At 38.8% G+C, this 230,686-nt stretch carries 172 protein-coding genes and 1 other RNA gene (2 of these 173 only partly in view); 103 read left to right on the top strand and 70 right to left on the bottom strand.

Annotated features, from left to right (window positions below; all coding sequences use genetic code 11):
• From R2Q84_RS00250 to R2Q84_RS00270, 5 genes are all read left to right on the top strand, one after another.
• Positions 1-985 carry the end of a TonB-dependent receptor gene (locus R2Q84_RS00250; RefSeq protein WP_316814504.1) on the top strand. The gene continues 2,432 nt to the left of window position 1, outside the view, so the window shows 985 of its 3,417 coding nt (coding positions 2,433-3,417); the start codon falls outside the window, past its left edge; it ends in the stop codon at positions 983-985.
• Between the two features lie 42 nt (positions 986-1,027).
• On the top strand, positions 1,028-2,995 hold the full coding sequence (locus R2Q84_RS00255) for a RagB/SusD family nutrient uptake outer membrane protein (protein ID WP_316814505.1): 1,968 nt from the start codon (positions 1,028-1,030) through the stop codon (positions 2,993-2,995).
• A gap of 22 nt (positions 2,996-3,017) precedes the next feature.
• Positions 3,018-4,202 (top strand): DUF1735 domain-containing protein, encoded by a 1,185-nt coding sequence (locus R2Q84_RS00260; RefSeq protein WP_316814506.1) that lies wholly within the window; start codon positions 3,018-3,020, stop codon positions 4,200-4,202.
• Positions 4,203-4,269: 67 nt separating this feature from the next.
• A complete protein-coding gene (locus R2Q84_RS00265) occupies positions 4,270-6,990 on the top strand; it encodes a GH116 family glycosyl-hydrolase (protein ID WP_316814507.1) in 2,721 nt (906 codons plus the stop codon).
• On the top strand, positions 6,987-7,547 hold the full coding sequence (locus R2Q84_RS00270) for a hypothetical protein (protein ID WP_316814508.1): 561 nt from the start codon (positions 6,987-6,989) through the stop codon (positions 7,545-7,547). Before R2Q84_RS00265 ends, R2Q84_RS00270 begins: the two co-directional genes overlap by 4 nt.
• 86 nt (positions 7,548-7,633) lie before the next feature.
• Here the strand turns inward: R2Q84_RS00270 and R2Q84_RS00275 are convergent, their stop codons facing one another.
• Positions 7,634-9,334: a SusD/RagB family nutrient-binding outer membrane lipoprotein gene (locus R2Q84_RS00275; RefSeq protein ID WP_316814509.1), complete on the bottom strand. Its 1,701-nt coding sequence runs from the start codon at positions 9,332-9,334 to the stop codon at positions 7,634-7,636.
• 23 nt (positions 9,335-9,357) lie between these two features.
• Positions 9,358-12,753 (bottom strand): SusC/RagA family TonB-linked outer membrane protein, encoded by a 3,396-nt coding sequence (locus R2Q84_RS00280; RefSeq protein ID WP_316814510.1) that lies wholly within the window; start codon positions 12,751-12,753, stop codon positions 9,358-9,360.
• Positions 12,754-13,150: 397 nt separating this feature from the next.
• Between R2Q84_RS00280 and R2Q84_RS00285 the strand changes: the two genes are divergently transcribed.
• The 7 genes from R2Q84_RS00285 (at position 13,151) to R2Q84_RS00315 (ending at position 22,973) form a co-directional block, all read left to right on the top strand.
• Entirely contained in the window at positions 13,151-13,759 is a 609-nt protein-coding gene (locus tag R2Q84_RS00285; protein ID WP_316814511.1) for an RNA polymerase sigma-70 factor, read from the top strand.
• A 103-nt stretch (positions 13,760-13,862) separates the two neighbouring features.
• Positions 13,863-15,020, top strand: coding sequence for a FecR family protein (locus tag R2Q84_RS00290; protein ID WP_316814512.1), 1,158 nt, complete (start codon positions 13,863-13,865; stop codon positions 15,018-15,020).
• Between the two features lie 86 nt (positions 15,021-15,106).
• Positions 15,107-18,424, top strand: a complete 3,318-nt coding sequence (locus R2Q84_RS00295; RefSeq protein ID WP_316814513.1) for a SusC/RagA family TonB-linked outer membrane protein — start codon at positions 15,107-15,109, stop codon at positions 18,422-18,424.
• An 11-nt stretch (positions 18,425-18,435) separates the two neighbouring features.
• Positions 18,436-19,875 (top strand): RagB/SusD family nutrient uptake outer membrane protein, encoded by a 1,440-nt coding sequence (locus R2Q84_RS00300; RefSeq protein ID WP_316814514.1) that lies wholly within the window; start codon positions 18,436-18,438, stop codon positions 19,873-19,875.
• A gap of 4 nt (positions 19,876-19,879) precedes the next feature.
• Positions 19,880-20,647 (top strand): DUF4843 domain-containing protein, encoded by a 768-nt coding sequence (locus R2Q84_RS00305; protein ID WP_316814515.1) that lies wholly within the window; start codon positions 19,880-19,882, stop codon positions 20,645-20,647.
• Between the two features lie 27 nt (positions 20,648-20,674).
• Complete coding sequence (locus R2Q84_RS00310; RefSeq protein ID WP_316814516.1) at positions 20,675-22,174, top strand: PKD-like family lipoprotein; 1,500 nt, start codon at positions 20,675-20,677, stop codon at positions 22,172-22,174.
• A gap of 538 nt (positions 22,175-22,712) precedes the next feature.
• The gene (locus R2Q84_RS00315) at positions 22,713-22,973 is read left to right on the top strand and encodes a hypothetical protein (protein ID WP_316814517.1); all 261 of its coding nucleotides are present in this window, start codon (positions 22,713-22,715) and stop codon (positions 22,971-22,973) included.
• Here R2Q84_RS00315 and R2Q84_RS00320 read toward each other — a convergent pair.
• A complete protein-coding gene (locus R2Q84_RS00320; protein ID WP_316814518.1) occupies positions 22,967-24,622 on the bottom strand; it encodes a chloride channel protein in 1,656 nt (551 codons plus the stop codon). The two genes, R2Q84_RS00315 and R2Q84_RS00320, sit on opposite strands and share 7 nt — an antisense overlap.
• Before the next feature lie 220 nt (positions 24,623-24,842).
• Between R2Q84_RS00320 and R2Q84_RS00325 the strand changes: the two genes are divergently transcribed.
• Positions 24,843-25,538 (top strand): Crp/Fnr family transcriptional regulator, encoded by a 696-nt coding sequence (locus R2Q84_RS00325; RefSeq protein WP_316814519.1) that lies wholly within the window; start codon positions 24,843-24,845, stop codon positions 25,536-25,538.
• Here the strand turns inward: R2Q84_RS00325 and R2Q84_RS00330 are convergent.
• The gene (locus R2Q84_RS00330) at positions 25,516-25,989 is read right to left on the bottom strand and encodes a DUF1810 domain-containing protein (RefSeq protein ID WP_316814520.1); all 474 of its coding nucleotides are present in this window, start codon (positions 25,987-25,989) and stop codon (positions 25,516-25,518) included. The two genes, R2Q84_RS00325 and R2Q84_RS00330, sit on opposite strands and share 23 nt — an antisense overlap.
• A 233-nt stretch (positions 25,990-26,222) precedes the next feature.
• On the opposite strand from R2Q84_RS00330, the gene chrA reads away from it, so the two are divergent.
• From chrA to R2Q84_RS00345, 3 genes are all read left to right on the top strand, one after another.
• Entirely contained in the window at positions 26,223-27,572 is a 1,350-nt protein-coding gene (gene chrA / locus R2Q84_RS00335) for a chromate efflux transporter (protein ID WP_316814521.1), read from the top strand.
• A gap of 46 nt (positions 27,573-27,618) precedes the next feature.
• Positions 27,619-28,074, top strand: a complete 456-nt coding sequence (locus R2Q84_RS00340; protein WP_316814522.1) for an META domain-containing protein — start codon at positions 27,619-27,621, stop codon at positions 28,072-28,074.
• A 76-nt stretch (positions 28,075-28,150) separates the two neighbouring features.
• Positions 28,151-28,930, top strand: a complete 780-nt coding sequence (locus R2Q84_RS00345; protein WP_316814523.1) for a PRC-barrel domain-containing protein — start codon at positions 28,151-28,153, stop codon at positions 28,928-28,930.
• Between the two features lie 2 nt (positions 28,931-28,932).
• Here the strand turns inward: R2Q84_RS00345 and R2Q84_RS00350 are convergent, their stop codons facing one another.
• Together R2Q84_RS00350 and R2Q84_RS00355 are read right to left on the bottom strand one after the other, a co-directional pair.
• Positions 28,933-29,478 (bottom strand): GNAT family N-acetyltransferase, encoded by a 546-nt coding sequence (locus R2Q84_RS00350; protein WP_316814524.1) that lies wholly within the window; start codon positions 29,476-29,478, stop codon positions 28,933-28,935.
• A gap of 5 nt (positions 29,479-29,483) precedes the next feature.
• The gene (locus R2Q84_RS00355) at positions 29,484-29,828 is read right to left on the bottom strand and encodes a hypothetical protein (protein ID WP_316814525.1); all 345 of its coding nucleotides are present in this window, start codon (positions 29,826-29,828) and stop codon (positions 29,484-29,486) included.
• 230 nt (positions 29,829-30,058) lie between these two features.
• On the opposite strand from R2Q84_RS00355, the gene R2Q84_RS00360 reads away from it, so the two are divergent.
• From R2Q84_RS00360 to R2Q84_RS00420, 13 genes are all read left to right on the top strand, one after another.
• Complete coding sequence (locus R2Q84_RS00360; RefSeq protein WP_316814526.1) at positions 30,059-32,377, top strand: PSD1 and planctomycete cytochrome C domain-containing protein; 2,319 nt, start codon at positions 30,059-30,061, stop codon at positions 32,375-32,377.
• 3 nt (positions 32,378-32,380) lie between these two features.
• Positions 32,381-33,832 (top strand): DUF1501 domain-containing protein, encoded by a 1,452-nt coding sequence (locus tag R2Q84_RS00365; protein WP_316814527.1) that lies wholly within the window; start codon positions 32,381-32,383, stop codon positions 33,830-33,832.
• 7 nt (positions 33,833-33,839) lie between these two features.
• Positions 33,840-34,865, top strand: coding sequence for a hypothetical protein (locus R2Q84_RS00370; RefSeq protein ID WP_316814528.1), 1,026 nt, complete (start codon positions 33,840-33,842; stop codon positions 34,863-34,865).
• A 9-nt stretch (positions 34,866-34,874) separates the two neighbouring features.
• Positions 34,875-37,037, top strand: coding sequence for an FN3 associated domain-containing protein (locus tag R2Q84_RS00375; RefSeq protein ID WP_316814529.1), 2,163 nt, complete (start codon positions 34,875-34,877; stop codon positions 37,035-37,037).
• Positions 37,038-37,163: 126 nt separating this feature from the next.
• Positions 37,164-37,751: an RNA polymerase sigma-70 factor gene (locus R2Q84_RS00380; protein ID WP_316814530.1), complete on the top strand. Its 588-nt coding sequence runs from the start codon at positions 37,164-37,166 to the stop codon at positions 37,749-37,751.
• An 80-nt stretch (positions 37,752-37,831) separates the two neighbouring features.
• On the top strand, positions 37,832-38,971 hold the full coding sequence (locus R2Q84_RS00385) for a FecR family protein (protein ID WP_316814531.1): 1,140 nt from the start codon (positions 37,832-37,834) through the stop codon (positions 38,969-38,971).
• Positions 38,972-39,167: 196 nt separating this feature from the next.
• The gene (locus tag R2Q84_RS00390; RefSeq protein ID WP_316814532.1) at positions 39,168-42,659 is read left to right on the top strand and encodes a SusC/RagA family TonB-linked outer membrane protein; all 3,492 of its coding nucleotides are present in this window, start codon (positions 39,168-39,170) and stop codon (positions 42,657-42,659) included.
• 22 nt (positions 42,660-42,681) lie between these two features.
• Positions 42,682-44,064, top strand: coding sequence for a RagB/SusD family nutrient uptake outer membrane protein (locus R2Q84_RS00395; RefSeq protein ID WP_316814533.1), 1,383 nt, complete (start codon positions 42,682-42,684; stop codon positions 44,062-44,064).
• Between the two features lie 2 nt (positions 44,065-44,066).
• Positions 44,067-45,182, top strand: coding sequence for a TlpA disulfide reductase family protein (locus R2Q84_RS00400; RefSeq protein WP_316814534.1), 1,116 nt, complete (start codon positions 44,067-44,069; stop codon positions 45,180-45,182).
• Between the two features lie 167 nt (positions 45,183-45,349).
• A complete protein-coding gene (locus tag R2Q84_RS00405) occupies positions 45,350-45,673 on the top strand; it encodes a metalloregulator ArsR/SmtB family transcription factor (protein ID WP_316814535.1) in 324 nt (107 codons plus the stop codon).
• A 6-nt stretch (positions 45,674-45,679) separates the two neighbouring features.
• Positions 45,680-46,147 carry an SRPBCC domain-containing protein gene (locus tag R2Q84_RS00410; RefSeq protein WP_316814536.1) on the top strand — a complete coding sequence of 156 codons (468 nt, stop codon included), beginning with the start codon at positions 45,680-45,682 and terminating at the stop codon, positions 46,145-46,147.
• A gap of 6 nt (positions 46,148-46,153) precedes the next feature.
• Positions 46,154-46,537 carry a DoxX family protein gene (locus R2Q84_RS00415; protein WP_316814537.1) on the top strand — a complete coding sequence of 128 codons (384 nt, stop codon included), beginning with the start codon at positions 46,154-46,156 and terminating at the stop codon, positions 46,535-46,537.
• Between the two features lie 62 nt (positions 46,538-46,599).
• Positions 46,600-47,166: a DUF4256 domain-containing protein gene (locus tag R2Q84_RS00420; RefSeq protein ID WP_316814538.1), complete on the top strand. Its 567-nt coding sequence runs from the start codon at positions 46,600-46,602 to the stop codon at positions 47,164-47,166.
• A gap of 5 nt (positions 47,167-47,171) precedes the next feature.
• Here the strand turns inward: R2Q84_RS00420 and R2Q84_RS00425 are convergent, their stop codons facing one another.
• Complete coding sequence (locus R2Q84_RS00425) at positions 47,172-47,831, bottom strand: alpha/beta hydrolase (RefSeq protein WP_316814539.1); 660 nt, start codon at positions 47,829-47,831, stop codon at positions 47,172-47,174.
• A gap of 173 nt (positions 47,832-48,004) precedes the next feature.
• On the opposite strand from R2Q84_RS00425, the gene R2Q84_RS00430 reads away from it, so the two are divergent.
• Complete coding sequence (locus R2Q84_RS00430; RefSeq protein ID WP_316814540.1) at positions 48,005-49,297, top strand: ATP-binding protein; 1,293 nt, start codon at positions 48,005-48,007, stop codon at positions 49,295-49,297.
• 5 nt (positions 49,298-49,302) lie between these two features.
• Here the strand turns inward: R2Q84_RS00430 and R2Q84_RS00435 are convergent, their stop codons facing one another.
• The 3 genes from R2Q84_RS00435 to R2Q84_RS00445 are packed head-to-tail and all read right to left on the bottom strand — an operon-like array spanning position 49,303 to position 54,723.
• On the bottom strand, positions 49,303-52,458 hold the full coding sequence (locus R2Q84_RS00435) for an error-prone DNA polymerase (protein ID WP_316814541.1): 3,156 nt from the start codon (positions 52,456-52,458) through the stop codon (positions 49,303-49,305).
• A gap of 10 nt (positions 52,459-52,468) precedes the next feature.
• Positions 52,469-53,974, bottom strand: a complete 1,506-nt coding sequence (locus tag R2Q84_RS00440) for a DNA polymerase Y family protein (protein WP_316814542.1) — start codon at positions 53,972-53,974, stop codon at positions 52,469-52,471.
• Positions 53,975-53,976: 2 nt separating this feature from the next.
• On the bottom strand, positions 53,977-54,723 hold the full coding sequence (locus tag R2Q84_RS00445; RefSeq protein WP_316814543.1) for an Error-prone repair protein ImuA: 747 nt from the start codon (positions 54,721-54,723) through the stop codon (positions 53,977-53,979).
• 86 nt (positions 54,724-54,809) lie between these two features.
• On the opposite strand from R2Q84_RS00445, the gene R2Q84_RS00450 reads away from it, so the two are divergent.
• The 9 genes from R2Q84_RS00450 (at position 54,810) to R2Q84_RS00490 (ending at position 68,093) form a co-directional block, all read left to right on the top strand.
• On the top strand, positions 54,810-55,682 hold the full coding sequence (locus tag R2Q84_RS00450) for a helix-turn-helix transcriptional regulator (protein ID WP_316814544.1): 873 nt from the start codon (positions 54,810-54,812) through the stop codon (positions 55,680-55,682).
• Positions 55,683-55,791: 109 nt separating this feature from the next.
• A complete protein-coding gene (locus R2Q84_RS00455) occupies positions 55,792-57,138 on the top strand; it encodes an amidohydrolase (RefSeq protein WP_316814545.1) in 1,347 nt (448 codons plus the stop codon).
• Position 57,139: 1 nt separating this feature from the next.
• The gene (locus R2Q84_RS00460; protein ID WP_316814546.1) at positions 57,140-57,808 is read left to right on the top strand and encodes an ankyrin repeat domain-containing protein; all 669 of its coding nucleotides are present in this window, start codon (positions 57,140-57,142) and stop codon (positions 57,806-57,808) included.
• 146 nt (positions 57,809-57,954) lie between these two features.
• Entirely contained in the window at positions 57,955-58,539 is a 585-nt protein-coding gene (locus R2Q84_RS00465) for an RNA polymerase sigma-70 factor (protein WP_316814547.1), read from the top strand.
• Between the two features lie 65 nt (positions 58,540-58,604).
• Entirely contained in the window at positions 58,605-59,831 is a 1,227-nt protein-coding gene (locus R2Q84_RS00470) for a FecR family protein (RefSeq protein WP_316814548.1), read from the top strand.
• 178 nt (positions 59,832-60,009) lie between these two features.
• A complete protein-coding gene (locus tag R2Q84_RS00475) occupies positions 60,010-63,351 on the top strand; it encodes a TonB-dependent receptor (RefSeq protein WP_316814549.1) in 3,342 nt (1,113 codons plus the stop codon).
• 39 nt (positions 63,352-63,390) lie between these two features.
• A complete protein-coding gene (locus R2Q84_RS00480; RefSeq protein WP_316814550.1) occupies positions 63,391-65,028 on the top strand; it encodes a RagB/SusD family nutrient uptake outer membrane protein in 1,638 nt (545 codons plus the stop codon).
• A gap of 31 nt (positions 65,029-65,059) precedes the next feature.
• Positions 65,060-66,388 (top strand): IPT/TIG domain-containing protein, encoded by a 1,329-nt coding sequence (locus R2Q84_RS00485; RefSeq protein WP_316814551.1) that lies wholly within the window; start codon positions 65,060-65,062, stop codon positions 66,386-66,388.
• Positions 66,381-68,093, top strand: a complete 1,713-nt coding sequence (locus R2Q84_RS00490) for a DUF4091 domain-containing protein (protein WP_316814552.1) — start codon at positions 66,381-66,383, stop codon at positions 68,091-68,093. The genes R2Q84_RS00485 and R2Q84_RS00490 overlap by 8 nt, the downstream gene beginning before the upstream one ends.
• Positions 68,094-68,163: 70 nt before the next feature.
• Here R2Q84_RS00490 and R2Q84_RS00495 read toward each other — a convergent pair whose 3' ends face one another.
• Positions 68,164-69,063: a LysR substrate-binding domain-containing protein gene (locus tag R2Q84_RS00495; protein ID WP_316814553.1), complete on the bottom strand. Its 900-nt coding sequence runs from the start codon at positions 69,061-69,063 to the stop codon at positions 68,164-68,166.
• Positions 69,064-69,133: 70 nt separating this feature from the next.
• On the opposite strand from R2Q84_RS00495, the gene R2Q84_RS00500 reads away from it, so the two are divergent.
• The 7 genes from R2Q84_RS00500 to R2Q84_RS00530 all read left to right on the top strand — a co-directional run bounded on the left by R2Q84_RS00500 (position 69,134) and on the right by R2Q84_RS00530 (position 77,720).
• Positions 69,134-70,045 (top strand): DUF1338 domain-containing protein, encoded by a 912-nt coding sequence (locus R2Q84_RS00500; RefSeq protein ID WP_316814554.1) that lies wholly within the window; start codon positions 69,134-69,136, stop codon positions 70,043-70,045.
• An 18-nt stretch (positions 70,046-70,063) separates the two neighbouring features.
• Positions 70,064-71,593 carry an aldehyde dehydrogenase family protein gene (locus R2Q84_RS00505; protein ID WP_316814555.1) on the top strand — a complete coding sequence of 510 codons (1,530 nt, stop codon included), beginning with the start codon at positions 70,064-70,066 and terminating at the stop codon, positions 71,591-71,593.
• A gap of 31 nt (positions 71,594-71,624) precedes the next feature.
• A complete protein-coding gene (locus R2Q84_RS00510; protein ID WP_316814556.1) occupies positions 71,625-74,558 on the top strand; it encodes an FAD-binding and (Fe-S)-binding domain-containing protein in 2,934 nt (977 codons plus the stop codon).
• Positions 74,559-74,654: 96 nt separating this feature from the next.
• Positions 74,655-75,134 carry a hypothetical protein gene (locus tag R2Q84_RS00515; RefSeq protein WP_316814557.1) on the top strand — a complete coding sequence of 160 codons (480 nt, stop codon included), beginning with the start codon at positions 74,655-74,657 and terminating at the stop codon, positions 75,132-75,134.
• A 96-nt stretch (positions 75,135-75,230) separates the two neighbouring features.
• Positions 75,231-76,529 (top strand): HAMP domain-containing sensor histidine kinase, encoded by a 1,299-nt coding sequence (locus R2Q84_RS00520; protein ID WP_316814558.1) that lies wholly within the window; start codon positions 75,231-75,233, stop codon positions 76,527-76,529.
• Between the two features lie 60 nt (positions 76,530-76,589).
• Positions 76,590-77,165, top strand: a complete 576-nt coding sequence (locus R2Q84_RS00525) for a PhnA domain-containing protein (protein ID WP_316814559.1) — start codon at positions 76,590-76,592, stop codon at positions 77,163-77,165.
• A gap of 24 nt (positions 77,166-77,189) precedes the next feature.
• Complete coding sequence (locus tag R2Q84_RS00530; protein WP_316815939.1) at positions 77,190-77,720, top strand: HAD family hydrolase; 531 nt, start codon at positions 77,190-77,192, stop codon at positions 77,718-77,720.
• 69 nt (positions 77,721-77,789) lie between these two features.
• Here R2Q84_RS00530 and fsa read toward each other — a convergent pair whose 3' ends face one another.
• Both fsa and ffs read right to left on the bottom strand, forming a co-directional pair.
• A complete protein-coding gene (gene fsa / locus R2Q84_RS00535) occupies positions 77,790-78,449 on the bottom strand; it encodes a fructose-6-phosphate aldolase (RefSeq protein WP_316814561.1) in 660 nt (219 codons plus the stop codon).
• Positions 78,450-78,588: 139 nt separating this feature from the next.
• Positions 78,589-78,688: signal recognition particle sRNA small type (gene ffs / locus R2Q84_RS00540), an RNA gene on the bottom strand.
• Between the two features lie 410 nt (positions 78,689-79,098).
• Between ffs and gltB the strand changes: the two genes are divergently transcribed.
• From gltB to R2Q84_RS00560, 4 genes are all read left to right on the top strand, one after another.
• A complete protein-coding gene (gene gltB, locus R2Q84_RS00545; protein WP_316814562.1) occupies positions 79,099-83,607 on the top strand; it encodes a glutamate synthase large subunit in 4,509 nt (1,502 codons plus the stop codon).
• A 64-nt stretch (positions 83,608-83,671) separates the two neighbouring features.
• Positions 83,672-85,138: a glutamate synthase subunit beta gene (locus R2Q84_RS00550; RefSeq protein WP_316814563.1), complete on the top strand. Its 1,467-nt coding sequence runs from the start codon at positions 83,672-83,674 to the stop codon at positions 85,136-85,138.
• Between the two features lie 268 nt (positions 85,139-85,406).
• Positions 85,407-86,201: a metallophosphoesterase family protein gene (locus tag R2Q84_RS00555; protein ID WP_316814564.1), complete on the top strand. Its 795-nt coding sequence runs from the start codon at positions 85,407-85,409 to the stop codon at positions 86,199-86,201.
• On the top strand, positions 86,188-86,790 hold the full coding sequence (locus R2Q84_RS00560; protein WP_316814565.1) for a hypothetical protein: 603 nt from the start codon (positions 86,188-86,190) through the stop codon (positions 86,788-86,790). The genes R2Q84_RS00555 and R2Q84_RS00560 overlap by 14 nt, the downstream gene beginning before the upstream one ends.
• A 44-nt stretch (positions 86,791-86,834) precedes the next feature.
• Here the strand turns inward: R2Q84_RS00560 and R2Q84_RS00565 are convergent, their stop codons facing one another.
• Genes R2Q84_RS00565 through R2Q84_RS00575 form a run of 3 tightly spaced genes read right to left on the bottom strand, consistent with a single transcriptional unit; the run spans position 86,835 to position 89,198 of the window.
• The gene (locus R2Q84_RS00565; protein ID WP_316814566.1) at positions 86,835-87,488 is read right to left on the bottom strand and encodes a YdeI/OmpD-associated family protein; all 654 of its coding nucleotides are present in this window, start codon (positions 87,486-87,488) and stop codon (positions 86,835-86,837) included.
• A gap of 12 nt (positions 87,489-87,500) precedes the next feature.
• Positions 87,501-88,031 carry an RNA methyltransferase gene (locus R2Q84_RS00570; RefSeq protein WP_316814567.1) on the bottom strand — a complete coding sequence of 177 codons (531 nt, stop codon included), beginning with the start codon at positions 88,029-88,031 and terminating at the stop codon, positions 87,501-87,503.
• A 15-nt stretch (positions 88,032-88,046) separates the two neighbouring features.
• A complete protein-coding gene (locus tag R2Q84_RS00575; protein WP_316814568.1) occupies positions 88,047-89,198 on the bottom strand; it encodes a galactokinase in 1,152 nt (383 codons plus the stop codon).
• A gap of 161 nt (positions 89,199-89,359) precedes the next feature.
• Between R2Q84_RS00575 and R2Q84_RS00580 the strand changes: the two genes are divergently transcribed.
• The 8 genes from R2Q84_RS00580 to R2Q84_RS00615 all read left to right on the top strand — a co-directional run bounded on the left by R2Q84_RS00580 (position 89,360) and on the right by R2Q84_RS00615 (position 100,735).
• On the top strand, positions 89,360-90,397 hold the full coding sequence (locus tag R2Q84_RS00580; protein ID WP_316814569.1) for an aldose epimerase family protein: 1,038 nt from the start codon (positions 89,360-89,362) through the stop codon (positions 90,395-90,397).
• Positions 90,397-91,038, top strand: a complete 642-nt coding sequence (locus R2Q84_RS00585; RefSeq protein WP_316814570.1) for a DsbA family oxidoreductase — start codon at positions 90,397-90,399, stop codon at positions 91,036-91,038. The genes R2Q84_RS00580 and R2Q84_RS00585 overlap by 1 nt, the downstream gene beginning before the upstream one ends.
• 458 nt (positions 91,039-91,496) lie before the next feature.
• A complete protein-coding gene (locus R2Q84_RS00590; RefSeq protein ID WP_316814571.1) occupies positions 91,497-91,907 on the top strand; it encodes a rhodanese-like domain-containing protein in 411 nt (136 codons plus the stop codon).
• A 51-nt stretch (positions 91,908-91,958) separates the two neighbouring features.
• A complete protein-coding gene (locus R2Q84_RS00595) occupies positions 91,959-93,359 on the top strand; it encodes an aminopeptidase P family protein (protein WP_316814572.1) in 1,401 nt (466 codons plus the stop codon).
• 79 nt (positions 93,360-93,438) lie between these two features.
• Entirely contained in the window at positions 93,439-94,041 is a 603-nt protein-coding gene (locus R2Q84_RS00600; protein WP_316814573.1) for an RNA polymerase sigma-70 factor, read from the top strand.
• Positions 94,042-94,144: 103 nt separating this feature from the next.
• Positions 94,145-95,320 carry a FecR family protein gene (locus R2Q84_RS00605; RefSeq protein ID WP_316814574.1) on the top strand — a complete coding sequence of 392 codons (1,176 nt, stop codon included), beginning with the start codon at positions 94,145-94,147 and terminating at the stop codon, positions 95,318-95,320.
• Between the two features lie 220 nt (positions 95,321-95,540).
• Entirely contained in the window at positions 95,541-99,164 is a 3,624-nt protein-coding gene (locus R2Q84_RS00610) for a SusC/RagA family TonB-linked outer membrane protein (protein ID WP_316814575.1), read from the top strand.
• 11 nt (positions 99,165-99,175) lie between these two features.
• On the top strand, positions 99,176-100,735 hold the full coding sequence (locus R2Q84_RS00615; protein ID WP_316814576.1) for a RagB/SusD family nutrient uptake outer membrane protein: 1,560 nt from the start codon (positions 99,176-99,178) through the stop codon (positions 100,733-100,735).
• Positions 100,736-100,819: 84 nt separating this feature from the next.
• Here R2Q84_RS00615 and R2Q84_RS00620 read toward each other — a convergent pair whose 3' ends face one another.
• From R2Q84_RS00620 to R2Q84_RS00630, 3 genes are all read right to left on the bottom strand, one after another.
• Complete coding sequence (locus R2Q84_RS00620) at positions 100,820-103,330, bottom strand: phosphocholine-specific phospholipase C (protein WP_316814577.1); 2,511 nt, start codon at positions 103,328-103,330, stop codon at positions 100,820-100,822.
• A 62-nt stretch (positions 103,331-103,392) separates the two neighbouring features.
• Positions 103,393-104,898 carry a SusD/RagB family nutrient-binding outer membrane lipoprotein gene (locus tag R2Q84_RS00625; RefSeq protein ID WP_316814578.1) on the bottom strand — a complete coding sequence of 502 codons (1,506 nt, stop codon included), beginning with the start codon at positions 104,896-104,898 and terminating at the stop codon, positions 103,393-103,395.
• Positions 104,899-104,918: 20 nt separating this feature from the next.
• Positions 104,919-108,116: a SusC/RagA family TonB-linked outer membrane protein gene (locus R2Q84_RS00630; RefSeq protein WP_316814579.1), complete on the bottom strand. Its 3,198-nt coding sequence runs from the start codon at positions 108,114-108,116 to the stop codon at positions 104,919-104,921.
• 284 nt (positions 108,117-108,400) lie between these two features.
• Here R2Q84_RS00630 and R2Q84_RS00635 point away from each other — a divergent pair, with 284 nt between their 5' ends.
• The 6 genes from R2Q84_RS00635 to R2Q84_RS00660 all read left to right on the top strand — a co-directional run bounded on the left by R2Q84_RS00635 (position 108,401) and on the right by R2Q84_RS00660 (position 114,247).
• Positions 108,401-110,743, top strand: coding sequence for an ABC transporter permease (locus R2Q84_RS00635; protein WP_316814580.1), 2,343 nt, complete (start codon positions 108,401-108,403; stop codon positions 110,741-110,743).
• A gap of 134 nt (positions 110,744-110,877) precedes the next feature.
• Positions 110,878-111,240, top strand: coding sequence for a hypothetical protein (locus R2Q84_RS00640; protein WP_316814581.1), 363 nt, complete (start codon positions 110,878-110,880; stop codon positions 111,238-111,240).
• 13 nt (positions 111,241-111,253) lie between these two features.
• Positions 111,254-112,423 (top strand): TlpA disulfide reductase family protein, encoded by a 1,170-nt coding sequence (locus R2Q84_RS00645; protein ID WP_316814582.1) that lies wholly within the window; start codon positions 111,254-111,256, stop codon positions 112,421-112,423.
• Between the two features lie 406 nt (positions 112,424-112,829).
• The gene (locus R2Q84_RS00650; protein ID WP_316814583.1) at positions 112,830-113,342 is read left to right on the top strand and encodes a DinB family protein; all 513 of its coding nucleotides are present in this window, start codon (positions 112,830-112,832) and stop codon (positions 113,340-113,342) included.
• 92 nt (positions 113,343-113,434) lie between these two features.
• Positions 113,435-114,016 (top strand): DUF4833 domain-containing protein, encoded by a 582-nt coding sequence (locus R2Q84_RS00655; RefSeq protein WP_316814584.1) that lies wholly within the window; start codon positions 113,435-113,437, stop codon positions 114,014-114,016.
• Between the two features lie 36 nt (positions 114,017-114,052).
• A complete protein-coding gene (locus R2Q84_RS00660; protein ID WP_316814585.1) occupies positions 114,053-114,247 on the top strand; it encodes a hypothetical protein in 195 nt (64 codons plus the stop codon).
• A 9-nt stretch (positions 114,248-114,256) separates the two neighbouring features.
• On the opposite strand, the gene R2Q84_RS00665 is transcribed toward R2Q84_RS00660, so the two are convergent.
• The 4 genes from R2Q84_RS00665 to R2Q84_RS00680 form a co-directional block, all read right to left on the bottom strand.
• On the bottom strand, positions 114,257-115,201 hold the full coding sequence (locus tag R2Q84_RS00665) for a sulfite exporter TauE/SafE family protein (RefSeq protein ID WP_316814586.1): 945 nt from the start codon (positions 115,199-115,201) through the stop codon (positions 114,257-114,259).
• A gap of 180 nt (positions 115,202-115,381) precedes the next feature.
• Positions 115,382-116,737, bottom strand: coding sequence for an MATE family efflux transporter (locus R2Q84_RS00670; protein WP_316814587.1), 1,356 nt, complete (start codon positions 116,735-116,737; stop codon positions 115,382-115,384).
• A 130-nt stretch (positions 116,738-116,867) separates the two neighbouring features.
• A complete protein-coding gene (locus tag R2Q84_RS00675; RefSeq protein ID WP_316814588.1) occupies positions 116,868-117,491 on the bottom strand; it encodes an ATP-binding protein in 624 nt (207 codons plus the stop codon).
• Positions 117,492-117,511: 20 nt separating this feature from the next.
• Positions 117,512-117,997, bottom strand: a complete 486-nt coding sequence (locus R2Q84_RS00680) for a DUF4442 domain-containing protein (RefSeq protein ID WP_316814589.1) — start codon at positions 117,995-117,997, stop codon at positions 117,512-117,514.
• Between the two features lie 80 nt (positions 117,998-118,077).
• On the opposite strand from R2Q84_RS00680, the gene R2Q84_RS00685 reads away from it, so the two are divergent.
• The 8 genes from R2Q84_RS00685 to R2Q84_RS00720 all read left to right on the top strand — a co-directional run bounded on the left by R2Q84_RS00685 (position 118,078) and on the right by R2Q84_RS00720 (position 127,802).
• Positions 118,078-118,383 carry a phosphoribosylpyrophosphate synthetase gene (locus tag R2Q84_RS00685; protein ID WP_316814590.1) on the top strand — a complete coding sequence of 102 codons (306 nt, stop codon included), beginning with the start codon at positions 118,078-118,080 and terminating at the stop codon, positions 118,381-118,383.
• A 65-nt stretch (positions 118,384-118,448) separates the two neighbouring features.
• The gene (locus R2Q84_RS00690) at positions 118,449-118,652 is read left to right on the top strand and encodes a coproporphyrinogen III oxidase (protein ID WP_316814591.1); all 204 of its coding nucleotides are present in this window, start codon (positions 118,449-118,451) and stop codon (positions 118,650-118,652) included.
• A 182-nt stretch (positions 118,653-118,834) separates the two neighbouring features.
• Complete coding sequence (gene hemF / locus R2Q84_RS00695) at positions 118,835-119,731, top strand: oxygen-dependent coproporphyrinogen oxidase (protein ID WP_316815940.1); 897 nt, start codon at positions 118,835-118,837, stop codon at positions 119,729-119,731.
• A gap of 129 nt (positions 119,732-119,860) precedes the next feature.
• A complete protein-coding gene (gene gyrA, locus R2Q84_RS00700; protein WP_316814592.1) occupies positions 119,861-122,482 on the top strand; it encodes a DNA gyrase subunit A in 2,622 nt (873 codons plus the stop codon).
• A gap of 105 nt (positions 122,483-122,587) precedes the next feature.
• A complete protein-coding gene (locus R2Q84_RS00705; RefSeq protein ID WP_316814593.1) occupies positions 122,588-123,664 on the top strand; it encodes a tetratricopeptide repeat protein in 1,077 nt (358 codons plus the stop codon).
• An 87-nt stretch (positions 123,665-123,751) separates the two neighbouring features.
• Entirely contained in the window at positions 123,752-124,900 is a 1,149-nt protein-coding gene (locus R2Q84_RS00710) for a hypothetical protein (protein ID WP_316814594.1), read from the top strand.
• 227 nt (positions 124,901-125,127) lie between these two features.
• On the top strand, positions 125,128-127,287 hold the full coding sequence (locus R2Q84_RS00715; RefSeq protein WP_316814595.1) for an FUSC family protein: 2,160 nt from the start codon (positions 125,128-125,130) through the stop codon (positions 127,285-127,287).
• A gap of 104 nt (positions 127,288-127,391) precedes the next feature.
• Positions 127,392-127,802: an organic hydroperoxide resistance protein gene (locus R2Q84_RS00720; protein ID WP_316814596.1), complete on the top strand. Its 411-nt coding sequence runs from the start codon at positions 127,392-127,394 to the stop codon at positions 127,800-127,802.
• Between the two features lie 59 nt (positions 127,803-127,861).
• Here the strand turns inward: R2Q84_RS00720 and mgtE are convergent, their stop codons facing one another.
• From mgtE to R2Q84_RS00735, 3 genes are read right to left on the bottom strand one after another with little or no spacing between them, the layout of a single operon-like run.
• The gene (gene mgtE / locus R2Q84_RS00725) at positions 127,862-129,211 is read right to left on the bottom strand and encodes a magnesium transporter (RefSeq protein WP_316814597.1); all 1,350 of its coding nucleotides are present in this window, start codon (positions 129,209-129,211) and stop codon (positions 127,862-127,864) included.
• Between the two features lie 28 nt (positions 129,212-129,239).
• The gene (gene corA, locus R2Q84_RS00730; RefSeq protein ID WP_316814598.1) at positions 129,240-130,361 is read right to left on the bottom strand and encodes a magnesium/cobalt transporter CorA; all 1,122 of its coding nucleotides are present in this window, start codon (positions 130,359-130,361) and stop codon (positions 129,240-129,242) included.
• 3 nt (positions 130,362-130,364) lie between these two features.
• Entirely contained in the window at positions 130,365-130,976 is a 612-nt protein-coding gene (locus R2Q84_RS00735) for a WbqC family protein (RefSeq protein WP_316814599.1), read from the bottom strand.
• A 77-nt stretch (positions 130,977-131,053) separates the two neighbouring features.
• On the opposite strand from R2Q84_RS00735, the gene R2Q84_RS00740 reads away from it, so the two are divergent.
• Both R2Q84_RS00740 and R2Q84_RS00745 read left to right on the top strand, forming a co-directional pair.
• Entirely contained in the window at positions 131,054-131,887 is an 834-nt protein-coding gene (locus R2Q84_RS00740; RefSeq protein WP_316814600.1) for a lysophospholipid acyltransferase family protein, read from the top strand.
• Between the two features lie 9 nt (positions 131,888-131,896).
• On the top strand, positions 131,897-132,913 hold the full coding sequence (locus R2Q84_RS00745) for a glycosyltransferase family 2 protein (RefSeq protein WP_316814601.1): 1,017 nt from the start codon (positions 131,897-131,899) through the stop codon (positions 132,911-132,913).
• Positions 132,914-132,989: 76 nt separating this feature from the next.
• Here R2Q84_RS00745 and R2Q84_RS00750 read toward each other — a convergent pair whose 3' ends face one another.
• Together R2Q84_RS00750 and aroQ are read right to left on the bottom strand one after the other, a co-directional pair.
• Complete coding sequence (locus R2Q84_RS00750; RefSeq protein WP_316814602.1) at positions 132,990-133,955, bottom strand: M20/M25/M40 family metallo-hydrolase; 966 nt, start codon at positions 133,953-133,955, stop codon at positions 132,990-132,992.
• A 3-nt stretch (positions 133,956-133,958) separates the two neighbouring features.
• Complete coding sequence (gene aroQ, locus R2Q84_RS00755; RefSeq protein WP_316814603.1) at positions 133,959-134,378, bottom strand: type II 3-dehydroquinate dehydratase; 420 nt, start codon at positions 134,376-134,378, stop codon at positions 133,959-133,961.
• A 45-nt stretch (positions 134,379-134,423) separates the two neighbouring features.
• Here aroQ and xerD point away from each other — a divergent pair, with 45 nt between their 5' ends.
• Entirely contained in the window at positions 134,424-135,323 is a 900-nt protein-coding gene (xerD, locus tag R2Q84_RS00760; RefSeq protein WP_316814604.1) for a site-specific tyrosine recombinase XerD, read from the top strand.
• Here xerD and prmC read toward each other — a convergent pair.
• Positions 135,320-136,201, bottom strand: coding sequence for a peptide chain release factor N(5)-glutamine methyltransferase (prmC, locus tag R2Q84_RS00765; protein ID WP_316814605.1), 882 nt, complete (start codon positions 136,199-136,201; stop codon positions 135,320-135,322). The two genes, xerD and prmC, sit on opposite strands and share 4 nt — an antisense overlap.
• Positions 136,202-136,313: 112 nt before the next feature.
• On the opposite strand from prmC, the gene ribD reads away from it, so the two are divergent.
• The 5 genes from ribD to mnmA all read left to right on the top strand — a co-directional run bounded on the left by ribD (position 136,314) and on the right by mnmA (position 140,778).
• Positions 136,314-137,366, top strand: coding sequence for a bifunctional diaminohydroxyphosphoribosylaminopyrimidine deaminase/5-amino-6-(5-phosphoribosylamino)uracil reductase RibD (gene ribD / locus R2Q84_RS00770; protein WP_316814606.1), 1,053 nt, complete (start codon positions 136,314-136,316; stop codon positions 137,364-137,366).
• Positions 137,363-138,220 (top strand): DMT family transporter, encoded by an 858-nt coding sequence (locus R2Q84_RS00775; RefSeq protein ID WP_316814607.1) that lies wholly within the window; start codon positions 137,363-137,365, stop codon positions 138,218-138,220. The genes ribD and R2Q84_RS00775 overlap by 4 nt, the downstream gene beginning before the upstream one ends.
• Positions 138,220-138,834 (top strand): YigZ family protein, encoded by a 615-nt coding sequence (locus R2Q84_RS00780; protein WP_316814608.1) that lies wholly within the window; start codon positions 138,220-138,222, stop codon positions 138,832-138,834. The genes R2Q84_RS00775 and R2Q84_RS00780 overlap by 1 nt, the downstream gene beginning before the upstream one ends.
• A gap of 110 nt (positions 138,835-138,944) precedes the next feature.
• Positions 138,945-139,286, top strand: coding sequence for a hypothetical protein (locus R2Q84_RS00785; protein WP_316814609.1), 342 nt, complete (start codon positions 138,945-138,947; stop codon positions 139,284-139,286).
• 400 nt (positions 139,287-139,686) lie between these two features.
• Positions 139,687-140,778 carry a tRNA 2-thiouridine(34) synthase MnmA gene (mnmA, locus tag R2Q84_RS00790; protein WP_316814610.1) on the top strand — a complete coding sequence of 364 codons (1,092 nt, stop codon included), beginning with the start codon at positions 139,687-139,689 and terminating at the stop codon, positions 140,776-140,778.
• 6 nt (positions 140,779-140,784) lie between these two features.
• Here mnmA and R2Q84_RS00795 read toward each other — a convergent pair whose 3' ends face one another.
• From R2Q84_RS00795 to R2Q84_RS00805, 3 genes are all read right to left on the bottom strand, one after another.
• The gene (locus R2Q84_RS00795; protein ID WP_316814611.1) at positions 140,785-141,732 is read right to left on the bottom strand and encodes a metallophosphatase; all 948 of its coding nucleotides are present in this window, start codon (positions 141,730-141,732) and stop codon (positions 140,785-140,787) included.
• Positions 141,710-142,474 carry a 5'-nucleotidase C-terminal domain-containing protein gene (locus R2Q84_RS00800; RefSeq protein WP_316814612.1) on the bottom strand — a complete coding sequence of 255 codons (765 nt, stop codon included), beginning with the start codon at positions 142,472-142,474 and terminating at the stop codon, positions 141,710-141,712. Before R2Q84_RS00800 ends, R2Q84_RS00795 begins: the two co-directional genes overlap by 23 nt.
• Positions 142,475-142,621: 147 nt before the next feature.
• Positions 142,622-143,134, bottom strand: a complete 513-nt coding sequence (locus R2Q84_RS00805) for a glutathione peroxidase (protein ID WP_316814613.1) — start codon at positions 143,132-143,134, stop codon at positions 142,622-142,624.
• 453 nt (positions 143,135-143,587) lie between these two features.
• Here R2Q84_RS00805 and topA point away from each other — a divergent pair, with 453 nt between their 5' ends.
• The 4 genes from topA to pbpC all read left to right on the top strand — a co-directional run bounded on the left by topA (position 143,588) and on the right by pbpC (position 154,654).
• Positions 143,588-146,170, top strand: a complete 2,583-nt coding sequence (gene topA, locus R2Q84_RS00810; protein ID WP_316814614.1) for a type I DNA topoisomerase — start codon at positions 143,588-143,590, stop codon at positions 146,168-146,170.
• A 6-nt stretch (positions 146,171-146,176) separates the two neighbouring features.
• Positions 146,177-146,581 carry a hypothetical protein gene (locus R2Q84_RS00815; protein WP_316814615.1) on the top strand — a complete coding sequence of 135 codons (405 nt, stop codon included), beginning with the start codon at positions 146,177-146,179 and terminating at the stop codon, positions 146,579-146,581.
• A gap of 103 nt (positions 146,582-146,684) precedes the next feature.
• The gene (locus tag R2Q84_RS00820; protein ID WP_316814616.1) at positions 146,685-152,273 is read left to right on the top strand and encodes an MG2 domain-containing protein; all 5,589 of its coding nucleotides are present in this window, start codon (positions 146,685-146,687) and stop codon (positions 152,271-152,273) included.
• Positions 152,273-154,654, top strand: a complete 2,382-nt coding sequence (gene pbpC, locus R2Q84_RS00825) for a penicillin-binding protein 1C (RefSeq protein WP_316814617.1) — start codon at positions 152,273-152,275, stop codon at positions 154,652-154,654. The genes R2Q84_RS00820 and pbpC overlap by 1 nt, the downstream gene beginning before the upstream one ends.
• On the opposite strand, the gene R2Q84_RS00830 is transcribed toward pbpC, so the two are convergent.
• The 3 genes from R2Q84_RS00830 to R2Q84_RS00840 all read right to left on the bottom strand — a co-directional run bounded on the left by R2Q84_RS00830 (position 154,651) and on the right by R2Q84_RS00840 (position 156,708).
• The gene (locus R2Q84_RS00830; RefSeq protein WP_316814618.1) at positions 154,651-155,340 is read right to left on the bottom strand and encodes a lysoplasmalogenase; all 690 of its coding nucleotides are present in this window, start codon (positions 155,338-155,340) and stop codon (positions 154,651-154,653) included. The genes pbpC and R2Q84_RS00830 overlap by 4 nt on opposite strands.
• A gap of 99 nt (positions 155,341-155,439) precedes the next feature.
• Positions 155,440-155,751, bottom strand: coding sequence for an RNA-binding protein (locus R2Q84_RS00835; protein ID WP_316814619.1), 312 nt, complete (start codon positions 155,749-155,751; stop codon positions 155,440-155,442).
• A 105-nt stretch (positions 155,752-155,856) separates the two neighbouring features.
• Complete coding sequence (locus R2Q84_RS00840) at positions 155,857-156,708, bottom strand: dienelactone hydrolase family protein (protein WP_316814620.1); 852 nt, start codon at positions 156,706-156,708, stop codon at positions 155,857-155,859.
• A 407-nt stretch (positions 156,709-157,115) separates the two neighbouring features.
• Between R2Q84_RS00840 and spt the strand changes: the two genes are divergently transcribed.
• The 3 genes from spt to R2Q84_RS00855 all read left to right on the top strand — a co-directional run bounded on the left by spt (position 157,116) and on the right by R2Q84_RS00855 (position 160,510).
• Positions 157,116-158,321 carry a serine palmitoyltransferase gene (spt, locus tag R2Q84_RS00845; protein WP_316814621.1) on the top strand — a complete coding sequence of 402 codons (1,206 nt, stop codon included), beginning with the start codon at positions 157,116-157,118 and terminating at the stop codon, positions 158,319-158,321.
• Between the two features lie 74 nt (positions 158,322-158,395).
• Positions 158,396-159,514, top strand: a complete 1,119-nt coding sequence (locus R2Q84_RS00850) for a hypothetical protein (RefSeq protein ID WP_316814622.1) — start codon at positions 158,396-158,398, stop codon at positions 159,512-159,514.
• Positions 159,515-159,517: 3 nt separating this feature from the next.
• Positions 159,518-160,510, top strand: a complete 993-nt coding sequence (locus R2Q84_RS00855; protein ID WP_316814623.1) for an NAD(P)-dependent oxidoreductase — start codon at positions 159,518-159,520, stop codon at positions 160,508-160,510.
• On the opposite strand, the gene xseB is transcribed toward R2Q84_RS00855, so the two are convergent.
• The 3 genes from xseB to R2Q84_RS00870 are packed head-to-tail and all read right to left on the bottom strand — an operon-like array spanning position 160,511 to position 163,083.
• Positions 160,511-160,711 carry an exodeoxyribonuclease VII small subunit gene (gene xseB, locus R2Q84_RS00860; protein ID WP_316814624.1) on the bottom strand — a complete coding sequence of 67 codons (201 nt, stop codon included), beginning with the start codon at positions 160,709-160,711 and terminating at the stop codon, positions 160,511-160,513. It abuts the gene before it with no gap.
• Positions 160,695-162,089, bottom strand: a complete 1,395-nt coding sequence (xseA, locus tag R2Q84_RS00865) for an exodeoxyribonuclease VII large subunit (protein ID WP_316814625.1) — start codon at positions 162,087-162,089, stop codon at positions 160,695-160,697. Before xseA ends, xseB begins: the two co-directional genes overlap by 17 nt.
• On the bottom strand, positions 162,064-163,083 hold the full coding sequence (locus tag R2Q84_RS00870) for an LD-carboxypeptidase (protein WP_316814626.1): 1,020 nt from the start codon (positions 163,081-163,083) through the stop codon (positions 162,064-162,066). The genes xseA and R2Q84_RS00870 overlap by 26 nt, the downstream gene beginning before the upstream one ends.
• A 176-nt stretch (positions 163,084-163,259) precedes the next feature.
• Here R2Q84_RS00870 and R2Q84_RS00875 point away from each other — a divergent pair, with 176 nt between their 5' ends.
• Genes R2Q84_RS00875 through R2Q84_RS00885 form a run of 3 tightly spaced genes read left to right on the top strand, consistent with a single transcriptional unit; the run spans position 163,260 to position 167,063 of the window.
• On the top strand, positions 163,260-164,285 hold the full coding sequence (locus R2Q84_RS00875) for a PmoA family protein (RefSeq protein WP_316814627.1): 1,026 nt from the start codon (positions 163,260-163,262) through the stop codon (positions 164,283-164,285).
• Between the two features lie 44 nt (positions 164,286-164,329).
• Positions 164,330-165,691 carry a DUF1080 domain-containing protein gene (locus R2Q84_RS00880; protein ID WP_316814628.1) on the top strand — a complete coding sequence of 454 codons (1,362 nt, stop codon included), beginning with the start codon at positions 164,330-164,332 and terminating at the stop codon, positions 165,689-165,691.
• A gap of 13 nt (positions 165,692-165,704) precedes the next feature.
• The gene (locus R2Q84_RS00885) at positions 165,705-167,063 is read left to right on the top strand and encodes a Gfo/Idh/MocA family oxidoreductase (RefSeq protein WP_316814629.1); all 1,359 of its coding nucleotides are present in this window, start codon (positions 165,705-165,707) and stop codon (positions 167,061-167,063) included.
• A 77-nt stretch (positions 167,064-167,140) separates the two neighbouring features.
• Here the strand turns inward: R2Q84_RS00885 and R2Q84_RS00890 are convergent, their stop codons facing one another.
• The 4 genes from R2Q84_RS00890 to R2Q84_RS00905 all read right to left on the bottom strand — a co-directional run bounded on the left by R2Q84_RS00890 (position 167,141) and on the right by R2Q84_RS00905 (position 172,630).
• Positions 167,141-169,099, bottom strand: coding sequence for a c-type cytochrome (locus R2Q84_RS00890; protein ID WP_316814630.1), 1,959 nt, complete (start codon positions 169,097-169,099; stop codon positions 167,141-167,143).
• A 17-nt stretch (positions 169,100-169,116) separates the two neighbouring features.
• On the bottom strand, positions 169,117-170,553 hold the full coding sequence (locus R2Q84_RS00895; protein ID WP_316814631.1) for a DUF1080 domain-containing protein: 1,437 nt from the start codon (positions 170,551-170,553) through the stop codon (positions 169,117-169,119).
• A gap of 188 nt (positions 170,554-170,741) precedes the next feature.
• Entirely contained in the window at positions 170,742-171,923 is a 1,182-nt protein-coding gene (locus R2Q84_RS00900) for an MFS transporter (protein ID WP_316814632.1), read from the bottom strand.
• A gap of 137 nt (positions 171,924-172,060) precedes the next feature.
• Entirely contained in the window at positions 172,061-172,630 is a 570-nt protein-coding gene (locus R2Q84_RS00905) for a thioredoxin family protein (protein WP_316814633.1), read from the bottom strand.
• 108 nt (positions 172,631-172,738) lie between these two features.
• Here R2Q84_RS00905 and R2Q84_RS00910 point away from each other — a divergent pair, with 108 nt between their 5' ends.
• Positions 172,739-175,462: a PQQ-dependent sugar dehydrogenase gene (locus tag R2Q84_RS00910; protein WP_316814634.1), complete on the top strand. Its 2,724-nt coding sequence runs from the start codon at positions 172,739-172,741 to the stop codon at positions 175,460-175,462.
• 47 nt (positions 175,463-175,509) lie between these two features.
• On the opposite strand, the gene R2Q84_RS00915 is transcribed toward R2Q84_RS00910, so the two are convergent.
• On the bottom strand, positions 175,510-176,253 hold the full coding sequence (locus R2Q84_RS00915; RefSeq protein WP_316814635.1) for a hypothetical protein: 744 nt from the start codon (positions 176,251-176,253) through the stop codon (positions 175,510-175,512).
• A gap of 205 nt (positions 176,254-176,458) precedes the next feature.
• Between R2Q84_RS00915 and R2Q84_RS00920 the strand changes: the two genes are divergently transcribed.
• Positions 176,459-178,639, top strand: coding sequence for a bifunctional alpha,alpha-trehalose-phosphate synthase (UDP-forming)/trehalose-phosphatase (locus R2Q84_RS00920; RefSeq protein WP_316814636.1), 2,181 nt, complete (start codon positions 176,459-176,461; stop codon positions 178,637-178,639).
• A gap of 71 nt (positions 178,640-178,710) precedes the next feature.
• On the opposite strand, the gene R2Q84_RS00925 is transcribed toward R2Q84_RS00920, so the two are convergent.
• The 4 genes from R2Q84_RS00925 to R2Q84_RS00940 form a co-directional block, all read right to left on the bottom strand.
• Complete coding sequence (locus R2Q84_RS00925) at positions 178,711-180,495, bottom strand: glycoside hydrolase family 15 protein (protein WP_316814637.1); 1,785 nt, start codon at positions 180,493-180,495, stop codon at positions 178,711-178,713.
• A 476-nt stretch (positions 180,496-180,971) separates the two neighbouring features.
• Positions 180,972-182,732 carry an ABC transporter ATP-binding protein gene (locus R2Q84_RS00930; protein WP_316814638.1) on the bottom strand — a complete coding sequence of 587 codons (1,761 nt, stop codon included), beginning with the start codon at positions 182,730-182,732 and terminating at the stop codon, positions 180,972-180,974.
• Complete coding sequence (locus tag R2Q84_RS00935) at positions 182,716-184,455, bottom strand: ABC transporter ATP-binding protein (RefSeq protein ID WP_316814639.1); 1,740 nt, start codon at positions 184,453-184,455, stop codon at positions 182,716-182,718. Before R2Q84_RS00935 ends, R2Q84_RS00930 begins: the two co-directional genes overlap by 17 nt.
• 99 nt (positions 184,456-184,554) lie before the next feature.
• Positions 184,555-185,598, bottom strand: a complete 1,044-nt coding sequence (locus R2Q84_RS00940) for a Gfo/Idh/MocA family oxidoreductase (protein ID WP_316814640.1) — start codon at positions 185,596-185,598, stop codon at positions 184,555-184,557.
• A gap of 220 nt (positions 185,599-185,818) precedes the next feature.
• Here R2Q84_RS00940 and R2Q84_RS00945 point away from each other — a divergent pair, with 220 nt between their 5' ends.
• Positions 185,819-186,397 carry a hypothetical protein gene (locus R2Q84_RS00945; protein ID WP_316814641.1) on the top strand — a complete coding sequence of 193 codons (579 nt, stop codon included), beginning with the start codon at positions 185,819-185,821 and terminating at the stop codon, positions 186,395-186,397.
• A gap of 140 nt (positions 186,398-186,537) precedes the next feature.
• Here the strand turns inward: R2Q84_RS00945 and R2Q84_RS00950 are convergent, their stop codons facing one another.
• Entirely contained in the window at positions 186,538-187,155 is a 618-nt protein-coding gene (locus R2Q84_RS00950; RefSeq protein ID WP_316814642.1) for a gluconate 2-dehydrogenase subunit 3 family protein, read from the bottom strand.
• A 3-nt stretch (positions 187,156-187,158) separates the two neighbouring features.
• A complete protein-coding gene (locus tag R2Q84_RS00955) occupies positions 187,159-188,895 on the bottom strand; it encodes a GMC family oxidoreductase (RefSeq protein ID WP_316814643.1) in 1,737 nt (578 codons plus the stop codon).
• A 233-nt stretch (positions 188,896-189,128) separates the two neighbouring features.
• On the opposite strand from R2Q84_RS00955, the gene R2Q84_RS00960 reads away from it, so the two are divergent.
• From R2Q84_RS00960 to R2Q84_RS00970, 3 genes are all read left to right on the top strand, one after another.
• Positions 189,129-189,749 (top strand): phosphatase PAP2-related protein, encoded by a 621-nt coding sequence (locus tag R2Q84_RS00960; protein ID WP_316814644.1) that lies wholly within the window; start codon positions 189,129-189,131, stop codon positions 189,747-189,749.
• 503 nt (positions 189,750-190,252) lie between these two features.
• On the top strand, positions 190,253-190,999 hold the full coding sequence (locus R2Q84_RS00965; protein ID WP_316814645.1) for a LytTR family DNA-binding domain-containing protein: 747 nt from the start codon (positions 190,253-190,255) through the stop codon (positions 190,997-190,999).
• A gap of 70 nt (positions 191,000-191,069) precedes the next feature.
• On the top strand, positions 191,070-192,158 hold the full coding sequence (locus R2Q84_RS00970) for a sensor histidine kinase (protein WP_316814646.1): 1,089 nt from the start codon (positions 191,070-191,072) through the stop codon (positions 192,156-192,158).
• A 90-nt stretch (positions 192,159-192,248) separates the two neighbouring features.
• Here the strand turns inward: R2Q84_RS00970 and R2Q84_RS00975 are convergent, their stop codons facing one another.
• From R2Q84_RS00975 to R2Q84_RS01005, 7 genes are all read right to left on the bottom strand, one after another.
• A complete protein-coding gene (locus R2Q84_RS00975; RefSeq protein ID WP_316814647.1) occupies positions 192,249-194,798 on the bottom strand; it encodes a zinc-dependent metalloprotease in 2,550 nt (849 codons plus the stop codon).
• A 109-nt stretch (positions 194,799-194,907) separates the two neighbouring features.
• Positions 194,908-196,611: a protein-disulfide reductase DsbD family protein gene (locus R2Q84_RS00980; protein ID WP_316814648.1), complete on the bottom strand. Its 1,704-nt coding sequence runs from the start codon at positions 196,609-196,611 to the stop codon at positions 194,908-194,910.
• A 7-nt stretch (positions 196,612-196,618) separates the two neighbouring features.
• Positions 196,619-197,065, bottom strand: coding sequence for a protein-disulfide reductase DsbD N-terminal domain-containing protein (locus R2Q84_RS00985; RefSeq protein ID WP_316814649.1), 447 nt, complete (start codon positions 197,063-197,065; stop codon positions 196,619-196,621).
• A gap of 389 nt (positions 197,066-197,454) precedes the next feature.
• Positions 197,455-198,864 carry an efflux transporter outer membrane subunit gene (locus tag R2Q84_RS00990; protein ID WP_316814650.1) on the bottom strand — a complete coding sequence of 470 codons (1,410 nt, stop codon included), beginning with the start codon at positions 198,862-198,864 and terminating at the stop codon, positions 197,455-197,457.
• Positions 198,865-198,882: 18 nt separating this feature from the next.
• Entirely contained in the window at positions 198,883-202,074 is a 3,192-nt protein-coding gene (locus tag R2Q84_RS00995; protein WP_316814651.1) for an efflux RND transporter permease subunit, read from the bottom strand.
• Positions 202,075-202,099: 25 nt separating this feature from the next.
• Complete coding sequence (locus R2Q84_RS01000; RefSeq protein WP_316814652.1) at positions 202,100-203,299, bottom strand: efflux RND transporter periplasmic adaptor subunit; 1,200 nt, start codon at positions 203,297-203,299, stop codon at positions 202,100-202,102.
• A 101-nt stretch (positions 203,300-203,400) separates the two neighbouring features.
• Positions 203,401-204,000, bottom strand: a complete 600-nt coding sequence (locus tag R2Q84_RS01005) for a TetR/AcrR family transcriptional regulator (RefSeq protein ID WP_316814653.1) — start codon at positions 203,998-204,000, stop codon at positions 203,401-203,403.
• Positions 204,001-204,276: 276 nt separating this feature from the next.
• Here R2Q84_RS01005 and R2Q84_RS01010 point away from each other — a divergent pair, with 276 nt between their 5' ends.
• Complete coding sequence (locus R2Q84_RS01010; RefSeq protein WP_316814654.1) at positions 204,277-205,317, top strand: LacI family DNA-binding transcriptional regulator; 1,041 nt, start codon at positions 204,277-204,279, stop codon at positions 205,315-205,317.
• 53 nt (positions 205,318-205,370) lie between these two features.
• Here R2Q84_RS01010 and uxuA read toward each other — a convergent pair whose 3' ends face one another.
• Together uxuA and R2Q84_RS01020 are read right to left on the bottom strand one after the other, a co-directional pair.
• Positions 205,371-206,546, bottom strand: a complete 1,176-nt coding sequence (uxuA, locus tag R2Q84_RS01015; protein ID WP_316814655.1) for a mannonate dehydratase — start codon at positions 206,544-206,546, stop codon at positions 205,371-205,373.
• Between the two features lie 19 nt (positions 206,547-206,565).
• Complete coding sequence (locus R2Q84_RS01020) at positions 206,566-207,387, bottom strand: SDR family oxidoreductase (protein WP_316814656.1); 822 nt, start codon at positions 207,385-207,387, stop codon at positions 206,566-206,568.
• A 174-nt stretch (positions 207,388-207,561) separates the two neighbouring features.
• Between R2Q84_RS01020 and R2Q84_RS01025 the strand changes: the two genes are divergently transcribed.
• A complete protein-coding gene (locus R2Q84_RS01025; RefSeq protein ID WP_316814657.1) occupies positions 207,562-208,557 on the top strand; it encodes a sugar kinase in 996 nt (331 codons plus the stop codon).
• Positions 208,558-208,620: 63 nt separating this feature from the next.
• Positions 208,621-209,274 carry a bifunctional 4-hydroxy-2-oxoglutarate aldolase/2-dehydro-3-deoxy-phosphogluconate aldolase gene (locus tag R2Q84_RS01030; protein WP_316814658.1) on the top strand — a complete coding sequence of 218 codons (654 nt, stop codon included), beginning with the start codon at positions 208,621-208,623 and terminating at the stop codon, positions 209,272-209,274.
• 65 nt (positions 209,275-209,339) lie between these two features.
• Here R2Q84_RS01030 and R2Q84_RS01035 read toward each other — a convergent pair whose 3' ends face one another.
• On the bottom strand, positions 209,340-209,669 hold the full coding sequence (locus R2Q84_RS01035) for a helix-turn-helix transcriptional regulator (protein ID WP_316814659.1): 330 nt from the start codon (positions 209,667-209,669) through the stop codon (positions 209,340-209,342).
• 232 nt (positions 209,670-209,901) lie between these two features.
• On the opposite strand from R2Q84_RS01035, the gene R2Q84_RS01040 reads away from it, so the two are divergent.
• A complete protein-coding gene (locus R2Q84_RS01040; protein WP_316814660.1) occupies positions 209,902-210,135 on the top strand; it encodes a hypothetical protein in 234 nt (77 codons plus the stop codon).
• 118 nt (positions 210,136-210,253) lie between these two features.
• Here the strand turns inward: R2Q84_RS01040 and R2Q84_RS01045 are convergent, their stop codons facing one another.
• Positions 210,254-211,600 (bottom strand): Gfo/Idh/MocA family protein, encoded by a 1,347-nt coding sequence (locus tag R2Q84_RS01045; protein WP_316814661.1) that lies wholly within the window; start codon positions 211,598-211,600, stop codon positions 210,254-210,256.
• A 302-nt stretch (positions 211,601-211,902) separates the two neighbouring features.
• Here R2Q84_RS01045 and R2Q84_RS01050 point away from each other — a divergent pair, with 302 nt between their 5' ends.
• Together R2Q84_RS01050 and R2Q84_RS01055 are read left to right on the top strand one after the other, a co-directional pair.
• Positions 211,903-212,925 carry a LacI family DNA-binding transcriptional regulator gene (locus R2Q84_RS01050; RefSeq protein WP_316814662.1) on the top strand — a complete coding sequence of 341 codons (1,023 nt, stop codon included), beginning with the start codon at positions 211,903-211,905 and terminating at the stop codon, positions 212,923-212,925.
• A 77-nt stretch (positions 212,926-213,002) separates the two neighbouring features.
• Positions 213,003-214,040 carry an aminoglycoside phosphotransferase family protein gene (locus R2Q84_RS01055; RefSeq protein WP_316814663.1) on the top strand — a complete coding sequence of 346 codons (1,038 nt, stop codon included), beginning with the start codon at positions 213,003-213,005 and terminating at the stop codon, positions 214,038-214,040.
• 84 nt (positions 214,041-214,124) lie between these two features.
• On the opposite strand, the gene R2Q84_RS01060 is transcribed toward R2Q84_RS01055, so the two are convergent.
• The 4 genes from R2Q84_RS01060 to R2Q84_RS01075 form a co-directional block, all read right to left on the bottom strand.
• Positions 214,125-215,720, bottom strand: coding sequence for a SusD/RagB family nutrient-binding outer membrane lipoprotein (locus tag R2Q84_RS01060; protein ID WP_316814664.1), 1,596 nt, complete (start codon positions 215,718-215,720; stop codon positions 214,125-214,127).
• A gap of 18 nt (positions 215,721-215,738) precedes the next feature.
• A complete protein-coding gene (locus tag R2Q84_RS01065; protein ID WP_316814665.1) occupies positions 215,739-219,017 on the bottom strand; it encodes a SusC/RagA family TonB-linked outer membrane protein in 3,279 nt (1,092 codons plus the stop codon).
• A 180-nt stretch (positions 219,018-219,197) separates the two neighbouring features.
• A complete protein-coding gene (locus R2Q84_RS01070; RefSeq protein WP_316814666.1) occupies positions 219,198-220,265 on the bottom strand; it encodes a FecR family protein in 1,068 nt (355 codons plus the stop codon).
• Positions 220,266-220,394: 129 nt separating this feature from the next.
• Positions 220,395-220,949 (bottom strand): RNA polymerase sigma factor, encoded by a 555-nt coding sequence (locus R2Q84_RS01075; RefSeq protein WP_316814667.1) that lies wholly within the window; start codon positions 220,947-220,949, stop codon positions 220,395-220,397.
• Between the two features lie 178 nt (positions 220,950-221,127).
• On the opposite strand from R2Q84_RS01075, the gene R2Q84_RS01080 reads away from it, so the two are divergent.
• Positions 221,128-221,589: a hypothetical protein gene (locus R2Q84_RS01080; protein WP_316814668.1), complete on the top strand. Its 462-nt coding sequence runs from the start codon at positions 221,128-221,130 to the stop codon at positions 221,587-221,589.
• Between the two features lie 50 nt (positions 221,590-221,639).
• Here R2Q84_RS01080 and R2Q84_RS01085 read toward each other — a convergent pair whose 3' ends face one another.
• From R2Q84_RS01085 to R2Q84_RS01110, 6 genes are all read right to left on the bottom strand, one after another.
• Positions 221,640-223,265 carry an NADP-dependent glyceraldehyde-3-phosphate dehydrogenase gene (locus R2Q84_RS01085; RefSeq protein ID WP_316814669.1) on the bottom strand — a complete coding sequence of 542 codons (1,626 nt, stop codon included), beginning with the start codon at positions 223,263-223,265 and terminating at the stop codon, positions 221,640-221,642.
• Between the two features lie 33 nt (positions 223,266-223,298).
• Positions 223,299-224,738 carry an MFS transporter gene (locus tag R2Q84_RS01090; RefSeq protein WP_316814670.1) on the bottom strand — a complete coding sequence of 480 codons (1,440 nt, stop codon included), beginning with the start codon at positions 224,736-224,738 and terminating at the stop codon, positions 223,299-223,301.
• Between the two features lie 356 nt (positions 224,739-225,094).
• Positions 225,095-228,541 carry a pyruvate carboxylase gene (locus R2Q84_RS01095; protein WP_316814671.1) on the bottom strand — a complete coding sequence of 1,149 codons (3,447 nt, stop codon included), beginning with the start codon at positions 228,539-228,541 and terminating at the stop codon, positions 225,095-225,097.
• A gap of 104 nt (positions 228,542-228,645) precedes the next feature.
• Positions 228,646-229,839 (bottom strand): enoyl-ACP reductase FabV, encoded by a 1,194-nt coding sequence (gene fabV, locus R2Q84_RS01100; protein WP_316814672.1) that lies wholly within the window; start codon positions 229,837-229,839, stop codon positions 228,646-228,648.
• Positions 229,840-229,920: 81 nt separating this feature from the next.
• Positions 229,921-230,463: an isopentenyl-diphosphate Delta-isomerase gene (gene idi, locus R2Q84_RS01105; RefSeq protein ID WP_316814673.1), complete on the bottom strand. Its 543-nt coding sequence runs from the start codon at positions 230,461-230,463 to the stop codon at positions 229,921-229,923.
• 43 nt (positions 230,464-230,506) lie between these two features.
• On the bottom strand, positions 230,507-230,686 hold the 3' portion of the coding sequence (locus R2Q84_RS01110) for a DUF3037 domain-containing protein (protein ID WP_316814674.1). It continues 204 nt past the right edge of the window; only the last 180 of its 384 coding nucleotides appear in the window; its start codon lies beyond the right edge, outside the window — the gene reads right to left on this strand; its stop codon occupies positions 230,507-230,509.

Below are 230,686 nucleotides of genomic sequence, written 5' to 3' on the forward strand. Positions count from 1 at the left end.
GGGCGTGGAGATGGGCTTGTTCAATCAGTTTAAAATTGTGCTCGATGTCTTCAGAAATACAAGAGAAGCGCAGCTAATTGATCTGAATCGTCTTCCGGCTACGTTGGGCTTACCTGCAGTGCCCCAGGGAAACCTTGGTGAAATGTATTCCAAGGGTTTTGATCTGGATGTATTGTACACCAAAACATATGGTGATTTTAGAATCAATTACATCCGGGGTATCCTTACTTATAACGTAAATACCATTATGGAGAATGGTCAGCTGGATCCGAAGATGCCCTACCAAAGCGGAATCGGCCTGGATTGGGGACGTAACCTTGAATATATTTCCCTGGGATTGTTCAAAGACCAGCAAGACATTGACAATAGCCCGGTGCAAACCTGGAATACGGTTCTTCCCGGAGATATTAAGTACAAAGACATTAACGGTGACGGGATCATTACTCCAGAAGACAGAGTATGGCTGGGTAGTTCTATTCCTAAATGGACCTATTCATTGGCGCTGGATTTTGGTTATAAAAACTGGACATTTGCCACACGACTTATTGGTAAGGCCGATTTGTTCAGGACGATCAGCGGCGGTCGTATTCCGTTTAACGCGAACGGAAGCAAGGGCGCGATTTACAATGCAGCCTATAATGATCATTGGACACCAGCTTCTTATTCGGGTAACAAGGCCACTGAAAATCCCAACGCAACTTATCCTCGTTTAGCCGTAGGTTCCGACAATACAAATAATGCACAGCAATCAACTTTCTGGACACGGGAAGCTACCTATGTACGTCTTGCAGATATGGAGGTTGGTTACAACTGGATTCCGGCGAACTTAAAGCTGCCTTTTAAGAGTATTTACTTCTACGGAAGAGGAGATAACTTAGCTACATTTTCCTTGTTTAAAGATTGGAATCCCGAGCAAACCTCCTCATACGCGTACCCGCTCAAACGTACCTATTCACTGGGTTTAGATGTCAAGTTTAAGCTGTAATGATAGACCGAATAAATGAATATAAACATTAAACAAAGCGCAATGAAATACATAACAATAAAAACAATCTGTTTTATGATCATGATGCTTATGACGGTTAGTATGCTTTCCTGTAAGAAGTATCTGGATGCGGAAGAATACCTGCATGAAGTGGATAATTTGAATGACATCTGGAAATCACGCAAAGATATACGGGAAGCCTGGGCAGCATGCTATGGTCATCTTCCGAACTTTTCAGACATGGATTACAGTTGGCCATTTAGTGGTGCAGGAGATGAGGGACATGCCGGATTAGATACCTATGCCGCTTTGCAATTATCACAGAACAAGTATAATTCAGACAATTTACCCAGTGAATTAAATTACTGGACCAAGTTTTACCAGGCTATCCGTACCTGTAATCTGTTTTTAGAGAAATCCAATCTCGCCGATGATAAATTGTTAAAGAAAGGGGAGGTTGAAGGTTATCAGGCTGATGTTAGGTTCTTAAGAGCTTACTATTATTCACTGCTGCTAGAGATATACGGACCGTTTGTAATCGTTGATAAGACCGTTGATTATGCAACTGGGAATTATCCAACTAAGCGGGCAACTTTACAGGAATGTGTAGACTTTCTGGTAGCTGATTTAGATAAAGCGGCAATGACTTTGCCAAATCAGGCCGAAATCCTTTCTTCAGACCTGGGACGTCCTTCGAAAGCAGTTGCCATGGCCACCAAAGCAAGAATACTCCTTTGGGCTGCAAGTCCCCTTGTAAATGGCAACACAGAATACAATTCATTCGTGAATCCTGATGGAAAACCTTTCTTTGGAACGAGCTATGATGAACGTAAATGGAGAATGGCAGCTACCGCCTATAAAGACATCATTGACCTCAACCAGTATCAGCTTTTTACACTTCCTGCAAATAATGGCTATCAGACTGTACCACTGGGAGATTTTGCAGGCAATGATATCGCATGGCCAAATGGCCCTGCAAATATAGATCCATACCGTTCGTTTAAAGCCTTGTTTAGCGGCGGGGATGATTATTGGAATTCAGAAGTAATCTGGCAGGTGTCAAGACCCGACCAAAATAGTAAACTGACTGCTTTAGGCTGGCCCAGAGGCCACAAAGCTTCTAATGGAAGCAATCCTGGACGCGTGGCTGCCACACAGAAAATCGTCGACGGCTATTTCATGAACAATGGCAAAACGATTGATGAAGAAAATCAAAAGCTCTACAAGGATATCTCTACATCCAGAGTAGCAGATGGGCTGTATATATTGGGTGATGGAAGTTTTACCAGTTCACCAATTCGTACCAATTTTTTAAAGGGTAATGTCTATCCGGCAGTAGCCAATCGTATCCTGAACCGGGAAGCACGTTTTTATGCAACAATTGGTTTTCACGGCCGGGGATTTAAGCAGGATGATAAGACCGATCCTTACTATTACGTAGATTATCGGGCCGAGACCGCAGATGGATACATTGAAACAGATAGACCATCGGTAAGAACCGGGTATACAATTGTGAAGTATATTAACGATGGTGATATGCGCATTGAAGGATCTTTTGAAAAACAGTATCCGGTTTACCGCCTGGCAGAGATATATCTGTCCTATGCAGAAGCGCTTAACGAGATAGAACCGGGGCATCCTGATATTCTGAAATACTTAAACCAGGTACGGTATCGTGGAGGTCTTCCTGGTTATCTACAAGGCTCAAAAGATGAGGTCCGTAAATGGATTAAACAGGAGCGTCAGGTAGAGCTTGCATTTGAGGGCAAGCGTTATTTTGATATGCGTCGATGGAAAGATGCGGAGAATGTGCAAAGAGATGCCTGGGGCAATCCTTTAGGCGTTGGAGGATTGGTGTATGGTATGAATTATAAAGCCACAGGGATCAGTTTTTATGATCGCACAGTTGTTGACGGATATTCCTTTAAAAAGAAGAATTATTTCTTTCCCCTTCCATATGTAGAAGTGTCTAATCACTGGGGAGAACTGATTCAAAATCCAGGATGGTAACAGTAAGAATTGTTCAAATTTAATGAAGAAACAGATTATGAAAACAATAACCAATAGATGCCTTTTCCTTTTCTCCATTTTGACGGCGCTTTGCAGCCTTTCATGTGGCAAACTGGATTATGAAAACAAAGAGTTTTACAAGAAAGAACTCTATATCATTAGTGGAGAATCAACTTCAGCAACTGAAAGAATAATTACCTCACTACAAGCCTATACGTTTAATGATACCTTGAAGATTCTTAATGATGCTTATGATGTTGAGTTAATTGAGGATCTTAAGGATGGCATGGTCGATATAAAATTTAAGGTTGGGATTGGAGGTTCATTGGCTGCCGATAAGGACATCGTTGTAAAGGTAGCTTTCGACGACGAAACCTTAACAGACTTTAATGTGGAAAATAATACCGACTATTTTATTCCTGAACCAAAACTTTACACGGTTAATGTGCCTCGTGACGAGGCTTCCAGAACCTTTACGGTGACCATTAAAAAAGGAACTTCATCGAGTGCATTGATATTTTCTATTCCTATCCAACGGTCCAAAATCGCTGAATATGCCAAATTTGCATTTCCTTTAAAAATTGCAGGAGCTAACGAGACCACCATCAGTCGCTTGTATAACAATTTCATGGTTTCAAATCTGATTGTGGATACCGACCGGATTGTGAACTGGTCTGGATTCCCGATCCCCGAACTTCCGGAAGGACGTTATCATTCTGCACGATTGCAGGGCAACACAGGTGAGAATAGTGTGAACGGGGTGCTCTACAACTATAAATACATTACACGATTAAGTAATGATCCTAAGGATAAAGGACAGTTTATGATCTGGGGAACAGGGGTATGGAGTTTTGAAGTATTTGGAATGCACGGACTGGGCTGGATGTACAATAAACTCTATTTGAATAATCAGGTTTACGGAACTTATACTCTGGAACCTATTCCTGCTGGTGATCCCAAGTTTCCTATGGCCACCTTTAGATATGCTTCTATTCAGAATAGCAGTTTTGACAATACCTATGACCCTAAAACCAAGACATTGACCCTGCATTACAAAAATATAATTAATGCCGATTATACGGATGTTCTGACCTATGTTGATGACAACTTAAATATCAGGAATGCCAATACACAATCAGGACCACATAACTGGGAGCATGTCAGACAAAATGGCTATACCAATTGGCTGCCGATTGATGGGAAATAGAAATTAGGTATTAAATTATTAATTTGCATAAGAGAACACACATAACTAACCAAATGAATTGCTGATAATGAATAGAAGAAATTTTTTAAAGAATTCGAGTCTGACGGGACTGGCGGTATTAGCCACACAGTTCCCCGCATGGTCTCGTAGTATCTTTGCATGGGATCAACCAATACACAATATCCCGGCAGATAAAGCGATCGATCCGAAATGGTTGTCTTCCTTATATGACAGAGGGGAAAAGACTACATACCGCAAGAGCAAAAATGAATTAAAATACCTTGGTATGCCTGTGGGGGGACTTCAGGCAGGTACCGTTTATATAGGTGGTGATGGAAGGTTGTGGCTTTGGCAGATCTATAACGAGTCGTATGATGGAATCAAGGAAGGAATTGAATCTAAACTGGTACGCTGGAATAACGGGAAAGAACAGGTACAAATCAGGCCCAGAGATGGTTCGGCCTATATCGAACCCGCTATTGCCGACAATCTGCGCGTGTTGGAGCAGGGGTTTGCTATCTCGGTAAACCATAAAGGTAAACAATGGGTGAAGGAACTTAGAGAAACACATTGGGACGAGATTGTTTTCGAAGCAGCTTATCCGACTTGTAAGGTGACCTATAGCAGTGAAGATTTCCCTGTCAATGTTGTACTAACAGCCTACTCACCCTTTATTCCATTAGATACGGACAATTCATCTTTACCGATGACTACCTTGCATCTTGAAATCGTTAGCAAGGGTGATCAACCGTTGGATGTGATAATCAGTGGATGGATGGAAAATGGGGTGCATAAGAACCGAAAAGAGTTTGATGCAGTTAAAAAAGTTGCCGTTGCAAAAAGTATGGATGGGGCGAAGTCTATTTTCTTCGAATGTAGGGGGGTACCTGAGAAAGATCTTAAGGCTAGTGATCACGGTTCTATGGCGATATCCTGCCAGGATAGTCAGGCACTGGCCTGTACGCAGGTTAAATCATGGCCAATCAATCCTTCTGATCTGATAACGGAAACTGATAAAAGCATTGAAAGTGAAGTTGGTTTCGGAACACTACAGGTAGGGAGTCTTACCCTCAAAAGAACCATACCGGCAAAAGGGAACACACAGGTCTCTTATGCCATCAGCTGGTTTTTCAACAATCCACAGCCTCATTTAAGAGAAAAGATAAAGGATGCACAGAATGGCTACTGGTATGGAACCCGGTTCGCCAATGCGTTCGAGGTATTGAGGTATTATAATGAACACGCAAACTACCTGAATACGGAGACCCGACGCTGGGCTGAAACATGGAACGACTCTACCTTGCCGCACTGGTTCCTGGACAGGACTTTTGTCAACATTGGAACCTTGGCTACGGCTAATACATACCGATTTGCTACAGGTCGGTTCTGGGGCTGGGAAGGTATTGGTGCCTGTGCGGGAACTTGTACGCACGTTTGGCAATATGGCCAGGCGATGGGGCGTATATTCCCGGACCTGGAGCGAAATCTGCGTGAAGTCACTGATCTGGGTATTGCTTTTCAACCGGAAACCGGAGCAATCATCTTTAGAGCTGAGTATGAGCATAGACCAGCAATAGATGGCCAGGCAGGGATTATACTCCGTTTTTATAGAGAACACCAAATGTCAAAGGATAGTACCTTCTTAACAAAGAACTGGAGCAACCTCAGGAAAGCCATACAGTTTGTAATTGATCAGGACAAGAATGGCGATGGGATGACGGATACGCCAATGGAGAATACCCTGGACGCAGTCTGGGAAGGAGAAATTGCCTGGATCGTAGGACTTTGTCTGGCAGCTGTACAGGCTGGCGGGGCAATGGCAAAGGAAGTGGGGGACAAAGCTTTCGAAACCTTATGTGCCGGTTATGTGAAGAAAGGAAAGGCGAATATGGATAAGGAACTGTTTAATGGTGAATATTATATTCATAGGCCGGATAAAGCATCAGGCAGACAAAAACTGGGTTCCTACAATACCTGTCATATTGATCAGGTGTATGGACAAGCCTGGACGTTCCAGGTGGGCATGCCGCGAATCAATGACAAGACCCAGACGCTTGCCGCGTTGAAAGCGCTGTGGAAATACAATTTCACAATGGATGTAGGACCTTATATCAAGACCCACCTAAACGGCCGCCCGTATGCATTGGCAGGCGAAGGTGGTATGGTGATGAATACCAATCCTGGTAATGAGCAAAAGCCTTATGGAGATAATGTGGGTTGGCAACTGGGCTACTTCCACGAATGTATGTCCGGATTTGAGCATCAGGTAGCTGCACACATGATGGCTGAAGGGATGGTTAATGAAAGTCTTGTACTCACCAGGGTTATCAATGACCGGTACCATGGGGCAAAACGTAACCCGTTTAACGAAATAGAATGTAGCGACCACTACGCCCGCGCGATGGCAAGTTATGGCACTTTCCTAAATGCCTGCGGTTATGAATACCACGGTCCTAGAAAGTACCTGTCTTTCTCGCCAAAGGTTTCACCGGAACGATTTAAAGGGGCATATACCACAGCTGAAGCTTGGGGTAGCTATGAGCAGGCACAAAGTGCAAGTGGGCAAGAGAGTAAGCTTTCTGTGGCTTATGGCACGCTACAGCTGCTCACTTTAGCATTGGGTAAAAGTCAGGTTACCGCAGTTCAACAAGATCGTGTTAAAGCGACTTTAAATGGTAGTCCATTACGAATATCAGTGCTACAAGAGGTATCAGGGAAGGTAGTGATAGCTTTCAGGAAGGAACTAAACATGAAAAAAGGAGACGTATTAACAATTGTATGGTCATGATAAAAACAGTTAAAGGTTTACTGGCAATCCTGTTGTTGATCACAGCAGGCGCATGCCAGCGCACAGATACATGGCAGGATTCCGTGCAGCAGCAACTGCCCTTATTAGGACATCGCAATTGGATCCTGATCGTGGATAAGGCTTATCCGGCACCCAATAATCCCGATATTACAGTCATCAACACCGGAGCATCGATGATTGATGTGGTACGAACTGTGGACGGTATGTTGGCTGGGCAGTCGCATATCAGACCCATCATCTATCAGGATTCCGAGTTCAACTATTTAGATGAAAAACTGGTTCCAGGGATCGGTTCATACAGAAAGGAAATTGAACAGGTCTGGGCAAAACGTCAGATACAGGAGATCCCACATGGGGAAATCTTCAAAAAAATAGATGAGGCTTCTCGTTTATTTAAAGTTGTTGTCCTGAAAACTGAGTCTCTATTACCCTATACGTCTGTATTTATGGAATTGGATTGTGGATACTGGAATACAAAGAAAGAAGATACTTTACGATCTCGGATAAATGCTGATACCATAGTTAAGAGCGAATAGTTTAGCAGCAAAAAACCAGGGAAACTGTTTAAAACTGAAAAAGACCAACAATAGCATGTTGGTCTTTTTCAGTTTATTAGTTTAAACTATTGTCCATTCCCAAAGGCTGGTGCATTTTTATCATACCATATTCTTTGGCTGTTCAAGGTAGGCACATCTTGCGCGTTAGGTGTAAAACCTTGTTCAGAAAGTGCAGTGTTCCAGTTGGCCCTGTTAACTTCACCTGGGTCGGTAGTCCAGAATCTACGTGGAATAACCTCGTTAAATACTTCTCTGGCATAATATGTTGAAGAAAATTTCGGGTATCCCGTACGACGGGAGAAAACAAAAGCTTCATTAGGGCTTCTGAACAAGTTCAGATATTGCTGGATATAAATCCGTTCCAGGTTGTTGACGCCGTTAAAAGCTACATTGGCATTGGCCAGATAAGCATTGATCTCTGTACTGCCATCACCTGTTAAAACCGTAGGTAACCCGGCAGCCGTAGCAATGTTGTCCATACTTTTTATAGAGGCTGCAATGCCTTTTTTATACCAGTCTTCAGCAGTTCCCCTGGTGTTTGCCCCACCTGCGTAACCTTTCTGCACAAATTCTGCAATTTGAAAGCAGGTTTCTGCTGTAGATAAAACTACTTCTCTAAACTGAGCAGTTACACTGACATTGTTGTAGCGTGGCGAAAAGAAACGACGATTGATAGGCGAGATTAAGAAATACCTTGCGGTAGGCCCCACCGGGAAGGAATTTTTAAGATAGTTAGCAATTGTTGGATTTGTATTAAATTCTGCTGGTCCACCCTGATACATAATAAGCGGGTCGGCCAGACTAATAAATGATGGCAATGTAACGTTATATTTGATTAAAGAATCTCTGAAATTGTTTCTCAAATCATTTTGCTCAAAGTAAATCCCTATCCTGGGATCGTTGGCACTTTTTAGAAATTTCATAATTGAAATGGTAGCATAGCGGGTACTGCGGTAATTGATATCTCCAGAGGAACCAAATGGTAAATAATCCATGTTTTGATAGTTCAACTGATCATCAAGGGTTTCTATTGCCCCATTCGGATTTTGCATTACCTGTTGGAAAATAGTACGGGTTTTAGCATTGTTTTGACTCTCTAATCTGGCAGCAATACGTAGTTTTAATGAATTGGCTAATTTTACCCATTTTATCCAATCTCCTTTATAATATACATCAGCAGTACCGTAAGAATTTTGATTTGGCAGACCATTATTTGAAATAACGGAAATGGCGTTATCCAGTTCTTGCAGCCAGGTGTCGAATAAAACTTCCTGTTTATCGTATACCGGACTAAAACCACCTTCATAGCGTCCTTTCATGGCTTGTGTATAGGGTATTGAACCGTTCATATCGGTAACTTTAATGCCATGTAAAACTTGCAAAATGTAAGTCAATGCTTCCATTTTACGATAATTGTCTTTATCAGGTTTTGCCGCTATTTGTTTTCTGATTTCGAAAAGGTTAGGGAGAATATTAGCGTAAAATTGATTGTACCTGGTATTTACATTGTTGGTTAATTCATAAGGATCTGTTGTAATATGCTGCGTAAAACGCATCAATTGTTCCAAGCTTTCCCAAACCCATTCGGTGCCCTGATAAGTAACTACTTTGTCTTGGGAATAGGTAAATAAAAATTTAATATCTGGCGTAGTAACTGTTTTAGGATTTGAATTGATTTCGCCAAAGTCTTTTTTACAAGAAATGAGCCCGGTTAACAGCATCGCCGTTAATAGCATTGTACATCTGAATTTTATATATATTTTCATGATATTTCTATTTAGTGGTGTTGTTAAAAATTCGCTTTTAAAGAAAAGGTGAAATTTCTCGATTTAGGTAAAAATCCCTGTTCGCCAGAAAAAGCAGTATTATTAGAGTTGTTTGACGCAGGATTGAAATTATAAGGCAATGATTGGTACAAATAACCCAGATCACGTCCAACTACTGCAATCGACAAATCTTTTAGTTTTAATTTTTGCGTAAACGTTTTAGGAACATTGTAGCTTATGGCAACTTGTCGCAAAGCGATCCACGAATTTTTAAGCACCCAGTAATCAGATACACCAGTCGATGAAGATCCATAACGGTAAAAGAACTGCGGGGTGTGCGTTGGCTCTACAAAGCCTTTATCTAAAGCTTCTTTAAAAGTCATTCCGCCAACATTGACAACGTTTCCATTGGCCTGAGTAACAGTTTGGCCAGGAGCAAAAACCCCTTCAACGACTCTACCGTCATCATAAGTTTGATTGTCGTATGCGCTGGTCCAGGTGATACCACCACTTTGTGCATCCCTGCCTGCTACTGAGTTTGGAAAAACACCGGTATGTGTACCAAAACGATAACTTAAGGCAACAAAATCACCACCAATTTTGGCATCAAGCAATACATTTAAACTAAAATTTTTATAGGTGAAAGTATTGTCAAAACCTGAGCGGAATTTCGCATTGATATCACCAATATCCTGCCACTCATTACTACGTGCCGGAAATGCAGCTCTTGCATCTGATCGCCATGATAAAATAGGTAAGCCATTTCTGGGATCACTGATATTGTTTCCATTAGCATCCTTGGCCTGAAAAGCTTTTGAGTTGATTTGCGAACGTAAAACACCGTAAGAACCACCTACAACTGCCCAGGTACTCACTTCTCCAATGTTAGCGCCTAAGTCAAATTCGTTTCTACCAGGGTAAAGTTCAATAATTTTGTTTTTATTTCTTGAGAATGTTACGGCCGTATTCCAGTTAAAGTTACTTGTTTTTACCGGGTTGGCATCTAAAGTAATCTCTATACCGGTATTTTGAATGTTCCCGGCATTGATTAGGATGGAACTAACGCCCGCCTCACGGGGAGCCGGAATACGTAATATTTGATCTTTTGTATTGTCTCTATATAAGGTGACATCAAAACCTACTCTGCTTTTCAAGAAGCGCATTTCTAATCCAAGTTCTTTGCTAATTTTACGCTCGGGTTTAATATTTGGCTGTAATACGTCACTACTTGAGTACGTAGAAGTAGGAATAGTATTGCCATTGGTACGGCTAAATCCGCTAAACGAATAACCCGGATTAATTATATAAGGATCAGTATCTTTTCCTAATGCTGCAATATTGGCTTTTAGTTTACCAAAGCTGACCCAAGATGGCAAAGGTTTAAGCATGTCGGTAAAAATCCAGGAAAGACTGACCGCCGGGTAGTTAAAAAAGTTATTCCCTGTCCCGTTACTGTAGGTTAATGCTGATGACCAGTCACCACGCCAGGTCGCTTGTAAAAACAGCATATTCCTAAAACCAAAATCTGCACTGGCATATATCGATTGCATTTCTTTTCCGAAACTAATACCACCGTCTGTAACTGCTGGGTTTACAGAATTTCCAATAAAATAACTGCCGGGATACAATAAACCACCACTTGTTGCGCTGGTTACATCTGAATATTCAAATTTTTGCAACTCAGCACCTAAATATCCAGTTAGGGTAAGGTCTTTATTGAGTTCTTTGTTCACGGCAAACATTCCTTTCATGTATTTGCTAAGTTTTTGTTGAAAGCCCAACTGATAAGATCCCCCGGAAAAATTGGTCCCTTCGCCCAATTCTTTAGTTTCATTTTTCAGGTAGATATTATTGATGTTACCTTCCACAATAAATTTTGCCCATGGTGTTAAATCGGCCGTTACAGTTACACGTCCACGTAGCAATTGTTCGCGTTGGTAATAGTTGTTTTCGAAAAGGTTAAACCAAAATCTTGATTCCGGTGCCTTATTGGTTTCTGATGAATTGCCGGGATCTGGAGCACCGCCCAATGAACTTGTATATTTATCTTTGTTCATCCAATAATTGGTGTCATAATTACGAGGCAAAATCCAGCTAAACAGCTTGCCGAAATTATAGGAAGCAAATGCATCCAGACCACCAAGACGAGGAGGATTTTTTCCATTAAAATTGCTGTAATTAATTCCAGCATCAACGCTAATGAATTTATTAATTTTATGGGTTGCCCTTAAATCGAAAGCATCTTTATCAAATTTATTGTTTGCGACAACACCTTTGCCTTCATTGTGGTTGTAGGAAAGTCTGAAAGTCATTTTTTCATTACCACCATCAACTGCTATATTGGTGTTTGAACCTACACCAGTTTGAAAAGCCTGCAAAAAGTTGTTTGGTTGTGGTAAATACTTAGTAGGGGTACCGTCGTAATTTATCACATCCTGACCTAACATGCGTGGCCCCCAGTTTTCCAGCTCCCTATTAATTTGTCTGTCAATGTAGGGTTTGCCTGTTACCGGATCTATAGGAAAAGTTTTGGTGGTCCAGTTTTCTGTATCTTTATAATTAGGTTCTCTATTATCTGTGAAAAATGCACCGACAGATCCGCCGCCAAATTCATTTTGAAAATCCGGACCAGCATAAGGTGAAAGAACATTTACAGTTTGAGATAGCGAAACACCGAATCCATCTTGTGCTCTTCCTTTTTTAGTGGTAATTAAAACTACACCGTTAATCGCCCTGCTGCCATATAATGCTGCTGCTGCACCACCACGTAAAATAGATACAGATTCGAAATCGTCTGAATTCAGATTTTTTAAATCGTTACCAAAATCTCGTCCTGTTCCATTAAAAACACCGTTATCCATAATTACCCCATCAACAACAAATATAGGTTGGTTGTTGGTACCAAGCGTAGAGTTACCACGGATTACGATTTTGGAAGTTCCAAATAAACCACCACCTCCCTGGTCAATCTGTACACCGGCGGCTTTACCTTGTAGTGCATTAATAGGATTAATTTCATTCGTTTTTGCTAAATCGCTACCGCTTAATTCAGTAACTGAAAAACCTAACTCCCGTTTTTGTTTTTTAATACCTAAGGCCGTCGTTACCACAACTTCTTCAAGCTGGTTATCTCCAGCTTTCATGGTAACGTTTAAATTAGATTGGCTACCTATCGGAATTTCTATTTTAGAATATCCAACAGAGGAAAATACCAATATAGCATTGGCATTAACTGATAGTGAGAATTTTCCATTGGCAGCAGTACTGGTGCCATTTGATGTCCCTTTTTCTAATACAGAAATACCAGGAAGGGGCATTTTTTGTTCATCTAAAACAGTACCTGTAATAGTTTTTTTCTGTTGTGCCTGGATGGTATTGGCCAGTATGGCAAACAGTAGTAAAGTAAATAATTTTTTCATGCGTTTAGAATTTAGGGTGTCTAATTACTTGAGTGATAACTACAATAGTTATATTAAGTTAATGATTTTTTTTATTTAAAATAAAATCTATTTATAACTCTGTCAACCATTTATTCGAGATTAATGCAATCGGTTGATTACTGGAACAAATTAAATTGATTATTCAATGAAGTAATTGATGTCATTTACTCCTTTTTTTCGTAACTGAAGCCATTCATCGCAGTAAAGACTACAGATCTTTTTACTTTCAAAATAAAATTATGGACTGGTCTATTTTGTAAACCTGGTTTACAGATTTTGTAAACCCTTAGCAGATTAATAATTTTATTAGCTTTGCATGATTCTTAATTTTTTAACACACATATATTTAAATGTATACAGGTGTTTGATTGTATTTATGAAAGTTAAACCAAACCTCAATACTACAGATGTTGAATTGTTTGCCTTAATTGTAAACAATGATATGGAGGCTTTCGATTATCTTTTCAATCGCCATTGGGAAAAGCTATACAGATATGCGTCTGGAATTTTAAAAGACGATGTGGAAGCACAGGATGTAGTCCAAGAGGTCTTTGTTTCGCTTTGGCAAAGACGTACAGAACTTGATGAAATTAAGTCGCCATCTTCTTACTTGTATGGAGCCATTCGTTTTAAAAGTATGGCCTATATTCGCAATAATCTGGGTAAAAATAATTATTTCGAATCCTTATCTCACTTTTTTGAAGAAGGAAGGGATGTAATTAACGAGGCTTTTGATGCACGTGAACTCAATGAACTAATAGAGAGTGAAATCGACAAACTGCCTGCTAAGATGAAAGAAGTATTTAGACTGAGTCGCATGGACCAACTGAGCCATAAAGAAATCGCCGAACAATTAAATATTTCTGAGAAAACTGTAAAAAAGCAAATCCAGCTTTCCCTCAAGTATTTTAGGATGGTATTGGCAGACCGGTCTGGGGCTATTAAGCTGGTTATTATTATTTTTCTTTTAAATCAGCAGCATTAAATTAATTTTTATGTCTATAAATCAATCATTTACATTTTATTTGATTTTAGGCATACTACCAGGTGCTGTATTTGGATACCTATGTTTATAAGCCTAAGTATCTATGAATAATGAGGAACTAAAACAGCTGTTAAACAAGTACATGGATGAGACGTGTACGCCAGAGGAAAAGCTGATGCTTGACGTTTGGTTGCACCAGGAAGCCTCAAGTGCCGGACAAATTATAGATGAGCAAGAGCTGAAGCGTATTGGAGAACGTATTGGAGAAAATGTGAAGAAACGCATTCATACAAAAATAGTATCGCCAATAAGACCTATAAACTGGTATAAATACGCAGCCGCAGCTGTTATATTAATCATCTTTTCTGTAAGTCTTTTTTCGATTTTGAACAGATCAAACCATCCTAAGCAATTGGCATTGCTAAAAAAGCATCAGGATATTGCTCCGGGAGGTAATAAAGCCATTCTTACGCTGTCAAATGGCAAAAAAGTAGTGTTAGACGAAACTGCCAACGGACAAATTGCGGATGAGGAGGGGGTAGTTGTTAAAAAACTGGCAGACGGTAGAATTATCTATGTCGAGGACGGTCAGATCAGTAACAACGCTACAGAACCAGTTTACAACACCGTAGCAACTCCCCGTGCCGGTCAATACCGGGTTGATTTACCGGATGGCACTCGGGTTTGGCTAAATTCAGAGTCAAGCTTAAAATACCCTACTGTTTTCACCGCTGCAACACGGGAAGTTGAGCTTATCGGAGAAGGTTATTTTGAAGTACATAAAGATAGATCGAAGCCTTTTATTGTTAAAAGTAATGAGTTGTCCATCAAAGTTCTGGGAACACATTTTAACATTTCCAGCTATAAGTCAGACCAGGTATCGATGGTTAGTTTACTTGAAGGAGCAGTAGATGTGTCACTAAGAGGAAACTCTAGAATTCTGGTTCCAGGACAACAGGCATATCATCAAAAGAATAGTAGTAACCTATTTGTAAGGCCTGTAAATACAGCAAGCGTAGCCTCATGGAAAGATGGTATGTTTGTTTTTGAAGATGAAAGCCTGCAGCAAATTATGAACAAAATTGCCAGATGGTACGATATAAAACTCATTTATGAATCTTTAGACCCTAAGCTCACTTTTACGGGAGCTGTACCTCGAAACAGCCAGATTTCCGCAGTATTGAAACAGCTTGAGGCAACGGGGAACGTTAAATTCAAAATTGATGGTAACCAGGTTTTTATTTCAGGTAAACTAAAATAACAACGTCTTTATTTATAAAAAACTGAGGCATAACCAGCCTGCAGAAATCCACACTATTTATTCATCAACAAACTAAACTCAATTTAATGAAAGAAAAACTTACTATTTTTTTATTACTTGTCTTTTTGTCGGCCTTTAATTATAAAGTCAGGGCACAGCAGGTAACTTTATCGGTAGACCGGCAACCGCTGGCTACAGTACTCAATGAAATTCAACGACAAACCAAATTCAATTTTGTATATAGTAATGAAGCCCGTGACAAAGCTCTTCCGGTATCCATTTCCGTTAAGCAAATGAAATTATCCGATTTGCTTGCTGAACTGTTTAAGTCACAGCCGCTATATTACAGTGTGGACGGTAATGTGATTATCCTGAAACTTAAATCACCAGCTGATCATCCGGCCCAATCGTCAAAAAATATTCAGGTGACAGTACAGGACGGAGCAACCAATGAAACCATTATAGGAGCCAGCGTTAAATTAAAAAGTGGAGGAGGTGCAAGTACGAATGATGCTGGACTGGCCAAACTGGCTATAGAAGATACAGATAAAGACTTTGTGGTAAGCTTTATTGGTTACAAACGCCAGGAAGTACTCATTAAAGAAAATACTGTTAAGTACCTGGTAAAACTTGAGCCTGAAGATGTTAAATTGAATGAAGTAACCATCAATAGCGGGATTTTTACACGTAAGAGAGAAAGTTTTACAGGAGCTACAGCTACCATCACAGCTAAGGAATTGCGGAATGTCGGGAACATGAACGTGATCGAAAGTATTAAATCTTTAGATCCCTCCATCATTATGCCGGATAACTTAAACTTTGGCTCAGACCCAAACCGGGTCGCACAAATAGAAGTACGTGGAAAAACCAGCTTATCAAGAGACAATTTAACAGATAAATTTAGTGTAGATCCTAACCAGCCACTATTTATTCTGGACGGCTTTCCAACTACTTTACGTACGATTACAGACTTGGATATGAGCCGAATTGCCTCTATCAGTATTCTTAAAGATGCTGCTTCTACCTCTTTGTATGGGGCACAGGCCGCAAATGGGGTAGTAGTGGTGGAAACGATTAAGCCTAAACCTGGAAGTGTAAGAATTAACTATAGCGGAGATTTTAGGTTAGAGATGTACGACTTGCACAGTTACAACATGATGAGTGCTGCAGAGAAACTTGAATTTGAGCGCCGCGCAGGCCGCTATACACAATCTCCTTTTTTAAGTGCCGGATTAGACAATGGGTTTATTTTGGACAGTCTGTACAATGCCCGGTTAAAAAGAGTGCTGTCTGGTGTAAACACCTATTGGTTAGATAAACCTCTACAAACTGGGTTCAGTAATAAACATTCCTTGTACGTTAACGGTGGTTCTGAAGAATTTCAGTATGGCGTAGGTACCAATTATCAGAACATTACAGGTACAATGAAAGGCTCTGGCAGGGACGCCTGGGGTGCCAACATTGACCTGAGCTATAGAAAGCGTAAAGTAAATATCTCTAACCAATTTTTCATCAACGGTTACGATGCAACAGATTCGCCTTATGGTTCGTTTTCCAAATATGTAAATATCAATCCGTATTATCAGGACAACTGGGGTGATAAACCGCCACGATATCTGGAAGACAGCAGAGCTAGTGAGGTCAATGATCCGGGATATAGAGTTGCTAATCCATTTTACAATGCTCAGCTAAATTCTTATAATAAGAACCAGAATTTTGCAGTGCAGAATAACTTGTCAATGAATTGGGATATTACCAGCGATTTACGTTTTACCCCAACACTTCAATTGGGCAAATCAATTAGGACGGCTACCAGTTTTGTTTCTCCGGAAAATACTGGTTTTGATGGAGTCTCCATTTATGAACGTGGGACGTATAACAGTCAGCGTTACGACAGCTTCAATTACCAGCTCAATGGAATGCTGACTTACAACAAAGTATTTAAAGAAAAACATGTGATAACTGCGAATTTAAGAGCTGAACTTTTTAATTCAAGAAATACGTTTCTTGAAACTGCTATTGTTGGCTTTCCCGCCGGTGTAGAAGGAATCCCTTCTTTCGGCTATAGTTATAAACCCAATACCTCACCAGCTTATAATGATGTAACCGTACATAGGGCCAACATGCTATTTAGTGTAAATTATGCTTACGACAATAGGTACTTGTTGGATGCTACCTATCGTTTGGACGGTTCGACAGCGTTCGGTTCAGCAAAACGTTACTCGCCTTTTTGGGCAGTGGGGCTAGGTTGGAACTTACACCGTGAGGCCTTCCTGGAAAACATAGGCTGGATAGATATGTTTAGGTTAAGAGGGAATATTGGTATTACCGGCAATCAAAATTTTGGCAGTTTCCAATCATCAACAGTTTATAAATTTGATGTTAATACCAATTATTTTGGACAAGGAACGAACATAGATGCATTGGGGAACCCTAACCTGGCCTGGCAAAGCACCAGGCAGATTAGCGTGGGAACAGATTTTTCAGGCATTCACAACCGCCTATCTGTAACGCTCAATGCTTACCATAAACTTACCGATCCATTAATTGTGGCATTAAACCTGCCATCTTCTACAGGTTTATCAGATTTTCCTTTGAATATGGGTAACCTCACAACCAAAGGTGTCGAGGCAATCCTTCGCTATGCTGTTATTCAGCAGACAAAGCAAGATTTTACATGGACACTGGGTTTGCAGGGGACGATGTATGAAAATAAGTTCAACGGTTTTGGAGCTATCACCAGTAACCTGAATCAACAGCAATTAAACAATAACCAACTGAACCGTTATACAGATGGTTATAGCCCTGATGATATATGGGCAGTACCTTCGATGGGCATTAACCCTGCCAATGGCCAGGAAGTTTTCCTGAAAAGGAATGGCGAGTATACTTTTGATTATGATGCAGTCGACATTGTTAAGGTAGGAAACTCCCGTCCGAAAGTAGAAGGCGTGATCAGCTCGAATTTACGTTATCAAGGGTTTTCTATGGGTTTGTATTTAAGGTACAGATTAGGAGCTGACATTTTTAACACTGCTCTTTACAATAAAGTTGAGAACATTAGTGTGGCCCAGATTGAAAACAATCAGGACCGCAGGGCATTGTACGACAGATGGCAGCAGCCTGGAGATCTGGCCAGGTTTAAATCTATTGCCATCAATTCAGTTACGAGTATGTCATCCCGGTTTGTACAGAAAGAATCCTTGTTATCGGGTGAATCCATTAGTGCTGGTTACGAATTTAGAAAAGATAAATTCGGCTGGATCAAACAGGCAGGATTGCAAAGTCTCCGGTTAACAGCTTATGCAAATGATATTTTCCGCTTATCAAGTATCAGAGCCGAACGCGGAATAGATTATCCGTTTGCCAATAATTTATCGTTTAGTATCAACGCATCATTTTAATCCAGGAAATTATGAGCATCAATAAAACAACATTTAACTATTTTATCCTGTTTATTGCGGTGTTGGTTACTACTACATCCTGCAAAAAGTTTCTGGATGTAAAACCCAAAGACCGAATATTGGAAGTCACCATTTTTTCTAATGAAGCTAGTGTAAACACAGCTCTGAACGGAATTTATCTGAGTATGGCCAAGCCCAACTTGTATGGAGGTAACCTTACAATGAGTACTATTGATATTTTGGGACAGTATTACAACTGCACCGGAACACATGTAAAGGCGCAATTTGCGGGTTACAAGTATACCGATGCCGGAGTGATGGCTACCATGGACCAAATTTGGTCCGCCAGCTATAAAAACATACTTAATGTAAACAACTTTATTCAATCACTTGAGGCCTCTGCAGTATTGCAGGCTGATAAGAAAAATATCCTTCTGGGCGAAGCATATGGACTGCGTGCATTTTTACATTTCGATTTATTGCGCCTGTATGGCCCTGTCTACAAAACAGATTCATTGGCAAAAGCGATTCCTTATGTAACCTCCACCTCGGTAAATGAACAGCCTGTTTTACCTGCCAACCAGGATATGACACTAATTTTGCTGGATTTAAGCAAGGCCGCCGCCTTGTTGCAAGGTGACCCGATAAGAACTAAAGGGGTAGAAGTATTAACAGGCGTAAGCTCTGTAGACTTTTATAAACTACGTAACCGCAGAATGAACTACTATGCAGTTAAAGCACTAAGTGCCCGAGCAAAACTCTATAGGGGTGATTTAACTGGCGCAGGTAATGACGCCAGGGAAGTAATCACAGCCGCCGCTACATTTTTTCCATGGGTTGTACCAACAGCTATAGAGTCTGAACCTGTTAACCCGGATAGGGTATTGTCATCGGAAATAATTTTTGGTGTTCAGAATTCAGAAATGTACAATCAGCAACGCGATTTGTTTGCGGCTACACTTCAACCTACATCAATTCTGGCACCGGTTACCGCACAATTGAATGCTATTTTTGAAAGCAACGAAAGAGACTATCGTTTTAACCCCAGCTGGAAAGTCCCCGCTGTTGGTGGTAAAAACTATCGTACATTTTTTAAGTTTGATGATATCCAGAATACCAGGCTGTTGTTCCGTATGTTTCAACCACTAATCCGCATGAGTGAGATGCACTATATAGCTGCGGAAACCAGTACAAATACTGATCAGGCAATTGGATATTTAAATAATGTGAGGCATGCACGTGGACTAACCGATCTGGCGACAACCGCAAACCTGGCTCAGGAGATTCAGAAAGAATATCGTAAAGAGTTTTGTGGCGAGGGGCAAATGTTCTTTTTTTATAAGCGTAAGTCCTTAACAGCAATCCCTAACGGAGCTGCAAACGGCAACCTGAATATGAACCTTAAAAATTATGTTGTACCGCTTCCATTAAGTGAAACCCAAAACCGATAACCTTATGAATATTAAATATTATATCCCTGCTATTGTCATCTGCCTAAGCTTTTTTGCCTGCAAGAAGTCGGAGATCGAAACCTATCATGGCCAGGAACTTATCTATTTTAATGATGTTGCACCGGGCGACCGCAGTCGGAGGGATTCTGTTATTCTATCTTTTGCCGGCATGTCCGAGAATGCAGTTGATACCATTTTTAATTTGCCGGTAGCCATTATGGGTAAGGCTGAAAATAAAGACCGTTATTTTAAGGTGCTGGTCGAACAATCGGCGTCAACAGCGATTGCAGGAAAACATTTTGATGCGTTTCCAGACCAGGTTTTATTTAAGGCCGGTAGCGTAAATGCTTTCTTACCCATAAAGGTTCACCGTACTGCAGATATGCTCAGCAATATGTTTAAATTAAGCATACAGCTGGTAGCCAACTCTGATTTTCAGGCAAATACAGCTGCCATAGTAAATGGGACAAAAACTATCAGTCAGAACCACTACAAAATACTGATGACAGATATTTTAATGAAACCAGATTGGTGGGTAGGTTCAGTCGACAGATATTTTGGCACATTTTCCAGAAGGAAAGTAGTAACCATTGAGTCGGTGACCGGCTATAATTTAAGTCAGATAGAACAATACGTTTTGAGATATGACTGGCCTTTTGTGATCGCCATTGCGCGAAGTACCCAGGTGTATTTAAATTATCAGGATGCTACGGGGAATACCATTATGGATGAAAACGACCAGGCTATGAGCATGGGCACTGCCATTAAATAAGTTGTTAGCTAATTACAAAGAATAAATATGAAAACGAAAATATATGTTTTTTTTACAGGCTTGATGCTATTTGCGGTTCTGCAGAGTTGTAAAAAGAAAGATGCAGAAAACCTGGTGCCGGTAAATGAGATCAGCATTAGTGGCATCGAAAATAAATACACATTATTGTCTACCGATGTCCTGGAAATTGCACCAAAACTGAGTGCCAGTATACAAACAGATCTGGATAACAGTAATTATGATTTTTACTGGATTAATATGGGAGTAACCTCGCTAAACTCTACAAGCCAGGATACACTTGCCCGCACTAAAGATTTAAGTACGGTTTTAGGCTTAAAAACAGGGCAATACAAGCTTTTTTTTAGAATGGTGGATAAGAAAACAGGAGTTTTTTATGCCAAAAGTTTTCTTGTAAATATTTCATCTGCACTAAGTCGTGGTTTTTTACTGCTGTCGGAAGTTAATGGCGGTTCCCGTTTAGATATGCTGGCAAAAACCAGTACCGGATATAATGTAGTAACAGATGTATTGGCAAAATCTGCATCATCGCTGGTACTTACAGGTAAACCTTATTTTGTGAGCAGTATCGTAAATCCATTTTACGGTGATCAGACCTTTATTGGTACATCAGACGGAACCAATTTAGTGGCCGAGGAAACATTTGCTGCTGCACCTTCCAGCAATATTGTTTATCAGTTTAAAGGAACAATCCCCTCAGTAGCTACATTTAAGCCAACTATGTTTTACCAGGGTCCACAGTATGGAGCCTATCTCTATAATGAGCATGATATTTATGCTACTTTTCTAATGGCTGCCCCTTTTAGTACGCCAATTAACAATATTGGAACTGGAAATGTGAAGTTTCCGGCATCGCCCTTTATTGCAAATTATATGAGTACGGGGTACGAAAGTAATGCGATCATATTTGATGAACAAGGCCAAACTTTCTACAACTATAAAGCCGAAAGCCTGGGGGCATCAGCAATGCCAACCGGTAACCTTTTTGATTTTAATGTGAAGAAAAAACTGGTGTATATGGGCTTTAGCCTCTATAATTCCGGAGAAGTTTCTGCCATATTAAAAGACAATGATAAGTCTGTCTACCATTTCGCAAGGTTCGCTGCCCCTTACAAGAACATTGCGTTTGGCTACCAGTATACTTATCAGGTGATGAATGCTACCGATATTGACAAAGCAACTCATTTTGCTGTTACGCCACAACAGGGATATTTATTTTATGCAGTTGAAGGCAAATTGTACGAGTACGATTTCGCTTCCAATAGTGCCAAACTGATGAAGGATTATGGGAGTCGTAAAATCAGTATGCTAAAGGTAAACTTACCAGATGCCTACTGGATTCCTGAAGAATACTCCAATCTGCTAATGATAGCAACTTATGACGAAGGAAATATGTCCACCTCTGGAAAGATAGAGTTCTTTAAGACTGCACCGGTACAAGGCGACCTGGAACTTTATTCATCATATACGGGAATGGGCAAAGTAGTAAGTGCTTTACAGAAGTATTAATAAATTAAGATTTATAGGATTAAAGGGTTGCATCATTGATCAAAAAATGATGCAACCCTTTCTTTGAATTGAGCTATCAGACATGACACATTACAGTTTCGTTTGAATTAAATCAGTGGAAGAGTCATACCATATGTAAACACGGTTTAAACAGGGTCTAAACAGGGTGCACACAGGGTCAATGACCCTGTGTGCACCCTGTATAAATATGATAACTATAAAGCAAATTAGTGTTTACTGTCTATACCTTGTCTGACACTAATCGAACCAAATTTTAAACTGAATAAAAATTCGACTGGCGGTTCCTTGAAAATGATGAGAATAAGAAATGATCATCTCAAATTTGTTACATTAAAACAAACTTTTACTTGCAATCCTCCATTTGATTTTGCTAATTTTAAATACTTGCCTTTGGTATTCAGTCATTAATTAAAGTAATGACAATGTTTAACACAATTATTAAAGGAAGGCAGCGTTTAAAGTTGAAATTAGTTAGCAATAGCAACTTTGTTTAATGGTAAACTAAATTTAGAATTTGATGAAAAAATTGAGATCAAAAGTAGTAAAAGCGCTCAAAAAAGAATTTACGTTTGAATGCACCATTTCTTCAAGAATGAACCAGGTGATCTTGAATGTCAAGAACATTGATTTTGAACAGCATCTCGGACAATTACTACAACAGACTCAGCAGATCATTGATAAGTACTTCCCTCAAAGAGAAGAAAACCTTTGTCTCGTTATTCGGGAAATAGGAGGAACAAACCAAAACACATTTAAAATCTGGAAGTCGGTTTATTGATTTCTTTTGCCTAACATTCTACGGCTTTTAATCATCATCTTCATCCGGCCACGTTTCAGTGAGAGGTTAACGCCTGCCTGTTCATTTTCCTGGTGATGTAGCTTATAAGCATGTAGAACATCTTTGTATGTAAATAAGGCTATTACTTTAGTTGAATCCTCGCTACCAAATACAGGTAAAGAATCTTCATTACTTGAAGCTAATAATTTAACCGCTTTAGAAAGTGGATCATTTTCTCTTAACACAGGAAAATGGTGTTGCATACGTGCTTTTGTATGATATACTTCATTTGTTTTGGACCCTTTACCCAGAACGTCTGAAATGGTTATTCTTCTTAATACATCAGGCTCATAAGAATCTGGGGTATAGATACCTCTTCTGGCAATTTTTTCTGTCATAATGGTGTTTTCCATGAAGAAAAAAGAAATCAGATAAGAAGCCGTACATGCACCCAGTAATGGTAACAGCGCATGAGATTGCATAGTAGCTTCCAAAGCGAAAGTGATGCTGGTTAGGTACGCTCTGGATGCACCAGCAAACATGGAAGACATCCCTATAAGTGCCGCCATTGAGATACTGATGCCTGAGTCAGGAAAAAATAGCTGAACTAGTGTTCCTAAAATAGCTCCCGCTGTACCTCCAATCGTTAGGAGTGGGGCTAGTGTACCACCAGAGGTACCACTACCTAGCGCAATTGCCCATGAAAGGAACTTAAAAAAGCACAAACTCAACATCAGGGCCAATGGAACGTTTCCTGATAGCACACTCGTGATATTGTCATAACCGACGCCAAGTGTATGAGGGGAAAAGTAACCAATAGTGCCAACAGCAATTCCACCTATTGCCGGCCACCACATCCAGTGCAATGGTAGTTGTTCAAAAACATCTTCTATCCAGTAAACAATTTTAGTAAGGCCTAAAGAAATAAAACCTATGACGATACCTATTGCACTATAAATTCCTAGTGCTAAATTCGTAGGGCTTTCAAGATCCGGCATAGGGAAGACAGGTCCCGATTCAAAAAGCAATTGATGCCCGGCAGCACCAGTTATGCAGGCCAGTGCAACTGGTAAGATGGCCTTTGGCGAAAATTCAAAAAGTAGTAATTCTATAGCCAGGAAAACTGCAGCGATTGGCGTACCAAAAATGGCCGACATACCAGCTGTAGCACCTGCAGCCAGAATGACTTTTCGTTCATTTGGTGTGATTTTAAACAACTGACCTATGGTTGAGCCCAAGGCACCGCCGGTTGCAATAATAGGTCCTTCAGCACCGAAAGGACCACCAGATCCAATGACTATGGCCGAGGATATCGGCTTTAAAAATGCAATAGATGGCTTGATTTTGCTTTGGTTTGTTAAAACCTGTTCCATTGCTTCGGGTATTCCGTGACCTCTGATCGCTTTAGAGCCAAATAAAGCCATTAGTCCCACCAGTAGTCCACCTATAGCCGGGAGGATGATTACAAACAATCCCAGATGATTGTCCGCGGGACTACGGAAGCTAGTATCGAAACTTCCATAGAAACAGATGTTAGTGACCAAATGGATTAGTAAAACCAAAAATTTGGCAATTATACTGATGACAACAGCCACTGTAATTGATAAAAGTGATATTTGTAGCAATCTTTTTTTTTCGTTAAGGCTCATGACAGTTTCATGTAAATGATCGGTGTAAAAACTGTTGCAAAGCTATCATTTTATAAGTTCAATCAATGTAATTAATATTGTTTATTTTATATTTAAATAAAAATCAATAAATAAGAAATCAAAATAAATATTGTTTAAACAATATTTATCAGTTTAGTACTTTTTTGATTTTTCATCTATTTCATTGAATGTATTGTGTTAAAAATCGCATATTTGAAATATGAAAGAATGCGGGAATTTGTGTGATCTTAAAAGTTGTTTCCTATGTCAGCTTTGTTTACCGGAATGGCTTCCGGCTATTACCCATAGCAAGCGAAATTTTGAAGTTAAAAAAGGTGAATTGCTTTTTAGCGAGGGAGATCATGTAAATGGAATTTATTTTGTTTATAAAGGGAAATTTAAAGTTCATAAACGATGGGATAAGGAAAAAGAGCTGATCATTCGTTTCGCTGCTTCCGGGGATATTATTGGACATATGGGGCTTGGAAAAATGCCGCTTTATCCTGTTTCCGCTACAGCTCTTGAACCCGCGATCGTATGCTTTTTGGGTATGGATTTTTTTAAGACTACGCTTAAAGTAAATACAAACCTTACCTATGAACTAATGAACTTTTTTGCTAACGAACTACAAAATTCACATAGAAGTATGCGTGATCTCGCACATATGTCAGTTAAGGCGCGCATTGCACAAGTTTTCATCTCTCTCAAACAGCAGTTTGGATTAGATAAAGAAGGCTATATTAATATTGAAATGAGCCGACAGGATATCTCCTCATTTGCGGGAACAACTTATGAAACATTGTTTAAAGTGTTAAATGAGTTTGCCAATCTTGGAATTTTAATCTTGAAGGGTAGAAAGATCCACTTATTGGATGAAGACAAATTACTACTGATTATCGCCAATGATAATGCTTAAGATAGAAATCTGATGATTGTGCCTTTTCCTTATTAAGAATCTCAAGTGATTGCTGATCTGGCTGCATTTGAAAAAATTCATCCAGTATTTGCTGAAAGATGGGATCTGAATTTCGTAGCGAAGCAAATAAGGTCATGGATGATTTTAATTTGAGATCATCTGGTGTGCCAAATACACTCCGTATATTACGGGTTTTCAATTTAAGTAATGCGTAGCAGATGTTAATGAGTCGGCTACCTAATACCGGATGGGAAAGATATTGTTCAGCTTCATACTGATCCTTTATAGCGTATTGTTTTGAGATATTGCTAAACCCTAAGCCTTTAAGCTGTGGAAAGATGTACCACATCCAATGGCTGCGTTTTTTACCGCTTTTGATTTCTTCGAGTGCGGTTTCATAGCTATTTCGCTGAGCGTCAATAAACCTGTTTAAATCGCTTACTATTTTCATTATTAGTCGGTTTAGAATTAGTGAACGGTAGTTGTTTTAGTCTTCGACAATTGCTTAACAAATTGAAGGGCTTATCTGTTTTTTTAATATTGTAAAAACGTAATTCTGTTCAAAATGAGCATTATTTTGTGTACCTTGTAGTTTACAAAACTTACTGAATTATATCATTCTTTATCCCTTATCTCTAATAGTATTTCTTGTTGTACGCTTCGGTGTATTTCAAAAAAATACTATTGAACACGAAATCCTTGATGCAAGTAGAAGATCCCCTAACAAAACCCACTTTCAAAGACGCTTTAAAATTTTGGTTTAAATTAGGCTGGATTAGTTTCGGAGGAACTTTGGGCCACATTAACATTATGCATGATTTCCTGGTTGAAAAAAAGAAATGGATCAGCAACAGTAGGTTTTTTCACGCACTCAGTTTGTGTATGCTTTTACCCGGCCCCGAAGCGCAACAGCTTGCTATTTACATAGGCTGGCAATTACATGGAAAGCGTGGCGGTCTGCTGGCTGGTTTATTTTTCATTCTCCCCTCTATGTGTATCTTGCTGGGACTTAGCCTTCTTTATGTAACTTTTGGAAATCAAGCTTGGATGGATGCTATTTTTAGTGGGTTAAAACCTGCGGTTGTGGCCATTATCTTCCATGCAGTTTGGAGTGTCGGAGGGAAGGCTCTTCACGGTTTTCTACATTACTTACTTGCTGCAATTGCGTTTGCCTGCATTTTTTTCTTTAATATTCCAATGCCTTACATTATTGTTGGTGCCATCATTTTTGCTTTGTTTTTCAGACGCATTTGGCCACAGCTTGTTTATAGAAAAGGTGCCAGCCACGACGCTGAAGGTGAGGTTAATGAAAGTGATTATTATATCAACAAAAATACCGAGGGACTGGGAAAAGACTTCAATGCAAAGCTCTTGGCTAAACAATCCCTTATTTTTTTTCTGATTTGGATATTACCATTATCGTTGTTCTATTTTTTAAGCTTTGACTTTTCTTTTTGGAAAGGGATGATCCTGTTTTTTACTCAAACAGCACTTTTTACCATTGGTGGATCATATACTGTTTTGCCTTATGTAGCTCAATTTAGTGTATCCAGGTTTAACTGGCTAAGCAAATCTCAAATGGTAGATGGATTTGCCTTAGCGGAGACCACGCCAGGCCCGTTAATTATAGTAGTTTGTTATGTCGGTTTTATGGCTGGTTATAATCATTTCGAAAACTCTTTATGGATGGGGACTGTGGGACTTCTAGTTACCACATTTTATACATTTTTACCTTCTTTTCTGTTTATTTTTGTGGGTGGACCAGTATTGGAACATTCAAGAGGCAATGTTGTAATCAGCGATGTCCTGAGTTTTGTGACCGCTGCAGTTGTGGGCGTAATTTTAAATCTTACGCTATACCTGGGAAAGGACGTACTGTTCCCTCATGGTCTATCTTTGGCAAAAGTGGACTTGACTGCTTTGTTATGGATTACGGTGTCCATAATGCTGATATTTAAACTTCGACTCAATATCGTTTATCTGATTATCCTTAGTATGGCCTATGGAATATTACAGTATTGCTTTTTAAGCTAAATTTTCATTAACTTGTGTAAGCTCATTTTTTACAATAAATAATCATATGAAACGGATTCAATACTTTACACTCATTTTATGCACGCTGTCTCTTGCTGCATGTAATATTTTTAAAAAACCGTCTACAGAGAAAAATACTGAAGGCACTATGAAAAGCAATGTAATTACTGACCGTAAGTGGAAGTTAGTTGAACTTGAAGGCAAGCCGGTAGCGGACAAAATCAATGGTAAAGAACCATTTATCCTGCTACAGAAAAGTGATAGCCGTTATTCAGCTTCCGGAGGCTGTAATGGGTTGGGCGGTTCATTTACATTAATGGATAATGGAAGGATAAAATTCTCTCAAGGTATGTCGACGATGATGGCATGTGAAAATATGGAGATTGAAAATGGCTTAAATAAAGCTTTAGTAGCCGCGGATAATTATAGCCTTAGTGGAGATGATCTAACATTAAACAAAGCAAGAATGGCACCATTAGCTCGCTTTAAGGCCGTTAAGTAAGCTCAGAAATCGCGTCTTTAGACACAAACTTTAATCCATATTGTTTGTTTATTATTCGTCAATAAAGACGAAAATTATGCAACACAATGTAAAAAGTCTGTCAGGCTTCACAATTGGTGCAACTGATGGAGAAATCGGAAAAGTGGATGAGTTATTTTTTGATGACGAAACATGGACTATACGTTATCTGGTGGTGAAAACAGGTGGTTGGTTATCCGGCCGTAAAGTTCTGCTTTCACCACTTGCCTTGCTTCGACCAGACTGGAAAAATAGAGTATTCCCGGTTAATTTAAGTAAAGAACAGGTGAAAAACAGCCCTGATATTGATACGAAACAAACTGTCTCCCGTCAACATGAGATCGAGTTGTATGATCATTATTCCTGGCCTTACTATGGAGCTGCAGGGGCAGGGTTTTATGGAGGTATGGGAATGGCCGGCATGATTGATTCAAGGATCACCGTGAAAAATGTTATAGCCGAGCAGCGCAATGAAAAAGAACCTCCTGATCCACATCTACGTAGTACGGATGAAGTCCGCAGATATCACATTCATGCTACCGACGGAAGTATAGGTACAGTCGAGGATTTTATTATTAACGACGAAAATTGGGTGATTAATTATTTGATTGTAAATACCGGTAACTGGTTTCCCGGAAAAAAAATTATTCTTCCTCCCGAATGGATTGAGCAGGTAAAATGGGAAGATAGCTCCGTTTATGTGGATGTATCCGTTGATGCAATAAAACACAGTCCTAAATATGATCCTTCTATGCCGATGGAGGAAGCTTACAAGGAAAAACTCTTCAATTATTATGGGAGATCAGCAAAGGACAATAAACATGATGCGGCATCTTAAAATCAGCTCCTGATAGTTTCGTAAAAATCTTGTACAATATCAAACGGAGCCTTATAGTTAAAATTAGCATGCTCCAGGACTTTCTTTGCTGCGATGTTCTCACGGTTGACTACCGCACCGATTTTATCGATTCCCTGGTCGAGGATAAGTTCGATTAACACAGGAAGGATTTCAGACATGATATAACAACCACTTGCAAAACCGCTGAGATAAAATTCGATAAAAAATGGGTAATGATCCATATTGTAATAGTCTTTCACTACTTCGGGCGATATCAGATCGATTATACCAATTACTTTCTCAAGTTCCTTATGGGTAATAAAATGTATATAATTACGCCCGGTATGATAATTTACGATTGCCGTCTGTAGAAATGTTTCAGCTTCCTGTAGGCTATTCAGACGTTTTCCGGGTATAAATTTTAAGGTTTGATCATCGGAAAGAATATCAAAAATGTCTTTTGTCAATTCCTCAAACCTGCTTAAATCTTCCGGACGAAAGGGGTGGATCAATAATTTATCATTTTCAAAATGGATCGGCTTTAACATTAAGTTCAGTTGTCTAAGTAGGCAATAATGGTATTAACGGTTTCCAATGGTAATGGCGTTCCGGTTTTGTTTTCGAATTGATACTGCCCAGAATTGAATTTTTCAATATAAGTACCGCTCTCATTATTGAATTTCAAATAACCTTGTTCAAAAAACCTTTCCTGTACTTCACCAGAGGAATCCATAGAACGAAAGATTAAACTTAGGACTTCCCGGGTACTTTTGTTCAATACCAGCCAACGGAAAACATCGGAGAGATCTGCATCTTCCGAAAGATCATTGCGTTTTATTTCTACGATAACATATTGCTCGTTTTCCAGGAAATATAGACAGTTAAAATCAGTTTTCATTTTTTTCAAAAATGGATGAGGCCGAAATTAAAAAAATAAAGTAAAAACCGGGTAAGAAGTTGTGGATATTCCCATTTTTTCATACTGTTGAATAGCTTATGCAATCGATAGAATAATCCATGCAATCGATAGAATAATCCATTGGATTAATTAGAGATATTTACTATAATTACTTTACGTAGATAATAGGTAAATCTACCAGCACTTTGTAAACCAAATAAAACATTTGTATGTATCGCAGGCTTTTTTGTTTAATGCTGGCGTTTGTGGGTATTCTTTATGTTATACAAGCCTGCAATTCGTCTGGAGATCAGGTTGTTGAGGAAGAGGTTCCAGACAATATCAGTTACAATTTTCATGTAAGACCCATCTTGTCGGATAAATGTTTTATCTGTCATGGACCCGATGCAAATAAAAGGGAGGCCGGACTGAGGTTAGACATTGAGGAAGCTGCTTACAAAGCATTGAAGGAAAAACCTTCTGCACACGCATTGGTCCCATTTAAACCGTTACTTTCTGAGGTTTTTCTTCGAATTTCCTCAAAGGATTCAGCGTTGATTATGCCACCGAAATCTTCTAATCTAAAACTGAGTGCACATGAAATTTCAGTAATAGAAAAATGGATTAAACAAGGGGCTAAGTATGAGCGTCACTGGGCCTTTACCCCCCCTGTGAAACCAAATGTTCCAAAAGTTAAAAATGAAGAATGGACAAAAAATGAGATTGATCATTTCATCCTTCAGAAACTGGAACAGAAAAGAGTAGAACCTAATCCACAGGCGGATAAAGAAAGAATATTGAAAAGAGTGAGCCTGGACCTCACCGGTTTGCCACCCAGTATAGAAATGATGGATAAATTCCTTGCAGACGGTAGTAGTAATGCCTACGCGAAAGTTGTAGAATCATTATTGCAAAGTCCGGCCTATGGAGAAAAAATGGCACTGCATTGGCTGGACGTTTCCCGATATGCTGATTCGCATGGATACCAGGATGACAATTACCGTTCTCAATGGCCGTGGAGAGACTGGGTAATCCATGCTTTTAATAAAAATATACCATATGACCAGTTTATCACCTGGCAACTGGCTGGAGACCTCATGCCTAATGCGACAAAAGAACAACTGTTGGCTACCGGCTTCAACCGCAACCATAAGATTACAGAAGAGGGAGGGGTAATTGATGAAGAATACCGTGTAGAATATGTGAGCGACCGTACAAATACCTTTGGTAAAGCTCTTTTAGGGGTTACTTTAGAATGTGCCCACTGTCATGATCACAAATACGATCCCTTTTCGCAAAAAGAATACTACCAGGTGTACGCTTTCTTTAATAATGTAAAAGAAGTTGGTCTCGAATCCAGTGTAGGAGGTCCGGAAACTTATGCCAAAAAACCTTTAATGGAGATCAGCAATCAGGACATTAAAAAGATACTCTCATTTGTAAATAAGCAAGACACCAATAAACTCATTGTTTCGGTGATGGGGGACCAGGATACGCTTAGAAAAACATATATCCTGAACAGGGGTGTATATGATGACCATGGCACAGAGGTAGAAGCAGGAACACCTCAGTCGGTATTATCTTTCAGCAAAGAGTATGCTAAAAACCGACTTGGATTATCTAAATGGTTATTTGATAAAAAGAATCCATTGACCTCAAGAGTCTTTGTAAACCAGGTATGGCAGGAGTTTTTTGGACGAGGTATTGTGAAAACTTCCGGAGATTTCGGTATGCAGGGTGAACTCCCATCTCACCCGGAACTACTGGATTGGTTGGCAGTAGATTTTATGAATCATGGATGGGATATCAAGCGTTTGGTTAAACAGATTGTAAGTTCTGCTACCTATCAGCAGTCTGCAGTAGTGTCTGCAGAAAAACTGAAAACAGATCCGGAAAATATACTACTAAGCAGGGCTCCACGTTATCGTATTCCTGCAGAATCGGTTAGAGATGTGGTTTTAGCAAGTAGCGGCCTTTTGGTGAAGACTATCGGCGGGCCGAGTGTAAAGCCTTATCAACCTGCCGGGCTTTGGGAAGCCGCAACCTCAGGTCGCGGAATTCTTGCAAACTACAAACAGGATAGCGGAAACAGCTTATATAGAAGAGGTATGTATACTTTTATAAAACGCACCGTTCCACCACCAACTATGGCCATTTTCGATGCCAGTAACAGGGATCAATGTGAAGTAAAGCGCTTAAATACGAATACGCCATTACAGGCATTAGTGATGATGAATGACCCTGCGGTACTTGAAGCTTCACGTGTTTTAGCTGCCAGGTTGTTAAAAGAAAATACCAGTGCTGAGGCTAAATTAGTGAAAGGATTTCGCATGATTGTTTGCAGAAACCCTAACGAGAAAGAGGTTCAATTACTGAATTCCTATTATGCTGACCAGCTAAAAGTATTTCAACAAAAATCAAAGGCAGAAAAAGCACTAGCAGTTGGGCAATACCCTTTACCTGATAAAATTGATAAACGCAGTTTAGCAGCAATGATGCAGGTAATAACCACTATTTATAATTTAGAAGAAACCATTACCAAAACCTGATATATGGAAAAGGAATTTTTTGAACATGGACTTAATTTTAACAGGCGCCGCTTTTTATCCAAACTCAGTTTAGGTCTTGGTAGTGTGGCGCTGGGCTCCTTACTTATCCCGGATCTATTTACCGGTGGGATGGATGAAAGCACACTTCCTCCGGGAATTCCTGAATTTGCTCCAAAGGCAAAGCGAGTAATTTACCTGTTTCAGAATGGGGCACCCTCGCAGTTGGAGTCGTTCGACTATAAACCAAAGCTTAGGGAAATGATGGGGCAGGAACTTCCGGCATCAATCCGTCTGGGACAGCGACTGACTGGAATGACAGCAAATCAGGCCTCTTTTCCGCTGGTTGGATCCTACTACGACTTTAAACAGTATGGTAACTCCAGAGCATGGATAAGTGATCTGTTCCCGTATACTGCAAAGGTGGTAGACGATATTTGTATCATCAAATCCATGCATACCGAAGCGATCAACCATGATCCGGCTTTAACATTTTTTCAAACTGGTGCCCAACAAGGCAACAGACCTAGTATGGGGGCTTGGTTAAGTTATGGCTTAGGCAGTGAAAATAAAAACCTGCCGGCCTTTACTGTATTATTGTCAAGAGGTAAAGGCAATGGGCAGGGGGTATATTCCAAACTCTGGACAAATGGATTTCTTGATTCTACTCATCAGGGTGTACAATTTAGCAGTGGTGAAGACCCGGTGCTATATTTGAAAGATCCTGAAGGACTGGATAGGTTCGAAAGGAGAAAGATGCTGGATCAGCTTGCTCAAATGAATGACCTCTCCTACAAAGAATTCGGTGATCCGGAGATTAATGCAAAGGTACAACAATATGAAATGGCCTATAGAATGCAGACTGCTGTACCGGAAATTACAGACCTGAGTAAGGAGCCTGATGACATCATTAAGCTTTATGGACCAGATTGTCTGGTACCTGGAACTTTTGCTGCCAATTGTTTGCTGGCGAGAAAACTAAGTGAAAACGGTGTTCGTTTCGTTCAGCTTTATCACCAGGGATGGGATCAGCATGGCAATCTTCCATCGGAAATGGCCGGACAAGCGAAAGATGTTGACCAGGCATCAGCTGCATTAATTACTGACCTGAAACAAAGAGGTTTGCTGGACGAAACATTGGTGATCTGGGGTGGTGAATTTGGTCGCACTAATTACAGCCAGGGAAAGATGACTAAAGATAATTATGGACGCGATCATCATCCACGCTGTTTTAGTATATGGATGGCCGGAGGTGGCGTGAAACCAGGGATAGTATATGGGGAATCAGATGAGTTCGGTTACAACGTGGTTTCAAATCCTGTACATGTACATGACTTTCAGGCTACAGTCCTTCATCAACTGGGATTGAATCACGAGAAACTTGTATTTAAACATTTGGGCCGTCGTTATAGACTGACAGATGTTTCCGGAAAGGTTATAAAAGACATATTAATCTAAAATATTTATGCAGAGAAGAACATTTATAAAAAATACGACTATCCTTTCAGCAAGTTTTTTTATTGCAAAAGACCTTTTTGCAAAACCGAAAGGACCTGTATATGGGCATAATAATATGCGTTATAGGCTGGATACCAAATGGGGACAGCTGAATCCTTTAAAACATCCGGTAAATGATTGTCATGAAATGGTACAGGATGCAAAAGGAAGGATCATTTTATTGACCAATGAAACAAAGAATAACATTCTTATCTATAATAAATCCGGGAAGCTGATGGACTCCTGGGGACATGAGTTTCCTGGAGCACATGGACTTACCCTGGCTAAGGAAAATGGTAAAGAATATCTTTTTATAACCGACACCAACAGACACCAGGTTTATAAAACGACTCTGGATGGAAAAGTTCTGATGACGATTGACTGTCCGATGGAGTCTGGTTTATATAAAAAGAAAGAAGAATTTGTTCCTACCGAAACAGCTGTGGCTGATAACGGCGATTTCTTTATTGCCGATGGATATGGCTTGCAATATGTCTTTCATTACAGTGCTGATGGCAAATTATTGGGCCATTTCGGAGGCAGAGGACCAGAAACGAAACATTTGGACAATGCCCATGGGGTTTGTATTGACAAACGCGATGGAACTCCATCACTGCTGGTTACCGATAGAACCCGGAACTGCTTTAAACGCTTTGATATGCAAGGCAATTTAAAAGAGATTATCCAGCTTCCTGGAGCATGCGTTTGCCGCCCTGTAATAAAAAATGACTATCTCTATGCTGCCGTATTGCGTTCACCGGATCTCAATAAGGATGGAAGTGGTTTTACGACAATCCTAAATAAGGAAAATAAAGTAGTCTCAAATATTGGAGGTAACATGCCAGTGTATAAAGATGGGCTGCTACAGCCCATGAGCCAGGGAGAAAAGATTTTGTTGAATCCCCATGATGTATGCGTTGATGATGATGAAAACTTGTATGTAGCACAATGGGCTTCAGGAAAAGTTTATCCTTATAAATTTACAAGGGTATAGTTTTTATTTATGAGAGTAACTTTTAAAGGTTTAGCAGAACATGTGCTGTTCGCAGCTAATGTATTTATCATTTTTTTGCTTGTTTTTGGAGATAAAATAGCTGTTCCATATTGGCTACAGCCATTGGGCAGAATGCATCCAATGATTCTGCATTTTCCAATTGTAATTCTCATGCTGGCGATGCTACTGGAGTTTTTTCGGTTTAAAGAAGCCTATCTTAAAGAGCGGTTATACCAGAGTTTTACTTCTGGTCTCTTACTTTCCGGAGCTATTCTTTCAGCAGTGACCGTGATTATGGGCTTATTCTTGTCTAAAGAAGAAGGGTATTCTGGCAGTGTGCTGCAATGGCATAAATGGACTGGTGTAGGCCTGGTATTTATGGCTTCCATTATATATTGGTGCAGGAATGCATCATGGTATAAGACTGCTTTAGCCAGAACAGGGGCAATAATGACTACACTCTGTTTAATTGCTGCAGGTCATTATGGTGCATCATTAACGCATGGAGAAAACTTTGTGTTGGAACCCGTTACAACAGTAAAAGAATTGCCCCAGGTACCTCTGGCAGAAGCCAGGGTGTTTGAAGATGTAATTTTACCTGTTTTTTCTCAAAAATGCCTGAGCTGTCATAATCCGGAAAAAGCAAAAGGAAGTTTAATGATACACAATTCGGCCGCTATGCTTAAAGGAGGCAAAAGCGGGAAGTTGTTTGTGCCCGGAAAACCTGAAATTAGCTTATTGCTGGAGCGGATCCATCTTCCTGTGGATGATAAAAAACATATGCCACCAAAGGGCAAGAGCCAATTGACTGATGATGAAATTGCACTTTTAAACTTATGGATTAAAAGTAACGCAGAGGTAAAAAAGAAAGTGGTCGATTTACCAGCTCAAGATTCTTTAAGGATGTTAGCAACTACCTTTCTGGCACCTGTAGTAACCGCTGAGCCAACCTATGAATTTTCTGCTGCAAATGAAAAAACAATTAAAAAGCTCAATAACAACTATAGGATTGTTTATACATTGGCAAAAGGCTCTCCGGCATTAGCTGTAAATATTTACAATAAAAGTGTATATAAGCCAGAAGCGTTAAAGGAACTCGAAGAAATAAAAAAACAAATTGTTTCTCTGGATCTGAATGGACTTCCGGTCCGTGATGAAGAATTGAAAACAATTGCCAGTTTTGAAAACCTGAGAACACTGAACCTTAATTTTACCAACATTACAGGAGCAGGGTTAAAGGAACTAAAAGCCTTAAAACATTTAAGTAGTTTGTCTTTATCGGGGACTAAAGTAACTTATGAGTTTGCTAAGAATATGACCGATATGAAGAGTCTAAAGAAAATGGTGTTATGGAATACCAAACTTAGTGATGCAGAGCTACAGCAGCTCCAAAAAGCAAACAAAGGTATTGCCGTAATTTCTGGCTTTAAAGATGATGGCAAACATCCGCTTAGGTTAAACCAACCAGTGATAGTTACTAAGGAGGCTGTTTTCAAAACATCTCTGGCTTTGCAATTGAAGCACCCGATTAATGGCGTGCAAATCCGTTATACATTAGATGGAACGGAGCCAGACAGTTTGAAATCCAGTTTGTATACGCAACCAATTCAGCTTAAAGAAAGTGCAACTGTAAAAGCAAAAGCATACAAACCAGGTTGGTATGGAAGTGAAACTATTACATCCAAGCGTTACAAGAGTGGATATAAGGCAGATACTATTATATTTCTACTACCACCTGACGATAAATATAAATCGGGAACAGCAAAAGTATTTTCAGATCTTGAGTTTGGAGATTATGACATCAATTCCGGCAAATGGATTGGTGTGAGAAATAATAATTTAGAAACTTTATTATTCTTCAAGCAGCCGGTAAACCTACAGACTGTTAGTTTAAATGTGATGAGAAATCTTCCTTCTTATGTTCTTGCTCCTGTAGCTGTTGAAGTATGGGGAGGAGCCGAGAAGGACAAACTTCGCCTCTTAAGTAGCGTAAAACCTGAGCCGACTAAAGAAGGTGATCCACAGGCACTGATGGAAATTGCAGCAAGATTTAAAAGCCAAAATGTTTCTTATCTGAAGATTGTTGTCAAAAACCTGAAAAAGCTTCCGGATTGGCATCCTGGTAAGGGACAGCCTGCGTGGGTATTTATCGATGAGATACTTTTGAACTAAATTAAAACACTACGATTAGAATAGCTTGGTGGATAATTTTAGTTAAGAGAAAAATTACCAATGATTATTGATTGAAAATACATAGACTTGCGAAGTATTTTCAATCAATAATCATAGGATATTACCATGGCCGCTTACAGCAAGTTTACTGATCAGGAATTACTGGGGCAAATGACCTTGGGTGATCAGCATGCTTTTGCTGAGATTTATGATAGATATTGGAAAAAAATGTTGCTGGTGGCCTGGAATCATACTAAAGACAAAACGAATGCAGAAGATTTGGTTCACGATGTTTTTATTACACTGTGGAACAAGCGGAAAACCAGTATTATTGTCAATGTAGCTGCTTTTTTAACGACCTGCGTAAAATTTAGTATCTTCAAATATTACCAGCAGGAAAGTAAACGTCAGCAATTAGCGAAAGAAAACTACAAGTTTGATGAAACGGTAAATGAGGAAGAAAAGTTAGATGCACTTTTTCTCAAAGAGTATATAAACGGAATCGTAGAGCAGCTTCCTGAAAAGTGCAGACTCACGTTCCATTATAGCAGGATAGAAGGGTTGACCAATGCCGAAATTGCTGAAAAAATGAACATTTCAGAAAAAGGAGTAGAGGCTAATCTTACCCGTGCATTAAAGACAGTACGCAATAACTTAAATGAAACGGGTTTATCTCTTTTGATTCTACCAGGTATCTGGAAACATCTTTTTTAATTTTTTTTTAAATCCATGTAGGGTACTTCGCTTTTCAAAGTACATCCATAAAAATCACCCTACCATTAGCAAGGATGAAAATGGATAAAAAACGAATTAACGAATTAATAGATAAGTATACCCATAACAGGGCAAATGCAGAAGAATTGGAACTTCTGCAAAACTGGTATCGAGATACGGCTTACCATGATGCTGAATTTCCAGGTATCGAAATGGAAGTGCGGGACCGTATGTTTTCCCGGTTGCAAAAGAATATACAACAGGATCAATCAAAGCCAATTCATAAAGTAAGGTTATGGTCACGTGTAGCGGGTATTGCTGCTACTCTGGCCTTGATTGGAATAGGAACTTATTTCTATGCAATTCACTATGGGAACATAAATATGGATAAAGGTAGTGTAACCCCCATCACCGATATTGCACCGGGAAAAAGAAGCGCAACTTTAACCCTTGCAAACGGTAAAAAAATTATACTCAACGACTTATTAACTGCTGAAGTTGGTAGAGAAGCTGGGGTGCAGATCACCAAAACTAAAGAAGGACAGCTAATCTACGTGGCTGTAAACGATCAAAACTCTGCGACAGCATCAAATATGATGAACACCCTTTCCACAGGTAGAGGAGAGACGTATCAGGTTCAGCTTCCTGATGGTTCGAAAGTTTGGTTAAATGCCCTTTCTTCATTAAAATACCCCGCCAATTTTGCCGCCAGGAATGAACGTAGAGTTCATTTAGTAGGCGAGGCTTATTTTGAGGTTAGTAAAGACAAGCAGCATCCTTTTATTGTCAGTTCCGCTAATCAGATAGTAAAGGTATTGGGAACACATTTCAACATCAGCAGTTATCCAGATGAGGCAAGCGTAAAAACGACATTGCTGGAAGGAGCAGTATTGGTAAACAATCGAGAACTTAAACCAGGCCAGCAAGCCCGTTTAAAAGAAAAAAATATTACCATAAGCAATGTTGATGTAGAAGAAGCCATGGCATGGAAAGCCGGAATGTTCATGTTTACAGATTTAAGCCTCGGTGAAATCATGAAAATGGTTTCCAGATGGTACGATGTAGATGTGTTTTATACCAATAACGAGATCATCAATCAGCAATTTAGTGGCGGTGTATCCCGCTTTCAGAAAGTTTCGCAGTTGATACAAGTATTAGAACGCACCAATTTGGTAAAATTTAAAGTAGAAGGTAGAAAAATAACAGTAAGCCCTATATAAATCAACAAAAAATAGTCAACTAAACCAGCCAACAAATGAAAACTAAAAGAGCACCTTAAAGGGCTATCCCTTTAAAAAGGCTCAAGATAAAAAAGCCGCAACTCAGGGTCGAATCAGAGTTACGGCAATATGTCTTGAAAGACCTTTAAAAATTGCTGAAAACAACCTATTAATGTATTTAACAAGACAAACGTAAATGTATAAAATTTATACTATAAAATCGTTTGCACCTTCTGGTGCAACACAATTGGTAAGAATTATGAAAATAATTGCGGTCATTATGTTAACCTTTTTAATGCAGGTTAATGCTACCGGATTTGCACAAAACTTAACCTACAGCCAAAATAAGGTAACGGTGAAACGAGTATTTGCTGAGATAAGAAAACAAACAGGTTACAATGTAATCTGGCCATCTGATCAGTTTAATGCGAACAGGACAATTAACGCAGCATTTAAGAACACGCCAATTACAAGTGTAATGGATAAAGTATTAGGAACTGAAGGCTTCATTTATGATCTGGTCAATAAAACCATTGTACTCAAAAAGAAAACGCCTTCATTTTTAGATAAGGTCGTGGCTGCTTTTGTAAATATAGATATACGGGGGAGGGTACTAGATGAAAATAATCAACCGCTTCCCGGTGCAACTGTAAAAGTGAAAGGACTCAATATCTCCGCAATCACCAATGCTAAAGGAGAATTTCTTTTAACAAACATAAATGAAAAGGCCACTTTGGTTATTTCATACCTGGGGTATCAGACTGTCGAAATCAACGCCACGGAAAACCTCAGTGCGATCAAATTGAACTTAAGTTCGGGTAAATTAGATGCTGTAGAGATTGTGAGTACTGGTTATCAAAATCTTCCTAAAGAAAGGGCAGCAGGCTCTTTTGCCGTTGTAGATATGAAGGATTTTAACAGTAAAGTATCTACTGATGTAATCAGCAGGCTAGAGGGCATTACCAGTGGTTTAGTGATGAACCGTGGTGGTGGAAGTACGCTTTCTGTACGTGGTCGAAGTACCATAAATGCAAATGATGCACCACTAATTGTGGTTGATGGCTTCCCTTTTGAAGGTGACGTAAATGACCTGAATCCAAATGATATTGAAAGCATTACCGTTTTAAAGGATGCCGCGGCAGCATCCATTTGGGGGGTACTCTCCGGCAACGGTGTGGTGGTGATTACAACCCGGAAAGGGAAATTTAATCAGGCTGCCAGTATCAATTTCAATAGTAACATTACTATTGGTGGCAAACCGGATATGTTTTATAAGCCTTTTATGAAAACGGCCGATCAAATTCAACTTCAGCAAGACGCTTATGCAGAGGGTTTGTATGATGATAAAATTGCAGACGGAAGAGAGCCAATTCCACCGGTAGTACAATTTTTACAGGATGTGAAGGACGGTAAGCTAAGTGCAACAGAAGCACAATCGGCGATTGCCGCTTTACAGGGCAAAGATGTTAGAAATGAATACACCAAAAATTTCCTTCGTCAAAGTGTAATGCAACAATATGCTTTAAATATGAGTATGGGTTCTCAACGTTCACGTTCCTATTTATCGGGCGGTTACGACCGGTCTGTTAGTGAATATATTGGATCAGAGAATGACAGGATTACCTTGTTGTTTGATAATACAACCAAACTAACAAAAGGCCTGGAGCTAAGTGCATCGTTGTCTACCACGATGAAAAACTCAATAAACAATGGTTTAGATTTTAATGATGCGACCAGAGGTAACAGAACTGCAGATATGTACACCAGTTTTACGGATAATCTGGGTAATCCTGCTGCTATTCAAACTAGCTACGGTCGGGATTTTATTAACGATGCAACAGCAAAGGGATTACTTGACTGGAGATTTTATCCTGTTAATGAACTAACACTTAATAATAAGAAAAACAAGTTCTTTAATACTCGCATTGCAGCGGGTTTAAAGTATGATGTAATACCAGGACTAAGTGCCGAACTACGTTACCAGCTGGAAAGAAATACAAATGAAAACCGCACATTGGAGGATCAGAATAGCTACGCATTAAAGAGTATGATTAACCAGTATTCCAGTATAAAAACCGGAGGTGGACTAAACTATGGTATCCCATTAGGAAGCAGGTTGGGAATTACCAATGGTTTATCTAACACACAGGTGTTTAGAGGACAGCTAAACTTTAACAAAAGTTATGATCAGAATAAGCACCAGGTAGTGGCTATTGCTGGTGCCGAAGTAAGGGATATGTTTGCAACCCGTAATGGAAATAGTTTGTATGGCTATGACGACAATGTCCTTACCCATCAACCGGTTGACTATGTAAACCAGATCCCAACTTATTTTGGATACGCGCAAAAATTAAGTATCCCGTCTTATGTGGTTGAATATAGAGACCGTTTCATCTCTACTTTTGCTAACGCTTCGTATACTTACCTTAACCGTTACACGCTATCAGCAAGTGGCCGTATTGATCAAAGTAATCTTTTTGGCGTTAAAACCCGCGACCGTAACGTTCCATTATGGTCTTTAGGTGGTTTGTGGCGCATTGATCAGGAGGAGTTCTTTAATTCATCCTGGTTGGGTGTACTTAAGTTAAGGGCCAGCTATGGTTACAATGCTAACATTGATAAATCAGTAACGGCTTATGCTACTGCGATGATTATGGGATTACATCAAAGTACCCGCAGGCCATATGCTAACATCACCAATCCGGCAAATCCGCTGCTACAATGGGAATTGGCCAGGCAGATTAACTTTGGCGCAGATTGGGCGCTAAAAAACGAACGCCTTAGTGGTTCACTAGAATACTATTCGAAAAAAGGAGATCATCTTTTTGGAGATTGGAAGCTTGACCCGACTTCCGGATTTAATTCTATACGTACGAATGTGGCAGCTATGAAAGGGGAAGGTATTGACCTTCAATTAAACTCTGTTAACTTACGTGGTGCATTTCAGTGGAATACGCAATTCCTTTTCGGCTGGAACAAAGATGAAGTAACCAGCCTGGAAATAGATAACAGCACAACTGCTTTTGATTTAACCGCCGAACGCTTTAATCCACAGGTGGGTAAACCAGTTTATGGTATTTATTCTTATAAATGGGCAGGTTTAGATAATAAAGGTCAGCCACAGATATATGGACCAGATGGTAATGTGACCGATTTTAGCAACATCTATTTTGCGCGTGAAGGTGCTGAGTATAATGGAAATGCAAACCCTACAATGTTTGGAGGCATGACCAACCAGTTCACTTACAAAGGATTTACACTTACTGCACACATCAATTACAAATTTGGTTATAAATTTAAGCGCTCTTCAATTTACTATAACAGATTGATTGATGGCGGCTTTGGACACAAGGACTTTGCGCAGAGGTGGCAGAAAGCTGGAGATGAGGCCATAACGAGTGTACCTGCTTTTATTACCGATGCGCCGATTACCGCAGACTGGGCCTACAACTATTCTAATCTGATGGTTGAAGATGGAGGGCATATCCGCTTAAAAGATATCGGACTTTCTTATGATTTAAAACAGTCCATCAAAAATCTACCTTTTGGGAGTTTGCAACTATACACCTTCGTGAATAATGTCGGTATCCTATGGAGGGCAAATGATAAAGGGATAGACCCCGACTATATACCAAATTCAATACCTCCGGTCCGTACCTGGGCATTTGGTATTAGAGCAGCATTATAACCTGAATTTTAAATTGAACAATATGTGTAAGAAATATATAAACCTGGCCCTCCTGATCATACTCATTAGCGTAACCGGCTGTGAGAAATTTCTGGATATAAAGCCTAAAGATAAGGTAATCCCTAAAACGGTTGGAGACTTTAAAATGTTATTCAACAACCTGGCTGTAATGAATGTAGTACCATCACTCGGGAATATCTCCGATGACGACATGTACCTCACTGATGCGCAGTATAAAGCACTCTTTATTCCATTTACCAAAAATTGCTATATCTGGAATTCAGATGTATTTGTACAGTCTGACGACGTGAGGAGCTGGGCTGCAGTTTACACTAAAATTTATTATGCCAATACTGTTTTAGAAGGACTTGCCGATAATCCTACAGGTACGATACAAGAACAGAATGAATTAAAGGGGCAGGCTTACTATTATAAAGCTGAGTCGTTTTTTGATTTAGTGAGGACTTTTGCAAAACAGTATAATACTGGTACGGCAGCAACAGATCCCGGAGTGCCATTGCGTGATGAAGCGGATATCAATATTAAGCCGAAAAGGGCTACAGTACAAGAAGTCTATGATCGTGTCCTGAAAGACCTTGATCAGGCTGAACAGTTGTTGCCAGCGAGCACAGAACTAAATGTAACTCCAATAAAGTCGGCCGCATTAGGACTTAAGGCCAGGGTTTATTTGCAAATGGGTAATTATGATAAGGCATTTGAATATGCAGATAAATGTATTAAAACTAAGCCTGATCAATTGTTGGATTATAATAATTATACACAACCATTGGTGGGTAATAACTTTGCCGTAACCACTTATAACAACAAGGAGATATTACACGTTAGCGTAGGTGCTGAATTTATTTACGGACCACAATGTAATGTTACACCTGCATACTTAAATGAGCATTTTCCTGTTGGCGATAAACGTAGAGAATTATTTTTTAGAACCCAGGCCAATGGTGTTTATCGTTTTATAGGTAATTACCATGATGGGTTGGTAAATGTCGGTACACCTTATCCTTTTAATGGTATAACTATAGCTGAGATGTATCTGGTACGTGCAGAATGTTACGCACGTAAAGATAAGAAAGATGAAGCGTTGAATGATTTGAATGCATTACGTATAAAACGCATTACTCCGGCCAGTTATGTTCCTGCTACTGCAACCAATGCCGAACAAGCATTGGTACTGGTATTGGCAGAACGCAGGAAAGAGTTGATTTTCAGGAACATTCGCTGGTACGACCTACAACGTTTAAATAAGGAAAGCCGGTTTGCCAAAACACTGACCCGAACCGTAAATGGTAATACCTATACTTTGCCACCCGGCGACCCGCGTTATGTAATGCCAATCCCAGCTAATGTGATACTAATGACAGGAATGCCTCAAAACCCAAGATAATTATGAAAAAATATATAGCGATATTATGTTCCTTGTTCTCAGCACAGGCAATGGCCCAGCAAGGACTTACCATTACTGGTAATTTTGAAAACTTAAAAGACAGTAAAGTTTATCTGGTTCGCCGGGATAAGGATAAAGGTTTGGATACGTTAAATTTTACGACCAGTAAAAATGGAAGTTTTGTATTAAAATCCAGGGTTACTGAACCGGAGCCCCTCTATATTTTTAGAGAAGGATCTCCGTCATTTTCTTATGTTTTTGCGGAAAACACCAATATAGAAGTCTCCGGAAATGTAGACTCTATGTACGTATTTAAAGGGATCAAGGTTAAGGGGTCACCTGCGCATGAACAGTTGATGGAATTTTATAAGAACGTATCAGAGCCTTTTGAAAGAGAAATCATGAAGGCAATTGAAGAAAGTCGCGAACAAGGTAATGCTGCTTCTGTAGAAAGATTACTGATGAAAACAGATGAAATTTTGAGTAGAAGGGCGACGGCTATTCTTAAATACCTTAAAACTAATCCTAATCAAAGCAATTCACTAGCCTACGGCATTATGAATGCTTACACGAATATTGGCTTAGAAATGAGCCCGGCAAGTTATAATCCCGTTTATGAAGCCTTGAGCCCGTCTGTTAAGGCTTCTGTACATGGCGTTAAACTGCGTAATTTACTCACAGCTAACATGCGTACCAGTCCGGGAGTAATGGCACCTGACTTTACTTTACCTACGGCAAACGGAAAACCGGTCCGTTTAAAAGATGTAGTTGCTAAAAATAAAGTGGTATTACTTGATTTCTGGGCAAGCTGGTGTGGGCCTTGTCGTGCCGAAAATCCAAATATTGTTAAAGCATATGAAAAATATAAAGACAAAGGTTTTGCAATCATCAGCATTTCCCTGGATACCGACCGAAAAAAATGGTTACAAGCAGTTGAAGAAGATAAAGTGCCCTGGTTACAGGTTTCAGATCTAACCCAACGGGCGGTAGTAGCCAGAGACTATGGAGTTCGCGGGATTCCACACCTGGTTTTGATTGGACAGGATGGGAAAGTTATTACTTCCAGAAATATAAGGGGAGAAGAGCTTCATAAAAAGCTTGAGTCTATCTTTAATTAAAGCCATACCGCTTGTTATTTTAATAAAACGTCCTGGTTGTACAGTAGTTACAATCAGGACGTTTTTTTGCCTATTTGATTAGCAGTTTTTTCAATCTTAAAAAAAACTCATCAAATAATTGCGTAGTTAAATAACTACATTTATATTTGTAGTCAAATAACTACATAATGAATTTAAGACGTGATGTATTTCAAGCGATAGCGGATCCAACAAGAAGAGCGATATTATTGTTGCTTGCGACTCAATCCATGACAGCAGGGGCAATAGCTTCAAATTTTGACACTGCAAGACCCACAGTTTCAAAGCATTTGCAAATACTCACTGAGTGCGAATTACTTGAACAAGCGCAGAATGGCAGGGAGATTTATTATAATATTAATGCGAAAAACATGAAGCAAGTCGCCGATTTTATCGAACCATTTCGCAAAATGTGGGATGATCGGTTTAATAAACTGGAATCAATAATGAAGAACTATCAACCAAAGAAATAAAACAGTATGGAACGAAAAACCAAAGTTAATGCCGAAGATGGTAAACAGGAATTAGTAATTACAAGGGAATTTGATTTGCCTTTGGAATTGCTTTTTACCGCTTATGTTGAACCCGATATTGTTGAACAATGGATGGGGACAAAAGTTCTGAAACTTGAAAATAAGAAACATGGTAGCTACGAATTTGAAACAAGTGATCCTAAAGGTAATCTGGCATTTAAGGCTACTGGAGTAATCCACGAGTTTAGTCCGAATAAAAGAATTGTGCGGACTTTTGAAATGGAGGGGACACCTTTTCCCGTTCAGCTCGAGTTTCTGGAATTTGAGAAACTTACCGATGACACGAGTAAACTCAATATGCATATTGTATACAGGTCGGTAGCGCTTAGAGATCAAATCTTGCAGCTTCCTTTTGCCCAGGGCATCAATATGGCGCATACAAGATTGGAAAATGTAGTAAGCAAATTAAAATAACACATTATGACAAAGAGAAATAAAATTATTTATTGGGTTTCTACGCTGTGGCTTTCATTAGGCATGGTTTCAACCGGAATGGTACAGTTGATCAAAATGAAAGAAGAAGTAGATAACATTACACAACTAGGCTATCCTCTTTATTTTTTAACCCTATTGGGCATTTGGAAAATTTTAGGAGTCTTAGCGGTACTTGTTCCTAAATTTCCTGTACTAAAGGAATGGGCTTATGCTGGTTTTTTCTTTTCAATGTCGGGGGCTATATTTTCGCATATTGTGTCGGGCAACCCGTTAGACAAAATATTTCCGCCTTTATTGCTGCTTGTCCTGACCATAACATCCTGGTATTTCAGGCCTGCAGAAAGAAAAGTCAATTTAGTTAATCAATAAAGGATCTGATGATTCCCAATGTTGATGTATATTTATAACATAAAGATTAAAGCATAAGCAATATGAATAACAATAAGAGTGAGTTATCATCAGTACAGCGTGAAGAACTGATCGGAGTACTGAAAGCACGTTTTGAGAAAAATATGAATCGCCATAAAAATATAGAGTGGCCTAAAATACAAGCAAAATTGGAAGCCAGTCCTGAAAAATTATGGACGCTTGATGAAATGGAGATAACAGGTGGAGAACCAGATGTTATTGGTTATGATGAAAAGACCGGAGAATATATATTTTACGATTGTTCGGCGGAAAGCCCTAGAGGTCGCAGAAGTGTTTGTTATGACCATGAAGCATTAGAGGCGAGAAAAGAACATAAGCCGGCAAATAGCGCAAAGGGTATGGCTGCTGATATGGGAATCGAGCTTCTAACCGAAGAACAATACCGGAAGTTGCAACAATTTGGAAAGTTCGATACCAAAACATCTAGCTGGTTAGAAACCCCGGCGGATATTAGAAAACTCGGCGGCGCTGTTTTTGGTGATTATCGTTACGGTACAGTCTTCTTGTATCACAATGGGGCCGAATCATACTATGCAGCAAGGGGATTCCGTGGGTCACTTAGGGTTTAAGCGATTTACCGGATGCTTTGTTGAATATACTCACTGATTTCTTTACCATTTGCATATACCATAAAATGACTGCCGTGTGGTATGATGATATCAGGATTATAATATTTGATTGGTAAAATATGATCAGCAGTGCCGTGAATATGTGTGAGATTGGCTGGACGATCCTTATTTCTCCATTTTAAAATACATGTTAGAGCCCATTTCATGAAATGCGGATCACTGTCTACTATTAGCTGTTTTAATAACAACCTTTCGTCAGGTGTTTTTGCTCCCATGAATCTTAGCCCAATATTATTACCTTTTTTAAGTAAATGAACTGGAACTAATTTCTGTAAACTTAGACTACCAGCCATTTTATAATACCAGGGTAACTGTTCGAAAACAGGTGAACTGGAGATAATGAAAGTATGTAATGGGCCAAGCTTCTTTGAAATTTCTGTAGCCAGCATTCCGCCAAAGGAAAGACCAATTAAATAAAATGGGATAGAGGTATCAATTTTAAGTGCCATTCTAAGCGCGTAATTTTCCAGGGATTCATCTGCTTCGGGAGTAATCCAATCAATGTATATTAATTCGAAATCCGATGGAAAGGTTAACTTTTTAAAAGCTCTTCTGTCTGCACCTAAACCACTTATAAAATATATTCTTTTCACACGCTTTTCCATTCATGTTCAAAATTTGTCGTTAATCCACTTGTTGCACTAATATAGAGAATAGTTGTAGCTATCAAGAAGAATGTTTGTTAATGAGGTTTCATAGACCGAGAGGTGTTAAAAGAAGAGAAATAGATTTCCAGACTCAAAAAAACCACTATATTTGCTAATAAGTTTAGTAATCAATGGCCGAAAAAGTTAATATTACCTCTAAGGGAATTCAAAAAGTCCTCAAAAATTATAATGAGAAACAAGCAATTGCAGAGTATATCTGGAATGGTTTTGATGCACATGCAGATACCATAAGAATTAATTATACTTTTAATGAGCTGGACAGTCTGGAAACACTGGAAATATCAGATAACGGTTATGGTATAGATTTTAACCGTTTGAAACAGAAGTTTGACCCATTCTATGAATCGGAAAAAGCTATTCAGATTGCGGCACCAAAGCATACTTCAAAAATGCATGGACGAAATGGGGTAGGGCGATTAACATTTTTCACCTTTGCAAATAGTGCGACCTGGGATACAACTTACAAAACTGAAAAAGGATATCATCATGGATCAATACACATTGATACAAAAGGACTTAACGATTACACCTCCAATTTCTCTTCACCTCCTGCTCAGTCTGCTGTGACAGGAACAAAAGTGTCTTTCTTAAACCTAAAAATCTCTAAAGTAGATCTTGAACTTTCTGTTATTCCTTTCTTAATTAATGAGTTCTGTTGGTTTATTGAACTGAATAAAGATAAAAACTATTCAATTTTAATAAATGGTACTACTCTTAACTTTTCAGGCAATATAAAAGAAGTAGAAGAATTCGATTTGGTTTATCCTAAAACCGAGGAGACTTTTAAGATAAAATATGTGCACTGGAACGAAGCGCTGCATAAAGAACTTTCAAAATATTACTTTTTAGCAGATGGAGAAGAAATTTACAAGGATTACACAACCTTAAACAAGAAAAGTGATGATTATTTTCATAGTGTGTATATAGAAAGTGATTTCTTCAGGGATTTTAACTTTAAAAGTTTTGAAAATGAGGGACAGGTTGCATTATTCGGAGCTGCAAAATCTTCTGCTGAATATCGGTTCCTGATGAAAGAATTGACTGACTATTTAAAGGGTAAAAGGAAACCTTTCTTAAAAGAATACGCTGATAAACTAATCGAATCTTATGAACAGGATGGCATCTTTCCGCTTTATCATACTGAACGCGAGGCAAAACTAAAGAAACCTGGCCTTATCATAGTCATTAAGGCGCTATATGAAATTGAACCAAAATTATTTGGAAGCCTTAACATTGATCAGAAAAAGACTTTTATTAGGTTCCTGAATCTATTACTGGATTCTAACCAATGTGAAAATGTATGCGATCTACTTAATGATATTGTTGAACTTGATGAAGAAGAACGCAATGAACTTGTTGCTGTTTTTGAATCAACAAGACTAAATCGTCTTGAAATACACTAGCATAATTATTTAAAATTTCTTCCTCCATGAAAAACTACTTTACCTGGCAAAGGTTGTTCCCCATTTTTAATTTCAGTTAGGCCTTTAAGCAGTTTAGACAAGTCAAAGCAACGTTGAACAATAACATGGACAACTTCACCTTCACGTTGCAGTTTGCCTTCAACCATTAGTAGTTTAGCTGATAGTATTTCCTTACGGTATTTGTCAAACAGCTTTTGGAATACAACCAGATTGGTAATCCCTGTTTCATCTTCAATCGTAATGAAACAAATACCAGTTGCTGTTCCGGGACGCTGGCGTACCAATACCAATCCTGCTACCTTTACTAAAGTACCATCCGTTGTTTTATTGGTTTCGTTGGTAGACAAAACATGTAATAACCGCAGCTTTTCACGGGTAAAGCTGACTGGATGGGCCTTTAAGGATAGACCCATAGTCGCATAATCGTGTACTACATGTTCAGAAGTAGCCATAAGCGGCAAAGTAACCTGAGTTTCCAATACGCTTTCCGATTGTTGCCCTTCAAACAAGGCAACCGGTCGGTCATGAAGCGCAGAGACCTCCCAAAGTGCTTGCCTCCGGTCTAAACCCAGGGAACGAAAAACATCTGCATCAGCAAGAGTTTCCATAGCCGATTGAGGAATTCCAGCCTCACTAACTGCTGTAATAGAAGTATAGCCATTTCCACGAGAATCAGCTAAGCGTTCCATCTCTTCTTTATTTAAGCCTTTTACCTGCCTGAACCCTAAACGTAAAGCACAATGATCTCCAGCTCTTTCTTCCAGCAGATTATCCCATGTCGAATAATTGATATCTACCGGCCGTACCTCCACACCATGTTTACGTGCATCAATTACAATTTGTGCAGGCTGGTAAAAGCCCATCGGCATACTGTTGAGCAAAGCCGCAGCAAAAACATCAGGATGATAACATTTTAACCAGCAGGATACGTATACTAACAAAGCAAACGAGGCAGCATGGCTTTCGGGAAATCCATAACTTCCAAAACCTTCCAGTTGTTTAAAAATTCTTTTGGCAAAATCTTCCTCATATCCCTTTGCGACCATACCATCAATGAGTTTCTTTTCAAAGTTCTTAACCTTGCCATGCGACTTAAATGTAGCCATACTGCGGCGTAACTCGTCAGCCTCCGTTGGCGTAAAACCCGCAGCAACTATAGCGATCTTCATGGCCTGTTCCTGAAATAAAGGGACACCATAGGTATGCTTTAAAATTTCTTTTAATTCTTCTTTAGGATATTCAGGCTTTTCTTTACCCTCTCTACGACGGAGATAAGGGTGTACCATATCACCTTGTATGGGACCTGGCCTTACAATAGCAACCTCAATGACTAAATCGTAGAATTTTTTAGGCTTGAGACGAGGTAACATCGACATCTGCGCACGACTTTCAATCTGGAATACACCCAGTGTATCTGCCCGACTGATCATCTCATATACTTTAGGATCTTCATATTTATTAATTTCTGCCATCGTAAGATCAAGATCATAATGTTTTTTAGCCAGGTCGAATGCCTTACGGATACAAGTCAACATACCCAGTGCTAACACATCAATTTTAAGAAAACCCAATGCCTCAATATCGTCCTTGTTCCACTCAATATTGGTACGGTTATCCATGCGGGCATTGATGATAGGGCACAGGTCTGTTAATTTACTCTGTGTAATCACAAAGCCCCCGGTGTGTTGTCCCAGCTGACGTGGAAAACCGATCATTTGTCCTGTTAACTGTAAAACTTTACGCAAATGCTGATCTTCAGGATTTAATCCCTGCTCAAGAAGTTTTTCTTTATCAAACCAGTCCTCACTAAAATCCCATGTCGCCGAAGAAAGCCGGTTTACCGTATCTACTGACAAACCCATCGCACGCCCCACATCTCTCACAGCTCCTTTTCTATGCAATTGTGTAACTGTTGCTACAATGGCGGCACGGTCACGGCCATATTTGTCATAAATATATTGAATCACTTCTTCCCGACGCTCGTGTTCAAAGTCGACGTCAATATCGGGTGGTTCAGCACGCGCAGAAGAAATGAAACGTTCAAATAGCAAATCAATCTTAGTAGGATCTACAGAAGTAATACCCAGGCAGTAACAAACCGTAGAATTTGCTGCAGATCCACGACCCTGACAAAGGATGCCTTGCTGCCTGGCAAAACGCACAATATCATATACAGTAAGAAAATAGGAAGCATAGTTCATTTCTTCCATAAATGCCAGTTCATAATGAATAGCATTACTTATTTTCTCAGGTATATCATCTCCAAAATGTTCTTTTGCACCATTCCAGGCCAAATAGGTTAGTTCTTCCTGTGGCGTACGTCCTTCCGTCGTTAGTTCTTCAGGATAGATATATTCCAGGCTATCCAGGGAAAATTGACAGGCATCGGCTATTTCCTGAGCATGCCTGATGGCTTCAGGGTACTGCATAAAGAGTCGCTGCATTTCATCAATAGGCTTCAGGAACCTTTCTGCATTTGCATGCAATTTAAAACCAGCGGTATAAACCGTACACTTTTCTCTCACGCAGGTTAGTACATCCTGCAACTCACGCCGTGCCGGCTCGTGGTAATGCACATCATTAGTTGCTACTAATGGGATGTTTAATACTGTAGACAGTTGTGACAAGCGGTATAATTTTTTATGATCATCGCCCTGATAAGAACGTGTAGCGGCCAGGTATAGATCTTTACCTAATTGTACGTTGTATTCTTTTAAATCATATTGAAAGCCCGTATCAAAATCAAATGTTCCTGTTAAATTTGCCGGAGGAATAACAATGAATTTGATATTGCCTGCATGTGCATACACATCAGCTTTATACAAATAACAATCTCCTTTCTCTGCACGCAGGTTACCTAAAGTCAACAAAGCGGAAAGTTGTGCGTAACCATCTTGATTAATCGGATATGCCAGCAGAGCAGGACCATTCATAAGTTCAAGCCGACAACCAGGTATGATTTTTATCCCTTTTGCTTTGGCTGCTACATGGGCACGAACTACACCTGCAAGGGTATTCTGATCTGTAATGGCAATTTTGTTGTAGCCATATGCAACTGCCTGTTCTACCAACTCTTCAGGATGTGAAGCGCCGCGTAAAAAGCTAAAATTTGTAGTTACCTGTAGTTCTGTATATGACATTCTATTTCATTTACGCAAAATATCCATGAATAAACCAGTGGCTGAACTTATCGTCAGCATAATGACCCGACCTGAAAATCCAGTACCGTTGTCCATGTTCATCTTCTACATGGTAATAATCACGGTGTTCACCAGCCTCCAGCCACCATTCACGTTCAATGCGCTCTGGTCCATCAGCTTTCTTAATGTGATGGGTTTTACCTTTATAGCGAAATAACATAGGCGGATAATCAGGAATTGGAGCTGTAACTTCAATCTGTTCCGGATTTTTTAACAATTGAGTAGGACGAGGCTTGTCCGCTTGCCAGCTGATCGCAGGCTGTTCTGCTATAGTAGTCGCAGTTCTAATAGATCGTTCTGGCCAGTAATGTTCATCTGGCAGATATCGATTGATGCTACCTGTACCAATCTTAACAGAAAGACGATCCAGTAGTTCTGCAATTTCCTGATCATCAAATCCGGGATTACCTGACCATAAAGCCTCCTGTAATACAGAAACATCTTCTATTTTGTCTGCCTCCATAACAAAGAGCTCAATGCCGAGTCCGGGAGCAATCTGAGACACTTTGAGTTCAAACAGCTTAAAAAGATGGTTAATGTGCTGCGAAGGACTATTAGTACCAATCTCCACCTGCACGATTTTACCATCCACACGAAAACATTTTAAAACAGCTGTACGTAGTCCTTTACCTTCCCCTTGTAATCTTGTACAAAGACTTTGAAGAAGGTTTTTAATCGCAATTTCAATTCCAGTTGCTGTTCTAATGGGTTCGAGGCAGGAGAGACGTTCCTGATAAGGTGCAACCAGCTGTATAGGACTAATCACTTCATCTTCCTGTCCCAAAGCCTGGGCAAGGCGAAGCAATAAGCCTTCACCAAAACGTCTGCGTAAGACAGAACGTGGTATTCCAATAAAGTTATGAACCTGGTACATCCCTAATTTTTGTAAACGTGCGAGTATAGCAGGCTCCAGGCGTAAGGCCGCAGGTGGTAATGAAATTAAAGCTTGTACCTGGTCATTACTTTTTACAATGGGATTTTCCGGCTTTCCGAAATGACAAATAGCCCAGGCTGTACCAACAGTGTCGGCTATAGCAGCACGCACATGATAACCTTTACTTTGAAGTCTGGTTGTCACTTCTTTCAGGTAATTGCCTTCACCACCCCATAGATGTGTACAACCCGAAATGTCAAGAAAAAGCCCATCCAGGTTATCGACTGCCACTATTGGACTATATCTGATACACCACTCACCAATAGCTTTCAATAAGCGGGTTTCCCTGCCATTTTTATGGTCAAATACTTTCAGATCCGGAACAATGGCTTTTGCATCGGCAAGTAGAGTATTTACTTCAATTTCCTGAATTTGAGCAGCAGGGCTGATCGCTTTGATGATTTTCCTTCCACGTTCGGAAGCGGTAAATACAAAAGGTTTGTGCCGAAGTTCGGGCTGCCGAATGCTAAGCCAGTCAGTTGTTAAATATGGAAACCATATAGACATATATCTTTTTTGCATACCTATCCCACATTTCTCTTTTCTTCTAATAACCCATTAGCATTGCTGATATTTTTAGTAATCAGCCTAAACTGACCTGCAGACCATTCTATATCCCATTTTCCAGGATTACCATTACGCACTTTAAGCAGTTCAACATTCCATCGTGGGAAACCAACACCAGGCATATGATCTTCGAGCTGGCTTGCTATAGGTTTGATCTGCCATCGGGCTACACAAGCAGTGGCACTTAACCTGTTCGCATCGTTTCTTAATACCAGGCCGGTTACACCGCTCTTTTCAACTGCAAGTTGCAATCTCCTGGATGCAGTAAGACTAATTTCCCGTACTTCAGCTATCACTGCTGCAAGTCCCTCGCATTTCAATGCCTCTTCCATAGCCCATAATACGTCTTTTTCCCGTTGCAGGTCTATAAAAATGATACGATCCGGCTCTACACCGAACAATTTTAATGAAGGAGGGAAAAGGCTTCGGCTGGCGCTGATCCATAAACAAGCTCCTCCATCTTTCATCAGTTTATGAAGTATGCCGCCAATAAATCCATTGCAGGCTGCAGCATGCTCAGGAACCAAAGTCAAAAATTCATGGATAGCATTTTTTGGAAAAACAGAATTTGGAAAAGCAGACTCAATAGTACCAAGACCAACATTTCCATTTGTACCGGTTCGCAATGACTTAAAGCCTTGCAAAAGATGAATCTCCTTTTGCAGCTGACTAATAATTTCCTTCTTTGAACTTTGCTGTACCATGATAATTGCTGCACAAATATAATACTAATATTTTTAGTATTATAGTAATTTTACTAATAATAATAACCTTGTACAAATGTTCGTCGATGATTTTGTACTTTCACGATGTGAATACAAAAGTCAGTATACCCATTCTTGGAATTGATACTTTTCAGATTGATCTGCAATCGGATGGTAGTTTTCAGTATCATGAAATTATTGGGGAGCGATTGATAGAAACTCCTCACAAACATGATTTCTTTCTATTTCTTTTGTTTGAGAAGGGGAGCGGTACGCACATGATTGATTTTATAGATTATGAAGTCACCGGCCATCAGCTCCATTTATTATTTCCTGGCCAGGTGCATTCCTGGAATTTAGGTGCCGACACTGTGGCTTGTCAAATTATGGTTACCCGTCGTATTTTCGAGACTTTTGCCAATTCATTAAGATATGATCTGTTATTGTATCAAAATCACCCTGTCTTAAATCTTAACCCTGATGTTTTTCGGCAATTTCTGTACGAATTTAAAGCGATTCAATTAGAGTTAACTTTAAAACCGATGTCATGGGATATTATTGGATCCAGGTCCAGAATTATTGCGCAAATGACAAGCCGTGAGGCAATGGAAAAATTTGATGAACTAAAAGTTTACCATGCGAAGCCTGTATTGGTGGAATACCTCTCCTTAGTTGATACCCATTTTAAAGAGCAGCGTTTAGTTGCATTCTATGCTGAGAAATTAAGTATTACTCCAAATTACCTGAATATTCTCTGTAAAAAGCATTTCTATACATCAGCCACTTCTCTTATTCATAATCGGGTTACACTCGAAGCAAAAAGATTGTTACTAACCTCAAAAAAAACGATCAAAGAAATTGCATATGAACTTGGTTTCTATGATCTGGCCTACTTTTCCAAATTCTTTAAGGGGCAAACAGGGTTAGGACCACGAGAATTCAGAGCGTCTATACAATAACCGAATTTATAGCATTTGTATAGCTTTGTTATAAATCGTACAAGTTATGGCATGAATACTACTATCTGATTAAAGTTCGTAACATTAACTTTGTATAAAAGTATAAGTTATGTCTACACCATCAATTTCACGTAAAGACTTTATCAAAAGCTCCTCTATTCTTTTTGCAGCAGGCGGAAGCATCCTTACCGGTACTCCATCAATTGCTGCCGAAAAATCAAATGACATGGAACTATCTAAAGCGATTAGCACAGGTAAAAGTTTTATGCTTAAAAACGTAAGACTTGAAACTGGTTTTGAATACGAAGACGGGGAAGTTAGTCAGACAAAAACTGCACTTTTTACCATTGAGGTTAATGATGGAAAAATTAAATCCATTTTACCCAATAAACCCAATGCAGCAGCTATCGATGCCAAAGGACTATTGATGTTACCTCCCTTTAGGGATATGCACATCCATCTGGATAAAACCGCTTATGGTTTACCCTGGAAAGCAAACTCCAATAAACGCAGGTCGGTAAGGGATATGATTGCCTATGAGCAACAAATTATCCCTGAACTCCTGAAAACTTCAACATCCCGTACGGAAAAACTTATCGAATTGATGCAGCGTCAGGGTACAAATTACGCACGATCACACGTAAATATAGATCCAACTTCTGGGTTTCAATCCTTAAGAAACTTAGAAAAGGCACTTCAAAACAAGAAGGATACCTTTCATGCCGAACTCGTTGCCTTCCCTCAGCATGGTATTTATTATACCAAATCAGAGCAATTAATGAAGGAAGTCGCTAAAATGGATATCGATTTTATCGGTGGACTTGATCCATACTCCTTAGATGGTTCAATAGAAAAACATATGGATCTGGTAGTTCAACTTGCATTGGACAACAATAAAGGGATTGATATTCACCTTCATGAGTCAGGAGAATCAGGAATGAAAACAATAAATTATCTGATTGATAAAGTAATGGAGAATCCTGAATTAAAAGGTAAGACTTTTATCAGTCATAGTTTTGCACTTGCCTATCTCGACAAACAGAAAACAGATGAGATTGCTGAGAAGCTGGGACATGCAAAAGTTGGAATTGCATCAACAATTCCATTTGGCCGAACCATTATGCCTATACCCACGCTTTATAAATACGGTGTGGATGTAGTAACTGGAAACGATTCTATCGTCGATTGGTGGAATACTTTTGGTAGCGGAAGTGTATTGCAAAAAGCCAACCTGGCTGCTCAGCTTTATGGGTACCGTACTGAATTTGATCTTTCCAGAATTTTAAAAATAGCTACCCATAACGTTCTTCCACTTGATGACAAAGGAAATCAGGCCTGGCCAAAACCGGGCGACACAGCTGATATGGTCTTGATTGATGCAAGCTGTTCAGCAGAGGCAGTATCGAGAGTTTCACCTGTAAAATCATTAATTCACCGCGGGAATATAGTATTCTAAAATGATGAACTATCTAATTCTAATCCTTACTTTATTATCTTTTAATTCCTGCACAGCGGCACCCAATATGAATATTCAGGAAATAAATCAGGTATCAATTATTGAAGCAGTAAAAAATAAGCAGTATGCAGTTGTCGAGACCGCTTTAAAGAAAGGTGCAGATGTTAATTCAAAGGATAAAAACGACAAAAATCTGTTGCTTATCGCCACCGAGCTCAATGATTTGAAAATGGCGAAGTTATTGGTCTCAAACGGAGCTAATGTTAATCAACAGGATAAACGGTTAGACAGTCCCTTTTTACTTGCAGGTGCATCCGGACAAACTGAATTTGTAAAATTGTTCCTGGCAAACGGTGCACGCTTTGATCTTTTTAACCGATACAACGGAACGGCGTTAATCCCCGCATGTGAAAGAGGACATATAGATGTAGTTAAAATACTAGCCAACACTAAAAATTTCCCTATAGATCATGTAAACCGGTTAGGATGGACTGCACTTATGGAAGCTGTTGTGCTTGGAAATGGTAGCGATAAGTATATAGAGATCGTTCAGATACTTGTTGATGCCGGGTGCAATATCAATATACCAGACAATAATGGAACAACAGCCTTACAACACGCTAAGTCGAGTGGTTTCTCTGGAATTGTAAAAATACTGGAGAAGAAATAAACCTAAAATAGACCTCCTAACATATAGGAGAATTATATTAGAGGGTAAAAAAACTAACGAGGCTTTATTTAAGTCCGGGAATTGTTTTCTAAATAAATTATAATAAGTTTGCTTTGACCACAGCCTTCTGAATATAATTTCATAAAATGAACGATTTTGCTTTTTCGAACTTGAGTAATGATACGTTGGACATGAGCAACCAGCATACATTTGACCATGTATTTCGAATTTACAATGCAATCATGTGTGCTTTTTCTGAAAGAATTGTGAACTCCTGGTCTGATGCCGAAGATGTTGTTAGCGAAGTGTTTCTAAAACTGTGGGATAAGAAATCTACCTTTGAGAATGAAGAGCACATTAGGTTTTTTCTTTACCGGGCCGTGCGCAATGCCTCATTAAACCGTGTAAGGGCAACAGAAAGAATAACAAAAAAACATGAAGCTTCTTCAATCGATGGTTCAATCATCACGGAAAGCAATCATCTAAATGAAATGATCCGCAGTGAGGTTCTCCTAAGTATATACCAGGAAATAGAAAAACTCTCACCTCAGGAAAAGACAGTCATTACTTTAAATTTGCTGGAGGAAAAAAAACTCCAGGAAATAGCAGATGAAATGGGCCTTTCTTTACAATCGATAAAAAACTGTAAAACAAGGGCTTTGACGAAACTGCGCATGCGCTTACCTAAAAATTCATATTTGCTTTTAATTCTTCTGCTGCAAGGGTATTAATTTTTTTATCATTTGTATGGGTACGATTTTTCCGTAGCGGTGTTATGGTATAAAACAACCATTAAATGGAGCAGGAAAACCAACATATTAAATATATATCTACTTTAATTTCAAAATACCTGGATAATTCGATAAGTGTGGAAGAATCGGCTGTTTTATCAGAATGGGAAGCTGCTACACCGGAAAATAAACTGATTTTTGATGAGTTAAAAGATCAGAGACAATTAGAATTAACCTTGAAAAATCTGCTCGCGGTAGATACAGAAGCTTCACTGGCCAGGTTAAAAATAACCATGAATGCCGATGTCGTTCCGCTCAATCCCAAAAATAAGAAATGGAACTGGATCCGTCTCACAGGAATTGCTGCATCAATTGTGCTGGTCTGTTTTACTGGTTTTTATTTTTATAAGACAATATATGCCCCAAAACAACACAACAACAATCTTTCTGTAAATGACATTTTACCAGGCGCTAATAAAGCTGTTTTAACTTTGGCTAATGGCAGGACTATAGATTTGAATAGCACAAAGGAGGGAGTTGTTTTTAAAGCTGATGAGTTGATTTATAATGATGGATCTGCAATAGAACCTGAAAACCCACATCAAGGTAAATTAACAGATCAGGCTTATGATATGGTACTTAGTACCCCTAAAGGCGGACAATATAGTCTGGTACTCTCAGATGGCACAAAGGTTTGGTTAAATGCAGGATCAACGCTTAGATTTCCTGGTAAATTTGAAGGAAAACTGAGAAAGGTAGAACTGATGGGAGAGGCTTATTTCGAAGTAAGACCAAACGCTGCAAAGCCTTTTAAAGTTTACTCAAAAGGGCAGGAAATAAGTGTACTGGGAACAGTATTTAACATCAATGCCTATGGGGATGAAATTGGAACAAAAACAACACTGGTGCAAGGGAAAGTGATGGTGACGGCTACTGATCTTAATGGTGGCCTTAACAAAAATGCAGTGTTGTTGCCGGGACAAGAATCTACACTTACAAAAAGCGAGGATATTATTATTCGTAAAGCTGATGTAGCTACTGCAATTAGCTGGAAATCGGGTGTATTCAAGTTTTATGAAACAGAATTGCATATAGTCATGAACCAACTCAGCAGATGGTATGATCTCGATGTCGAGTATCAGGGAAGTATACCAGAAACCTACGCTTATGGAGAAATCAGCAGAAACAGTAAACTTGGAGATGTACTGGATATACTAAAAACCGGCGGACTGAATTTTAAAATAGTACAACGGGGAAAATCAAAAGTGCTGATTGTATTGCCTGATAAATAATTTTAAACCCTAAACCCAAACACCATGAGATAAAAAACTAACCAAACAAAACCACCCGATAAAAAAAATCCGGATAGTGCTGCTACACTACCCGGAGATAGCTCGGGCCAATTTTAATGTTTTGCTGAATAAACAGCAGTTTGATAACCATTTCAACTCACCCAAACAATACAAACATATGAAATTAAACGCATGTGTTAAAGGCCCGCGTATGCGATCACCTTTGGCATTAAAACTACTATTAATCATGAAGTTGGGAGTTCTGCTAACTTTTTTTGGGATATTTAATGCCTCTGCAGGCAGTTTTGCCCAACACATTACTCTAAAGGCCAGTAACATTGCATTGTCTAAAGCAATGGAACAGGTAAAGGCACAAACTGGTTACCAGTTTTTTCTCATTGGAAAAAAACAGGCTGATACCAAGGTATATATTGACGTTGAAAACGCTAGTTTGGACGAAGCGATGACGGCATTGCTGATCAACCTGCCTTTCTCCTGGACACTGAAAGACCGCACCATTGTTATAAGAAACAAAGAGCCTGGTGCTTTAAAACCAACAATTGTAGCAGTTCAAACTGAGATAAAAGGAACAGTTAAGGATAAGGATGGAAAACCAGTTCCAGGTGTTACTATAACCGTAGCAGGTACATCCAGAGCAACATCCACAGATGGTGATGGCCATTATGTCATTAAAGCATCAATAGGAGAAACTTTAAGGTTTAAAGGAATTGGATTCGCTAACCTTGAAATAAAGGTAGAGAATAAGACTATCATCGACATGGTGATGCAGGAAAGCCAGGAAAAGCTCGACGAAGTGGTGGTATTGGGTTTTGGGCAATCACAAAAAAAGATCGCCCAGACAGGATCGTTAGCCTCCATATCAACCAAAGAGTTAAAGCAGAGCCCGGTAGCAAATGTAACAAATGCACTCGCGGGTCGTTTGCCTGGCTTAATCGCTGTGCAGCGTAGTGGAGAACCAGGATATGACAATTCCGATCTCTTTATACGTGGCCGTTCCACATTTAACAATAACTCACCATTATTAACAATTGACGGTGTCCAGAAAGATTATAGTGCCATAAACCTTCTGGATGTAAATGAAATTGAGAACATCACAATTCTAAAAGATGCGTCAGCTACGGCATTGTATGGGGTAAAAGGAGCAAATGGTGTTATCATCATTACAACAAGAAGAGGTAAGATCGGTGAACCAGCTATCCAGGCCACTGTCCAGACAGCCATGCAAGATCCTACACGGCTTCCCCAGATCCTGGATGCTTATAATTATGCATTGCTATCCAATGAAGCCTATAAAAATGACAATCCCACCGGTATTTTGACTCCTTACTCCGAAATTGCACTGGAGGCATACAGAACAGGTATTAATCCCTTAAAATACCCGAATGTAAACTGGATGAAAGAAGCTTTAAAAACATCAGCCTTAACAACGGCCAATGTTAACATTAGCGGCGGAACAATAAAAACCAGGTATTTCGTTAATCTGGGATATACAGGGCAGGACGGTATTTATAAATCAGAAAAACAGCCCAAATATGATCCTAATGTTAATTTTAACAGGTATAATTTTCGTTCAAATGTCGATATAGACTTTGATGAAGACTTATCAGTATCCTTAAATCTTTTTGGAGCAATAGAAAATAGCAGCTATCCGAGATCTACAGCATCGGAACTATTTGACATGCTCATGAAAGTTACGCCAAATGCTTTTCCTGTTAAATACCCCACAGGTTTCTATGCACAGAAACCAGGCTTACTAAATCCATTTTATTGGCTCAACACACAAGGATATAGTCAGAATTTTAATTCCTCTTTGTCAGGAATGGTTTCGGTAACAAGAAAGTTGAACTTTATTACTGAAGGTCTATCTCTAAAAGGGAATTATTCATTTGATGGCTATTTCAGAAATCGTTTCTCAAGATCAAAAAGTGAGAGAACAGCTTTGTATCTGGGTACCGGTGATTATAACGATTTGAATAGTTATACCTACACAGGGGAAGATATCCCTTTGTCCGCACCTTCATCGTCGTTCAGTCAGAACCGGGATATCTGGATGGACGTGTCTTTAAACTATGCGAGAAACTTTGGCGACCATGCATTTACCGGCTTATTATTAGCGAATAAAACACAAAAAGTTCTGGGTGGAGAAATCCCCTATGTTTCTCAAGGCCTGGTTTCAAGGGTAACCTATAACTATAAGAACAAGTATTTTGCAGAATTTAACGCTGGTTTTAATGGTACAGATAATTTTGCCAAGGGTAAACGATATGGTTTCTTCCCGGCTTTCTCAGCGGGCTGGATGCTTTCGGAAGAAGCATTTTTGAAAAATGTATCAGCAATTAATTTACTAAAACTGCGTGGATCCTATGGTCTAACAGGGAATGATCGGTTAAATGGGAGGCGCTGGCTTTTTATTTCAGAGTTTAACGACTTTTCTGGATACAGCTTTGGCGAGCCCTTATCCTGGACATCTGGTGTTGGAGAGGGAGCAATTGCCAATCCGGCAGTATCATGGGAAATCGCTAGAAAATCTAATCTTGGATTTGAATTAAAGCTATGGGAGTCCTTGTTTGGATTGAACCTCGATCTATATTATGAAAAAAGAAATGATATTCTGATTACGAGAGGCTCAGTACCTACTGTAATTGGAATTCCAGGAGGCAAACTCGCGCCCGTAAATTTTGGTTCCACTGAAAATAAGGGATTCGAATTAGAACTGAATCACCGACACCATATTGGAGCAATAAATTATTTCTTCCGTGGGAACGTCTCTTTTTCAAGGAACAAAATCATTTTTATGGATGAGGAACCAAAACCTTTTCCGTATTTAAGTTTAACAGGACATCCATTGGGACAGTATTTTGGACTAACAGCCCTGGGTTTCTTTAAAGATGAAACTGAAATTGCAAACAGTCCGCAGCAATTCGGACAAGTTTTACCCGGCGATATCAAATACCGCGATTTGAACGGTGATAACATTGTTGATCAAAATGATGCAGGGCCCATTGGAAAAAGCGACCTTCCTGAAGTGTTTTATGGACTATCAGCAGGATTAAACTGGAAAAACTTTGACTTCAGCTGTTTGTTTCAGGGGGCATCCGGATTTAATGTAATGCTGAGCGACCAGGCTGCCTATGAATTTGTGGAGGGCCGAAATGTTTTGGAAGAACACCTGGGCAGATGGACGCAAGAAACTGCAAATCAAGCTACTTATCCCAGATTACATTATGGCTTTAACAACAATAACCACAGACCAAGTTCCTTTTTCTTAAAAGATGCCAGCTACATCCGTTTAAAGAATGCCGAACTGGGTTACACATTTAAAAATGTACAGGTCACCAAACGTAAAAGTTTCTCATCCATCAGGATTTATACCAACGGTATGAACCTCTTTACATGGGATAAAATTGGAGGTTCCTATGATCCTGAAATGCGCAGTGGAAGTGGAAATAATTATCCGCAACAGCGTATTTACAATTTTGGTGCATCAGTTACTTTCTAGAGGGTTATTAAAATAGATTAATATTAAATTTTTCATATCATGATAAAAATTAATAGTACGATAATAGGGTTACTTGCTTTTGTATGGATCCTTTCCGGATGTAAGAAAGACTCCTATTTAGACAAGGCTGAATCCGGAGGGATGAGTGAAGAAGAAGTATTTGGCAATTACCGCCAGACAGAACGTTTTTTAGCTGCTACTTATGGAGCAGGATTAAGCATTGACTGGGTTGGTGGAGGTTTGTGGTCGTTTTCCTACGACGGTGCTACAGATAATGGATATTGTAGCTATAAGTACTGGCCAAGTCCAAAATTTGTATACGATGGAAACCTAACCCCAGCGAATAATCCGATAGATCAATGGACAAATTTATATGAGTCCGTTAGAAGGGTTAACATGTTTTTGGGTAAAATTGATGATTTACCAGTCAACGCTAATAATAAGGAAGAGGTTGCAGGAAAAAAGAGAATGAAAGGGGAGGCTCATTTTTTACGTGCCTGGTTTTATGCCGAACTTTTTAAACGCTATGGCGGAGTACCTTTAGTTACAAAAGTTTTGCAGGTAGATGAGGATTTGAATATCCCTAAAGCCACGACGACCGAAATAATTAACTTCATTGCAGAAGAATGTGATCAGGCCGCAAGTTCCCTGGAAACAACCTATGAGTCAAAAGATCTGGGACGGGCAACAATCGGAGCCGCATTGTCACTTAAATCACGCATGTTGCTTTATGCAGCAAGTGAATTACATAATCCAACCCATGAAAAAATAAAATGGCAAAATGCTGCGAAGGCCGCCAAAGACGTGATGGATCTTGGTATATACAGCTTGCACAACAATTTTAAAACAGTTTTGCATACGAGAAATTCCAATGAAATCATTTTTCAGCATACAGGCAATTATGAAGATCAGCTGCGGAATAATCTGATGCCAAGTCAGGGAGGTTTTGCTATCCTAAATCCTTCGCAGGATCTGGTGGATGCTTTTGAAATGGCTGATGGCTTACCTTATAACCAGTCGGCCTTATACGATGCAGCTAATCCATATGCAAACAGAGATCCTCGTTTCGCCATGAGCATCATCTACAATGGACGCTCCTGGAGAGGATTCCCAATTGAAACCTTTGAAGGTGGTGCCGATGGCATAAATGGTGACGGAGATAATTATACCCGTACAGGCTATTACCAGGCTAAAACACTGGATGAAACAGGAAGCTTAACTCCAATATGGAGGCCTGGCAGCCACTTTTTTGTTTTTATCAGATATGCTGAAATACTGTTGAATTATGCGGAAGCACAAAATGAAAGTCTGGAAGTTCCGGATGCCTCAGTTTACAATGCCATAAATGAAATCCGCAGCAGACAGGGAGTGAATATGCCCCATCTACCCGCTGGACTAAATAAAGACGAAATGAGGACGCGCATCAGGAATGAACGGAGAATTGAGTTGGCTTTTGAGTCACACAGATTCTGGGATATCAGGCGCTGGCGTATCGGAGAGCAAGTGATTAAATCAGTCAGTGGAATGAAACTCGTAAAAACAGGTGCAGATAACTTTACCTATCAGCGCTTTGTAGTGGAAAACAGGCACTATAAGAAAACCTATGATTTGTTTCCCATTCCTCAGTTCGAGATCAACAGAAACAATAAACTTGTGCAAAACCCTGGTTACAACTAACGCTGGTATAAACCTCATTTGAAAGAAGATTATGAAATTCATAAAGAACATATTCAGTTTGCTGGCATGTTTATGCATACTCGCAGCCTGTAAAAAAGAAAAGACCGAAAGTCACAATCCGGGACAGCCAATTACCATCGACAAGTTTATTCCTGAAGAAGGGCAGGGCGGGACCGAGATGATGATATTTGGCCATAACTTCAGTATGGACTCAACTGAAGTCGAGGTGTTTATTAATGGTATGAAAGCTAAAATTACCGGCATAAACAAAGAACGTATTTTATTAATTGTACCTGAAAATGCCGGTACAGGTAATGTCGAGGTATCAATTAAAGGAAACAAAGCAACAAGTACTACACGTTTTAAATTTCCACCTACGTACATCTGGAAAGTTATGACCCTGGCTGGATCAGGAACAGCTGGTTATGCAAATGGAGCCGGTACCTTAGCTAAGTTTAATTTTGAACGCGCTCCGGGGCTGGATGTAGATGACGAAGGGAATATTTACGTAGCAGATGCAGGTAACCATACAATTAGAAAGATTACCCCAACAGGTGAAGTGAGTACACTTGCAGGAAATGGCTCAGCGGGTTATGTAGATGGCCCGGCAGCAGAAGCCAGGTTTAATACGCCTTTTGATGTAGCAGTAGACAATGATAAAAACATTTATGTCGCAGATACCTGGAATGCTAAATTGCGTAAAATCACTCCAGACGGCTTGGTCTCAACAGTAACTGGCGTTGGTGATGTAGTTAGTGTAGCCATTGATAAAAGAAATAACGGCGTGTATGTATCCTCCTTAACTTCCGGAGCAGTTTACAAAGTGGAGAACAACGGAAATCTAACTGCTGCAATACAAGGGTTGCAATGGGTTGGTGGCATAGCCATCGATGCGAAAGGTGTGCTATATGTAGTTGAAGTTGGCCGGTCTGTTGTACGAATGGTTGATTTAAAATCCGTTGGCGGATCGGCTGGAAATCCGGTTCTCATTGCGGGTATTCCTGATGAAATGGGTCTGGTAGACGGCGCAGGAACTAAAGCTAAATTTGATCGCCCCTGGGGAATTGCAGTCGATTTTACCAATAACAATTTATTGGTCGCAGGAGATTCCGGACCATATGGCGGAACCTGGTACGGTGGGGCAAACTCCAACCAGTGCATCCGTTTAATTAAGTACGACTCATGGCAGGTCTCAACCTTTGCAGGCAATGGGGAAAGAGGAAATGTAAACGGTACTCCATCTGAAGCGAGATTTAGCAATCCCACAGGCGTTGTCGTAGATAAAAGTGGCAATATCTATGTTGTAGATGCCGGAAATCAATGTATTAGAAAAATTTATAAGGAGGTGGTAAATGACTAATTATCATAAATCAGAAAAAGACAAACAGGAAAATACAGGAAGACGTTCTTTCCTAAAAACATCTGCTTTTTTAGGGATGAACACTATGTTATTTGGAATGGCTAGCACTTCCTGCAAAAGCAAAAATATATTAGATCCCGTTAAGGAAGATAAAGTAAACAAAGCACAATACCGTATTTCTACGGCCAGCGGGATGCTTAAAGTTATGCCGGGAGATGTACTTCCTGAAAGCCGGACGGCCAGAATTTCACTTGCAGGAAACGAAAGAGAAAGCTTTCAGATCGTGGTCCGCGCTAAAGAAGATATAGATGGGGTAAAAGTTACGATAGGCGATTTCACCAATAATCAACACCGCTTAAACTCCATTAAATGGTCTCAGGTCGGCTATGTTTATATCAGTACATTTTCAGGACATCCCACCACAGGTGATGTGAAAGGCAGACAACCCGGTTGGTATCCAGATCCTTTATTGGAAAGAGATTCGGTAAAGCTGATGAGAGACTGGTCTAACGCCATATGGTTTACTATACATGCACCAGCTGGAACGCCGGCAGGTACCTATAAAGGTAAAATAACATTAGAGATAAAAGGAGTTAAAGAAGAGATCTCGGTTGAAGCTCTGGTACATAACTTTGCTTTACCAGCAGTTCCTACATTGCCAAACCTTTTTTCTTTGTCAGTAGAATATCTCGATGGCATGTACGATGGCTTCACCGGTGAAATCCGTAAAAACTGGTTTGATCTGCTCTTAGCGAGTAGAATGTGCCCGACAGATCTATACCTGAATATGAACACCAAAGAAGGCAGGTCAAAAATAACTGCGACAGATTATAGTTCTTTTAAAGGATTGACAAACGGTTTCGTCATCTATCCCATTACGGCAACCTGGGCAGATAGAAGCGCTCCGGCAGAAGAGCTCATTGCAAGGTTTGAACAAAACCGTCCTTATATTGATCAGATTCTAGCTACCGGTGCAGTCGCTAATGGAAAAGGCGTATTCTATGGTTTTGATGAATGTGAACCTGAACATTTTGAAGTGATGCGTAAGGTAAACAAATACATCAAAGAACAATATCCGCAGGTACCTATTGCTACCACAAGCCAATATGTTAAAACTGTAGAACAATTGGATGATTTAGGACTGGATATATTAATTATGCACATCTTCGATGGCATTTACAACAACACCTTCGCCGACCAGGTAAGAAATGCAGGTAAGAAAGTATGGGCATATATTTCGTTACAGCCCTATTATCCGATGCCGAACTGGAGAATCGAAAATCCTTTGCAGGAAACAAGGGTGCTGCTTGGGGCAATGGCATATAAGGAAAGATTTGACGGTTTCTTATACTGGGGATTAAATCAGTACAATAAAGGAAACCGACAATTACCGGCGAAAATAAAAAGGAATTCAGATTTGAAACTGGAGATGTCTATCACGACCCCTACAGACGAATACAAATGGTTGCATGGAGATGGACTACTGATCTATCCCGGCGAAAATGGGCCATTAAGTAGTATCAGAATGGAAAACATAAGAGAAGGGTTGGAGGATTATGAATATTATAAACTAGTTGAACAGAAGTTAGGTAGTGGCACAGCTGCTATAGAAGCTGGGAAAATAGCGAGGAACACCAGAGATTTCGAAAGAAACGAGGATAACTTCAGTCAGCATCGCATTGCTTTAGCAAAGCTAATCGGATAATTTGTAGTCGTAATTACGCGTGTGTTTGCACCAAGCAAACACACGCTTTTTTATCATGGGCTTTAAAAGACTAATCTCCTTTAGGCAACATTTCTAACAAATACGGTAAAGCAGGGTTGGTGTTTTCTTTTTTCCAGACTGCAAATAAGGACGTTTGCTGCGGAATGTCTTTTAGCTCGATAAACCTGATATTGGGGTAATTCCCGGCAGCAAGAGAGGTTGGAATAATACTCAGCCCCATGCCGTTTTCTACAAGTCGGAAAATGGTGGGCGCATGAATAGACCGATGTGCCACCTTTGGCGCAAAGCCCTGATCAGCACATAAACTTAGAATTTGCTGATAATACAGCTGGCTTTGCTCATTTGGAAACAAAATAAAAAACTCATCTTTTAATTGACCAATATGTTTAAAATTCGCTTTTACCATAGGATGATTTTCGGGAAGCACCAGGGAAAATGTTTCGGTATAAACTTTCCGACTGGTAAAGCCTTCCGGCAAATGATTGCTTCTCATAAAACCAAGGTCCACAGACTCATTCTGTAAAGCGATAAGCTGATCACTGTTGCTCAGTTCATCCAGTTGAAATTTGATATTTGGACAGTCAATGTTGAATTTTTTAAGCAAAGACGGAAGAACCGATTCCATTGCTGAAGCGACAAAACCAATTCCGATTTGCCCGGTATTTCCTTCCTTATACAATTTCAAATGTACAACCGCTGTTTCCAGCTTATTCATAATCTGCTGTACATCTCTGAAAAAAAGATTGCCAGCATCTGTTAAAGCAACTTTTTTATTGCTCCGGTCAAACAAGATCACTTTAAGAATCTGTTCCAGCTGCTTGATCTGCTGACTGAGTGCCGATTGTGATATAAAAAGCAATTCCGAAGCTCTTCTGTAATGGAGTTCGGTTGCCAGCACCTTAAAATAATTCAGATGTCTCAGCTCTAATTGATTAGTAATACTTATCATTGATTAACTAATATATATCGTTTACTTATGGTAAATATAGAGATATTTGAGTTAAATAAAATGATACCATATGAATTTTGATACACAAAAACCATTGGATATTTTTCTGAATATGCTGTTTGAACGTTATGCACAGGAAGTTCCGGCAGTGAAAAAGATCACCACTGCACTGGTTACCTCAGGTGTAATTGCCGGGCAGGACGAAATTGTAAACGATCACATTGCTTTCAGAACGCTCGGTCTGCCACATTTGGGCATTGCATCTTTTGAAAAGATCTTCTTGCACCAGGGGTATAAAAAAATGGACTACTATTATTTTGAAAGCAAAAAGCTAAACGCATACTGGTACGCTCCACCTTCACCCGAATATCCGAGGATATTTATGAGTGAGCTGATCGTAAAAGATTTATCTGCCCAGGCGCAGGAAATTATTTATAAGTATACCAACCATATTAAAACTGATCCCGTGGATGCGCTCGATCTGGATAATGGTGCACAAATCGGTGCGTTTTTCCATCAGCCTTTATGGCAACTCCCAGACATCGCTGACTATCGTTTACTTTTAGAAGAAAGCGAATACGCCGCATGGGTAATTTACAATCGTTATTACCTAAACCATTACACCATTAGTGTACACAACCTCAAAACCGGGTATAATACATTGGAAGATTTCAATGTATTTGTAGAATCACTGGGATTAAAGTTAAACACTTCAGGTGGTAAAATAAAGGTGAGTCCGGATGGACTGTTAAGACAAAGTAGTACCGTCGCAGAAATGCAACAGGCCGAATTTGCCAACGGCGAAACCATGCCTATTGCCGGTAGTTATGTAGAATTCTCGGAAAGATTGATCTTACCGGATTTTAAACATCTGCCACATGCCGATATTGAGGCCAAACACAGACGCGAAGGTTTTGAAACGAACAATGCCGATAAAATATTTGAAAGTACTTACATTAGACAAACAAAGGGAAACCTTTAAAATATAATTTATATTCCAATGAACATCAACGATATATTAACCCGATTGGGTATAACATCAAATAACTCAGGAACATCAACAGGTACAAATAAGCTACAGAGTACTGCTGCAACCATAACTTCCTATTCTCCGGTAAATGGCGAGGTAATTGCCACAATACAAAGCACAGATGCAGAAGGGTACGAAGCCGTCATGCAGCAAGCGCAGCAGGCTTTTCTATATTGGAGAGCAGTGCCAGCACCAAAACGTGGTGAAATAGTGCGTCAGTTTGGTGATGCCTTGCGTTTGCATAAAGCAGATCTTGGTGCACTGGTATCCTATGAGATGGGTAAAAGCCTGCAGGAAGGAATGGGCGAAGTGCAGGAGATGATCGATATCTGCGATTTTGCAGTAGGTTTATCCCGTCAGCTTTATGGCTTAACGATGCATTCTGAGCGCCCAAACCATCGTATGTATGAGCAGTGGCACCCAATGGGGATCGTGAGTATCATATCAGCTTTCAATTTTCCAGTTGCTGTTTGGGCCTGGAATACGGCTTTAGCCTTGGTGTGTGGTAATGTTTGTGTCTGGAAACCATCTTCAAAAACCCCACTATGTGCAGTAGCCTGTCAGAATATCGTAGCTAAGGTACTAAAAGCAAACGATTTACCTGAAGGAATCAGTAGCCTGGTTACTGGTAATGCCTGTGGTAATTTAATGAATGAGGATAAGCGGATTCCACTTATTTCGTTTACAGGTTCAACCAGGGTAGGTCGATTGGTTTCAGCTACTGTTGCAGGCAGGTTCGGCAGAACCATACTCGAACTTGGTGGCAACAATGCAATTATCATCTCTGACAGTGCAGACCTGGAAATGTCGGTAATCGGCGCTGTTTTTGGTGCTGTAGGTACAGCAGGACAACGTTGCACTTCAACCCGTAGACTTATCATTCACGAAAGCGTATATAACGACTTCACGACCAAACTAACAAAAGCCTACGCGCAGATTAAAATTGGCGATCCATTGAATGAAAACAACCATATGGGGCCCTTAATTGATAAAGATGCAGTTCAGGCTTACCTTAACAGTATTGAAAAAGTAAAACAACAAGGCGGACGCTTCCTGGTTGAGGGAGGAGTATTAAATGGGGCCGGACTGGAATCAGGTTGTTATGTAAAGCCATGTATTGCCGAAGTAGAAAATCATTATGAGATTGTGCAGGAAGAAACATTTGCACCTATACTTTACGTAATGAAATATAGCAGAATTGAGGAAGCGATCCAAATGCAGAATGATGTACCACAAGGGTTGTCATCCGCTATCATGACTTTAAATCTTCGCGAAGCTGAGCAGTTCTTATCGGCCAGTGGATCAGATTGTGGAATTGCCAATGTAAACATAGGTACTTCCGGTGCAGAAATTGGTGGTGCTTTTGGTGGTGAGAAGGAAACCGGCGGCGGTAGAGAAAGTGGATCTGATGCATGGAAAGGGTATATGCGGAGACAAACGAATACCATTAATTACTCCAATACCTTACCGCTTGCACAAGGAATAAAATTTGATTTGTAAATAGTCCTTATCTTGCTTTTGAATTAAAGGAATGGAAGAAAAGCTTAAGGCACTGGCAGCTTCAGTTGAGGGAGACCTTTACACTGATGATACGACCAGAATATTGTATGCTACTGATGCATCTGCATATTCGGAGATGCCACTTGCTGTAGCTATACCACTTACTATAGCCGATTTAAAACAATTAATTGATTTTGCAGGCCAGGAGGGCACTTCCCTGATCCCAAGAACAGCGGGGACCTCCCTGGCCGGACAGGTTGTTGGTAACGGCATTGTAGTGGATGTCTCCAAGCATTTTAATAAAATACTGGAAATCAACTCTGAAGAACGCTGGGTGCGTGTGCAGCCGGGTGTAGTTAGAGACGAGCTGAATGCAAGTCTTAAGCGACTTGGTTTGTTTTTCGGACCCGAAACTTCTACAGCCAACCGTGCCATGATTGGAGGCATGGTTGGCAACAACTCTTGCGGCTCAAATTCAATAGTTTATAAAAGCACACGTGAACATACACTTGAGATAAATGCCTTGTTAAGTGATGGCTCAGAAGTTGTTTTTAAGCCGCTGACTTTCGATGAATTTATTGCCAAATGTGAAGGTACAACTTTAGAAGCGGCTTTATACAGATCTATAAGAACTCAACTGGGCGATTATCAAAACCAGTTGGAAATCAGAAAGGAATTTCCGAAGAAAAGTGTGGAAAGGCGTAATACAGGCTATGCCATTGATATACTATTGGAAAGTTCACCTTTTACCGCCGGAGGGGAAGATTTTAACTTTTGCAAGCTGATCGCAGGATCAGAAGGAACTCTGGCATTCATTACCGAAATAAAATTGAACCTGGAGCCCTTGCCGCCAGGGCATGCCGGCTTGCTTTGTGTACACTTTAATACCCTGGAGGAAGCACTGCGTGCAAATATGGTGGCATTAAAATACAAACCAAATGCAGTTGAACTCATTGATCACTATATTTTAGAATGTACCAGGGATAATATTGAACAACGGGAAAACAGTTTTTTCGTACAGGGTGAACCGGATGCTTTGCTGGTCATAGAATACACAAGAGATACACATGCTGAGGTGCTTGAGATAGTAACCCATGTAGAGGCGGAAATGCGTAGCCTCAGTTTGGGCTATTATTTTCCCGTGCTTTATGGTAGCGACATGAAAAAAGTGTGGTCACTAAGAAAGGCTGGTTTAGGACTGCTCAGCAATTTGCCAGGGGATGAAAAGGCTGTACCTGTAATTGAAGATACTGCGGTGGATGTAGAAGACTTGCCGGCATATATTCGCGACTTTAACGAAATCCTTAATAAACACGGATTATTTTCGGTGCATTACGCCCATGCAGGTTCTGGTGAATTACATTTACGCCCCATCCTCAACCTAAAATCAGCGGAGGGAAATGCGATGTTTCGGCTAATTGCGGAAGAAATCGCAACGCTGGTAAAGAAATACAAAGGCTCATTAAGCGGGGAGCACGGCGATGGAAGATTGAGAGGTGAATTTATTGAGCAAATGATCGGGCCTAAAAATTATGCGTTGCTTAAAGACCTAAAAAATACCTGGGACCCTAAGGGTATATTTAATCCGGGTAAGATTGTAGATACCCCTCCAATGGACACCATGCTGAGGTATGAGGCCGGGCAAAAAAGTTTCACCACAAAAACGATATTTCGGTATGCCGGTCAAAACATGCTGCAGCACGTTGAACAATGTAACGGATCTGGTGATTGCCGGAAATCACATCTTGCGGGTGGTACAATGTGCCCTTCTTACATGGCTACACACAATGAAAAGGACACCACAAGAGCCAGGGCTAATATCTTAAGAAACTTTCTGACGCATTCTGATCAGGTAAATAAATTTGATCACGAGGAGATTAAAGAAGTATTGGATTTATGTTTAAGTTGTAAAGGTTGTAAATCAGAATGTCCGTCCAACGTCGATATGGCAAAATTAAAGGCGGAGTTTTTACAACATTATCAGGATGCGAACGGTGTTTCGTTAAGAGCCAGGCTGATCGCCAATTTTAGTACGATTGCGGGATTCGGCTCTGTCATGCCTTCGTTATACAACCTGATGATGACAGGGTCGGTTTTTAGTAGCCTGACAAAAAGGATTGCGGGTTTTGCGCCAAAGAGGAGTATACCTGCATTGTATCATACAACCTTAAGAAACTGGTTCTTAAAACACCAGCAGCGTCGACAAAATAGCGCCGAAAAATCCCCGAAAAAGGTTTATTTGTTTTGTGATGAATTTACCAATTATCAGGATACAGAAATTGGCATAAAAGCCATTTTATTACTCGAATCATTTGGCTATGATGTTCTGATACCCAAACATCTGGAAAGTGGCAGAGCATCCCTTTCCAAGGGACTGTTGCGTAAGGCGAAGAAAATTGCGCAACACAACGTATGGTGCCTAAGTCCTTTGATTAATGAAGAATCGCCGTTGATTGGAATTGAACCTTCTGCAATATTAACCTTTCGGGATGAGTATCCTGACCTGGTGGATGAAGAACAACTCGAAGCAGCAAAAAAACTCTCTTCAAACGTATTTCTAATAGATGAGTTCCTGGCTGCAGAAATTCGTAAAGGCAATATTTCGAAGTCCCGGTTTAATAATGAAAGAAAGCAGATTAAACTACATGGTCATTGTCAGCAAAAGGCATTTAATGCCTTAGGTGCCACAGAGCAGATACTGTCTTTCCCTGAAAACTATACGGTACAGACCATTCCTTCGGGTTGCTGCGGCATGGCAGGGTCATTTGGATATGAAAAAGAGCATTATGACTTATCTATGCAAATCGGAGAACTGGTGCTATTCCCCGACATTAGAAAACAAAAGGAAGAAGTAATCATCGCTGCACCAGGAACAAGTTGCCGTCATCAGATTAAAGATGGAACCACGAAAAAAGCATACCATCCCGTAGAGATATTATATAACGCTTTATCAAAAAACCAATAAAACTGCGAAATGACTTTTAAAGGTTAAAAAATATCGACTATTTGCAATATTATTCCTACTTTGCTGATTATCCGATAACTAACTATTTAAAACTCCATGAAATCTAAAATGTTCTCCTTGTTTTTTTCGGCATGCATACTTTTAGCTTGCACAAATCAAGATGTTAAACAAATTGAAACCAAAAAAACTTCCAATGTTCCATTGCAGGGAACCTGGCAGTTGTTATCCTCAACCATATTAGAAAATGGACAGGAAACTTTTAGTGATTACACAAAAGATCAGCGAATGATCAAGATCATCAATGATACTCACTTTTCATTTTTAAAGCACGATTTGAAGCTAAATAAAGAAGGTAAAAATAATTTTGATGCAGGAGGTGGGAGATACGAACTGGTTGACGATAATTATACCGAGCATTTAGATTTTTACAATGATAAAAACTGGGAAGGAAAATCATTTAATTTTAAGGTTAAAATCGAAAACGACACTTTAATCCAGACGGGAGTAGAAAAAGTAGAAAGTGCAGGAGTAGACCGGACGATTACAGAGAAGTATATTAAAGTAAAGGATAATTAATGGGATTAACTCTATTTCACAACATTTATTCATTAATTTGCAGTTTACCAAACGCTTCTCTTTTCCAACAAAGCAAGGCGAATATCAAAGACTTGAATGTTTAAACAATTAAAGCTCAAGTGGGACAATAATTGGCATAGAATGCTAGGGGATGCGAGTCGGTTTTCTCTGGAAAGCAGGATATTTCATGCCATTTCGATTATGTCTATAATTGCCATTTCGATTATTGTTATTTATAGTTTTTTAGTTTCGCTTTACCAAACCAGGTATATTTCAACGTTTATCTTAATTGGTCAGATAGGTTTATATGCCCTAAGCCGTTTTACCGGCAAATCTAAACTCGCCGTTATATTGTCGGTGATCCAAATTAATTTCGCCATTGTACTGGCGTATTTTTATAGCGGGGGGATTGCAGGTAGTTCATTATTACTCTTCATTGCAGGTCTTTACATTACATTTCTTATCATTCCCCGTAAAAAACTTCACATCTGGTACTTCTTTAATCTGCTGCTCGTTTTTACGGTGATTACAATAGAATTTTTGTATCCAAGCAGCATAAAGCAACATTATACAAGCAGAGAAGAGTGGTTTATAGATATGGTTTTCACTTACCTTATAGTGAGTGTAATGATTGCATGTGGAACCATCCAATTACGGAGAAGTTACCGGACCCAGAAAGAAAGAGCTGAAGAAAAGGCATTGAAACTGGAGCTAATGAACAAAGAAAAAGATAAGCTGTTTTCTATCATCGGACATGACCTAAACACCCCAATCAACTCCTTACAGCAATACCTGCAACTGTTAAGCGTAATGGAACTCAATGCCGAAGAGAGAGTTGCAGTGGAGCAAGACCTGGCTAAATCACTCGCAGATGCACAATATCTGTTAGCCAATTTATTGGAGTGGGCAAAAAACCAGTTAGAAAACATCCCAATGTCATTGGGCTCAATACATGTTGAAACACAACTGCTACCCACCATGCGCATGTTTGAACAGATCGCCGGCAGAAAGAAAATAAAATTATTGATTGACATAGATAAAAAAGCTACAATTGTTGCCGACAACAATATGTTTGACCTGGTGATGAGGAACCTCCTGAATAATGCGATGAAATTTACGAATGTTGGTGGCGTAATTCAGGTGGGTACCATTTTACAAGAAGATCGGGTAGTTGTCTTTGTAAAAGATGATGGTATTGGAATTTCTCCGGAACGGCAAAGTGAAATTTTTAGTCTGAATATCTCTTCGAGCTATGGTACAATGAACGAAAAAGGAACTGGCTTAGGCCTGGCTCTTTGTCGTGATTATATTACACAACAAGGCGGTCATATCTGGTTTAACAGCACCACAGAAGAAGGAACCGTATTCTATGTTGAAATGAAAAGGGTAAAATAAAGGAATATTTTTTTAATTAAGTATCTTTACCAACTCTATTTTTAACAAATACAATATACTTTGGAACAACAATTATTAGACAGAAGCGAGAACAAATGTGAACTATGCCAGTCGGCAGCACCAATAAAGTTATACGAAGTTTTACCTCAGACGGGGAGAACTGAAGACAACTGCATCATGATCTGTGACAAATGTTTAGGACAGATAGAAAAGACCGAAGTATTAGATGTTAAACATCTGAATTGTTTAAGAACAAGTATCTGGAGCGCTGTTCCCGGTGTACAAGTTGTAACCTGGCGTTTGTTAAAGCGCTTAAAAGAAGAAAGCTGGGCAATAGATAGCCTGGATGCCATGTATATGGACGAAGAAACTTTAGCATGGGCACAGGCAGGTGCTGATGAGGAGGGTACTGGTGCTGATGAAGTACATAAAGATTGTAATGGACAGTTGCTGGAAGCAGGGAACTCTGTTGTTTTAACAAAAACACTCGATGTAAAAGGATCTTCATTAAGTGCTAAATTAGGTACCGTAGTAAAAAACATCCGTTTAGTTGAAGACAATACCGATCAGATTGAAGGTAAAATTGAAGGACAGACCATTGTTATCCTTACCAAATACGTAAGGAAACAAAATTAAAAGCCAGGATAAAAGACTATGATGATGAATAAAGCTATTTTTCTGGATCGTGATGGCGTACTCAATCACGAAATATACGATTACATTACGAAACTGGAAGATTTCGAAATACTGGAATATCAGATTGCACCTTTAAAAAAGCTGTACGATGAAGGCTACCTTTTAATTATTATCACTAACCAGGGAGGCATTGCACAAAATCGTTATACCCAAGAGACATTAAGTGAGATGCATAAAGCCCTGGGCCTGAGTTTTGAAAAGCAGGGGGCGTTTATCAAACATGCTTATTATTGCCCACATCACCCAACGGTTTCCGGAGAATGTAATTGCCGCAAACCAAAATCGGGGATGCTTTTAGAGGCTATAGCAACCTATAATATTGATCCGGCACAGTCTGTAATGATTGGTGACAAACCACGTGACGTAGAGGCTGCAAACGGGGCAGGAGTAAAGGGTATTTTGATCGCACCTGATGAACAGATTGATTATGACCTGGTAAAACAAGTGCTTGCAGGTTCTGAATTTGAGGTGTTATCTGAAAAAATGAAAAGTTAATCGTATCGTTTGAACATAAAAAACCTGTATCATCAAATACAGGTTTTTTTTATGCTTATAAAAATAGAACTATTTTCCAGAAGCCTTAGCGTGGTCAGCTAAGAAAGTAGCTAGTCCGCTATCTGTTAAAGGATGTTTTAACAATGCAGTGATGGCTGCCAAAGGAGCGGTAATTACATCCGCACCTAATTTCGCGCAGGCAACAATATGTAATGGTCCGCGGATAGATGCTGCAAGAATCTCAGTAGGGTAGCCATAGTTGTCAAATATCAATCTGATGTCTTCAATTAACTGTAAACCATCAGTAGAGATGTCATCCAGGCGACCTAAAAATGGAGATACGTAAGATGCACCAGCTTTAGCAGCCAATAAAGCCTGTCCTGGCGAGAATATCAAAGTACAATTGGTCCTGATACCTTTTGAAGTTAAATACTTAATCGCTTTAACACCATCTTTAATCATAGGTACTTTAACAACGATCTTTGGATCTAATTTAGCTAAAGCCTCACCTTCTTTAATAATCTCTTCATAAGTAGTTGAAATTACTTCAGCACTTACATTGTCATCCACAATCGCACAGATGGCTTTATAATGAGCTATTACATTATCATCGCCTGTAATACCTTCTTTAGCCATAAGGCTCGGGTTAGTGGTTACACCATCTAAAATACCAAGGTCCTGTGCTTCTTTTATCTGGTCAAGATTAGCTGTATCAATGAAAAATTTCATGTTGTTTAAATTAGCAAATTGGTTAATGTATAAATTTTATCAATTATCCGCCTAAATTAGGCAATTACATTGAGCTCTTTTAAGGAAAAATGAATAATAAGAGGCTTTCCCGAGAATACTTTTATTGAAAAAAGTAAAAAATGGGCAAGCAACTTTTATCGCACCGCTACAACCTTCTACCCTTGCTTCGTTCCCGCCCTGGGGGAGTTCAAAGGGAGCTGATCGTAAAAGACTTGCCCACTGCAAATGTAGCAAAAGAGATTAGTCTACAAAAGGAAATTTCATAAATATTTGAGTTTTTTTAGTGAAAATCACATAATCAATTGAGTATAAATGTATTGAATGAGTAAAAAAAATAAACTTAATTTACTATTTTTATAAAGCAGGAATTTATCGGATAAAGCAGATTCAGAAAAACGGAAAGAAGGATGGCCGCCTATGAAAAACTGTTCTAAATAACTCAATTATTAATATTGCAATTTCAAACGTTATATTTTATCAATATCGCAATATTGTAATGTTTAATTTTAAATATGTTGTTTATATGCTAAAAAATATACAAATATTATAATTTACGGTTTTTTATTTGTATCTTAGTGTCCAAAATACACTATACCAATATACCAAAACTAATTATTAAACGGAACTTATGGAACTAACACAAGATAACCAGGGGTTATACGACCAGCGTTTTGAACATGATGCATGCGGCATCGGATTTGTAGCCCACATAAAGGGCCGAAAGTCGCAGCAAATCATTTCAGATGCCATAACCATTCTTGAAAATCTTGATCACCGCGGGGCAGTCGGAGCCGAAATCAATACCGGAGACGGAGCAGGTATTATGATACAGATACCTCACGAATTCCTGTATGATGAATGTCTTAAAATCGGATTCAGCTTAAATGAATCAGGAGATTACGGCGTAGGGATGCTTTTTTTACCCAAAGATGTAAAAGCTAGAGAAGAATGCAGAGAGATTATTTACAGGGCAGCGGAGAAGCTTAACCTTGAAGTTTTGGGCTTTAGAAAGGTGCTGACCAACACCGATGGTATAGGTGATATGGCCTTATCAGTAGAGCCTGAAATGGAACAAGTGTTTATAGCACGTCCTTATGCAGTTGCTGCAGGTGCAGATTTTGAACGTAAACTTTATGTATTTAAAAACTACCTGTCGAAAACTATCAATACAACTGTAAAAGGAATTAATGGCGATTTTTATATTGCTTCTTTTTCATCACGTACTATTGTATATAAAGGACAACTTACTTCATTACAGGTTAGATCTTATTTTACTGAATTAAGTGACAAGCGTGTGGTGTCTGCTTTTGGATTGGTGCATTCCCGTTTTGCAACCAATACATTCCCGTCATGGAGATTGGCACAACCTTTCAGGTACATCGCTCACAACGGCGAGATCAACACCTTACAAGGTAACTTAAACTGGTTCAGAGCCAGTGTTAAGTCTTTTGCATCTCCTTATTTTACACAAGAAGAATTAAATATTTTACTTCCTGTAATTGACGAATCAAACTCTGATTCAGGATGTTTAGATAATATAGTTGAATTATTACTGCATTCAGGCCGTTCATTGCCACATGTATTGATGATGCTGATCCCTGAAGCATGGGACGGCAATGATGACATGGATGAACTGAAACAAGCCTTCTATAAATTCCATGCTACTTTAATGGAGCCTTGGGACGGGCCAGCAGCGGTTTCTTTTACTGATGGTAACCTGATCGGCGCTACATTGGATAGAAATGGCTTACGCCCGCAACGTTACGCTATCACCGAGGATGATCACGTGATTATGGCTTCTGAAGCCGGTGCACTTGCACTTGATCAAAGTAAAATCATTGAAAAGGGTAGGTTAACACCTGGTAAAATGTTTGTAGTAGACATGGAACAAGGCCGTATCATCAGTGATGTAGAAATAAAACAACAGGTTTGCGGAAGAAGGCCTTATGCCGACTGGATCAACCAGTACCAGATCAAACTGGAAGAACTTCCAGAGCCGAGACTGGTATTCAGCGGTTTATCACAGGAATCTATATTCAGGTACCAGCAGGTATTTGGTTATAGCAGGGAAGATGTAGATCTGATCCTGAAACCAATGGCCAGAGACGCCAAAGAACCAATCGGTTCAATGGGTACCGATATCCCGTTGGCTGTTCTTTCTCAGAAACCACAACACCTATCTTCATACTTTAAGCAGTTATTTGCACAGGTAACCAATCCGCCAATTGACCCGATCAGGGAAAAAGTGGTGATGAGCCTTGCAGGCTTTATGGGAAATGCCGGAAATATCCTTGAAGAAAATGCAATGCAATGTCATTGTGTTGGCATCAAACACCCAATCTTAACAAACCATGAACTGGAGAAATTAAGAAGTATTGATACCGGCGTATTCCAGTCTAAAACATTACAAACGTATTTCAGGGCCGATGGCAAACCGGGGGCTTTGGCAAAAGGACTGGAAAGACTTTGCCGTTACGCTGTAGATGCTGTTGAAGACGGCTTCCAGGTAATTGTGTTGTCAGACCGTGCACTGGATTCAGAACACGCTGCAATTCCTTCTTTACTGGCTGTTTCCGCTGTTCATCATCACCTGATCCGTAAAGGATACAGAGGTGCAGTAGGTATTGTAGTTGAAGCGGGTGACGTTTGGGAAGTACACCATTTCGCAACCTTAATTGGTTTCGGCGCTACGGCAGTAAACCCTTACCTGGCTTTAGAGACAATTACCGGCTTCCAGGAAGAACTAGCCGTTAAATCTGAAAAGCTAATACAGAATTATATTTATGCCATCAACAACGGTTTGTTAAAGATCTTCTCGAAAATGGGAATATCTACCTTACAATCATACCATGGTGCACAGATATTTGAAATACTAGGTTTACATAAAAATGTAGTAGACAATTACTTTACCGGTGCTGTATCAAGGATTGGTGGATTAGGTTTAGATGAAATCGCTAAAGAAACCCTGATCAAACACAACAGGGTATTTAAACTGGCCAATCGCCCTGATCCGATATTGCCTACAGGTGGAAATTACAAATGGAAGCGTAAAGGTGAACAACATTTGTTCAACCCTCAGACCATCCATTTATTGCAAAATGCAACCCGTAAAAAGGACTATGGAGTGTACAAACAGTATTCTAAGCTGGTAAATGAGCAAACCAACCAGGCATTTACCATCAGGGGTTTATTTGAATTTAATTACAATCGTCCGGCAGTTCCATTAGAAGAAGTTGAACCGATTGAAGGCATAATGAAACGTTTCGCTACAGGTGCGATGTCGTTCGGATCAATCTCTCATGAAGCACACTCAACCTTAGCCATTGCCATGAACCGTATCGGTGGAAAAAGCAATACAGGTGAAGGTGGTGAAGATGAGCTGAGATATGAACTACTGCCAAATGGTGACTCCATGCGCTCTGCAATTAAGCAGATTGCTTCAGCACGTTTTGGGGTAACCAGTTATTACCTGAGTAATGCAGATGAGCTGCAGATTAAAATGGCTCAAGGTGCAAAACCTGGAGAAGGTGGACAATTACCTGGTGAGAAGGTTGATGACTGGATCGGAAAGGTTCGTCACGCTACACCTGGTGTGGGTTTAATCTCTCCGCCGCCACACCACGACATCTATTCAATTGAGGATTTGGCGCAGCTGATCTTCGATTTGAAAAATGCCAATCGTGAAGCAAGAATTAACGTTAAACTGGTTTCAAAAGCTGGTGTTGGTACTATTGCTGCCGGTGTGGCAAAAGCACATGCCGATGTAATTCTGGTATCAGGATTTGACGGAGGAACAGGTGCTTCACCATTAACCTCTATACAGCACGCAGGCTTACCATGGGAACTTGGTTTGGCCGAAGCGCATCAGACATTGGTTAAAAACCGTTTGCGCAGCAGGGTAGTATTACAAACGGACGGGCAGTTAAAAACTGGTAAAGATATCGCAATTGCTACTTTATTAGGAGCCGAAGAATGGGGTGTAGCCACAGCGGCACTGGTAACTTCAGGATGTATCATGATGCGTAAATGTCATTTGAATACTTGCCCGGTTGGGGTAGCAACGCAAGATCCTAATTTAAGGAAATTGTTTACCGGTGAGCCTGACCACGTTGTAAACCTCTTCTACTTCTTAGCTGAAGAACTAAGAGAGACAATGGCTGAACTTGGTTTCAGAACCGTACAGGAAATGGTTGGACAGGCAGACGCATTAAGTGTACGCGCGATTGAGGAAAATGACTGGAAATTAAAAGATCTTGATCTTTCAGCTATCTTATACAAAGCGCCAGACAATGGTTTAAGTTTGTATCAAACTGAAGTACAGGATCACGGATTAGCAGAAGTGCTGGATCATGACCTGATTAAAGCAGCGCAACCCGCCTTAGCTACTAAAGAACCTATATACAAAGAGTTTGAATTGAAAAATACAAACCGCGCAATAGGTACGATGCTTTCTAACGAGGTTTCTAAAATTTATAAAAGCCAGGGCTTACCTGCTGACACCATCAACTTTAAGTTTAAAGGTTCAGCTGGACAAAGTTTCGGTGCTTTTGCAACCAAAGGAATTTCCTTACAACTGGAAGGTGAAGCGAACGATTATGTAGGTAAAGGGCTTTCAGGAGCAAGATTATCTATCTATCCGTTCAGCGAAATTAAATATGTACCAGAACAAAACATCATTATTGGTAACGTTGCCCTGTATGGTGCAACTTCCGGTGAGTTGTTTGTACGCGGACAAGCAGGTGAACGCTTTGCCGTGAGAAACTCTGGAGCTACCGCCGTAGTAGAAGGATTAGGGGATCATGGTTGTGAATACATGACCGGAGGTGAAGTGCTGGTGATCGGTAGTACAGGCAGTAACTTTGCTGCAGGTATGAGTGGTGGTGTAGCCTGGGTTTATGATGCAAAAGGTGATTTTGCAAGCAAATGCAATAAGGAAATGGTAGACCTGGATCCGCTTGACGAACAGGACGAACTGAGAATAAATGTATTGCTAAAAAGACATATTCAACTTACCAATAGTGATTTAGCTAAGTTTATCTTAAACGATTGGGCAACTCAATCTGCACACTTTATTAAAGTATTCCCTAAAGAATACAAAGCAGTATTGCAAAAAAGAGCTCAAAAAGTTAAAGCATAAGACTGGGAACAGATCAAGAAAGAAGACAAATAATGACCACAACAAATAATTCAAATATATAATAATGGGAAAAGTAACCGGATTTTTAGAGTATGAAAGAACTGCTCCTGGAAAAGAAGATGCTAAAACTCGTTTAAAACATTATAATGAGTTTGTAGAGGCTTTTGAAGCCGAGCAGGTAAACACCCAGGCTGCAAGATGTATGGATTGCGGTGTTCCGTTTTGCCAATCGGGATGCCCGCTGGGTAACGTTATTCCCGAATTTAACGAAGCTGTATATAAAGGAGACTGGCATCTGGCTTCAACTATTTTACTGAGCACCAATAACTTTCCAGAATTCACAGGTCGCATTTGTCCTGCACCATGCGAGTCTGCATGTGTATTGGGAATCAACAAATCGCCGGTATCAATTGAAGAGATTGAAAAACACATTATAGAAACTGCATTTGCTAAAGGATACATCAAAGCAGAACCACCATTGATCCGTACCGGAAAAAAGGTAGCTATTATTGGATCAGGACCTGCGGGACTAGCCGCAGCGGCTCAATTAAATAAAGCAGGACATGAAGTTGTTGTTTACGAACGTGACGACACTCCCGGAGGTTTATTAAACTATGGTATTCCTGACTTTAAATTGCAGAAAGATGTGGTAACACGTCGTATTGCATTGATGGAAAAAGAAGGTATCGTATTCAAATGCAATTCTAATGTTGGCGTAAATGTTGAACTAAACACATTGCTAAGAGATTTTCAATCGATCATATTAGCAGGTGGTTCAACCATTCCACGTGACCTTCCTGCTAAAGGAAGAGATGCAAAAGGAGTGCATTTTGCAATGGACTTCTTAAAGCAACAAAACAAAAGGGTTAAAAACTTTAAAGTAGAAGGTGAAGATATACTGGCTACCGGTAAAGATGTAATTGTAATTGGTGGTGGTGATACCGGATCTGATTGCATTGGTACTTCTAATCGTCAGGGTGCAAAATCAGTAACCCAGTTTGAGATCATGCCGATGCCATCGCAAAGCCGCACGGATAACATGCCATGGCCAACTTACCCAATGTTGCTTAAAGTAACTTCTTCACATGAGGAAGGCTGTGAAAGAGGTTGGGGAGTAAACACTAAAGAATTCATCAAAGATGAAAACGGAAACCTGAAAGCGGTAAAGGTTGTAGATGTGGAATGGGATATTGATGCTACAGGCCGTCCTTTGAACTTTAAGGAAAAACCAGGCACAGAGCGCGATTTGCCTTGCCAGCTGGTATTATTAGCTATGGGTTTCCTGCATCCTCAAAAAGAAGGCTTAATTGAAAAATTAGGTGTAGATGTAGACAACAGAGGTAATGTTAAAGCTGAGGAAGGTAAATACCAGACCAATATCGCTAAAATATTCGCTGCAGGTGATATGCGCCGTGGACAATCACTGGTTGTTTGGGCTATATCAGAAGGCAGAGAAGCTGCACGAAAGGTAGATCAGTATTTGATGGGACACAGCAGTCTGCCATCGAAAGACGGAATTCCGTACGCATAATAAGAAATAGCGTCTTAAATAGTAATACTTTAATCGAAGCGTCTGTATCACGATACAGGCGCTTTTTTTTATGTACTTCATCATTCGGTAATGACATTTTTTAGTCGGTCGTCATGCTGTTCAAGATAACGACCGGATTACTGACATAAGTTACCTGTTTTAAAAAAGGCTGTAAAAATCCTGACTAATGTTTGTATAAAGTCAAAATATATAACTATGAATTAGCCCTGACAAACGAAAAGGTTTTAAACAGGTTCTTTGTAAACATATGAGAACACTTGTCCTTTTTTTTGTAAGTATAATTTTAACCAGTTGTAATCATTTTGAATTTAGCCCTAATCAAACCTTTGATCGCATATCATTAAAAGATGTAAATGCGACGAATATAAAACGATTAGGTGATGGTGCAGATGACGATACGGTAAAATTCGTTTTGACCGGCGATCCACAGAAGTCGCGCGATGAAACGGTAAAGCTATGTAAAGCTGTGAATGCCATTCCAGGTATTGACTTCGTTATACTCAATGGAGACATCACAGAGTTTGGTGTCATGAAAGAGATGTTATGGATTTCCAGGACCCTTGAAGACCTGGACAGGCCTTATGTAGCAGTCATAGGAAATCACGATGAAACCGGAAGAGGCCGGGAAAGCTTCAGACATATGTTCGGTGAATTAAATTATTCCTTTGTTTATGGCGGGATCAAATTCATTGGGCACGATACCAACAGCCGTGAATATGGATTTAACGGAGCAATTCCAAATATTCCATGGTTAAAAGAACAATTGAAGCCTACGCCTGGCGTAACAGGATATATAGCGATGTCGCATATCCCCGTAAATTCGCCGGACTTTGATGAAAAATTGAGTGCAGACTACATGAGTTCTTTTGCACAGACTCCGGGATTTCTTGCTTCGCTCCATGCCCATACACACAATTACGAGATGTTTTATCCTGACGATTCAGGAATCCCATACATCGTGACCAGTTCTATTGGCAACAGAGAATTTTTAGTTATGCAGATTGTTAATAATAAATTAAGTTTTGAGCGTGTTCCATTTTAGATATAGTGTAGTTGTTTTATTTTTGCTGTTGGGCAATGGCCTGACTGCAAATGCGCAGAAGCTAAAGTTTTTAATCCCTGATGAGGCAATTTTGCAGTATGCGGGTAGCATCGGTTATTTAAGCGCAGGAGCTGGATATGATGTTTTTGGTAACAAACGGGGTAATTTGTCTTTTCATTATGGATATGTACCTGAAAGTAAGGGAGGAGAATTACACATTACAACTGTAAAACTATCCTATAAGCCCTGGGAAATAAAATTAAAAGATTGGGGTAAATGGCATCCTTTTAATCCGGGTGTCTTTGTCAGTTATACTTTTCATAAAGATCTCAGCTTATTTTTCCCTTCGGGAATTTATCCGGGAGATTACTATTATTGGTCTGAAGCCATAAGACCACATATTTCAGCCAGTACCGAATTGGAAGTAAAACCACCTAAGGCTTTAAAAAATAACGGAATCCGTGCCATAGGGTTTTATATAGAAGGTAATACCAATGATTTTTACCTCATTAATTACCTGCAGAATATTCCGGCACTTCATATATATGATATTTTCCAGCTGGGAATAGGGGTCAAGGTTAAATTTTAATTAACAGTCTAAATAAAAATGCCCGGTTAACCGGGCATTTTTATTTATTTCATCGTCGGGTTTTTCTTACCCATTTTCAACATTGCAAGTGTCTTTTCCAGTCTGTCAACCTTGGTTTTTTCCTGTTTAGCCGTTAAGATCCACAGCACATATTCCTTTTTATGAGAATAAGCCAGCGACTCGAAGAATTCTTTCGCTTCAGGATGCTGTATCAAAAGCTTATCCAGATCAGGTGGAGCAGTTACTTTTTTGTTTTCTACATCTATAAACTCAGCAAACGAATTGTTCTTAATCTCATTATTACCAACTCCGGAGGTTTTTACTGCTGCAATTGGTTTGATTCTGAGGCCAGTCCAAATTTCATCTATAGCAGCAGATGCGCAGGGAGTCAATTTGTATAACTCAAGCGCTGCCCACTTTTCCATTTTAAGGTCTGTTTCAATACCAGAATTCTTTTTGGGATAAGCAATCCAAACAATCTGGTCATTTATTGTGGAACCAAAATCTGCAAGTAGTCGATCCAGTTCAATGCTATTTTTTGCAAAAAACAACATTCCCTGATGAGGTTCATTTATTTTTTCGCTAATCTCAATTGAAGAAGTATCACCTAAAATGGCTTGCAGATTTTCTGGTGTATTCGCAACCAAAATTCTAAACCCTGGTTTAAACAACAATTTCTTTAACAAGCCATTTTCCATATAAAACAAGAATTACAATCTCAATTTAGCAAAGAAATCCCACAGTACAATACCGGCAGATATGGTAATATTAAAAGAATGCTTAGTACCAAACTGTGGTATTTCAATACATTCATCAATTTGGGTCATCACTTCATCAGCCACGCCATTTACTTCATTTCCAAAAATGAGCGCAAACTTTTTATCGGCAGCCGGTTTATAAGTATTCAACATCGTACTACCAGCAGCTTGTTCAATAGCAATAATTTCATAACCATCAGCCCTTAGTGCAATTACAGCATCAGTAGTCGTGTTAAAATGTTGCCAGCTTACAGACTGTGTGGCGCCCAATGCTGTTTTTTCGATTTCACGATGCGGTGGCAGGGCAGTAATACCACATAAATAGACCCCGGCAATAGAAAAGCCATCAGCAGTTCTAAAAATAGAGCCTATGTTGTGCATACTCCGCACATTGTCGAGCACCACAATTACCGGGAGTTTTTCCTGTTCTTTAAATTCATCAATACTTACACGATTCAGGTCGTCCAATTTTAATTTCTGCATGGCGCAAAAATAAAATTAAATTGCTGAAGCGCCATTACCAATTTCACTAATATAAATAGCAGCAGGATAGCCAATACGATTTACGTAAAAGTCGGTTAGCTCTTTAGTAAAGTCTTCTTCCTTTCCTTTTTCAAGTAATGCAATGGCACAACCACCAAATCCAGCGCCGGTCATACGTGCACCAATTACATATTTGTAGTCTGCGCAGAAATCAACAACAGTATCCAGTTCAATTCCGGTTACTTCGTACAAGTCTTTTAACGACTGGTGAGAAGCATACATTAACCGACCAAACTCTGTTAAATTACCCTCATTAAGTGCTTTTGCGGCCAGATTAACCCTGTCATTCTCTTTTATCACATGTGTTGCACGTTTTAAAACGGTAGGATCGGTAATCAAGTGACTATGTAAAGCAAATTTCTCTGCATTCAGCTCGCATAGGTTATTTAATTTAATCTCGTCGTTTAATTGATTTAGTGCAGTCTGACATTCTTCTACACGTTCGTTGTATTTAGATTCAGCCAGTTTACGCGGTTTATTGGTATTGATAATAGCCAGGGAGTAGTTACCCAGGTTACAATCTACAATTTTATGTTTAATGGTATCGCAGTTTAAAACTATTGCTTTGTCAGTTTCACCGAAAGCAACGGCAAACTGATCCATGATTCCACAGTTTACACCTATAAATTCATTTTCAACTTTTTGTGCTAGCAAGGGAATTTCAATCTTTTCATAGCCCAGATTAAAATAGTCATTTAAAGCGTAAGCCATAGCCACTTCAATAGAGGCAGAGGACGATAAACCAGAACCAATTGGAATATTACCATAAAACAAAAGATCCAAACCAGTATTGAGCTCATGTTTTTTTAAGATTTCATTAAAAACACCTAAAGGGTAATTGTACCATTCCGGTCCGATTTTAGTATAACCGGATTGTAAAGGAAATTCGCGCTCTTCAGGGAAGTTTAAGCTCTTAAACCTGATTACGTTGTCATTATTTGGCGCCATACATAACCATGTTCCGAGTGTAACAGCTGCAGGCATAACTAATCCGCCATTGTAATCAATATGTTCTCCGATAAGATTTACACGACCAGGGGTAAAGTAATTTGCAGTTGGCTCATGCCCATATTTTTCTAAGAACTTACTAATTAATTCCGTTTTCATTGTAATATTTTAAGTTTGGTTTTGTTTTAAGTTAAAGTATTTATAGTATTGTTAGCAATTGAGATGCGCTCCTAATATACAATTTAATGAACCATCATGGGTTTACACTCAAAAAAAAATCATGATCGTTCATCAACCCCTAAAAAGAATAATTTATACTGATGGAAACAAAGCTGATTAAGACTGGGAAATTTATTGACGGCAAAGAAGTTCTGGCAATAGAATTGACCAATAGTCAAGGTACTTATGTAAAAATATACAATTACGGCGCTATTATAAATAAGTTTATTGTAGTCAATAAACATGGAGAGAAACAGGATATTGTTCTGGGTTTTGATGATATTGATCAATATACCAGCGAAGCCTATTTAAGCAATTACTCTTACCTTGGTGCTATAATCGGACGATATGCCAACCGCATAAAGAACGGTCGGTTTAATATTGATGGCGAAACCTATCAGCTGTCGCAAGCCAAAGGTGGCGATTGTTTGCACGGCGGCGACATAGGTTTTGACAAAAAGGTATGGGATGTATTATCTACCATCGATCCAAGTGTTACCCTTCAATATGTAAGCCCTGCTGGTGAAGAGCATTTTCCGGGAAACCTAACTGTACAGCTTACTTTCAAATTAACTGACGAAAATGAGTTGATTTTGGATTTTAAAGCGACAACTGATGCGCCGACAGCAATCAATTTAACACACCATAGTTATTTTAACCTTGCCCCTCAGGGTGGTTCTATTGCTGGCCATATCCATAGGATGCCTGCAAGCAACTATCTTGAACAAGATGACAACTATGTAGTAACCGGTAAGCTAATTCCTGTAGAAGGGACTAAGTATGACTTTTTAGGCGATAAAGCAATAGGGCAAGACTGGGATATTGAGGAAGGATACGATCAGACATTCGTCCTTGATAAACCTTATGGTGAGTTTACACTTGCATCCGAAACATCGGAAGCGGAGAGTGGTCTAAAACTTTCGGTTTATACGACAGAACCGGTTGCTCATTTTTACACGGCAAAATATCTGGATGTAAAAAATGGAAAAGACGGACAGGATTATCTTCCTTACGGCGCATTCTGTGTCGAGACCCAGCACCATCCAAATGGCATTAATGTTCCTAAGTTTCCAAGTACGGTATTAAGACCTGGTGAAAATTATAAACAAACTACAATTTACAAAATAGAGCACAACTAATGAAGGTAGATATCTGGTCGGATGTAAGGTGTCCGTTTTGCTATATTGGCAAAAGAAAGTTTGAAATGGCCCTGGAACAGTTTGAACACAAAGATAAAGTTGAGATAGAATGGCATAGTTTTGAGCTTGACCCGAACGCGGAAACGTTATTAGATAAAAGTCCGTACGACTATTTGGCTGAGCGCTATGGTAAAAGCAGAGAATGGTCTGTTGGCACACATCAGCAAGTCGCAAATTCGGCAGCTGAAGTTGGGCTGACCTTTAATTTTGATCATGCCATTATGGCGAATTCTTTTGATGCCCATCGATTAATTCAAATGGCAAAAACCAAAGGACTGTCTGATCAGGTTGAAGAAAATCTGTTTAAGGCACATTTTACAGACGGCAAGAATATTGCAGACCACCAGGTGCTTATTGAAATTGCAAAAGAAAGCGGTTTGGATGTACTTGAAACAGAAGTGATGTTAAAAAGTAACGATTTCTCTGATGAAGTCCGTTATGATGAAAAAACGGCACAAAACATCGGGATTTCCGGCGTTCCATTTTTCGTAATCAATCATAAACTCGGTATTTCAGGCGCGCAATCTCCTGATACTTTCTTAGGAGCTTTAATAAAAGCGGAAGAAGAGGGGAAAGCCTAGTTATCTAAGATATACGCCGCCCATCCATTGGCCTACCTTAAGGTTTCCTAGGTGTTTCCTACCTGTTGGCTAGGTGTCAACACCTAGGAAACGCCTTCCAATGACCTTTCAAACACGATTGACACCTAGAAACACCTAGAAGGCTGGAACAGAAGCAATGTATAGCCATGTTAGGACATTTTTTCTTAATAGTTAATCCACCTAAGTATCAGCCTTCGGTATTACTAGGGTGTTAGTAGGGCCTTGCTTTACCCCCTAGCCCTACTAACACCCTAGTAACGCCCTGTTAAGTATAAGTTAATACTCAAGTAAATATAAACTCAGATCAGGAACAGACAAACTCAGGGTAAATCCTCTTTTATACAGGTAAGATGGGCAGCTCGTTTAATTTTAATAATCGTTCTGTCAAGATTGAAGTGGTCCTTGCCTTTACATAAATAAATACCTTCATTTGTAAGATGAAGTATCTTTTAATATTTATTACTTACATCGGTATCAATTTATTGAGCGCTGTTTCCGGACACATGCCAAATCAGGCAAAAGCACAAAATGCTATTAGTTTTAAAGCTAAAATGGATAGTTCAGAACGAAAAAACATTCTCGATGTACGTATGCCAAGAGAGTATGGAGTTGGACATATAAAAGGTGCTAAAAATTACAATGTTTACGATAAAAGCTTTAAGGAGAAAGTTGCAACCTTAGATAAAAAAACACCGGTTTTCGTATACTGCAAAGGCGGAGGTAGAAGCGCTTTGGCTGTAAAACAACTTAAGGAGTTAGGATTTACAGATATCCACGAATTAGAAGGGGGGATACTGGCCTGGGAAGAACAAAAATTACCTGTGCTCCGGAATAGTGAAACAAAATAGCGACTAATAAAGATGGGAGCAGAGCCAACTGGCTGTTAATAGTTAATTTAGATGATGTTTAAAAACGACGAGTACATTCGCAGACGGGAGCTACTTTCTCCTAAATTTAGTTCCGGAATTTTGCTTTTTTTAGGAAATGAAGAAAGTCCGGTTAATTTTCTTCACAATACCTATCGTTTCAGGCAGGATAGTTCATTCCTTTACTATTTCGGTATTCAGAAACCTGGTTTGGCTGCTATCATTGACGTTGATCAACAGCTGGTCATCCTTTTTGGCGACGAAATGAGTATCGATGATATTGTATGGATGGGGAGACAGAAAACGCTGAAAGAGAACGCTTTTGAAGCCGGAATATTAGAAGTACGTCCCAAATCGGAATTGGCTAATTACATTTCTAAAGCATTAAATACGAACCGGAGTGTTCATTTTCTACCTCCTTATAGAGCCGAAAATAAGATAATGCTGGCTACCCTTTTTAATGTTGCGCCAGAACAGGTTTCAGGTTTAGCTTCTGTTCCGTTTATAAAAGCTATTGTAGCACAACGTTCAGTGAAGTCTGAAATAGAGCTATACGAAATTGATAAGGCTGTTTCTACATCTGTCGACATGCAGTTGCTGGCTATGAAAATGGCTCGGCCAGGAATGAAAGAAAGTGAAATTGCTGCAGCTATACATCAGGTCGCATTAAATGGAGGTGGGGACCTTGCGTATCCTATTATCCTCACTATAAACGGGCAAATTCTTCATAACCATTTCCACGGAAATACGTTAAAAGATGGCGACCTTGTATTGAATGATTCCGGAGCGGAAACCCAAATGGGCTATGCTGGAGATCTCACCCGTACATTTCCAGTAGGAAAGACTTTTAATTCTTTGCAAAAAGAAGTTTATAATATCGTATTGGCAGCATATTACGATGCCGCAAAATTATTGAAACCTGGTCTGCAATATCTGGATGTACATCGTCGGGCCTGCCTGACATTGGCTGAAGGGCTTAAAGCCATGGGGCTGATGAAAGGGAACCTGGAAGATGCTGTGAGCAGGGGTGCACATGCGCTCTTTTTCCAATGTGGCACAGGGCATATGATGGGACTGGATGTTCATGATATGGAAGATCTTGGGGAGCAATATGTTGGGTACAGTGATAAGCTTGTAAAAAATACCAGCCAGTTTGGTCTTAAGTCCCTACGACTAGGCAAAGAATTGGAAGTAGGGAACGTATTGACCGTTGAACCGGGAATTTACTTTATTCCCGAATTGATAGACATGTGGGCTGAAGAAGGTACTTTTTCGGAATATATTAATTATGAAAAAGTAAAGGAGTTCAGATCATTTGGCGGAATAAGGATAGAGGATGATTTTGTAATCACTACCGAGGGCTCACGTAAACTTGGTAAGCCCCTGGCAATTACTGTAGAAGAGGTGGAAGCGGTCCGGGGCACAATTTTCTGATTCTGATTTTATTCCTTACGTTTGTTTTCCTAAATCAGTATACAGATTATCAAATTCAGAATATAGACCCGTTTTTTACGTGAAGAATCTAACACCTATAGATGAAAAAAGTCTACTTTTAAAGTTGCGATCCGGTGATCAGGCAGCCTTTGAGCTACTTTATCGTCAGTATAGCGTGGAAATCTATCGTCGAATATTAGTGATGGTAAAAGTGGCTGACCTCGCCGAAGAAATAACTCAGGAGGTTTTCGTGAAAGTATGGGATAAACGATCCATAATTGAACCTGGCAACAACTTTAAATTTTTTCTCTATCGAATCAGCAAGAACATGGTGATCGATTTTTATAGAAAAGCAGCCAGAGATCAAAAATTACAAGACCAGATCATCGATTCCAGCACAGAAATAAGCAACTATACTGAGGAATCTATTATTTTTAACGAAACCAATACGTTATTCCAAAAAGCATTGGATGCCTTACCACCCCAACAAAAACAAGTCTTCTCGATGTGTAAAATACAAGGATTGAGTTATGCAGAAGCCGGTGCGCTATTGGGTATTTTTACCTCGACCATTAGTAACCATATCGTAAAAGCAACAAAAACCTTAAAGCAAACCTTGGGAGAAGACTATTTTTTCTTATTGTTATTTTCGGCCTTAACAATGGTTATTTCGCAGTTTTAATGAATGTTTATAGTCTTAATTACCAGACTAATAAAATTTATTTCATATTGGACTAGAGGATTAGCATCTGACAAACGTATTGTATAATATAAAGCAATATATTTTGGACAAGAAGCAACTAATCATTCATCTCTATAAGAAGTATCTGGATAATCAGGCAAGTGCCGATGAAATTAAAGAGCTATTTCAACTCATAGATAATTCTCCTCAATCTGATATGGAGGGTTTAACTGATGACGCCTTCTTGAAAACTATTGATGCTTCGGCCCCAACGGCAGAAGAACAAGAAAGGTTAGATCGTATTTACCAGGGAGTTCTTGGAAAAACGGGAGAAGACAACAACATATTCAAACGATTAAAACCGTTTGTCAGGTATGGAGTTGCGGCCTCTATTCTTTTATCAATCGGGCTAACTTTCTATTTTAATACTGGTTCAGTAAATAAACTGACAGAACAATCATTGGTTCAGAATGATGTTAAACCTGGAAGTAACAAAGCCACATTGACCCTTGCCGATGGAAAGACAATTGATTTAAGCAATGATCAAAAAGGAATAATTATTGATTCTGAAAATATAAAATACGCAGACGGGAGTTCAATAAGCACGCTTACAAAAGAAACCATGCTTGCCATCTCCACACCAAAAGGTGGCCAATACCAAATCACACTAGCCGATGGTACAAAAGTATGGCTAAACGCTGCATCAACATTAAAATATCCGAGCCGTTTTAACGGGAAAGAACGACGTGTACAGGTAGAAGGGGAAGCATATTTTGAAGTAGCAAAGGAACTAAAGAATAAGGTTCGCACTCCATTCGTCGTAGCCAGTGCTATACAGGAAGTAAAAGTACTCGGTACTCATTTCAACATCAATGCCTATACCGATGAAGGCAATACAAAAACAACATTATTCGAAGGATCAGTCGCCGTAAGCACAATATCATCTCCTTATTCCAGTCCCGCTATATTAACTCCTGGTCAACAATCAACCGTTAGTAATAACAACATTCAGGTTAATACAGTAGACCTAGAAGAAGCCATTGCCTGGCAAAAAGGCTATTTTCTTTTCGCTAATGAGAACATCAAAAGCATTATGCGAAAAGTGGCCCGTTGGTATGATGTAGAAGTGCATTATGAAGGTAATGTAGCAAACAAAGCTATAGGAGGTACTGTATCCCGCTATGAAAATGTTTCCGAGATCTTAGCGATGCTCAGCAACACCAAAGCTGTGAAATTTAAAATAGAAGGAAAGAGAATAACCGTAATGCCGTATCAATAGACAATAAAGTATAAATAGTTAACCTGAATCAACAAATCTAAATAAAACCAAAAATGATATAATAGATACAAGCAACGTAGCCCAGGGCTCAGTAGGTAACTTAAAAAAAGCCGGAAAGTGCTAGTAACACCGTCCGGCCAAAGTTTGAGTCAACCATCCGATTTTTATCGGTAAAATAATCTTTGCGAATTACAATTAGAAACCCAAACTAACCAAAAGTATGAAAATAAATGCTTTTAACCTAGGTGTGCCACGACAGTGGCTCTACCCTAAAATTGACATGATCCTAAAATCGACCTTAGGTGAAATCCAAAAAGTCGATAAGAGAAAATTACTTATGCGAGTTAATTTAGTCATAGCCATCATAACCACCTGCTTTATGCAAGTTAGTGCCAGCAGCTTCGCGCAATTGGTGACTATAAATCAAAAAAATGCCTCCTTAAAAGAGGTGTTCAAGCAAGTCCGTCAACAATCCGGCTATAATATCTTATACGATGTAGACCTGCTGAAGGAAGCCAAACCCATCAGCATTAACATCAAAGCAGTTTCTGTTGCCGAAGCAATGAAACAAATATTGCAAAATCAAAAACTGAGTTTTACGATAAAAGATCAAACGATTATCCTGGAAGCCGTAAAAACCTCCTTTCTGGACAAGATGGTGGATCTTTTTACATCTCCGATTACTGTTAAAGGGAGGGTTGTTGATTCGTTAGGGAGGCCTTTACCGGGCGCATCGGTTAAAGTGAAGGGGCTGAAATTGTCGAGTTCTACCAATGCTAATGGTGAGTTTACTTTGTCCGGAGTAGAGGAGGATGCAGTTTTAGTCATTTCTTTTATAGGATACAAACAGAAAGAAGTTAAAGTTAATCCTGACTTAGGTGAAATTAAGATGACGGTGCAGGAAGGAGAGCTGGACAATGTTGAGGTGGTGGTTTATACAGGTTACCAAAAGTTACCTAAAGAGCGTGCCACTGGTGCTTTCGATGTTGTAGACAAGAAAACATTAGAAACACCAAGCATTTCGCTTGCCAATAAATTAGTGGGCGCGGTTTCGGGATTACAGCCTTCTTTTTCTTCCAATGGCAACGTCTCGTTCGTATTACGTGGACAAGGATCATTTTCGGGATCTGAACCTCTTTTGGTTGTTGATGGTTTCGCTGTAAACGGCGGCTTTTCGTCCATCAATCCCGATGACGTTGAGTCCGTTTCTGTGTTGAAAGACGCGGCGGCGGCATCGATATGGGGTGCAAGGGCATCTAATGGCGTTATTGTTGTAACTACGAAAAAAGCTAAAAAGAACGGCAAGTTAACCGTAGACTTTTCTAACCAGTTTAAGATTGGTAGTAATGTAGATTTAGATTACCTGCGTAATCTGGCAAGTACGGAACAGACTATTGCTTACGAGCGTGCTACGTTTGGAAAGTATCAGTACAAGAGAACGCCTGGCACTTTAGCGCCAAACGATTTAAAAGACGGTATTGGGCAAATCTATACACAAGCGCAGAATTTGTATAACAGGTTTTCCTACAATGAGATTACTGCAGCGCAATTTGAGTCAGGATTAAACACATTGGCTGGTTATGACAATAGTCAGCAGATCAAAGATAATCTTTTACAAAGACCGCTTAATCAGCTGTATACACTGTCGATTTCCAGCCCATCCGAGCGCATGGCAAATCATGTATCATTGCTTTACGGCAAGGATAAGGCTGCATTTGTAGGCAACAAAAGCCAGAACATGCAATTTGACTACCGTGGACAAGCGAGTTTGTTTCCCTGGTTAGACCTGTCGCTATCCAGTATGATACGTTACAACGACTCAGATAACTCGGGAGCATCGTCAGGTGATGTTAATGCATTACATCGTTACGACATGTTATTGGATGAAAATGGCAACCGTACCGATATGAGTTATTTGAAATATAATAAACCGTTGCTGGACAGCTCTGTTCCGAAGGGCAGTTTTCCTTATAGCAACTGGAGTTATAATATTTTGGACGACATAAACACCAGAAGTTTGAAATCGAATAGTTTAAATATTCGGATGCAAACCGGACTTGATTTTAAACTGGGATATGGCTTGGTGTTCGAAACTAAACTTATGTTTGAAAAGCTTCAAAATGAGGGCCGTAGTCTTTACTATGAAGATTCTTACCTGGTCAGAAATCTTGTTAATACCACCTCAACCTGGAATAAGTCAACGGGAGTTGTTCGCCTGAACATCCCTAAGGGCAGTATTTTGGATGAAAGCAAGTCGGTGACCAATGCTTACAACTGGAGAAATCAGATCAACTTTAACAGAACGTTCAGTCAAGTACACGAAATTAATTTCTTAGCAGGAGCGGAGATTATTCAACGTAAGAATACAGGCAGTACTCCGGCAAGGACTTATGGTTACAATGATGATCAGTTGACAGTTGGCTTGTTGCCGAACGGTACAGGAACAGGCCTGGCACTTACAAACTGGTTAGGAAACTCACTCACCATCGCTCACCGTAATTCCTATGCTTATGGTATGCAAAGGTTTTTCTCTACCTACAGTAACGCTGCATATACCTACAACAAGAAATATACCTTGAGCGGTTCCTTCCGTATTGACGCATCCAACTTTATTAGTGATGATCCGAAGTACAGGTATTCTCCATTTTGGTCGGTAGGTGGTAGCTGGAATGTGCATCATGAAGATTTCCTGAGTGAAATCAGTGCTATTAATTTCCTGAAACTTAGAGCTACCTACGGTTACAACGGAGCATCAAATACTTCTACGTCCGTAAAACCATTAATTACTGTTAATGGTACTAATGCACTGTCTGGACATCCTGAGGCGGGCATACATAGCTATGGTAATCCTGATTTGCGTTGGGAGCGTACGGGAACCTTAAACGTGGCGGTCGATTATGCTTTGTTTGATAACAAATTGTTCGGTAAGCTTGATTATTACCGTAAGCACAGTAAAGATATCTTAGCTGTGGTGGCTATTCCTTTGTTAAACGGTAGTAGTTCTGCCTTGTTCAATAGTGCTGAGATTGTAAATAACGGCGTAGAGTTTGAATTTGGATCCCGCTTCCGCAATAGTCAAGGCTTCCGCTGGGAAGGTACCTTCAATATATCCTATAACAAGAACGAGGTTAAAAAGCTCTTCCTATTGTCTTATCGTCATGATTACCTGACTAAAGCAAGTAGTGGTTCAACTTATGTACAAGGTAGACCAATTGATGCAGTATATTCTTATCGTTATGCAGGATTGCACAACTTTGGTACCGATGCTGCACCGACTGTTCGTCCGGCCATACACTTGAAAGACGGTGAGCTGTTGGATATGGTAGGCGGACGTACAACGCTGGATGGTTTAGAATTTATGGACTACCAGGGTGTTTCTGTTGCTCCTTATACTTTAGGTATGCGTCATTTTGTTGGCTATAAAGACTTTGATTTATCATTTTCTGTGATTGCTAAACTTGGGCATATTTACAGACGTACACCTTTCAATTTCTCCGGACAGAATGGTGCACCGAATTCAATGCTGGCGGAAGCAATGTATTCAGATCCGAATACCACATTGCCGGCACTGCCTTTTGATGAAGCAGATGCACTTTATTCGGGAATGTATACGCCGTATATGGATTACCTAAAGAGAAGTGCAAACCATTTGCGCATAAATGATATCACCCTTTCCTATAACATGAAAAATTTGGTCGCGAATACCTTTAAATTAGAAAGGGCACAAGTTTTTGGACAGGTGAATAACATCACGATCAAGGGACAAAAAGAAGATCCAGAGTTTAGATATGGCGGTATGCGTTTGTTGCCAAGTTTTGTATTAGGTGTTAAAGTTGGCTTTTAAGAATGAAAATCATGAAAATTAATATATTAGTAGCCCTGTTAGGTATGATGGTAGTGACATCATCCTGCAATAAGTATTTAGAGGAACCACCTTCCAAAAACAGTGGGGTAGAAATATCCACGACCGGGCATTTAGATGCTTTACTGAATAAGGCTTCTTACTCTACATTTAGAACACAGATGGTCCCCGGGCTTCTCTACAGTACGGATAGCTATGAGATGACCCCTGAAATGTATACTGCCGGCTTTAGAAGAGCAGGAACAAAGCTGGATATTATCCAGTTTAGTCTATGGGAAACGCCATATGTGGAGAAGACCAATTACTTAACAAGCTATTGGGCATCAGCCTATGAGGGTATCTTTATGGCCAACCTGGTGCTTACGAATATCGAGAAAGTAACAGGAACTGAGGCCGAGAAAGCTAAGTTAAAAGCCCGCGCCCATATGCTGCGTGCTTACAGCTATTTTGAGATTGTACAATATTACTGCCTGCCGTACGGCAAAAACACAGTAAATGAGCCAGGGCTCCCATTGAAGGTGACTACGGGCTACGAGGAGGCCACTCACCGCGTGTCCCTGCAAACGACTTACAACTTTATTGAAGCTGATATTCAGGAAGCACTTAAACTCGACGAACCGTTATTTCAAAATGGCGTACGTTTGAGCTGGAAAGAAACAACAGCAGGTGCGAACGCACTGGCTGCACGTTTCTACTTAGCGATAGAAAATTACGCTAAGGCGCAGGAAGCAGCAGAAAAAGTGCTTACCTATGATGACTATGTGCGTGATTACGGATCAGGTGAGATTACACAGGTACTAGATGTGCTCTCCGGGAAGCTTGTTGCTTCGAATACGACAGAAGCGAATTTCCACACCACTTTTCTGGCGGATTGGGATAGGGCTTTCTACAACCGTACACCAACTTACATGGTTGATTATACATTCCCGATCGCGAGTAAAAAGCTGCAGGAGATCTTCGGAAATCACAATTACGACTTGCGTAAGAAGCTATTTCTATTGGATGACATGAAAAACGTGAGTACTATGAAGATTTTTGTAGGAAACTACTTTGATAAAGACGCCAATGGACAAAGTATGAAAGTGCCAGGTTTTTACCAGCATGGGCGTCAATACATGACATTGGCACCGAACGTGGTTGAGATGATCTTAACAAAAGCGGAAGCCATGGCGCGTTTAGGAAACTATCAGCAAGCGATGACAGAGCTGAATAAGTTTAGAAAATATCGTATTGATAAAAATGCTCCTGATGACATTGCGGTGTTGAAAGCCAACAATGCACAAGAGGCGGTTAAGCATATCCTCGAAGAAAGACATCGGGAATTTCCATACACCGTACGCTGGTTAGACATTAGAAGGATTAACTTTAATCAGGATCCGAACGATGATGTGACACTCACGAAGACTTTCTTCCCTGTAAATGCCAATGCCGTAGATTATGCCGCAGCGCCAATTCAATACACTTTGAAGCCTGGTTCCAGAAAGTATGCCGCAGCAATCCCGATGGAGGAGATCAAGGCAAGCAATGGAACGCTTGAACAAAATAAGTATTAGATTAAGCTGCTGATTTTGGCTTGTTGCAAAACAGAAATGCTATTTTTCTTTAGGAAAAATAGCATTTCTGTTTTTATATACCGTTTAAGATTTACGCTCAGCCATCACCGGATCAGAAATACTGTTTTGGCCATTTTCAATTCTTCCTGCATAACGCTGGCTAAAAGCAGTATTGCCCTTCAATGTTACGGTAAAATCATACCATCCTCCTGATTTACCAGATTCAATGATAAGAGCCATCGGTTTCCCGGCTTTTAGCACCATGGTTTGCATCTTATTTCCATACGCATTGTCTGTAATAATTACTGTTTCCTGTTTTTGAGAAAGTACAGTTACACGCACATTGCTGGTTGATTTTTTAACGTTCAGCATTTCCGGTGACACCCTCACATTCAGACCTGCCAATTTCTTAGCATCCTTAAATGACCTGAAAAAACCATTGGCACCATAACACTCCAGCGTATAATTGTCTCCAATAAAGTCATCCAGCTTCCACTGATAATTAATCTGGTCGCCCGGTAAAACACAGAAATTCCATTGGTTCATTTCGAGTTCCTCAGTAGTCTTTTCCTTTTTCAGGTTAAACTTACCAGGGGCGTAAACCTGAAAAGCTCCGGCAACACTCTTTTTCCCAAATATGGAATTTCCTGCTGAAAACTGCATTTCCAATACGCCCTCTATATTTTGCTTAAGATTTACTTCATGTTGATAAGGCAAGGCATTCGAAGGCTTTGTGCCAGGCTCTTGCGCTGGATACAAATCACCGGTATTGCCTGTTTTTATCGCCTGATCAATATCCGCTTGCTGAACGGCCTTGAAATTTCCCGGAAGTGGTTTGTTTTTTGCAGCATAAATACTTTCAATAAACTGATTACGATCCAGGTGCCCAATTTCTATAGACTGCTCATTAGCCGGGCGAAATGCAGAAGTAAGATCTCCACAAACGCTTCTTCTCCAGGGACTAATATTGGTCTCTTTCACACTTTTACCTGTTTTAGACTCTATAAAGTGCTCTAAGAATTGCAGACAGGAAGTATGATCAAATATCTGCGAATTTACGTATCCTCCCTTTGTCCATGGTGAAGCAATAACCATAGGTACTCTAAAACCTAGCCCGACCGGACTATCCGCGCCTTCATTTTGTTCGAGTTTTGGGTCAAAGCCACAAAATTCCGTTTCTGTATTGATTCCGGCAGAAGTTTTACCGGTGTGCGGACGCTTACTGTGGGGCGGAACAAAAGGGGGTTGGTGGTCGAAATAACCATCACTTTCATCGTATGTCAGTACAAAAATAGTCTTTTTCCAAACCTCTTCATTTTTGGTGAGTATATCCAGTACTTCAGAGATATACCAGGCACCATGCCAGGGCGAACCCGGGTGGTCGGAAAAGCGGCATGGTGCAACCAGCCAGGATACCATAGGTAAATCTCCGTTACTTACATCCTTTCTGAATTGGTGAAGAATGTCGCCCTTAGGTACTGTCATTTCTCTTTTTACACCCTCGTCATCATATTCAATATTTTCAACCTTATGGTAGTCAGGATCACCCTCATTGGTAACAAAGGCTTTTTTATGAATATTCTTTTCAAAGTCAGTCAACTTATCAAAGCCTTGCTTATTCCAGGTCTTGATCGCTTCCTGTGCTTTGGCTAAATTTTCTTTTTTCGATTGGAGTTGTTTTTCTTCCTCAGCACTCTTAGGTAATTTAGCTTCCAAATGCTGTATTTCCGAAGGAAGATCAGTGATGAGTTTCTGCACGTAGTTCAGGTGTGCCGGATGAAAGCGCACATGGTATTGTTTGAAAAATTCCAGACTGTTGTCCGTGAAATTTGCCAGCCAGTCGTCTTCTTCTCCTTTAAATCCAACGGGAAGACTCAACTCATTTTGATAGACTTTCCAGGGGATTTGTGCCTCTTCTAAACGTTCGGGATATGTCTTCCAGTTTACATCTTTATAGTCAATCTGCCCATTATGAACATGAGGAACAGATTTTACATCATGTGGGTTTTCTTTGATGGCACCCGACCAAAAAAAAGTCCGGTTGGCGCTGGTACCAGTCAAGGTAGAGCAGAAGTGCTGATCACATACGGTAAACGCATCCGCTAACGCATAATAAAATGGAATATCTTTTCGATCATAATATCCCATGGTTAAGGGCATTTGTGCATATTCCTTACCGGCTTTTTTAGCTTCCAGCCAATTGTCCATCTTCCCAAGGTTTCGAGCAGCAACCATATCGTTCCAGGAATGTGGGAGGGAACCCATCCAGGTAGACTTAGAATTTTTAATGTCGAGTCTGAACGGTGCAAAGTTTTGCCCGGCTTTATTTCGTTGAAACCAGACCGGATTTCCATTGATCTGTTTGAGCGCCCTCGGATCATTAAACCCCCTGACACCTTTAAGTGTACCATAGGCATGATCAAAAGAACGGTTCTCCTGCATTAAAAAGACAATGTGTTCGGCATCCTTATAACTGCTACCTGCTGCCGCTTCAATAGACATCGCCTTCAATAGCGATGGAGGAATAACATTGGCAACTGTTGTCAGTCCGGCAAATAAACTCGTTTTTCTTAAAAAGTCTCTTCTTGATTCCATAATTACTGCTAAAAACAAAATGCGTGGCCAGAAATGGCCACGCAATATATAAATATATTAATTTATTTAATCCACCATGTAGGCTGATTGATCAAATCATTATTTGCGCCGAACTGGCTGGTAATGGCTTTATTAACTGCATCTTTATTATTGTTATATTCAGATTGCGGATAAATCCATCTAAAAGGAATGTTTACGCCGGCTGGTCTGCGGTATGTTGGATAGCCAGTGCGCAGGTTACTAAAAAAGGCAGTCCATCCGCCCTGGAAATAAGTTTGAAAGTATTTCTGTGTAGTGATCAGCTCTATTTTTTGTTCAGTAGTCAGGGCCAGCAAGAAATTATTGAGTGGTTTAGTAAGATAGGTATCCGCAGCGCTTTCATTAACAAAAGGAGCAAGGTTTGCTGAACTGGCCAGAAGCGCTACACTACTTTCATAAAATTTGAAGTTTGCTTTTACACCGTTTTGGTATAATTGTTTAGCATCCGCTGTGATCCATCCCCTTACAGCAGCTTCTGCAAGGATCAATTCCTGCTCCGCATAACCGATCAGGATTCTTGGCTCGTTTACCGGATCTTTGTGATAACGTTCATTAACTTTAGATACTCTTCCAGCTACTGCTTTAACATTAGTCTCTGCATACGGAGCTGCTGGGTCACCACCTTCATAAGATGAAAAATCGGAGATAGCCTTGCCTTCTTCTTTTCCTAACCTGGTTTGGGTACAAAAAAGGAACAGTCGCGGATCTTCTCTATCTTTCAAACGTTCTACAAAAGTCATATCCATGTACATACCAGATCCAAAGCCACTGGAATTAAATTCAGGATACCTGTTGTTGATCTGATTCAGGAAAACCAGTTTTGCGCTTTCATCCTTGGCAAATAGCGGCTCAGATGCATAAATTGAGGCGAATTGATTGATGATGTTAAGATCTGCTTCACTAGTGCGTTTTGACAAGGTAAGTAGTACTTTTAACCGAAAAGCATTGATGGCTTTCCGCCATTTCTGGGTTGATTTTCCGAAAATGATATCACCTAAAATTTCGGAGTTATCATTCTTTAAAAGGTTATTTGCATCGCTAAGTTCCGCTAAAATACCTTTGAAAACATCTTTCTGCGTATCATAAGCTGGTGTGTAAATTGGACTGATGTCTTCAGCTTTTAATGCCTGACTGTAAGGAATATCACCGAAAGTAAGTGTCAGATTGTAAAAGTAATAAGCGCGGAAAAACTTTGCTAAAGCTTTATACGACGTTAGCTTTAATTTGGTGGCTTCTTCATCCATTTTAGTCACATTTCTTAAATTGTTAAATGCATCAAAATTAGAGCGGTTCCATTTGTAGTATTGCTCCAGGTTTTCGCCATCACTCTGAACCAACATTTTATTGGCATAAAGCGGACTTGTACCACCAAATTCCTGGAAAGCAGTCCACTCAATTTTTGTAAGTAGAAGTTGGGGGTGCGTTTCTTTTGCATTATTAGGGTTTATATTTAATTCTACCAGGTCTTTTTTACACGAAACCGTAAAAAGACAGGCTGCCATTAAGCATATATTGAATAAATTCTTCATTCTTGTTTTTATTGATGATGTTAAAACTTCAGGTTAATAGAACAGCCCAGGTATCTGGATGATGGATCTTGTAAATCAGAATCGGTCCCAAAATCCGGGTCCAGGTATGGCATTTTTTTCCACATGGCCAGGTTATAGCCATACAGACTCACATCAAGTGCTTTTACTTTACCCATTTTAATCAGTTTTGTCATGTCGTATCCAACAGAAACCCGGCGGAGCTTAATAAAAGAACGGTCGAAAGTATTGGCAAATTTGCTGTTTTCTTCTTCTGTCACCCTGGCTCTGTATGGATATTGCTGACTCCATGTTTGCCAGCTTACTGCTTTTGTATTCGGGGCATAAGTACGGGTGTCCGATACTACGTTTCCACTAATGTCGCGCGCCAGACTTCCGCCTGTTACCACCACACCAGCAGGTACATAAACAGGTTTACCAGCTGCATATTCCTGGTCACGGTATTCGGTTGATGCAGGATGTTTTCCTCCCCACCACATTTTCTCAATGGTGGTTGAATTCATAATACCACCCCAAGCCCCATCAATGTCTACATTAACGGTAAAATCTTTAATTTTAAAGCTATTTAAGAAGCCAATTCTCCAGGTTGGGTCAATGTTTCCAACTTTCCTTTGGAAAGGGTCTCTAATGGGTAAACCGCTATTAGCATCCAGGATCAACTGACCGGCTGCATTTTTTTCCCAAACAGTAGAATAATAGCTGTCTGCTCTGTCGCCCACCACCAGATTTCCGAATTTAGGATTGTTGCCATAAATCTCCGTCAGTTTTCGGATCGAAGATGACCAGTTCAGATTTAGGTTCCAGCTAAAATTTGGGTTGACAATTGGTTTAACACCCAATACCACTTCATAGCCATTGGTTTGGTATTTGTTTCCGTTTACTTTGCGCGTATTAAATCCAGAAGCCTGTGATATGTTCAGGTCGATGATCTGATTTTCATCTAAAATGTGGTAATAAGTGAAGTCTACGCTCAACTTGTTTTTAAAGAGCGTTGAGGATAGGCCAAGCTCGTATGATGTAGATTTTTCAGGTTTAATGTTCGGATTTACCAAACCTGCGCCGTAGCTTACTGAAGGTGTGCTTTCATAAGTTACATCTTTCGTATAAACTGACTGGATACTATATGGTGTTAAATCGTTGGATACTTTTGCCCATGATGCGTTCAGTTTTACATAATCTATTGCCTTTGGCATTTTCAAGTATTGAGATACAATGGTACTGATCGAGGCAGACGGATAAAAATAAGAATTTGAACCGGCAGGCAGGGTAGAAGACCAGTCATTACGTGCAGTCACATTCAGATAAACTGCGTCAAATAAATCAAGGTTGGCAGAACCATAAACACTCTGTATTTCTTTTTCTTCTAAGAAATTTGATGCTTGAACAGGACCTTGTGTATTGTTTAAGCTGTAAACAAAAGGTACGATGATTCCGTCAGTACTCTGGTATTGCTGTCTGTAATTTCTGGTGAATTTTGAAGCACCGGCGTTTAAAGTAAAACCAACTTTTTCGGTCAGGCTTTTGGTATAGGTAGCTAAGAAATCGGCATCAAAGTTCGTCTGGTTACTGCTCCAGTTTTTATAATCGCCATTTCTGGAATCTCCGTAATTCATGTATGATTTAGGGCTCTGCATATCTTCGAACAGGTTTGAAGTTCTCAGGTTTGCCCTGGCTTGTAAAGTTAGCCCTGGAGCAGCTGTCCATGCCAACCTCATTAATCCATCCATTGTATTTTTATTGTGGACCTGGTTCAACTCATAAGCTGCAAAATAAGGGTTATTGTACCAGGCATAGTTGTAATTTGCTTGTCTGTAACCTTCAAGCCCCGGCACGTACATGTGGTCTTTCAACTCCTGGCCATTTACGTCATCACCCATCCAGATCAAAATGGTATACATATGGTTTTTAGGGCCATAACCATAACGAGGGAAATTAGGCGAATACACCTTATTGTAAGATAAGCTGGCTTCAGCAACAAGATTTTTGGCCAGGTTATAGGTACAGCTAAAATTTAATCCGCCGGTAGACAAATTGGTATTCGGTACTTGTCCTTTTTGAAAGGCTTGTTTTGCTGAAAAACAAAGCTGTGTACTTTCGCTTTTGTATGCCAGCGACATATGGTTATCAGTTACGATACCTGTACCCAGAAAATTATTGAGATTGTCGTGACGTATCCAGTCTGTCGGCACTCTTTCATATCTCGCTTTATCGTCGTAAATGGTTCCTGCAACATTACCCCACCATGGAATGACTGTACCTGTTTGTTTGTCCCTGATCGGACTGTTCCATTGTCTTACTTTAATTCCCGTTCCAAATTTTGGGCCCCAGATCATATCTCCATCAGATATACCACCATCGGCACCGTCCCAAAACTCATATTTACCTTCAGAACCATTACCATATTCTGTTTGGGTTTCGGGGAATACCGTGAAACCTGCAGTTACCATGTTGTTTGTACCCACGTTGATTTCCAGGCCTTCCGCTTTAGCCCTTTTGGTAGTAATGATGATAGCACCATTTTTACCCCTTGAACCATATAATGCAGATGCTGTTACCCCTTTTAGTACGTTAATATTTTCTATATCTGCGGAAGAGATGTCATATAAGTTACTCTCTACCGGGATACCATCAACAACAATCAGTGGCGTTTTGCCCCTTAAACTGATCTGCGGACTTTGAAAAATACCTGTAGGGTTGTTTACTGTTAAGCCGGCAACCTGACCCGTAAGTGCATTTCCGAAGTTCATGGTTTTTGCTTTGTCCAGAACTTCTGTATTTACTTCCTGGGTTGCATAACCCAATTTGCGTTTTTGCTGTTTGATACCTATTGCAGTAACTACGATTTCGTTCAATACAGCTTCTTCTACTTTTAAACTAACGTTGATGGTGTTTTTATCAGCCACCGGAACTTCTTGTGATTGGTATCCAACAAGCGAAAAGACCAATATATCTGTAGATTGGGCCTTTATGGTAAACTTACCATCGCCATTGGTAGAGGATCCTTTTTTACTTCCTTTAATGAGAACAGTTACTCCTGGGAGTGGTTGTCCGTTTGCATCTTTAACTGTACCATTAATAGTTAGTTCTGCAACAGGGGTTGTACTTGCAACTTCTTTTCGGTTAGTTGCAAATGCATTGAAACTGCTCATGATGGGAATAAACAACAGTAATATTCCGCTGAGTGTTGTTTTAAAATTCATAATGACTATTTGTTTGGGTTTTAATCTGGTGGTTTATTGATCCAGATATTACCGGCAATTTTAAAGTTATAATGTGAAGTTAATAAGGTGATTACGTTAAATGGAGTGCATATGAAATCGGTTTTTTGTTATCAAATTATGTCCGTTTTTGCACATTCACCGTTCGGAATCGAACAGATTAACTTTTATAGTTATTTTAATTAATTGATATTTAAGTAATTAAAATTTGTTTTTAGCTTGGTATAAAATTGGCTCGGCAAATAAATTAACTTAAATCTCATATTATGTTCAAGTTGAACCTTAAAATTGCCTTAAGAAATATCTGGAAGTATAAAACTACCTCAGCAATCAAGTTGCTAGGCCTGGTTACAGGGCTGAGTGGGGTGGTAATGCTCATTGCTTATGTGATGTTTGAGTTGTCTTACGACAAACATCATGAGCGCGCAGAACAGATTTACAGATTGTATACAGTTGACGCGGAAAGTGCTGAAGAAAATATTGTGCTGCCAAGTGGTTTGGGGACGATGCTCCAACAAGAAATTCCAGAGGTTGAAAATTCTACACAGCTACGCCAGAATACCTTTCAGGCGAAAGCAGGAAATGAGTTTTTTGAAGCCCAGGTTCTAACGACTGAACCTGCCTTTTTTAAGATGTTTACTGCTCCATTGTCTATAGGTGATGGAAAGACAATATTGAACGACCCTCATTCGGTATTGGTGACAGAACGATTTGCCAGGTTAAGTTTTCCTGGGAAAGATGCTGTAGGGCAGACGATCAAATTAAAAGGATATACTAATGATTATTTGATCAGTGGGGTAATTAAAGATTTGCCGCGCGCTTCACATTTTCATACCGATATTATATGCAAATCTGATTTAGACCATAAGCTTAATTGGCGGGGATATTCAGGCGTTCCGCAATATATACAATTGCGAAAAGGCACAAATCCGGCATTAATAACAGAAAAATTAAAGATGCTCTATAAAAAATACGAGTTCCCAAAAAACTTAACTTTAAAATTGATGCCGGTTACCCAAATTCATTTGTATTCGCATACGAAGAATGAATTTGAGCCAAATAGCGATATAAAATATATCTATATTTTTACCATTGTCACTTTCTTCATTCTCTTTGTGGCGCTTGCTAATTTCATTAATTTAACCGTTGCAACTTCTTTCAAACGCTCAAAGGAAATCGGTATAAAAAAGGTCATGGGGGCATCGCAAGCTCAATTGAGGTGGCAGTTTTTGAGTGAGAGTTATCTTTATGTAATTATAGCGGCCTTTTTGTCAATTGTGTTTAGTTATGATTTTATTCCGTTGTTGGGACGCCAATTGGGAATAGAGATTTCACTTGGCGAAATTGTAAATGCGAAAACCATCAGTATTGCATTCGCCGTTATCATTGTGTCAGGTTTTGTTGCTGGATTTTATCCTGCAATGATACTTTCGAGACTAATGCCTGTAAGAACATTAAAAGGATATACGGGGCACATCACCGGTAATTTTTCTTTTAAACGGATTTTAATGATTTTTCAGTTCGCTATTTCAGTCTTTCTGATCGTATGTACTTTGTTTATTTATAAACAGCTTCAATATATCAGCAATAAAAACCTGGGATTTGATAAAGATCAGGTATTGGTCTCTTCATTTAATATGCCTGATGAGAAGCTCCAGAGTCTAAAGAATGATTTACTCAGGCAAAACGAAATCATCTCTGTGAGTTTCTCTTCATTTAATCCAGGGGCTTCTTTTGGAATGAGCTCTACCTGGACGAATGATAAAGATACCACTAAATATGCCTGTGATTTCATTTCTGTAGACTTTGATTTTATTAAAACCTTAAATATCCAGGTGCTGCAAGGAAGAGCGTTTGATCCTAAATATGGAAGCGACATCTCTAACAACCAGTCGCCCATTATGCTGAACGAGGCAGCGGTACAATTACTCGCACTCTCAAACCCGATTGATACTGTACTCTCTTACCCTGGCTTGCAGGGCAGGGTAGTAGGAGTGGTTAAAAACTTTAACGGTATGTCATTGCATAATAAAGTAACACCTTTGGCCATTACCCTTAGCCCGAAGAACACTTTTGGATATATGTATATCAAGGTAAAAGGAGGCGACATCAGGCAAACAAAAGAAACAATAGATATGGCATGGAAAAGGTACTTTCCAGATGTATCATCAGATTTTCAGTTTATTAGCAGTCATTTGGAAAAATTATATCAGGCAGAATTTCGCCTCGGCAGTGTATTCATTTCATTTGCAACGATGGCGATCTTTTTATGCTGCATAGGTCTTTTTGGGGTTGTTTACTTCGATCTGGAACAGCGTACCAAGGAAATTGCCGTTCGTAAGGTCATGGGTGCGACCATTAAGGATCTGCTTACCTTACTGAATGGGAGTTTTGTAAAAGCAGTGATGCTGGCCAATGTAATTGTCTGGCCTGTCGCTTATTTTTTCGTAAACGAATGGCTCAATAGCTTTTATTATCGTATTTCGATCACATACACACCTTTTCTTTTAGCATTTATACTGTGTATTTTTCTTACGGTACTTACTGTTTCACTCCAAGCCGTTAAGGTGGTTAGAAAATCTCCGGTAAAGGCTTTAAAATATGAATAATTTTTAGCTACAGTCCGTACATTTTTTTACCATTTAATATAGACTTTTTGTGTATTTTCGAGATCATCCACTTGACGTGAAAACATAATAGTGTGATATCAATAGTTTTTGATTATATAAGAAAAAAAAGAAACATGAACAATCCGGTCTTCGAAGTATATGTTAATGGTGAATTAGTTACTAAAGCTGGTATTACTGCTGATTTAGGTGTTCTTTCGATGATTACTACATGGGTTAAAAGAGCAACGTATAATGATGAAAGTCTAAGTCTTACAGTCTCAGGCTTAAATTCCATTGAGAATACTCATTTAGATTGGTATGGTTCAGAATTAAAAATTGGAGATGAAATTAACATCAAAATCACTGATCAAAAGGAAGTAACGAATCCAACTATCAAACAGGGCTGGACGATGACAGATGAAAGTATCCTTGAAGATAAGCTGAAGCGCTTCTATAGTCTCAAAGAGGAATTGAAGGAGTATATAGACAAAGAATAAAACCCACGATCAGATGAGCAGCATAACCACTAGCGCTTTATTTACAGGCTTGATTTTTCAGGGACTTTTGGCCATTGCGCAAAACAACTACACTATCAATGGAAAACTCAGTAACGTAAAAGACGGAGAGATCATTAATTTAATGGAAAATAGTGGCAATATATTCGTTACCATTGCCAGCGATACTGTAAAAAATGGAAAATTCAATTTTTCAGGAAAGATTAAAGAATCAACTGAACTCGCGTTAATAGGAAACAGTGCAGATTTTCCTTCTAAATGGCTTAGTCTTTGGGTGGGTCCCAAATCTGCAATTCAGATATCGGGTAATAATTATTTCCTTAATACCTGGAATGTAATAAGTAAAGATCTGAGACAGCAGGAGCTGGGCAAATATACTGCATCAACAAAACAGGAATTAGACAGTATTCAAAACTTATCTGTTCAGGTCGGTTTATTATTCCAAAAAATGAATAATGCATCAGCAGCTGAACTTAAAACCATCAAGTTCCAAATAGACTCATTAAGAACTATTGAATCAGTTTGGCAGCAAAAAGTGTTTCAGAAAGAAATCTCCATTTTAAAAACTGCTAAAGTAAGTGACATCTGGTTCAAAAAAATGACCGAAATGGCTATGGATGTAAGGTACAACGAAAAAAGTTCGTTTAGGCCAGCGGTTACCTCCTTGTTTAACAAATTAACGCCACAACAAAAACTTGAACTCAGAGCATTAGAGATCAGTAATTATCTGTATCCGCCAGTGGTTGTTAAAAAAGGTGAATCCATGGTGGATACTATCCTCAAGGATCTTAATGGTAAAAATCATATGCTTAAGGATTATAAAGGCAAATACCTGTTGCTCGATTTTTGGAGTGTGGCTTGTGGACCATGTATGATGGCTATGCCGGAACTCAGACAGCTAGACAGTACAGCTAAAGATAAAATACTGATTGTTAGTATCAGTATGGATACAAAAAAGGAAATTTGGGAAAAGGTTTCATTAAGCGAAAAAATCAGCTGGCTAAACCTCAGCGATGGTAAAGGGATGACTGGAATAGCTGCACGCTATGGAGTTAGCGGCATTCCACACTATGTTGTCATTTCTCCTGAAGGCGTAGTGCTAAACTCCTGGACGGGGTATAGTAAAGGGTTGCTACAGGATAAGTTGAAATCTTACTTAGAGTGATGGGGATCTGTTAACATTTAACTCCAGCATTTGACGTAACCAACTGAAAACCACAATTACAAAAGGTCTATAAAAAAAGAAAGAGGCGACTCATCCAAGCTCTCCTCTACTCTAACCAAATATAAACCTGTATGAACGGGTTTTCTCTTTAATTCTATCAGGACTGATTAGCAATCCCGATTAGAAGTGTTGTTCATTTTTAATAAGACAAATATACGTACTTATTCCTATATAGTGTACATCATACACTATTGAAATTTCATTTTTATGACATTAAATCAATATTTGTCGCAAATACCCCTTTATTTGACGCATTATAGCCCTTTTTCAGGAATTAAATTTTCATAAATTTATTGTTAATTAATCGTAAAACCGGATTACCCGTTACACTTTAACCTGGAAAACCATGAATAAAAGAGAAATCATTGCCGCATTACAAAGTACAATCACTGAATTTCAGGAATTGATTTCCGCATTTGATGAAGCAGAGCTTAACAATATACCATTTGAAGGGAGCTGGACAGCAGGGCAGGTAGCCCAACACATCATTATGGCTAATTCTGGCTTTGGAGAAGTACTGAATGGGCCGGTCACAGAAACAAAACGGATCCCTGATGAATTGTGCGGAAAGCTTAAAGAGGATTTCCTCAATTTTAATATAAAGATGGAGTCCCCGGATTTTATTATTCCAAAATATAAAGCTTATAATAAAAAACGTTTATTGAATGCTTTAGAGGAAATAAAAAATGATATTGCTAAGGCAATTATTGATATAGACCTTACACAAACCTGCCTTGCATTCGAACTGCCCGTATATGGTCATTTAACTCGTTTTGAAGCAGTCTGTTTTGTAATTTACCATACGCAACGACATGCACATCAGGTAAGAAATATTAAAGATCATTTTAATATGAATTGAAAAAATGTAAAGTATCGATTTAATGTAAAATAATAATCGTTGAAGTACGATGTGCAGGTTTTGAGTTAAATTTGAACTTCAAAAAAATAATCATGAAATCTATAAAACCTAGCGCCCGTCTTTTTTTATTCACCTGGTTTTTTAGTTCGTTATTTTTTAGTGCTACTGTTTTTGCGCAAAGTGTAGAAACTGGAAATCCTTCACCGATAAAATTCCCAACCCCCAAGGGTATTAGCAATCAGCTTTTTTATCTCCAAAGAGATCCCAATACAAATACGATTATTTGTGAACTTAATTTAGATAGTGATGGGGATATAAATAAGAAAGATCCGATTAAGGTGTATTGGATTAGATATGAAAACGATGGAGAGAAGGAAGACCTAAGCTATATACAACGTAAGTTCGCCTATGGAATCCAGGCAAAAGCTATTGGAAACGATCAATATGAATTGAGGTTTGTCTCTCACAAGAAACTTCCTTTATACCTGATGAAGTCGGCAGAGGATAAAAAATATCATGTTTATGTTACGGTAAATAATAAGAAGATTCAGCTTGATCGCATCTTTTTACGAATTGAAGGAGGCTCTTTCTGGATACCGAACGTTAAATATGTTGAATTAAAAGGTCTAAATACTGCCAATAAATCCCAGATAATAGAAAGAATAAAAGTTTAGTTTTTACTATCTTTAAATAACCAAATATTTAAAGTCATGGAAAAAGAAGCTATTAAATCTTTATTGGAGATCATTGATCAACAGGTAAGTTCCTCTATTCTTGGTGGAATGGAAGAGGAGTATGAAGAGCTGGAAAGCTTAGGTTACATTAAGATTGACCGTGATAGTGTTCAGCATTCCGCCTCAATTACACCTGAAGGATTACATTATCTGGATATGCTAAATGGTTAACGATTAGGCTTAAATTACTTTTCCTAATGACATCCATATAATGCGTAAGCTGGATATAATTACGATTACAGCAACGCCAATAAACATTTTCTTGATAGGCAGTTTGCCTACCAGGCGTGCAGCAATTGGTGCAGCTATAACGCCTCCAATAATTAAGCCTACAATAGATTGCCAGTGACTTACACCTAGAAGGAAAAAGAAAGTTACCGCACTTGCCATGGTTACAAAGAACTCGGTTAAACTAACAGATCCGATTACGTATTTAGGCGTACGGCCTTTTGCTATTAATGTGGAGGTAACCAAAGGCCCCCAGCCACCACCTCCAAACGAATCTAAAAAACCTCCTGCGCCCGCAAGCCAACCTGCCCGTTTAACTTTTTGAAGCTTTGGTTTTCCTTTAAACGCATTGTTAAGAATTCTGATTCCCAATAAAAGCGTATAAACAGAGATCACAGGACGAATCCATTGTGAAAAAGCATCGCCAGCATAAAACAATAGTATTGCGCCAGCAATGGCGCCCAAAACACCAGGTATAAGCAAGGTTTTAAATAACTTCTTATTTACATTCCCAAAGCGGTAATGACTAAAGCCCGAGGCTCCGCTTGAAAACATCTCAGCGGTATGTATACTGCCCGAAATTACTGCTGGATTTAAACCTCCCGATAACAATAATGTGGTAGAAACAACACCATAGCCCATCCCTAAAGCTCCATCAACCAATTGCGCAAAGAAACCAACCGCAAGCATCCAAAAGAACTTATCATCCATTTGAGCATAAGCCTGTTCGCCAAATGATACCAATGATTCGTAGGTAAGGTAAGTGTAAAGTGCATATCCGCCAAATAAAGCAGCAATAATCAATAGGCATAGATAAGCTATTTGCCTCCATTTGTTCTCTTGAGGGGATTTCCGCGGAATCGTCACTTTTATCTCAGTTTCCAATGTATTATTCATTGCTGTTAATAATGTCTATTGAATTAGTCGACAATATTAAGTCAACTTTTTCAATAATCAAAATTAAATCTATCTATTTTGTAGATTTAATTTGAAATACTCTCTTAACTGAAGATAAGGGCTATTTTTAAATTAAACGAAATTTATTAAAGAAATATTTGGACGGAACTTTTCTGGTAATTAACCGATTAGGACTCTTGTTCTTTTCTGGAACCTGAAAAATAATAGGGTAGAAGCGGTCAATAATCCGAAGGTTAAGCCGTACCAGATGCCATTAACACCCAATCCTAATACAATACCAAGTAAATAACCTAATGGTATACCAATCACCCAGTAGGCAATAAAGGTAATCAGGGTAGGGATGTTTACATCTCCTATACCTCTTAAAACACCAAGACCGACAACTTGTGTACCATCAAATAATTGAAAGAAACCAGCAATTATAAGTAATTGAGCTGCAATGTTGATTACTGCGATATCTTCAGTATAAATGTAAGGCAGGAAGTTGTTAGCAAGAATAAACAACAGTGCCGTAATGCTCATAAATAAAAGGATCACATGATAACTGGCTATGGCAGATTTTCTAAGATCAGAAAAATGCTGCTTGCCAAAATTATTACCTGTTTTAATAGTAGCGGCTGAGGCAATACCACTGGCCATCATATAGGTAACGGAAGCCAGGTTTATGGCAACCTGATGTGCGGCCTGTTCAACAGCGCCGATTGTACCAATTAATATAGCTGCTCCGCTAAAAGCACTGATTTCAAAAGAGTATTGTAAAGCAACAGGTGCGCCAATTTTTGCGATTTTAAAACTTCTGATCTTATCGACAAGACCTACACGGAAACTTTTGGTATACTCCTTAAAATGCTTAGAGCGAAGTACATATATAGACATAACAATAGCCATCAAGGTACGATCTATTAAAGTACTCAGACCTACGCCTTTAACACCCATTGGCGCAATTCCAAACATTCCTTTTACAAAGATAATACCCAATATAATATTCAGTAAATTACCCCAGATCGAAACAAACATAGCCTGTTTTGTAAAACCAAGCCCTTCAGCAAACTGTTTAAAAGTTTGAAAAACCATCAGTGGAATAATTGAAATACCGAGATAACCCAGGTAAGGCTTAGCGTAAGCCACTACTTCGGGCGACTGACCGATATGATCGATGACCAGCAGCGTACCAAGGTGTACAAAACCATACAACAGAATAGAGAAGAAGAAGTTAATAACAAGGCTGTTAGATAACAACTTGCCACATTCATCATAGTTTTTACGCCCGTTTTCCTGTGCAATTAAAGGGGTCAGTCCGTAAGAAATACCAAGTCCTAAAACCAGTATCAGCATAAAAAGACTGTTTACCAATGAAACGGCTGCCAATTGAATGGTGCCAGCAAAATGACCAACAATTACACTATCAGCAAGGTGTACCAAAGTATGGCCTAGCTGAGAGACTACAATAGGCATCGCCAGTCGTAAATTATCAGAATAAAAGGGCTTATATTTTGTATACAGATTTGTCAACATTTTGGCAAAAGTCGGCTTTTTCCGGCTGATTTAAGTGTTCCGGAATTCAACTAATTTGATAATCGTGGTTTAAAACGTTTAAAATGTAATTGACTTTTATGAAATGAATTTCGGATGACAGAGCACAAAGCTAAATTGAGGTGAAATACTCTTCTTTTTCGGAGGAATGTGGTCTGATTACACCGCTTAGAATTAGGTTTACCAGGATCTTTTGTGTCTGTTTATATGAACCCCTGGTAATTTTACTAAACTCTTTTAATGTAATTCGTCCGTTCTCACCCAGGTATTCAAATAATTTTTTCTCCTGTTCCCGGTAAGAAATAAGCTGCCCGCTATTGCTGCTTCCTTTCTTTATTACATCGACGATAATTTTACTGGCCAGCAGACTTTTATCTTCGACACGGTAATATACCCACCATTTTTTGTTTTCATCCAGGGCATAATGCGGTTTAGTTTCACTGGCTGCAATATTTACAACGAGCACAAGCTTATCATCTACATAGATCTCTTCAAATTCAGGTTCGATTGCAGGTTTACAGAATTGATGGGCCGACTTGGTGATCATATATCGTTCTTCATCTTCCGATTTCACCCCTTTAATACTACCATCATCCGCCACACCAATTAACAATTGTCCACCCATATTATTGGCAAATGCGACTAAACTTTTGGCAATCTTTTCATTGCTGGTAATCGTTTTCTTGAAATCAAGTGTAGTGCCTTCGCCTTGTAAAATTAGTTTCCTGATGTTCATTGTGGTAAGCGTCTAAAATATTAATAAGCAATACGTGGTTCCTCTCCCTGGTGTAGGTTTCTGATATAAACTTCATTCATTACTGCTGCACAAAGTTCTCCGGCAGAATTAGTAATTTCCATAGGGTAGGCTTTTATGAACTTGCCATTGGTGTTTAACGTTTCTATAGCTTCGTTTAGCATATCATCGGTAACATTAATGGTAAAATACAAATTGCCCCTTCCAGGTTTCAGGTACTGAATGGAAGCACTTTTAAGCCATACCCGAACTTTAAACCCTTCTCTTTGAAGCAGCTGATCAAACAATAATGCATAAAAAGGATCTGTTGCAGCATAGATAGTACCGCCAAATATAGATCCGTTGTAGTTCTTGTTTAACAGGCTTTTCGCAATTTTCACATCCACACCTCTAAAGCCTTTATGAAACTTACGGACCCAGATACGCTGAAAGAATAAAGGTGGATATAAACACAGGGCCCACTTAAGGGTTTTTTCAGATACAACCATGATGCTTAAATATCAGAAAGTTTATTGAACTTAAAAATTTTATATACTAGGATAAAGTAATTTTTTAGTAAATTAGGGTTATGTATGTATATGACACCCTTACCGCCGCAGTAGCAGACCTCGAAGCACGGGGTTATGAGTATGATTTCAATCTTTCATCTGAATATATTGAGTGTAAAGCTATAGATATAAAACTGATGCCTGAAGAGTTTGAAATTGATGAATTTTATCGTTTTGAAGGTATGACAGATCCGGATGACAGTTCTATTATCTATGCCATCTCATCTCCGGTAGGAAATTTAAGGGGTGTAATTATTGACGCTTATGGCGCATATGCAGAAAATATTTCACCAGAATTACTGGATAAATTAAAAATGCACCATTGATTTAAATTAATAAAAAACCATAATAGATTTTCATTGTTAAGTAACTGAACTTAAAGCAGAAATCTATGAAAAAGTTAATTTTAAGCATTGCTGCAGTTGCTACTTTTGTTCTCGCTATTTCAGCTTGCAATTCTACAAAAAATGTATCGGGATCGTCCGATACGCTGAAGGTTGACACGAACATATCTGTTCCTGTAGATACACCAAAAGTAATAGATACACTAAAACCAACACCTCCGGATACAACAATGAAGCCTCCGGTTAATTAAAAGGATCAGCGCGTACTGTAGCAACGGTAAAAGAGTGGATGTCATTGGGTGTCTACTCTTTTTTTTTTGAGAGGAGATAGTGTCAGAATTAAGGAACAATAGTGTCAAAACAATGTACTATCTGCAATTTTAGGGAATAGGATTTTTTAATAAGGTTAACTTTGAGCTTAGTTTTAATCGAAATGGTTTTTAAAGATCAAGTAATAGCAGCCTATCAGAAAATTCAGGATGAGATTTGCAGCAGTTTAGAACTCGCTGATGGACAGGCTAAATTTGAAGAAGAAATATGGAGCCGCGAAGGTGGCGGTGGTGGCAGAACCAGGATCATGCAACATGGAAATGTAATTGAAAAAGGTGGTGTAAACTTTTCTGCGGTACATGGCAAGTTGCCCGACGCTGTAAAAAAGGCATTTAAAGTAGAAAATGACGACTTTTTTGCTGCCGGAGTTTCCATTGTAATGCACCCTTCAAACCCTTTTGTTCCTATTATACATATGAACATCAGATATTTTGAGATGGATGAACAAACCCGCTGGTTTGGTGGTGGTATTGATTTAACACCACATTACATTATAGATACGGATGCAAGGTTTTTTCATCACTTGTTAAAACAAACCTGTGATGAATTCGACCCTACATTCTATTCAAAATTCAAAACTCATGCAGACGATTATTTCTTTATCAAACATAGGGAAGAGACCAGGGGAGTTGGTGGCATTTTTTACGACAGACTAAAACCTGAAAATACAAACCTGTCATTTGAGGAGTTACTGGCTTTTTCAAAAGCTGTTGGAAATACATTTATTCCGGCATACACAGAGTTGATTGACCGCAACCGTGATACGGAATTTACAGCACAGCAACAAGAATGGCAGTACCTGCGCAGAAGCCGCTATGCAGAATTTAACCTGGTATACGATGCAGGGACTAAATTCGGATTAGAAACAAACGGAAGGATAGAATCTATCCTGATGAGCCTGCCGCCAATGGCAAAATGGACATATAATCACCAACCTGTTCCTGGTAGTTCTGAAGCTTATACTTTGAGTAAGCTCAAAAAGGGAATAGTGTGGGCCTAAGGCCTAAATAAAGCCTCAATTTATAGGCTAAAATTTTTCCACAATGCGCCTTTATGGCGCATTTTTTATTAGATTCGCAAGGTTATAACAATACCACATTTAAAACGTTCTTAAGGAACATTAATATTTATGGCAGAAGATTTAGAAAATCAAGAAAACGACAAAATAATTAGAATCGATATTGATGAGCAAATGAGATCCGCTTACATCGATTATTCGATGTCGGTTATCGTATCAAGGGCTTTACCTGATGTACGTGATGGATTAAAACCTGTACACCGTCGCGTGTTGTACGGAATGCTTGATCTGGGATTAGCAAACAATAAACCATATAAAAAATCTGCACGTATCGTTGGTGAAGTCTTGGGTAAGTATCACCCACATGGTGATTCATCTGTGTACAACACCATGGTAAGGATGGCCCAGGATTGGAGCTTACGCTACTTAATGGTTGAGGGACAAGGAAACTATGGTTCAATTGACGGTGACTCTCCTGCAGCAATGCGATATACTGAAGCACGCTTCCAGAAGATCGCAGAAGATATGCTTGCAGATATCAATAAAGATACGGTTGATTTTCAACTAAACTTTGATGATTCATTACAGGAGCCTACTGTGCTTCCTTCAAAGGTTCCTAACTTACTTATCAATGGTTCATCCGGTATTGCCGTAGGTATGGCAACAAACATGCCTCCACACAATATCACTGAAACCATTAATGCTACTATCGCTTATATAGACAACAATGAAATTACTGTTGCTGAGCTAATGAAGCACATTAAAGCACCTGATTTCCCAACAGGAGCCATCATTTATGGTTACAATGGTGTTCAGGAAGCTTTTGAAACCGGAAGAGGCCGTATTGTAATGCGTGCTAAAGCTGAAATCGAGTCTCATAAAGACCGCGAAACGATCATCGTTACTGAAATACCTTATCAGGTAAATAAGGCAATGATGATTGAGCGTACTGCTGAACTGGTTGGAGAGAAAAAAATTGAAGGTATTTCTAATATCAAAGATGAGTCTAACAAGGATGGTATCCGTATCGTTTACGAAATCAAACGTGATGCAAATGCTTCTATTGTTTTAAATAACTTATTTAAACAAACTGCATTACAAACCTCATTTAGTGTAAATAACATTGCCCTTGTTAAAGGAAGACCGCAGTTATTGAACCTGAAGGACCTGATCCATTATTTTGTGGAGCACAGACATGAGGTGGTTGTCCGCAGAACTAAATTTGAACTTGCTGAGGCTAAAAAACGCGCACATATATTAGAAGGATTACTGATTGCATTGGATCACCTGGATGAGGTTATCAAATTGATCCGTAGTTCTGATACTCCTGAAGATGCCAGAACAGGCTTAATGGAGCAATTTGGCTTATCTGATATTCAGGCGAGAGCAATCCTTGATATGACGCTTCGTAGGTTAACAGGTCTGGAACGTGATAAAATCAAAGACGAATACAATGAACTGATGAAAACTATCGAATACTTACAGTCTATCTTAGATGATGAAGGTAAACGTATGCAGATCATCAAGGATGAGTTGACTGAGATGAAAGAGAAATATGGCGATGAACGTAGAACTTCTATTGTTCACTCGGCAGAAGATATGAGCATGGAAGACTTTATTGAGGATGAAGAGGTAGTAATTACCATTTCTCATGAAGGTTACATCAAACGTACTCCAGCTACAGAATATCGTACTCAAGGTAGGGGCGGTAAAGGTTCAAAAGGAAGTGATTCCAGAAATGAAGACTTTATTGAGCACTTATTAATCGCTTCGAACCACAACTATATGTTGTTCTTTACTGAAACTGGTCGTTGTTTCTGGCTAAGGGTTTACGAAATCCCTGAAGGATCACGATTAAGTAAAGGAAGAGCAATTCAGAACATCATCAATATCCCTAAGGAAGAAAAGATTAAAGCCTTTATTAAGGTTAAAAACCTTAAAGATCAGGAATACCTGGAAAACAATTACATCATCATGTGTACCAAAAAAGGAACGATTAAGAAAACTTCTCTGGAAGCTTATTCGAGACCAAGGGTAAATGGTATTAATGCAATTAATATCAATGAAGGTGATCAATTGTTAGAAGCGAGTTTAACTACTGGTTCAAGTGAAATTGTGATGGCTTTACGCTCAGGAAGGGCTATTCGCTTCAATGAAGAGAAGGTTAGACCAATGGGTAGAACTGCAACTGGTGTTCGTGGTGTTACACTTGCTCATGAGAAAGATGAAGTAGTTGGCATGATTGCTGTGGATGATCCGGGAGCAACTGTTTTGGTGGTTTCAGAAAAAGGTTACGGTAAACGTACTGATATTGAAGATTACCGCGTTACTAATAGAGGTGGTAAAGGTGTTAAAACCATTAACGTTACTGAGAAAACCGGAAACCTGGTTGCCATTAAGAATGTTACTGATGCGGATGATTTAATGATTATCAATAAATCAGGTATCGTAATCAGGATAGTAGTGAGCCAGTTAAGGGTAATGGGCCGTGCAACTCAGGGTGTGCGTTTAATTAACCTTAAAGGTAGCGACGAAATTGCTTCTGTTGCCAGAATAGAACATGAGGATGAGGAAGTTGAAGAAACTGAAAACCACCTGATTGTTGATGGCGAACCGGCTGGAGAAGGCGAAGAGGGTACAATCGAAGATGATGTTGAAGAAACAGAAGAAGAAATTGATGAAAACGACGAGAACGCCGACGAAGAGGGAGAGGCAGATGAAGAAGAAAAATAACAATTAAAAAAATAAGTAAAATTAATGAAGCTATTGTGATCATAAAACAAAACAGATATTAGATCATGGTAGCTTCATTATCATTAAAAAACAAATTGTAGAAAGATGAAAAAAGTACTTTTAAGTATAATGTTTGCAAGTGTTGCCTCATATGCAAGCGCTCAAAAAAGTGAAATCAATGAAGCCAAAAAAGCATGGAATCTTTTAGGCATAACTACAGGCAAAACGCTGGACGATCATCTAAAAGCACTTAATGGTGGATTAGCGCACACTGATCTTGCTATTGTTCATGAGAAATCTAAAGACTTACCTGAAGCCTGGTCTTACAGAGCTTTATTTGCATCAAGAATTGCATTGATCGACTCTGTAGATTTGAATAATGCAAAAGCAAAACAACAAATAGCTGAAGAAGCAATTGTTAAAACTCAGGAACTGGACAAAAAAGGTGCTGAGAAGGATAACTTAGAGCAAGCGAAGGTAAATGTTGAAAATGCATTGAGAAACAGAGCTATCTATGCTTATAAAAAGAAAGATTTCGCAGCTGCATTAGCTGCTTTTAACGAAATTACTACTAAAAATCCGAATGATACATCGATGTATGTGAATGCAGGTGTAACAGCTAAGGAAATTCAAAACTATCCTGAAGTGGTAAGAAATTTCAAGAAAGCAATTGATTTGAACTATGCAGATTCAAAAGTATTGTATTCTGAGATCATTAACATCACAATGGATAAATTAAAGGACAGCGTTGCCGGATTAGGCTTAATTAAAGAAGCGTCAGCAAAATTCCCAGATGATTCTTACTTTATCACCTTGGAAACAGACCTTTATATTAAAGGTGGTGATATTAAAAAATCCCAGGAAATGTTGAAAGTACTGATGGAAAAAGACCCTAAAAACGCAACATACCAGTACTTGATGGGTGATACTTACTACAAACAAGCCCTGGCTATACAGAACCAAAGAAATGCGATTGATGTTAAGAAAAAGGATGAGTTCACAGCGTTGACTAACAAAATGAATAAGTTTATCGATGAATCTATGCCTTTTTTCAAAAAAGCATTGGAATTAGATCCAAATAATGTTAGTGCTTTAGAAAACCTTAAGATCATCTATTTATTTAAAAATGACACGCCTAACTATGAGGCAATGAAGAAAAAATTAGACAGTATTAAGCAATAATTCTGTAAGAAGTCGTAAAGAAAAAGAGGGGTAATTTTTATCCCTCTTTTTTTTTTATAAGTTTGTAGTAATAACACACCTTTTTGTATGAGTAAGATATCCTTTGTTTTTGGTTTATTCCTGGTTTCCGCAAGTTACAATACTGCCTTTGCGCAAAAGAGTCAGCTTCAGATTGCACGCAATAGCGTTGGCAAGCTGCAGGTTGCTATAAATGCCAAGCAGGATGCCGGTAAACAGCTAGGCGTGCTAGGAGAGGGGATTAAAGCGGCAGAGGCTGCCCAGAGCGACAAAAAGACAAGAAGATGGCCTGAAACCTGGGCTATAAAAGCTTACCTGAGTTCATACGTTTCTATTATTGAAACTAATGAAGGCAATGCAGACAGGTATTATAATCTTGCTTTACAGGCAATTGACTCCGCTAAACGTTTGGATAAATTCCAGGCAAATCAAAATTTAATTTCAGCAGCAGCTTATAACGTAAACATCAGAAAACAAAAAAAAGGTAGTGATGCATACGTCAAGGGAGATTTTGCAGCCGCTTACGAGTCGCTCCGTGAAGTAAGTGATTTTTTACCGAAAGATACCACATTGGCTGTTAACACAGCTTTGTCTGCGCAAAATATCCAGGAATACGACAAAGCCTTGGTGTATTTTAAAAGAGCAAAAGATAATGGCGTTAAAAATCCTATCATTTTCCAGAATATGGCTCATATTTACACCTCTAAATTTGAGCATGAATTAGCCATACGTACACTTGAAGATGGAATTAAAGTTAATCCTTATAATGTTTTCCTAACGAACGACTACATTAATCTGTTGCTGGATAATGAAAAATATCCGGAAGCAATGCGTGTAATCGAATCAACAATTAAAGTAGAATCGAACAATAAATTGCTATATTTTCTATACGGCTATCTGCAGCAAAATAAAGCAAACAACAGTACAGCGGAATTAGCTTACAATAAAGCTTTAGCAATCGATGAAAATTATTTTGATGCATTGTATCAGCTTGGACTTGTTTATATAAATTCAGCAAATGAATCGCTTAAATCCGGAAATTCAGAAAGTACGCCTAAATTCATTTCCTATATTAACCGTGCAGAAATCGCTTTATTGCAGGCACATGAAGTTAATCAGAATGATAAATCAACCGTACAACTGCTAATTGAGATTTATACCCGTAAACAGCGACTGGATAAAGTTCAGGAACTTAGAGGAAAATTAGAAGAATTCTAACAGTACAAAAACTAGGAACACCAACCGCATTGATTGGTGTTTTTTTACGTATTAATATGTTGTATAATTAATATTATGTTAAGTAATAATTCGGAAGATCCCTATCTCAGGGTATTTACAGACTGATAAGTTTATTTTGTCTTTTAAATTAAACAAATCTAAAAAATGTTGATATTACTAATCAAATTGGTCAAGTAATTGATATGCATTAATTATAAATTTGCAATATGTTTAATCGTCCTGTCCGAAGTATCCATGATTTTTTATTAAGTACTTATTTTGCTGACGGTCTGCGCATTACTCTTGGCGTTCTTTGTCCATCTTTAATTCTAGCCCAGTTTGGATTACTCCAATATGGCATGACTTTGTCGTTAGGTGCGCTTTGCGCAAGCGTTGTAGACACACCAGGACCAATTGTACATCGCAGAAATGCGATGTTAATCACAACCGGATTGATTACACTGATCTTTATCGTGGTCGGATTAACTAACAGCAGTGTCTACTTTACTGCTGTTTTGATCGTATTTTTCAGTTTTATTTTTTCAATGTTCTTTCTGTATGGTACCAGAGCTGCATCTATTGGGACAGCGGCTTTGTTGATTATGGTATTGAGTATTGATGATATCAGGCCCTGGAAAGAAGTTCTCTTTTCTTCAGCTTTGCTATTTTTAGGGAGTATATGGTATACCCTACTCAGTTATTTTTTCTACAGGATCCGCCCCTTTCGAATTGTGCAGCAAACGCTAAGTGACTCTATTCACGAAGTAAGCCTCTTTTTAAGGGCAAAAGCCAGGTTTTATCACCAGAATATTGATTACGATGATAATTATGCTGACTTACTGCAACTTCAGGTGCAAGTGCATGAAAAACAGGATGCTGTAAGAGATGTTTTGTTTAAAACCAGGGAAATTGTAAGGGAATCTACTCCGGAAGGTCGCTTTTTACTATTGGTTTTTGTAGATATGGTAGATCTTTTTGAACAAGTGATGTCTACCTACTACAATTACAAGCAGTTGCATGAACAATTTGATTCATCAGGAATTTTAAAACATTATGAGTCTGTTATTATTAGAATTGCGGAAGAACTGGATGACATAGCCTTTGCACTCAAAACCGGAGGCACCCCTAGCCTTCCCACGTCGTTAATTGAAGATGTGGAACGATTGAGGAGTGAAATCACAGAACTGGAAATTAACAATACTGATGGAAAGTATAATACACTGGGTATTATCGCTTTAAAAAACATTGAAGTGAATATTGAAAATATCCTTTCTCGTGTTAAGACCATCAATAGCTATTTCAATAAAAAGGAAAAAAAGAATTTAAAACCCAGGGAAATTGAGATTGAAAAATTTGTTACCAAACAAACTATAGACCGGGGTTTGCTTTATGAGAACATGACTTTCAGTTCTTCTACCTTTCGCCACTCGTTGCGTGTGGCTATTGTAATGCTTATAGGTTTTATTGTTGCTAAGTCTTTAAATTTTTCGCATAGTTACTGGATATTGCTAACCATACTCGTAATTTCTAAACCAGGCTTCAGTTTAACAAAACAAAGAAACTATGAGCGGATTATCGGGACGGTAATTGGCGCATTTATAGGAATGGGCATATTGGTGTATGTTCAGGATAAAAACACCTTATTTATAATCCTCCTGTTTTGTATGATTGGCGCTTATAGTTTTCAGCGTAAGAATTATGTAGTCAGTGTACTTTTTATGACACCCTATATTTTGGTGTTATTTGATTTCCTTGGTATGGGGAGTTTGTCAATTGCCAGGGAAAGAATTTACGATACACTAATCGGATCTGGCATTGCACTGTTAGCGAGTTATTCACTGTTTCCAAACTGGGAACACGAAAAACTGAAGGAAGCTATGCTGGATACACTTAGAGCCAACCTAAAGTACTTTGAAGAGGTTATTTTACTGTATGTTGAAGACGAACATAACCTGACCAATTACAAAGTTGCACGTAAGGAGGTTTACGTAGCTACAGCCAACCTTGCATCGTTATTTCAGCGCATGTTTTCTGAACCTAAAAGTAAACAGATCATGATGACAGAATTACATCAGTTTACAGCTTTAAATCATCACCTCTCTTCTTACATTGCTACTTTGTCTTTGTATAAAAAGGAACACGCTTTTGTAGTCTCTGATTTTGATGAGCTTAAGCCAGTAGTTCAGAATACCAAATATCTGTTGAATTTGTCTGTTGAAAATCTGAAATCGAATAAAGGAACGGTCAGTAATGTTCCTTTGATTAGAAGGAGCATAATTGAACAGGATGAAAATCAGAACGACGAGGTTATCATAACCGAACAGATTGATATGATACAAAAAGTTGCTTACGATATCTTTAAGCTATCGGAAAAAATTAAAATATAGATACGAAGTGCTTAAGGTAGTTAATGACCAACAAATAAAAATAAATGAAACTTTAATAGATTTCCGACTGTTGTATCAGAAGTTAAAAAGAACAAGATAACATTATGGAAAAACTGTATACAGCATCTGTTACTGCTAAAGGTGGTCGGAATGGTCATATTAAATCAAGCGATGGAATGATAGAATTTGAGGTTAGGAAACCTCGGGAAATGGGTGGACAAGGTGGTGCTACAAATCCGGAACAGTTGTTTGCTGCAGCATGGGGTCCATGTTATTTAGGTGCATTGGGTGCAATAGCGGAACGCGAGGGCGTTGATGTTTCAGAAGCTACGGTAGAAGTTCACATCTCTTTTAATAAGGATGGAAATGCATTTGCGTTATCTGCGGATCTGGATGTACATATTCCTGGAGTTTCTACTGAGGAAGCGCAAAAATTGGCCGACAAAGCAAACCATGCCTGTCCTTATTCGAAAGCAACAAAAGGTAATATAGAAACGAGAGTAACGGCTATTTAATTAGCGGTTGCTTCTTCTTGAGTCTAATTGTGTTTTGTTGCTTGTTTCCTGTTGGTTTACTACAATAAAAGCTTGCTTGCCAGTCCCAGTAAGAGTAAAAACCCAAAAACATCGGTAAATGTTGTAATAATTATTGACGACGCAATGGCTGGGTCGATACCAATTCTTTTTAATGCCAAAGGAATACCTGCACCAGTTACGCCTGCAATTAGTAAATTACCTGTCATGGCTAAGAATATAACCAGTCCCAGCATTGGATTAGAGTCAAAATATAAAGCAAACAGGAACACAATGGTACCTGTGCATGCACCATTTATCAATCCAACCGTTAATTCTTTTAAAACAGTTCTGTACGCTTGATTATCAGTTAAGTCATACAATGAAATCCTTCTTACAGTTACCGCAAGTGCTTGTGTTGCCGCATTTCCACCCATGCCGGCGATAATAGTCATATAGGCTGGTAAAATGGTGATTAGCTTTATCGTATCGTCAAAATGCCTTACTACAGAAGATGCCAAAAATGCCGTGCCAAGGTTAAGGATTAACCATGGCAAGCGTGACTTTACCGCTTCAATCCAGTTACCACTCAGTTCCTCATCTTCCGATACCCCTGAAATCTTTAAGATATCTTCTGTATTCTCATCCTCCAGTACGTCGATCACGTCATCAAATGTAACCCGGCCCAGCAGCTTCATATCCTTATCCAAAACCGGAATACTTGTGATGTTGTATTGTGAAATTAACCGGGCTACCTCTTCCTGATCTGTATCCGGATAAACCCAGGCAACTTCTGCTTTTACAAGTTCAGTGATTTTAACATTTCCTTTTGCCTTGATGATGTCTTTCAAAGACACAATACCTTGAAAAACGTTGTCGTCATTTACCACGAAGATGGTATAGAATTCTTCAATTTCTTCACTCTGCCGGATGATCTCCTCTATAGCGTCCTTTTTAGTCAGGTCGAGATTGATACGGATGAACTCCGTATTCATCAAACCACCCGCTGTCTCTTCGTGGTAACTAAGTAGATTCCTGATGCTGGAAGCATCGTCTTCACTCAGGTCTGCAAGAATCTCTTTTTGTTCATGTTCTTCAAGCTGAGAGATGATGTCGGTGGCATCATCATAATCCAGCTCTTCTACAATTTCCGTCCGCTTGTCGGGATGTAACTGCAGGAGAAGTTCCTCAGGGTGAGACTCTTCATGCATTTCTGAGATAACCTCAGATGCAGTCTCGACGTCCAGCAAATTGATGATCCTTTGCTTTTCATCTTTATTTAAACTTTCAAATAAGATGGCAATTTCAGAGGCGTGATACTCCCCTAGAATAACTTTTAGTTGTTCATCATCACCGCTTAAAGCGAGCTTGATTTTGGATACATCTGACTTGTCCAGTTCGAAAGATTGCATGAGCCGGTAAAGGTAATAATAATCACTTCTATTTAAACCATCCTTTTCGCCAGAAATATATGATTTGTCCAACTGCAATTGCCCCCATGATAATCATTGTATATAAATAACCATGTTCCTGGTAAAGTTCGGGCATATTTTGGGGCAGAACTTTACCTGTGACGGGATCTTCAATGGCAAAGTTCATCCCGTAAATACCTGCTATAAACGTCAGAGGAATAAAAATCGAAGAAATGATGGTGAGCACTTTCATAATCTCATTCATCCTGTTACTAATGATAGACAAATACATGTCGATGTTACTGGCTGATATCTCCTTTAAAGATTCGACAATGTCAATGAGCTGAATGCAATGATCATACGCATCACGAATGTACATTTTAGTCTGACTGGGGATCAGCAAGCTTTCACTTCTGAGGATATCATTTAACTTGTCTCTCTCCGGCCACACTACCCGTCTCACGTTGATCAGATTTCGTTTAATCAACTGGGTGTCGAACATCACAGTTTTATCTGGTTTATCAAACAGGCGGTCTTCAATCATATCGAGTTCATCGCCCCAAGTGCTTAATACTTCAAAATAGGTATCAATAATAATATCCATCAGCGCATACATTAAATAACTGCTGCCTGCAATGCGGATATTTCCTTTTCCTACCCTTAAACGTGTCCGTATTGGCTCAAGGCAGTCTGTGTGGGCCTCCTGGAAGGTGAATAGTGCATTTTCCATCAGAATAAACGAAACCTGATCATTCTCCAGATTTTTATGTTCATCAAGGCGAAGCATGCGGCTGGTAGCAAAGTCATATTTGCCATACTCTTCCAGTTTTGGGCGCTGATACGTTCGTGTGATGTCTTCTAAAACCAGCTTACTGATACCGAAATCGGTGTTCAGTGTTTCAAACATTGCCATAGATCCAAATCCTTTTATCTCGATCCAGTAATTGAATTCATGATTACTGAGTATTCTTGATAAGTTCTCGATATTATCCAGCTCCTTAACCGCGTAATGATGATCATTATAGCTATGAAATACGATAACCGGCGCCAATGCATTTTCATCGATATAGACAACCCCGGGACTGGAACCTGCGACCGGCAGGGAATAGCGCTTGCGTTTACTACGTTTGTGTTTTGCTGGTTTACCCATATATTATAAATAGGACTTAGTCTGCGGACCCTGGTTAAATAACAGATCAACAATGCTTAAGTTTGGTTTAAAGCCTTCCCTATCATCAAACACCTGAAAATAGGGTTTAAAATCTGCTTCATTTACCGGGTTTTTAAAGTGTATCTTACCACGAAAATCCAAAGCCGGGTCTACCTCTTTTATATACCCGGTCGTAAATCCTATTGTAGCCTCCTTTTTTAGTTGCTTAAACAACCATTCCAGAAGCTGCAGGTTATAATCAAACAGATATTCAAATTTCGTATGATAAAAGTGTGCGAATTCATCTTCGTAAAATTCAAAGTAAGCGGCGTTCCTGTAACAGCTTTCAAAGCTCTTCCAGTGTAGTCTTTGCCAGTTAAAATCATTACTTATTTTAACATCTTTGATCTTAGTATGTACTTTCGATCCCTTGATAACAGGGATAATTAAATCCAAATGTCCGTTGGGTGAGTATATTCTGGTGCGGTTTCTATAGGTTTGTTTAGGGAAATGTTCTTCTTTCTCCAATAAAAAATTGTAATCAAAGTCTTTCAAACCAGAGAAGTAAGCCACTGGTGGAAGATAAAAAAGAGGGAATATAGCTGAACTTTGCATCTGATATTTTATGTTTGCATTCTCAATTCGCCAAATTAATGATAAAAAAAAGCTTTTCTTATATAGGAATATTTTTTTTGAACGTTTTATCCGTATTACCTTTCTCTATCCTCTATTTTATTGCAACCGTAGGGTTTTATGTGGTGTATTACATTTTTCCGTATCGCAAGCAGGTTGTGCTTGATAATTTAAGGGGGTCCTTTCCGGAAAAGTCTGAGGCTGATATCGTAAAAATTGAAAAGCAGTTTTTTAGGTATTTTAATGATCTTGTTGTTGAAGTCATTAAGATGAATTCTATTTCGAGGTCGGCGCTCAAAAAAAGGGTGAAGTTTACCAACCTTCACCTGGTTGAGGAATATTTTAGCAAAAATGAAAGCGTACTGGCTTGTACTGGTCATTATGGTAACTGGGAGTTGTGTATGCTGGCACTAGGTGCGGAGCTATCTAAACCGGAATATGTGATCTATAAGCCATTGCATAACAAGTTATTTGACGATTGGTTTTATAAGATCCGTACCCGTTTTGGAAATCATTTTATTCCTATGCGTCAGACTTTAAGATCAATAGCTGCGACTCGAAACGAAGCAACAATGTATTGTTTCGCTGGCGATCAAACTCCTGCGGGGATTGAGGCCCATTATTGGATCGATTTTATGAATCGGGATACACCGGTATTAATGGGATTGGAGAAAATTGCTGTTCAAACCAATCGACCGATATTTTATTTCAACGCCAAAGTAGTAAAAAGGGGCTATTATGAAGTAGATTGTATCCCTTTATGTATGGATCCGAAAGCAACAGAGCCAATGGAAATTACGAAAATGCAGTTTGCATTGCTGGAAAATATTTTAAAAGAAGAACCTGCTTACTGGCTTTGGAGTCATAAGCGATGGAAACATAAACGAAATTAACGCAATAGAATGACGGTACCGAGTGTAGCAGTAGTAGTTTTAAATTGGAATGGAAAAGCCTTACTTGAGCAATTTCTACCTGGTGTAGTTAAGTCGGTGTATCCGAATTTACAGCTTGTAGTAGGTGATAATGCTTCTACGGATGATTCTGTTGCCTTTATGAAGGCGAATTACCCCGAAGTACGCTTGATTGTAAATGATCATAATTATGGCTTTGCCGAAGGGTATGGTAAACTGTTTGAACAGATAGACGCGGACTATTATGTATTGCTGAATTCTGATGTAGAAGTGCCTGCCAACTGGATTCAGCCTGTAATTGACGCCATGGAAATGGACGATAAAATTGCTGTTGCACAACCAAAAATCAAATGGCAGAAGAATAAATCGCAGTTTGAATATGCTGGTGCAGCAGGTGGATATCTGGATTTACATGGTTTTCCTTTTTGCAGAGGGCGTCTTTTTGACACGGTAGAACCTGATGTTAAACAATACGAAGATCAACAGGAAATTTTCTGGGCCAGTGGTGCTGCATTGTTTATTAAAAGCAAGTACTGGAAGGAAGTTGGAGGACTTGATCCTGATTTCTTTGCACACATGGAAGAAATTGACCTTTGCTGGCGCCTAAAAAACCTCGGCTATAAAGTGATTTATTGTCCAACAGCCGAAGTTTATCACGTTGGTGGTGGTACATTGAATGCCAATAACCCTTACAAGACGTATTTAAACTTCAAGAATAACCTGGTTATAATGCAGAAAAATCTGCCGGTAAATGATGCTTATTCTAGAATATTTATCAGAATGTGCCTTGATTTTATTGCCTGGATACATTTCCTGGTTCAAGGTAAAGCGGATTTTGCATGGTCAATCAATAAAGCACATTATGATTTCCTGCTTAATTTATCAAAAAATGGAAAGAAAAGAGCTGGTACACAAATTGATTTTTTAAAACATACTGGTCAATATCCATCGAGTATTGTTTGGGCTTATTTTATTAAGAAAATCAGATTTTTTAGTCAGCTAAAATAGTTTTTTATGATTATCCTGTTGATAAAAGTCAGCAGGATAATCCGTTATAGTGATGCTAAACAGCATAACTAGTGTTTTAGTTTTTCTTTTCCGGAACAAAGGATATTACCCCTTCCCTGTTCGCAACGTTTACAATCGCCTGGTAAATATAATCGCAAACCAACTTCTCTCCCGGCACATTGATGTGCGCAAAATCATCTTCCGGTGTGTGATACTGAGGATGTCCACCTGTATGAAATCCCAGTACAGAAATATTCTTTTTATAGAAAGAAACGTGATCAGAGCCGCCCACGTCATAAGCGATCACTAGCGGATTGATACCGATCTGCGGCCCCAAGCTTTTCATTAACTCCATGCCACCATTAAAAGATGCAGCCCCTCCCATATAAAGGTGTTTTTCTGCATTCATTCTGCCCACCATATCCATATTCATCATTAATTTGATGGAAGACAAAGGAATTAACGGATGCTCCACAAAATACTTTGAACCAATTAAACCCTGTTCTTCTGCGCCAAAGGCAATAAAAAGAACACTACGTTTAAGCTCTTTTTTATTTGCAGCGAGGCGTTCGGCTATCTCCAGTAAAGCTGCCGTTCCGCTTGCATTGTCGTCTGCACCAAGGTGTACGCCAACTGTATCTGGTTTTTTAGATGAAGGCCCTCCCTGCCCTAAATGATCATAATGGGCACCTAAAACTATAAATTCATTTTTTAAAACAGGATCGTTTCCTTCAACAAAGCCAATTACATTCTGTGTAGTAACAACAGGCGTATCCAGTCCTTTTTTTACCCTGATTTTAACTTTGAATTCCTGTATATAATTATTGTTAAGCGGCTTAACACCCGATTTCTTAAAGTTTTTAATCAGGTAATTTACTACCTTCTTATTTTCTTTAGTACCAGGAAAACGTCCCGCCATTTTTGGTGACGCTAAAAAGGAAATATGGTCGGCAATTTCTTTCTCGGTAACTTCCGATTGTGCAAAAGTACTCAAGCCAAACAGGCCACAAGTAAGTGTAAGTAAATAATTCTTAATCTGCATCGCTTAGCTTTTTAGTAAACTCTCAATGGCAAGTCTGTAGCCATCCATGCCAAAACCTGTTAACACCCCTTTACAGTTTTTTCCTGTAAGAGAAACGTGCCTATATTCTTCCCTTGCATAAATGTTGGAGATGTGCACTTCTACAACAGGGGTTTTAATCGCAGCAATTGCGTCAGCAATCGCCACAGAAGTATGGGTGTAACCACCGGCATTAATTATAATGCCATCGTAACTAAAACCTACCTCGTGTAGTTTATTGATCAGTTCGCCTTCTACATTACTTTGGAAATAGTCAATTTCAATAATGCTGTACATATCGCGAAGTGTTTGTATATACGTATCAAAACCTTGATTTCCGTATATACCGGGTTCACGAACTCCTAAAAGATTTAAGTTCGGGCCGTTAATAATTTGTATCTTCATCCTTTCAAACTTAGCCTTAAAAACTTAGAGTATAAAATTTTTTTTGTGATTCATAACCCCTACCTGCAATCGTTTAAAAATTACCTTAAACTGGAGCGTTCGCTCTCTGTAAATTCCATTGAAGCTTATCTTGGTGATCTGAACAAGCTGTTTCAATACTTTGATTCTATCGAACAAACTCCACAGGTAAAGGATATTAGCAATTCAGACTTAAAGCTTTTTATCAGCTGGATAAACGAACTGGGTATGCTGCCTAGTACGCAAGCCCGGGTAGTTTCAGGATTGAAGTCTTTCTTCAGTTTTTTGGTTCTGGAAGAGGTAATAGATACAGATCCCTCGGAGCACCTGGAGACACCCCGGCTTTCACGTCATTTACCCGACACACTGGACACACATGAAATCAACGCGATGATTGCCGTGATAGATGCATCAAAGCCCGATGGAATGCGTAACAAGGCTATCCTGGAAACCCTTTACAGCTGTGGGTTGCGGGTTTCAGAGCTCATTAACCTTAAAATATCTGATATTTTTGAAGAAAATGAATTCATTCGTGTTACAGGAAAAGGGAATAAAGAGCGCCTGATCCCAATAGGAAATGCTGCTTTAAAATACATCAGCATCTATCGTTATGAGACCCGTATTCATCTCCCCATTAAAAAAGGCTTTGAGGATTACGTCTTTCTCAATCGTGGAGGGACGCGTTTGTCGCGCATATCTGTTTTCAATATCATTAAGACACTTGCATCGAAATCGGGCTTACAAAAAAGTATCAGTCCACACACTTTTCGTCACTCCTTTGCCACACACCTCATAGAAGGTGGTGCCGATTTGAGAGCGGTACAGGAGATGCTTGGGCACTCCAGTATTACGACCACAGAAATTTATACGCACCTTGACAGAGGTTACCTGAAAGGAGTAGTTACCGAATTTCATGCCCGAAGTTAAATAAGCGCTTTTTTACATCTTATCATCCTATCTTTCCCCTGCATATCTTTCCTCAACTCAATATTAACAAATGATTTGGCACTTAACATCTCAATCATTTCCTTACCTAAATGTTCATTGATTTCAAAAAACAGCAAGCCCATATCGCTTAATGTTAACCATGCAAAATCAGCTATAGCTTCGTAAAATTCAAGAGGCTTTTCATTTGCTACAAATAAGGCAAGATGCGGTTCATGATCCAGTACGTTATTGTGCATATCTTCCTTTTCCCGAACAGTAATGTAAGGCGGGTTACTCACAATCACGTCAAACTTCTGATTACTGGTAAAAGTTCGGATATCATCATTTATAAAATTAATATCCAATTGATTTAAAGTAGCATTAGCTTTAGCAACCTCTATAGCTTCTTTGGATACATCTAAAGCAGATAGCCTGCTGGCCGGCAAGTGCTTTTTTAAAGAGATAGCAATGCAGCCACTACCAGTTCCAATATCAATGATACGTAAGCCCGAACCTGTAGTCTCAGCCAAAGCACAACTTTCTATCACCCATTCAACCAGCTCTTCCGTTTCCGGGCGTGGTATCAGCACAGCAGGACTTACCTTATAAGGTAGGCCATAAAACTCAGTTTCTCCAAGCACATATTGCAAAGGTTTACCGCTCTTCAATTCGGCCAGAACACCATGCAATTTGTCCAATTGTTCACCCTTAAGCACTTCTTCCCGTTTAAGCAAATACTGAGACTTGTTGTAACCAAGCACATTATCGATGGTAAGTAGAAAAATAGCATATCCCTCTTCCGGCCCATAAATATCACCTAAGCTATGATTAAACTGTTCGGCTAAGTCCTTTAATTTCATCCGGTAAAAATAGTTCATTTTTGAAGCAATTGTAAAGTACTGATCAAAAAATCAGTTTATCACAAAATAGATACTTCCATGATCAGCCTAAATCAGGTATCATTGATCAAAAAAACTTACTTTTGCGGTAATGACGGACGAATTGTATATGCAACGATGCCTTGAGCTGGCCAATATGGGCATGGGAAACGTAAGCCCCAATCCGCTTGTTGGCTGTGTGATCGTATGCGATGGAAAAATCATTGGTGAAGGTTACCATGTTAAATTCGGAGAGGCACATGCAGAGGTGAACGCAATTAAAGCGGTTATAGAAAAATATGGCGAACAGGCTGCAGCGTTACTGAAAAAAGCTACAGCATATGTAAGTCTGGAGCCTTGCGCCCATTTTGGCAAGACCCCTCCTTGTGCCGATTTGCTCATTAAACATGAAATAAAAAGGGTTGTTATAGGAAATAGAGATCCTTTTGAGGGTGTAAATGGTAAGGGCATTCAAAAACTCAAAAATGCGGGTGTAGAGGTGGTGTCAGGAGTACTTGAAGATGAATGTAGCCAGCTTAACCGCCGTTTCTTTACAAGAATACGCAAACAAAGGCCGTATATCATTTTAAAGTGGGCCAGTACTGCTGATGGTTATTTTGCACCTAAAGACGCGTCGCAGCGCTGGATAAGTGGTGCTATGGCAAAAAAACTAGTACATAAATGGCGAACAGAAGAGGACGCTGTTGTTATAGGAAAGCTTACCGCCCTGGCAGATAACCCGGAGCTTAATGCCAGAGAATGGGAAGGCAAAAATCCGGTACGGATTCTTATCGATCGTCATTTACAAGTGCCGCAGAACAACAAGATTTACAATACCGAAGCCAAAACGGTTATTTTTAATGAGCAGAAAACAGAAGTACAGCATAACATCCATTACATTCAAATGGAAGATATGCAGTACTATTTACCTCAAAAAATTGCATTTCAATTATACCTGATGGATATTCAGTCGGTTATTATTGAAGGTGGTGCAAATATGCTCAACCAGTTCATTCACGCTAATCTTTGGGATGAAGCCAGGGTGTTCAGCTCAAATAAAATATGGAAGGAAGGTATACCTTCTCCTCCAATTAATGGTCTGATTGTAGATCAGCTTAATTTAGAAAATGATACTTTAACGGTCTATCAAAACAACCATTCATGATATTTCTCCTCATCAGTATTTGCTGTAGCGTTACAGTCGCCATATTGCTAAAACTTGCAAAAAGATACAAGATCAATATTACCCAGGCGGTTACCTGGAACTACTTCTTTGCTATTATTTTAAGTGTTGCTTTCTACAAACCTGCTTTAAGTGATTTCAGCAATGCACCTATAAACTGGGTATACATTGGTTTAGGGGTTTTGTTACCAGTCGTATTCTTATTCCTTGCCGGTTCAGTAAGAAGTATAGGTATCGTAAAAACAGATATTGCACAACGGTTGTCATTGTTTATTCCCTTGCTGGCCTCCTATTTTTTATTTAAGGAAAATTTTAGTGTCACCAAAATTACAGGTTTAGCCATTGGTTTTGTGGCTATATTCCTCACGCTCCACAGAAAGACTGTTCAAAAAAACGAAGGATTAAACTGGTTGTACCCTGTTTTTGTATTCCTTGGCTTTGGTGTTATCGATACTCTTTTTAAAAAAGTTGCGCAAATTAAAGATATCCCTTATACCAGCTCCCTTATTGTAATTTTCATTCTGGCCTTCTTCATTTCGCTGTTTGCTATTCTTTACCTCTTGGTAGTTAAAAAGCGTAAACTGGAGCTGGTCAACTTCTTTTGCGGATGTATTTTGGGGTTTTTCAATTTTTTCAATATCCTGTTTTATCTTAAGGCGCACCGTGCGATGGCCGACAACCCATCGGTAGTATTTGCTGCGATGAATATAGGCGTTATTATACTGGGTAGCTTAGTCGGGATTTTTATTTTTAAAGAGAAATTGAACAAGTGGAATTACTGGGGGTTATTCCTGGCACTTGTAGCGATTATTATCATCACCAATCCTTTTTCTTAATGTTATTTGACGATACCTATAAAACAATAGAAGCGCCTGCTGAAGGGGTGTTCAGAGATCGCGGAAGTAAATTCATAGGTTATGCCTACCCCATCTTGTCTGAAGATGAAGTTAAGGGTATCCTAGCTAATCTTAGGGCAGAACATAGCAAAGCCAGACATTTTTGCTGGGCATTGCGTTTGAGTCCTGATAGAAGTATATTCCGAATTCAGGACGATGGAGAACCATCCGGCACTGCTGGCAGACCTATTCTTAATACCATGCTTTCTACTGACATTACCAATGTACTTATTGTAGTTGTGCGGTATTTTGGAGGAACACTTTTGGGGGTTCCCGGTTTAATTAACGCCTACAAAACAGCAGCTGCAGAGGCCATAAATGCTGCCCACGTCATAGAAAAAACGGTTAACGACATTTATGAGCTGCAATTTGACTATCTGTTGATGAATGACATCATGAGATTGATTAAAGAAGAAAGACTGCATGTGATATCGCAGGATTTCGATAATTCCTGCTGTATCAAAATCGAAATCAGAAAATCAAGTTTAAATATCATACTTGGGAAAATTGAAAAGATAGAAGGTGTAAAATTAAAGTACCTGTTTACCGCTTAATTGAATGACCTAAATGGCCAATTAAGCATTGCTACCAAAGATTTTTAGAAATCTCATGAAAACAAAAACAGGCGTCAAACGTTATTTATGTACCATTTAATTAAATTATTATGTTACAAAAATTAAAAGAGAGATTTACCATATCTATATTAAACACATTATTAACGAAATACGATACCGCCACGTCCAGCTATCAAACGGAAGAACTTGAAGCTGGAAAACGACTAATATCAGTGATTGCAGGTATTTACATTTTTCAGAAAGGAATTAGAAACATTCGTAAACATCCGGTACTGGCTGTTGAAGAAGTTGCTTTAGGAAGTATTTTATTATACAGTGCGGCAGCAGGTTTGAACAAAAAGATCATAAAAAAGCCTGTAGATATAGCTGATATACGTAGGAATCAAATTCAGGGAAATGATCCGAACAGCTTTGCGCCGGCATTTGTTTAAAATAAATCCATTCATAATATGGCAGGCATCCACCTGCCATATATAACCTAAATTTTCACTCATTAGGAAACCCTAATCGAACACCATGGTTCAGGAAATGAACCTATTTTGATCTTTAACAAAAGTCGTTTGTTGGCTTATCCTATTCAACATTAATGTAAATTCAATGCATTTCACGGAAACAGGTTACTATTTCCAAATCTTATTTTGAATCCAAGGTCGCCACATACACATCCCATATTATATTCTGTTTAGAAAAATAAGCAGTATCGCTAGCAGGGATCCCCCTGTCTTTTTACAAGTAATTGACCCCCTTAACTTAAATCTATGGTCAAAAAGCCTTACTTTTGCACTTTGTATTTATTTACCGGGCCTTTAACCCGAGTCAGTATTAAAGATTATGAGCAAACGCGGTAGAATATTAGTCGCCATGAGTGGTGGCGTTGACAGTTCAGTAGCAGCAGTAATGTTGCACGAACAAGGATATGAAGTTATTGGTCTGACCATGAAAACATGGGACTATGCCACTTCTGGCAGTAACAGTAAAGAAACCGGCTGTTGCAGTCTTGACAGCATCAATGACGCTCGCACACTTGCTGTTAACTACGGCTTTCCACATTACATTTTAGATATCAGAGATGAGTTTGGCGATTTTGTAATTGATAATTTTGTTGATGAATATCTGGCAGGACGTACCCCTAATCCTTGTGTTTTATGTAACACCCATATCAAATGGGAAGCATTATTAAAACGCGCCAACAAACTGGATTGCGAATTTATTGCTACAGGGCACTATGCGAACATCCGTAAACTGGATACTGGCCGACATGTGATATCTAAAGGTAAAGACGAAAATAAAGACCAATCTTATGTATTATGGGGTGTTTCCCAGGAAAATCTTGCCCGTACCCAATTCCCTTTAGGTTCATTTGCTAAGGCTGAAATCAGGCAAATGGCTTTAGACATGGGACAAGAAGAGCTTGCTAAAAAAAGTGAAAGTTATGAGATCTGCTTTGTGCCTGATAATGATTATCGCGCATTTCTAAAGCATAAAGTAGAAGATCTGGAACAACGTGTCGCAGGCGGTAATTTTATTACCAGTAACGGCATGGTAGTTGGTCAGCATAAAGGTTATCCATTTTATACCATAGGACAAAGGAAAGGGCTAGGTATTGCATTTGGTGAACCTATGTTTGTTACACAAATTCTTCCTGAAAGTAATACTGTTGTATTAGGCAGAGCTGATGAATTGGAACGTAGAGAAGCCATGGTAAGAAATATCAACCTGGTTAAATATGAGAACATTTACGAACCGATGGACAATGTGGTAACAAAGATCCGTTATAAAGATGCCGGAATGCTGAGTACAATTGTACAGGAAAATGATAAAATGCGTGTGGTATTCGATCACAACGTTTCAGCAATAGCACCAGGACAGTCAGCAGTATTTTATGAAGGTAACGACCTTTTAGGTGGCGGTTTTCTTTGCTAATTGGCGCTAACTATCCAGTTCATTCGATATCAGATAAGGTGAGGCGGTTTTAATCCGCTTCCCTTTATACCTTTCAAAGTAATAGTCGATACGTCCCAGGTTAATACCTGCAAAACCAACCTGGTTAATGGTCGTAATCCCTCCACTTAAATTCTGAACATCCTGAGGCTGATCCATGAAAGTGTGGGTATGTCCGCCAATAATCAGATCTATATTTTTATTATTTTTTGCTAAAACCTGGTCAGAAACTTTAGCCGAAGCGTACTTGTAACCCAAATGAGACAAGCAAATTACAAGATCACATTTTAAGTCCTGCTTTAACAGATCTGCGATTTCATTCGCTTTTGCAACCGGATCTATAAATATGGTGTCACCGTAGTTTTTACCTTCAACCAAGCCTTTCAGTTCAATACCAATTCCAAATACACCAATCTTTAAGCCTTGTTTTTTAAAGATCTTATAGGGTTGAGTTGCACCTTTCAACAATGTGTTTGAAAAATCATAATTACTGCACAATATAGGAAAACTAGCATGTGGCAATTGTTTATGAAATCCCTCTAACCCATTATCAAAATCATGATTTCCCATTGTTGCAGCATCATAGTCCATTGCACTCATTAATTTAATCTCCAGCTCTCCACCGAATTTATTGAAATAAGGAGTCCCCTGAAATATATCACCTGCATCGAGCAATAATACATTCTTATCTTTCGCCCTAATCTGTTTAATCAGCGCTGCACGTCGTGCTGTACCTGCCAAGCCCTGATTTCTTGATCCATCCATAGGAAAAGGCTCAATACGACTATGCACGTCATTAGTATGCAAAATGGTTAGTTTTACAACGTCTCCGGCAGTGATTGATCCAAAAGAGTTTAGGCTGAGTGCTGTAGCAGCTGCGGCTATCCCTCCTGTCCTTATGAAATCCCTGCGGTTAATTTTTTGTAATTCGTCCATCTAATTTAGTGTTAATGGTTTTTCCTGCGGCCTGAACTTCTTTTACGTAGCCGATGATTGCATCACGTACTTTCAATCCAAGTACTTTTTTCTCAATTGGATTTTTAAAGCCCAGTGCATTGTCACCGCCACCGGCAACGTAATCCGATGTGAGTACTCTATAAGTTCTTTGTGGATCAAAAGGTTTACCTTGAATGAATACGTCTACAGGCTTCTTGTCTACAATCTTTAAGCGTATGCCTGCTACCGGCTGACCATTACTGGCAGCAATAAAATTAATGAGTTCCTGTACGTCGGCACCTTTAATTGTAAATGCCACAAGTTCGTTTTCAAAAGGCATCAGCTCGAATATATTTGATAATTTAATTGCGCCTTTAGGCACATCTACCCTTATCCCTCCCTTTGTTGAAGGCATAGAAAAGTCAATTGTTGGATCATATTTTAAAGCCTGCTGCAATACCGCATCGGAAAAGAAGTTTCCCAATACAGTTTCCGGCAAATCATTGCTTTTAACCATTGCTACTTCTGAATAACCCAAAACCTGGTTCATTTCCGAGTCGAGTTGCTGTTTGTAAGGTAAATAAGTTTTAATAACAGCACTGTCTGCGGCAATAGTTTTATCGATCGCATATTCAGCTCTGTTGGCTTTTACTACTTTATACCCTGAGGAGCAGGAAAGTAATAAAGAAAAAGCTAAAATCGCTAAACTCCCTTTAAATGAATACCTTATATACTTTACCATGAGTTGATTCGGCTATTATAATTGCAGATGAAATTCATTTCATCCTAAGCTGGTACAAAGCTAACAGAAACACAGTAAATAGCTGTTAAAAAAAAGAGAAATCCCGGTTAAGGATTTCTCTTCTATATGACTTAACAACAGTTCTTTTTATAGATTCTTTACAATCGCCTCATCTAAAGGTTTTACTTTAGAACGGAAGCGGTGTACCAGTTGTCCTTTTTCATTGATAAGGAATTTCTCGAAGTTCCAGTTGATATCTCCGGTAAAATCAGGATTTTCAGCGGTAGTCAGATATTTAAACAAAGGACTTATATCGGCTCCCTTTACACTACTTTTTTCCGCTAACAGAAAAGTAACATTGTATTTTCCTGTACAAAATTCTTTGATTTCGCTGTTGGTCGCTAATTCTTGTCCGCCAAAGTTACCTGCCGGGAAGCCAATCAGTACCACATTCTTGCCATATTGCTTTTGTAGTTTCTCCAGATCTTCATACTGCGGTGTGTATCCGCATTTTGAGGCAGTATTAACGATCAGGATCTTTTTACCTTTAAATTTCGAAAGCTTTATTTCCTTGCCGTCAATCGTTTTAAAAGAGAAATCATACACACTTTTAGCTGGTGGATTAACAAATAGGCTGAGTAATATTAATAGTATGTTCATTTTTAAAAGGTTTTAATGTTTACACGAAGTTAGGTACAAATAATTTAGCAAATTATAATCAAAAGGTAAAATAGTTGGGATGCTATCTAGATGGTTAGATGTTGCCTTGTCAGGGCTTGGGTACGGTCTAGGTCATGTAGGTACATTCTAGGTACCTGGCTCCTATATCATAGGTACATCGTAGGTATCTACACTTATGATGTAGGGCTGACCTACCTTTGAGCTCCGTAGGTATCTACCTGGTTTTACCAAGCCACATGTATGTTGATTTTAGAAATCTTACAAGACAGCTTCAGTTACTGCTTTACAAACCAAAGGGAAGCTATTTTGAATAAATAAATATAGTCATATATTGGATTAAATGAGCCGTTTACAAATAAATTTATTATAAAAAGTCTGTCGAATTTTGAAATTAGCCTTATTTATAGCTTTATTTGCAGAAAAACGGTCTGAATGGCGAAGAATTTATTAATAGTTGAGTCACCTGCGAAAGCGAAAACCATAGAAGGTTATTTGGGTAAAGATTTCCTTGTAAAATCAAGTTACGGACATATCCGCGATCTTGTTAAAGGAGATATGGGTATAGATATATCCAATAATTTTGCTCAAACTTATGAAGTTCCATCCGATAAGAAGCAGGTGGTTGCAGAACTTAAGAAACTAGCTAAAGACGCAGAAATGGTATGGCTAGCATCCGATGAGGACCGCGAGGGAGAAGCTATATCATGGCATTTATATGAAACATTAGGACTTAAAGCGGATAAAACAAAACGTATTGTTTTTCATGAAATTACTAAACCTGCCATATTAAAAGCAATAGAGACACCAAGATCTATAGATTATAACCTGGTAAATGCACAGCAAGCCAGACGTGTACTGGATAGATTGGTTGGTTTTGAACTTTCACCAGTATTATGGAAGAAGATCAAGCCTTCATTGTCGGCCGGACGTGTACAATCTGTTGCGGTTCGTTTAATTGTAGACAGAGAACGTGAGGTTAATAAGTTTGATGCTTCGGCAGCATATAAAATAACTGCTGAATTTTCGACTGGTAATGCGAGAGAATTAGTAAAAGCGGAACTGCCACAGCGTTTTGAAAAAGTAGCTGATGCTGAAAAGTTCCTGAATGACTGCATTGGTGCAGGATTTTCGATTGACAATTTAGAAACGAAACCTGCAAAACGTAATCCAGCTGCACCTTTTACAACTTCTACCTTACAACAGGAAGCATCACGTAAGCTTGGTTATTCAGTAAGCAGAACAATGCAAATTGCCCAAAGGTTATACGAAAGCGGACGTATCACTTATATGAGAACGGACTCCGTAAACCTCTCTGAAACTGCTTTGCAGGCTGCGGCAGCTGAAATTAAGTCTGCATACGGCGATAAATACCACCAACCAAGAACATATAAAACGAAATCTGCAGGTGCGCAGGAAGCTCACGAGGCCATCCGTCCTACTTATTTCAATCACCATACTGTACCGGGAGATAGTTCAGAACAGCGTTTATACGAATTGATCTGGAAACGTGCCATTGCATCGCAGATGAGCGAAGCAATGTTTGAAAAAACAACCGCGCAAATCGCTGTAAGTACCCGTAAAGAACATTTGATTGCTGAAGGTGAAGTGCTGAAGTTTGACGGTTTCTTAAAGGTCTATCTGGAGTCGTCTGATGACGATGATGCTGAAGATTCGGAAGGTAACACTATGTTGCCACCACTATCGCGCGGACAAGCGCTTACTTTGAAAGTAATGAACGCAACGGAGCGTTTCTCAAGACCTCCGGCACGTTATACAGAAGCTTCATTGGTTAAGAAATTAGAGGAACTGGGTATCGGCAGACCATCTACTTATGCACCTACGATCTCTACCATTCAAAATCGCGGTTATGTAGTTAAGGAAGATCGTGATGGTCGCCAGCGTAGTTTTGGGGCGATAGAGCTTGCTAACGGAAAAGTAACAAAAAGAACAAAAACAGAAATTACAGGTGCAGAGAAATCTAAGCTCTTCCCTACTGATATTGGTGAAGTTGTAAACGACTTCCTGGTGGAGCATTTTAAGGGGATTGTTGATTTTAACTTTACAGCGAACGTAGAAAAAGAATTTGATGAGATTGCACAAGGTTTACAGGAATGGACTAAAATGCTTCATTCGTTCTACACCCCTTTCCATATTGAAGTAGAAACGACATTGGAAACTGCAGACCGTGCAAACGGTGAGCGCTTGCTGGGTGTTGATCCTGCTACAGGTAAAAATGTATATACTAAAGTAGGTCGTTTTGGGCCACTGGTTCAGATAGGCGAAAATGACGATGAGGAAAAGCCACGTTATGCTAGCCTGTCTAAATCACAATCGGTAGGTACAGTGACGCTTGAGGAGGCTTTGGAACAATTTAAGTTACCTTTCCAGCTGGAAGATTACCAGGGTAAAGAAGTTTCTGTAGGTGTTGGTCGTTTTGGTCCGTATGTGAAATGGGGCGATGTTTACATTTCTATACCTAAAAATGAAGAGCCATTGTCGGTTGATCAGGCTCGTGCTATCGAAATTATCGATGAGAAAATAACTGCTGATGCGCCTGTTGCACATTTTGAAGGTATGCCAGTAACAAAAGGTACCGGTCGTTTTGGCCCGTTCATTAAATGGAATGACCTGTTTATCAATGTACCAAAGGCTTATAATTTTGATAAGTTATCGCAGACGGATATAGAGGAATTGATCGGTAAGAAAATTGAAAAAGAAGCCAATAGATTTATTCAACAGTGGACAGCCGAGAAAATCGCAATTGAAAATGGCAGATGGGGACCTTTCATCCGTTTCGGTAAGGAAATGCTGAAGTTACGTAAGAATCCAGTCACTAACGATAAATATACGCCTGAAGAACTAGCTTCTATTTCTTTAGATGATGTTAAAAAATTAATTATTGAACAGGTTCCTAATGCTTTTGAACCTAAAAAAGCTAGTGCTAAAAAAGCAACTGGTACTAAAGCTGCGGCTAAAAAGAAAGCTCCTGCAAAGAAAGCGGTAGCGAAGAAGTAATTAAATATGAAGAAGGATCTTCCTGAAAATATAGTTGAAGATATAGCAATGGCTGTTGTGCTGATTAGCGAAACGCCTGAATTTAAAAACTGGACAGTTTACCTTGTGAATCTAAAAGATGTTGCACTGACTAATGTGCTCATCAGTTCTAAAGGGTATGGAGAAAAAAACGGCAAAATGGTTAAAACTTCAGTTTTACGTCATTTTATTGGTGATATGGAAGCTAAGTCTTTTGCCGGGATAGAAGCAATAGATCCTGAGGTTTTTGGACTGACGAACGAATATTGGCTGAGTTACTATATTGATGGCGTTATTTATGATAAAAAATTCATTTTCCTCCCAGAAAGTATCGTGGATGAAAATCTTATTCACGTGCCACTGGTAGATAAACCGGGAGTAATGATCAGATAATACTAACAAAGGGGGCAACTGCCCCCTTTGTTGATAATAAATATTTACGTTCCCAACCATTTTTGTTAATTTTCGTACACATCTCATATCCTAATTGAATTGTATGAAAAACAACTCTCCTACTTTTTTCCAACGGAACAAAAGTATGCTCATTGCAGCGATTTTTGTTCCTCTGATCGGTATTGGTACTTATTTCTTTTTTAAAAAAGACAGACCGAAAGACTATAATCAGCAATATTCCAAATATATAGAAGCCTATACCTCAGGTACAGTTTCTAAAAGAACCAATATTCGTGTGCACCTGGCTAACCAGGTTAAAACCATGAGTGATGTTGGTGTGGCTGATAGCAGGGATCTGTTTAGCTTCTCACCATCTATAAAAGGTAAAGCTTATTGGATCGATGCGCAAACTGTGGAGTTCAGACCAGAGGAGCCTTTAAAACCCGGAGAAACTTATGAAGCAACTTTTAATTTAAATAAAGTAACCGAAACTGAAGAAGGGCTCGAAACATTTGAATTTGATTTTAGAGTGATCAAACCAGGTATTCACCTGACTCAAAATGGCCTTGTTTCTCAAAATAATACTTCGCTGGATTATATGAAGCTAAGTGGTGAAGTTACTACGTCCGACCAGGAAGATACTAAGCTGATTGAAAAGGTTTTGAAAGTAGAATTCCCACAAACACTTAAAGTGAAATGGCAGCATGAACCAGCAAAAAATTCCTCAACTTTCACCGTAGATAGTATTAAGAAAACTGACAAGGAGGTACCATTAAAACTCGTTTGGTCTGGTGATCCAATTGATGCTGACGGCGACAAAAGTAAAGGAGAAGAAACGGTTACAGTTCCAGCAGCGGGTGTATTTAAGGTTTTAGCTATACGTGCGGTACAGGACTCGGAAGACTTCGCATTGGTACAGTGTTCTGAGCCAATAAACGTTGGACAAGATCTAAATGGTCTCATTTCACTAGCTGGGCTGAGCGACCTGCGTTTTACTATTGATGCCAGTCAGATTAAGATTTATTCTCCAAATACATTAGAAGGTAACTATAGTTTATCTGTAAATGAGGGGATTGAAAATATTAATGGCAAAAAATTACAGGCAGGAAAGACAGCTAATGTAGTATTTGAGAACAAACTACCTTCTGTGGTGATCGCAGGAAGCGGAACCATTATCCCGAATTCCGGAAAGCTCGTGCTGCCTTTTGAGGCTGTTAACCTTAAGGCTGTAGATGTAACAATTATTAAAATCTACGAGAATAATATCCCTCAGTTTTTTCAAACCAATAATTACAAAGATGGAGGTGAACTGCGTCGTGTAGGTAAACCTGTAATACAAAAAACCATTAGACTAGATGAAGACAAGGCATTAGATCTCCATAAAAAACACCGTTTCACATTAGATCTGGATAAAATTATTCGTACGGAACCGGGTGCAATGTATCGCATTACTATAGGTTTCAGACAAGAATATAATGTTTATAAATGTGTAGAGGCTGAAGGTTCGGAAACCGGAGATGACAACGAATACAATGGTTACGGAGAAAAAATTGACGAGGATGATGAATTCTGGGAACGATACAACAGCTATTATCCAAATAACTACAGGTGGGAAGACCGGGATAACCCATGTACCCCTTCCTATTATACGAATGAACGCTGGGCAAGTCGGAACTTAATGGCTTCAAACATAGGTTTGATTGCTAAAAGAGGAAATGACAACAGTATGCTGATTATTGCAACTGATCTACTGACAGCAAAGACTTTAAGTGGTGTTACAATTGAATTACTGGATTACCAGCGTCAGGTAATTCATACCGTAAAAACTGACGGTGATGGGATGGCATCTTTCGATTTAAAAAGGAAACCTTTTCTCCTGGTTGCTAAAAATGGCGATGAAAGAGGTTATTTAAAACTGGATGACGGCAACTCCCTTCCTTTAAGTCGTTTTGACGTTGGTGGGGATGTGGTACAGAATGGATTAAAAGGGTTTATTTATGGTGAACGTGGTGTATGGCGTCCAGGTGACTCCGTATTTCTATCTTTTGTATTAGAAGATAAACTAAAGAAACTACCCGGTGGTTATCCCGTTACCTTTGAATTATATAACCCACAAGGACAACTCATTAAGAGGTCTATTAATGGTAAGCCTTTAAATGGGTTTTATGCCTTTAGGACAGCAACAGAAAGTACTGCACCAACAGGTAACTGGATGGCTAAAGTTAAAGCTGGTGGTGCTACATTTACCAAGACAATCAAAATAGAAACCATTATGCCGAACAGGTTGAAGATCAATTTTGATATTGGTAGTCGTACTTACCTCGGCTCCGGCGGCCCTTCTACTGCTACCCTATCGGCAGCCTGGTTATTTGGCGCCCCAGGCAAACACCTTAAGGCTAAAGTAGATGTAAACCTGAATACCATGCAGACCACATTTAAAGGGTTTGGTGGGTATACCTTTGATAACCCAACGGTATCCTTCCAGTCGCAGGTAAAAACTATATTTGAAGGTACACTAAGTGAAAACGGTACGGCTACAATAAATACCAATCTAAACGAGAACAACAGTGCTCCGGGTATGTTAAAAGCTAATTTCACAACAAAAGTGTTTGAAGCTGGCGGTAATTTCAGTATTGATAATTTTAGTATTCCTTATCATGTTTATAGCAATTACTACGGCATAAAAACGCCTGAAGGAGATAAAATGAGCGGAATGCTACTTACCGGGCAGGATCATAAAGTTGATGTGGTAAATGTAGATCGCAATGGTCAGCTGGTACGGGATGGTAAAACTGTAGATGTTGAGCTTTACAAAGTGCAATGGCGCTGGTGGTGGGAACAGGATAACGAAAATTCATTCGCCAATTTCACTCAAAACTCCTACAATAAACTCATAAAAAAAGAGAGTATTACCTTATCAGGCGGTAAGGGCGTATGGAAATTTAGAATAGATGAGCCGGAATGGGGACGTTACCTGATCCTTGTGCGCGATTTAAATGGTGGACATGTGACCGGAAAGTCTGTATATGTTGACTGGCCAGGATGGGCGCAGCGTGAACAAGGTAGTAACCCTACGGAAGCCTCTATGCTTTCGTTCACAGCAAATAAAACTAAGTTTCAGGTTGGAGAAGAAGTTGTTCTGACTATCCCATCAGGCGATGGCGGCAGAGCGCTAATCTCGATAGAAAATGGCAGTAAGGTGCTAAAAACCTTTTGGACAGACACCAAAAAGGGACAAACACAGTTTAAGTTTAAAGCTGATAAAGAAATGGCACCCAATGTTTTCGCCAATGTAACTTTATTACAGCCGCACGCGCAAACTGTAAATGATTTACCAATAAGGATGTATGGAGCGATTCCGTTGTTGGTTGAAGATCCGCAAACTATATTGAAGCCGGTAATTAAAATGGCTGATAAGCTAAGGCCTGAAACAGAAAGCAGTATCACGGTGTCAGAGCAGAATGGTAAAGCGATGACATATACCATTGCAATAGTAGATGAAGGTTTACTTGACCTTACCAGGTTTAAAACTCCTAATCCACACGGTGTATTTTATGCGCGGGAAGGTTTGGGCGTTAAAACCTGGGACTTGTTTGATTACGTACTTGGTGCCTGGGGAGGAAACCTGGAGCGCATACTAAGCATAGGTGGCGATGGGAGTATCAATAAGAACCTGAATCCAGCTAAAGCCAATAGATTTGTACCGGTAGTGAAATACTTAGGCCCATTTGCATTAGGGAAAGGTGATTCGCAGACTCATAAATTTAAACTCCCACAATATATTGGGGCTGTACGGGCAATGGTAGTAGCCGGTCAGGATGGTGCTTACGGAATGGCTGAGAAAACAGTTCAGGTTAAAAAACCGTTGATGCTGCTGGCTACTGTGCCTAGAGTAATTGGGCCCGGCGAGAGCTTTACGCTCCCGGCGACAGTATTTGCCACTGAGAATCATTTAAAAAATGTCAACGTACAACTTCAGCTTCAAAACCTGGATGTACAGGGCAGCAGAAGTGTTCAGCTGACATTTAAACAGCCTGGGGAGCAAATGGCTTACTTTGAGGTTAAGGCGCCTGAGATGACGGGTATTGCTAAAATAAAACTAATCGCACAAAGCGGTTCTGAGAAAACAACTTATGATGTTGAGCTGGATATCAGGAACCCTAACCCCTTTGTAACCAATGTTATTTCTGCCATTATAGAACCCGGATCCAACTGGGGAACCAGATATATTCCCATTGGAATGGCTGGCACCAACTCGGGCAGTCTGGAAGTATCTTCCATCCCACCAATCAATCTTAAAAAACGACTGAGTTATTTGGTGCAGTATCCGCATGGTTGCGTTGAACAAATTACCTCTGGTATTTTCCCTCAGTTGTTTTTGAGTAAACTAAGTCCTTTAACAGAGAAACAAAAAGCAGAAACTGAACGTAACCTCAAGGCTGGTATAAACAAATTACGTGGTTTTCAAACCACGGAAGGTGGTTTAGGTTATTGGCCTGGCGCGGCCAGTGCCGACGAATGGGGAAGTAACTATGCGGGACACTTCCTTGTAGAAGCACAGAATGCAGGGTACACCACCCCTGTTGGTATGCTGGATGAATTGTTACGTTATTTAAAGGTCAAAGCTGCCAACTGGTCGCCAAACAGCACCAATTTTTATGGAGGCGACCTTTCTCAGTCTTATCGTTTGTATGTTTTAGCATTGGCAAAAAGAGCGGACATGGCAGCAATGAACAGATTAAAGGCCTTCCAATATTTGTCCGTAAGCGCGAAATGGCGTTTAGCAGCTGCATATCAACTTGCCGGACAGAAAGATGCTGCTAATAATCTAATTAAAGGTCTAGCATTAGAAGTAGCGCCTTATAATCAACTAGGTGGTACTTATGGATCGGATATCAGGGATGAAGCGATGATTCTGGAAACGATGACCTTGATGGGGCGAAGATCAGAAGCAGGCAAACTGGTGCAGTCCCTGGCTGCAAAACTAGGTCAGGACAGCTGGTATAGTACACAAACAACATCATATAGTTTACTGGCCATTGCTAAATTCTGTGGCGCCAATAAGGCTGCAAGTAATATGAAGTATACTTATACAATCGACGGTAGTAAAGGACAGTTTAATGCGAACCAATACCTCAATACAATAGCCTTAGGCTTTAAGGGAGGTAATGGTATAGCTATTTCCAACACTGGTGATCGTGTTCTTTATGTTCGTATGATTTTGCAGGGGCAACCATCTGCGGGACAAAATGAATTTTCACCTAACAATCCGGAGATGCTGGATATGACGATTAGCTATAAACTGTTAAACGGAAAGCCACTGGACGTTGCTACTTTGAAACAGGGTACGGATTTTTATGCAGAGGTTGTACTTAAAAACCCAGGTAAAATGGGTTATTACGAACAAATGGCCTTAACACAGATCTTCCCTTCAGGATGGGAAATCATCAATACGAGGGTAAATGACAATGAAAGTATTATTGCATCTTCTCCTTACACCTACAGAGATATCAGAGATGACCGTGTGTTTACTTATTTCAATTTGCGAGAGAACGAAACCGTTACTTATAAGGTATTGCTTAACGCATCATACATTGGAAGATACTATTTGTCTGCAGTACAGTGTGAAGCGATGTATAACAACAGCATCAGTGCAACTGAAGCAGGTAAATGGGTGCAGGTGATTAAGTAATGCTGAAAAGAATAAACTACGAACCAAAACTATTAATCAGTGATGCAATATGTTTGCTATTGCTTTTATGGTTTTGGTTCGCTTTGCCTTCCAGGCTATTTACCAGCCCTACCTCTTATGTGGTGGAGGCTTCAAATGGAGAATTACTGAGCGCGGCTATTGCGCGGGATGGTCAATGGCGCTTTCCAGTCGCAGATACTGTTCCTGAAAAATTTGCACAATGCATTGTTGCTTTTGAGGATAAACGTTTCTACCAACATCCAGGGGTTGACTTTTTGGCTATGGGCAGAGCGATGCGACAAAATTGGAAAGCTAAAACTGTAGTAAGCGGAGGTAGTACATTAAGTATGCAGGTAATTAGGTTATCCCGTAAAGAAAGTCGTACAGTTTGGCAAAAAATAATTGAAGTAATACTGGCGATAAGGCTAGAAGTAACCCATTCAAAAACAGATATCCTTAAGCTTTACGCAGCCAATGCTCCCTTTGGCAGTAACGTTGTTGGTCTTGAGGCCGCTTCCTGGCGTTACTTCGGCCGTAGTCCGGAGACACTTTCATGGGGTGAAATGGCGACGCTGGCTGTACTTCCCAATAGCCCATCACTGGTACATCCAGGGAAAAATACAGTAAAGCTCATCAAAAAGCGAAACGACCTGCTGGACAGGATTTCAGATTTAAAGGTGATTGATCAGTCTACAGCTAATTTATCTAAACTCGAACCTATCCCTGGTAAACCTCAGGCTTTACCTCAGAATGCCCCTCACCTGTTAAACCGATTTAGAACTGAGCATGGAGCTCATACAACCAGGGTCACCTCGACGCTAAATTATGATTTACAATTAAAAGTAAATGCTTTACTTAAACGCTACAACAACCGCTATCGGGCTAATGATATCAACAACATTTCGGCGTTGGTACTTGATGTTAAAAAAGGTACTGTGGCCAGTTATGTAGGGAATATTTACCAACCGGAAAATGCAGCACTGGAAAGTCATGTCGATATGATCAGGGCTTTACGTAGTCCTGGCAGTACACTAAAACCCCTGTTGTATGCAAGTATGCTTAATGACGGTTTTATTCTTCCCCGAACGCTGATTCCTGATGTACCTACGCAGATCGGTGGGTACTCACCACAAAATTATGACCTGGGGTATGATGGTGCAATTCCAGCGGATAAAGCATTAAGCAGATCTTTAAATATCCCTTCAGTTAAGATGCTGCAAAACTATAAGTATCAGCGCTTTTATGACCAGCTAAAAAGACTTGGTTTTAGCACATTGAATCAACCTGCAGATCATTACGGCTTGTCGCTGATTCTAGGCGGCAGTGAGGTCACGATGTGGGATCTCGCTAAAACGTATATGAGTATGGCACGTACTTTAAATCATTTTAATGATTATAAAGGAAAGTATAATCCACATGATTACGATGCGCCGCGTTACATTGAAGGTCATCGCGATACTAGGTATGATCAATACGAAACCCAGGTAAACTCTGTATTGGATCATGGTTCTATATGGAATACTTTTAATGCAATGGAAGAACTGATGCGTCCTGGCGAAGAAGGTTTATGGGAGCAGTTCTCTTCTTCCCAAAGAATTGCCTGGAAAACAGGTACCAGTTTTGGTTTTAGAGATGGCTGGGCTATTGGCTTGAATCCTGATTACGTGGTATGTGTATGGGTAGGAAATGCAGATGGCGAAGGTAGACCTGGCTTGACTGGCGTTGATGTTGCAGCCCCGGTGCTGTTTGATATTTTTAAACAATTGCCTAATGGAAAGTGGTTTCAAACGCCCAAAACCAAACTGAAGAAAATACAAGTATGCAGGCAAAGTGGATATAAAGCTGGTGAATACTGTAAAGATATCGTACAGGAACTCGTTTCACCATCGGCTGAAAAAACAAGTCTTTGCCCCTATCACAAACTCATTCATTTGGACAGGTCTGGTACTTACAGGGTTACTGACATTTGTGAAACCCCTGCTGAGATGCTACATCAGCCTTGGTTTGTATTGCCTCCTGCTATGGAATATTATTATAAAATTAAAAATAGTGATTATAAAGTGCTCCCTCCTTTTATGCCCGGTTGCGGAGATGAAGGTGGTAATTATGTGATGGAGATGATCTACCCCAAGAATAACGCGAGTATATATGTGCCGGTAGAGTTTGACGGAAATCTAGGTAAAGTGGTTTTAAATGCAACACATCGTAGTCACGACGCTAAGATTTATTGGCATATCGATGGGGAATACCTGACTACAACTAAACAGTATCATCAGCTAGCTGTTAGTCCGGCCCCGGGCAAACATACATTGACACTTGTGGATGACAAAGGGGAAAGACTGGTGCAGACCTTTACCATTCTGGATAAAGATAAGAACTAACCGTTATGAATTAGTTTACGCTCCACTGCACCGATAGTAATTAGGTATTGTGCAATCATGTAAGTAGCCATGATCCAGATGTCGGCATAAGCAACTGGCTGTACAAATTTATTATATGCAAGAATTGAATCTGACAGCAGGAAAAGCATCGCTCCAAAAAGAATAAGGTTAAAACTGCTGGTGTTAACGCGTTGATTACGGAAACTTGCCATCATCATCATCATACTGATTGCCAGTACGTAGATCATTACTGGTAGCTTCATGACACCTAAATGTGGCCTGAGGAAGAAATAGAATCCAATTGCCAGTATAGCACAAAGTAGAATGGCTATCCTTGCTCCTTTTTTATCCAGCTCGGGGGCTGATTTAAAATCAAGATAAAAAGCACTGGTGTAAAAAATATGGCAAAGTAAAAAAGCGCATAAACCGTAAGTGAAATACGATTCGTTTTGACCGGTGTACATGAGTAGTATATCGCCGGCAAGGGCAAAGACAAGCCCTGTAAAAACCCGTTTATGAAAGCGTCCTTTTAATTTTGTGCTCAAAAATAGCATAATGAGCAGGGAAAGCACGATAGATGGTTTTATAAAATAAGCGATATTTCCGTAGCCATTATGGCCAAACATCAGCTGGAGAATAAAAATCAGCGCAAATATAATGCTAAACCATTTGTGTTTTTTCATCATCGTACAAGATCTATAATTAAAACAGCAGTTATGATATAAGTCACAACTGCTGCCCTATATAGATTGAAGCTATGAAATAGATTCTGTAAAAAGAAAAGCTTAGTAGCTTTTTTCCGTACGGTTGTTACGTCTGAAGCCACCAGCACCACCACCAGCACCGCCAGTATTAGGTTTTTCCTGAGCTTCAGCAACCTTGATACGGTTACCGTTGTAATCTCCACCGTTCATACGTTTGATTGCTTCTTTTGCCTCTTCTTCAACAGGCATTTCCACGAAACCAAAACCACGACTTTGACCAGTCTCACGATCTTTGATTATCCTAAGTGATTTTACTTGACCGAAATCACCAAATACGGCTGTTAATTCATCTTCCCCTACTTCTAAAGGAAGGCCTGTAATAAATATCTTCATTAATGTTTAAAAATTTGTACAAAAGTAAGCATTTTTTTGCTTAAAATCCAAGCTTAGTGTCAGTTATAAGTATAATTATCTGACAATTGTATAAACACTAGGGGGTTAGGTTAGTTTATTTTTAAACAGCTCCATAGATCTTTGCCAGGCTAACTTTGCAGCAGCTTCATTGTACCGGGTTGGTGAGGTGTCATTATTGAATGCGTGATTGACACCTTCGTAAACAAACAACTGATAATCAATATGATTCTGTTTAAGCGCTGCTTCATAGGCTGGTATCCCGGCATTAATACGCTCATCCAATCCTCCGTAGTGCAACATCACGCTGGCTTTAATTTTAGGAACATCTTCTGATTTGGGCTGCGAACCATAGTAAGCAATTGCCACTTGTAATTTTGGATCAGCAACAGCTAGTTTACCGGACATTGCTCCGCCCCAGCAGAAACCGATACAGCCGGTTTTTCCATTTCCATCTTTCCTTTTGCATAAATACTCCAGTCCCAGCAAATAGTTTTTCAGGTTTTTTTCGGGATCCAGCTTGCCAATCAACTCCCGACCTTTGTCCTGATCTGCCGGTGTTCCTCCAAAAGGCGACAAAGCGTCTACGCCCAGCGCTATAAAACCTTCATCTGCTACCCGCTTTGTGACTTCGATAATGTGTGGGTTTAAACCCCGGTTTTCATGTATCACCAGCACACACCCAAGGTTCTTCTTATCTTTTGGTTTTGCAAGGAAAGCTTTAATATCCCCATCTACCCCCTTATAAGTAACGTTTTCTGTATGCAGATCATCGCTGTTAACCGTTACAGCCGCTGCATAGTTATTCTCGAGTAAGGGTAAAACTGATAAAGCCAGGGCCGTACTTCCTGTTAGTATAGCCAGTTTTTTCATAAAATCCTTTCTGCTGATACTACTATGTGTATATTCATCATACAGATTAATTATTTTCTGATCCATTTGCTGTGATTTTTAACAAGTAAACTAATAAAGAAAGATACAATATACGGTTTATTCGACTGAACCTGAATGATTAACCGAAAAGGAAAAAAAATGTGGAAAGCATTTTGGCTGAAATTAGTAAAGAGTTCTTATTTTTAAGCGATTATTATTGGCTATGCTTGAATATATTTATAAGAAAATTGTAAATTTTGTTATAAAAAGTAATATATTCAAACTTGGTTGACTTCAAGTTTTGTTTTCTGTGTTTATGATCTTAGCTTTGGGGACTTTTACGAATTGACAAAATTGTCAATTTAGTCAGTAATAAAAACAATGAAGTTTTGTTAAAGACAGGACAAACAAATCTTCATGTAAAACAAGATATCAACTAAAAAGTTCTGTGATCTAAACATACAAGTACCAGCATGCGCAAAAAATTATACGATAGGATAGCAGCTTTTAAAGACGCTACGGCAATTAAGGAAAAAGGATTGTACCCTTATTTCCGTGCAATTGAATCAGGCCAGGATACAGAAGTAGTGATAGATGGGAAAAAGGTGCTGATGTTTGGCTCTAACTCCTATCTGGGCTTAACTAATCATCCAAAGATTAAAGAAGCATCTAAGCAGGCAATTGATAAGTATGGAACGGGATGTGCTGGTTCAAGATTTTTAAACGGTACACTGGATATTCATATTGAACTGGAAAGAAGGCTTGCTGCTTATGTGGGTAAAGAAGCTGCAGTGTTATTCAGTACTGGTTTTCAGGTTAACCTTGGCGTGATTTCCTGTTTGCTGGACAGGAATGACTACCTGATTCTTGATGAATATGATCATGCATCTATTATAGATGGTAGTCGTTTATCCTTCTCAAGATCGATAAAATATGCTCATAATGATATGGACGACTTGCGTAAGAAATTAAGCAGGTTGCCCGAGGATTCAGCTAAACTAATTGTTGCCGATGGTATTTTCAGTATGGAAGGTGATCTGGTTAATCTACCTGAAATTGTGAAAATTGCTAATGAATTCGGTGCTAATATCATGATGGATGATGCACATAGTTTGGGGGTAATCGGTCTGAATGGCGCAGGTACAGCTTCGCATTTTGGTTTAACGGATGAAGTAGACCTGATCATGGGTACTTTTAGTAAGTCGCTTGCTTCTTTAGGTGGATTTATCGCTGGTACCGAAGAAACTATTGAATTTGTAAAGCACCGTGCACGCTCTCTAATGTTTAGTGCCAGTATGCCTCCTGCAGCTGTTGCAAGCGTTATTGCTGCGTTAGATATTATTGAGTCTGAACCAGAGCGTATTGATAAACTTTGGGCCAATACCAATTATGCAAAAAAATTACTGATTGAAGCGGGATTTGATATCGGCCATACTGATAGTCCTATTATCCCGGTTTATATCAGAGATAATGATAAGACCTTTATGGTAACCAATATTCTGAGCAATAATGGAATTTTTGTAAATCCGGTTGTCTCGCCTGCTGTTCCATCAGATTCTTCGCTGATCAGATTCTCATTAATGGCAACGCATACTTTTGAACAAATTGAAGAAGCTGTTGAGAAATTATCTGCTGCCGCCAAAGAGGTACAGGTAAAGTCATTCCAGGAAATCATATAACAACTTTATAAAGGCTTAATGTTACCATTAAGCCTTTATCTTTTACTACCCATACTGACCAAACCTAAGACTAAATGAAAAATATTGTTGCCGTTAGCTCTAAAAAACAGTTAGCAACATTTATTGACTTTCCTCACGATCTGTATCATGCTGATCCCAACTACGTTCCTGAGCTTTTTATTGCACAGAAAGATCTTTTAACTACACATCCGTTTCACAAACACTCTTCGTTGCAGTGTTTTTTGCTTTATGACGGGGATCAGATCATTGGGCGAATTGCGGCTATATTAAATAATAGTCATAATGCCATGAATAATGTGAATGATGGATTCTTTGGATTCTTTGATTGTATAAATAGCCAGGAGGCTGCGAATCTATTGTTCGACACTGCCGATCAGTGGCTTAAAGATAAAGGAGTAACAGGAAAGATTATGGGGCCGGTAAGCTTTTCAACCAATGAATCATGCGGTTTATTGATTGAAGGCTTCAACATGCCTCCCGTAGTTATGATGCCTTACAATGCAAGCTACTACCCTGCTTTACTGGAAGGCTGGGGTCTTAGGAAACAGGTTGACCTGATTGCCTGGCGCTTCAATGGTGATAATTACGATGATCGTTCTGTGCAATTGATGGACAGACTGGAAGATCGTTTAAAAAGAAGCGACATCACGATCCGAAAGGTTAACCTGAAAAACTTTAAGGAAGAAGCGAATAAACTTCGTGAAGTTTACAATAAGGCCTGGGATAAAAACATGGGTTTTGTTCCATTGAATGACGAAGAATTTGATTACCAGGCTAAAGATCTTAAACTCGTTCTTGACCCTGATTTTTGTTTGGTAGCAGAAAAAGATGGTAAATTGATTGGTTTTGGAGCTGCAATTCCGGACATGAACCAGATTCAGATTAAAATAAAAAAAGGCAGATTATTACCTACTGGTATTTTCAAATTATTATTTGGTAAGAAAAAAGTTAAAGGCATCAGGATATTATTGCTGGGTGTGGTTGATGGCTATCGAAAAATGGGAATTGAAGCCTGTATTTATGGTAAAATTATTAAAGCTTACCGTGCAAAAGGGATGGAGTATGCAGAGGCATCATGGACCCTGGAGCATAATGACCTGGTAAACAATGCGATTATTGCGATAAAAGGCGATCCTTATAAAAAATACAGGATATACGAGCGGGAAATATAAGGTATGAATAAGAAGAAGGTATTAATTACCGGAGCCAGTGGTTTCGTTGGCTATCATTTAATTGAGGAAGCTTTAAATGCTGGTTTGGAAGTACATGCTGCGGTGAGACCCAGTAGCGACCATTCACATTTAGCTACCTTCCATATTAAATATGTAAATCTGAACTACAGTAGTGTTGACGGGTTAAAACAGGAATTGGAAGCTCAGCAATATAATTATATCATACATGCTGCGGGTACTACAAAAGCCAAAACTAAGGCCGATTACGACCAGGTTAATGCTATTTATACCCGAAACCTTGCGGTTGCAGCAATAGAGGCAAATATTAATTTAGAGAAATTTGTTTTTGTAAGTAGTTTGGCTGCCATCGGTCCATTAACAGATCTATCTTCCGAAATTCAAGACAATACTCCTCCCCGTCCCGTTACAAATTACGGTGCCAGTAAGGTTCTTGCTGAGCAGTATCTTGCTGAGCTGACTGCATTACCATTAATAACTATACGTCCGACTGCTGTTTACGGTCCGAGAGAAAAGGATTTGTTTATTTTGTTTAACAGCATCAATAAGGGACTTGAACCACATATTGGAAGTTTTAAGCAGCAGTTGAGTTTTGTCTATGTAAAAGACCTGGTTAAAGTGATTTTAAGTGCCTTAACCATTCCCGCTATTCATAAAGCATACAACATCTCAGATGGTAAAATATACGATCGTTATGCTTTGGCTACTTATAGTAAAAAGGCATTGAATAAGAAAACTTTTAAGTTTCATCTGCCTGTATCCTTAGTAGCTTTGCTAGCGACTTTGATGGATTTTATTTACGCAAACAGTAAAAATACGCCAGCCTTAAATAAGGAGAAAATGGCAGAACTTACTGCTATAAACTGGGCATGCACTATTGAGCATGCTTCAAAGGATCTTAATTATGTACCCGAATATGACCTTGAAAAAGGTGTGATGCAAACTATTAAATGGTATAAATTAAACAACTGGTTGTAATTAAGCAGATGGATTTTCCATTTGCTTAATGATCTTGTTTACCTCAGTTTCGGTGGCGCGTAGTTTAGTTTGACAGAACTCTATAAGATCTGATGCCCGTTTAACCTTCTCCGCTAATACATCTACAGATACAGACTCTGTTTCTATTTCGAATGCGATTTCGGTAAGCTCTTTATAAGCACTTTCATATGTTAAATTCATCGTTTCCATTTAGTTTTGATTTGGAGGTTACTGTTGTTTTAATTTCGGCTGCGGCAAGTCTGACCGTGAGTTCAGTTCCTGCTTCAATCTGATCTGCATTTCCCGCAATGCGTCCGTTTACTTTAATAATGGCAAATCCTTTATTCAAAATATTCTGAGGGCTCATCATTCTTACCACTGATTGAAAGTGGCCGATATATCCCCTTTTATTTGCGAAGTAGATCCTGCTGTAAGATTGCATATTACTGAGCACGTTACTGAGATCTTTCTGCCTGTTGGATATCATGATTTTGGGATTGGTTGACACCATTCTCGATAAATTCATGATGCTCCGATGATGTTCATGCAAAAGCTCCCTTGTCTTACTGATCGTAATCTGATTGATATGCGTAAGCCTGTCTTTATGGTAATTAATAAGCTGATAAGTTTTTATCAATACTATTTTCTGCAAGCTAAGCAAGCTTTCTTCAAAGGCACGATTGTGCGCAATGAGCATTTCGGCTGCTTTAGTTGGTGTTTTTGTTGAAGTATGGGCCATTAAATCTGCGATTGTCTCATTCTTCTGGTGTCCTATTCCTGTCATTACAGGAATAGGAAACTTGGCGATAGCCCTACAGAGATCGTAATTATCGAAGATTAAAAAATCTGTTTGTGCGCCACCACCTCTAATGATAATCAAAACATCGTAAGGTTTGCCCGATTGAAATACTTCCACAATTTTACCGAGAAACTGCTTAGCATTCGTCTCGCCCTGTACGAGTGTAAAATAGTCATCTATTTGAAAGTGGTAACCAAAGGTATTGTTTTCCAGTGTATGTCTGAAGTCCTGGTACCCTGCAGAAGTTGCAGATGAAATAACTGCGATATGCTGCAGCACTTTATTAAGTGGTAGGTTGTTGTTGCGTGTAATGTATCGCTCACCTGATTTAGTTATAAAATCAGGGTTTTCTCTGAGCAACCTCTCCAGCGTTTCTTTACGTTGTTGCTCAAATAATCCCAGTGTAAAGTTGGTGTCAATATCCAACAGATTTAACTGTAAGCCAAATGCTGGATTATATTGAACAGACACCTGAACGAGGACATTGATATCATTTTTAAACTTTTGGCCTGTCGCCTGTTCAAAATTTGAAATATTGACAGAGGCATTGCCCCATGCTCTTCCCGCGATTTTAGTTAGAATTTTTGCAGAGGCTTTATCTTTCTCAACCAGTTCAAAATAGTGGTAGTTACTTTGCTCTTTATAAGTATGACTGGTTACATCTGCTATTACCCAAAATGATCGATTACCAAATACCCCATCTATTGCCTGGCGGATCTGATTGGTCAGTTCCGATAGCCTTATGGCTGCAGGGTTAGATTGATACGAGTGAACTTCCATTTGCGTCGACGTTAAGGATGTGCTTTGTGCCACATTTTAGGGCAAAGTTATTCTTTTGATGGCCTACAGGGAAATCAAAACATATAGGATAGTCATATTCTTTTACTTTTTCCATAATGACCTCATATACAGAGCTACCAAATTCATCACCAGGATCGTCTGGTTTTAATTTAAATCCACCAATGATAAGTCCTTTCAATTTTGATAGCTTTCCTGTCCTTTTCAGGTTCCAAAACATGCGGTCAACACGATAAAGGTATTCGCCGGTTTCTTCTAAAAAAAGTATCTTCCCATCTGTGTCAATATCCGATTCCGTGCCAGCCACTGTCTCGATAATGCTAAGATTACCACCTATAAGCTGGGCTTCTACCCTGCCAGCTCTATTATAGCTAAGGTGCGGTGCCGTATATTTTACCGGGCTTCCGCTTAAAACTTGTCTTATTGATAGTATGGTTTCAATTTGCATGGGATCAGCAAGGGCCCAATCTGATGGAAAACTATTACACATTTTAGCATGAATCGATGCGATATTCAACTGTCGGTTTAAATGACAATGGAGTACCGTAATATCACTAAACCCGACAATCCACTTAGGTTGCTGTTTAAAATTATTAAAATTAAGCTGATCAAGAATTCGGATTGTGCCATAACCTCCTCTTGCACACATAATGGCTTTAATGTCCGGGTTGTCAAGCATTTGCTGCAGATCAGCTGCCCGTTCTTTATCAGTACCACCTCTACTAAAATCTCTTTTGTTAATGGTGCTGCCAATGTATATTTTAAAACCCCAGCTTTCCATTAATTTTACTGCTGGCCGTATTTGTTCGGTTGTAATGTATCCTGCAGGACTGGTTACACCAATCATATCTCCAGGCTTTAAATACGGCGGTATTCTGATTTCCTTAACAGGATCAAATGACTTCTTGCTCGATTTAAAACTGAAGCCAGCAGTCCCAGCAATGAGTATGGAAGAAAGAAAATATTTACGATTCATTACCGGTATCTTATAGAGAAACAATGTAAGATTTATTGACGATAATTTTAAAATTCTACTCAAACGTTTTCGTATTTTTTTGGCTTTCTCCAGCAAATATTGGATCAATTGTATTTTAAGAAAGGTATATTTAGCTAAAACTAGATCTCAACAAAAAAACGTTTTAACCAAATATAATGAAGAGATACCTGATAATTGGCTGTTGTTTTTTTAGCATGCAGCTCGATGCACAAACAAAAAAGGTTAGGTTTAATGAAGATACTAAGCAGCAAAAGGTAGATGTTTTAATTGATGGTAAACCATTCACCAGTTTCTTGTATCCTGACAACCTGGAAAAACCAATTTTATATCCTTTGCAAACCGCTAGTGGTCTTACTGTAACAAGAGGTTTTCCACTAAATAAACGTGGCAATGAACGTACTGATCATCCTCACCACGTTGGTTTGTGGTTCAATTATGAAAGTGTGAACGGGCTGGATTTCTGGAACAATTCTTACAATATACCAACAGAGAAGAAGTCAAAATATGGTTGGATCAGAAATGTCAAAGTTACCGAAGCAAAGGCAGGTAATAATAAAGGAAGTTTGAGTTATACTTCAAATTGGGAAAGACAAGATCAGGCTGTATTGCTAAAAGAGAAAACGACTTTTGTATTTAGTGGTACGGATTACACGAGAACTATAGATAGAACAACGACACTTACAGCTCAAAAAGACACAGTTTATTTTAAAGACGTAAAAGACGGAATGTTGGGTATCCGTGTTACGAAAGAATTAGAGCTTCCTTCTGATAAAGAAGAATCCTATACAGACAATAATGGTATTGTCACCAAAATATCGCCTACAAACAACGGAGCAAATGGTGATTATCTGACAAGTGCAGGAAAAAAAGGGAATGATGTTTGGGGAACCCGTGCGGCTTGGTGCCTTTTGTCTGGGGTTAAAGAAAAAGTGCCTGTATCTATCGCTGTTATTGATCATCGTAAAAACCCGGGGTACCCTACTTACTGGCACGCCAGAGATTACGGTTTATTTGCTGCCAATCCACTTGGACAGGCCATTTTCAGCAATGGAAAGGAGCATATGAATTTAACACTTAAACCCGGACAATCTGTTACATTCCGGTATAGGGTAATTATTACATCTGGTAAAAACCAAACCACCGAAATGCTTGGCAAAGAAGCTTTAGATTTTAATAAGTAATTTGAATTATAAACACACAATTAATTAAGAACTAATACAAACAAATGAAGACTACACGATTATTAATTTTAACTGGATTGATGCTTGGAACCTCTCTAACTGCCGTACATGCGCAGAAGGGGAAATGGCAAAACCTCTTTAACGGAAAGGATTTAACGGGTTGGAAACAATTAAATGGTAAAGCTAAATACGAAGTTGTAAATGGAGAAATTATTGGAACAACTGTTTCCAATACACCTAATTCTTTTCTATCTACAGAAAAGAAATATGGAGATTTTATTTTTGAGCTGGAATTGTTGGTGGATAACTCCATGAATTCAGGGGTGCAGTTTAGAAGTGAAAGCAAAGCCGACTACATGAATGAAAGAGTCCACGGATACCAAATGGAGGTTGATCCTTCAGATCGGGCTTATAGTGGTGGATTGTATGATGAAGCCCGCAGGGGATGGTTATACCCTATGGACATTAATCCTAAAGGAAAAACGGCTTTTAAAAAAGGTGAGTGGAACAAATACCGTATAGAATGTATAGGTAATTCTATTAGAACGTGGGTTAACGGAGTTCCTACAGCAAGTTTAATTGATGACATGACTCCGTCTGGGTTTATTGCTTTGCAGGTACACTCTATTGGCAAAAATGATCAACCTGGCAAACAAATCAAATGGAGAAACATAAGAATTCAGACTGAAGGATTAAAACCTTCTAAAACAAATGATATTTATGTAGTAAATATGATTCCTAATGACCTATCCTCCGCTGAAAAAGCTAATGGTTATGGACTTTTGTGGGATGGAAAAACGACGAAGGGCTGGGTAGGCGCTTACAAAAAGAGTTTTCCAGAGAAAGGTTGGGAGATACAGGATGGAGTGCTAAGTGTAGTTAAATCTAACGGAGGTGAAAGCACTAATGGTGGTGACATTGTTACAGAGAAACAATATGGGGCGTTTGTCTTAAAGTTTGATTTTAAACTAACTGAAGGTGCAAATAGTGGAATTAAATACTTTGTGACCCTAAAAGAGGGCAATAAAGGGTCAGCCATCGGTCCGGAGTATCAAATTCTAGATGATGTTAAACATCCGGATGCAAAATTAGGTAAAAATGGTAACCGAACATTAGGCTCTCTTTATGATTTAATTACCAGTAAAAAAATCCCCAATGCGCAAAGAAAAATCGGCGAATGGAATAAGGGCGTAATTATAGTTTATCCAGACAATAAAATAGAATATTATCTGAATGGGTATAAAATACTTGAGTATGTAAGGGGATCAGCAGAGTTTAATGCCCTGGTTGCAGGAAGTAAATATAAGGACTGGAAAGGTTTTGGGATGGCTCCTAAAGGGCATATCCTTATTCAGGACCATGGCGACAATGTATCCTTTAGGAGTATTAAATTAAAAGAACTTTAAAATTTTGGCAATCATGTTGGATTCACGAAGAAAATTTATCAAACAATCTGCTATTGCAGCCGCAGGTACTTATCTCGGAACAATGGGCTTAAGTGCAAAAAGTTATGGAAATATTATTGGTGCAAATGACCGGGTAAGAGTTGGCGTTGTTGGTTTTTCCGATCGTTTTAAGGATTCACTTCTTCCCTCTTTTTTAAACCATAATAAGGAGCTTAATTTTGATATCGTAGCAGTGTCTGATTTATGGAGTTACCGCCGGGGACTCGGTGTGGAAAACCTAAAATCTAAATTTGGTCATGATATTACTGCTTGTCGCAACAATGACGAACTCTATAATTTAAAAGACATTGATGCTGTAATTGTCAGTACTGCTGATTTCCAACATGCTACCCATGCTGCTGAAGCAGTAAACAACAAATGTGACGTATACTGCGAAAAACCATTTGCAGAAACAATGGAAGATGCACGTATGGCTTTAAAAGCTGTTAAAGCGTCAAAACAAATTGTACAAATCGGCTCTCAACGGCGGAGTGGCAGTAACTATCATGCTGCTTCTAAATTTATTAAAGACGGTAAGTTCGGAGATATCACAATGGTTGAGTTAAGCTGGAATGTAAACCAGCCCGGCCGTTGGCGGAGACCGGATTTGGTTGCTAAACTTAAACAAGAAGATACGGACTGGAAACGCTTTTTGATTAACCGTCCTTTCGAAGAATGGGATCCACGTAAGTATTTAGAATACCGGTTATTTTGGCCTTATTCTTCAGGAATGCCAGGCCAATGGATGTCGCACCAGATTGATACCGTACATTGGTTTACGGATCTAAAGCACCCTAGAAGTGTTGTTGCCAACGGTGGAATTTACCAATGGAAAGATGGTAGAAGAAACTGGGATACGACAACTGCTGTTTTTGATTATGGTAAGCCAAATGATCCTAACAATGGTTTCCAGGTTGTCTTTACTTCAAGAATGCATAATGGTGACGAAAACCCTGCTGAAATTTACTATAGCAACGGAGGCGAGTTGAACCTAAATACCAATACCGTTTCTCCTGTAGGTGGTTTAAATGCTAAGGCTGCTGCTGCGATGAATATGAAACCGAATTTGCTACCGGAGTTAAAGTTAACAGATCTTGTAGAAAAAGTTGCTGCATCGGCAAATACTGGTGGCGACAAGCTAACTTCTGCTCACATGCGCAATTGGATGGAGTGTATAAGAAGTCGCAAGCAAACCAATGCTCCAGTAGAAGCAGGTTACTACCATTCAATAGCAAATATTATGACCAATGCTGCTGTTAGAACAGGAAAGAAAGCTACGTTTGATGAAGCCAGACAGGAAGTAATGGTTGACGGAAAAGTGTTTAAGTACTAAAGTTACATCCATATCTATGCAAAAGGCCAGTTTAATAATTTTAAACTGGCCTTTTGCATTAACAATAGGTTTACACCTTATTTTAATGAATTAATGTATGCTGCGATTTTCAATCCGTCTGCTTTAGTTACCTGTGGCATCGGTGGCATTTCTGTCGAATAGCCAGGCCAGTTCTCAGGCTTAGGATTATGAATCAACTGCAATATCTTTTCATTGCTATAATTACGCTTAGCGACATCGGTAAATGAAGGGCCGATCTGTCGTTTTGTAGGATTGTGACAAGCCATACAAGTATAATTAGCCAACAAACCTTTTACTTCCGCATAAGTAGGTGCCTTAGTCACTGCTTTCACGTCTGTTACTTTTTTAACCGAAGTAACCGCATTTTTTGTGCTAGTTGCAGTTTTTTTAGCTGGTGCTGGCGTTACATTAGCTACCGGATCATTGTTAGAGTTTCTTGTACTCCATTCACTTGCCGCCAGTTTCTCTCCTACCGGAATATTATTCAGGGTATAATAAGCAACAGGATGAACAACTGAATAGAAATTTTGCTTCTCACGAACACCATCTACCTTAATGGTATGGATGTAATACTTACGTAGGTTGTCAACCACAATACGTGCCTTTAAACCATCAGCAGATACCTTAACACCTTTTACCTTCAAGGTTTCTGTATTTACCGGTGGAGAGCCATACACAGGGTGGTATTTATAAATAAAGCTCTCTACATTATAAGATGCAAGATCATTAGCCGACTTCAAATCCACAGGACTGGTAAACTCAATTTCAAAACCATCAGGCATTGCTCTTACCGCTTTCATTTCGAAAGGAGTTTTATTGTTGTAAACCAGGCGCTCAAGCCCTTCATTTGCATCACCGGCAGATCCCCAACCTCTGTTAGTTTCACCAACAAATAAGGATCCATCTTGTCCCCAGGCCATCCTCAATACACCAGAACGGAAACCGCTTCTAAATAAAAATGCTGCCCCCTGTTCCTCACCATTTACCTCTTCCAGGAACACTCTTGAAATGATACTCATCCCCTGATCCCCTACCAAAAGCTGGCCTTCGAATGGTCCGAAATTTCCTTTTGGAATTTTTAAAGGCTCTGAACTGGAAATACCAAGAATACCGTAAGGCAACCATACAGAAGGCATGCGAAGCTCAGGGAATTCTTTCTTCATATCAAACAAAGTTTTGAAATTCTCATTTACCCTGTTTTCAGGCTTTATATATCTGCCATTTTCATTCTTTATTCTTCTTTCATCTACTTTAGAGAAGAAAAATTCAGAGCTTAACTTTACTGGTGAATCAGGTCTTTTAGTCCAGACTAAACCGGCAGGATGTCCCATAAAATCACCTTTATTTACTTTCCATACACCACCTGATCCAACCCAGTCACCTTGATTTTCTGTGTAATACAGTTGTCCGTCTATTACATTTAATCCTGCTGGAGAACGTACTCCCACCGCCCAGGGTTTCATGTTACCATCTTCTGTGATATTCATTACCCAGCCACGCATAGGTACTCTACTTTCTGCTCGCCACCATTCTTCATCACCAAAGGCAACATTAGCGGTCACAAAGAATGAACCATCATTCGCTATTTTTGGGCCAAAACTATATTCATGGTAGTGCCCACTTAACGGCCATGCATAAATGGTTTCATATACGTCGGCTTTACCGTCCATATTTTTATCCATCAGTTTGGTTAATTCCCCTCTTTGCGCCACATAAATAGCACCGTCTTTATAAGCTATTCCTAATATTTCATGTAAGCCAGTTGCAAATTTTCTAAAGTATGGTCTGTTACTGGTCGGGTTTTCTACGATGAACACATCGCCCCTACGGGTCGATATTCCCAGATCACCATTTGGCAAGGTCACCAATCCGCCCACCTCTAATACAGGTCCCTCAGGCATCCTCACTTTCATGATCTTAAAAAAATCTTCTTCTTTAGGTGTTTCCTGAGCCTGCGTAAACGTATAGTTAAAGCTCAAAGCCAGCATAGCCAGCATTTTAAAAGTATGTTTCATGTTTATTTATGGCTGGTTTAGAATGAGATAGAATAGTTTAACTTGTTTCCAAGCAGAATAATTAGTTCTTTTCGGCCATCAATATCTCTGATTATTGGTTTACCAGAAGTTTCATTAAGTTCCAGGTAAAAAGACTGTCCGTCTAACAGATAAAGCCCTTTAGCAATTTCTTCTATTGCACTGGCATTAGCCAATAAAACATAAAGATTTGGGACTGCCTTATCAATCGTAATTGATCTGCTCAAGCCTTTACCATTATCTAATACATTAATAGCATCTGTTACCTGCGCATTATAAATATTGTACTTAAATTGTGGTCTGTCTTCACTGTCCATCACGTACCCTTTAGTACGAAAGCCCGTTCCAGTAGTATCTGACGGCCAGTTGGCTTGTGGATCAGAAAGCTGTGCTACTGCAGGTACGAGTGTTTTTGTAAATGAGGTTATTACTCCGCGTGCATTGGAAGTTCCATTTCCCCTACCATCCCACATTGGGGTTGCGTCAATAAACTCTCCATGCCAACCTTGTAATAACAATCCGTTATCTAAATCATAGCTATAATGAACTTTCTGAGGACTACCCACAGATATAGCATGTACAGCACGTTTCCTCGGTGCAAAATCTACAAAACTTCTGATCATAGTATTCGCCTGAGCATCTATATATATAGGATCAGCGCCGCCGCCGCCTCTTTTACCACCATTCAGCTGGTCGGCAGGAAGCTTAGAAATTTTTATATTTTTAAAAGCCACCGACCCATGATCACCTTGAAGACGTAATGGACCTAGAGCCTTCTCTTTATCAGCAGCACCTCTGGTTGAACCAAAAAGTTCTACATTATCATGAATAAGCACACCATTTAATTCAGCACTGATGATTCTTGCATTAGACACTTTGTTTCCGTCAGCATCAAACTGTGGGGCCTGGAATGCTATTTTCAGGTGTTGCCATAAGCCTGGCGCTTTGCTTGCGTTTTGACGAGGTGCATATCCTCCAAAGCCTTTCTGACCTTCGGGTTTTGCGTCATCCCAACGCTCATAAATACCTCCGTTGTCGGACGAAAATGGATTTAATACGCCCCATGAATCTGTAAGCTGGAATTCGTAGTTGCCTTGTAGATAAATACCTGAATTTGATCCCTTGGCCATTAGATAGTCTAATTCAAGAATCATGTTTCCATGCAACGTATTGGTAAACAAATCCGATCCTTTGATTTTATTGGTAGAGATGTTTACAAGAATGCCGGTGCCTTTTGTAGCTTTTAATTCATTGTCACTTTTGGGGTTTGCTATAACTTTTTCAGCGGTCGACCAGGTTTTACCTGGATCCTTAAAGGCCGAAAGATCATTAAGTGCAATATCAGTCTGATCAGTTAGCTGTTGAGCTGATACCAAAGTAGTTCCAAACAACCATAATAAAGCAGTTGTTCCGAACTTAAAGTAGTTTAATTTCATACTGTGTGTGTAGTTTATAAACTTAAATGTAGCAAAATCATCCATCCCAAAAGGAATTTTGAAAAAATATTTTTTACTTCTGTTTTTTAACACAGCATACAAATCACACTTTAAACTACCTTAATACATGTTTTTATATTAAAAATTGTGGATAATTATTATTGTATATTCTACACTAACTAGAGGTTTCAGCCTGCATCAACCGTCATTTTAGACTTATATATAAACTGCAGATAAATTAATGCCAGTATTGTAATTCCCGTACACGTGTAAAAAGTAACTGGTATCATTTGCAGGTCATCAATAAATAACCATCCTGCAAGCAACGCGCCTAAACCGATACCAGCTTCAAGGGCTATATACATAGTAGCCATGGCTTTTCCTCTCTCAGCAGGATTACTCAAATCGGCCGTCCAGGCGGAAGCTGTTGGGGATAGCATTCCTGTTGCAATCCCATACAGTGCTGATGCAAGCATCAAACTAAGTGAAGAAGTGGCTAAGCCAATCCATAATAATGAACAAGCTAAAAGTGCTAACGATATTTTTAAAATAAGTGTTCTGCCGTAACGATCTGATGCTTTGCCCGCTACAAAACGAATAAGCAACGAAGTAAGTGTAAATACCATAAAGAACAAACCTTTATTGCTGGTCCCCAAATGGGCACTCCAATCAGATATTACCGTAAGAATAGCGCCGTAACTGATATAACTCATAAATATAATTATAACCGCAGGAATTACACGCCATTCAATAATATCCTTCCTGTTAATTTTTAGGTGCCTGAATCTAAATCTTTCATTTCCCGGAAGTGTTTCCTTCATATTTGCCAAAATAACAATAGACAATAAAGCAAAAAGTGACGAACAATAAAATAAGATATCTATACTATAGTGATCGGTTATGGTACTTCCTATTGCCGGACCGATTGCAAGTCCCGTGCTAAAACAAATCCCATGAATTCCCATAGCTTCACCCCATTTGCCAGCAGGAACAAGATCGGCAACGTAGGCCGCAGTAGCTGTGGGTTTAAAACCCGTAGAAAAACCATGAATTAACCGTAAGAACAAAAAGCCGGAAATTGTAGTAAGTACCGGATATAAGAAGCCACAGAGAAAACAAACAAGAGAACCTACAGCCATAACCGGGACTCTACCAATTGTGTCAGTTAACTTCCCGCTAAAAGGTCTTGAAATACCAGCAGTAAGGGTAAATAATGCGATGATCAAACCTTTGTATTCTGCTCCGCCCATTGCTGTTAAATAAGCGGGTAACTCGGGAATCAGCATGTTAAAACTGGCAGAAAATAAAAAAGAGCTTAGACAAACAAGTCCAAATTGTAAGGTATAAATCGTTTCAGAAGGTTGTCGCATTAAGGTAAGATATCGGAGATGTAAGTGCCAAAGATAGGCAGTTTTTAAAACACATTTGTGTAATATTATGTATCCTTCGCAGTCTGTAGAGTACGAAGGATACATACATCCTCTCCGATACTATGCGCTAATTGTAATTAACGTTTGATCTCATTCTTACTGAAAACCGCAGCGATTTCCGCAAGTTGCTTTTCGTTAAGTTTTGACGTTTTTTTCAAAGCATTGATGAAGTGCTGTACCTCTTCTGGTTTTGCCGGACAGCCTACATTTGAACCTTTTGTATTAAAAGGGGCCCCGGCAGGTCGGATTTGGGAATCAGCAACCAGATTTTGCTTACTATCAAAAAACAACCATGTAGGTAAACCTTGTTCGGCGTTGTAATATTTCTTTAACAGGTCAGCGGCACCTGGATTTTCAAGGTTTTCTTTTCCTTTTGATTCATAAACAACAAAATCTGCGATGACATAGCTTTTGTCGAAAAATGGCTTAATGGCAGGGTCATTTAAACTCGCCGTCATTTTATGGCACCAACCGCACCAGGAAGCATGGAAGATCGCTAACACTTGTTTTTTCTCTTTCGCTGCTTTCTGAACAGCTGCACTTAGAACTTCTTCGGCAGGCGCAGGTGTATTCGCTGTGCTTTGCGCGTCAACTGTTTGAATGGTAAATGCTGTAACCAGCATAAGTAATAATGTCTTTATTTTCATATTGTAATAAGTTTATATAAAACTAGTAATTAACAAAATATCTATAGCATGAAAGGAATTATATTTTTTAACTACCTTGGTGTAAAATACACACACACCAGTTAAACAATGAAAACATTAATTACTTTAACGCTTTCCAGCGTTACCTCTCTATTACTGTTCTTTTTCGGACAGGACGGATTAATAGAGAATAATCCGAAGCAACAACTTTTAACGAAAACCAACCAGTTCAAAAAACTAAACATTGATACACCTGATCAGAGTAGATTTGTGAAAGTTCAACTCGTACAAGGGCAATTTACTGAACCAACCGAAATGACGATTTTGCCAAATCTTGATATCCTTGTTGCACAGCGAAGAGGGGAAATAATGATTTACAAGAACCAGTCTAAAGCCTTGAAAGAGGTGATTAAACTGGATGTTTATTTTAAAACAAGTGTTCCTGATGTAAATGCTGAGGAAGGCCTCTTAGGTATTGCTATTGATCCTAATTTTGCGACTAATCAATATGTTTATGCCTTTTACAGCCCAACAAAAAAAACTGTCAACCGTTTATCGAGGTTTAAATTGGTTAACGATAAAATCAATCCTGCTTCAGAAAAGACCATCCTGGAGTTTTATTCCCAAAGAGATATTTGTTGTCATACCGGAGGATCAATAGCTTTTGGACCAGATGGATTGTTATATGTGTCTACAGGAGACAACTCTACTCCTTTTGATGTTCCTAAACAAGAATTTGTGAACAAAGGATATGCTCCGCTGGATAATCGTCAGGGATTACACCAGTATGATGCGAGGCGATCATCAGGAAACACAAATGATCTTAGAGGTAAAGTATTGAGGATAAGAGTAAATTCTGATGCCAGCTATAGTATCCCTGACGGTAATTTATTTCCTAAGGACGACCCTAAAAGTAAACCTGAGATTTATGTAATGGGTAGCAGAAATCCTTATCGAATTTCTGTAGATCAAAAAACCGGCTTTCTATATTGGGGCGATGTTGGCCCGGATGCTTCCAGTGACGACGAGTTAAGAGGCCCAAGAGGTTATGATGAAGTTAACCAGGCCCGGAAAGCTGGTTTTTTTGGCTGGCCTCTATTTATAGGTAATAATTACGCCTATCGGGCATATGATTTTACAAATGGTAAAAGTGGCGACACATTTAAACCGGATGCACCACTTAATAATTCCCCAAACAATACCGGCCTAACTCAATTGCCTCCTGCACAGCCTGCATTTATATGGTATCCTTACGGAGAATCAAAAGACTTTCCAGAAGTTGGCGGAGGTGGTCGTACGGCTATGGCAGGTCCGGTTTATCATACCAAACCTGGCGTTAATCCTTATCCGGCCTATTATAATGGTAAATTGATAATTTACGAATGGATCCGGGGTTGGGTAAAAGCAGTTAGTCTATCACCCGAGGGAGATTATTTAAGCATGGAGCCTTTCCTATCCAACATACCGTTATCTGCACCAATTGATATGGAATTAGGCCCTGACGGAAAATTATACATTCTGGAATATGGTAAAGGTTGGTTCACTAAAAATCCTGATGCAGGAATTGTAAGGATTGATTATTTAAAAGGTAACAGGCCACCTGTGGTTAAACTACTTCAGATTGAAAAAACCAGTGGCTTATTACCGTATAAACTTATTGCTTCTGTTGAAGCAAAAGATCCTGATGGTGATGCGTTAACTTATCAATGGAATTTGGGTAAAGGAATTAAAAAGACTACAACAATTCCTTCTTTGATACACACTTTTACTAAAGCTGGCGAATATGCGATTAGTGTAAAAGCAATAGATAAGTCTGGAGCTGCATCAACAAGCAATGTCGTAACAGTGTTTGCAGGAAACGAACACCCTAAGGTTGATATTAAGCTGTCAGGAAATAAAAGTTTCTACTTCCCTTCAAAGCCTGTAGCTTATAAGGTGTTGGTTACCGACAATGGCGCAACTGTTAACAAAAGTCGCGTATATGTCTCAAACACCTATACTGAAGGCTTAGATCTTGCTGGTGCACAATTGGGGCATCAGCAGGCTGCGCAAACATTAGTGGGCAAATCTCTGATGCTAAAATCTGACTGTAGTACCTGTCACAAAACGAACGAACTTTCCATAGGTCCATCTTTCAAAAAAATATCTGATAAATATCAAAAAAATGATAAAGCTGTTAATTATCTGGCGGGAAAGGTGATTAAAGGCAGCAGTGGTATATGGGGAGAAATTCCTATGCCTGCTCATCCTACAATGAAAGAGGCAGAAGTAAAACAGATTGCTGAATGGATTATGTCCCTTGGTGAAAAGGCTAAACATATTGCTACACTACCTATGGAGGGAAAAATTACACCTCCTGCAAGCGTAAATACCAATAAACCTGTATTTGCACTGAAAGCAAGCTACACTGATATGGGGTCTGCCGGACTTAAATCCCTAAGTGCGACACAGGTTGTTAATCTAATTAGCAATGTTATAGATGCATCGGACTTAAAAAATGTATCTCAATTCGGCCGCCGTGACATTAACGGCAAAGAAGCACTTATTTTCCCGGAGCATACCGGCTGGATTAAATTAAACAAAATTGATTTGACAGATATCAGAACTTTTCAGTTCACTGTAAATGACATGGGAAATAACTTGGATTATGAAATTGAAATCAGAATGGATAGTCAGGATGGAAAACTACTTGCCCGGCACAACTCTATAAAAGGCGACATAAATATTGAAGGAATAACTGACGGTAAGTTTCATGACGTCTTTATTCTTGTTAAAGCCAGCAAAGATGGAGTTAAAGAAAGGCCACTACTTTACAATGTAATCGTTAAATAATAAATTAAATATGCGTTCTGCGTTAAAACAGAACGCATATTTACCTGTTATTTCGATTTTCCATTTAGATTTATTACTGCACCAATAGTAAAAATAGAATTGCCAGCATTCATGTGTTTACGGCTATTTAAGCCAAAAGTACCACTGGTTGTATACTGTAATTGTACCGTTTCACTTAGACGCATTCTGGTAAAGAATATTGGCTCAAGAAAAATATTTCCCTCTCTCACCTGACCAATCGAGTTACGCATAAAAGTTTTCATATCAACATTACTGATTCGTAAGGCAGTACCGTAGTTTAATGGATAGTTGTTCCCGAAAAGGCGCAGGTTATTGTTCTTTTTGGAACTATAGTTTACCTGTAAAAAGCTTTTGCTATAAGTAATTTCCTCTACATCGGTTTTAATCAATACATCGTTGTCATCGAACTCCCTAAATGTGCGATCGGTTCTCCCTGAACCTACGCCTGCATATATTTCGATAATCCTGTTGTTGTCCGGACCGAAAGTATCAAACCAGCCACCTCCTATTTCAACTAGTTTATGTCTGTAGTCTTTACGCTCTTTATCTCTGTTCATATAAGAACCACTGAAAAGAACTCCAATATGATCCGAAACGGCGTAAGCACCATTAATACTGCTATTCAATCTTGGCGATATATGTAGACCGCCACTAAACTCTCCCTTCTGACTAAGCATTGGGGTATTAGGTACATTTGGCATATACACAGAAGAACACGAACTGATAAATACTGCTGAGATAAAAATTGGTAGTTTAAGGCTTTTAATCATAAAACGGTTGCTGAGCTATTTTTTATATTAACGCTGTTCTTTTGTTTTTTGGTGCAAGGTATTATTTTTTTATCAATCTGTACTTCCCGGTCTTTTGCATAAGTTACGATCTTATTGTGTTTAACTGAGCTCAGAACGAGGTTATTAACTATTAATTTAAAATAACTCAAACAAACAACATCTCAGACGGTTGTTTAAGTAATATATGATTACAAGCAGTAAAACAATTATAATATCGAATCGACTACCGATAAAAATTACAGAAGAAAATGGAGAGTATAAGCTAAGTCCGAGTGAAGGAGGCTTAGCTACGGGACTTGGCTCTATTTACAAGCAGGGTAATAATATATGGATTGGTTGGCCCGGCATTGAAGTGCCGGTTGATAGACAAGCAGAAGTAACGAAAAAACTTGCAGACTACAATCTCGTGCCGGTTTTTCTAACTGTTGATGAAATTAATTTTTATTACGAAGGCTTTTCAAATGAAATTTTATGGCCAGTTTTTCATTACCTGGTTACTTATGCAAAATTTGAAGAGGTTTACTGGGCATTTTATAGATCTGTAAACGAAAAGTTCAGAGATACCGTACTCGATAACTTGAATGATCAGGATACCGTTTGGGTACATGATTATCAATTACTTCTTTTGCCATGTTTTATACGAACTGAACAAGCTAATGTTACGATTGGATTTTTTCAGCATATCCCCTTTCCTTCCTTTGAAATTTTCAGATTAATCCCCTGGCGGGAGCAATTGATTGCAGGAATGCTTGGAGCTGACCTCATAGGTTTTCATACTTTTGATGATGTAAGACATTTTTTAAGTGCAGCTTCAAGGCTTTCATCTGGTAATTTGTCAGACAATATTTTGAATTATAAAAATCGACAGATCGTTGTGGAGGCATTCCCTATGGGAATTGATTCATCAAGGTTTGAGACATTGACCAAAAATGAGAAAGTTGCAAAATACGTTACGTCTTTTAAGACTAGTTTAAAAAATTTAAAGACAATATTGACAATTGACAGGTTGGATTATAGTAAGGGAATACTGCAACGTTTGCATACATTTGAATTGCTTCTTGAAAAGCATCCTAAATATATTGGGAAAATAGCGCTTTACATGATTGTCGTTCCATCCAGGGACAATGTACCAAAGTATAAAGAATTGAAAGATCAGATAGATCAATTAGTTGGTAACATTAATGCCCGTTTTAGAACAATTAACTGGGTTCCTGTTCATTATTTTTATCGTTCGTTCTCTGTTGAGTTTCTATCGGCTATATACAGTACTGCAGATATTTGCCTGGTTACCCCTATGCGTGACGGAATGAACCTGGTTAGTAAAGAGTACGTAGCATCGAGATCCAATAACGATGGTGTACTTGTGTTAAGTGAAATGGCCGGAGCATCTAAAGAGCTTAACGATGCCTTGATTGTTAATCCAAATAATATTGGAGATGTAATGGATGCTATCATTGAAGCTATTGATATGCCATTAGATGAACAGCATACAAGAATGAAAAGTATGCGAACCATAGTGGGTAAATTTAATATATACAGATGGGTTACAAACTTTATGGATAAATTAGCGGAAGTGAAATCAATGCAAGCTTCATTGCTTACAAAACATGCGGTGGCCACCGTTAGAAGACAAATAGCGAATGATTATACAACGGCAAAAGAACGATACATATTTTTAGACTATGACGGTACATTAGTTGGCTTCAACTCTGATATTGACAAAGCTGCTCCCGACGGAGAACTATACGCCATTTTAGAACAATTAACATTAGATCCTTTAAACCGGGTTATCATTATTAGCGGACGTAGATATCAGACATTGGAAAGGTGGTTCGGACATATGAAGTTGGATATGATTGCTGAACATGGTGCATGGCAAAAATATCAGAATACAGAATGGAAGCCACTACCATTACTCACAGATAAATGGAAACAGGAGGTGAAAACTGTATTGGATACCTATACGGATCGGACCCCTGGTTCATTCATTGAAGAAAAGAGCTATTCATTGGTTTGGCATTACCGCAAAGTTGAGGAAGGTCTGGGAGAACTTCGTGCTAATGAGATTATTAATCATCTGGGAGTGTTTATTGTAGATAAAGGTCTCCAAATGATGCCCGGAAACAAAGTGATCGAATTTAAAAATATTGAAGTGAATAAAGGAAAAGCTGCCCAAAACTGGCTTTACGATAATGATCCAGATTTTATACTGGCCTTGGGCGATGATCATACTGACGAAGATATTTTTAAAGCACTATCTCCAAAGGCCTATACCATAAAAGTCGGGAGCAATATTTCCGCGGCACGTTATTATTTAAAAGACTTTCATGAAGTACGGGAACTACTGAAAGAATTAGTTATGTAACTTGGTGCCAGTAGCCAGATTTATACAGGGGATTCCGGATAAATATTTTTTCAGAAATCCCCTTGCTGTTTTTAAAGAAATATGGGTCTATCCAGTTTAATAGCAATTCTATGTGCTGCATTCATGAGTCCAACATGACTGTAAGCCTGGGGAAAATTGCCCCATTGACTACCATCCTTTTCATCAACATCTTCACTGAACAGCAATAAATGATTTGCATATTTAATAATAGATTCAAACTCTGCGATCGCATCATCAATACGTCCAACACAGGCCAGGGCTTCTATATACCAAAATGCACAGATTAAAAAAGTAGTTTTAGGCTTTCCAAAATCGTCGGTGTGCAAATACCTATAAAACAAACCTGACTCGGTTTTCAATTCCGATTCCAGCATAATCAGATGGTCTTTTGCCTTTTGAGAATTTGGATCAAGATAATTCATCAATATCAACTGCAAGGTACTGGCATCTAAATGTGGACTACCTACGGCATGGGTATAAACTTTACGCACAGGATCATAACAATCCTCGATATGCTGCGCAGCTTTATCGATCAACACCTGCGCCCTTTCTTCATAAATACGATTGCCTATGGTTTTTGCCATTTTCAACGCCGCGTTTGCACCCGCCCATTGGAAAAGGTTTGTATAACAATGTGTGTTAGCAATATTCCTGAACTCCCAAATACCAGCATCTTTCTCATCAATTGTACGTTCGATCTTTTTCAACAAGTAATCCAGCCATTTTTCAGAATCTTTCCTTTCGGAATAGATGAAGCGAGAATCTGTATAAAGCGGTAACATAGAAACCAAAACCTGTCCATAAATATCATTTTGAATGTGTTCATACGCCTGATTGCCGACTCTAACGGGCTTATTACCCATGTAGCCCTCTATATTATCAAGGATACGTTCGGTAATAATTTTTTCTCCTGCAATACCAAATAAAGGTTGATAACGCCCGTCATCACGAAAAGATATGTCGGTTACATAACCAAAATATTTCTCCATTTCTTCAAAATGGCCTATATGATTAAGTGCAGTAATTACATAATAGGTATCTCTCATCCAACAATAACGATAGTCCCAATTTCGGGTGCTACCTGGAGACTCAGGTAAACTTGTAGTGCTCGCAGCTATAATAGCTCCTGTATCTTCGTACTGATGTATTTTTAGGGTCAATGCTGAGCGGACAACAAATGACTGATAAAACCCGGCAATTGTCGTGTGTTTAATCCAGACACGCCAGTATTTAATGGTTTCAGTTAAAAAGTGCTCGGCAGTACTTATTATTGGTGCCCCCAGTTCGTGTCCATAAGTAAGTATTAAGTACTTAACTTCGTTTAATACAAAATACTTTTCGTCTTCAATATAACTTAATGATATGTTTGTACTGAGTTGCATGTCTTCGTCTGCCCCTTCAAACTCAATATGATTACTGCCTCTATGGCCCTTTTGTACAGTTTTACCATAATCGTAAACCGGTTTACATATTACGCGTACTCTGGGCTCTCCTTCCAATGGTTCAATCTTCCGGATGAACATTAGTGGTTTAAAATACCGCTCGAACTGGCGGAAACGGGGTGCATAATCTGTTACTCTGTACTTACCTTCTGGATTGCTGATCTCAGTACAGAGTATATTTGTATTTTCAAGATAGTATTGTCTGGATGTATAATCACCGTGTGGAAGAATAGAAAATTCACCTCCTTTTTGCCTATCAAGGAGGCCTCCAAAAACAAAGCTACTATCAAACCTGGGCCAACAAAGCCAGTCGACGTTTGTATTTTTATTGATATGGGCAAGGAACGCACAATTGCCAACGATTCCTGTTTGGTACGTGTGTCTTTCTGTCATAAATTATATTTCAATTGATATAATATAACAACAGTGAGAATAGATATTTGTTCAGGTAAAGACAGATGTAAAGATGCTTTTTACAAAAATGAAGATAAGCAATTTGGCAATTATCCTATGTAATCAGCCTACTGCTTATCTTCTTTTCTATGTTGTGCCTGCCCTACGCGGATCACCCACTCACAGGACTTTTTTGTCTTTTTATATACTTCTTTTTAACTAACAACAATTTACGGAAATTCTAGTTTTAATTTGTATTAATTTTATTAACAAATCCACAATTTATAAGATGGCACTATTGTTTTGTTATTTTATCAATTTGTAAAGTTATATTTGTGGTATAAAAATACTTTAATAAAATTCAATATGGCATCATTAATCAGCTTAGTTACCCTTTCTGTGGTCATTATGATCACTGCACTTTATTTAACATTCAGAAAAAAAGATAACCACACCAGCGGACATTAATTCCGCTGTTAACTATTTCTTTTTCCTTTAAGCAGCATATTCATAGCATGGCTCATAGTGCCTGCTTTAATGACTTCACCCGAATTTACGAAGTATATCTCATCCGCATTTTCAATTGTGTTTAAGCGATGAGCAATAATAACTAGGGTTGTTTCTTTTGGTAATTTCTTTAGGATATCACTCAATAGCTTTTCTGTTATTGTGTCAATGTTTGCGGTAGCCTCATCTAAAATAAGTAGTTCTGGATTGCGAAGTACTGCTCTCATAAAAGCAATCAATTGTTTTTGCCCCAAACTAATATTCTCTGCATTTGATGTGACTTCGGTCTCCAATCCTTTATCAAAGATGGCCAGGAGTTCATCCAGGTGTGCAGTTTTTATAACTTCTTCAAGCTGTTCATTTGTATAATCCTTGTAAACAGCGTTACTGTATAAGATATTATCCTTTACCGTTCCCGTAAATAGAAAGGGTTCCTGTAATATAAAACCAATTCTTCTGGTACGTTCTTCTGCAGTATAGGAACGAATGTCTTTTCCATTTAGTAAGATCTCTCCTTTTGTAGTATCATACAGACGAGCCATCAGCGACGCGGTGGTTGTTTTCCCTCCACCTGTAGGACCTATTAATGCATAAGTTTTTCCTTTATGCAAATCAAAACTAATATTGTGCAATATTTCTTCACCACCTGTATAACTAAAATGAACATTTTTAAAGGTAAGCAAAGCATTAGTGTGATGTGTATTCTTATCTTCAATTACCTGCAAATCATTCTCAAGGGATAAAATCTGTGAAATTCTATCCCAACTGGCTATAGCTACCTGAAAGCTGCTCCACAATGCAGCCAGTTGACGAAGAGGGTTATAAAAATTTACTGCATAAGAAAGGTAACTGATTAGTAAACCGACAGAAAATTCACCTATGGAAATTAAATGAATACCATATAAAAGTACAATTAATTGTGCTGTACTGGAAAAAAAACCGAATACAGGAATAAAAATTGTATTTGCAATTCCAGCTCCTATTGCCGTCTTATAGTTTTCATTATTCGTTTCCTTAAATCGCTTTCTGAAATAATCACGACGATTGAAAGCTATAATTACTTTAAAATTATTGAGACTTTCCTGAATTCCAGCACTAAGATTACCAACGCTTTTTAAGCTAACAGCATTTTTACTCTTTACCCATGCAGACACCAATGAGGTAAATAACAAAATAAACAATCCAGGTACAAGTGTAGCTGAACCAAGTTTAAAATTGATGATTAACAAAAAGATAGCAGCACCGAGCATTGTAAATATATTACTCAAAAACTGCATCAATGATTGTGAAAAAAACTGGTTAAGCTTATCTGTATCGTTATTAACCCTGGAAATCAGATCGCCGGCCTTGTTTTGGCTAAAAAAAGAGACCGGAAGCTCCTGAAGTTTGCTGAAGATCGCATTACGCAATGTATACAACGTCCTTTGACCTACACCTCCCATTAATTTTGTTTGTAAATAACCGGTTAGTAAAGAAATCAGGTACATCGCCAGCAGAATACCCGAATAGAACAAAACCCCACTAAACTGCTTAGTACTGATATAACTGTCGATAATATGTCCAATAATTAGCGGAGATAGCAGCAACAAAGTTGAATTGATTATTATAACAACAAAAGCAAATAAGAGATTCTTGCGTTCATGTGCAATTAGCTGCAACAACTTTCTTAACACAACAAATGTTGACTTCTTTTCTTCCTTACCGCTGACCGGGTCAAGATTGTAGTTCATAATTACTTGTACTTTGTTGTGAATTATATATTTGAACGTACTCAGGACAGCTTTTCATGAGTTGCTGATGCGTCCCCTGAGCAATAATTTCGCCTTGCATGATTAAGATAACATTATCATAATCTCGTACCGACTCAATTTTTTGTGTTATTGAAAGTAATGTTAAACCTGGAAAATTAGAATGTACATTAGCTAAAATACGTTGCTCTGTATTATTATCGACCCTCGCAGTAAAGTCATCAAGCAATAATATCTTAGGATTGAGTGCCAGTGCGCGGGCAAGCATTATCCTCTGCTTCTGCCCCCCAGAGAGATTGGACCCTCTTTCTGACACTACCGTATCCAGTTGCTCGGGAAGAGACTGAATAAAATCTTTTAGTTCAGCCGTCTGTACAGCCTTCTCCAAAGATTGATCGGTAACCTGATCGTTAAATGCAATATTCTCCCGAATACTCATATTAAAAACAATACTGTCCTGAAATACAAAGCCAATTTGATTGTGGAATGCTTCCTCATCGTAATCATCTACGGACTTTCCATCAAACAGGATTTGACCACTATTAGCTTTGATCAGGCCTGTAAGTAGATAAAGCAACTGTGTTTTACCAGCAGCTGTCGGACCTATAATGGCCGTTTTTGAGCCCGGCTTAAGACTAAATGAAATATTCTTGAGAACAGGCTTCTGTTCATAAATCACATTAATATCCCTAACCTCTACATGCCCCATCAGGCTTGCTGTGATGACTCCGGTAGAAGTTGTATTTTTCTTATTTAAAACTTGAGATATCCTGGCATAAGATGCTGTAGCCTGAGCAATTACATTGCTCATAAAACCAATTACAATAATAGGAAAAATGAGTAAAGCCAGATAGCTACTAAATGCAGAAAAATCGCCAAGCGTCATTTTATCACTAATTACATAATGTCCGCCGAGAACCAATATAGTAAGTCCCGCAAGATTAGCTACAAATATGATTACAGGTATCAAACCTGCAAAAAGGGCCAAAATGGATAATCCAAGATCTTTAGCTTTAGTATTAGCTGACAAAAACTTCAGATATTCTAGCTGCTGTGAATTAACAACTCTGATTAATGCAGCGCCTAATATACTTTCATTAATTACTTTGTTTAGCCAATCTATAACTTCCCTAGTTTGTTTAAAAAGCACACTAACTTTTTTTATCACCAGAAAGAATGTGATACCAATAATTGGAATGATTGCAATTATTGCTAATGCCAGTTTCCAGTTGATAATTAGTAAGAGTATAGACGCACCTAGTATAATAAATATGGAAGAGGCAATTGAAACAATAGCCTGAGCAACGAATAATTTAATTGAATCAACATCAGCCGTAAGATTGGTTAACAACTTAGATGGATTAGCTTGTTCGACATAAGTGTTGCTTTGTTTCGAAATTTGATCGGCAAGTTGAGTCCTAAGATCCCGGGCTACTTTTTCTGATGCATAAGTTTGAATTATACTCTGTAAAAAAGTAAAGAAAAAAACAAAAAGAATTGCGACAGAGAATTTAACGAGAATTGAGTGAAGGTCAAACGTACCATTTGTATATGCATCTATGCCATTCGCTACAATCTTAGGCAGGAGCAAGTTTACCCCATTGCTGATTAAAGCAAACAGGACTAACAGAATGATTAAAGCCTTATATGGTTTAAGTAAGTTAAAAATACCGGGATTCCTGGCTTCGCTGGTTGTTGGTTTCATATTTATTTATACCCGACAGGACTTTGACTGTGACTTCTGATCATTAACAAATATGATGATATAATTTGATTGAAATTAAATATCGCTTAAAAGAAATGTCTAATTCGTAAAATCATCCATAAACTGCATCGACTGAATGGCCTGATCTGCTGAGCATGGATTATCAGCCTTACCTAAGAAATACTTTACAACTTCTTCTATCATAGGCATTTGAACATGCTGTAAAGCGTCAAATATAAATTCTTCGTCATCACCGTTTTTACGTAATGTAACTTTATGTCCAAATATTGGAAAACTAATTTTACCCTCAGTTCCTATGATTTCACAAAGATCGCAATATTCAGCAACTGAGAAATTCCATGTACCGTTAAAAACCACTCCATTTTTAAACAAGATATGTCCAACGACCATATCGTCCACACCATAAGGATTTCCCTGGTTCAATGATATGCCCACTGACTGAGTGGCTTCCCCAAAAAAATAAGCCATTAAGTCGAGTTGATGAGGTGCAAGGTCATGAAATAGTCCTCCTCCAGACACTGCCGGATCTAATCTCCAACTAACCTCAGAGCCAGCTATCAGAGTTGTATTTTCCGGCTGTAGCATTTGAAGTTGGACAACTTTTACTGCGCCTATTGCCTTCGCTGCTAAAAGTGATTTAATCTTTAAGAACATAGGTTGTGCTCTTCTGTAGTGCGCTACTGAAAGTTTTACATTATACTTTTCAGCAGCGTCTCTTATTCTTATTGCAGAAGCTGCATTCAAAGTCATTGGCTTTTCAATATAAACCGGTTTTCCAGCAGCCATTGCGCTAAGTGCAAATTCTTCATGCTGTAATGGAGGTGTAGCTATATATATAGCATTTACCTCAGGATCATTGATAAGCTGATTAGCATCATCATACCATTTAGGCACTCCGTGTCGTATGGCATAGTCTTTAGCTTTGTCTGCATCGCGTCGCATAACGGCAACAAGAGAAGAACGCGACACTTTATTAAAAGCTGGACCGCTTTTTACTTCCGTAACATCGCCACAGCCAATAATACCCCACTTAATTTCTTTTATACTTTCCTTGTCAAGCATATGAATAATCTTTTCTATAAAATAATTGGTTTCATTACGTAACGAAATTTCAATATTCAACAGGATCTATTTGTTATAAACACATATTTTTTCTTATTGTAATCTTGGATCACAACCGCAATGCAAAAAAAACACAATTAACTGATAAACAAATCAATAACTATCAGATAAAGATCACGAATAAATTGTTATAAACAAAAAAGCGATATCATTTGTTGAATTACTAACATGAGACATACTGTCGTTTTACAAAACTATTGAAAACCTTAAATAAAATCTTATGAAAAAGCTATTTTTTACTGTTATTCTAGGTGGTAGTATAGCATTTGGCGCAAATGCTCAAATACAAAAGGGAAATGTAATGATGGGTGCAAATCTATCAAATATTAGATTCGGCTTAGATAAGCCCAATCAGTTTACTTTCAACATAAGTCCAAAAGTTGCGTGGTTTGTACAAGACGGTCTTGCCATTGGAGCGGACGTAAATTTAGGATTAGCGACACAGAAAGGTTCAGGAACAGATTTTAGCTATGGTGTTAGCGCCTTAGGTAGATATTATGGCGAAACTGGCGCCAATGAAGTTGTAAAAAGTTCCAAATTTTTTGGAGAAGCAACCGTGGGCATACAAGGATATAACCCTTCAGGTGGTGGCAGTACTAATGGTCTGGGATTTAGCTTCGGTCCCGGTTTTACCTATTTCGTTACTCCGTCTATAGGTCTTGAGGCTTTACTAAAATACAATGGAGTTTTAGGCTTTGGATCAAGCCCTTATGCACATAATCTTGGAATTGGAGTTGGCTTTCAAATCTATTTGCCGGGAAAGAGTACCGTAAGAAAAATAGAACGTGATATGAAATAAAAAAATAAATAGAGATTTATTTGCACAATTAAAAACAATCCGTACTTTTGTGGTGAGAGCGTTAATTTAACGGGGGTAAGTCTTAGGACCTATCCCCGTTTCTTTTTTATCAATCCCGCTCAATAGGGCACTTATCGTAACTAGAGGTTATACTGTTTTAAAACATCTGCAGGAACTCCCTCCCATTTATTTGGCGTATTACCGGCATAGCCTATATCTTTAATTCCCATTTCACTTGTAAAAAAGCCAGAGGCAGTTAGATCTCTCATCAGGTTAAAAAAGGCAACACCTTGCTCCATTCCAGGTTTTACATTTTGTGGATATGCGATCAAATCAAGCATTTGCGTTTGATTTTGATCTGTCAAATCTTTAAAAGGTTTCTGAAACCGATTTAGACATTGGAGGTCCAGCCACCTAAGTCCACCTCGCATTGGGGTTTGGTGTGAAGGAATATCTTTCACAATAAACTCAATAAAGTCTGCGACTTTAGCATCACTGGCACTGCCTGATTTTTCGTCTTTTGGTATTATAATGTCAGCAAGAACTGTAATTGTAGCTATTTCGTGTGTGCTAAAAAATTTCTCGCTATGTAGTCTCTTGTCTCTTTCAATCTCAAACTTTTGTCTGCCGGCTTCAGATTGTTGATCAGATTCCTCTGGGAGTTTAGTCTGATCGGCACCAGGCTTACATGCTTCTAGTAGCACTGTCGCACTTATGGTTGTCAGGCCAAGTATCTTTAATGATTCACGTCTATTCATTTCTTAAATATTATGCTTTTTTTTCTGATCAAGGATATATTCTGCTGTTCTCATAGACAATGCCAATATGGTCCAGGTTGCATTTTTATCACCTTGTTGTACAAATGGTGCAGCATCAACTACAAACAAATTCTTACATTCATGGGCCTGGCACCATTTATTCAACGCAGACTTTTTAGGATCATCTCCCATTCTGACGGTACCTACTTCATGGATTATTTTACCAGGTGCTTCCAAACCATAGTTAGTCTCCGCTCCAGGAATATCTGAGGTAATAATTGCGCCCATTGCATGCATCATAGATTGAAATGTTTCCTGCATGTGTTTTGCCTGTTTAACTTCCTCTGCGGCCCATTTATAGTTAAACCTTAAAACAGGAATCCCATATTTGTCAACTACTTTAGGGTCTATTTCACAATAATTGGTTTCTCGTGCTATTGCTGTTCCTCTGCCGGCCATACCTACACCCGTTCCATAAAAACGCCTATAATCGTCTTTTAGAGATGCGCCATACCCCCCCGCCTGTTTCATCTTTCCATTCCTGTCAGGTACCATCCCATTCATCTTCGCTACCCCACCACCAAAACCATAAGCAGGCATACCCATCCCGCCCCAATACTCTATATGATAACCACGCGGAAAATCCAGTTTTTTGTTGTCTAACCACCATGGTGAGTAAATATGGACACTTCCAACTCCATCTTCATTATAACGTTTTCTATCCATCAACTGTGGTAAAAAACCACTTAAACTAGCCCCGGTTGAATCATGAAGATACTTACCAATCACTCCGCTACCATTGGCTAAACCATCAGGGTGGGCAGAAGATTTAGAGTTTAACAACAATCTTGCGGATTCACAAGCGCTGGCTCCTAATATAACAATATCGGCACTAACCTGGTATTCTTGTAAATCCCTTGTATTAACATACGACACACCTGTTGCCAGACCGGCCGAATCTGTAAGGACTTCTCGAACCATTGCGTTGGTAATTACGGTTAAATTTCCAGTGTTAACAGCCGGAATAACGAGACATGATGAAGCTGAAAAATCTCCATAAACCTTACAACTTCTACCACATTGCCCACAATAAAAGCAAGGCGCTCGGTCCTTATTTCCAGGCAATGCCTCTGTTAAAACAGACCCTCTCCCCGGAATTACCTTTACCCCTGTCTTTTCTCCAGCTTTCTTAATAAACAACTCATTCAGTCGCGGTTTAGGCGGAGGCAGAAAAATTCCGTCTGGTTCATTTTCGATACCTTCTACAGTTCCATAAACCCCTATCAATCGATCTACTTTATCATAAAAAGGTTTTATATCGGCATAAGTTATTGGCCAATCATCAGTTAAACCATCTTTACATTTAAAATCATCTGGCCCCATTCTCAAAGATATTCGTCCCCAATGATTTGTTCTTCCTCCCAGCATTCTTGACCGAAACCAAGCAAACTCTGAATTATTTTTCTGAGTATAAGGTTCACCGTCCAGCTCCCAGCCTCCATATGATGCATCAAAGTCACCAAATGGACGAGTTGTCGCTGCACCTCTTCTTGGTGATTCCCAGGACCATTTTAATTGTTGCGCATGAATTCTGGGATCAAAATCGTCACCTGCTTCAAGCATCAATACCTTTTGCCCGGCATTTGCCAGCACATAGCCGGCCATTCCTCCACCGGCACCTGACCCAACTATAATTACGTCGTACTTCTTTGCTGATCTTTTGATCTGAAATTCATCCATATTTTTTACTCTATTTGGTTGATGTAATTTATAATTTTTGTCTTACAATCTAAATTAAATTAATAAAATAGTCCACTCCAAGAATATTCTGTTTATGTAAAAAGTCAATTTAAAATTTATACAAAAACAAATAAACATTACGTTCGTGTAGAGAAAAATACAACTCTATATAACTTTAATGTTAAAATAGTTTTATTTGTATAATTTTACCGTACAAAACAACTAACCTTTTAATGCAGTCTAACCAATTTACCTGGCAAATTGCCTGGGACTATCAAACGTTTCGAATTAAGTTCATCCTTGGGATGACTTTTCTAATTGGAATTCTAGTGTTCATTCCACATTTCTTTACACATATTGAGGCTAGAGAAGGTATTATATTGAACGACTGGCTGCTTAATTACGTGCCGGCAAAAGATGCATCGGTACTCATATTTGTGATATTGTATGGAATGATCGGTCTCTTTTTATACCGGATGTCAAAAAATACAATTATGTGCCTCACCGCATTATGGGCATTTAACTTTCTATGCATAAGTAGAATCATAACGATTACATTAGTACCGCTCAATCCGCCTAATGATATTATTCATCTTGCAGATCCATGTTCTATTTTCTTCTACCATTCAAATGTAATCACGAAGGACTTATTCTTTTCCGGGCATACTGCCACTATTTTTCTTGGAGCACTTTGTTTAGAACGCAAATCCGATAAAATAGCAGCTTTTATAGCCACAGGTATAATAGCGTTATTGTTACTAATTCAACATGTTCATTATACGGTCGATATTCTGGCGGCGCCGTTTTTCACATGGCTCTGCTGGTACCTTGGAAAATCTATGGCTAAAATATAGATTGAATATCTTAAATCTTCGTATGAAAGATTTTTTTTATCCATTTCTGATTAGAACTATCTAGTAACTAAAGGGAGGAGCTGCTCCCTTTAGAACTAAATATATACGAGAACGTACGAATGACTTTTATCGATCTAAACTAAATCCCTGATACACCTCCGTGCATCAGGAATCATGTTTTTAATAGGGGGATTGTCTAAAATTATAAAAGAAAGAGATTTCATCCAACTATATTACGCCAACACACTACAATACGTGGTCAATTGCGGTTTTCACGTGGTAAATGAAAAACTGCTCTAATTCTATTTTCTCCCTAAAAACTCTCTGTTTATATAGTAATCCCCTATTTTTTTGCAGTCCAATGCTATACTTCCAGTTACATTTAGCTTAACTTTGTTACAGGGAAATTATTGAAATAATAAAATGTATTACGTAAACATCGTATTTTTAAGGGTGAATACTTTTATGTTTAATAAAAGGTAGTATTATTTAAACAATATTAAATGGACGGCAAACTAAATTGCATTGTTATTGATGATGAAAAACATGCTGTTGAGCTGTTGGTTGACTACATCGATATCTTACCAAATTTAAACTTGATAAAATCCTTTACCGACCCTCTCAGCGCTTTAATGAATATTAGTCTTGAAGATAACACAGATGTTATTTTTATAGACGTTGATATGCCGGGTATGACAGGAATTGATTTAGCTTTAGCACTAAGACACAAAACCCGGTATTTAGTTTTTACATCTGCTCATTCCCGATATGCAATTGATGCATTTGGTGTACAGGCCAATGAATATCTTTTAAAGCCTATTTCGATGAGTAAATTTGCCTTGATGATTGATAGATTAATTAAATTAGACGAAGCTATTAAGAAAGAAGCTGATAAAGAAGATTATTTTTTCATAAAAACAGACCAGGTTCAGAAATATATAAAGGTTAACTTAAAGGATTTGGTAGCTATAGAAGGTTTGAATAACTATGTGAAAATTCATACAGTAGCAGGTATGCATATTGCTTATTTGACAATGAAAGAACTGGAAGCAAAGTTAGAGGGAAACGACTCTTTCATTAGAGTTCAAAGATCATTTATTATTTCAACCGACTTTATTAATAAGGTAGAAGGAGCATTTATTACATTAAATAATAAACTTGAGGTACCTTTGGGGACAACTTATAAAAAGCATTTTTTTTCTTTCCTAGATAAAAAAACACTACGTTCGAATCGGGGGATATCCGAATAAGCTCTCTAAATTCTGACCAATTATGATACTGTTATAGTGTTAACAATGGTGGCTGCCAATATTAGATGAAATGAAATACCGTTTAAAAAAATACATCCGATTTCTAGTTAAGAACAAGATTCATTTCATTGCATGGTTTTTCTTTATATTTTATGAAATTGTACTCGCAGGTATATTAAGGGGTTATTTTGCAAGTCCTGGAAATTATTTTGTGTTTTATGTTTTCAATATTTCATTGTTTTATTTTCATGCTCATTTCATTTTACCTAGAGCGCGAAAAAATTCAAAACATACGATTTGGTTATTACCATTATTAATTCTAATCGAAGTTGTCGTCTATGTTCCGCTTACTATTGGCATAGTCGCTATTCTTCAAAAATACACCAGTCTAGATGTTTTTACATCTGCAGCATTTGATAAAACATCTTTAGGAAATGGGGTCTGGAGAACCATATATTTTATATTATTTTCCTCGGGCTATTACTATCTGATGAATTACCTTAAAGAGCGAAAAGCTTTTCAGCAATCTGAAAATGAAAAATTAATGATGATTATTGAAAATCAGCATGTGCAGTCCGAACTTATAAAATCACAACATGCACATTTAAAAGCTCAGATTAATCCACACTTTTTATTTAACACTTTAAGCTTTATCTATTCCAATACCCGAAAAGTTGTTCCCGAAGCTGCAGAAGCAATAATGGCGCTTTCCGAAATGATGAGATATGCATTACAGGATGACAGTGAACATACCTTTATTCCGTTAAAGCTTGAGATCGAACAGGTTAAAAATTTGATCCGACTACATCAATTAAAGGCGGAAAATAACCTGAATATCAATTTCAAATGTGATGACAATATTAAAGATATCCAGATTATACCTTTAATACTAATGACCCTTATTGAAAATATGTTTAAGCATGGAAATCTTTTAAGAGCAGATAGCCCTGCCTTAATCTCGATCTATTCTGATGGCCAGACATTGGTTATCGAGACGGAAAACCTTATTGATACACAAAACACAAGAACTAGTCATCATATCGGATTGGATAATAGTAAGAAGAGATTAGACATGGTGTATGGTCATAAAGCGATGTTAAACTTCGGCATTGGAAAGGATAACTATTTTAACGTTTCCTTAAGAATTGAATTGAATTGATGTTAAATAAAACAACTTTGTAAAATTATCTATAATAAAAAAGAGAGTGTCTTTTGGACACTCTCTTTTTTATTATAGATGGATAAAATATTAAGATTTTGGGTTCAATGCTGAGTTGATACGTACCAATAAATCTTGTAAATGATATTTACTCATACCATTTGCTGCTGGTATTGCTGTACGAATATCTTTTGCTAATGTGGTTAAATGAGCACGACTAATACTTGAAACGTCAGAACCCATTGGGTCTGCACTTCTCATACCTGGAAAACTCTGTGCAGCAGATGGAGCTGCAGGAGGAGTCATCAGTTTTACCATATTATCAACATAAGCCTTTTGCAGATTCCTTCTGTATACATCAATGTTTTTATGTGCATATAATTCTGACCAAATTCCGGTTTTTAAATCACTGAACAAATTAGCCACAGTATATGCTTTTACGCCATTTAATGCTTCATTGTTAATCAACTTACCAATAGTACCCGCGTTTTGAAGTTTTGCTAAGGTATTTTTTTGTACACCCTGGAAAATATCAACTGGATTTGCACCTGTGCGTTCAATAAGTTCTCTATTGATCAACCATGTTGGTGTGGTAAACAATTGCGTATTTAAGAATGTCATTGCTTCTTTTTGTGTCGCAAAAGGAACCGGTTGGAACATTCCGCCTTTTTCTTCAACAGTTTTAGGAGTGGTGTAAATACCACCAACATTTTTAGCCACGTGGCCCATATAACGACCGTACTGTCCAACTACCTCGCTATAAAGCGTTTTAGCATTTTGATAACTCTCGTTTGGCTCTTTAGTCCAGTTTAAAATATTAGGCAAAATACGCTTAAGATTTTTAATACCGTAAGCAGATGCTAGCATTGCATTATCTCCAATGTCTTCATTTTGGTTACGCGGGTCATTAGGATCACTTTCAGTACCAAAGCTTAAGCGATTGTTAGCACCTACCCTTTTGATAATAGTTTGGTTTGAATAGCTTACTTCTTCATCAGCAGTTTTGAATTCAGGTAGCCATTTATATCCCCATTCAATTGCCCACAAATCATAATCTCCGATTCTTGGGAATATTCCTTTTGCAGTAATATTATCTTCAGGTTGAGCTACATAGTTAAAACGTGCATAATCCATGATTGAAGGAGTGTGACCGTTTTTCTCTACCCATTGTTTGTCTCTTAACTTTTCAACAGGAACAGTTGCTGATGAACCAAAATTATGACGCAAACCTAAAGTATGACCTACCTCATGAGAAGAAACAAAGCGAATAAGCTCACCCATTAATTTGTCATCAAACTTCATTTTACGAGCTTGAGGATCAATTGCAGAAGCCTGAATAAAATACCAGTTTCTTAACAACTGCATGATATTGTGATACCAGTTGATATGCGTTTCCAAAATCTCTCCTGTGCGAGGATCATGTACGTGTGGTCCACTTGCATTAGCAATATCCGACGGTTTATAAACGATTACGCTGTGTCTGGCATCATCAATGTTCCAGGTAGGATCATTTGGTGCTTCTTTAGCTACAATTGCATTTTTAAAACCTGCTTTTTCAAAAGCAACCTGCCAATCGTTTACACCTTGAATGAGGTAAGGAACCCATTTTTTTGGCGTTGCTGGATCAATATAATAAACAATTTGTTTTTTAGGTTCAACCAGTTCACCTCTTTTGTATTTTTCAACATCTTCGGCTTTTGGTTCAAGGCGCCAGCGTGTAATCAATGACTGATTTTTTACTCCCTGTGGATTGGCGTCAAAATCAACATATCCTGTCGCAAAATATCCCACGCGAGGATCAAAATACCTTGGCTTCATTTGTTTTGAAGGTAACAGTACCATTGAGCTGTTCAGCTCATAAGTTGCAGGGGTTGAACTTGGAGCTCCCCCCATCATACCTTGAGGTGCAGATTTCATGTACGTTTTAAGGGTTCTTATCTCTATATTCATCGGATAAGCCTTAATTTCTTTAATGTAACTTCTATCTGCTAATTGTCCCGTTAATGACAACGACTTTTTAGTGCCAGCATCAAAAAAGAAAATGTCGTTATCACTGTTCATATAATCAGTAACATCAATAACTACACCCCTTACACCAGAAATTGAGTCTTTCGCTAAAGCTTTAATATCAAATGATGCTACTAAAGGCTGAATATTTGAACTCATTACAGATTTAAACATTCCATGCTCTGTAGTATCTTTTGAACGTTCGCTAAAAGAAATACTTTTCAGATATACTTTGTTTGCAGGACCTTTTTCAAAGCTGATTACATTATCACCAATCTGATCTCCGCCATAACCAATCATTGATGCACGGTTCCCCGCTGCAGCTTTACTGATTCTGTTAACAGCCAATATCTCTCTACCCAAAAGTGAATCTGGAATCTCAAAGAAATAACGGTCTTCAACATAATGAACTTTAAACAGACCATTATCTGTTTTTGCCTTAGCTGTAATCACCTGATTGTACGGCTTTGGTCCTGCTGAAGGTCCTCCAGGGCGGTTCATAGCATTTGGATTGGCCCCAGGCGCTGTCGCAGCGGGTGCCGGTGTCGGCGTTTTTTTAGGATTTCTTTTTTGAGAAAAACCCTGATAACTGGCACAGCATAATGCCAGAGCAATCAAACTTAGTTTCTTCATTTAAATTATTGATTTATAAGTTGTTTGGTGTATACTAAATTAATCGTACTACAACAGTAATAACTTTTGAATAAAGCTATTACTGTCGTAACAAGATAAAATTAAGTTGCTATTTGTTCTTAAAAGCAGTTAAACCGCTTTCCAGGAATTGAAGGTATTCCTCAGGATTGTAGTTGGCTCCTGTTGGGCTTACTAATGGTTTTTCATCATGACCAAGCAATACATAGTACGGCTGCGAATTGGAGTTGAATTTTGATGCCTGAACATCGCTCCATTTGTTGCCTATAGTTTTGACGTCCTTTCCACTAAAAGTTGATTTGTATTTTTCACTTTCTTCCAGTTCAGTCTTATCATCAACGTATAACTGAATGATCACATAATCATTACTCAGTTTACTGTAAACGGCTTTATCCGGCCATACATTGGCTTCCATTTTACGACAGTTTACGCAAGCATGGCCAGTGAAATCGATCATAACCGGTTTGCCTACTTTTTTTGCATAAGCCATACCTTCGTCGTAATCAAAGAATACATTCAGGTTTAATGGCGCATGGAAAATATCTGCATATTTATGTTTGCCCTCACTATGGTTTGAAGCAGCTGCAGTACCACCGTTACCTCCGGTTAAAGTAGGTGTATATAAATCAAAATCCTGCGTACCCTGAGGTGGAAGGAAGGCTGAAATAGATTTCAAAGGTGCTCCCCATAAACCTGGGATCATATAGACCGTAAAGGACAACACTACGATAGAGATCATTAACCTAGGAATCGAAATGAAGTTCACAGGACTATCGTGCGAGAATTTCAGCTTGCCTAAAAGGTATAAACCCATTAATCCGAAGATCACAATCCATAATACTAAGAAGATTTCTCTATCGAACCAGTTCCAGTGATAAGCTAAATCTACATTGCTTAAGAATTTCATGGCTAAAGCCAGTTCTAAAAAGCCTAAAACAACTTTTACGCTGTTTAACCAACCGCCTGATTTTGGCAAAGCACTTAACCAGGAAGGGAACATCGCAAACAAAGCAAATGGAATTGCCAGTGCAAAAGAGAATCCGAACATACCAATTGCCGGGCCTAATAAAGCACCACTTGTAGCAGCCTGTACCAGCAGCGTACCAATAATTGGACCTGTACAAGAGAAAGAGACCAATGCAAGTGTACCTGCCATAAAGAACAGACCAGCTAAACCACCTTTATCTGAGTTGGCATCCATTTTATTTACCCATGATGAAGGCAAAGTAATTTCGAAAGCGCCCAGGAAAGAGATCGCAAAGATCATCAGCAATACAAAGAACAGGAAGTTAAATACACCATTGGTAGACAAGCTATTTAAAGCATCGGCACCAAAGATTACAGTAACCAACAGGCCTAAAACCACATAAATTACAATGATAGACAAGCCATAAAACATAGCCCGGCTTACTGCAGTACCTTTACTCTGACTTCCTTTGGTGAAGAAACTTACGGTTAAGGGAAGCATTGGGAAAATACATGGCATTAAAAGGGCGGCAAGACCTCCGATAAAGCCGGTAATAAAGATTCCGATCAACGACTGATCTTCTGCCTTTTCTTGGGTTACTGCAGTAACAGCGGTAGCGGTTGAATCTTTCGTTGCTTTTACTTCTGTACTAGTCGGAGCGGCAGCAACCGTATCAACAGGAGCTGTTTCAGCTCCTATCTCGGTAAACTCCAGATCAGAAATTGCTGTATCTGCATCTTGTGCAAATACACTTGTCGCTGTTCCAAAGAAAATAAAGAGCCCAATGACAAGCATTTTCATGCTTGTCAAATAGTTGTTTAAAGTCATTATTTACTTATTTTACAGGAATAGAAAACTCAACTGTTTCTGGTGGAAGACACTGAGAATCATCACACACCATGTACTCAAGCGTTCCTTTTACAGTTGCGTTTGCACCTGTAAGCTTAACTTTTTGTTGGAAAATCACTGACTTCTCAAAGTAACTTACGTTCATGTCAAATGATTTTTCAAATTTAACGATTGCTTTAGGCTCAGCTGTTTTACCAACTGGCTTGTAGGCTTTTGAAGGAGCGAATGTAAAACTTGTTTTCACAGGTCCACCATCAGCCATGTTTTGAGAATAAAGGTGCCATCCTTCATCAATAGTCGCTTTAAGATAAAGTGTTGCTTCTGTTTTTGAAGTCTTCTTTGCAGCATAACTCCATTTTACAGGCTTTAAAATTTGACTACTTGCTGATAAGCTAAATAGTATACCAACGGTTAACAAGATTAGGTTTTTCATTTTTTATTGTTTTTTTATGTGTTAGCAAACTTATGTATTTCCGGTAATATCTTTGGTCATCTGAATTTATAAATCATCATTTACACTAAAAATATTACGTTGTTGATACAGGTTCGACTAAAGTTTCAAAATTAAGTTTAATTAGGTTTGTTTTTTAATAAGCTTTCCGCCGCAAACATATCATTTTATTCAATAATTTTAAACGACAGAAATCAACCAAAGGTATACACGTTGTTGCCCTCTTTAATATACAAAACATGTTTAACAAGTTTGTTAAACATGAAAAACTCCGTAAGAACGGAAATTTTGCCCCTAATCAGGACTCCCAAAGACAATATTTGGAAATATCATCTTTGGGTAACATTTGTGTTATCAGCAAGAAATCCCCCTTATAATCCCCCTCCTAGCGTACGATAAAGTTCAACCGCAGCATTTAATTGCGCAGTTTTAATACTAGTTAACTCAAGCTCACTTTGTAAAGAATTACTTTGTGCTGTAATTACCTCGAGGTATGTTGCCATTCCGCTCGCAAATAACAGATTCGCATTTTTTACAGCTTGTTGTAAAGTACTTACTTTGTCTTTTGATATGTCATACTGCTCTTTCAGTTTTTCTATTTTCACCAATTCATCAGAAACCTCAGTAACGGCAGTTAATACAGATTGACGAAATTTAATAACAGCTTTCTCTCTTTCAATTTTTGCCAGTTCATATTCTGTTTTTAATTGTCGTTTCTGCAACAAAGGTTGCGTAATACCCCCTGCAACTACACCAAACAGAGAAGCGGGTATGTTAAACCAGTTACTAGCCTTGAAAGTATTCAGTCCTCCCGTCGCTGTGATATTGATTGAAGGATACATACCTGCTTTAGCTACGCCTACTTTAGCATTGGCAATAGTTAATGATAATTCTGCGCTTTTAACATCAGGTCTTTTGCTTACCATAGCAGAAGGATATCCCACAGATAATCTGCCTGAAACAAATGTTTCGTCCAAACTTGTTCGACGGTCAATCGTTCCAGGTACACGTCCTGTCAACATACTCAAAGCATTTTCCTGCACAACAATCTCCTGCTGAAGTTTAGGGATCAGCTGAGCTGAAACTAGTTGCTGTGCTTTAGCTTGCTGTACCGCTAGTAAACTAACCTGACCAGCATTAAACTGCAATTTTACAATAATTAATGTACTATCACTTAATGCAAGGTTCTTCTTTGCAATAGCCATTTGTGCATCCATCATCAGTAATCTATAGTATCCTTGTGCAATACTGGCTATCAATTGAGTCTGTACAGCCTTTCTTGCTTCTTCTGTTTGGAGGTAAGTAGCCAAAGCTTCCTGTTTCCGACTTTTAATTTTTCCCCAAATATCAGCTTCCCATGTTAACTCCAGATTAGTATTAAAGTCTTCAACATGACTTGTCTTCAAAAACTCACTGGCACTTAATCCATTCAGACTATTATCAGAGGGGTTACTTGAGCTACCTGTAATTTGTAAATTTAACTGAGGTAAGTTCCCCAGTCTTGCCTGTCTGAGTAACTGCCCTGTTGATCCAAGATTCTTAATAGCGATCTGCAGGTCATAATTTTTAATTAATGCAGTATCAATAAGATTTTTCAGTTCCCTTTCAGGAAAGAAATCAGCAGTTGTCTGATTACTTATGCTTAACGAATCTGTAGTTTCGGCGTTTCTAAAATACTCCGGAATAGCTGTTCGGGGTAGCTGTACATCTTTCGATACTTTACACCCTCCAAGTATAGCTATAGTCATTATTGCGACTAGTGTTTTTATGTATTTGCTCATAATATATTATTTAAGCGATTAAGAATAAATGATCTCCGATTCAACTTTTATAGCGGGATGTATTTCATTTGCAACACTGGCTGGCTTTTGTGATATCTTCTCCTGCAGGTGTTGGAAAATCACAAATAATACAGGTATGATGAATAAACCTAATATTACTCCCGATAGCATACCACCTGCGGCACCAATACTGATTGAGTGATTACCCTGGGCAGACGGACCTGTCGCAATACTCATTGGGAACAAGCCAAATACAAAAGCCAATGAAGTCATAATTATGGGACGAATCCTTAATCTTGCGGCCTCAATAGCAGCGTCAACCAAACCTAATCCGGCCTTACGACGCTGTATAGCAAACTCAATAATCAGAATAGCATTTTTAGCGAGCAGTCCTATGAGCATGATCAAAGCGACCTGAACATAAATGTTATTTTCAATGCCTGTTAAGCCTAACACTACAAATACACCAAAAATACCGGTGGGGATAGAAAGTATAACGGCCAATGGTAAGAGATAACTTTCGTACTGTGCGGACAATAAAAAGTAAACAAAAACCAAACACAATATAAATATCACCGTCGATTGCCCTCCTGAAGAGATTTCCTCCCTCGTTTGTCCGGAGAATTCATACGCAAAGCCCGAAGGCAATTCTTCTTTAGCGGTCTCCTGAATAGCCCTAATTGCATCACCAGAACTATAACCAGGTTTCGGAATGGCATTTACCTGAATAGAATTGAATAAATTGTAGCGAGATGCTGTTTCTGAACCGAATACCCTGGTTAATTTAACCAATGTATTGATCGGTACCATTTCACCAGTTTTACTTTTCACGAAGATACGGTCTATGGATGCCGGATCCGTCCTATCGGCAATATCAGCCTGAACTACTACACGGTAATATTTGCCAAACCGATTAAAATCAGAAGCCTGCGCACTTCCAAAATAAGCTTGCATCGTCTGTAATACATCTCTCACATTTACTCCAAGCTGGTTGGCTTTATCATCATCAACCTCTAATTGCAATTGCGGATAATCTGCTTTGAATGAAGTAAATGCAAATGCAATTTCTTTTTTCGCCATCAATTTGCCAATAAAATTATTGGCTATACCGCTAAAATTATCCAGTTTACCGCCGGTTTTATCTTGCAGAACTAAATCCAAAGCTTCCACATTACTAAAACCCGGAACCGTAGGAAAACTAAATACAAAAAAAGTACCACCTGTTAAGGCTCCTAATTTGCCTCTAATCACATCCTGAATAGCATTGATATCTTTGATTTCGCCTCTTTCTTTGTTCGGTTTCAGCAAAACAAAAATTACAGCAGCAGAAGGACTATTTGAATTTGTTAACAAGTTAAATCCAGAAATGGCAGTAACAAATCTTGAAGCTGGTAAAGCACTCAGTTCATCTTCAGCTTGTTTAAGTAATTTAGTTGTTCCATTTAATGATGTTCCTGATGGTGTAGAAACGGAAATAGCAACAAAACCCTGATCTTCAGTCGGGATAAACCCGGATTTGGTATTCTGCACTAAAAATATGGTTGCAAGAACAATGATAAAAAGTCCTCCCATACTTAACCATTTATGTTTAATCAGGAATTTTAAACCTCCAACATACCTGTTAGTCATCGCATTAAAACTACTGTTAAAACCAACATAGAATTTTTGGACGAAGCTCTGTTTAACCTTTGGATCACCTTCGGTAGTATGGTTGCTTTTTAAGAATAATGCTGCAAGCGCAGGACTTAGCGTTAAAGCATTTACCGCAGATATGACAATAGCGATAGACATGGTAAAAGCAAACTGTCTATAGAAAATACCAGTGGACCCAGTCATAAAACCTACCGGTAAAAATACCGCGGCCATCACGAGAGTAATCGAGATCAGTGCGCCCGTAATTTCACGCATAGCCTCTGTTGTAGCCGCTTTAGCACCCAGATGTTTCTTTTCCATCTTCGCATGGACTGCTTCCACCACAACTATAGCATCATCGACGACAATACCGATAGCCAACACCAAGGCAAATAACGTTAATAAGTTAATAGAGAAACCAAATAAGTTCATAAAGAAAAATGTCCCTAAAATGGACACGGGAACCGCGATCGCAGGAATTAATGTTGATCTGAAATCCTGCAGGAAAATAAACACCACAATAAATACCAGTATAAAAGCTTCTATTAAGGTATGTATTACCTGTTCAATGGATTCATCAAGTGCATTTTTTGTTTTATAAAAGCTATTGTAATTGATACCGACCGGAAAGTCTTTTGCCGCCTTTTCCATTACTTTATCTACGGCAATCTGGATTTCATTCGCATTTGAGCCAGCTAACTGGATTACACCAATTACGATTCCGTCCTTCCCGTTTAAACGACTGGTACTTGTGTAAGAATAAGCACCGAGTTCAATACGGGCAACGTCTCTTAAATGTAAAACAGAACCATCTTCATTGGCCCGAATGGCAATATTTTCGTATTCTTCAGTTTTATTAAGCTTTCCTTTATACTTGATTACGTATTCAAATACTTCGTTACTTCTTTCTCCTAATTTACCTGGTGCTGCTTCTATACTTTTATCCTGAATAGCAGCCATTACTTCATTAGGTGTAATTTTATAGTTCGCCATTTGTGTTGGATTTAACCAAACTCTCATGGAATAATCCTTAACACCACCAAATATTGAAGCAGAACCTACACCAGGGATTCTTTTTATTTCAGGAATGATATTTATCTGCGCATAATTAGCCACAAATGTCTGATCGTATTTTTTTGGATCTTCGGTATAAATACCAATAGCATTAATGAAACTATTCTGTTGCTTGGTCGTGGTAATCCCCTGTTGCACAACCTCTGATGGTAACTGACTTGTAGCCTGGGCCACACGGTTCTGGACATTTACAGCTGCCTGATCCGGATCGGTACCTTGTTTAAAATAAACCGTAATGGCTAACGTTCCATCGTTACTGGCCGTAGAACTCATATAGCTCATATTTTCTACCCCATTAATGGATTCTTCCAGGGATGGCGCTACAGAGCGCAGTACTGTTTCTGCATTGGCGCCTGGATAGACGGCCGCAACCAGTACAGCTGGGGGAGCGATGTCGGGGAATTGTTGTAATGGTAATTTTGTTAAACCAAGTATTCCCATAATTACCAATAAAATGGAGATCACTGTAGAAAGTACCGGCCTTTCTATAAATTTCTGAAACATAACTTTAATATTAAAATTTGCTTATTTACTTGTTGTTTTTTGTTATGGCAACAACCTTATCTGTTGCTTTTTGAGGTGCGATTACAAGCCCTTCCTGCAAACGATCCAATCCACTCAGGACGATTTGGTCACCGACTTTTACCCCATCTTTAACCAGGTAATTATTTCCTGCTTTACCGATAATCGTTATAGCCTGTTTTCTTACCTTATTGCTATCTGCAACTGCAAATACAAATACCTTATCCTGTACTTCAATTGTAGCAACCTGAGGCACAACTAATGCTTCATTATGTTGGAGACTTAATCTTATTTTCCCAGTATTTCCAGATCTAAGTAGTCCATCGGGGTTCGGAAATTTAGCCCGTACTGTAATTGCTCCGGTTGTTTTATCAAATTGCCCATCAATCACATCTATTTTTCCTGACCTTACGTATTCAGTATTATCCGCTAGGATCAGCTTTACCGCAGGAAGTTGTTTAATTTTCTCATTTAAAGTCTGACCTGGATACTGATCTTTGAAATTCACAAAATCTTTCTCACCTAGCGCAAAGTATACATGAACATCGTGGACATCTGACAGATTAGTTAATGCTTCAACGTCTGATGCTGCGACTAAGCTGCCTTGCTTTTTTAAAAGACGACCAATATACCCGCTTACTGGTGCTTTAATTAAAGTATAGCCTAAGTTAATTGAAGCTGTAGCAACATTGGCTTTCGCCTGCTCTATGTTTGCTTTGGCCGCCTGTGCCGTAGCTTTAGCTGATTTTAACTGGAATTCCGATATCACTTTATTCTGGACTAATGGTGTTAAACGTTCTACCTCCAGCTGGGCATTAACTAACGAGGCTTCTGCTGAATGCTGTGCAGCAAGAGCATTATTTAACGCAGCTCTGTATGGTTGTTCATTAATTTTAAATATTGGTTGTCCTGTATTGACGAAAGCTCCCTCGTCAACGTATACCTTTTCCAGGCTACCACTAACCTGTGGCCTGATTTCTACATTAACAGTTCCTTCAATTGATGCGGGGTAATCCTGAAAAGTAGTTTCCGTTCCGGTAATTATACTTGCTACTGGTAAGACAGGGGGTGCAGGCGCAGCAGCTTGCGGTGTTTTCTCTGAACAACCAGGTAAAACTAGAGCGGACAGCAATATAGTTACACTCATAACGTAAGTAGATAATTTAACATCGTTAAATTGTAGCGAATGAAAAGATTTATAATTCATGATAATTTAGTTTATTTGTTTATTATATAACGAGTATAAGTAATTTAACAGTGTTAAGTAGCGTTGGTCAAAAAAGGGCTTGTTCAAAAAGCCCCGATATTTTATTCGTTTATGTATTTTATAATTCCTTTTAATGCATCTTTTAGAATATGCTGATTCATCTCTTCGTTTCTCCCTCTATTTACCATATTTATAGAAATTAAGCCATGTATTATAGACCAGAAAGTATAATACTTACGACAAATAACATCTTCATCAGGATGCTCTGCTTTCATTAGGTCTTTAATCGTATCGAAAAAAAGTTTATCCAGAAATTCAGTTTCAGGCATAGATTTCTTTTGTTCACAGCAGATCATATCTACGCCAAACATCAACTGATAGAACTCTTTATATTGAAAAGCAAAATTCCAGTAGGCAATCCACATCCCTTCAAGTTGCTCATCTGTTCTGGTAAACTTACTTTTTGCCGCTTTTATTTCCTTCCCAAGTATGATATACCCCTGTCGTGTAAGCTCAAGTAATATACCCTCTTTACTGGAAAAATACTCGTAAATAATCGGAGCAGTATATTCTATCTTGTCAGCAATTTTCCGCATACTAAGCGCTTGCCATCCGTCTTCTTTAACGATTTGTAAGGCTGCATCGAGGATATTAGCCCTCGTTTCATCTTTTAGCCGTTGAATTCGTTCTTTACTTCCCATTGCAATCTTTTTAGATGTGTAAATAATCTAACACCGTTAAACAAATTTATAAACTGTATTTAAAACGCGTATCATCGCTTTGTCAACTTATTAAGACTGCTGAATTAACGAGGACAAAACTCATTAAATCAAAAGTTTAACAGATGCTTTAACAAGTATGTAAAACGATATTTTACACTCGACAGATAACTGATTTGGAAAATTAACCAAATAAAATTGATCTTATCGCCTTAATAATTGCAAATTAGCAGTTCTATTTAAAGAGGAATGAGGAGCATGAATAACAGCGTAACACTAAAAGATATTGCCAAAGCGCTTAATTTATCTATTTCTACAATTTCGAAGGCTTTGAATGATAGTCATGAAATTGGTGCAGAAACCAAGCAAAAGGTTTTAGACTATGCAAAAAAGCATCATTATACCCCCAATAGAATGGCTAAAGGGTTAAAAGAAGGCAAAAGTAGGTCAATTGGTGTCGTAGTATGTTCTTTGGATAACAATGTTATTGCCCAAATGCTTGACGGTATTCATAAGGTAAGTACTGATAAATCTTATCAGATTATCATTATGCAAAGCAAGGAATCGGAAAAAATAGAAAGTGCATGTATTGAATTGTTATATGCAGGCGGAATTGACGGTATCCTGATCTCTCCAGCTTATGAAACTATTGATTTCAGCTATCTTGTCTCTTTACAGAAAGGAGGTTTACCCGTTGTGTTGTTCGATAGGTTAATTGATCAGATTCATACCCACAAGGTCGGAGCCGATAATTTTAAAGGTGCCTATGAAGCTACAATGCACCTCATCCATAATGGCTATAAAAACATTGCTCATTTAAACACAAATACCATATTAAGTATCGCTACAGATCGGTTAAATGGATATAAGCAAGCGCTTGCCGATAGTGGCATTGCCTGCAGACAAGAATTATTAAGGTCTTGCAATTATACAGGGGCAACTACTTTAAATGAAAATCTGGAAGAAGCTATTAGATATTATATGAGCCTAAAAGATAAACCAGACGCAATCTTTACTGCTACCGATCAAATCAGTACAAGGTGCCTGGTTATACTTAACAAACTAGGATATAAAATCCCTGAAGACATTGCTTTAATTGGATTTACGAATACAGAATTGGCAGAAGCCATGAATCCCCCACTTAGTACAGTACATCAACCAGCTTTCGAGATGGGACAACTTGCGGCTGAAAAGCTAATTTCTCTAATTGAGAAAAAAAACCATGATGTGGATTTTGAGACGATTATGTTACCTACGGAAGTTAGAGTAAGAGCATCATCACAAGCAGTAAAAAAATAAATAAAGCCATCTAAAATGAGTAATTATCATTTTTAGATGGCTATTTGAACACATTAGTAATTTCCAGTAATTCCTAATTCTAATCCACGAAGTTCTGCAAGACCGCGTAAACGACCTATTGCCGAATATCCAGGATTGGTTGTTTTGTTTAAATCGTCAAGCATTTGATGACCGTGATCTGGCCTGAAAGGAATAGGTTCTCCCCTACGTGCATTTTCAGCAACTACAGCCTTCATCACTTCATACATATTCACATCTCCACCCAGATGATCCGCTTCATAAAAATTACCTTCTTCATCTTTAGTTACATTTCTGAGGTGAAGAAAATATACCCGTTCTTTTACCGCGTCAAAAATCTCAGTGAGATTGTTTGACATCCCCGCTCCAAGTGAACCGGTGCAATAACATATTCCATTAAAAGGCTTATCTACACTTTTCAGGATGTCTACAAGATCTTCTTTTGTACTTGCAATACGAGGTAAACCAAGTATCGCATAAGGTGGGTCATCCGGATGAATAGTCATCTTAATCCCTGTCTCCTCACATACACTGGCAATCTCATTAAGGAAATATGCTAAATTCTTTTTTAAACCATCTCTGCCTATACTTTTGTACTCGTCAATACTACTACGCAGTGCTTCAAGCTCAATTTCCTTTTCATTCGGAATACCCATTAGTACATTAATTCTTAATTCGCTAATCTCGTCTGCCGTCATTGTTGCAAAACGTTCCTTCGCTCGTTTTTGAATACTTTCTGAATAATCCGCTACGGCATCTTCTCTTTTCAAGATAAAAATGTCAAAAATTGCAAGATCAAGCCAGTTGAAATATAAAGCTTTTGAACCATCGGACATAACCAGATCCAATTGGGTACGTGTCCAGTCCAGAACAGGCATAAAATTATAGCATATAGTCTTTACACCGCATTGCGATAAATTTCTTAGCGTCGCTTTGTAATTTTCTATATATTTATTTGCATCACTTCTGCGTGTCTTAATAGCTTCATGTACCGGCACACTTTCCACAACCGCCCACTGAAGTCCTGCAGCTTCAATAATTGATTTTCTTTCTACGATATCTTCAAGAGGCCAGACTTCGCCATGAGGGATATGATGTAACGCAGTAACAATTCCTGTAGCACCTGCTTGCTTTACATCTTGTAAAGTTACCGGGTCTGCTGGTCCATACCAACGCCAGGTTTGTAATAATTTATGTTTTAAAGTATTCATTTTTTCTTTTATTTTGATCTTATACTCCACTATAAGCGTTAAAACCACCATCAACCAGAATAGTTTCTCCGTTTACAAAAGCTGATGCATCACTCAATAAATAAATAAGCGTCCCATTTAATTCTTCCGGGTTACCTAAACGACCAAAAGGAGTATGATTTACAAAGCGTTGAGCCCGGTCTGTAAAACTTCCGTCCGCATTAGTCAATAAAGAACGGTTTTGTTCGGTTAAAAATACACCTGGTGCAAGTGCATTTACCCTAACCCTATCACCATAACGCTGAGCCAGTTCTACCGCCATCCATTTTGTGTAACCCTCTATGGCATTCTTTCCCATTGTGTATCCCAGTACTCTCGTTAAAGGACGTTGTGCCGCCAACGAAGAAATATTAACAATTGAACCTTTACCTTTTTCCGCAATTACACGCCCAAATACATGTGTTGGATAGACGGTACCAAACAAGTTTAATTCAACTGCTTTTTGCGTATCCGCAACATTAATATCAAAAATGTTCTGATCAGGACCGATTGTTGCACCAGGAATATTGCCACCAGCAGCATTAACCAACCCATCAATAGTCCCCCAAGTACTTAGTATTTGGTTTTTTGCCGATATTAGGGATTCCTCATCCAATACATCAGTAATTACAGCGATAGCTTCTCCTCCGTTTGATGTAATAGCTTTTACCCTCTCATTTGCTTTTTGCTCATTTCTACCTAAAATTGCAACTCTTGCACCCGCGGCCGCAACAGCTAATGCAAATGATTCGCCTAATACACCAGTGGCTCCGGTAATTACGACCACCTTGTTCTCAAGCGAAAACAGATCTTTGCCCTTCATATAATCTATTTAAAATCGGTTCATTAATTCTATCAATGTTACTGAATTTTAATCGCTCAAGTCCATAATCAGAACTAAAAATTTACGAAATCGTTTGAGATTTATTAAATAAATTACTTTACTTCTATTTGATAGAGAGAACGTGTATAATTGCAATCTGAAATCATTAAAACTATGCTAAATCAAGAAAACATATTGGTATTTGGGGAACTGTTGTTACGGTTTAGTTCCTCTGAAGATCAATTTATTTCTAAGAACCATACAGTAAATTTATTTCCCGGAGGCTCTGAAGCAAATGTATCTGCTTCACTCGGACAATGGAATATTCCCTGCTCTTACGTAAGTTGTGTACCCGACAATGCATTGGCAAATAGTGCGCTTCAGGTATTAGAACAATTGAATGTAAACACAAAGAAAACTTTGTTGGCAGGAGACAGATTAGGATTATATTTTTTATTGTCGGCCAATGGATTAACCAGTGGAGAAGTTGTTTACGACCGAAAGTTTTCTTCATTCAGCAGCCTAAAACCTGGAGTAATTGATTGGGATAAAGTTTTAGAAGGCCATACCTGGTTTCATTGGACAGCTCTCACCCCTGCGTTAAACGAAAACATGGCTGCTGTTTGTAAAGAAGCGTTAATTGCTGCAAGGGCAAAAGGGTTAAAAATATCCGTCGACCTCAATTATAGAAGTCGGTTATGGGACTACGGTAAGCAGCCTATTGATATAATGCCTGAATTGGTTGCACACTGTGATGTGATTATGGGTAACATTTGGGCCGTAAATAAAATGTTGGGTATTCCTGTCGATGAAAGTTTAAATCGTGAAACAACTGTCGAAGACTATAAGCAACACGCTAATATTTCTGCGAAGGGGGTATTTAACCAATTTCCGCAATGTAAACACATCGCTTATACATTCCGGTTTATGGATAATCCAAAGCATAATTTGTTTTACGGAACCTATCATACCCCAGATCAAAATTATATTTCCGAAGTATTCGAAACGAATGAAGTAGTCGATAGAATTGGTAGTGGCGATGCATTTATGGCTGGTTTAATCTATGGTTTATTAACCAGTAATGATGGTGCCGAAATTATAGATAAAGCTACTTCTTCGGGTTACAATAAGCTATTCGTAAAAGGTGATTTTGGTAACGGAAATATTTAACATGGCATTTATAAATAAATGCTGATCTATTAATAATAATTAAACAACAACAATCATATACAGATGAAGACAGCAACAAACCCTTTAAAAGTAATTCAAGACTATCCTGTTATTCCGGTTTATTATAATGAAGATGAACAAACCTGTATAGAAGTACTGAAGGCAAGTTACGCTGGCGGTATCCGCGTGTTTGAATTCACCAACCGTGGAGCAAACGCGCCGCAAAACTTCAAAGCTCTTTTGGCATATAGAAATGAACACTTTACAGATATGCAACTTGGTATTGGAACCATAAAAACTGTTGAACAGGCCGAAGCATACATCAAGCTTGGAGCAGATTTTATTGTAAGTCCGATTGTAAGACCCGATTTAGCGCAGGTTTGCGCTGCAAACAATATATTTTGGATTCCGGGATGTATGACGCCTACTGAAATTAATCTGGCTGAGGAGCTAGGCGCATCTCTGGTTAAATTATTCCCAGGTGATACTTTAGGGATCGGTTTTCTAAAAGCAATTAAACCCTTATTTCCTAATCTCAAGTTTATGCCGACCGGCGGTGTTGATGTAAATAAAGAAAATATTGACAGTTGGTTGAATGCAGGTGTTACTGCTTTAGGATTTGGTTCTAAGTTATTTATGAAACCTGAAGACGCAAGCGGTTACAGTTGGTTAACTGAGCGTTGCCAACTATTAATCAAACTGGTCAACAAAAAATAGCCGTTACGATTAAATAAGTTTAAAGAACATGCATTATTTACCGGATAATGTATGTTCTTTAAACTTCATTTCCTTTGCTCATCACGGTCATAAAGATCAATTAATTTACTTTGTAGTCTGATTACAGAACTTTCAAGTTGATTAATCTTATCTTTTAGTTGTTTAACAATCTGTTCTTGTTCACTTGCCCCCTCTTCACCAACGTCCAAAAATTCTCTTAATGTCAATTCATGTACCTGGGCTATCTGATTTATTCTACTGAAATTTGGATCGGTAATACCTGTTTCCAGTTTCGAATATGCAGGTATTGAAATTTCCAATAGATCTGCCATTGCCTTTTGATTTACCCCTTTTTTTTGACGGAGTATTCTAAATTTTTCGCCTAAAGTTTTCATAATTTACGAAGTATATTTTTGTGAACTTTATTTCATAATAAATTTAAGAATTATTTAACAGAATGTTATAAAATTCTTACAATATCGTGAAATAAAACACAGAATTCTTTATCCGTAATTAAAATAATTGTTTTCTAGATAATTATAAGGGTTTTTAATTATGCATGAAGACATTCAATTTTCAGTAGAACTTTCATCAACACTCGCAAACTTGTAAAACGGGTGCTATTTCTTGGCTTGTCTGAAAATAAAAGCACCCATCATTAATGCTACCGACAAACCAGAAGGGCCCGGAAAGGAAATGAATAAAAAGAGTACGCTTGAAACAATGCAAAGTGCAAGAATAAATAAAAAGCCTTGTAAAGGTGTATCCATTTTAAAGGCCGCTGTAAGTGCAAAAAGGACAAATGTAATTGCCAGAATATTTATAAACATGCACAAAGATGCGTATTCAATGTTAAGTTAATGTTAACATGAATATTTTTTGAAAAATTGTGCATAAAAATGACAAAAGCCCTGCTTTATTAAAAGCAAGGCTTTGTCATACAATACAAGATGGAAATTAAAATTCAATATAAAATTTATTAATAATCATCATTTAATGCAAAAATAGGCTTTCTTGACATCCATTTACCGCTGGTAAAATCAGGAAAATCAATGGTCTCGTTGCCCATTTCTATAGACTGCTCACTTAACGGAGTGATAGCGCTCCATGCTGCAGCATCATAAACATCAAGAGGAGTCGGTTCATTTCTTTTAGCAGCTTCAATGAAAGCATGTATTACAAAGAAATCCATTCCACCATGTCCGGCACCTTCTGCATCGTTACCATACTTTTTCCATAGTGGGTGATCATATTTTTCCAACCATTTATCCTGGTTATCCCACTGGTGCGGTTTGCTTACACCTTCAATATGAATACTTCTGTTTAGATCCATCCAAATTCCATTTGTTCCTTGTACTCTAAAGCCCAAAGAATATGGTCTTGGAAGATTAGTATCGTGTTGCAAAATAATAGTTTCACCATTTGCGCAGTCAATAGTAGTAGTTACGATATCTCCAAGACGGAAGTTTACTTTCGCATTAGGGTGATTTTCGCCTCCGTGTTTAACTATATAATTATGTAACCCTCTTGACTTTGTCGCAAACGAGTTTAATTTCAGAAATTTGTTTCCTCTATTGATGTTAACACAGTGGGCAACTGGTCCAATACCATGTGTTGGGTAAAGGTCGCCATTACGATGCACCGAGTGATTTGTTCTCCATTTCGCTTCAGAAAAACCTTTATCTCCAAATTCTGCTCCTACACCGCTGGTACCATCATTAAATTTAATGGCTCTTAAATCATGCTGATAACCGCCTTGCAAATGAAGGATTTCACCAAAAACGCCTTGTCTAACCATGTTTAAAACTGCCATAACATCCCTGCGATAGCAAACATTTTCAAGCATCATTACATGAGCCTCGTGTTTTTCTGCCGCCTGAACAACATCCCAATGATCCTGCAAAGTAGTTCCAATCATTACTTCAGAAGCTACATACTTAAGTCCGGCTTCCATTGATTTAATGATCATTTCTTTATGCCATTCCCATGGGGTTGATATTACAACTGACTGAAGTCCCTTTGTCGCCAACATTTTCTTCCAGGCGTAGTCATCACCTGTAAATATTTTAGGCATTGGTTTACCACTTTTAGCAATCATAGCTTTCGCAGAGGCTAGCATCTTTTCATCCACGTCACAAATTGCAACCAAATCAACATCTGCCCTTTTTAATAATAGATTCAAGTGGTTTTGACCACGCAAGCCTACTCCTATCATTGCCACTTTAACTTTATCTGCTACAGTGGCCGCAAATAAAGAACTACCTGGTAAAACGGTTGCAGCAGCAGCGGTTATACTGCTGTTTTTAACAAATTCTCTTCTGTTCATATTGTTTAGTTCATTGATTATACTAAATATCCTTCCAAGTTATAGAACTATCCAGTTAACCGCTATAAATAAATAAGCAAAAAAACACGCAAACGTTTGATATTTTATAAAAAACAGACATAAATGACTACTAAACACGTTATCTAATAAGAGGAGACAGATATTAAATAGCAACAAATGCATGTTTATATAACTCAGCTATGAACAAACGTTTGCGTTACTTTTAGTACGATTTTAGCATTAAAAGGCAAATCGATGCCAGTTTTTTACTGGAATGTTAAAGTTTATTTTAATATTTGAAGATGACACCTGATAAACCAACCACCATTAAGGAAATAGCCAAAATACTTAAGATTTCGGTATCGACAGTATCAAGAGCTCTGAATGATCATTCGAGCATAGGTTTAACCACAAAAATGAGGGTTAAAAAATTGGCTGCTGAATTAAATTACGAGCCTAATCAAAAAGCAATACAATTTTTACATGGCAAATCTTTTGTAATTGGCGTCATTTTGCCTGAGCTTTCTGAGTCATTTTTTTCTGCAGCAATAAGTGGTATTGAAGATATCGCGTACAAGCGAAACTACACTGTTTTATTAGCGCAGTCGCACGATGATGCTGAAAAAGAGAAACTTCTGGTAGCGAAGATGAGGACACAAAGAGTAGATGGCTTATTGGTTTCTGTATCAAAAACAACCAGTACTTTTGAGCATTTCGAGATTTTTAAAAAGTTAAATATTCCAGTCGTTTTCTTTGATCGAATCCCTCCCATTAAAGACATACATTATGTAAGTTCAAATCTTGAAACGGGAACTTTTGATGCAGTAAATTTTCTATTGAAAAAAGGCCATCGTACCATTGGCATGATCAATGGACCAGCTACTTTAGTTGCAAGTCATGAACGAAAAGAAGGTTATATTAAAGCAATGATTGCAAACAGACTAAAATTTGATCCTTCCCTTCTTATCGGTTGTGACCTTTCAGAAGAAAGCACGATTGAGGCTATGGACACCCTGTTAAACCATCGTCGCAAGCCCACAGCAATTGTAACTTTTAATGATTACGTGGCTTTATTCGCTATGCGTTATGCAAAATCGCTGGGATTGCAAGATATTGATTTTGTAAGTTACGCAAACCTTCCAATTATAAATTACATGGATTACACACCTATTGCTTCTGTTGAGCAGTTCCCCTATAAGCAAGGTAAAAAGGCGGCTGATATACTCATAGATCTGATTAATAAACCAAGAAACGAATCGGGAGCAGAACAAGCGTATTTTAATGTGGTTGTTGAATCTGAACTGATCCTAGCTGGTCACAAGTAATTTCGCGCAAACGTTTGCACAAGTTTTTTGCATCATAAATATCTAAGTTTGGTTTTATCAACCACTATACTAAACACATGTTCCAAAATATTCTAAGTCTCTACGGTCTTGATCCTCAAAAAACAACTGTCCTGCAATTTGGTGATGGTTTAATTAACCATACCTGGAAAGTTAATACTGATAAAGAAAACTACATCTTACAAAAAGTAAATAGTGATGTTTTTAAAAGTCCGGCAGCTATTGATCAAAACCTGACATTACTTCGAAATTATCTGAGTAAAGAAAACCCTGAATATCTTTTTATTTCACCCGTAATTGCCATAAATGGTGAATCCTTATTGCATATTGAAAATGGATACTACAGGTTGTTTCCTTTTGTAGAGGGCTCTGTTTCTCTCAATACATTAACAAAAAAGGAAGAAGCTTACGAAGCAGCAAAGCAATTTGGAAAATTCTCTAAAATTCTGGATGGGTTTAATGTAAATGAGCTGAATATTACCATTCCAAATTTTCATAACCTGGCTCTGAGATTTGATCAGTTCAAAACAGCTTGTAATGGGGCATCGGCCGCACGACTGGAAAAATCACAGGATAGCATTAAGTTTATCAATGATCATCAGGATATAGTTGATACCTACCAGGAAATATTAAATAATAGCGCAATTCCCTTACGAGTAATTCATCACGATACCAAAATCAGTAACATATTATTTGATGATCAAAATAAAGGCTTATGCGTAATCGATCTGGATACAGTAATGCCCGGTTATTTTATCAGTGATGTTGGTGATATGATGAGGACATATTTAAGTGCTGTAAGTGAGGAGGAAACAGATTTTAGTAAAATCCATATCAGAAAAGATTTCTATAAAGCAATTTTTGATGGTTATATGGGAGAAATGAATGATGTATTAAGTGAGGCAGAAAAACCATATTTTATTTATGCCGGTAAATTTATTATCTATATGCAAGCCATTCGTTTTTTGTCTGATTACCTGCAAAATGACATTTACTACGGAGCGAAATATGAAGACCATAATTTCAACAGGGCTAACAATCAAATTGAGCTCTTAAAACAATACCTTAAAATTGAAGCCGAGCTTATCAATTTATAAATTGTAATCTAACGTTTTAAAAAAAGAGCCTGATCATAATGATACAGGCTCTTTTTTAATAGAGATAGTCAAAATCGGAAGGGATTATTTATCCCACCATACTCTGCCAGTCAATTTATCCCCACCAACAATAAGTGCAGCAGCGGCCGTTTGATTTGCACCATTCTTGGCTGCTTCATCAGAAGGATAAGGAAAACGACGTGGAATAGTTCCATTTGTAGCATTACCAGGATAAACTACGGGAGTAAGTACCGGGAATCCCGAACGGCGCCAATTACACCAGCTTTCGTAGAAATCCAACATCGTATTCGTATGTAACCACATCTGTGTATTGATCATCTGTAAACCAGATCCGGCATTATATGGATTGGCATTAGCAAAAGTTTCAGCTACATTTTCGGTAATTGCCAAATTTGCATCATATTGAGCTAAATACGTTATAGCAGATTTTAGGCCTTCTTTATAATGTGTCGCCGCTGAACCACCAATGTTCCATCGTTGAGCAGCTTCTGCCAGTAAGAATTCACTTTCAGCATAAGTCATAATAAATGTTACACCATTTCTTTTTAGCATACCCGGATTTGGAGAAGAATAATCAGGAAAGCTTGTAAAAGTAGGATCTTGTCTAACATCTCTCCCCGCTATTCCACTTAAATCTTTACCGTTAGGCATTCCTTTTTGAATTGCCGGGTTTGCGTCATAGGCTGCGTTCTGCTCTTTTCCTGTTTCCACTAAATATAACTTAGTTACGGCAACTTTGCCTAAACGAGGATCATTTGTAGTCTTAAGCAAGTCGATAAAGGTTTTAGACCATTTTGTATAATAATTTTCCTGGCCCCCATCCCCTAACAGTACCTGGCTATTCCTGTTCTGTGTTACCCTTGCACCTCCAAGATCATGTGTAATAAATGCATTATCATCATTACCGATCATTGTTTTACCAATAACCTTCTGCGCATAGCTTTTAGCAGTATTCTCATCAACCTTAGTTAACCTCATTGCTAAACGCAATAACAAAGTATTAGAAAACCGCTTCCATTTTCCTATGTCACCTTTGTAAATTACGTCTCCTGTAACTTTATCTCCATTGTCATTTAAAGCATTAGAAGCTTCCTCTACTTCTTTTAAAAGATCAGCGTAAATAGATTGTTGGCTATCATATTTAGGCGTATAAGAAGCTTTATAGTAACCTTGTCCTGCTTCCGAGTAAGGGACATCGCCATATAGATCAGTAATTCTAGACAAGATCAATGCTTTACATATCCTTGCTACATTATGAACATTGGTATATTTTGCTTTTCCTCTTGTTGATTCGACAACATCAACTATGGGCCTTACCTGCTCAATATACGCACCAACAGCACTCGTACCCCAATACGCCGCAGTATATAGCTCGTTGAGCATGTATTTATCCCCGGCCCAATAGCTCACTACAGTTGAAAATCCTTGCATCATTGTTGAACCATATATAAGATTTCCTCTCCAGGTGTCGTAAGAAAAATCTATACTTCCAGTATAATTAAGTTGTGCTGTGGTTAGTATATAGTTAGGGTCAAAACTATTTGGCCCGTAAGCTACCGGATTCGTATTTATATCTTTGAAATCCTTTGTACAAGCTGTTCCCAGTAAAACACCAATAAGCGCTACCAGGCTATATTTGTTGAATATATTCGTTTTCATTATTCTTTCTTCTTAAAATTAAAATTTAACGCTTAGGTTTAAACCGAATGTTCTAACTGGGGGTAATCCACCCAATTCCAGTCCTGGGAATGTAGCATTATAGCTTGATTCGGGATCAATATTGTCTGTCTTCTTCATTAAGATGAAAAGATTACGTCCAACCATGCTTACGTTTAAGCTCTTAATTCTATTGTTAAATAATTTTGCAGGGAAGTTGTATCCCAATGTCAATTGTCTGAATTTGATAAAACTCGCGTCTTGTACGAACTTATGAGATGCATTATTAGCCGTGTTTTCGTAAAATTTAGCAGCTGTGGTGCCCAGTGTTTCACGATTTTCCAATGTAGCCTTATGTAAGCCAAAGATATAGCCGTAATAATCGGTCGCAGAAAAAAGTTTACCACCCCACTTACCATCAATCAAAAACGATAAGGAAACACCTTTGTAATTGAACTCATTATTCCAACCGGCAAACCACTTGTTATAGGCCGATCCATATGCTTTAAGTGCACCTCTTGATGGTTCACCAAGTGCATCCTTCATAATATTTCCATTGCCATCATATTTAAAATCGTATGCAACTACCTGCGATGCAGATTTGCCTGGCATACTTTGTAAAAAACCAACTCCCGAACGAGAGGTAGCAATTGGAAGAACATCTAACCCATCAGCAAGAGACAATACCGTATTATCATTGTATGTTGCATTTATAGAACTTGTCCAACTAAAATTATCACTCTTTAATACAACACCTGAGATTAAAGCTTCAACACCTTTATTTTCAATTTCACCTGAATTTAATACAGCACCATTATAACCTGTTGTTGGTGAGGTCGCAATATAAGTGATCTCGTCCTCAGACCTTTTCTTATACAATGTGAAATCAATATTCAGTCGGTCATTAAGAAATCTCAGCTCAGTACCCACCTCAAGTTCAGTCGCTTTTGAAGCTTTTAAACTCGGGTTTGGTATAAATAAATTGCTAATTATACCCAGAGGTTTATCTCCTAAAGTTTCACTTTTAAATGCATATGTCAATTGGGTCTGGTAAGGATCAGTAGCCTGTCCTACAACTGCATAACCTGCTCTCAGTTTACCAAAACTTAAAAATGATGGTTTCCATAATTCAGAAAATACAAATGAACCACTTATCGATGGATATATAACGTTAAGCGGGTTGTCTTTCCCGGGAGTAGCCAGCGATGAGAACCAATCGATACGTCCGCTACCAGTTAAATACAAGATATCTTTATAAGAGAATTCTAAAGTTCCGTAAGCAGATTGAGTTTCTGATTCGCTCTCCAGATAATTTACAGATTTTTTCGTGGCATTCATTATATTATATACACCAAATACAGCGAAATCAGTACCGTTATTCGTCATTTGATTAATCCTGGTGTTTCTATAACTTGCCCCTAAATTTGGTGTTAGTGTAAAGTCATTGTTAATCACAAACGATTTACCAACAAGGATATCTGCATTTACGTCAGCGAACTTTGTTTTTTGCTCTGCAATTTTACCTGCTGCATAATATGCCGTACCAGAAGGAACAACATTTTTATAGCTGTCGGTATAGGCGTCCCTTCCGGCACGACCTTGTAAAAACAACCCGTTATCAAACGTATAACGAGCATTGAATGAGCTTATTAACCGGTCCCTTTTTGTATTATTTATAAATTCATTAGCAGCAAACCATGGGTTCGTAGCGAATGAATTACCCTTATTATACTGAATTTCTTTTCCATCAGCAGTTTTCCATGGTTTTAAGTCTTTCACACTAATACTCGTTGGCAAAAAAACGGTGTTGAAATTAGCATTTCCCGCACCATCTGATACCATTGGACGATTCTTAGCCTGCTCAAGAATATAATTAGCCCTTGCATCAATAGTCAGGCGTTTTACCGGCGAAAACGTGCCTACTAAATTAAATGATTGCCTATCCAAACCAGAATTTGGAACTACTGAGTTATTTTTGATATCACTTGCCGAAAAGCGGAGTGTTCCACCGTCAAAGCTCTTATTTAATGCTAATGTATTAGACCAGGTGTGTCCATCCTTATAAAAATCTTTGATGTTATTTTTTTGTGCCACGTAAGGCCTCGCAACCCCGTCGAACTGAGGCACACCGCTACCATCCAACTTAGCCCCCCAACTTGAACCTCCAACCTGAGAAGCACCAGGCCCGTCTACTGGCTTTACGCCGTCAGCACCCTGTCCATATACATATTGCCAGTCAGTACGGTCCATTACCTGCTCGATAACATAATTACTGTTAAAGTCAATGCCATTTCCTTTTCCACTTTTGGTGGTAATCAAAATTACACCAGCTTTGGCCCTCGAACCATACAATGCAGAAGCTGCCGCTCCTTTCAAGACAGAAATACTTTCTATATCATCAGGATTAATATTACCAATTGCATCGCCAAGATCTGGTGCATTGTCCCATTGACTCCCGGAGTTACCATTAGGGTTCACATTATTCAAACCAATAGGCTTATTCTCCATTGGCACACCGTTGATTACATACAATGGTTGATTACTTTGACTTAAGCTGGAGACGCCGCGAATCACAACACTTGTTGCTGCGCCCGGGCCTCCCGATGTAGAGCTAATATCTAGGCCGGCTACTTTGCCTATTAATGAATTGGCAACGTTAACTTCTCTGGCCTGTGTTAGCGTCTCGCCCTGGATCTGAGAAACAGAATAACCAAGTGCTCTGCGTTCCTTTTTAATGCCTAAAGCTGTAACAACAACTTCACTTAATAATTTAGTATCCTCTTCCAGTTCAACATCAAAACTTATTTTCGAACCAACTGTGATTTCTTTAGACTGAAAACCTGAATAGGATATCACTATGATTGCATTTGCTGGTACTACAAGACTAAATCGACCATTTATGTCTGTAGATGTACCTGCGGCACTACCCTTAATACGAACATTTGCTCCGGGTAACGGCATGCCATGGGCATCTTTAACAAGCCCATTAATTTTAATGTCCTGCATTCGGCTGATGACAATCAGGCCACCATCAGAAATAGCAAATTTTAAATTGGTACTGTTGAAGATTTTTGCAAGGATTTCTCCAACAGGTGTGTCTTTAACGTTAAGGGTAACATCTCTGTTTACCGGTACATTGGCTGAACTGTATACGAAGTGATAACCACTCTGTGCTTCGATGATTTTCAACACCTTGCTCAGCTTGGTTCGCTTAACGTCCATCGAGATCTTTTGCTGAGAAAAGACCGATGCTGATACGTTCAAACACGTAATGAAAATGAAAACACACGTTAATTTCATTATGACAATGAATTTTAGGAGCACTTTATAATTAAAGAACTCTTGCACTAAGTAAGAATTAATCATATTTTTGTTTTTTTGGTTGCGATAGTACTTGGCAGAAATCTGTTTGCGCATAAACTGCCATTGCTTATATCAAAAAAATAAGGGGGTGGTGCGTCAACACCGCCCCTTCCTATTCTACTTTGATATGATAACTTGTTTTCCTTTTATTTCATAGCTAAAATGTTCTGCACCTTGCAGTGCTGTTAATACTTCTACTAATGTTTCGTCTTTAAAAGTTGCAGTGAAGTGGTATTTCTCAATGTCATTATCTGTAAATACAATCTCTACATTATACCATCTTTCCAATATTCTTTTAAGATCAGCAAAACTCTGGTCCTGAATTTCCAGACGGTTTTGTACCCAGGCCATCTCTACTATGGTGCTGTCGTTTTTCTTTGTATAGCTGTTTATTGTGATTTCTGGATATTTAGCTGCAACAATTTGTTGCTTTTTGCTCGGTAACTCTGGAAGTACTTTATAAAATGTAACTTTCTGACTTGGTTTAAGTGTAATAGAATTACCTTTACTTCTATTGCCCTCCATAACAATAACCCCCTTAATCAATACAGCTTCTGATGTAGCCTCATCAGGATAAGCTTTAACATTAAATGTGGTTCCAAGCACATTGATGTCAAAATCTGCAGTAAGCACTTTAAAAGGTTTGTTTTTATCATGTGTAACATCAAAAAAAGCTTCTCCTATTAAAGTAACTTCCCTGTTATTAATGTTAAAGTCTTTGTTTAACTGTAGCGAGCTTTTAGCATTTAACATGATTACAGTGCCGTCAGGCAAAGTAATTTTCTTGCGCTCAGCACCATTTGTGCTATAGCTGGTCACTAAGTTTTTAATAGGTTCTTTTTGCCCGATATTGGTGGTATAAAACAGCAATATACCAGAGATCAATAGAAAGACGGCAGCTACTTTTAGCCAGGTGTAAGACCTTTTAATTGGAACAATAAGGTGCTGTTGTTCCTCCATAATCTCCTTTTTCATGAGCTCAAGCTGGCTATTAAGTGGTTTCTTATGACCACTTAATATCATATAAAAACGCTTAGCATCCATTATAATGGCTTCCTGCTCGGGATGGGCCTTAATGTAATTCTCCCAATAAGTGACACAAAGTTTATCTTTACCAGCACAATACAGCTGGAAAGTGTTGTCTACAAGAAAGTCTTCAATATTGAAAAGACTACGATCAATCATAATATTTGGCTTTTATAATACCAGTGCCTTATAATCTCATCTTTTCCTAAGAATATTTTACTTTTTTTTATTTTTCCATAAAAAACATCATTTAACCCACCAAAAAGAAGGGTACAGACATTTGTTTTTTTAATCCTTTAGTTCTTTTCGCAAAATTTTAAGCGCATCATAAATGGTATTATAAGCAGTTTTTATGGTTTGGGTAGTTTGTTCGGCAATTTGTTCATAGCTTAATCCATCAAAAAATTTAAGATGGATCAGTTGTTTCTGTCTATATGTTAATTTTTGTAAAGCACTTTTAAGTTTATAGCGAACCAGTTCATCAGTCTGAACTTTAACAATAAACTCTTCATAAGACATTTCCATCCATTCCCCTTCAGCGCCTGCATTTACAAGTGCATCATTAATTTTCCGCTTTCTTTCAAGCAGCCTTAGAATCTTCCTCTTTAAAAAAGTACGGAGATAAGCCGGAACGTTGTCAACCCTGTTCAGTTGCTCATGTTTCTCCCAAATGGTTATAAATACCGATTCAGCAGCTTCACCAGCAGTTTCAGCATCACCGCATACACGTATGCCAAAATTAACAAGATCGTAATAGAGAGCTTTATAAAGGTCAAAAAAAGCATCTTGATCCCCTATCCGCAAACGCTCCCATAACAGATGATGCACCAGCTTATTATCCATTCGGTTAGTTTAGGTAAAAGCAATGTTAAGAAAATCTCCTGACATTCTTTCATAGAATAATAAGACAAAGTATTTATTTTTTAGAAAAGAAGTATTAATTATTTAATCTTAACAAAAGTTATTGACAATTTCAGTAATTGTAATTAAATTTGAATACAAATGTTTAATTTCCAGACATATGTATACATCTAAATTTAAACTTGCTCTTCACTGGTTACTCATTACAATAGGATTCTATCTTTTTTGGTGTCTTTCCTATCTTATTCTGGCAAAATTTGCATTGTCACAGTTCAGCAGATTCAATTCTTCTACTGGAAAAATATGGTCTGAAATAACGGCATCTGACATTTTCTGGTATGCCTTGTTTATCTTTGGAATAGCTATTGCAATTTTTGTAATCAGAAAACTAATTGAATATTCACCTAACCCCAAAATAGCCGCGATCATTTATGCGACATTAATTATAGTATCAGTTGGGGTATTGGTAGATAAGCTACTCGAAACAACTGCTTTATTTAATGTAATTCCACATGTTGTTATCAACTTAGCTTTTCTTATTGCGATAGCAGTCGCCTTCTTTAAGAAAGCGCGCATCGCAGATTCGGAAGATGATCAGGAAGATCCCGAATCCACTTTTTAAAAAAATGTTTTGGCACACCATATAAAGTAGCGTACCAAAACAAAGAACTGCTAAAATAAATATTTAGTACTTAGAAAGTTGGAGCTGTTACTATCAACAATCTCATTAATCAAATGTTTGTTGCTTTCATTCAGTTTTGTCGCCACCAGGGATCTGATAGAAAACGAACGGAGTGCATCAACCACAGATAATGTTCCCTCAGCACTGTCTTTTCTTCCTGTGAATGGAAATACATCTGGTCCGCGCTGACATTGACAATTGATGTTAACTCTGCTTACCTGGTTCACTAATGGATCTATTAATGCTGCTACTTCTTCATTATCATCGCTAAAAATACTCACTTGCTGTCCATGAGTAGAATCGATTAAATATTGAATCGGTTCTTCCAGATCATCAAAAGGCACAACAGGGATAACAGGACCAAATTGTTCTTCAGTATATAATTTCATTTGTTTCGTCACCGGATAAACAATAGCCGGATAAACAAATGATTCAACAGTATCTCCACCGTTTTCATTTATTACACTCGCGCCATTCGCTACCGCATCAGCTACGCAATCTTTCAAATAAGCAGGCTTATGCGGTTCTGGAAGAGGTGTTAATGCAACGCCTGGCTCCCATGGCATACCAAATTTTAATTTAGCCACAGCAGCTGATAACTCTTTTAAAAATACATCTGCCAGGCTACGGTGTATAAAAATAATTTTTAGCGCAGTACATCTTTGTCCGTTAAAGGATAAAGCGCCTAAAACCGTTTCCTGCACAGCAAGATTGATATCGGCTTTCGAAGTGATGATAGCTGCATTCTTGGCGTCAAGCCCTAAAATAGCCCGCAATCTATTTACTTTTGGATGCAGTTTTTTAAGTTCATTAGCCACTTTACTTGATCCAATTAATGTCAGAACATTAATCTGACCTGATTTCATCAAGTCTGGGATGATTTTATTACCACGACCATATATCGTATTCACTACCCCTTTAGGAAAACAATCTCTGAAAGCTTCTAATAAAGGATAATGTAATAAGGTACCATGTTTAGGCGGTTTAAACAACATCGTGTTCCCCATAATAAGCGCAGGAATTAATGTTGTAAAAGTCTCATTTAATGGGTAGTTAAAAGGCCCCATACAAAGTACTACACCAAGTGGAGAACGCCTGATTTGGGCAACAATCCCCTGCTCAATACTAAACTTAGACGACTGCCTATCTAAATCCTTTAAGGCATCAATCGTTGCATAAATGTACTCAACCGTACGATCAAACTCTTTTACCGAATCACCATACGATTTACCAATTTCCCACATCAACAGTTTTACAACTATTGACTTCTTTTCAATAATTCTATGTGTAAACTGCTCTACGCATTTAATACGGTCCGCAACACTCATAGTTGGCCATTCTCCACGGCCATTATCGTAAGCCGCTACAGCAGCAGCAAGTGCTTCCTTCGCTTCCTTTTCACTACAAAGCGGGTAGGTTCCTATCAACTTACGTTGCAGGCCTTTATCGGTTTTGATACATACAGGCGAAAGCACTTCGTGCACTTCACCATTCCATGTACGCATTTCACCATTGCTCAGGTATTCGCGCTGGTGTAGTTCTTCAGGTAATTTGAACTCTTCAGGGATCTGATTTTCATCTACGAAAATTGAATCGAGCTGATCTTTTAGAAACATTTAGGTAATATTAGTTTAGGTATTATTTAGGTATTACAAGGTTGTAATAGGTTTATACTTCGGTACAAGCGTTTTCATAATGCTCCAGCCAATTAAATAACAAACTGCACAAATAGAGAAAATAATGAAATAACCGGCTTCCTCACCTTTAAAGCCCATAAACACCATTTGGTTCTGACCAGCATAGTCAAATAATACGCCCGAACTTTTGTTGATGATAAATGCACCGATACCGCCGGCCATACCACCAATCCCTGTTATGGTTGCAATTGCCTTTTTAGGAAACATATCTCCTACAGTTGAGAAAATATTTGCTGACCATGCCTGATGGGCTGCTCCTGCAATACCGATAATGATAACTGGAATCCAGTATGTAATATGGCCTAATGGTTGTGCAAGTAATGCTAGTAGTGGGAAGAAGGCGAAAATCAGCATAGATTTCATCCGTCCTGCATAAGGGTTCATGCCTTTCTTCTCTACGAAATAAGTAGGTAACCATCCTCCTATTATCGAAAGCAGGGTTATTGAATAAAGAACAAACAATGGGAATGCACTTTCTGTTGAATCCATGTGATACACGGAGCTTAAATAAGCTGGTGTCCAGAAAAGGAAAAACCACCAAACACCGTCGGTCATAAACTTTCCAACTGCAAACGCCCAGGTTTGTTTGAATTTGAAACAATCTACAAAAGTTACTTTTGTTGTGGTTTCTTCAACATAGTCAACAAGTTTTCTATCTGCAATAAGATCTTGCTGTATATAAGCCAGCTCTGCGGCATTCACCTTTGGGTGAACCTCAGGTTTATGATACATGTATATCCAGAAACCCATCCAAACAAAGCCCAAAGCACCTATGATGATGAAAGACATCTCCCATCCATATGCTTCGGCAATAAAAGGAATTGTTATCGGTGCCGCCAATGCGCCTACAGTTGCTCCTGCGTTAAAAATACTCGTTGAAAAAGCTCTGTCTTTTTTAGGGAAATACTCAGCGGTCGCTTTAATTGCTGCGGGAAAATTACCTGCTTCACCCACTGCAAGTACAAAGCGGGCAAAGATGAACAAAGTAACACTTGTGCTAATAACCAATGAAGTATCACCAACACGGGAAATAGCTTCTTTTGATCCTTCAAAGCCTACTAACCATTCTCCGGTTAACAAGCCCGAAGTTGCTATTCCACAAAATGCATGAATAACAGCTCCTACTGACCATACACCAATAGCCCATAAAAATCCTTTTTTTGTATCCAAACGATCCACTAAACGCCCGGCGAATAGCATAGAAACAGCATAAAAAATAGAAAATAGGGCTGTAATATTACCATAATCATTATTTGTCCAATGAAATTCTGGTGCAATAAATTCTTTCCATGTCAGGGAAAGAACTTGTCGATCCATATAATTTATTGTAGTTGCAAAAAATAACATGGCACATATCGTCCACCTGTACTTCCCAATCTTTTCCTGGTTCATTATATTTGGTTTTTTAATTTTTGTGTAATTATTATTTTAATACTCGTCTGCTCGTAATGATCTCAAAACACCAATTAGTGCCTTAAGATATGTAATTCCTTTAATTACGTCCGTCAAAAATTCTTTGTCAAGAAACAATTCTACATAATAATTGCAAGTAAAAACAGTCTTCAAGGGAAAATATTTACGCAATCGTTATCGTTATTTTCTAACGTATAAAGGACTTTTGGCTAATTAATAAACTATATTGACTTTTTCTGACATCAGCAGTCATAGCACCGGCTTAGATCATCCGGAGCAGGAAGTATTGGTATAAAATGGCTGTTAGGAACAGTTCCTAACAGCCATTCAGTAGGTTAATTATCTGCTAATTCAAGGATTAGGTCATCGGTGTTAACCATTGTCCCGGCAGATAAAGCAATAGATTTCACCACTCCATCGGCTATTGCAGAAATATTTGATTCCATTTTCATGGCTTCAATCATAAAAAGAGGTTGATTCTTTTTTACCTGGTCGCCAGGTTTAACAAAAATCTTAGACAATAAACCCTGTAACGGGGAACCAATTTGATTGGAAAACCCCTTATCTATTTTTCGGTTTTCTAACTTAACAACCTTTATAGATTTATCCTGGATTTCAATATTACGGGTCTGTCCGTTTAATTTAAAAAATACAGTACGCATTCCTTTATCATCTGCAGGGCCAATGGACAGCAGACGAATCAGTAATGTTTTTCCTTTAGCTATTTCTATAGTTGTTTCTTCCCCCGGCTTCATACCATAAAAGAAATATTGGGTAGGGATTACCGAAACATCACCATACAATCTAAAGGCCTTTATGGCATCAGTAGTTACTTTTGGATAAAACTTATAAGCCAGGTACATGGTATAACTCAAGTCATCTCCATACTCTTTTTTAAAAGCCTCAAATTCCTGTTCCAGATCCAATGGGGCAAGGTGTTTATTTGGCCGGTCGGTAAACGGAGTCTTACCTTTTAACAAAATGCGTTGTAATGCTTCCGGGAATCCACCTTCGGGTTGTCCAATTTCCCCCATAAAAAATGAGACTACAGATTCCGGGAAAGAAAGTTGCTCACCACGGGCAAAAATATCTTCCGGGGTAATCTGATTGGCTACCATAAATTGTGCCATATCCCCTACAATCTTAGAGCTGGGTGTCACCTTTACTATGTCTCCAAAAAGAAGGTTTACATCTGCGTATCGCTGTTTGATCAGCTCAAACTGATCTCCCAGACCTAATGCAATCGCCTGAGGTTTTAAATTAGAATACTGGCCGCCCGGAATTTCATGTTCAAACACTTCAGCAGAACTTGCCTTTAAGCCTGATTCAAATGGATAGTAGTACTCCCTTACCGTCTCCCAGTAGTTAGAGTAGGCATTTAATGACTTTTGATCATACGGATTCTCCCTTTCATGGAAACGCATCATTTCTACTATAGAATTGAAATTAGGCTGCGCTGTTGTACCAGATAATGCACCTAAAGCACAGTCAATCACATCCACACCAGCCTCTATCGCCATTAAGTAAGTAGCTGGCTGTAAAGAAGAAGTATCATGAGTGTGTAAATGGATTGGTATCTTTACTGTGTCTTTCAGGGCTTCTATTAATAATTTTGCTGCATATGGTTTAAGTAAACCAGACATGTCTTTAACCCCGAGAATGTGGCTACCCGCATCTTCCAGGTTCTTAGCTAATTTCAAATAATAATCCAGGCTATATTTAGTACGTTTTGGATCTAAAATATCCCCTGTATAACATAAAGAGCCTTCAGCAAGTCCACCAGTCTTTTTACGCACCATTTCAATGCAGGGTGCAATATTTTCCATCCAGTTCAGTGAGTCAAATATCCTGAAGATATCCACGCCTTTCTCCCAGCTTTTTTCAACAAAAGATTCAATCAGGTTATCTGGATAAGCTGCATAACCAACACCATTACATCCCCTAATGAGCATCTGAATTAGAATATTAGGCATTGCAGCCCTCAGCTTCTCTAGTCTTCGCCATGGATCTTCATTCAAAAATCGCAGACAAACATCAAAAGTTGCACCGCCCCAGGCCTCCATACTAAAAGTCTGCGAGTGATGTTTTGCAAATCCTTCAGCTACTTTAAGCATATCATAAGTACGCATGCGGGTAGCAAGTAAAGACTGATGCGCATCCCTGAATGTGGTATCCGTATAGTGTATCTTTTTTTCGGCTTTAAGCCATTTTGAAAACCCATCCGGGCCAAGTTCCGTTAACAGGTCTTTCGTACCTTTCGGATAAGGAGTATATTGATTAATGGGCGGGACTTCAGGTTTTTCCAGTCGTTTGTTTTCATCCACGAACCTGACATCGGGATTGCCATTTACAGAGACCTCCCCTAAATAAGTTAGAATTCGCGTTCCCCTATCCAAACGTTTTTTAGATTCAAAAAGTTCCGGATGTTCCTGTATAAAGTTAACCGTTGCTTTCCCTTGTATAAATATTGGATGATTAATGAGGTTCTCCAGAAATTGCACATTATTTTTAACACCTCTAATCCTGAATTCACGCAATGCACGGTTCATTTTCCTTGATGCATCTTCCAAAGTGGCCCCACTGGTACTCACTTTAACCAGCATTGAATCAAAAAAGGGACTAATCTTCATTCCCGGATACGTACTTCCTTCATCCAGGCGTATTCCAAACCCGGTAGCATTCCGGTAAGTAATCAATGTCCCATAATCAGGCTTAAAATCATTTCCCGGATCTTCGGTAGTAATGCGGCATTGCATCGCAAAACCATTACACATGATAGCATCCTGCTCGCCAAGTCCTATTTCATTATCCGAAAGATGGTAACCATCCGCTATAAACAACTGTGTTTTGATCAAATCTACACCGGTTATCATTTCGGTCACCGTATGCTCAACCTGTATGCGAGGATTTACCTCTATAAAGTATATATTCTCCTCTTGGTCAATTAAAAATTCGACAGTCCCTACATTATTATATTTCACCGCCTTCGCTATGGAAGTCGCATAATGATAAAGCTGGTTTCTTGTATCCTGCGTGAGATTTAAAGATGGTGCAACCTCTACAACCTTTTGAAAACGTCTTTGAACAGAACAATCACGTTCGTAAAGGTGTACAACCTCGCCATAATTATCAGCTACAATCTGAACTTCAATATGACGTGGGCGATCAATAAATTTCTCAAGAAAAATAGTATCGTCTCCAAAAGCATTTTTAGCTTCGCTTCGGGCCTCAATAAACCCTTTTTCCAACTGTTCATCGTTCCGTACGATACGCATGCCACGACCACCGCCGCCTGAAGCTGCCTTAATCATAAGTGGATAACCAATACGATGTGCTTCGTTAAGCGCTATCTCAATCGTATCAAGTACCGGTTCATTACTTTCAATGATTGGTAAACCTGCAGCTTTAGCTACGGTTTTAGCTGTAACCTTATCGCCAAGAGATGACATTACATCTGGTCTTGGGCCTATAAAAATGATATTATTTTCAGCACAGCGCTTTGCAAACTCTTCATTTTCTGATAAAAATCCGTAGCCAGGGTGAATGGCATCTGCTTCAGCATATTTAGCCATTTCAATAATGGCAGTTATATCAAGATAGGGTTTGAGTGGTTCATGATCTGCTCCTATCTGATAAGCCTCATCTGCTTTATAACGATGCAAAGAGTACCTGTCTTCATAAGTATAGACCGCGACTGTCTGAATATTGAGTTCACTACAGGCGCGTTCTATACGAATGGCAATTTCGCCCCGATTGGCGATTAGAACTTTCTTAATTTTCATGGTTATCGTATTGATGCCGCAAAAATATCAGATTACTTTGAAACTAACACATCTAAATGTATTAATTATCAAGTATTTATAGTGTTAAAATTACACTATCCAGCTTAAACCAAGCCTGGTATTTCTACCATCTCGTCAACTTCCTTTGTATAATCCACACCGCTAACATCGAAGCCGAAAAGATTTAGAAAATCCTTTTTGTAGCCAGCCAAATCACCTATCAACGGCAAACTTTCGTCTGTTGCTTCCGTCCAAAGTTGTGCTACTTTAAGCTGCACATCGTCGCTCATCTCCCAGTCATCAATACGGATTCTACCTTTTTCATCTGTTGGGATTTCTTGTCCGGTATATAACCTTTCTGAAAACAAACGCTGGATCTGTTCAATACATCCTTCATGGCTACCACCCTCCTTCATTATTTTATATAACAATGAGATATAAAGTGGAATTACCGGTATCGCCGAACTAGCTTGTGTAACCAGTGCTTTATTTACAGACACAAATGCTTTTCCATCAATTCCTTTTAACTTTTCAGTAATGGTAAATGCCATAGCTTCTAAATGATCTTTTGCACGGCCGATTGTTCCTTTACGATATACAGCCTCCGTTACAGAAGGACCGATGTAAGAATAAGCAACCGTAGCAGCGCCAGGAGCTAACAGATCAGCCGATTTCAACGCATCTATCCACATCCCCCAGTCCTCACCTCCCATCACGGCAATGGTATTCTCAATTTCTTCTTCGCTGGCAGGAGCGATAGAAACATTTGAAACAGCTCCTGTGTGAAAATCCACAGTTTTATTGGTAAAAATATCGTCACCAATAGGTTTTAACACCGAACTGTGTACCACACCGGTTTTAGGATGTACTCTTTTAGGAGACGCAAGACTATAAATTACGAGATCAACCTGACCTAAGTCACTTTTGATCAAATCAATAGTTTTTCGCTTTATTTCATCCGAAAAAGCATCACCATTGATACTTTTTGCATATAAGCCAGCACTATGCGCTTGTTTTTCAAAGGCTGCACTATTGTACCATCCCGGAGATGCCGTTTTTCCAGGAGCTGGTGGTTTTTCAAAGAAAACCCCAATTGTAGCTGCGTCAGATCCAAAAGCACTGGTAATTCTTGAAGCAAGACCAAATCCTGTTGATGCACCAATAACCAGTACTTTTTTTGGACCAGCAATAGATCCTTTTGATTTTACATAGTTAATCTGGTTAACTACATTTTGTTCACACCCTACCGGATGTGCAGTAAGGCAAATAAACCCACGCATTTTAGGTTCAATAATCATATTTGAATTTTCTTTAGGTTAGAAATAGAAGAATAGGACATAATCCTTCTAATATATTTAATTTAATACCGAGATCAGACCTTAAAACCTCATTTGAAGATAATAGTCCATTACCTCCTCAAAGCTAATCTTTAACCACTCTGTATACTTATCGGGATTGCTGATTAATTCTTTACTCAAAACATCCATATTAACATATTCATAGGCAGAAACCTCGGCTGGATTTATAACTGGCAGGTCATCTGTCACACCAAAAAATACATGATCATATTCATGTTCAATGACTCCCTTCATAACTTCCGCCTGATAGCGAAAACGGAAAACAGGAACAAGCTCCACTACCATTCCCATTTCTTCATCTAATCTTCTAACAGCGGCATCATGAGTTTTCTCACCTAATCTAGGGTGACTGCAACATGTATTGGTCCATTTACCTCCTGAGTGATATTTGTCTTTTGCACGCTGTTGCATAAGTAACTCACCTTTAGTGTTAAATACAAATACTGAAAGCGCTCTATGAAGTTTTCCTTTAAAATGAGCTTCTAATTTAGACATTTCTCCAATTTGATTATCGTTATCGTCTACAAGTATTACCTTTTCTTTCGTGTCGTCAATCTTTTTCATCTTCAGTCGGATAATATTTAAGTGAAGTTAATAATATGATCTTTTAAAGCACGAATTCTGCAAACAATTTTTCCATAGTTTTTTTTGGATCAGTACAGAATCCGGCATGGGCTCTCGATGTTTGTATAACCGTACTACGGATTGCAGTGAGCCAACGGAACCTGGATGCGATATCTAACTTTCCAATTGTGCCCGATAATTCACCTCCGGCACAGATACGCTC

Source organism: Pedobacter nyackensis (assembly GCF_032678475.1).
Classification (GTDB): domain Bacteria; phylum Bacteroidota; class Bacteroidia; order Sphingobacteriales; family Sphingobacteriaceae; genus Pedobacter; species Pedobacter nyackensis_A.

Bases quoted from the DNA above. Each gene is read 5' to 3' on its own strand.
- R2Q84_RS00255 (WP_316814505.1), top strand. From the start codon at position 1,028: ATGAAATACATAACAATAAAAACAATCTGTTTTATGATCATGATGCTT.
- R2Q84_RS00260 (WP_316814506.1), top strand. From the start codon at position 3,018: ATGAAGAAACAGATTATGAAAACAATAACCAATAGATGCCTTTTCCTT.
- R2Q84_RS00265 (WP_316814507.1), top strand. From the start codon at position 4,270: ATGAATAGAAGAAATTTTTTAAAGAATTCGAGTCTGACGGGACTGGCG.
- R2Q84_RS00270 (WP_316814508.1), top strand. From the start codon at position 6,987: ATGATAAAAACAGTTAAAGGTTTACTGGCAATCCTGTTGTTGATCACA.
- R2Q84_RS00275 (WP_316814509.1), bottom strand. From the start codon at position 9,334: ATGAAAATATATATAAAATTCAGATGTACAATGCTATTAACGGCGATG.
- R2Q84_RS00280 (WP_316814510.1), bottom strand. From the start codon at position 12,753: ATGAAAAAATTATTTACTTTACTACTGTTTGCCATACTGGCCAATACC.
- R2Q84_RS00285 (WP_316814511.1), top strand. From the start codon at position 13,151: ATGAAAGTTAAACCAAACCTCAATACTACAGATGTTGAATTGTTTGCC.
- R2Q84_RS00290 (WP_316814512.1), top strand. From the start codon at position 13,863: ATGAATAATGAGGAACTAAAACAGCTGTTAAACAAGTACATGGATGAG.
- R2Q84_RS00295 (WP_316814513.1), top strand. From the start codon at position 15,107: ATGAAAGAAAAACTTACTATTTTTTTATTACTTGTCTTTTTGTCGGCC.
- R2Q84_RS00300 (WP_316814514.1), top strand. From the start codon at position 18,436: ATGAGCATCAATAAAACAACATTTAACTATTTTATCCTGTTTATTGCG.
- R2Q84_RS00305 (WP_316814515.1), top strand. From the start codon at position 19,880: ATGAATATTAAATATTATATCCCTGCTATTGTCATCTGCCTAAGCTTT.
- R2Q84_RS00310 (WP_316814516.1), top strand. From the start codon at position 20,675: ATGAAAACGAAAATATATGTTTTTTTTACAGGCTTGATGCTATTTGCG.
- R2Q84_RS00315 (WP_316814517.1), top strand. From the start codon at position 22,713: ATGAAAAAATTGAGATCAAAAGTAGTAAAAGCGCTCAAAAAAGAATTT.
- R2Q84_RS00320 (WP_316814518.1), bottom strand. From the start codon at position 24,622: ATGAGCCTTAACGAAAAAAAAAGATTGCTACAAATATCACTTTTATCA.
- R2Q84_RS00325 (WP_316814519.1), top strand. From the start codon at position 24,843: ATGAAAGAATGCGGGAATTTGTGTGATCTTAAAAGTTGTTTCCTATGT.
- R2Q84_RS00330 (WP_316814520.1), bottom strand. From the start codon at position 25,989: ATGAAAATAGTAAGCGATTTAAACAGGTTTATTGACGCTCAGCGAAAT.
- R2Q84_RS00340 (WP_316814522.1), top strand. From the start codon at position 27,619: ATGAAACGGATTCAATACTTTACACTCATTTTATGCACGCTGTCTCTT.
- R2Q84_RS00345 (WP_316814523.1), top strand. From the start codon at position 28,151: ATGCAACACAATGTAAAAAGTCTGTCAGGCTTCACAATTGGTGCAACT.
- R2Q84_RS00350 (WP_316814524.1), bottom strand. From the start codon at position 29,478: ATGTTAAAGCCGATCCATTTTGAAAATGATAAATTATTGATCCACCCC.
- R2Q84_RS00355 (WP_316814525.1), bottom strand. From the start codon at position 29,828: ATGAAAACTGATTTTAACTGTCTATATTTCCTGGAAAACGAGCAATAT.
- R2Q84_RS00360 (WP_316814526.1), top strand. From the start codon at position 30,059: ATGTATCGCAGGCTTTTTTGTTTAATGCTGGCGTTTGTGGGTATTCTT.
- R2Q84_RS00365 (WP_316814527.1), top strand. From the start codon at position 32,381: ATGGAAAAGGAATTTTTTGAACATGGACTTAATTTTAACAGGCGCCGC.
- R2Q84_RS00370 (WP_316814528.1), top strand. From the start codon at position 33,840: ATGCAGAGAAGAACATTTATAAAAAATACGACTATCCTTTCAGCAAGT.
- R2Q84_RS00375 (WP_316814529.1), top strand. From the start codon at position 34,875: ATGAGAGTAACTTTTAAAGGTTTAGCAGAACATGTGCTGTTCGCAGCT.
- R2Q84_RS00380 (WP_316814530.1), top strand. From the start codon at position 37,164: ATGGCCGCTTACAGCAAGTTTACTGATCAGGAATTACTGGGGCAAATG.
- R2Q84_RS00385 (WP_316814531.1), top strand. From the start codon at position 37,832: ATGGATAAAAAACGAATTAACGAATTAATAGATAAGTATACCCATAAC.
- R2Q84_RS00390 (WP_316814532.1), top strand. From the start codon at position 39,168: ATGTATAAAATTTATACTATAAAATCGTTTGCACCTTCTGGTGCAACA.
- R2Q84_RS00395 (WP_316814533.1), top strand. From the start codon at position 42,682: ATGTGTAAGAAATATATAAACCTGGCCCTCCTGATCATACTCATTAGC.
- R2Q84_RS00400 (WP_316814534.1), top strand. From the start codon at position 44,067: ATGAAAAAATATATAGCGATATTATGTTCCTTGTTCTCAGCACAGGCA.
- R2Q84_RS00405 (WP_316814535.1), top strand. From the start codon at position 45,350: ATGAATTTAAGACGTGATGTATTTCAAGCGATAGCGGATCCAACAAGA.
- R2Q84_RS00410 (WP_316814536.1), top strand. From the start codon at position 45,680: ATGGAACGAAAAACCAAAGTTAATGCCGAAGATGGTAAACAGGAATTA.
- R2Q84_RS00415 (WP_316814537.1), top strand. From the start codon at position 46,154: ATGACAAAGAGAAATAAAATTATTTATTGGGTTTCTACGCTGTGGCTT.
- R2Q84_RS00420 (WP_316814538.1), top strand. From the start codon at position 46,600: ATGAATAACAATAAGAGTGAGTTATCATCAGTACAGCGTGAAGAACTG.
- R2Q84_RS00425 (WP_316814539.1), bottom strand. From the start codon at position 47,831: ATGGAAAAGCGTGTGAAAAGAATATATTTTATAAGTGGTTTAGGTGCA.
- R2Q84_RS00430 (WP_316814540.1), top strand. From the start codon at position 48,005: ATGGCCGAAAAAGTTAATATTACCTCTAAGGGAATTCAAAAAGTCCTC.
- R2Q84_RS00435 (WP_316814541.1), bottom strand. From the start codon at position 52,458: ATGTCATATACAGAACTACAGGTAACTACAAATTTTAGCTTTTTACGC.
- R2Q84_RS00440 (WP_316814542.1), bottom strand. From the start codon at position 53,974: ATGCAAAAAAGATATATGTCTATATGGTTTCCATATTTAACAACTGAC.
- R2Q84_RS00445 (WP_316814543.1), bottom strand. From the start codon at position 54,723: ATGGTACAGCAAAGTTCAAAGAAGGAAATTATTAGTCAGCTGCAAAAG.
- R2Q84_RS00450 (WP_316814544.1), top strand. From the start codon at position 54,810: ATGATTTTGTACTTTCACGATGTGAATACAAAAGTCAGTATACCCATT.
- R2Q84_RS00455 (WP_316814545.1), top strand. From the start codon at position 55,792: ATGTCTACACCATCAATTTCACGTAAAGACTTTATCAAAAGCTCCTCT.
- R2Q84_RS00460 (WP_316814546.1), top strand. From the start codon at position 57,140: ATGATGAACTATCTAATTCTAATCCTTACTTTATTATCTTTTAATTCC.
- R2Q84_RS00465 (WP_316814547.1), top strand. From the start codon at position 57,955: ATGAACGATTTTGCTTTTTCGAACTTGAGTAATGATACGTTGGACATG.
- R2Q84_RS00470 (WP_316814548.1), top strand. From the start codon at position 58,605: ATGGAGCAGGAAAACCAACATATTAAATATATATCTACTTTAATTTCA.
- R2Q84_RS00475 (WP_316814549.1), top strand. From the start codon at position 60,010: ATGAAATTAAACGCATGTGTTAAAGGCCCGCGTATGCGATCACCTTTG.
- R2Q84_RS00480 (WP_316814550.1), top strand. From the start codon at position 63,391: ATGATAAAAATTAATAGTACGATAATAGGGTTACTTGCTTTTGTATGG.
- R2Q84_RS00485 (WP_316814551.1), top strand. From the start codon at position 65,060: ATGAAATTCATAAAGAACATATTCAGTTTGCTGGCATGTTTATGCATA.
- R2Q84_RS00490 (WP_316814552.1), top strand. From the start codon at position 66,381: ATGACTAATTATCATAAATCAGAAAAAGACAAACAGGAAAATACAGGA.
- R2Q84_RS00495 (WP_316814553.1), bottom strand. From the start codon at position 69,063: ATGATAAGTATTACTAATCAATTAGAGCTGAGACATCTGAATTATTTT.
- R2Q84_RS00500 (WP_316814554.1), top strand. From the start codon at position 69,134: ATGAATTTTGATACACAAAAACCATTGGATATTTTTCTGAATATGCTG.
- R2Q84_RS00505 (WP_316814555.1), top strand. From the start codon at position 70,064: ATGAACATCAACGATATATTAACCCGATTGGGTATAACATCAAATAAC.
- R2Q84_RS00510 (WP_316814556.1), top strand. From the start codon at position 71,625: ATGGAAGAAAAGCTTAAGGCACTGGCAGCTTCAGTTGAGGGAGACCTT.
- R2Q84_RS00515 (WP_316814557.1), top strand. From the start codon at position 74,655: ATGAAATCTAAAATGTTCTCCTTGTTTTTTTCGGCATGCATACTTTTA.
- R2Q84_RS00520 (WP_316814558.1), top strand. From the start codon at position 75,231: ATGTTTAAACAATTAAAGCTCAAGTGGGACAATAATTGGCATAGAATG.
- R2Q84_RS00530 (WP_316815939.1), top strand. From the start codon at position 77,190: ATGAATAAAGCTATTTTTCTGGATCGTGATGGCGTACTCAATCACGAA.
- fsa (WP_316814561.1), bottom strand. From the start codon at position 78,449: ATGAAATTTTTCATTGATACAGCTAATCTTGACCAGATAAAAGAAGCA.
- gltB (WP_316814562.1), top strand. From the start codon at position 79,099: ATGGAACTAACACAAGATAACCAGGGGTTATACGACCAGCGTTTTGAA.
- R2Q84_RS00550 (WP_316814563.1), top strand. From the start codon at position 83,672: ATGGGAAAAGTAACCGGATTTTTAGAGTATGAAAGAACTGCTCCTGGA.
- R2Q84_RS00555 (WP_316814564.1), top strand. From the start codon at position 85,407: ATGAGAACACTTGTCCTTTTTTTTGTAAGTATAATTTTAACCAGTTGT.
- R2Q84_RS00565 (WP_316814566.1), bottom strand. From the start codon at position 87,488: ATGGAAAATGGCTTGTTAAAGAAATTGTTGTTTAAACCAGGGTTTAGA.
- R2Q84_RS00570 (WP_316814567.1), bottom strand. From the start codon at position 88,031: ATGCAGAAATTAAAATTGGACGACCTGAATCGTGTAAGTATTGATGAA.
- R2Q84_RS00575 (WP_316814568.1), bottom strand. From the start codon at position 89,198: ATGAAAACGGAATTAATTAGTAAGTTCTTAGAAAAATATGGGCATGAG.
- R2Q84_RS00580 (WP_316814569.1), top strand. From the start codon at position 89,360: ATGGAAACAAAGCTGATTAAGACTGGGAAATTTATTGACGGCAAAGAA.
- R2Q84_RS00585 (WP_316814570.1), top strand. From the start codon at position 90,397: ATGAAGGTAGATATCTGGTCGGATGTAAGGTGTCCGTTTTGCTATATT.
- R2Q84_RS00590 (WP_316814571.1), top strand. From the start codon at position 91,497: ATGAAGTATCTTTTAATATTTATTACTTACATCGGTATCAATTTATTG.
- R2Q84_RS00595 (WP_316814572.1), top strand. From the start codon at position 91,959: ATGATGTTTAAAAACGACGAGTACATTCGCAGACGGGAGCTACTTTCT.
- R2Q84_RS00610 (WP_316814575.1), top strand. From the start codon at position 95,541: ATGAAAATAAATGCTTTTAACCTAGGTGTGCCACGACAGTGGCTCTAC.
- R2Q84_RS00615 (WP_316814576.1), top strand. From the start codon at position 99,176: ATGAAAATTAATATATTAGTAGCCCTGTTAGGTATGATGGTAGTGACA.
- R2Q84_RS00620 (WP_316814577.1), bottom strand. From the start codon at position 103,330: ATGGAATCAAGAAGAGACTTTTTAAGAAAAACGAGTTTATTTGCCGGA.
- R2Q84_RS00625 (WP_316814578.1), bottom strand. From the start codon at position 104,898: ATGAAGAATTTATTCAATATATGCTTAATGGCAGCCTGTCTTTTTACG.
- R2Q84_RS00630 (WP_316814579.1), bottom strand. From the start codon at position 108,116: ATGAATTTTAAAACAACACTCAGCGGAATATTACTGTTGTTTATTCCC.
- R2Q84_RS00635 (WP_316814580.1), top strand. From the start codon at position 108,401: ATGTTCAAGTTGAACCTTAAAATTGCCTTAAGAAATATCTGGAAGTAT.
- R2Q84_RS00640 (WP_316814581.1), top strand. From the start codon at position 110,878: ATGAACAATCCGGTCTTCGAAGTATATGTTAATGGTGAATTAGTTACT.
- R2Q84_RS00645 (WP_316814582.1), top strand. From the start codon at position 111,254: ATGAGCAGCATAACCACTAGCGCTTTATTTACAGGCTTGATTTTTCAG.
- R2Q84_RS00650 (WP_316814583.1), top strand. From the start codon at position 112,830: ATGAATAAAAGAGAAATCATTGCCGCATTACAAAGTACAATCACTGAA.
- R2Q84_RS00655 (WP_316814584.1), top strand. From the start codon at position 113,435: ATGAAATCTATAAAACCTAGCGCCCGTCTTTTTTTATTCACCTGGTTT.
- R2Q84_RS00660 (WP_316814585.1), top strand. From the start codon at position 114,053: ATGGAAAAAGAAGCTATTAAATCTTTATTGGAGATCATTGATCAACAG.
- R2Q84_RS00665 (WP_316814586.1), bottom strand. From the start codon at position 115,201: ATGAATAATACATTGGAAACTGAGATAAAAGTGACGATTCCGCGGAAA.
- R2Q84_RS00670 (WP_316814587.1), bottom strand. From the start codon at position 116,737: ATGTTGACAAATCTGTATACAAAATATAAGCCCTTTTATTCTGATAAT.
- R2Q84_RS00675 (WP_316814588.1), bottom strand. From the start codon at position 117,491: ATGAACATCAGGAAACTAATTTTACAAGGCGAAGGCACTACACTTGAT.
- R2Q84_RS00680 (WP_316814589.1), bottom strand. From the start codon at position 117,997: ATGGTTGTATCTGAAAAAACCCTTAAGTGGGCCCTGTGTTTATATCCA.
- R2Q84_RS00685 (WP_316814590.1), top strand. From the start codon at position 118,078: ATGTATGTATATGACACCCTTACCGCCGCAGTAGCAGACCTCGAAGCA.
- R2Q84_RS00690 (WP_316814591.1), top strand. From the start codon at position 118,449: ATGAAAAAGTTAATTTTAAGCATTGCTGCAGTTGCTACTTTTGTTCTC.
- hemF (WP_316815940.1), top strand. From the start codon at position 118,835: ATGGTTTTTAAAGATCAAGTAATAGCAGCCTATCAGAAAATTCAGGAT.
- gyrA (WP_316814592.1), top strand. From the start codon at position 119,861: ATGGCAGAAGATTTAGAAAATCAAGAAAACGACAAAATAATTAGAATC.
- R2Q84_RS00705 (WP_316814593.1), top strand. From the start codon at position 122,588: ATGAAAAAAGTACTTTTAAGTATAATGTTTGCAAGTGTTGCCTCATAT.
- R2Q84_RS00710 (WP_316814594.1), top strand. From the start codon at position 123,752: ATGAGTAAGATATCCTTTGTTTTTGGTTTATTCCTGGTTTCCGCAAGT.
- R2Q84_RS00715 (WP_316814595.1), top strand. From the start codon at position 125,128: ATGTTTAATCGTCCTGTCCGAAGTATCCATGATTTTTTATTAAGTACT.
- R2Q84_RS00720 (WP_316814596.1), top strand. From the start codon at position 127,392: ATGGAAAAACTGTATACAGCATCTGTTACTGCTAAAGGTGGTCGGAAT.
- mgtE (WP_316814597.1), bottom strand. From the start codon at position 129,211: ATGCAATCTTTCGAACTGGACAAGTCAGATGTATCCAAAATCAAGCTC.
- corA (WP_316814598.1), bottom strand. From the start codon at position 130,361: ATGGGTAAACCAGCAAAACACAAACGTAGTAAACGCAAGCGCTATTCC.
- R2Q84_RS00735 (WP_316814599.1), bottom strand. From the start codon at position 130,976: ATGCAAAGTTCAGCTATATTCCCTCTTTTTTATCTTCCACCAGTGGCT.
- R2Q84_RS00745 (WP_316814601.1), top strand. From the start codon at position 131,897: ATGACGGTACCGAGTGTAGCAGTAGTAGTTTTAAATTGGAATGGAAAA.
- R2Q84_RS00750 (WP_316814602.1), bottom strand. From the start codon at position 133,955: ATGCAGATTAAGAATTATTTACTTACACTTACTTGTGGCCTGTTTGGC.
- aroQ (WP_316814603.1), bottom strand. From the start codon at position 134,378: ATGAAGATACAAATTATTAACGGCCCGAACTTAAATCTTTTAGGAGTT.
- prmC (WP_316814605.1), bottom strand. From the start codon at position 136,201: ATGAACTATTTTTACCGGATGAAATTAAAGGACTTAGCCGAACAGTTT.
- ribD (WP_316814606.1), top strand. From the start codon at position 136,314: ATGACGGACGAATTGTATATGCAACGATGCCTTGAGCTGGCCAATATG.
- R2Q84_RS00775 (WP_316814607.1), top strand. From the start codon at position 137,363: ATGATATTTCTCCTCATCAGTATTTGCTGTAGCGTTACAGTCGCCATA.
- R2Q84_RS00780 (WP_316814608.1), top strand. From the start codon at position 138,220: ATGTTATTTGACGATACCTATAAAACAATAGAAGCGCCTGCTGAAGGG.
- R2Q84_RS00785 (WP_316814609.1), top strand. From the start codon at position 138,945: ATGTTACAAAAATTAAAAGAGAGATTTACCATATCTATATTAAACACA.
- mnmA (WP_316814610.1), top strand. From the start codon at position 139,687: ATGAGCAAACGCGGTAGAATATTAGTCGCCATGAGTGGTGGCGTTGAC.
- R2Q84_RS00795 (WP_316814611.1), bottom strand. From the start codon at position 141,732: ATGGACGAATTACAAAAAATTAACCGCAGGGATTTCATAAGGACAGGA.
- R2Q84_RS00800 (WP_316814612.1), bottom strand. From the start codon at position 142,474: ATGGTAAAGTATATAAGGTATTCATTTAAAGGGAGTTTAGCGATTTTA.
- R2Q84_RS00805 (WP_316814613.1), bottom strand. From the start codon at position 143,134: ATGAACATACTATTAATATTACTCAGCCTATTTGTTAATCCACCAGCT.
- topA (WP_316814614.1), top strand. From the start codon at position 143,588: ATGGCGAAGAATTTATTAATAGTTGAGTCACCTGCGAAAGCGAAAACC.
- R2Q84_RS00815 (WP_316814615.1), top strand. From the start codon at position 146,177: ATGAAGAAGGATCTTCCTGAAAATATAGTTGAAGATATAGCAATGGCT.
- R2Q84_RS00820 (WP_316814616.1), top strand. From the start codon at position 146,685: ATGAAAAACAACTCTCCTACTTTTTTCCAACGGAACAAAAGTATGCTC.
- pbpC (WP_316814617.1), top strand. From the start codon at position 152,273: ATGCTGAAAAGAATAAACTACGAACCAAAACTATTAATCAGTGATGCA.
- R2Q84_RS00830 (WP_316814618.1), bottom strand. From the start codon at position 155,340: ATGATGAAAAAACACAAATGGTTTAGCATTATATTTGCGCTGATTTTT.
- R2Q84_RS00835 (WP_316814619.1), bottom strand. From the start codon at position 155,751: ATGAAGATATTTATTACAGGCCTTCCTTTAGAAGTAGGGGAAGATGAA.
- R2Q84_RS00840 (WP_316814620.1), bottom strand. From the start codon at position 156,708: ATGGATCAGAAAATAATTAATCTGTATGATGAATATACACATAGTAGT.
- spt (WP_316814621.1), top strand. From the start codon at position 157,116: ATGCGCAAAAAATTATACGATAGGATAGCAGCTTTTAAAGACGCTACG.
- R2Q84_RS00850 (WP_316814622.1), top strand. From the start codon at position 158,396: ATGAAAAATATTGTTGCCGTTAGCTCTAAAAAACAGTTAGCAACATTT.
- R2Q84_RS00855 (WP_316814623.1), top strand. From the start codon at position 159,518: ATGAATAAGAAGAAGGTATTAATTACCGGAGCCAGTGGTTTCGTTGGC.
- xseB (WP_316814624.1), bottom strand. From the start codon at position 160,711: ATGAATTTAACATATGAAAGTGCTTATAAAGAGCTTACCGAAATCGCA.
- xseA (WP_316814625.1), bottom strand. From the start codon at position 162,089: ATGGAAGTTCACTCGTATCAATCTAACCCTGCAGCCATAAGGCTATCG.
- R2Q84_RS00870 (WP_316814626.1), bottom strand. From the start codon at position 163,083: ATGAATCGTAAATATTTTCTTTCTTCCATACTCATTGCTGGGACTGCT.
- R2Q84_RS00875 (WP_316814627.1), top strand. From the start codon at position 163,260: ATGAAGAGATACCTGATAATTGGCTGTTGTTTTTTTAGCATGCAGCTC.
- R2Q84_RS00880 (WP_316814628.1), top strand. From the start codon at position 164,330: ATGAAGACTACACGATTATTAATTTTAACTGGATTGATGCTTGGAACC.
- R2Q84_RS00885 (WP_316814629.1), top strand. From the start codon at position 165,705: ATGTTGGATTCACGAAGAAAATTTATCAAACAATCTGCTATTGCAGCC.
- R2Q84_RS00890 (WP_316814630.1), bottom strand. From the start codon at position 169,099: ATGAAACATACTTTTAAAATGCTGGCTATGCTGGCTTTGAGCTTTAAC.
- R2Q84_RS00895 (WP_316814631.1), bottom strand. From the start codon at position 170,553: ATGAAATTAAACTACTTTAAGTTCGGAACAACTGCTTTATTATGGTTG.
- R2Q84_RS00900 (WP_316814632.1), bottom strand. From the start codon at position 171,923: ATGCGACAACCTTCTGAAACGATTTATACCTTACAATTTGGACTTGTT.
- R2Q84_RS00905 (WP_316814633.1), bottom strand. From the start codon at position 172,630: ATGAAAATAAAGACATTATTACTTATGCTGGTTACAGCATTTACCATT.
- R2Q84_RS00910 (WP_316814634.1), top strand. From the start codon at position 172,739: ATGAAAACATTAATTACTTTAACGCTTTCCAGCGTTACCTCTCTATTA.
- R2Q84_RS00915 (WP_316814635.1), bottom strand. From the start codon at position 176,253: ATGATTAAAAGCCTTAAACTACCAATTTTTATCTCAGCAGTATTTATC.
- R2Q84_RS00920 (WP_316814636.1), top strand. From the start codon at position 176,459: ATGATTACAAGCAGTAAAACAATTATAATATCGAATCGACTACCGATA.
- R2Q84_RS00925 (WP_316814637.1), bottom strand. From the start codon at position 180,495: ATGACAGAAAGACACACGTACCAAACAGGAATCGTTGGCAATTGTGCG.
- R2Q84_RS00930 (WP_316814638.1), bottom strand. From the start codon at position 182,732: ATGAACTACAATCTTGACCCGGTCAGCGGTAAGGAAGAAAAGAAGTCA.
- R2Q84_RS00935 (WP_316814639.1), bottom strand. From the start codon at position 184,455: ATGAAACCAACAACCAGCGAAGCCAGGAATCCCGGTATTTTTAACTTA.
- R2Q84_RS00945 (WP_316814641.1), top strand. From the start codon at position 185,819: ATGAAAAAGCTATTTTTTACTGTTATTCTAGGTGGTAGTATAGCATTT.
- R2Q84_RS00950 (WP_316814642.1), bottom strand. From the start codon at position 187,155: ATGAATAGACGTGAATCATTAAAGATACTTGGCCTGACAACCATAAGT.
- R2Q84_RS00955 (WP_316814643.1), bottom strand. From the start codon at position 188,895: ATGGATGAATTTCAGATCAAAAGATCAGCAAAGAAGTACGACGTAATT.
- R2Q84_RS00960 (WP_316814644.1), top strand. From the start codon at position 189,129: ATGCAGTCTAACCAATTTACCTGGCAAATTGCCTGGGACTATCAAACG.
- R2Q84_RS00965 (WP_316814645.1), top strand. From the start codon at position 190,253: ATGGACGGCAAACTAAATTGCATTGTTATTGATGATGAAAAACATGCT.
- R2Q84_RS00970 (WP_316814646.1), top strand. From the start codon at position 191,070: ATGAAATACCGTTTAAAAAAATACATCCGATTTCTAGTTAAGAACAAG.
- R2Q84_RS00975 (WP_316814647.1), bottom strand. From the start codon at position 194,798: ATGAAGAAACTAAGTTTGATTGCTCTGGCATTATGCTGTGCCAGTTAT.
- R2Q84_RS00980 (WP_316814648.1), bottom strand. From the start codon at position 196,611: ATGACTTTAAACAACTATTTGACAAGCATGAAAATGCTTGTCATTGGG.
- R2Q84_RS00985 (WP_316814649.1), bottom strand. From the start codon at position 197,065: ATGAAAAACCTAATCTTGTTAACCGTTGGTATACTATTTAGCTTATCA.
- R2Q84_RS00990 (WP_316814650.1), bottom strand. From the start codon at position 198,864: ATGAGCAAATACATAAAAACACTAGTCGCAATAATGACTATAGCTATA.
- R2Q84_RS00995 (WP_316814651.1), bottom strand. From the start codon at position 202,074: ATGTTTCAGAAATTTATAGAAAGGCCGGTACTTTCTACAGTGATCTCC.
- R2Q84_RS01000 (WP_316814652.1), bottom strand. From the start codon at position 203,299: ATGAATTATAAATCTTTTCATTCGCTACAATTTAACGATGTTAAATTA.
- R2Q84_RS01005 (WP_316814653.1), bottom strand. From the start codon at position 204,000: ATGGGAAGTAAAGAACGAATTCAACGGCTAAAAGATGAAACGAGGGCT.
- R2Q84_RS01010 (WP_316814654.1), top strand. From the start codon at position 204,277: ATGAATAACAGCGTAACACTAAAAGATATTGCCAAAGCGCTTAATTTA.
- uxuA (WP_316814655.1), bottom strand. From the start codon at position 206,546: ATGAATACTTTAAAACATAAATTATTACAAACCTGGCGTTGGTATGGA.
- R2Q84_RS01020 (WP_316814656.1), bottom strand. From the start codon at position 207,387: ATGAAGGGCAAAGATCTGTTTTCGCTTGAGAACAAGGTGGTCGTAATT.
- R2Q84_RS01025 (WP_316814657.1), top strand. From the start codon at position 207,562: ATGCTAAATCAAGAAAACATATTGGTATTTGGGGAACTGTTGTTACGG.
- R2Q84_RS01030 (WP_316814658.1), top strand. From the start codon at position 208,621: ATGAAGACAGCAACAAACCCTTTAAAAGTAATTCAAGACTATCCTGTT.
- R2Q84_RS01035 (WP_316814659.1), bottom strand. From the start codon at position 209,669: ATGAAAACTTTAGGCGAAAAATTTAGAATACTCCGTCAAAAAAAAGGG.
- R2Q84_RS01045 (WP_316814661.1), bottom strand. From the start codon at position 211,600: ATGAACAGAAGAGAATTTGTTAAAAACAGCAGTATAACCGCTGCTGCT.
- R2Q84_RS01050 (WP_316814662.1), top strand. From the start codon at position 211,903: ATGACACCTGATAAACCAACCACCATTAAGGAAATAGCCAAAATACTT.
- R2Q84_RS01055 (WP_316814663.1), top strand. From the start codon at position 213,003: ATGTTCCAAAATATTCTAAGTCTCTACGGTCTTGATCCTCAAAAAACA.
- R2Q84_RS01060 (WP_316814664.1), bottom strand. From the start codon at position 215,720: ATGAAAACGAATATATTCAACAAATATAGCCTGGTAGCGCTTATTGGT.
- R2Q84_RS01065 (WP_316814665.1), bottom strand. From the start codon at position 219,017: ATGAAATTAACGTGTGTTTTCATTTTCATTACGTGTTTGAACGTATCA.
- R2Q84_RS01070 (WP_316814666.1), bottom strand. From the start codon at position 220,265: ATGATTGATCGTAGTCTTTTCAATATTGAAGACTTTCTTGTAGACAAC.
- R2Q84_RS01075 (WP_316814667.1), bottom strand. From the start codon at position 220,949: ATGGATAATAAGCTGGTGCATCATCTGTTATGGGAGCGTTTGCGGATA.
- R2Q84_RS01080 (WP_316814668.1), top strand. From the start codon at position 221,128: ATGTATACATCTAAATTTAAACTTGCTCTTCACTGGTTACTCATTACA.
- R2Q84_RS01085 (WP_316814669.1), bottom strand. From the start codon at position 223,265: ATGTTTCTAAAAGATCAGCTCGATTCAATTTTCGTAGATGAAAATCAG.
- R2Q84_RS01090 (WP_316814670.1), bottom strand. From the start codon at position 224,738: ATGAACCAGGAAAAGATTGGGAAGTACAGGTGGACGATATGTGCCATG.
- R2Q84_RS01095 (WP_316814671.1), bottom strand. From the start codon at position 228,541: ATGAAAATTAAGAAAGTTCTAATCGCCAATCGGGGCGAAATTGCCATT.
- fabV (WP_316814672.1), bottom strand. From the start codon at position 229,839: ATGATTATTGAACCTAAAATGCGTGGGTTTATTTGCCTTACTGCACAT.
- idi (WP_316814673.1), bottom strand. From the start codon at position 230,463: ATGAAAAAGATTGACGACACGAAAGAAAAGGTAATACTTGTAGACGAT.